Source organism: Hoyosella altamirensis (assembly GCF_014191505.1).
GTDB lineage: Bacteria > Actinomycetota > Actinomycetes > Mycobacteriales > Mycobacteriaceae > Hoyosella > Hoyosella altamirensis.
On the sequence record NZ_JACHWS010000003.1, the window covers coordinates 230,686 to 461,371 of the forward strand.

The 230,686-nt window shown below is 61.8% G+C and carries 207 protein-coding genes, 2 tRNA genes, 3 rRNA genes and 3 pseudogenes (2 of these 215 running past the window's edge); 52 read left to right on the forward strand and 163 right to left on the reverse strand.

From position 1 onward, the window contains the following. From FHU29_RS15160 to FHU29_RS15205, 10 genes are all read right to left on the reverse strand, one after another. Positions 1–454: the 5' portion of a nitroreductase gene (locus tag FHU29_RS15160; protein ID WP_064440542.1), read on the reverse strand. 224 nt of this gene lie to the left of the window's left edge; 454 of the gene's 678 nt are visible here — the first part of the coding sequence; it begins with the start codon at positions 452–454; the stop codon falls past the left edge of the window. Between the two features lie 90 nt (positions 455–544). Then, positions 545–775, reverse strand: coding sequence for a hypothetical protein (locus FHU29_RS15165; protein ID WP_064440543.1), 231 nt, complete (start codon positions 773–775; stop codon positions 545–547). A 172-nt stretch (positions 776–947) separates the two neighbouring features. After that, positions 948–1,463, reverse strand: coding sequence for a Na+/H+ antiporter subunit E (locus FHU29_RS15170; protein WP_064440544.1), 516 nt, complete (start codon positions 1,461–1,463; stop codon positions 948–950). Continuing rightward, the gene (locus FHU29_RS15175) at positions 1,460–3,235 is read right to left on the reverse strand and encodes a proton-conducting transporter transmembrane domain-containing protein (protein ID WP_064440545.1); all 1,776 of its coding nucleotides are present in this window, start codon (positions 3,233–3,235) and stop codon (positions 1,460–1,462) included. Before FHU29_RS15175 ends, FHU29_RS15170 begins: the two co-directional genes overlap by 4 nt. Beyond that, complete coding sequence (locus FHU29_RS15180) at positions 3,235–4,743, reverse strand: proton-conducting transporter transmembrane domain-containing protein (RefSeq protein ID WP_064440546.1); 1,509 nt, start codon at positions 4,741–4,743, stop codon at positions 3,235–3,237. Before FHU29_RS15180 ends, FHU29_RS15175 begins: the two co-directional genes overlap by 1 nt. 1 nt (position 4,744) lies before the next feature. Continuing rightward, positions 4,745–6,247 (reverse strand): complex I subunit 5 family protein, encoded by a 1,503-nt coding sequence (locus FHU29_RS15185; protein WP_064440547.1) that lies wholly within the window; start codon positions 6,245–6,247, stop codon positions 4,745–4,747. Beyond that, positions 6,240–6,548: an NADH-quinone oxidoreductase subunit K gene (locus tag FHU29_RS15190; protein ID WP_074390868.1), complete on the reverse strand. Its 309-nt coding sequence runs from the start codon at positions 6,546–6,548 to the stop codon at positions 6,240–6,242. Before FHU29_RS15190 ends, FHU29_RS15185 begins: the two co-directional genes overlap by 8 nt. Beyond that, positions 6,545–7,471: an MnhB domain-containing protein gene (locus FHU29_RS15195; protein ID WP_064440548.1), complete on the reverse strand. Its 927-nt coding sequence runs from the start codon at positions 7,469–7,471 to the stop codon at positions 6,545–6,547. Before FHU29_RS15195 ends, FHU29_RS15190 begins: the two co-directional genes overlap by 4 nt. After that, positions 7,468–7,767: a cation:proton antiporter gene (locus FHU29_RS15200; protein ID WP_198156533.1), complete on the reverse strand. Its 300-nt coding sequence runs from the start codon at positions 7,765–7,767 to the stop codon at positions 7,468–7,470. The genes FHU29_RS15195 and FHU29_RS15200 overlap by 4 nt, the downstream gene beginning before the upstream one ends. Then, a complete protein-coding gene (locus FHU29_RS15205; protein WP_064440549.1) occupies positions 7,764–8,012 on the reverse strand; it encodes a hypothetical protein in 249 nt (82 codons plus the stop codon). The genes FHU29_RS15200 and FHU29_RS15205 overlap by 4 nt, the downstream gene beginning before the upstream one ends. A gap of 135 nt (positions 8,013–8,147) precedes the next feature. Here FHU29_RS15205 and FHU29_RS15210 point away from each other — a divergent pair, with 135 nt between their 5' ends. Beyond that, complete coding sequence (locus FHU29_RS15210) at positions 8,148–8,852, forward strand: PAS and ANTAR domain-containing protein (protein WP_064440550.1); 705 nt, start codon at positions 8,148–8,150, stop codon at positions 8,850–8,852. Between the two features lie 21 nt (positions 8,853–8,873). Here the strand turns inward: FHU29_RS15210 and FHU29_RS15215 are convergent, their stop codons facing one another. From FHU29_RS15215 to FHU29_RS15225, 3 genes are all read right to left on the reverse strand, one after another. Next, on the reverse strand, positions 8,874–10,112 hold the full coding sequence (locus FHU29_RS15215; RefSeq protein ID WP_064440551.1) for a reverse transcriptase family protein: 1,239 nt from the start codon (positions 10,110–10,112) through the stop codon (positions 8,874–8,876). Between the two features lie 223 nt (positions 10,113–10,335). Then, positions 10,336–10,965 carry a TetR/AcrR family transcriptional regulator gene (locus FHU29_RS15220; RefSeq protein ID WP_064440552.1) on the reverse strand — a complete coding sequence of 210 codons (630 nt, stop codon included), beginning with the start codon at positions 10,963–10,965 and terminating at the stop codon, positions 10,336–10,338. Between the two features lie 34 nt (positions 10,966–10,999). Beyond that, complete coding sequence (locus tag FHU29_RS15225; RefSeq protein WP_064440553.1) at positions 11,000–12,529, reverse strand: MFS transporter; 1,530 nt, start codon at positions 12,527–12,529, stop codon at positions 11,000–11,002. Between the two features lie 166 nt (positions 12,530–12,695). On the opposite strand from FHU29_RS15225, the gene FHU29_RS15230 reads away from it, so the two are divergent. Beyond that, entirely contained in the window at positions 12,696–13,127 is a 432-nt protein-coding gene (locus FHU29_RS15230) for a DUF1801 domain-containing protein (RefSeq protein WP_064440554.1), read from the forward strand. Positions 13,128–13,155: 28 nt separating this feature from the next. Here the strand turns inward: FHU29_RS15230 and FHU29_RS15235 are convergent, their stop codons facing one another. The 4 genes from FHU29_RS15235 to FHU29_RS15250 form a co-directional block, all read right to left on the reverse strand. Further along, a complete protein-coding gene (locus FHU29_RS15235; RefSeq protein WP_064440555.1) occupies positions 13,156–14,376 on the reverse strand; it encodes a globin domain-containing protein in 1,221 nt (406 codons plus the stop codon). A gap of 274 nt (positions 14,377–14,650) precedes the next feature. Further along, positions 14,651–15,232, reverse strand: a complete 582-nt coding sequence (locus FHU29_RS15240) for a DUF1707 SHOCT-like domain-containing protein (RefSeq protein ID WP_064440556.1) — start codon at positions 15,230–15,232, stop codon at positions 14,651–14,653. 186 nt (positions 15,233–15,418) lie between these two features. Further along, entirely contained in the window at positions 15,419–15,595 is a 177-nt protein-coding gene (locus tag FHU29_RS15245; protein ID WP_157095126.1) for a hypothetical protein, read from the reverse strand. A gap of 161 nt (positions 15,596–15,756) precedes the next feature. Beyond that, on the reverse strand, positions 15,757–16,080 hold the full coding sequence (locus tag FHU29_RS15250; RefSeq protein WP_064440605.1) for a nuclear transport factor 2-like protein: 324 nt from the start codon (positions 16,078–16,080) through the stop codon (positions 15,757–15,759). Positions 16,081–16,373: 293 nt separating this feature from the next. Between FHU29_RS15250 and FHU29_RS15255 the strand changes: the two genes are divergently transcribed. Beyond that, positions 16,374–16,709, forward strand: a complete 336-nt coding sequence (locus FHU29_RS15255) for a hypothetical protein (RefSeq protein WP_064440557.1) — start codon at positions 16,374–16,376, stop codon at positions 16,707–16,709. A gap of 113 nt (positions 16,710–16,822) precedes the next feature. Here the strand turns inward: FHU29_RS15255 and FHU29_RS15260 are convergent. From FHU29_RS15260 to FHU29_RS15370, 23 genes are all read right to left on the reverse strand, one after another. After that, positions 16,823–16,896: transfer RNA gene (locus FHU29_RS15260), tRNA-Pro, on the reverse strand. A gap of 83 nt (positions 16,897–16,979) precedes the next feature. Continuing rightward, positions 16,980–18,410, reverse strand: a complete 1,431-nt coding sequence (gene der, locus FHU29_RS15265) for a ribosome biogenesis GTPase Der (protein ID WP_064440558.1) — start codon at positions 18,408–18,410, stop codon at positions 16,980–16,982. Continuing rightward, on the reverse strand, positions 18,407–19,090 hold the full coding sequence (gene cmk / locus FHU29_RS15270) for a (d)CMP kinase (protein WP_064440559.1): 684 nt from the start codon (positions 19,088–19,090) through the stop codon (positions 18,407–18,409). Before cmk ends, der begins: the two co-directional genes overlap by 4 nt. Next, entirely contained in the window at positions 19,087–19,860 is a 774-nt protein-coding gene (locus FHU29_RS15275) for a pseudouridine synthase (protein WP_423785880.1), read from the reverse strand. Before FHU29_RS15275 ends, cmk begins: the two co-directional genes overlap by 4 nt. Before the next feature lie 270 nt (positions 19,861–20,130). Beyond that, positions 20,131–20,799: an SMC-Scp complex subunit ScpB gene (gene scpB, locus FHU29_RS15280; protein WP_064440560.1), complete on the reverse strand. Its 669-nt coding sequence runs from the start codon at positions 20,797–20,799 to the stop codon at positions 20,131–20,133. After that, positions 20,789–21,613: a segregation and condensation protein A gene (locus tag FHU29_RS15285; RefSeq protein WP_064440561.1), complete on the reverse strand. Its 825-nt coding sequence runs from the start codon at positions 21,611–21,613 to the stop codon at positions 20,789–20,791. The genes scpB and FHU29_RS15285 overlap by 11 nt, the downstream gene beginning before the upstream one ends. Beyond that, positions 21,610–22,560 carry a ParA family protein gene (locus FHU29_RS15290; protein WP_183377581.1) on the reverse strand — a complete coding sequence of 317 codons (951 nt, stop codon included), beginning with the start codon at positions 22,558–22,560 and terminating at the stop codon, positions 21,610–21,612. The genes FHU29_RS15285 and FHU29_RS15290 overlap by 4 nt, the downstream gene beginning before the upstream one ends. A 113-nt stretch (positions 22,561–22,673) precedes the next feature. Beyond that, positions 22,674–23,618, reverse strand: coding sequence for a site-specific tyrosine recombinase XerD (gene xerD, locus FHU29_RS15295; protein WP_064440607.1), 945 nt, complete (start codon positions 23,616–23,618; stop codon positions 22,674–22,676). Beyond that, positions 23,608–24,246 carry an NUDIX domain-containing protein gene (locus tag FHU29_RS15300; RefSeq protein ID WP_064440563.1) on the reverse strand — a complete coding sequence of 213 codons (639 nt, stop codon included), beginning with the start codon at positions 24,244–24,246 and terminating at the stop codon, positions 23,608–23,610. Before FHU29_RS15300 ends, xerD begins: the two co-directional genes overlap by 11 nt. Continuing rightward, positions 24,243–26,009: a CTP synthase gene (locus tag FHU29_RS15305; RefSeq protein WP_083962334.1), complete on the reverse strand. Its 1,767-nt coding sequence runs from the start codon at positions 26,007–26,009 to the stop codon at positions 24,243–24,245. The genes FHU29_RS15300 and FHU29_RS15305 overlap by 4 nt, the downstream gene beginning before the upstream one ends. A gap of 106 nt (positions 26,010–26,115) precedes the next feature. Then, the gene (locus FHU29_RS15310) at positions 26,116–27,039 is read right to left on the reverse strand and encodes a copper transporter (RefSeq protein ID WP_064440565.1); all 924 of its coding nucleotides are present in this window, start codon (positions 27,037–27,039) and stop codon (positions 26,116–26,118) included. Between the two features lie 3 nt (positions 27,040–27,042). Further along, positions 27,043–28,239: a putative cytokinetic ring protein SteA gene (gene steA / locus FHU29_RS15315; RefSeq protein WP_064440566.1), complete on the reverse strand. Its 1,197-nt coding sequence runs from the start codon at positions 28,237–28,239 to the stop codon at positions 27,043–27,045. Between the two features lie 97 nt (positions 28,240–28,336). Next, positions 28,337–30,124, reverse strand: a complete 1,788-nt coding sequence (gene recN, locus FHU29_RS15320) for a DNA repair protein RecN (protein WP_157095128.1) — start codon at positions 30,122–30,124, stop codon at positions 28,337–28,339. A 2-nt stretch (positions 30,125–30,126) separates the two neighbouring features. Next, positions 30,127–31,074, reverse strand: a complete 948-nt coding sequence (locus tag FHU29_RS15325; protein ID WP_064440568.1) for an NAD kinase — start codon at positions 31,072–31,074, stop codon at positions 30,127–30,129. Beyond that, positions 31,071–31,892, reverse strand: coding sequence for a TlyA family RNA methyltransferase (locus FHU29_RS15330; protein ID WP_064440569.1), 822 nt, complete (start codon positions 31,890–31,892; stop codon positions 31,071–31,073). The genes FHU29_RS15325 and FHU29_RS15330 overlap by 4 nt, the downstream gene beginning before the upstream one ends. Next, on the reverse strand, positions 31,892–32,098 hold the full coding sequence (locus FHU29_RS15335; RefSeq protein WP_064440570.1) for a hypothetical protein: 207 nt from the start codon (positions 32,096–32,098) through the stop codon (positions 31,892–31,894). Before FHU29_RS15335 ends, FHU29_RS15330 begins: the two co-directional genes overlap by 1 nt. Further along, positions 32,091–33,152 carry an HAD-IIA family hydrolase gene (locus FHU29_RS15340; protein WP_064440571.1) on the reverse strand — a complete coding sequence of 354 codons (1,062 nt, stop codon included), beginning with the start codon at positions 33,150–33,152 and terminating at the stop codon, positions 32,091–32,093. Before FHU29_RS15340 ends, FHU29_RS15335 begins: the two co-directional genes overlap by 8 nt. Positions 33,153–33,165: 13 nt before the next feature. Continuing rightward, a complete protein-coding gene (locus tag FHU29_RS15345) occupies positions 33,166–33,945 on the reverse strand; it encodes a hypothetical protein (RefSeq protein ID WP_341478977.1) in 780 nt (259 codons plus the stop codon). 207 nt (positions 33,946–34,152) lie between these two features. Next, a 5S ribosomal RNA gene (gene rrf, locus FHU29_RS15350) occupies positions 34,153–34,270 on the reverse strand. A gap of 88 nt (positions 34,271–34,358) precedes the next feature. Further along, positions 34,359–37,490 (reverse strand): 23S ribosomal RNA (locus tag FHU29_RS15355). 372 nt (positions 37,491–37,862) lie between these two features. After that, a 16S ribosomal RNA gene (locus FHU29_RS15360) occupies positions 37,863–39,384 on the reverse strand. Together the 16S, 23S and 5S rRNA genes form the textbook arrangement of a ribosomal RNA operon. Before the next feature lie 443 nt (positions 39,385–39,827). Then, complete coding sequence (tyrS, locus tag FHU29_RS15365; protein WP_064441549.1) at positions 39,828–41,102, reverse strand: tyrosine--tRNA ligase; 1,275 nt, start codon at positions 41,100–41,102, stop codon at positions 39,828–39,830. 52 nt (positions 41,103–41,154) lie between these two features. Beyond that, positions 41,155–41,748 carry a DNA-3-methyladenine glycosylase gene (locus FHU29_RS15370; protein ID WP_064441548.1) on the reverse strand — a complete coding sequence of 198 codons (594 nt, stop codon included), beginning with the start codon at positions 41,746–41,748 and terminating at the stop codon, positions 41,155–41,157. Between the two features lie 147 nt (positions 41,749–41,895). On the opposite strand from FHU29_RS15370, the gene FHU29_RS15375 reads away from it, so the two are divergent. Further along, positions 41,896–42,327 (forward strand): hypothetical protein, encoded by a 432-nt coding sequence (locus FHU29_RS15375; RefSeq protein ID WP_064441547.1) that lies wholly within the window; start codon positions 41,896–41,898, stop codon positions 42,325–42,327. Positions 42,328–42,331: 4 nt separating this feature from the next. Here FHU29_RS15375 and FHU29_RS15380 read toward each other — a convergent pair whose 3' ends face one another. From FHU29_RS15380 to infC, 17 genes are all read right to left on the reverse strand, one after another. Continuing rightward, the gene (locus FHU29_RS15380; protein ID WP_064441546.1) at positions 42,332–42,550 is read right to left on the reverse strand and encodes a Trm112 family protein; all 219 of its coding nucleotides are present in this window, start codon (positions 42,548–42,550) and stop codon (positions 42,332–42,334) included. A gap of 29 nt (positions 42,551–42,579) precedes the next feature. Beyond that, entirely contained in the window at positions 42,580–45,561 is a 2,982-nt protein-coding gene (locus FHU29_RS15385) for an AMP-binding protein (protein WP_074390906.1), read from the reverse strand. A gap of 121 nt (positions 45,562–45,682) precedes the next feature. After that, a complete protein-coding gene (gene argH / locus FHU29_RS15390; RefSeq protein ID WP_064441545.1) occupies positions 45,683–47,116 on the reverse strand; it encodes an argininosuccinate lyase in 1,434 nt (477 codons plus the stop codon). 9 nt (positions 47,117–47,125) lie between these two features. Further along, entirely contained in the window at positions 47,126–48,325 is a 1,200-nt protein-coding gene (locus tag FHU29_RS15395) for an argininosuccinate synthase (RefSeq protein WP_064441544.1), read from the reverse strand. Positions 48,326–48,377: 52 nt separating this feature from the next. Then, positions 48,378–48,890 carry an arginine repressor gene (locus tag FHU29_RS15400; RefSeq protein ID WP_049793688.1) on the reverse strand — a complete coding sequence of 171 codons (513 nt, stop codon included), beginning with the start codon at positions 48,888–48,890 and terminating at the stop codon, positions 48,378–48,380. Further along, entirely contained in the window at positions 48,869–49,792 is a 924-nt protein-coding gene (gene argF, locus FHU29_RS15405; protein ID WP_064441543.1) for an ornithine carbamoyltransferase, read from the reverse strand. Before argF ends, FHU29_RS15400 begins: the two co-directional genes overlap by 22 nt. Continuing rightward, a complete protein-coding gene (locus FHU29_RS15410; protein ID WP_064441542.1) occupies positions 49,789–50,985 on the reverse strand; it encodes an acetylornithine transaminase in 1,197 nt (398 codons plus the stop codon). The genes argF and FHU29_RS15410 overlap by 4 nt, the downstream gene beginning before the upstream one ends. Next, positions 50,982–51,875, reverse strand: coding sequence for an acetylglutamate kinase (gene argB / locus FHU29_RS15415; RefSeq protein WP_041451658.1), 894 nt, complete (start codon positions 51,873–51,875; stop codon positions 50,982–50,984). The genes FHU29_RS15410 and argB overlap by 4 nt, the downstream gene beginning before the upstream one ends. Positions 51,876–51,980: 105 nt before the next feature. Beyond that, positions 51,981–53,231, reverse strand: coding sequence for a bifunctional glutamate N-acetyltransferase/amino-acid acetyltransferase ArgJ (gene argJ / locus FHU29_RS15420; RefSeq protein WP_221195070.1), 1,251 nt, complete (start codon positions 53,229–53,231; stop codon positions 51,981–51,983). Then, positions 53,228–54,265 (reverse strand): N-acetyl-gamma-glutamyl-phosphate reductase, encoded by a 1,038-nt coding sequence (gene argC / locus FHU29_RS15425; protein ID WP_157095299.1) that lies wholly within the window; start codon positions 54,263–54,265, stop codon positions 53,228–53,230. The genes argJ and argC overlap by 4 nt, the downstream gene beginning before the upstream one ends. A gap of 44 nt (positions 54,266–54,309) precedes the next feature. Then, positions 54,310–54,855: a hypothetical protein gene (locus FHU29_RS15430; protein ID WP_083962448.1), complete on the reverse strand. Its 546-nt coding sequence runs from the start codon at positions 54,853–54,855 to the stop codon at positions 54,310–54,312. Between the two features lie 80 nt (positions 54,856–54,935). Next, on the reverse strand, positions 54,936–57,422 hold the full coding sequence (gene pheT / locus FHU29_RS15435) for a phenylalanine--tRNA ligase subunit beta (protein ID WP_064441540.1): 2,487 nt from the start codon (positions 57,420–57,422) through the stop codon (positions 54,936–54,938). 33 nt (positions 57,423–57,455) lie between these two features. Next, positions 57,456–58,481: a phenylalanine--tRNA ligase subunit alpha gene (gene pheS / locus FHU29_RS15440; protein ID WP_064441574.1), complete on the reverse strand. Its 1,026-nt coding sequence runs from the start codon at positions 58,479–58,481 to the stop codon at positions 57,456–57,458. A 116-nt stretch (positions 58,482–58,597) separates the two neighbouring features. Beyond that, a complete protein-coding gene (locus FHU29_RS15445; protein ID WP_064441539.1) occupies positions 58,598–59,446 on the reverse strand; it encodes a TrmH family RNA methyltransferase in 849 nt (282 codons plus the stop codon). A 35-nt stretch (positions 59,447–59,481) separates the two neighbouring features. Beyond that, a complete protein-coding gene (gene rplT, locus FHU29_RS15450; RefSeq protein WP_013806302.1) occupies positions 59,482–59,871 on the reverse strand; it encodes a 50S ribosomal protein L20 in 390 nt (129 codons plus the stop codon). 60 nt (positions 59,872–59,931) lie between these two features. Next, positions 59,932–60,126 carry a 50S ribosomal protein L35 gene (gene rpmI / locus FHU29_RS15455; RefSeq protein ID WP_074390905.1) on the reverse strand — a complete coding sequence of 65 codons (195 nt, stop codon included), beginning with the start codon at positions 60,124–60,126 and terminating at the stop codon, positions 59,932–59,934. Between the two features lie 105 nt (positions 60,127–60,231). Further along, positions 60,232–60,837 (reverse strand): translation initiation factor IF-3, encoded by a 606-nt coding sequence (gene infC / locus FHU29_RS15460; protein ID WP_074390904.1) that lies wholly within the window; start codon positions 60,835–60,837, stop codon positions 60,232–60,234. Between the two features lie 328 nt (positions 60,838–61,165). On the opposite strand from infC, the gene FHU29_RS15465 reads away from it, so the two are divergent. Then, entirely contained in the window at positions 61,166–61,516 is a 351-nt protein-coding gene (locus FHU29_RS15465; RefSeq protein WP_064441572.1) for a DUF1844 domain-containing protein, read from the forward strand. Positions 61,517–61,539: 23 nt separating this feature from the next. On the opposite strand, the gene uvrA is transcribed toward FHU29_RS15465, so the two are convergent. Further along, positions 61,540–64,557 carry an excinuclease ABC subunit UvrA gene (uvrA, locus tag FHU29_RS15470; protein WP_064441537.1) on the reverse strand — a complete coding sequence of 1,006 codons (3,018 nt, stop codon included), beginning with the start codon at positions 64,555–64,557 and terminating at the stop codon, positions 61,540–61,542. Between the two features lie 169 nt (positions 64,558–64,726). On the opposite strand from uvrA, the gene FHU29_RS15475 reads away from it, so the two are divergent. The 4 genes from FHU29_RS15475 to FHU29_RS15490 all read left to right on the forward strand — a co-directional run bounded on the left by FHU29_RS15475 (position 64,727) and on the right by FHU29_RS15490 (position 69,339). Beyond that, positions 64,727–65,407 carry an MBL fold metallo-hydrolase gene (locus FHU29_RS15475; protein ID WP_064441536.1) on the forward strand — a complete coding sequence of 227 codons (681 nt, stop codon included), beginning with the start codon at positions 64,727–64,729 and terminating at the stop codon, positions 65,405–65,407. Positions 65,408–65,551: 144 nt separating this feature from the next. Then, complete coding sequence (locus FHU29_RS15480; protein ID WP_064441535.1) at positions 65,552–66,418, forward strand: DoxX family protein; 867 nt, start codon at positions 65,552–65,554, stop codon at positions 66,416–66,418. A gap of 147 nt (positions 66,419–66,565) precedes the next feature. Then, positions 66,566–68,809, forward strand: coding sequence for an AAA family ATPase (locus FHU29_RS15485; protein WP_232323036.1), 2,244 nt, complete (start codon positions 66,566–66,568; stop codon positions 68,807–68,809). 104 nt (positions 68,810–68,913) lie between these two features. Further along, entirely contained in the window at positions 68,914–69,339 is a 426-nt protein-coding gene (locus tag FHU29_RS15490; protein ID WP_064441533.1) for a DUF732 domain-containing protein, read from the forward strand. Positions 69,340–69,390: 51 nt separating this feature from the next. On the opposite strand, the gene FHU29_RS15495 is transcribed toward FHU29_RS15490, so the two are convergent. Together FHU29_RS15495 and uvrB are read right to left on the reverse strand one after the other, a co-directional pair. Further along, positions 69,391–69,843, reverse strand: a complete 453-nt coding sequence (locus FHU29_RS15495; protein WP_041450930.1) for a universal stress protein — start codon at positions 69,841–69,843, stop codon at positions 69,391–69,393. Positions 69,844–70,025: 182 nt separating this feature from the next. Further along, a complete protein-coding gene (uvrB, locus tag FHU29_RS15500) occupies positions 70,026–72,194 on the reverse strand; it encodes an excinuclease ABC subunit UvrB (RefSeq protein ID WP_064441532.1) in 2,169 nt (722 codons plus the stop codon). Positions 72,195–72,293: 99 nt separating this feature from the next. Here uvrB and FHU29_RS15505 point away from each other — a divergent pair, with 99 nt between their 5' ends. Then, positions 72,294–72,848: a ribonuclease FAU-1 family protein gene (locus tag FHU29_RS15505; protein WP_064441531.1), complete on the forward strand. Its 555-nt coding sequence runs from the start codon at positions 72,294–72,296 to the stop codon at positions 72,846–72,848. A 4-nt stretch (positions 72,849–72,852) separates the two neighbouring features. Here the strand turns inward: FHU29_RS15505 and coaE are convergent, their stop codons facing one another. Both coaE and rpsA read right to left on the reverse strand, forming a co-directional pair. Then, on the reverse strand, positions 72,853–73,833 hold the full coding sequence (gene coaE, locus FHU29_RS15510; RefSeq protein WP_064441530.1) for a dephospho-CoA kinase: 981 nt from the start codon (positions 73,831–73,833) through the stop codon (positions 72,853–72,855). 114 nt (positions 73,834–73,947) lie between these two features. Then, positions 73,948–75,417 (reverse strand): 30S ribosomal protein S1, encoded by a 1,470-nt coding sequence (gene rpsA / locus FHU29_RS15515; RefSeq protein ID WP_064441529.1) that lies wholly within the window; start codon positions 75,415–75,417, stop codon positions 73,948–73,950. A gap of 246 nt (positions 75,418–75,663) precedes the next feature. On the opposite strand from rpsA, the gene FHU29_RS15520 reads away from it, so the two are divergent. Next, positions 75,664–76,503 (forward strand): class I SAM-dependent methyltransferase, encoded by an 840-nt coding sequence (locus FHU29_RS15520; protein WP_064441528.1) that lies wholly within the window; start codon positions 75,664–75,666, stop codon positions 76,501–76,503. 6 nt (positions 76,504–76,509) lie between these two features. Here FHU29_RS15520 and FHU29_RS15525 read toward each other — a convergent pair whose 3' ends face one another. Both FHU29_RS15525 and FHU29_RS15530 read right to left on the reverse strand, forming a co-directional pair. After that, positions 76,510–78,345 carry a hypothetical protein gene (locus tag FHU29_RS15525; RefSeq protein ID WP_064441527.1) on the reverse strand — a complete coding sequence of 612 codons (1,836 nt, stop codon included), beginning with the start codon at positions 78,343–78,345 and terminating at the stop codon, positions 76,510–76,512. Continuing rightward, entirely contained in the window at positions 78,342–79,028 is a 687-nt protein-coding gene (locus tag FHU29_RS15530; protein WP_064441526.1) for an alpha/beta hydrolase family protein, read from the reverse strand. Before FHU29_RS15530 ends, FHU29_RS15525 begins: the two co-directional genes overlap by 4 nt. Before the next feature lie 112 nt (positions 79,029–79,140). Between FHU29_RS15530 and trxA the strand changes: the two genes are divergently transcribed. Then, entirely contained in the window at positions 79,141–79,521 is a 381-nt protein-coding gene (gene trxA, locus FHU29_RS15535; protein WP_013806284.1) for a thioredoxin, read from the forward strand. A gap of 19 nt (positions 79,522–79,540) precedes the next feature. On the opposite strand, the gene FHU29_RS15540 is transcribed toward trxA, so the two are convergent. Next, on the reverse strand, positions 79,541–80,644 hold the full coding sequence (locus FHU29_RS15540; RefSeq protein WP_232323032.1) for an isocitrate/isopropylmalate dehydrogenase family protein: 1,104 nt from the start codon (positions 80,642–80,644) through the stop codon (positions 79,541–79,543). A 17-nt stretch (positions 80,645–80,661) separates the two neighbouring features. On the opposite strand from FHU29_RS15540, the gene FHU29_RS15545 reads away from it, so the two are divergent. After that, positions 80,662–81,177, forward strand: coding sequence for a 2'-5' RNA ligase family protein (locus FHU29_RS15545; protein WP_064441525.1), 516 nt, complete (start codon positions 80,662–80,664; stop codon positions 81,175–81,177). Here the strand turns inward: FHU29_RS15545 and FHU29_RS15550 are convergent. Further along, the gene (locus FHU29_RS15550; RefSeq protein WP_183377582.1) at positions 81,174–81,326 is read right to left on the reverse strand and encodes a hypothetical protein; all 153 of its coding nucleotides are present in this window, start codon (positions 81,324–81,326) and stop codon (positions 81,174–81,176) included. The genes FHU29_RS15545 and FHU29_RS15550 overlap by 4 nt on opposite strands. Positions 81,327–81,420: 94 nt before the next feature. Here FHU29_RS15550 and FHU29_RS15555 point away from each other — a divergent pair, with 94 nt between their 5' ends. Then, the gene (locus FHU29_RS15555; protein ID WP_064441570.1) at positions 81,421–82,404 is read left to right on the forward strand and encodes a GlxA family transcriptional regulator; all 984 of its coding nucleotides are present in this window, start codon (positions 81,421–81,423) and stop codon (positions 82,402–82,404) included. A 4-nt stretch (positions 82,405–82,408) separates the two neighbouring features. On the opposite strand, the gene FHU29_RS15560 is transcribed toward FHU29_RS15555, so the two are convergent. Both FHU29_RS15560 and polA read right to left on the reverse strand, forming a co-directional pair. Then, positions 82,409–83,527: an NAD(P)/FAD-dependent oxidoreductase gene (locus FHU29_RS15560; RefSeq protein WP_064441524.1), complete on the reverse strand. Its 1,119-nt coding sequence runs from the start codon at positions 83,525–83,527 to the stop codon at positions 82,409–82,411. A gap of 2 nt (positions 83,528–83,529) precedes the next feature. Next, positions 83,530–86,241: a DNA polymerase I gene (gene polA / locus FHU29_RS15565; RefSeq protein WP_064441523.1), complete on the reverse strand. Its 2,712-nt coding sequence runs from the start codon at positions 86,239–86,241 to the stop codon at positions 83,530–83,532. Between the two features lie 239 nt (positions 86,242–86,480). Between polA and FHU29_RS15570 the strand changes: the two genes are divergently transcribed. Genes FHU29_RS15570 through FHU29_RS15585 form a run of 4 tightly spaced genes read left to right on the forward strand, consistent with a single transcriptional unit; the run spans position 86,481 to position 90,626 of the window. Beyond that, positions 86,481–87,842, forward strand: a complete 1,362-nt coding sequence (locus tag FHU29_RS15570; RefSeq protein ID WP_423785888.1) for a branched-chain amino acid ABC transporter permease — start codon at positions 86,481–86,483, stop codon at positions 87,840–87,842. A gap of 6 nt (positions 87,843–87,848) precedes the next feature. Next, positions 87,849–88,850 carry a branched-chain amino acid ABC transporter permease gene (locus tag FHU29_RS15575; RefSeq protein ID WP_064441522.1) on the forward strand — a complete coding sequence of 334 codons (1,002 nt, stop codon included), beginning with the start codon at positions 87,849–87,851 and terminating at the stop codon, positions 88,848–88,850. Further along, entirely contained in the window at positions 88,843–89,832 is a 990-nt protein-coding gene (locus FHU29_RS15580; RefSeq protein WP_064441521.1) for an ABC transporter ATP-binding protein, read from the forward strand. Before FHU29_RS15575 ends, FHU29_RS15580 begins: the two co-directional genes overlap by 8 nt. Continuing rightward, positions 89,829–90,626 (forward strand): ABC transporter ATP-binding protein, encoded by a 798-nt coding sequence (locus tag FHU29_RS15585; RefSeq protein WP_064441520.1) that lies wholly within the window; start codon positions 89,829–89,831, stop codon positions 90,624–90,626. The genes FHU29_RS15580 and FHU29_RS15585 overlap by 4 nt, the downstream gene beginning before the upstream one ends. A 65-nt stretch (positions 90,627–90,691) precedes the next feature. Here the strand turns inward: FHU29_RS15585 and FHU29_RS15590 are convergent, their stop codons facing one another. Then, entirely contained in the window at positions 90,692–92,026 is a 1,335-nt protein-coding gene (locus FHU29_RS15590; RefSeq protein WP_064441519.1) for an ABC transporter substrate-binding protein, read from the reverse strand. 174 nt (positions 92,027–92,200) lie between these two features. Next, positions 92,201–92,899, reverse strand: a complete 699-nt coding sequence (locus FHU29_RS15595) for an ANTAR domain-containing response regulator (protein WP_221195072.1) — start codon at positions 92,897–92,899, stop codon at positions 92,201–92,203. A gap of 216 nt (positions 92,900–93,115) precedes the next feature. On the opposite strand from FHU29_RS15595, the gene FHU29_RS15600 reads away from it, so the two are divergent. The 3 genes from FHU29_RS15600 to FHU29_RS15610 all read left to right on the forward strand — a co-directional run bounded on the left by FHU29_RS15600 (position 93,116) and on the right by FHU29_RS15610 (position 97,527). Then, positions 93,116–93,192: transfer RNA gene (locus tag FHU29_RS15600), tRNA-Leu, on the forward strand. A gap of 253 nt (positions 93,193–93,445) precedes the next feature. Then, positions 93,446–96,907: an Ig-like domain-containing protein gene (locus FHU29_RS23550; RefSeq protein WP_064441518.1), complete on the forward strand. Its 3,462-nt coding sequence runs from the start codon at positions 93,446–93,448 to the stop codon at positions 96,905–96,907. A gap of 38 nt (positions 96,908–96,945) precedes the next feature. Beyond that, entirely contained in the window at positions 96,946–97,527 is a 582-nt protein-coding gene (locus tag FHU29_RS15610) for a DUF1707 SHOCT-like domain-containing protein (RefSeq protein WP_064441517.1), read from the forward strand. Here the strand turns inward: FHU29_RS15610 and FHU29_RS15615 are convergent, their stop codons facing one another. The 14 genes from FHU29_RS15615 to FHU29_RS15680 form a co-directional block, all read right to left on the reverse strand. Further along, positions 97,528–98,301 (reverse strand): potassium channel family protein, encoded by a 774-nt coding sequence (locus tag FHU29_RS15615; RefSeq protein ID WP_064441516.1) that lies wholly within the window; start codon positions 98,299–98,301, stop codon positions 97,528–97,530. 10 nt (positions 98,302–98,311) lie between these two features. Then, entirely contained in the window at positions 98,312–98,686 is a 375-nt protein-coding gene (locus FHU29_RS15620) for a hypothetical protein (protein ID WP_064441515.1), read from the reverse strand. A 148-nt stretch (positions 98,687–98,834) separates the two neighbouring features. Next, positions 98,835–99,404, reverse strand: coding sequence for a thermonuclease family protein (locus tag FHU29_RS15625; RefSeq protein ID WP_064441514.1), 570 nt, complete (start codon positions 99,402–99,404; stop codon positions 98,835–98,837). Positions 99,405–99,445: 41 nt separating this feature from the next. Further along, entirely contained in the window at positions 99,446–100,864 is a 1,419-nt protein-coding gene (gene pyk, locus FHU29_RS15630) for a pyruvate kinase (protein WP_074390903.1), read from the reverse strand. A gap of 89 nt (positions 100,865–100,953) precedes the next feature. After that, positions 100,954–102,453 carry a glutamate synthase subunit beta gene (locus FHU29_RS15635; RefSeq protein ID WP_064441512.1) on the reverse strand — a complete coding sequence of 500 codons (1,500 nt, stop codon included), beginning with the start codon at positions 102,451–102,453 and terminating at the stop codon, positions 100,954–100,956. After that, positions 102,446–107,002 (reverse strand): glutamate synthase large subunit, encoded by a 4,557-nt coding sequence (gene gltB, locus FHU29_RS15640; RefSeq protein ID WP_064441511.1) that lies wholly within the window; start codon positions 107,000–107,002, stop codon positions 102,446–102,448. The genes FHU29_RS15635 and gltB overlap by 8 nt, the downstream gene beginning before the upstream one ends. Before the next feature lie 292 nt (positions 107,003–107,294). After that, positions 107,295–107,729 carry a DUF2752 domain-containing protein gene (locus FHU29_RS15645; RefSeq protein WP_341478978.1) on the reverse strand — a complete coding sequence of 145 codons (435 nt, stop codon included), beginning with the start codon at positions 107,727–107,729 and terminating at the stop codon, positions 107,295–107,297. Continuing rightward, positions 107,710–108,720, reverse strand: a complete 1,011-nt coding sequence (gene lgt, locus FHU29_RS15650; RefSeq protein WP_183377584.1) for a prolipoprotein diacylglyceryl transferase — start codon at positions 108,718–108,720, stop codon at positions 107,710–107,712. Before lgt ends, FHU29_RS15645 begins: the two co-directional genes overlap by 20 nt. A gap of 60 nt (positions 108,721–108,780) precedes the next feature. Beyond that, a complete protein-coding gene (gene trpA / locus FHU29_RS15655; RefSeq protein WP_064441565.1) occupies positions 108,781–109,596 on the reverse strand; it encodes a tryptophan synthase subunit alpha in 816 nt (271 codons plus the stop codon). Positions 109,597–109,598: 2 nt separating this feature from the next. Continuing rightward, positions 109,599–110,864: a tryptophan synthase subunit beta gene (trpB, locus tag FHU29_RS15660; RefSeq protein ID WP_064441566.1), complete on the reverse strand. Its 1,266-nt coding sequence runs from the start codon at positions 110,862–110,864 to the stop codon at positions 109,599–109,601. Positions 110,865–110,973: 109 nt separating this feature from the next. Further along, on the reverse strand, positions 110,974–111,789 hold the full coding sequence (trpC, locus tag FHU29_RS15665; protein ID WP_064441509.1) for an indole-3-glycerol phosphate synthase TrpC: 816 nt from the start codon (positions 111,787–111,789) through the stop codon (positions 110,974–110,976). 55 nt (positions 111,790–111,844) lie between these two features. Then, positions 111,845–112,555, reverse strand: coding sequence for a TIGR02234 family membrane protein (locus FHU29_RS15670; protein ID WP_064441508.1), 711 nt, complete (start codon positions 112,553–112,555; stop codon positions 111,845–111,847). Next, the gene (locus FHU29_RS15675; RefSeq protein WP_157095293.1) at positions 112,552–114,108 is read right to left on the reverse strand and encodes an anthranilate synthase component I; all 1,557 of its coding nucleotides are present in this window, start codon (positions 114,106–114,108) and stop codon (positions 112,552–112,554) included. Before FHU29_RS15675 ends, FHU29_RS15670 begins: the two co-directional genes overlap by 4 nt. Positions 114,109–114,158: 50 nt before the next feature. Further along, on the reverse strand, positions 114,159–114,974 hold the full coding sequence (locus tag FHU29_RS15680) for an alpha/beta hydrolase (RefSeq protein WP_341478979.1): 816 nt from the start codon (positions 114,972–114,974) through the stop codon (positions 114,159–114,161). Between the two features lie 99 nt (positions 114,975–115,073). On the opposite strand from FHU29_RS15680, the gene FHU29_RS15685 reads away from it, so the two are divergent. After that, on the forward strand, positions 115,074–115,727 hold the full coding sequence (locus FHU29_RS15685; RefSeq protein ID WP_064441505.1) for a DUF998 domain-containing protein: 654 nt from the start codon (positions 115,074–115,076) through the stop codon (positions 115,725–115,727). A gap of 9 nt (positions 115,728–115,736) precedes the next feature. Here FHU29_RS15685 and FHU29_RS15690 read toward each other — a convergent pair whose 3' ends face one another. The 13 genes from FHU29_RS15690 to hisD all read right to left on the reverse strand — a co-directional run bounded on the left by FHU29_RS15690 (position 115,737) and on the right by hisD (position 124,016). Further along, positions 115,737–116,057, reverse strand: a complete 321-nt coding sequence (locus tag FHU29_RS15690) for a GYD domain-containing protein (RefSeq protein WP_064441504.1) — start codon at positions 116,055–116,057, stop codon at positions 115,737–115,739. A 122-nt stretch (positions 116,058–116,179) separates the two neighbouring features. Continuing rightward, a complete protein-coding gene (locus FHU29_RS15695) occupies positions 116,180–116,359 on the reverse strand; it encodes a tautomerase family protein (protein ID WP_064441503.1) in 180 nt (59 codons plus the stop codon). 42 nt (positions 116,360–116,401) lie between these two features. Then, positions 116,402–117,061 (reverse strand): DUF2461 domain-containing protein, encoded by a 660-nt coding sequence (locus FHU29_RS15700; protein WP_232323031.1) that lies wholly within the window; start codon positions 117,059–117,061, stop codon positions 116,402–116,404. 11 nt (positions 117,062–117,072) lie between these two features. Continuing rightward, positions 117,073–117,435: a phosphoribosyl-AMP cyclohydrolase gene (hisI, locus tag FHU29_RS15705; RefSeq protein WP_064441502.1), complete on the reverse strand. Its 363-nt coding sequence runs from the start codon at positions 117,433–117,435 to the stop codon at positions 117,073–117,075. Beyond that, positions 117,432–118,205 (reverse strand): imidazole glycerol phosphate synthase subunit HisF, encoded by a 774-nt coding sequence (gene hisF / locus FHU29_RS15710; protein WP_064441501.1) that lies wholly within the window; start codon positions 118,203–118,205, stop codon positions 117,432–117,434. The genes hisI and hisF overlap by 4 nt, the downstream gene beginning before the upstream one ends. Before the next feature lie 48 nt (positions 118,206–118,253). Then, a complete protein-coding gene (locus FHU29_RS15715; protein WP_064441500.1) occupies positions 118,254–119,108 on the reverse strand; it encodes an inositol monophosphatase family protein in 855 nt (284 codons plus the stop codon). 14 nt (positions 119,109–119,122) lie between these two features. Then, positions 119,123–119,857, reverse strand: coding sequence for a bifunctional 1-(5-phosphoribosyl)-5-((5-phosphoribosylamino)methylideneamino)imidazole-4-carboxamide isomerase/phosphoribosylanthranilate isomerase PriA (gene priA / locus FHU29_RS15720; protein ID WP_064441499.1), 735 nt, complete (start codon positions 119,855–119,857; stop codon positions 119,123–119,125). Positions 119,858–119,868: 11 nt separating this feature from the next. Continuing rightward, positions 119,869–120,126: a hypothetical protein gene (locus FHU29_RS15725; protein WP_064441498.1), complete on the reverse strand. Its 258-nt coding sequence runs from the start codon at positions 120,124–120,126 to the stop codon at positions 119,869–119,871. Then, on the reverse strand, positions 120,123–120,758 hold the full coding sequence (gene hisH / locus FHU29_RS15730) for an imidazole glycerol phosphate synthase subunit HisH (protein ID WP_064441497.1): 636 nt from the start codon (positions 120,756–120,758) through the stop codon (positions 120,123–120,125). Before hisH ends, FHU29_RS15725 begins: the two co-directional genes overlap by 4 nt. Position 120,759: 1 nt before the next feature. Continuing rightward, the gene (locus FHU29_RS15735) at positions 120,760–120,921 is read right to left on the reverse strand and encodes a hypothetical protein (protein WP_183377621.1); all 162 of its coding nucleotides are present in this window, start codon (positions 120,919–120,921) and stop codon (positions 120,760–120,762) included. Beyond that, entirely contained in the window at positions 120,918–121,532 is a 615-nt protein-coding gene (gene hisB, locus FHU29_RS15740; RefSeq protein WP_064441496.1) for an imidazoleglycerol-phosphate dehydratase HisB, read from the reverse strand. The genes FHU29_RS15735 and hisB overlap by 4 nt, the downstream gene beginning before the upstream one ends. Next, positions 121,529–122,662: a histidinol-phosphate transaminase gene (locus tag FHU29_RS15745; RefSeq protein ID WP_064441563.1), complete on the reverse strand. Its 1,134-nt coding sequence runs from the start codon at positions 122,660–122,662 to the stop codon at positions 121,529–121,531. Before FHU29_RS15745 ends, hisB begins: the two co-directional genes overlap by 4 nt. Positions 122,663–122,675: 13 nt before the next feature. Then, on the reverse strand, positions 122,676–124,016 hold the full coding sequence (gene hisD / locus FHU29_RS15750; protein ID WP_064441495.1) for a histidinol dehydrogenase: 1,341 nt from the start codon (positions 124,014–124,016) through the stop codon (positions 122,676–122,678). Between hisD and FHU29_RS15755 the strand changes: the two genes are divergently transcribed. Continuing rightward, positions 124,015–124,779 carry a hypothetical protein gene (locus FHU29_RS15755; protein ID WP_064441494.1) on the forward strand — a complete coding sequence of 255 codons (765 nt, stop codon included), beginning with the start codon at positions 124,015–124,017 and terminating at the stop codon, positions 124,777–124,779. The genes hisD and FHU29_RS15755 overlap by 2 nt on opposite strands. Before the next feature lies 1 nt (position 124,780). On the opposite strand, the gene FHU29_RS15760 is transcribed toward FHU29_RS15755, so the two are convergent. The 6 genes from FHU29_RS15760 to nadA all read right to left on the reverse strand — a co-directional run bounded on the left by FHU29_RS15760 (position 124,781) and on the right by nadA (position 131,779). After that, positions 124,781–126,151 carry a DUF4185 domain-containing protein gene (locus tag FHU29_RS15760; protein WP_064441493.1) on the reverse strand — a complete coding sequence of 457 codons (1,371 nt, stop codon included), beginning with the start codon at positions 126,149–126,151 and terminating at the stop codon, positions 124,781–124,783. A gap of 16 nt (positions 126,152–126,167) precedes the next feature. Further along, positions 126,168–127,538 (reverse strand): S8 family serine peptidase, encoded by a 1,371-nt coding sequence (locus tag FHU29_RS15765; protein ID WP_064441492.1) that lies wholly within the window; start codon positions 127,536–127,538, stop codon positions 126,168–126,170. Between the two features lie 151 nt (positions 127,539–127,689). Next, positions 127,690–128,169: a limonene-1,2-epoxide hydrolase family protein gene (locus tag FHU29_RS15770; RefSeq protein WP_083962442.1), complete on the reverse strand. Its 480-nt coding sequence runs from the start codon at positions 128,167–128,169 to the stop codon at positions 127,690–127,692. A gap of 112 nt (positions 128,170–128,281) precedes the next feature. Further along, a complete protein-coding gene (gene nadC, locus FHU29_RS15775) occupies positions 128,282–129,148 on the reverse strand; it encodes a carboxylating nicotinate-nucleotide diphosphorylase (RefSeq protein WP_064441491.1) in 867 nt (288 codons plus the stop codon). Then, positions 129,141–130,718, reverse strand: a complete 1,578-nt coding sequence (locus FHU29_RS15780) for an L-aspartate oxidase (protein WP_064441490.1) — start codon at positions 130,716–130,718, stop codon at positions 129,141–129,143. The genes nadC and FHU29_RS15780 overlap by 8 nt, the downstream gene beginning before the upstream one ends. Continuing rightward, complete coding sequence (nadA, locus tag FHU29_RS15785; protein ID WP_064441489.1) at positions 130,718–131,779, reverse strand: quinolinate synthase NadA; 1,062 nt, start codon at positions 131,777–131,779, stop codon at positions 130,718–130,720. The genes FHU29_RS15780 and nadA overlap by 1 nt, the downstream gene beginning before the upstream one ends. 112 nt (positions 131,780–131,891) lie before the next feature. Between nadA and FHU29_RS15790 the strand changes: the two genes are divergently transcribed. Continuing rightward, complete coding sequence (locus FHU29_RS15790; RefSeq protein ID WP_064441561.1) at positions 131,892–132,605, forward strand: NUDIX hydrolase; 714 nt, start codon at positions 131,892–131,894, stop codon at positions 132,603–132,605. On the opposite strand, the gene FHU29_RS15795 is transcribed toward FHU29_RS15790, so the two are convergent. The 5 genes from FHU29_RS15795 to FHU29_RS15815 all read right to left on the reverse strand — a co-directional run bounded on the left by FHU29_RS15795 (position 132,507) and on the right by FHU29_RS15815 (position 139,326). Beyond that, positions 132,507–133,079 carry a DUF2567 domain-containing protein gene (locus FHU29_RS15795; protein ID WP_064441488.1) on the reverse strand — a complete coding sequence of 191 codons (573 nt, stop codon included), beginning with the start codon at positions 133,077–133,079 and terminating at the stop codon, positions 132,507–132,509. The genes FHU29_RS15790 and FHU29_RS15795 overlap by 99 nt on opposite strands. Before the next feature lie 34 nt (positions 133,080–133,113). Beyond that, positions 133,114–133,740, reverse strand: coding sequence for a TetR/AcrR family transcriptional regulator (locus FHU29_RS15800; protein ID WP_064441487.1), 627 nt, complete (start codon positions 133,738–133,740; stop codon positions 133,114–133,116). Positions 133,741–133,754: 14 nt separating this feature from the next. Further along, positions 133,755–135,338 (reverse strand): DHA2 family efflux MFS transporter permease subunit, encoded by a 1,584-nt coding sequence (locus FHU29_RS15805; protein ID WP_064441486.1) that lies wholly within the window; start codon positions 135,336–135,338, stop codon positions 133,755–133,757. A 119-nt stretch (positions 135,339–135,457) separates the two neighbouring features. Continuing rightward, positions 135,458–136,813, reverse strand: a complete 1,356-nt coding sequence (locus FHU29_RS15810) for an HNH endonuclease signature motif containing protein (RefSeq protein WP_064441485.1) — start codon at positions 136,811–136,813, stop codon at positions 135,458–135,460. Between the two features lie 14 nt (positions 136,814–136,827). Further along, positions 136,828–139,326, reverse strand: coding sequence for a beta-glucosidase family protein (locus tag FHU29_RS15815; protein ID WP_064441484.1), 2,499 nt, complete (start codon positions 139,324–139,326; stop codon positions 136,828–136,830). A gap of 152 nt (positions 139,327–139,478) precedes the next feature. On the opposite strand from FHU29_RS15815, the gene FHU29_RS15820 reads away from it, so the two are divergent. The 3 genes from FHU29_RS15820 (at position 139,479) to FHU29_RS15830 (ending at position 142,176) form a co-directional block, all read left to right on the forward strand. Further along, positions 139,479–140,441, forward strand: a complete 963-nt coding sequence (locus FHU29_RS15820) for a LacI family DNA-binding transcriptional regulator (protein ID WP_064441483.1) — start codon at positions 139,479–139,481, stop codon at positions 140,439–140,441. A gap of 108 nt (positions 140,442–140,549) precedes the next feature. Next, entirely contained in the window at positions 140,550–141,377 is an 828-nt protein-coding gene (locus tag FHU29_RS15825) for a GAF and ANTAR domain-containing protein (RefSeq protein ID WP_064441482.1), read from the forward strand. Continuing rightward, positions 141,346–142,176 (forward strand): GAF domain-containing protein, encoded by an 831-nt coding sequence (locus tag FHU29_RS15830; RefSeq protein WP_064441481.1) that lies wholly within the window; start codon positions 141,346–141,348, stop codon positions 142,174–142,176. Before FHU29_RS15825 ends, FHU29_RS15830 begins: the two co-directional genes overlap by 32 nt. A gap of 94 nt (positions 142,177–142,270) precedes the next feature. Here FHU29_RS15830 and FHU29_RS15835 read toward each other — a convergent pair whose 3' ends face one another. The 3 genes from FHU29_RS15835 to FHU29_RS15845 form a co-directional block, all read right to left on the reverse strand. After that, positions 142,271–142,513 (reverse strand): hypothetical protein, encoded by a 243-nt coding sequence (locus FHU29_RS15835; RefSeq protein WP_064441480.1) that lies wholly within the window; start codon positions 142,511–142,513, stop codon positions 142,271–142,273. 90 nt (positions 142,514–142,603) lie between these two features. Then, the gene (locus FHU29_RS15840) at positions 142,604–143,056 is read right to left on the reverse strand and encodes a DUF4383 domain-containing protein (RefSeq protein WP_064441479.1); all 453 of its coding nucleotides are present in this window, start codon (positions 143,054–143,056) and stop codon (positions 142,604–142,606) included. Positions 143,057–143,085: 29 nt separating this feature from the next. Next, complete coding sequence (locus tag FHU29_RS15845) at positions 143,086–143,925, reverse strand: SDR family oxidoreductase (RefSeq protein WP_064441478.1); 840 nt, start codon at positions 143,923–143,925, stop codon at positions 143,086–143,088. A gap of 408 nt (positions 143,926–144,333) precedes the next feature. On the opposite strand from FHU29_RS15845, the gene FHU29_RS15850 reads away from it, so the two are divergent. Continuing rightward, on the forward strand, positions 144,334–146,463 hold the full coding sequence (locus FHU29_RS15850; RefSeq protein WP_064441476.1) for a catalase: 2,130 nt from the start codon (positions 144,334–144,336) through the stop codon (positions 146,461–146,463). A gap of 21 nt (positions 146,464–146,484) precedes the next feature. Continuing rightward, a complete protein-coding gene (locus FHU29_RS15855) occupies positions 146,485–146,946 on the forward strand; it encodes an SRPBCC family protein (RefSeq protein WP_064441475.1) in 462 nt (153 codons plus the stop codon). Positions 146,947–146,991: 45 nt separating this feature from the next. Here the strand turns inward: FHU29_RS15855 and FHU29_RS15860 are convergent, their stop codons facing one another. Then, the gene (locus FHU29_RS15860; RefSeq protein WP_064441474.1) at positions 146,992–147,654 is read right to left on the reverse strand and encodes an HAD family hydrolase; all 663 of its coding nucleotides are present in this window, start codon (positions 147,652–147,654) and stop codon (positions 146,992–146,994) included. Between the two features lie 98 nt (positions 147,655–147,752). Between FHU29_RS15860 and FHU29_RS15865 the strand changes: the two genes are divergently transcribed. Continuing rightward, positions 147,753–148,967, forward strand: coding sequence for an alpha/beta fold hydrolase (locus FHU29_RS15865; protein WP_064441473.1), 1,215 nt, complete (start codon positions 147,753–147,755; stop codon positions 148,965–148,967). A 61-nt stretch (positions 148,968–149,028) separates the two neighbouring features. Then, complete coding sequence (locus FHU29_RS15870; protein WP_157095291.1) at positions 149,029–149,688, forward strand: hypothetical protein; 660 nt, start codon at positions 149,029–149,031, stop codon at positions 149,686–149,688. Between the two features lie 40 nt (positions 149,689–149,728). Here FHU29_RS15870 and FHU29_RS15875 read toward each other — a convergent pair whose 3' ends face one another. The 5 genes from FHU29_RS15875 to FHU29_RS15895 all read right to left on the reverse strand — a co-directional run bounded on the left by FHU29_RS15875 (position 149,729) and on the right by FHU29_RS15895 (position 154,166). Further along, a complete protein-coding gene (locus FHU29_RS15875; RefSeq protein ID WP_064441471.1) occupies positions 149,729–151,258 on the reverse strand; it encodes a phytoene desaturase family protein in 1,530 nt (509 codons plus the stop codon). Beyond that, positions 151,255–151,689 (reverse strand): SRPBCC family protein, encoded by a 435-nt coding sequence (locus tag FHU29_RS15880; RefSeq protein ID WP_064441470.1) that lies wholly within the window; start codon positions 151,687–151,689, stop codon positions 151,255–151,257. The genes FHU29_RS15875 and FHU29_RS15880 overlap by 4 nt, the downstream gene beginning before the upstream one ends. Positions 151,690–151,765: 76 nt before the next feature. Beyond that, positions 151,766–152,095 (reverse strand): hypothetical protein, encoded by a 330-nt coding sequence (locus FHU29_RS15885; protein WP_064441469.1) that lies wholly within the window; start codon positions 152,093–152,095, stop codon positions 151,766–151,768. Between the two features lie 9 nt (positions 152,096–152,104). Continuing rightward, positions 152,105–153,532, reverse strand: a complete 1,428-nt coding sequence (locus tag FHU29_RS15890; protein WP_064441468.1) for a carboxylate-amine ligase — start codon at positions 153,530–153,532, stop codon at positions 152,105–152,107. 226 nt (positions 153,533–153,758) lie between these two features. Next, positions 153,759–154,166, reverse strand: a complete 408-nt coding sequence (locus FHU29_RS15895) for an STAS domain-containing protein (RefSeq protein WP_064441467.1) — start codon at positions 154,164–154,166, stop codon at positions 153,759–153,761. 375 nt (positions 154,167–154,541) lie between these two features. On the opposite strand from FHU29_RS15895, the gene FHU29_RS15900 reads away from it, so the two are divergent. Next, a complete protein-coding gene (locus FHU29_RS15900) occupies positions 154,542–156,350 on the forward strand; it encodes a glycoside hydrolase family 15 protein (RefSeq protein WP_064441466.1) in 1,809 nt (602 codons plus the stop codon). Positions 156,351–156,362: 12 nt separating this feature from the next. After that, positions 156,363–157,322, forward strand: coding sequence for a TIGR03885 family FMN-dependent LLM class oxidoreductase (locus tag FHU29_RS15905; RefSeq protein WP_064441465.1), 960 nt, complete (start codon positions 156,363–156,365; stop codon positions 157,320–157,322). Here FHU29_RS15905 and FHU29_RS15910 read toward each other — a convergent pair. The 7 genes from FHU29_RS15910 to FHU29_RS15940 all read right to left on the reverse strand — a co-directional run bounded on the left by FHU29_RS15910 (position 157,312) and on the right by FHU29_RS15940 (position 163,380). Beyond that, positions 157,312–158,418, reverse strand: a complete 1,107-nt coding sequence (locus tag FHU29_RS15910; RefSeq protein WP_064441464.1) for an FUSC family protein — start codon at positions 158,416–158,418, stop codon at positions 157,312–157,314. The two genes, FHU29_RS15905 and FHU29_RS15910, sit on opposite strands and share 11 nt — an antisense overlap. A 25-nt stretch (positions 158,419–158,443) precedes the next feature. Continuing rightward, the gene (locus FHU29_RS15915; RefSeq protein WP_064441463.1) at positions 158,444–158,821 is read right to left on the reverse strand and encodes a sensory rhodopsin transducer; all 378 of its coding nucleotides are present in this window, start codon (positions 158,819–158,821) and stop codon (positions 158,444–158,446) included. Further along, on the reverse strand, positions 158,818–160,023 hold the full coding sequence (locus tag FHU29_RS15920; protein ID WP_064441462.1) for a D-arabinono-1,4-lactone oxidase: 1,206 nt from the start codon (positions 160,021–160,023) through the stop codon (positions 158,818–158,820). The genes FHU29_RS15915 and FHU29_RS15920 overlap by 4 nt, the downstream gene beginning before the upstream one ends. Then, complete coding sequence (locus FHU29_RS15925) at positions 160,023–161,396, reverse strand: cytochrome P450 (protein WP_083962438.1); 1,374 nt, start codon at positions 161,394–161,396, stop codon at positions 160,023–160,025. Before FHU29_RS15925 ends, FHU29_RS15920 begins: the two co-directional genes overlap by 1 nt. Before the next feature lie 2 nt (positions 161,397–161,398). Continuing rightward, positions 161,399–161,785, reverse strand: coding sequence for a hypothetical protein (locus tag FHU29_RS15930; RefSeq protein WP_064441461.1), 387 nt, complete (start codon positions 161,783–161,785; stop codon positions 161,399–161,401). 52 nt (positions 161,786–161,837) lie between these two features. Continuing rightward, positions 161,838–162,041, reverse strand: coding sequence for a CsbD family protein (locus FHU29_RS15935; protein ID WP_064441460.1), 204 nt, complete (start codon positions 162,039–162,041; stop codon positions 161,838–161,840). A gap of 94 nt (positions 162,042–162,135) precedes the next feature. Then, positions 162,136–163,380 (reverse strand): glycosyltransferase, encoded by a 1,245-nt coding sequence (locus tag FHU29_RS15940; protein ID WP_064441459.1) that lies wholly within the window; start codon positions 163,378–163,380, stop codon positions 162,136–162,138. 195 nt (positions 163,381–163,575) lie between these two features. Between FHU29_RS15940 and FHU29_RS15945 the strand changes: the two genes are divergently transcribed. Both FHU29_RS15945 and FHU29_RS15950 read left to right on the forward strand, forming a co-directional pair. Further along, positions 163,576–165,117 (forward strand): FAD-dependent oxidoreductase, encoded by a 1,542-nt coding sequence (locus tag FHU29_RS15945; RefSeq protein ID WP_064441458.1) that lies wholly within the window; start codon positions 163,576–163,578, stop codon positions 165,115–165,117. A gap of 6 nt (positions 165,118–165,123) precedes the next feature. Continuing rightward, a complete protein-coding gene (locus FHU29_RS15950) occupies positions 165,124–166,191 on the forward strand; it encodes a baeRF2 domain-containing protein (protein ID WP_064441457.1) in 1,068 nt (355 codons plus the stop codon). Positions 166,192–166,246: 55 nt separating this feature from the next. Here the strand turns inward: FHU29_RS15950 and FHU29_RS15955 are convergent, their stop codons facing one another. Beyond that, positions 166,247–167,053 carry a glycosyltransferase family A protein gene (locus FHU29_RS15955; RefSeq protein ID WP_064441456.1) on the reverse strand — a complete coding sequence of 269 codons (807 nt, stop codon included), beginning with the start codon at positions 167,051–167,053 and terminating at the stop codon, positions 166,247–166,249. A 107-nt stretch (positions 167,054–167,160) separates the two neighbouring features. Here FHU29_RS15955 and FHU29_RS15960 point away from each other — a divergent pair, with 107 nt between their 5' ends. Continuing rightward, positions 167,161–167,457, forward strand: a complete 297-nt coding sequence (locus FHU29_RS15960; RefSeq protein WP_064441455.1) for a hypothetical protein — start codon at positions 167,161–167,163, stop codon at positions 167,455–167,457. 35 nt (positions 167,458–167,492) lie between these two features. Here FHU29_RS15960 and FHU29_RS15965 read toward each other — a convergent pair whose 3' ends face one another. Further along, complete coding sequence (locus FHU29_RS15965; protein WP_232323030.1) at positions 167,493–168,215, reverse strand: GAF and ANTAR domain-containing protein; 723 nt, start codon at positions 168,213–168,215, stop codon at positions 167,493–167,495. Between the two features lie 35 nt (positions 168,216–168,250). Then, complete coding sequence (locus tag FHU29_RS15970; protein WP_064441454.1) at positions 168,251–168,598, reverse strand: STAS domain-containing protein; 348 nt, start codon at positions 168,596–168,598, stop codon at positions 168,251–168,253. Positions 168,599–168,825: 227 nt separating this feature from the next. Between FHU29_RS15970 and FHU29_RS15975 the strand changes: the two genes are divergently transcribed. Further along, positions 168,826–169,881: an iron-containing redox enzyme family protein gene (locus tag FHU29_RS15975; protein WP_183377586.1), complete on the forward strand. Its 1,056-nt coding sequence runs from the start codon at positions 168,826–168,828 to the stop codon at positions 169,879–169,881. Between the two features lie 2 nt (positions 169,882–169,883). Here the strand turns inward: FHU29_RS15975 and FHU29_RS15980 are convergent, their stop codons facing one another. From FHU29_RS15980 to FHU29_RS16035, 12 genes are all read right to left on the reverse strand, one after another. Further along, positions 169,884–170,114 (reverse strand): CDGSH iron-sulfur domain-containing protein, encoded by a 231-nt coding sequence (locus FHU29_RS15980; protein WP_074390902.1) that lies wholly within the window; start codon positions 170,112–170,114, stop codon positions 169,884–169,886. Beyond that, complete coding sequence (locus FHU29_RS15985) at positions 170,098–170,814, reverse strand: HemK2/MTQ2 family protein methyltransferase (protein WP_232323029.1); 717 nt, start codon at positions 170,812–170,814, stop codon at positions 170,098–170,100. The genes FHU29_RS15980 and FHU29_RS15985 overlap by 17 nt, the downstream gene beginning before the upstream one ends. 93 nt (positions 170,815–170,907) lie before the next feature. After that, on the reverse strand, positions 170,908–172,965 hold the full coding sequence (locus FHU29_RS15990; RefSeq protein WP_064441453.1) for a CocE/NonD family hydrolase: 2,058 nt from the start codon (positions 172,963–172,965) through the stop codon (positions 170,908–170,910). Further along, a complete protein-coding gene (locus tag FHU29_RS15995; RefSeq protein WP_064441452.1) occupies positions 172,916–174,268 on the reverse strand; it encodes an ATP-grasp domain-containing protein in 1,353 nt (450 codons plus the stop codon). Before FHU29_RS15995 ends, FHU29_RS15990 begins: the two co-directional genes overlap by 50 nt. A gap of 115 nt (positions 174,269–174,383) precedes the next feature. Beyond that, complete coding sequence (locus FHU29_RS16000) at positions 174,384–175,142, reverse strand: SigB/SigF/SigG family RNA polymerase sigma factor (RefSeq protein ID WP_064441451.1); 759 nt, start codon at positions 175,140–175,142, stop codon at positions 174,384–174,386. Continuing rightward, complete coding sequence (locus FHU29_RS16005; protein ID WP_064441450.1) at positions 175,129–175,581, reverse strand: ATP-binding protein; 453 nt, start codon at positions 175,579–175,581, stop codon at positions 175,129–175,131. The genes FHU29_RS16000 and FHU29_RS16005 overlap by 14 nt, the downstream gene beginning before the upstream one ends. Positions 175,582–175,734: 153 nt before the next feature. Then, entirely contained in the window at positions 175,735–175,923 is a 189-nt protein-coding gene (gene bsaP / locus FHU29_RS16010; RefSeq protein WP_064441556.1) for a biotin synthase auxiliary protein BsaP, read from the reverse strand. Between the two features lie 95 nt (positions 175,924–176,018). Beyond that, complete coding sequence (gene bioB / locus FHU29_RS16015; protein ID WP_064441449.1) at positions 176,019–177,050, reverse strand: biotin synthase BioB; 1,032 nt, start codon at positions 177,048–177,050, stop codon at positions 176,019–176,021. A 131-nt stretch (positions 177,051–177,181) separates the two neighbouring features. Next, entirely contained in the window at positions 177,182–177,913 is a 732-nt protein-coding gene (gene bioD, locus FHU29_RS16020; protein WP_064441448.1) for a dethiobiotin synthase, read from the reverse strand. After that, complete coding sequence (locus FHU29_RS16025; protein ID WP_064441447.1) at positions 177,910–179,052, reverse strand: 8-amino-7-oxononanoate synthase; 1,143 nt, start codon at positions 179,050–179,052, stop codon at positions 177,910–177,912. The genes bioD and FHU29_RS16025 overlap by 4 nt, the downstream gene beginning before the upstream one ends. Next, the gene (locus FHU29_RS16030; protein ID WP_064441555.1) at positions 179,049–180,365 is read right to left on the reverse strand and encodes an adenosylmethionine--8-amino-7-oxononanoate transaminase; all 1,317 of its coding nucleotides are present in this window, start codon (positions 180,363–180,365) and stop codon (positions 179,049–179,051) included. The genes FHU29_RS16025 and FHU29_RS16030 overlap by 4 nt, the downstream gene beginning before the upstream one ends. A gap of 78 nt (positions 180,366–180,443) precedes the next feature. Beyond that, on the reverse strand, positions 180,444–181,484 hold the full coding sequence (locus tag FHU29_RS16035) for a sigma-70 family RNA polymerase sigma factor (protein ID WP_064441446.1): 1,041 nt from the start codon (positions 181,482–181,484) through the stop codon (positions 180,444–180,446). Positions 181,485–181,645: 161 nt separating this feature from the next. On the opposite strand from FHU29_RS16035, the gene FHU29_RS16040 reads away from it, so the two are divergent. After that, positions 181,646–183,817, forward strand: coding sequence for an acyltransferase family protein (locus FHU29_RS16040; RefSeq protein WP_232323028.1), 2,172 nt, complete (start codon positions 181,646–181,648; stop codon positions 183,815–183,817). 15 nt (positions 183,818–183,832) lie between these two features. Further along, positions 183,833–185,524 (forward strand): alpha-amylase family glycosyl hydrolase, encoded by a 1,692-nt coding sequence (locus tag FHU29_RS16045; protein ID WP_064441445.1) that lies wholly within the window; start codon positions 183,833–183,835, stop codon positions 185,522–185,524. Positions 185,525–185,538: 14 nt separating this feature from the next. Here FHU29_RS16045 and FHU29_RS16050 read toward each other — a convergent pair whose 3' ends face one another. Continuing rightward, a complete protein-coding gene (locus tag FHU29_RS16050; RefSeq protein ID WP_064441444.1) occupies positions 185,539–185,994 on the reverse strand; it encodes a DUF6918 family protein in 456 nt (151 codons plus the stop codon). A 150-nt stretch (positions 185,995–186,144) separates the two neighbouring features. Between FHU29_RS16050 and FHU29_RS16055 the strand changes: the two genes are divergently transcribed. Beyond that, positions 186,145–186,684: a TetR/AcrR family transcriptional regulator gene (locus FHU29_RS16055; protein ID WP_064441443.1), complete on the forward strand. Its 540-nt coding sequence runs from the start codon at positions 186,145–186,147 to the stop codon at positions 186,682–186,684. Here the strand turns inward: FHU29_RS16055 and ilvA are convergent. The 5 genes from ilvA to FHU29_RS16080 form a co-directional block, all read right to left on the reverse strand. Continuing rightward, positions 186,681–188,060 (reverse strand): threonine ammonia-lyase IlvA, encoded by a 1,380-nt coding sequence (gene ilvA / locus FHU29_RS16060; RefSeq protein ID WP_232323027.1) that lies wholly within the window; start codon positions 188,058–188,060, stop codon positions 186,681–186,683. The genes FHU29_RS16055 and ilvA overlap by 4 nt on opposite strands. A gap of 59 nt (positions 188,061–188,119) precedes the next feature. Next, positions 188,120–188,557, reverse strand: a complete 438-nt coding sequence (locus tag FHU29_RS16065) for a nitroreductase family deazaflavin-dependent oxidoreductase (protein ID WP_064441442.1) — start codon at positions 188,555–188,557, stop codon at positions 188,120–188,122. 56 nt (positions 188,558–188,613) lie between these two features. Beyond that, the gene (locus FHU29_RS16070) at positions 188,614–189,885 is read right to left on the reverse strand and encodes a serpin family protein (protein ID WP_183377587.1); all 1,272 of its coding nucleotides are present in this window, start codon (positions 189,883–189,885) and stop codon (positions 188,614–188,616) included. Between the two features lie 38 nt (positions 189,886–189,923). Continuing rightward, positions 189,924–193,463, reverse strand: coding sequence for a DNA polymerase III subunit alpha (gene dnaE, locus FHU29_RS16075; protein WP_183377588.1), 3,540 nt, complete (start codon positions 193,461–193,463; stop codon positions 189,924–189,926). 118 nt (positions 193,464–193,581) lie between these two features. Then, positions 193,582–194,367 carry a carbon-nitrogen hydrolase family protein gene (locus tag FHU29_RS16080; protein WP_232323026.1) on the reverse strand — a complete coding sequence of 262 codons (786 nt, stop codon included), beginning with the start codon at positions 194,365–194,367 and terminating at the stop codon, positions 193,582–193,584. Between the two features lie 104 nt (positions 194,368–194,471). On the opposite strand from FHU29_RS16080, the gene speB reads away from it, so the two are divergent. After that, entirely contained in the window at positions 194,472–195,461 is a 990-nt protein-coding gene (speB, locus tag FHU29_RS16085; protein WP_064441440.1) for an agmatinase, read from the forward strand. 3 nt (positions 195,462–195,464) lie between these two features. On the opposite strand, the gene rarD is transcribed toward speB, so the two are convergent. The 4 genes from rarD to lspA are packed head-to-tail and all read right to left on the reverse strand — an operon-like array spanning position 195,465 to position 198,524. Next, on the reverse strand, positions 195,465–196,382 hold the full coding sequence (gene rarD, locus FHU29_RS16090) for an EamA family transporter RarD (RefSeq protein WP_064441439.1): 918 nt from the start codon (positions 196,380–196,382) through the stop codon (positions 195,465–195,467). Then, entirely contained in the window at positions 196,382–197,008 is a 627-nt protein-coding gene (locus tag FHU29_RS16095; protein WP_064441438.1) for a hypothetical protein, read from the reverse strand. The genes rarD and FHU29_RS16095 overlap by 1 nt, the downstream gene beginning before the upstream one ends. A gap of 14 nt (positions 197,009–197,022) precedes the next feature. Continuing rightward, positions 197,023–197,931: an RluA family pseudouridine synthase gene (locus FHU29_RS16100; protein ID WP_064441550.1), complete on the reverse strand. Its 909-nt coding sequence runs from the start codon at positions 197,929–197,931 to the stop codon at positions 197,023–197,025. A 29-nt stretch (positions 197,932–197,960) separates the two neighbouring features. Then, positions 197,961–198,524 (reverse strand): signal peptidase II, encoded by a 564-nt coding sequence (gene lspA, locus FHU29_RS16105; protein ID WP_064441437.1) that lies wholly within the window; start codon positions 198,522–198,524, stop codon positions 197,961–197,963. A gap of 651 nt (positions 198,525–199,175) precedes the next feature. Here lspA and FHU29_RS23350 point away from each other — a divergent pair. Further along, positions 199,176–199,541 (forward strand): annotated as a pseudogene (locus tag FHU29_RS23350) (IS110 family transposase); the annotation flags it as partial. Positions 199,542–199,808: 267 nt separating this feature from the next. Here the strand turns inward: FHU29_RS23350 and FHU29_RS16110 are convergent. The 4 genes and pseudogenes from FHU29_RS16110 to FHU29_RS16125 form a co-directional block, all read right to left on the reverse strand. Then, positions 199,809–199,970, reverse strand: a pseudogene (locus FHU29_RS16110) (IS256 family transposase); the annotation flags it as partial. A 12-nt stretch (positions 199,971–199,982) separates the two neighbouring features. Further along, positions 199,983–200,678 (reverse strand): hypothetical protein, encoded by a 696-nt coding sequence (locus tag FHU29_RS23355; protein ID WP_064441436.1) that lies wholly within the window; start codon positions 200,676–200,678, stop codon positions 199,983–199,985. Positions 200,679–201,216: 538 nt separating this feature from the next. Next, the gene (locus tag FHU29_RS16120; RefSeq protein WP_157095288.1) at positions 201,217–201,732 is read right to left on the reverse strand and encodes an MTB12 C-terminal domain-containing protein; all 516 of its coding nucleotides are present in this window, start codon (positions 201,730–201,732) and stop codon (positions 201,217–201,219) included. A 1,376-nt stretch (positions 201,733–203,108) separates the two neighbouring features. Continuing rightward, positions 203,109–203,453 (reverse strand): hypothetical protein, encoded by a 345-nt coding sequence (locus FHU29_RS16125; RefSeq protein ID WP_221195076.1) that lies wholly within the window; start codon positions 203,451–203,453, stop codon positions 203,109–203,111. A 161-nt stretch (positions 203,454–203,614) separates the two neighbouring features. Here FHU29_RS16125 and FHU29_RS16130 point away from each other — a divergent pair, with 161 nt between their 5' ends. After that, complete coding sequence (locus tag FHU29_RS16130) at positions 203,615–204,847, forward strand: IS256 family transposase (protein ID WP_064442702.1); 1,233 nt, start codon at positions 203,615–203,617, stop codon at positions 204,845–204,847. 56 nt (positions 204,848–204,903) lie between these two features. On the opposite strand, the pseudogene FHU29_RS16135 reads toward FHU29_RS16130, so the two are convergent. Next, positions 204,904–205,311 (reverse strand): annotated as a pseudogene (locus FHU29_RS16135) (IS110 family transposase); the annotation flags it as partial. 1,836 nt (positions 205,312–207,147) lie between these two features. Between FHU29_RS16135 and FHU29_RS16140 the strand changes: the two are divergent. Then, on the forward strand, positions 207,148–208,113 hold the full coding sequence (locus FHU29_RS16140; protein WP_157094928.1) for a hypothetical protein: 966 nt from the start codon (positions 207,148–207,150) through the stop codon (positions 208,111–208,113). Between the two features lie 73 nt (positions 208,114–208,186). Here FHU29_RS16140 and FHU29_RS16145 read toward each other — a convergent pair whose 3' ends face one another. The 3 genes from FHU29_RS16145 to FHU29_RS16155 all read right to left on the reverse strand — a co-directional run bounded on the left by FHU29_RS16145 (position 208,187) and on the right by FHU29_RS16155 (position 212,420). Beyond that, a complete protein-coding gene (locus FHU29_RS16145) occupies positions 208,187–208,684 on the reverse strand; it encodes a WKL family lipoprotein (RefSeq protein ID WP_083962157.1) in 498 nt (165 codons plus the stop codon). Positions 208,685–208,857: 173 nt separating this feature from the next. Beyond that, positions 208,858–211,989 carry an isoleucine--tRNA ligase gene (gene ileS / locus FHU29_RS16150; protein WP_064439153.1) on the reverse strand — a complete coding sequence of 1,044 codons (3,132 nt, stop codon included), beginning with the start codon at positions 211,987–211,989 and terminating at the stop codon, positions 208,858–208,860. A gap of 239 nt (positions 211,990–212,228) precedes the next feature. Further along, a complete protein-coding gene (locus tag FHU29_RS16155; RefSeq protein WP_064439154.1) occupies positions 212,229–212,420 on the reverse strand; it encodes a hypothetical protein in 192 nt (63 codons plus the stop codon). Between the two features lie 130 nt (positions 212,421–212,550). On the opposite strand from FHU29_RS16155, the gene FHU29_RS16160 reads away from it, so the two are divergent. Continuing rightward, entirely contained in the window at positions 212,551–215,616 is a 3,066-nt protein-coding gene (locus FHU29_RS16160) for an NAD-glutamate dehydrogenase domain-containing protein (protein ID WP_064439155.1), read from the forward strand. On the opposite strand, the gene FHU29_RS16165 is transcribed toward FHU29_RS16160, so the two are convergent. Then, entirely contained in the window at positions 215,617–217,137 is a 1,521-nt protein-coding gene (locus tag FHU29_RS16165) for a PucR family transcriptional regulator (protein WP_064439156.1), read from the reverse strand. A gap of 175 nt (positions 217,138–217,312) precedes the next feature. Here FHU29_RS16165 and gabT point away from each other — a divergent pair, with 175 nt between their 5' ends. The 3 genes from gabT to FHU29_RS16180 all read left to right on the forward strand — a co-directional run bounded on the left by gabT (position 217,313) and on the right by FHU29_RS16180 (position 221,198). Then, positions 217,313–218,647, forward strand: a complete 1,335-nt coding sequence (gabT, locus tag FHU29_RS16170) for a 4-aminobutyrate--2-oxoglutarate transaminase (RefSeq protein ID WP_064439157.1) — start codon at positions 217,313–217,315, stop codon at positions 218,645–218,647. Positions 218,648–218,657: 10 nt separating this feature from the next. Beyond that, the gene (locus tag FHU29_RS16175) at positions 218,658–220,112 is read left to right on the forward strand and encodes an NAD-dependent succinate-semialdehyde dehydrogenase (RefSeq protein WP_064439158.1); all 1,455 of its coding nucleotides are present in this window, start codon (positions 218,658–218,660) and stop codon (positions 220,110–220,112) included. Positions 220,113–220,361: 249 nt separating this feature from the next. Continuing rightward, positions 220,362–221,198 carry an HpcH/HpaI aldolase/citrate lyase family protein gene (locus FHU29_RS16180; RefSeq protein ID WP_064439159.1) on the forward strand — a complete coding sequence of 279 codons (837 nt, stop codon included), beginning with the start codon at positions 220,362–220,364 and terminating at the stop codon, positions 221,196–221,198. Positions 221,199–221,282: 84 nt separating this feature from the next. Here the strand turns inward: FHU29_RS16180 and FHU29_RS16185 are convergent, their stop codons facing one another. The 3 genes from FHU29_RS16185 to FHU29_RS16195 all read right to left on the reverse strand — a co-directional run bounded on the left by FHU29_RS16185 (position 221,283) and on the right by FHU29_RS16195 (position 223,926). After that, a complete protein-coding gene (locus FHU29_RS16185; RefSeq protein WP_083962158.1) occupies positions 221,283–222,416 on the reverse strand; it encodes a glycerate kinase in 1,134 nt (377 codons plus the stop codon). Positions 222,417–222,439: 23 nt separating this feature from the next. Beyond that, positions 222,440–223,672, reverse strand: a complete 1,233-nt coding sequence (locus tag FHU29_RS16190; RefSeq protein ID WP_064439160.1) for a DUF418 domain-containing protein — start codon at positions 223,670–223,672, stop codon at positions 222,440–222,442. A 113-nt stretch (positions 223,673–223,785) separates the two neighbouring features. Then, positions 223,786–223,926: a hypothetical protein gene (locus FHU29_RS16195; protein WP_157094929.1), complete on the reverse strand. Its 141-nt coding sequence runs from the start codon at positions 223,924–223,926 to the stop codon at positions 223,786–223,788. 186 nt (positions 223,927–224,112) lie between these two features. Here FHU29_RS16195 and FHU29_RS16200 point away from each other — a divergent pair, with 186 nt between their 5' ends. The 4 genes from FHU29_RS16200 to FHU29_RS16215 are packed head-to-tail and all read left to right on the forward strand — an operon-like array spanning position 224,113 to position 228,174. Continuing rightward, positions 224,113–225,051 (forward strand): patatin-like phospholipase family protein, encoded by a 939-nt coding sequence (locus tag FHU29_RS16200; protein ID WP_064439162.1) that lies wholly within the window; start codon positions 224,113–224,115, stop codon positions 225,049–225,051. Further along, on the forward strand, positions 225,048–226,523 hold the full coding sequence (locus FHU29_RS16205; RefSeq protein WP_064439163.1) for a flavin-containing monooxygenase: 1,476 nt from the start codon (positions 225,048–225,050) through the stop codon (positions 226,521–226,523). Before FHU29_RS16200 ends, FHU29_RS16205 begins: the two co-directional genes overlap by 4 nt. After that, the gene (locus FHU29_RS16210) at positions 226,520–227,374 is read left to right on the forward strand and encodes an SDR family oxidoreductase (RefSeq protein ID WP_064439164.1); all 855 of its coding nucleotides are present in this window, start codon (positions 226,520–226,522) and stop codon (positions 227,372–227,374) included. The genes FHU29_RS16205 and FHU29_RS16210 overlap by 4 nt, the downstream gene beginning before the upstream one ends. Next, a complete protein-coding gene (locus FHU29_RS16215) occupies positions 227,374–228,174 on the forward strand; it encodes an MBL fold metallo-hydrolase (protein ID WP_064439165.1) in 801 nt (266 codons plus the stop codon). Before FHU29_RS16210 ends, FHU29_RS16215 begins: the two co-directional genes overlap by 1 nt. A gap of 558 nt (positions 228,175–228,732) precedes the next feature. On the opposite strand, the gene FHU29_RS16220 is transcribed toward FHU29_RS16215, so the two are convergent. Continuing rightward, positions 228,733–229,998 (reverse strand): erythromycin esterase family protein, encoded by a 1,266-nt coding sequence (locus FHU29_RS16220; RefSeq protein WP_064439167.1) that lies wholly within the window; start codon positions 229,996–229,998, stop codon positions 228,733–228,735. A gap of 301 nt (positions 229,999–230,299) precedes the next feature. Continuing rightward, positions 230,300–230,686, reverse strand: partial view of a collagen-like domain-containing protein gene (locus tag FHU29_RS16225; protein WP_183377589.1) — the 3' portion only. It continues 1,227 nt past the right edge of the window; 387 of the gene's 1,614 nt are visible here — the last part of the coding sequence; its start codon lies off the right edge, out of view — the gene reads right to left on this strand; it ends in the stop codon at positions 230,300–230,302.

Consider the following 230,686-nt stretch of genomic DNA (forward strand, 5'->3'; position numbering starts at 1 on the left):
TCTGCAGGAACATTCCGAGATCGGACCATTGCGCCGCACCCATCTGACGGTCCACATAGCAGAAGAGCCCGACGGGAGCACCAAACAATTCGTAATTGCGGGCGAACCAGCGCAGCCGGTCTGTTTTGTTCTCGCGCGGGATGTTCAGCGCGCCGTACAACTGCTCGCCCAGCCGGAACCGGCGATCCCGGTACGGTGCGCTGAGTTTCGGTGGATAGACCGCGTAGTCCGGGGCATCACCGCCAGCGCCCTCGTTCAGCCGATTCAGGACGACCGAACGGAGCCGGTCGAGTGGTTCACCTGTGAGGACGTGAATGTGCCAGGGCTGGAGGTTGCCGCCAGACGGTGCGCGCAGCGCCGTTTCGAGCACCCGCTCGAGAGCTTCCCGTTGCACCGGCTTATCGAGAAACGCTCTCGTCGACCGTCTAGTTAGCACTGCTTCACGCACGTCCATCCCGGTGCACCTCTTTCTGCGCTCGATCACGACCGAGGTTATGCGGGCGCGAAGCGGTTATGCGAGCCGCCCCCTTGAGGGGCGGGGACATCAGTGGGCTGCGTCAGGCTGTGTGTCGGGGCTATCAACCGAATCCGCGCCAAACCCGTCGGGACGATGGGGCATCAGCACAGACACCGCGACGATCCCGACCCCGAGGATCGCACCGACGCCGAAGGCCCACTGCATACCGCCGACCTGGGCGGCGGTGTCGTTCGCCCCGGCGTCGGCGAGCGCTTGCGAACGTACCGCCAGGACCGTCATGGCGATGGCGGTGCCCATCGCCGCTGCTACCTGTTGCAACGTCGCCAGCAGTGAACTGCCATGCGAGTACAGGTGCTGCGGGACGGCCGCATCCAGGGACCCGCAACATCTTTTTTTACGCGATGTTCCTTTTGCGAAAGTTGCCGGAGCCCCGGCACTTCCAGGAACGAGTGAAGCCAGGCGGTTCGCGTCATCCGGCGAGGGTCGATAGGCGTCGTTCGAGTTCGGCGAGTTGCTCAGCCGTCCGCATTGAGCGGTCGAGTACATGTACCTGAAGCTCTGTCTCTTCTAGGTTTACGGAAAGCGTGCCCGGCATCAATGAGGTTATAGCGGTGAGCGCAACCCGGCTCATATCGTCGGGCAGCGTCGTGTGGTGGGTCACCATGCCAGGGTCCAGATCGACGGGCCGTCGCACCGCGCGCACCGCGACGTCCGCACCACCACGGAAGGACTGCCAGAGAAACCAGAACAGCAGCATTGTTCCGGACAATAGTCGGCGCGGCAGCGGACCACTCCGCCCTTTCGGGGGAAGCAGAATCAACGAAAGCCCAGCTGAGAGGGGCACGACGACGAACCCGTACTGGATCATGTCTGCGGCGCCCTCCGTCAGCACCCACCACATCAGCGCGAAAACGGCGATACGGGGCACGGCCCCCCGTGCCTTGATCCAGAACGCCACAATGCCGGTGCCGGACAGACGATTCATCGCAGCACCACCATGAGAACCATCGCACCACCGAGCAGAAGGACAACGACGCCGGACGCGACCCAACTGGCGAGCCGCCGCTCGATGTTCTCAAGGGCCGCCATAGGAGGAGGTATCCGGTGTGTGGTGGCGGCGATCCCAGCGGCCCACACCGAACTTCGCCCCGTCACATAGTCCGCACCACGGATGACCACGCCCACGATGCCGCGGGCCAGCCGTTCTTCTGCCACCAGGAGGTCACCAGGCGGGATTGTCCAGCGCCGTAAGAGGGACGCAAGCGCGGCCGTCCGACCCCAGTGTGTAAGCAACCACGCCAATGCTGCTAGCCCGAGCCCCACCAAGATCGGCCAGGTCGCATCCCAGAGTGCTGACCCCTCGCGGCCGGGAACAGAAATGAGAGGCGTCCACTGCACGGCAAGCAGCCACGTCATTACAGTTCCTCCGACAATCAGAACCGACCAGCTCAGCAAAGCCCCATCCACACCCCACGCACGGTCTCGGCTGCCCGTCAGCAGCAGCCAGCCTGCCCGCAGAAGCAGCAGTGTGGACACAGTTGCCACCAAGGGCAGCAGGTCAGCAAGCTCCACGCCGAGAAGCCCGACAGGCTCGATCGCCTCTTTGGCCGCGTACTTGGCGACGGCACCCGAACCGAACGGCGCGCCCGCAACGGCAAGAGCTAGCAGACACAGCCCGCCGATGACCCACCAGCGGACCCAGCCGTCACCGTGTGTCCGCCACACGGTGACGCCCAGGAACAAACCTCCCTTAGCCAGGCCGTGGTGCACCGCATAAACCACCGCGGCGAGCACGCACGCTGACGCGATCTCCGGCTCGGCAAGCGCCGCCCCCACGAGGACCGCGAGAAACCCCATCTGACTGATACTGCTGTACGCGAGCGCAACTTTCGTATCGTTCTGCAACAGACCTGGTACTAGCGCGGCGAACGCACCGACCAGGGCGAGCACAACGAGGGCCTGTCCCCAGCCGGGCATAGCGACTTCGCCCAGTGGGAGGAAACGCAACCAGCCCACCAGACCAGCTTTGATCATCGTTCCGCTGAGCACGGCGCTCGCGGGGGGTGGAGCGGCGGGGTGTGCGAGCGGCAGCCACACATGCAACGGCACCGTCCCGGCCTTCACACCGAACCCGACGAGGAGCAACAGGACTATCAACTCAGTGCGCCCCGATCGCGCCACCGCTGAGGGCGCATCGGCGATCAGCAGTCCGCCCGCGTCGACCACCATCATCAGCGCGGCCAGCGTCGCCATCTCGCCAAGCAACGTCAGCACGATATAAATGCGGCCGGCGCGCACCGCTGTCGCCGTGCCTTCGTGGATCACTAGCCCATATGCGGACAGACTCATCACCGTGAACCCCAGGTAGAAAGTCACGGTGTCTGCTGCGACAAAAACCAGCGCGTTGCCCAGGAAACTGGACAGGAGGAATCCGGCTAGGACAGGAGCCCGTTCCGTACGTGAACTGTATGTCGCGATCAGCGCAGCGGCATACAGCAGCACAGCCACCAGCAAGAGTGGACGGCCGACGTCATCGACCGTTAAGTGCGTACCGAGAAGTAGCCACGGCAATTCAATTGGGCCCGCACGCGGGCCCACGAGGGCAAGCGCTCCGAACGGCAGCAAAGCGAGTGCTGAGTACTTCGCGATGAATTCGCGTCCATTCGCTGCCATGTGCGCGCCACCGAGGCCAGCCAGTCCAAGCGCAGCGACAGTCAGGACTGGAAGCAGAATCGCGGAAACCCACAGCACAGTCATTAGGCGTAGAACCTCTCCGCGATGACGCGTGCGAGTTCCACTGAAGACACTTCAAGCCCAGCGAAAATGCCCAGTGCAACAGCAAGCCCGGCGGTTGCCAGCGTCGGTATCAACAGCGCGGGCGCCGCCTCAAGACGGGTGCGCTGAACCGCGACGCTGCCGTTCCATTCTTGGTCAGGCTGCGGGTCACCCCACCACATCGAGTAAACAGCGGGCAGGAAGTATGCGGCGTTGAGGATGCTGCTCAACAACAGAATGCCGAGAATCCACGCTTGGTCTGCTTCCAGTGCCCCCATCCCCAAATACCATTTCGACACGAATCCCGCGACCGGCGGCAGACCAATCATCCCGAGAGCACCGACAGTGAAGGCAGCACACGTCAAAGGCATTCGGTGCCCCAGGCCACTGAGCTGGCTGAACTTCTTCACGCCCAGTGTTTCTGCGAGAAGCCCTGCACAGAAAAACAGAGTGATCTTCATCAGCCCCTGGTTCACGATATGTGCGACCGCACCCGTCATCGCAATTACGCTGGGTATCGTCAGGCCCAGCGCAATGTACGAAAGCTGGCTAACTGTCGAATACGCGAGCCGCGCTTTGATTCCGTCCTGGCGGAGCGCCTGAATGGAACCGTAAACAATCGTGATTGCCGCGATCGCGGATAGCGGAACCAGAACACCGAGTTCGCGAGCTACTTCGACACCGAAAACACCGTTGACCACCAAGGCGATCCCGAACACGCCAGCCTTCACGACGGCCACGGCGTGCAGAAGCGCACTGACCGGTGTCGGAGCGACCATCGCTTTGGGCAACCACGTGTGCAGCGGAACCAACGCAGCCTTTACGGCAAGACCGGCGATGAGGAGACCGAAGATGAGAGCGGCGGTACCTGGCTGTTCACGTGCCAATTCAGCGACTTGAGGACTGCCACGGTCGGCGAAGTCGACAGGACCTGCGACAGCCGTGAGCCAGACAACCCCGAGCAGAAGCACCACACCCCCGGCCATCGTGTAGCGCAGGTAGGTTCGTGCGCCCGCAAGAGCCTCAGGGGTCTGCCGGTGCGCAACCAGTGGGTAGGTGGCGAGTGTGAGTAGTTCGTAGAAGACGAGGAACGTCACGAGGTTGCCTGACAGTGCAATTCCTGACGTCGCGGTGACGCAGAGGCTGAAGAACGCAAAGAACCTGCTGCGGTGTGGCGAGTTTTCCAGGTATCCGATGGCGTAAATCGTGGTCAGGAACCAGAGAACTGAGGAGAGCGTCAGGAAATAAAGGGCAAACGGATCTATTCGCAACAGAAAGTCGATGCCCGGTACAAACGGCGCCCGCAACTCCATCGTCTCGCCAGCAACCGCGAACGGAATTAGCGCAAATACGAGGACCACCTTCAGAGTGGCGCCCGCCATGTTGACGACGGTGCGCACCCGATGCTGATCGTCTCGCAGGAAGAAGATGATGGTCGCAGGCACCAGTGAAAGTGCCAGAATCACGAGAGGGATCCACTGATAGCTCACCTCACAAACCTCCCATTGCGGCGCCTGCCTGCAGGAGTTCCGTGAGTTCAATTGACCGTAGGCCCAAAACAAGGGTGAGTACAGCGAGTAGCAGCGCGGGATACTGCATGCGCTGAGGAATCGGGCGGTAGTCGGAACGTACCCGCGTGAACTTTCCCTGCTCTACCTTCGCTTCCTGATCGTCGGCCTCCTCAGTGTCAAGAAGGATTCGCAGGACACGTGCCGTGTACGCAAAAGTGAGAAGCCCGCCGATGAGGAGTACCGGGATCCACCACCACTGCCCGGACGCTATGGACGCATGAAGCAGCTGCCATTTACCTACGAAGGCCAAAGTCGGCGGCAGACCCGCTAGGCTCACCCCGGCGATGGCCATCGACATGGAGGCCACCGGCATGCGGGCCGCAGCGCCGCGCAGATGCTCGAGTTCGTCCGTTCCGTGCGCGTGAGCGAAGCTGCCCGCCGCCATGAACATCGCGGCTTTGGCCAGCCCATGCGCGAACAGGAACACCAGCGCACCCTCCCAGGCAAGCGCGCCAGCCGCACCGTCACCAGCTACGACGAGCGGAAACAGCAGGAAGAAGTACCCCACCTGAGCGACGGTGGAGTACGCGACCACACGTTTCAGCTTGCTTTGCCGCAGCGCCAGCGCAGCGCCCCAGAGCGCGGCGACAGATCCCACCGCACCCAGAACATAGGCAAGTTCTGCGGGTGCCGAGCCTTGCGACAGGTTGATCCACATTCGTGCCAGCACAAAGAATGCCGCCTTGATCACCAGCGCTGACATCAGCGGACTCACCGCTGCCGGAGCCCCCGCGTGTGCTGGCGGTAACCAGGAATGCAGGGGGAAGAGCGCCACCTTGATTGCGAGACCGAGCGTCATCACCCCAAGCGCGACCAGCAGAACCAGTCCCCCGGTTGTCTCCTCTGCAGCACCGAACGTAGCTAAGGTCCCCGTCTCCGCGTACACCAGTGCGACACCGAGCAGGAAGAGAAGGGAGCCAAGAACCGCAATGAGAAGGTACCGAAGAGCCGGGAGCAGCGCGGCACGACCACCGAGAGCAACAAGCGCGACCGCGGCGACAGTGAGAAGTTCCAGCGCCACGTAGGTGTTGAAGAGATCGGCGGATACGTACACCGCGTTGAGTCCCGCCAGCAGGAACAGCCACAGCGGCCAGAACCAGTACCCGCCAGTGATTTCCGGCGTCGTGGACGCGAATACGCATACGACGAGACCAACACCGGCCGTCATCAGAAGCATTGCCGCGCTGAATCCGTCACTCATGAGCGCGATGGCGACGGGTGTCTCCCAGCCGCCGAGCACGAGCATCAGAGGACCCGCCGAACCAACCTGGAAGGCCACAGCACCACCAGCGGCCAGCACTAACGCCGTTGTCACCGTGCTGATCAACGGCGTCAGCCGCCGTGCACCCAAGTGGGTCGTCAGTGAAGCAATGATCGCGCCCACAAGGGGCAGCAGCACAAGTACGGGCAGCAGATTAGCCATCTGACTCCCGTGGGCTGTTTCGTACGGCCTCGGTTCGTTCAATCCGGCGGATGAGTGCAAGGGCAAAGCCCGTGATACTCACGGTGATAACGATGCCCGTGAGTACGAGAGCATGGAGCACCGGATCAGGTTCGCTGGCGTCCCGGACAGTCGCAAGTGACATGAGGATCAAAAACACCCCGGCCCCTGCGACGTTCAGCGCAACTACTCGCCTTATCAGGTCTGCGGTTAACAGCATTCGCGCCGCCCCGAAGACGAACAGAGCGACACCTACAATGATGAACAATTCCGCTCGGCTCACGCGCGCTCCGGATTTCCGGCGATGAAGAGCGCCGCTAGGCCCACCCCAATGCTCACCGCCAGGGCCGCTTCGATCAGCAGGACGACAACGCCGCCCCATCCATCTGCCACATCCAGCCACGCCCGGCCAGCGGCGAATGTGCCCACACCTGCGGCCACGAAAACCGCCAAACCGATAAGGGCACCCGGCACGAGCCACTTTCCGGTCACCATGGTCCGCGCCCGCCCTGAGAGGTAAAGCAGCAAAAGTACGCCGGTCAGCATCGCGCCGGCCTGGAACGCACCTCCTGGCTGCGTGGATCCTGCGACAAGCAGCCACCCCGCGAGCATGACAACGACTGGGGCGATGAGCTTTACAAAACCAAGCACGACAGGGCGGGTTTCGGTCACCCAGACGACACGCTTCATACCGCTATCGCACAGCAGCGCGAGTGCAGCGATCACGGCCGCAGCCAGGACGGCGATCTCCAGCAGCGTGTCATAGGCACGGAAATCCAGCAGCACCGCGGTGATGGGGTGACCAACGACCGCGTCGGCTACCGAAGCACTGGCTTGCACCTCAAGCGGGTCGGACGGAGCAATCCGGGCAGCGGAGACAGCAGCGACACCCACGAGTACGACAGCGCTCACACCAACAGCAGCCTCCAGCACCGTCAGAGTTCGCCTTCCGACGTTGCCTTCTTCGTACGACGTTTCAGGATGTCCTGTCGCCGCGGCCAGGAGGAAAGCGCCAGTGACGCCCGAAGCGATCGCCGCTTCCGCGATCGCAATGTCCGGGGCACCTAATCGGGCCCAAAGGACAGTGAGCAGCAAGCCAAGGACGAGAAAGGACATCACTCCCACGATCCGGCGCGACCCGTACAGCGCCGCCGCCGCACCGAGCAGGACAGCGATTCCGAGAAGCACATCGAAGACGTCGATCAACTGCGCGTCCCCCCCTGCTCAGTGCCGTCGAGCGCGAGCAAAGTCGCGCTTGTCGCCGCCGCCACCAGCGCGAGCAGCCAGATCAGCACGAGCTTTAGCGCGATCGCAACTGAGCCCGCTTGCAGGATCAAGCCGAGCACGATCAAGCCCAGCCCCAGGTTGTCGGCTTTGGTCAAAGCGTGTATGCGCGTGCGAAGGTCGGGAAAGCGAAGCAAACCAACCGTCCCTGCGGTGAAGAACACGCAGCCGAGCCCGATGAGAAGAGTGGTCAGCACATCCGCGATCACCGCGATCACGCGCGCGCCTTCTCGCCGACGATACGAACGATGATGATGAGTGCGGCGAGCGCAACCAGAGCGAGTGCAGCATCACGGAGCGCGGGCACGTCCATTGCCTGAGCGAGCAAGACCAAGACCGCCGTGCCAGTTGTCGAAAGCAGCAGCAGCCCTGTGAGACGGTTTCGGGCATCCGGGCCCAACCCTATGCGGGCTGAGGCCACAACGATATTGAGCAGCAGCACGATCGCCGCACCGAACAGCACCTTCTCGATCCCGGCTCACCTCCTAGCCGTCGCCACGAGCACATTTCGTTTCATCAATCGTTCGGACCGTCTCCCGACCAATGATCATATTCAATGCCCTCCGCGACACGGTAAATGCAGCGTAATGTCATTAATATGGTGTCGCCTCAGCACACGGTCGGTAGCTTCCGATATTGGCCTCGATCTGACCGGTGGGAGTGGTCGGACGAGGTCGCGGCAATTCACGGCTATGCGCCAGGAACTGTTCAGCCGACGACAGAGCTCATCCTGAAGCACAAGCACCCCGACGATGTCGCGGAGATCAGTGCTTTGCTCGACTTGACCAAGACCGCCAATGTGCCGTTCAGCGGGAAGTACCGGATTATCGACACCGGTGGCCGCACCCGCTACGTCGTTGTAGCGGGCCGAACGGTGTACGACGAGCAAGGCGAGCCCGACGGTACTGAGGGCTTCTACATCGACATGACCGATGCGTGGACAACCGATATGCAGTCCTCCGCCGATGAAGCTGTCGGGAAGGTCGTGAAATCGCGCGCCTTGATCGATCAGGTCAAGGGAATGCTGATGGTCGTATACGGGATCTCCGCTGAGCGCGCCTTTGACGTTCTGGCGTGGCGCTCCCAGTCCACGAACCGAAAAATCAGCGCCCTCGCGTCACAGATCCTGGTGGATGTCGCAGAGATTGATGGCGGAGAGGAACTGCGCGCCGCATTCGACAGTATCCTGCTCACCGCGCACGAGCGGATCGCCGAATCGCCCAAAATCGCGAAGCTCAATCATATCGGCGAGGCCACCACTCATCTCCCTCGCAAGCAAGAAGCGAGCGTTCGGTCGCAATGAAGGCTGACGGCGGCCGTGTCGCTAGCTCCAGACGATGCGCTGTTCGAGCCTTCGCAATTTCTCACGCCGACGTGAATTCGATTCCCCTACCCAAGCGATATGCCCGCTGACGTGCTCCCGGAAATGCGTGCGGCCGTCCCGGTTCTGCGACGCGGGACCGTACCGGACGCAGTTGTACAGCAATGCCTTCAACGCCTCATAGTCGTCGCGGCTCGCTTGCGGATGCGCGTTGACGACAAGCCCGGCCAAACGCTGACGGTGATGAGCGCGCATCACTTTCGTCTTTGACGGGTGCACGAAGAATCCTTCGTCGCGCACGATCGCGCCCACTGTCCACAGCAACTGCTCTACGTTCACGACATCACCGGAGAAAGCCAGATCGTCGGCGTATCTGGTGTAGTAGAGGCCTTGCGATTGCGCTAAGCCAGCGAGACGGCGATCCAGGTTCCGCGCCACCATGTTCGCGAGGGCAGGCGACGTCGGCGCACCTTGGGGCAGATGCCTGGTGCGCAGCAGCGTTGCCTGCTCGAACGGCATCCCTCGCAATATCGGCACGGGCGTCGCCGTAGTGCACAATCCCGCCAGCAGCGACGCGACCGACGGTGGATAACCGACCGCCAAAAAAACGGCCCGAACCCTCGCCGCAGTAATTGTGCTGAAGAACCACCGCAAGTCAATCCGCACAACGAGGTCCGCGCCTGCATGGCCACTCCCGAATGTGTGCACGCTGCGGCCGCGACGAAAGCCATGCGCCGCCGCATGCACCGGCAAGCGATCAAGGACTTTCCTCAAGATGCGCCGCTGCACTTCCCGCAACCGCACCTTCGGCGCCTCGATGAGCCTTGCGCCATTGTGATAGCGGTAGTGATGGAGTCGGCCGGGCTTACCTCGCAGCCTGCCCTGCACATCGGCGAACCACTCGAGTTCGGGCATCGTGAGATCGAAGGCCTGGCACAGCGCATGCGGTGTCTGCCACCGCGGCACGTCGAACTTCCACAGTGATGACTCGACCGTCACCTCGACCGGCCTAGCAGGCAGTTCAGGGAGTTCGGCAAGGACATTCCGGACCGTTGATTCTCCCTCTATCGGCTCCCCCGGCATCAGATCCAGCACCCGTCGGGCAAGAAGCACAGGATCTGCGGCGCCCGCCTCACCGAGGCGTTCCTCGAGGCCGCTGCGGGTCCACGGACCAGCGACAGCTGCCGCCGCAAGCAGGTCAGCCTCCAGACGCGTGAAGGCGCGGGGAGGACGCGATGGCATGCTCACACTCAGCCCCGTTGTGGTATGCGAGGCGCGGCGCGACCATAACCTGTCGTCAGCGGCGCACGGGCGCACGCGGAGCGTGCCGAAGTGCGTCGGACGATGTGCCCAACTTGCAACGCGCAGCCCGGGGTTACCCCGGACATGGAAAGGGCGACAGCCCTCCCACTCTCGCGCACGCGCACTCGCATGGGTCATAGGGTGCCATAGTTGCTCCGGAAGATCATTTCGGGGCGCGGATGTCGGGAAGGTCGTCGGCCGCGCGCTGGGAAGTCGAGTCGGCTCTGCGGTGGGTTCCGAGGGCTTGGCAGAGGACTCGGTGGACATAGCCGGTTTCAGCAGGAGCGTTGTCGATAAGGATGGCGGTGCATAGGCCGTCAGACGCGGCGACGAGCGCGGCGACAGCCTCGGGACTATCAGTGAGCGCGGCAGCGAGCGCGGCCACGTCCTCACGCCAGCGGCGCGCGATCGGCGCCAGCGCTGGGCGGCGTGCGGCCAGGGTAGACAACTCACGTTCGGCCAACGCTCGTTCTCGCCCCGCCCCGGCGGTTTCAACGATCAATTCGGCTAGGCCCCGCAGCTTGTCGCCGGGATCATCGACGATCTGACGGATGCGCGCGCTATAGGTATCAGCGACGCTCGTCAGTGCCGCGACGAGCAAATCATCCAGGGTAGCGAAGTAATAGATGCTGAGGCTGGTGGTGATCCCGGCTTGCTTCGCGACGGTTCGGTGGGTGACCCCGGCGGCACCCTCACGGGTAACGACGGCGAGAGTGGCATCGATGATCTCAGCACGGCGTCTATTGCCCTTAACCCGGCGCCCATCGATGGGTTCGCTCTCGTCGTCCTGCATGTCCCTCCTTTTTGCTCGAGGGTAGTCGAACCTGTTACCGCTGGTCCGTCTCTCGTTCCTGAATTTCACCGAGCGGACGTAGGTGTCGCAGAGCGACAAGACACAGCAGTACCGCGACGAGGGTGACCGCACCGGCGGCGAGGGATGCAATGTTCACGCCCGTCGTGAAGGCCTCCTGCGCAGCCTGCACAACTCTAGGGGAAACCCGTTCACCCACCGATAGCGCACCGGAGAGGCTTCCCGTAACGCGTTCGGCGACTTCAGTTGAGGCTTGTGCGATTTCGGCCATCCTGTGGGAGTAGAGGGCGGCGGTGAGGCTGCCGAGCAATGCAACCCCGACCCCGATGCCGAGCTCCTGGACCGTTTCGGACATCGCAGCGGCCGACCCGGACTTGGAGGCAGGCGCTGCGCCGACGACGGTGTCTGTGCCGAGCGCAGCGATCGCGCCCAGACCGAGATAGATGAAGGTGAAGCCGACTACCACGCGAATCGAATCCCCAGGGCCGATTACGGCCAGCAACGCATACCCGACCACCGACAATCCGAGCATAAGGCCCATGACAATGCCTGGGCGAGCCCGCCTGGCGATCAAAGGCGCACCGATGGCGGCGGCGAACATCGCCAGCGCTGGCGGGCCCATCCAAAGACCCGCCGCGAACGGCGTAAGCCCCTCGACGAGCTGCAGGTACTGGGTGACCAAGTACATTGTCCCGCCCACTCCGACCAGTCCGATCAGCAGCACTGTAAGCGCCGCCGAGAATGCGCGGTTAGCGAACAAGGCAACGTCCAGCAGTGGGGAGGCAAGGCGGCGTTGCCTTTTCACGAACAACACACCCGCGGCCCCGCCAACCAGAACGCAGAGCAGTCCTAACACACCGAACCCGTAGACGGCCGTATGCTTGATCACGTATATGACCGGCAGAATGGTCGTCAGCGAGAGTGCGACGCTGACCAGGTCAAGTCGTCCCGCTTGCGGATCGCTGTACTCGGGCAGCAGCCACCGTGCACACGCGAGCACAATCACCGCGATCGGCACGGCGAGCAAAAACGCTGCACCCCACCACAAGACCTCGACCAGTGCGCCGCCAACGACCGGGCCAGCGGCCATTCCGAGTGCGAACATAGTCGCCCACACTCCTATCGCCACGGCACGCTGACGCACATCAGCGAACATGTGCGAAATCAACGACAATGTTGAGGGCATCAGCGTAGCGCCCGCGATCCCCAGCAGCGCGCGGGCAACTATCAGCAATTCGGCGCTCGGAGCGAAGGCTGCGAAGACTGACACCGCTGCGAATGCCGCCATGCCGACTAACAGCAGACGGCGCCTTCCTATTCGGTCACCGAGGGTCCCCATTGTGATGAGGAACCCAGCGATGAAGAACCCGTAGACATCCATAATCCACAACGTCTGCGTCGCCGACGGATCCAGGGCGGCGGACAGACTCGGCAGCACCAGGTAGAGCACCGTCACGTCGAGGCCAAGCAGCACTGTCGGCAGCCCGAGTAGCCCCAAGCCTGCCCATTCGCGCGTTCCCGCACGCCTTACTCCTACGTCGAGCATGGAATCCCCTTAACGATCGACTTACTTGAACGATAGTTCAAGTAGAACGATCGTTCAAGTAATTCGTTTCGTCTGCCCCGGTTCAATCAGGAATCAAGAAGCTTGGGAGCGATGGCCGGACTACGGTCACCTCTAAAGGATCGATCAACGGCAGGAGAGAATAGCGATGACCACCGAAGGCTTCTCCGAGCAAGAACGCGCAGCGATGAAGGAACGCGCCACTGAATTAAAGAAGGAGGCAAGCCGCGGTCGCGGGAAAAAGGCTGCTGCCGAGGAAGCCGACATGCTGACAAAGATCGCGCAGATGGCCGAGCCTGACCGATCTCTAGCCGAACGCATTCACAACATCGTCACCAGCAACGCCCCGAACCTCGCACCGAAGCTGTGGTACGGGCAGCCCGCCTACGCAAGGAAAGGAAAAGTTGTGTGCTTCTTCCGCAGCGGCAACGATGACAAGGAACGCTATTCGACATTCGGGTTCACCCCCGAAGCTAACCTCGACGAGCGCGGTCTGTGGCCGACCTCGTACGCTGTGACCGACTTAAGCGACGAGGAGGCGGAGGCGATCGCCGTGCTCGTCAAGAAAGCCGTGAGCTGACGGGCCTGTCAGCTCGCGGCTCGGTGACCTATGACGCGAGCCACGCGTCCGGCCCGAAAACTTCGTAGTGCACCCGGTCAGCGGCAACGTCGAGATCGCGCAGTCCAGCACGGACTGCTTGCATGAATGGCAGCGGGCCGCACAAATAGACGTGCGCATCAGCTGGGATATCCACACCGCTTAGATCGACGAATCCGCTGCGGACCGAGTCGGTTTCCGCTCGGTTTCCGAGATCTTCGTACCACCGATAAAGCACTGCTGTAGGTAATTGGTCTACCGCGGTTTTGAGTTCGTCACGAAATGCGTGCGCAGCTTTGTTCCGGTCGGCGTGTACCACCGTGACACGGCGTTCTGAGCCAGATTCCGCGAGATGTCCCAGCATGCTCATCACAGGGGTGCAGCCGATCCCCGCAGTGATGAAAACCAGCGGTTCCGTTCCCATACCGTGCAGCGTGACGTCCCCGAATGGCAACGAGACTTGCAGCTGGTCGCCTTCGAAGACGTTGTTGTACAGGTAGTTCGAAACCTCGCCCGCTGGCTGATTTACACCACCATCACCCTCGAGTTGCGCGATCCGCTTCACCGTGATGCGCCAGCGATCCGTGCGGGGCGCGGCGGAAAGGCTGTATTGGCGGATCTGGCGACCACCATCAGGAAGAGTCACGCCAACCGAGATGTACTGCCCCGGAAGAAAAGGAGGGAGCGCCGCTTCGTCAGCACCGGCCAGTACGAAGGACACCGCGTCCGCTGATTCGTAACGGCGGGCCACCACATCGACGGTGCGCCAGACGTCACCATCCTCGACACTGGCAGCACGATAGAGCCCGCGCTCCGCCTCGATAAGTGTGTTCGCCATGTCCCAGTAGACCTCGGTCCAGGCCTCCGCGACTTCACTGGTCACTGCACTACCGAGAACCTCAGCGATCGCGGCGAACAGGTGCTCATAGACGATCAGATACTGTTCTGCTGTCACGCCGAGGGAAGCATGCTTGTGCGCGATCCGGCTGATCAGTTCGCGCGGCGGGGGTGCGCCAGGGGTAATTAACAGCGTCGCGTACGTGGCGATTGAACCCGCGAGTGCCTTCTGCTGCTCGCCGCTGGCCTGATTGCCGCGATTGAACAAGTCGCGCTCGAGCTCCGGATGTGCTGCGAACATCTTCTTGTAGAAAAGCGGGGTGATGTCTCCAATCGCGGCGCCGACGGCCGGTAGCGTCGCACGCACTACTTCTGTCGCTTTGTGTGACAGCACGGTTCCTCCAGTTTGGTGCAGCTGTAATCGTTTCGGTTTCACGCGCGACAGCGAGCCGCATGACAGCGCGTAGCCGCAGGCCAGTAGGCAGCCTGACCTGTACGCGGCGAGCGTATTTCACCGCGCATCTCAGATTCGGGTTATGTGTGCTGGCTCACGACAACTAGTGACCAAAGACTTTTTCGGATGACCAAAGTCCTTCAGAACAGAAGATTTTTGCTCCTGTTCTCACGCAATTCGGCGCTCTAGGAGCATGCGGGACGCGGGTACAGCGTCAGCGCATGAAGCGCCATTTCCGAGGAGGCCGCGCAACGACGTTTCCCATCCCTGCTGATCCCGTCACCCGGATCGTCGCGTCCGCTGGAGACGCAGCGTAACCAAGTTTGTTTTTGACGGAGCCCATCGTGGTCTTCACTTCATCGGTGCTGACCGTCACTCCTGGGGGAACGATCAGCACGATATTGCCCATGTTCGCTGACGCTTCGATCAGCACCTGGCCGTAAGGGAACTCTGCTTGAGTGAAATCGAGCTTGAGGGAGCCCATCGCGGTACTCGCGACGATATGGTTGGGTACTTTCCAGTACCCGTCACGTTTCAGGTCGGAAAACCCCGCGTTTAGTCGCAGTGGCTGCGCGGAGGACTGAGCTGGAGAAACTCCAGGCAGTGCTGGAACTGGCAGGTCGGCGACGACAGCATCCAGATCAGTGTAAGTCACCGCGGAGTACACGGCCACCAGGCGCTCATCGAGTTCGCTGAGAGTAATGCGGCCCTCTGAGTGTGCCTGATTGACGATCTTCACCGCGACTTCGCGGTCTTTGTCCGACGCCCGCAGGTTTCGCCGATCCGGTTGGGTCATACCTTCATCGTACGAAAAGATCTTGGAGGACGGGCACACACAGGACGTGAGAGCAGACGCTTCATGTTGGCTCGTTCGACGATGAGAAATCTATCTCAGTGACTTCCGGAATGTTGCCCCCGAGTGACAACGCACGATTCTCGGGCAACCCGTCGCCAGAGCATCCTTGCGCTGAAGCGCGACCGGTCACCGTTTGCGGGCAAACGACGTCGCCATCGCGGCCCAAGAAGACACGACCGCCAGCCCGGCTTTTAGTGACTGCACGCCGCCGACGCCACGCAGCTCCCGCAGTGTCCTATGCCCTTCACCGGCCTCAGTAGTGCGCTGCTCCCATCTCACAACGATTTTCCTCTGCTTCGGCACCTCTCCCCTCCCGCACCGCGCTTCTGGACGCACACGGCTGACCACTTAAGAACAGCATGTAATCAACAGGGGAATTACCCGAAAGGTTACGTTCTACACATGGCGAGGGCAGTCGCAGGTCACCAGTCGAGGAGCGAGCCCGGACACGCTGAGTTGCATGGTCAATGGCTTGGGATGCGGAACTCGCTGACCTTGCCGCCGACGACAGTAACGAACGCGCGGCTCGACCCATTGAATCGGTTGCTGCGCCAGTCGAACTGGATCTCGGTGACGTTGTCTTCTGAGCTGGCGGCCGTGACCGCGATTGTGGCGTTCTGCCCAATGGCATCCGTGTCCGCCCAACTAGCGATTCCGTCGGCGCCATTTAGAACACGGCCCCAGTCGTTGACGACACCATCAGCCGTGAATGCTGCGACAAATGCCTCTCTGTCACCGTTGTTGATTGCGTCGACAAGCGCCTGGATAGGTGCGGGAAGCTCGCTCACTGGTTCACCCACTTACGCGGAGATGGGATAGTTTCGTGCCGACTCGTCGCCGTTACAGCATCGCCCAGCCGGAAACAGCTGCGAACAACGCATCCAGAAAGGCCTGGGAGCACGACGGTAATGGTACCCGTAACAACGGATGGTCGTTCTCTGTCTCTCCCAGGTGGTAGCTACCAGCACCGCCTCAGCCGCGTGTAAGCAGGTGGTGCGACAGCACCCTAAGGGGCCTCCCGCAGCGCAGGCATCCAGCGGAGTATTAGCTCCACGCACCCCCTAGCAACCCGGAGGTTACATTGTTCCGCACTGCCGCAAAGATCCTCGCCTCTACAACTGTCGCCACGGCCATTGTCCTACCCGGCACTGCCATCGCTGGCGCGAAGCCCGCTCCGCAGCCAGTTGGCGCGAGCACACCGCTCACCACCACTACCACGGTGGGTCTGCAGGCGGGAGCGACAGGGCAGGGTGAGACACAGGCTCAGTGCGACCGGCGCGCCGCGGCGATCAACTCCTGGTACGACGAGCTGTACACGCAGACCATCGCAGGCAACGCCGCAGCAGCGGAAACGGCCAACAACAATGTGGCAGCCCTCGAGGATGCCGCTTTGAGCGCGGGCTGCTTCCTCTTCTAGGTCAGTCAAGGAACCGGCCGGACACAGCAATTCCTGGCTTGCAAGCTAGGCGGCACCACTCGAAGGAAGCACAAAAGCCCAGGTGAAACAGTGTCTCACCTGGGCTTCCTATGTCGGGCTGACAGGATTTGAACCTGCGACCACTTGACCCCCAGTCAAGTGCGCTACCAAGCTGCGCCACAGCCCGCCGCTGAACTAAGACGCCGAGGCGCCGTTGTTAGCTCAGCTAGATTACAACAGCCCGCGTGCTGGTTGCCAATCGCCTCGCGGTCAGCGCCGCGGTTTGCCGCGCTTCTCGCGCACTCGCACGCCGATCCTGATTGGGCTGCCTTCGAACCCGAATGATTCGCGTAGCCGACGTTCGAGGAACCGCCGGTAGTTTGCCTCGAGGAAGCCGGTCGTGAAGAGCACGAAAGTGGGTGGCCGTGTGGTCGCCTGGGTGGCGAAGAGGATCCGCGGGAGCCGTCCGCCACGCATCGGCGGTGGTGTCGCGGCTACTGTTTCACGCAGCCAGGTGTTCAGCCGTCCGGTGGGGACGCGGGTGTCCCACGATTCGAGCGAGGTTTCCATCGCCGGAACGAGTTTCTGCACGGCGCGGCCCGTTTGGGCGGACACGTTGACGCGCAGTGCCCATCGCACACGCTGCAGGTCGCGATCGATTTCCTTCTCGAGCTGCAAACGCCGCTCATCGTCCACCAGGTCCCATTTGTTGAAGGCGAGGACGAGTGCCCGGCCGGTCTCCTCAACCATGGTGATGACGCGCTGGTCTTGTTCACTGATCGGCTGGGACGCATCGATGAGCACAACCGCCACCTCAGCGGCTTCGATCGCGGACCGGGTCCGTAGCGACGCGTAATATTCGGCGCCGCTCGCGTGGATGACGCGTTTACGCAGGCCGGCAGTGTCGACGAATCGCCAGACTTTTCCACCGAGTTCGACGAGGGAGTCGACGGGGTCGACGGTGGTGCCTGCGACGTCGTGCACGACGGAGCGTTCATCGCCGGACAGTTTGTTCAGCAGACTCGACTTGCCCACGTTCGGCTTACCGACGAGCGCGACACGCCGCGGTCCGCCAGTAGCGCCGATGATTTCACGCGGCGTCTCGGGCAGCACTTCGAGGATCTTGTCGAGAAGATCACCTGTTCCCCGGCCATGCGTAGCACTTACGGAGAATGGTTCTCCTAGCCCCAGAGACCACAGCGCCGCGGCTTCCGCTTCGAGTTTCTGGTCGTCCACCTTGTTAGCCACCAGAATGACCGGTGTTTTGGACCGACGCAGCACGCGAGCGACCGCTTCGTCTGTGGCGGTGGCACCGACTGTCGCGTCGACAACCACGACGATCGCGTCGGCGGTGTTCATCGCCAGTTCGGCTTGCCGGGCAACGGACTGTTGCAGGCCTTTCGCTGACGGCTCCCAGCCCCCAGTGTCCTGGATCGTGAAGCGCTTCCCTGCCCATTCGGCGTCGTAGGAGACGCGGTCGCGGGTGACGCCTGGAACGTCTTCGACGACGGCTTCGCGGCGGCCGATGATGCGGTTGACGAGCGTCGATTTGCCGACGTTCGGCCGCCCGACTACAGCGAGCACCGGGACCGGGACGAATTCGCCTTCAGCTGCGCCTTCTAGGTCGCCGAGTTCCCACTCAGTCTCGTCGCTCCAGGTTCCGTCGGCGGACCATCCTCCGGCGAGATCATTGTCGGTCACTTGTACGCTCCTATCCGCTCTTCGATGAGCGTGAGAAGGTGGTCGACGACACCATCCAGCGTGAGGTCGCTGGTGTCGACGATCAGCGCGTCCTCTGCTGGCCGGAGTGGTGACACGGCTCGATTCGAGTCGAACTCGTCCCGTCTGATGACGTCTGCCAGCACTTCGTCGTAGTTGTCGCCACGGCCTTCGGCGATGTTCTGGTCGTTGCGGCGCTTAGCGCGCGCCTCGGGGGACGCGGTGAGGAAGATCTTCACGGACGCGTCCGGGAGAACGACGGTCCCGATGTCACGGCCTTCGATCACAATGCTGTCAGCTGCGACGGAAAGCCGCCGCTGCAGTTCAACGAGTTGCTCGCGAACAGCCGGAACCGCGGCGACAGCGGAGACTGCAGCCGTCACAGCTGCACCGCGGATTTCAGTGGCGACATCGTCGCCGTCAAGCATCACTTGTTCGCTTTGCGGGTCCGAACCGATCGAGAACGGAAGGTTCGCGGTCACCGCGGCGAGCGCAACCGGGTCGTCGATGTCCGCACCGGAACGCAGCGCATGCAGCGTCGCGATCCGGTACATCGCACCGGTATCGAGGTAGCGGGCTCGCAGCCGCTCAGCAACACGGCGAGAGACGCTCGACTTGCCTGTCCCGGCCGGCCCGTCGATCGCGATCACAACGTTGCTCACAACCCGACCTCCTTGTACAGTGCCCCGACCTCTTGGCGGTTCAGAGCCCTGATTGTTCCAGGCCGCTGATCACCGAGATGCACGGATCCGATCTGGGTGCGCACGAGCCGGGTCACGGGGTGCCCGACGTGTTCGAGTAGTCGCCGGACAATGTGCTTGCGGCCTTCGTGCAGAACAATCTTCACAAGGGTGCTCTTGTCGAACGCGTCGACCACGGAGAAAGCATCGACTCGTACTGGGCCGTCGTCCAGTGTCACACCGGCCGCCAGGGCACGGTCGACGCTTCTGCGCACGACCCCTTCGACGTCGGCGAGGTAGGTTTTCTGCACTTTGTAGGACGGATGCATGAGTCGATGAGCTAGTTCACCGTCATTGGTGAGCAGCAGCAGACCTTCAGTTTCGGCGTCGAGGCGTCCGACGTGGAAGAGCCGCTGCCCGGAAGCGATCCGTTCGGCGACGAGGTCGCCGACACAGGGACGCCCGAGTTCGTCCAGCATCGTCGACTGCCATCCGCGTGGCTTGTTGAGCGCGAGGTGGACCAGTTCTTCAGTGATCATCACTCGCATGCCGTCGACCTTGACCACAGCGGTGGAAGGGTCGATCCGCATGCCCTGGGTGGTGACGATTTTCCCGTTCACTTCGACGCGACGCTTGTCGATCATCTGCTCGCATACACGGCGGGAGGCGACGCCAGCCTGAGCCAGCACCTTTTGCAGCCGCACGCCTTCCTCACCGTATGCAGCGGTATCAGGGAGCGCGGCCCCTCGCAAAGGGGCACCTTCGGGTGCTGGGCGCGCGTTACTGATACGCGGCAGCCCGGCCGATGGATTTTTCGGCTGCGGTTTCGAATGGGTCTTACGAGCCGAGGGCTTGCGTGTACCCGGCGTCTGACTCGACGACTTGGGGAAGGAAGGCTTCTTGCCTCCCGGGCTATCGGTTCGGGAGTGCTGCGAACGCGACTCCTGGCCGCGGCGCGCCCCCGTGGAGGGCTTTTTGTTTCGGTCCGGTGTGCCATCTCGGCGAGCGGGTCTTTTCATTTCTCATTCCTGTTCAGATGTTGCTCGCTCCCCTGCACGAGACGAACGAGCGTGGCTTTTCGCCATGCGAGCATCAAGATCACTTTCGATCTCGATGCCCAGTTCATCGATAACGTCCACGTCCGGAAGCAGCGGTGCGAGCGGCGGCAGTTCAGCGACCGCGGCGATACCGAGCCGCTCCAGGAACAGCTCCGTCGTCACATACCGCGTCGCTGCCGATTCCGGGTCAGGCTCAGTCTCGGCGATCAGACCGCGCGCGAGGAGAGTCCTCACAACACCGTCCACATTCACACCGCGCACCGCGCTCACACGTGCTCGCGTCACCGGCTGGCGATACGCGATCACCGCCAGTGTCTCCAGCGCTGCACGAGTCAGTTTCGATCGCGCACCGTCCCGGATGAGACGTTCGACGTACACAGAGTATTCGCTCCGTGTGTACATACGCCAACCGTCTCCCGCGAACCGCAGGTCAATGCCGCTTCGCCGTGACTCATAACTCGCTCCCATCCGTACCAGGGCGCGGCGGACGCGGTCCTCAGGCACATCGAGGGCGTCAGCGAGGGACTCCGCGCTGGCGGGCGTGTCTACAACGAGCAGCAGCGCCTCGAGCGCAGCCTCAAGGCGCTGCTCGGTCCACTGTTCCGCGTCATCGTCGGGATGGTCATCCTGCATAATCTTCTCCTGCTCCGGCCAATTGCGGTTCCACACCAGTCCAGCTGACCTGAAGCGCCCCGAGCGGTTCGGGCTGAGCGATATCGAGCGCCTTCTCCCGGTAGAGCTCCAACATGCTGAGGAAGCGGGCAACGATCCGCATCACCGAATCACAATCCGCGACAAGCGCGGGAAATGCGACCCACTCACCCGCACCGCGTTCACGGAGGCGACGCAACAGAATTCTCGATTCCGCGGGCACGGATATGTATTCCGCATGCATGTGCGTCACGTTGACTTCCGGGACTGGGCGCGGGCGGAAGGCGGCGGCAGCGATTTCCGCGAACCGCTCCGGCGTCACACCGAGCACCACGTCGGGAAGCAGGCTCGTAAAGCGGTCCTCAAGTGACACCGAACGCGGATAGCGGCGCAGCGCGCGTTCTTCCATCTCCGAGAAGACCTGCGCTAACTGCATGAATGCCCGGTACTGGAGCAGACGCGCGAAGAGCAGATCGCGTGCGTCGAGCAATGCCAGATCTTCGTTATCTTCTACCTCAGCGGAAGGAAGAAGACGGGCGGCCTTCAGGTCCAGCAGCGTCGCCGCCACAACAAGGAACTCGGTCGTCTGGTCGAGCCCGAGCTGGCTACCGAGCCGCCTGGTGTACGCAATGAAATCGTCAGTCACCTTGTGCAACGCCACTTCAGTCACATCAAGGCGCTGCTGACTGATCAGACTGAGCAGAAGGTCAAACGGCCCTTCGAAGTTACGCAGAGTGACCCGGAATATTTCCCCGGGATCATCCGGCTGCGCATCATCAGGAAGGGGTACTGTCACCGGCCCCGGCCAAAGCCCGCGATCACTTCACGTGCAAGTTGCCGGTAGGCGTCCGCTCCCGCGGATTTCGGCGCCCAACTCGTAATCGGCTCGCCAGCAACGCTCGTCTCAGGGAACCTGACGGTGCGGTTGATCGTCGTGTGGTAGACGAGGTCACCGAACACTTCGACGACGCGGGTCATCACGTCCCGCGCATGCAAAGTCCGGGCATCGAACATCGTCACGAGAATTCCCGCAAGAGAGAGACGCGGATTGAGTCTGTCCCGAACCTTCCCCACCGTGTCATTCAGCAGAGCTAGCCCGCGCAAACTGAAGTACTCACATTCCATCGGGATCATCACCCCGTCGGAGCAGGCGAGAGCGTTCACGGTCAGCAAGCCGAGCGAGGGCTGACAGTCAATCAGAACATAGTCATATCGGTCGAGCACGGGATGCAGCGCCCGGTGCAGCGTCTGCTCGCGCCCCACCTCGTTGACAAGCTGAATCTCGGCGGCGGACAGGTCGATGTTGCTCGGCAACAGATCCATCCCGTCGACGCGGGTGCGCATTAGCACCTGCTCAATCGACACTCGCGGCTCGACGAGCAGGTTGTATACGGTCTGATCAAGCTCATGATGCGCAACACCGAGACCTGCGGACAACGCACCCTGGGGGTCAAGGTCGACGAGAAGTACCCGCCGTCCATACTCGGTCAGCGCGGCACCCAGGTTGATGGTCGAGGTCGTTTTACCGACCCCGCCTTTCTGGTTGCACATCGACAAAACCCGAGCGGGCCCGTGGCTGTTGAGCGCTGTCGGCTCCGGTATAACCGGCAACGGCCGGCCCGTGGGACCGAGTGGCTCGCCGGGTTCATTCCCGAGAGCACCTGCCGCGTCGTCCCCACCAGCGACACCGCTCCCCGCGGCTGCTCGCTCGGACTCCGCTGCGAATTGCTGCGGTGTCTTCACGGTTTCTGGCACTCCTTCTCTGGGTGTTACCGCCCACAGTCCTGGCTGTGACGGTACTAACGCTACCGTTTGCTGCTGTTATACGCGCCATTCGACACGAGGCACACGCGCTTTTACCGCGCGCGTGGATGCGCCTCCGCCCACACTTCGCGCAGTGCCGTCACAGTGACAGCCGTATACACCTGCGTTGTGGTCACCGAAGCGTGGCCTAGAAGTTCTTGCAGCACACGCACATCCGCTCCACCTTCAAGCAGGTGGGTCGCGAACGAGTGCCGTAGCGTGTGCGGTGACACGGCGGATGTCACCCCGGCCCGCTTCGCAGCGTCCTGCAGGACCTGCCACGCGCTTTGCCGGGAGAGTCGGCCACCGCGATTGTTGAGAAACACCGCGGGGTCGAACCTCCGCACCAAAGCGGGCCTCCCCCGCACCACATACGCATCGAGCGCTGCGATGGCCGGGCGGCCAAGGGGAACGATGCGCTGTTTGCCGCCCTTACCCCGAAGCAGCACCGCACGGGACTCCAGGTCGAGATCGTCAAGGTCGAGGCTGATCGCTTCCGTGATCCGGGCGCCGCTCGAATAAAGGAGTTCAAGCAGCGCACGATCACGGAGGCCACGCGGCCCTTCGGACTCCATGCCCACTGCCTCGAGAATTGCGAGAACATCGTCCAGAGGCAAAGCTTTCGGCAACCTCTTACCTGGACTTGGCGGCTTCACGCTACGCGCGACATCCGCTGGCACCATGCCTTCGGCATGCGCGAACCGGTGCAGACCCCGCGCTGCGATCAACGCGCGGGCGACCGAACTCGCCGACAAACTCTGAACATTGTTCGCCGGATCGCCTTTGCGCAGGGCGAGAACGAAGTCTTCCACGTCACGTTCGGTGACGTCAGCCAGATCGCGGATCTGCCGGCCAGCGAGATGTGCGACGTACCGCCGCAAATCACGCTGGTACGACGTCAAGGTGTTCCGTGACGATCCGCGTTCCACCGCAAGATGATCGAGGTAGGCCGTCACTTGCCCGCTCAGCAACGCGGGCGGGTTCACGTCACTCGCCATCGCCGTGACGGCGGCGCGCCAGTGCGGATGGCCGCAGAGGCCACGCTGCGTCCGGCTCGCGAAGGTCTGTGCCAGCAGCGCGCGCGGCATGCAATGCAAGGATCCCTGCGACACTCGTGGCGTTGCTGATCTCACCGCGCAACGCCATCTCGACCGCGCCGGAGAGAGGAACCCGCAGGATCCGCATGTCAGCTTCTTCGTGCTCTGCTTCCGGCCTCTCGGTTTCCCGCAAGCCCTGCGCGAGGAAAACCCTGACGACCTCGTCCGTCATTCCGGGCGACACTGCTACGTCGACGAGCAGCTTCCAGTTGTCCGCCGCGAGGCCCGCCTCCTCCGCGAGTTCACGCTCCGCAGCCCTGCGCGGGGACTCACCCGGCTCATCAAGCAACCCCGCCGGTAATTCGAGCAGACGAGCGCCGACGGGGTGCCGGTACTGCTCGACAAACGCGACCCTGTCCTCATCATCGATCGCGACTATGGCGACAGCCCCGTAATGCTCGATGACCTCGCGCACCGCAGAGCGGCCGCCGGGCATCACCACGTCATCAACGCGCAGCGCAATGACCGCGCCGTCGTATGCGAGCCGCGACGCGCTCGTACTGAATTCGTGGCTGCCCGGCTCAGTCATTTTGACTCGGCTTCACTCGACACAAGTTCAGGTGACTCGTCATTTCCGCCGATATCGACGGGCAGCCGCTGCTCTGCCGAATAGCGCATCGCTGCCTTTACGAACGCGGCGAAGAGCGGGTGCGGCCGCGTCGGCCGGCTCTTCAGCTCGGGGTGTGCCTGCGTCGCAACGAAAAACGGATGCTGCTTGCGCGGGTACTCCACGAACTCCACCAGGCGTCCGTCAGGAGAGGTGCCGCTGAAAACCAGTCCACTCTTCGCGATCTTGTCCCGATATGCGTTGTTGACTTCATAGCGGTGCCGGTGCCGCTCCGACACCGAGGTGGCGCCGTACGCTGAGGCGACGACAGAACCTTTCGTCAGTGCCGCGGGGTACGCGCCAAGGCGCATAGTGCCGCCCATGTCCGCGTTGCCTGCCACGATGTCCCGCTGGTCGGCCATCGTCGAGATCACGGCGTGGGGCGTTTCTTCCTCGAATTCTGACGAGTTCGCCCCCTCCAGCCCAACTGACCGCGCCGCCTCAATGACGACGCACTGCAAGCCGAGGCAGAGCCCGAGTAGCGGGATCTTGTTGGTGCGCGCATACCGGATCGCACCGAGTTTGCCCTCGATCCCCCGGATCCCGAAACCGCCCGGGATCAGGATCGCATCCACTTCACCGAGCGCCGCGTGCGCGCCCTGATCGGTCGCACACGTGTCGGATGGCACCCAGTCGATCTCGACCTTCACACGATGATGGAAGCCTCCGGCCCGAAGCGCCTCGGTCACCGACAGGTAGGCATCTGGGAGGTCCACGTACTTGCCGACCAGCGCGATTCGCACGGTTTCGCGAGAGTTGTGGACACGTTCGAGCAGGTCTCCCCACACCGTCCAGTCGACATCACGGAAGGGAAGACCGAGTTTGCGCACGACGTACGCGTCGAGACCCTCGCGGTGGAGCACCTTCGGAATGTCGTAGATGGAAGGAGCGTCGGCGGTCGAGATCACACCTTCGACCTCGACGTCACACATAAGGGCAATCTTGTTCTTCAGCCCCTCGGGGACATCCCGGTCGGCGCGAAGGATGAGAGCGTCCGGCTGAATACCGATGTTGCGCAACGCCGCAACCGAGTGCTGGGTCGGCTTGGTCTTCAACTCTCCTGACGGGGCAAGGTAAGGAACCAGCGAAACATGCAGGAAGAAGACGTTTTCACGGCCTACATCGTGACGGACCTGCCGCGCGGCCTCGAGGAATGGCTGCGACTCGATGTCGCCGACCGTACCGCCGATTTCGGTGATCACTACGTCGGGGACGTGGCCCTGTAAATCTGGGCCTGACATGGCGAGAATGCGGGCCTTGATCTCATCAGTGATGTGCGGAATGACCTGCACAGTGTCGCCGAGGTACTCCCCACGGCGTTCCTTCGCGATCACCGAGGAATAGACCTGACCGGTTGTCACGTTCGCTGAACCTGGCAGGTCACGGTCGAGGAACCGCTCGTAATGCCCGATATCGAGATCCGTCTCGGCGCCGTCCTCGGTGACGAAGACCTCGCCATGCTGGAACGGGTTCATCGTTCCAGGATCAACATTCAGGTAAGGGTCGAGCTTCTGCATCGTGACACGCAGGCCGCGCGCGGTGAGAAGCTGCCCGAGGCTCGAGGCTGTCAGCCCCTTGCCCAGTGATGAGGCGACGCCGCCGCTGACGAAGATGTGCTTCGTCTCGGTCTTCGCGTGATGACGTGAGAAAGGCAAAGAGACTCCCGTGACAACTCGAGCAGACATACTACGACCGGGTGTGGTGCCTGCTGACCCACGGGACTTCACGGTAACACTTCGACGCGTTCTCTGATGCACCGACGCCATGCTTTGCAATGAAAAACACGGTCATCTAAGCGCCCCGTGTGACTGCGGCTGCGCGCGGGCCCGTCCCGTAGTGCGCCGAATCGCCGCGCAGCCGCTCTGCGAGTGCGAGCGCGACCGTTACCCGTCCTGTCGCTGTCCCCGCGTTGTCCACCGTACTGACAGCCGAGGCCATGCTCGTTTCCGAGCGGATTACGGCCAGCGCGTGGTTGCCGTTCGCTGACTCTGTAGCCCCTGCCGCAACAACCGCACCGTGACCGGCAAGGCCGGCTGCGAAGCGTGCAACGAAGGCTCCGTCATTTCCGTCCCTGTCCTGCAGCGCCGCGGTAACCACCACTGCGGAGGCGGCAGGCGTCACCGCACCCTCATGGGAGATGAAACCGCCACTGCTGAGGACATCGAGGATCACTTGACGTTCCTCGTCAGTTCCCTGCGGCCCCTCACCCTGCGCGTGTAAGAATGCTGTGCCCAGCAAGTCACCAGTCATGCTGCCCTGATCGGTCGCTCCCGTATCGAGCTGGGCGCCCGCAGGGAGCGAGTTCGTCACCAGCCCACGCAGCCGTTCTGCTTCGGCCACATCGGTGAATGCTTCCGTGAGGGTTACCGTTCCGTGTATTGAACCGCCCGCACGCGTCAGCATGTCCTGCACACCCGTGACGTCATCCGGGTCTGCGCCCGGCGCCGCGAACACCACAACTGCCTGATCACGCAGTTCACCGTCGAGAAGGCGGTCCGCGTACGTGACGGTAAATTCAGATGCCGCGTCAAGCTCGTTCAGCGCGGTGTCACGCTCGGCTTCAAGCGCCTCAGCCTGCTCGGTCAGACCACTTCGGTCCGAGCGCAAATTCTGCACCACACGATCAGCAAGTGTGGTCGACCCGAGAACCAGGCCCAGCGCAAGCGCCAGGAACACAGCCACCAGGGAAACTGCGTGATAACGCAGCGGAATCACGCATCAGCCCCTGAGGTCTCGGATAAGCCCCTGAACCCAGAGAGCAAACCTGTTCCATGTATCGATCGCCCACGACAGCGGGTCTTCAATGCCATTGACGATGAGAAGCACTACCAGTGCAGCTGCCATCAAAGCGAGTACGAACAAAGCAATCGCTGTGACCGACACCCGGCTCCGGTAGAGCGTGGCCAGCGCGCGCCCATCAACCAGTTTTTCCCCCACCCGCAGACGAGTGAGGAACATGGAGGGCGCCGATTCTGACTTGTCCCGGTCAAAGAACTCACTCAGTGACGCACTCACCCCCACGGTCGCGATCAGCGACGCCCCGTGATGGTAGGCGAGCAGCAAGGCAAGATCAGCCGGAGTCCCCGCAGCAGGGAACGTCATCGCCCCCACACCGAGGTCCTGAATCCGTTCAAGACCCTTCGCGTGCCCGTCTGGGTCTGCGGGCAGGACAACCTGGGCGCCGCAGCGGAGCGTTTCTGAACTCATCGACTCGGGATCACCGACGATCAAGTCAGGCTTGAACCCAGCCTTGAACAAGGCGTCGGCACCGCCGTTCACACCGATGAGGATCGGCTGGTATTCCTTGATGAACGGCTTGACTTGCTTCAGTGCGTCTTTGTAGTCAGGTCCCGCATCGACGACGAGTACCTGGCGGTCGGCAAGCTCAACATCGATATCTGGGATACCGATCCCATCGATAAGCAGCGGGCTCTCGGTACGAATGAACTCGACGGTGTTCCCGGAGAATGCTTCAAGATGGTCGGCGAGTGACTGCTTCGCCGCAGTGAGGAGGTCTTTGATCTCTTCCTCGAACAGCTGGACACCGAGCGCGACCGGTTTCTCGCCGAGGAAAACCTCACCCTCGTACAAGCGGACCTTCGCGCCGTCCTTGACTTCACGGAAGATCTCAGAACCGACATCATCGACGAGGATGATGCCCGCGTCGACGAGTTGCTGCGGACCAAGATTCGGATAACGGCCAGAAATCGACGGCGAGGCATTCACGACGGCGAGTACCTGCGCCCGGATCAACGCATCAGCGGTCTTGCGGTCTAGATCGATCTCATCGAGGATGACCACATCGCCCCGTCCGGCGCGGCGGAGAACCTTCGCGGTATCCCGATCGATCCGTGCGGTGCCACTGATACCTGGAAGCGACGTGCTATTGCGCGACAGCAGGGACGGCATCTTCATGTCCCGATGATGGACCCAATGTCGCCGAGAGCGCGGGAGGCGCGCCGATACCAAATAGTTACGCAACTTCGAGACGTCGCTGAGAAGTCTTGCGCGCCTAAGCGGCCAGTGCCTGACGTTCTTGCTCAGCGACCGCGAGAAGTTCTTCCGCGTGAGCCCGGCCCGTGTCCGAATCACCCATCCCAGCCAGCATCCGGGCAAGTTCGGCCACGCGATCCTCGGGCCCGAGGTTCCGGACACCGCTGACAATCGTCCCGCCGGGCTGATCCGTCTTGTCGACAACGAGGTGCGTATCCGCGAAGGCCGCGACCTGCGGCAGGTGCGTTACGACTATGACCTGGTGGGTGCGCGCAAGCCGCGCGAGCCGCCGCCCGATCTCGATCGCCGCCCGGCCACCCACGCCGGCATCAACCTCGTCGAACACCATCGACGCCGCACTGTCTCCACCCGCGAGCACGACTTCAAGCGCGAGCATTACGCGGGACAGCTCACCACCCGACGCACTCTTCGCCAACGGCATCGGCTCGGCACCTGGATGCGCGGCCAGTCTGAATTCGACCTCATCGATGCCGTAGGGACCTGGGACATACCACGACTTTTCAACTTCAATTGCGCCGTCAGTTTTCGCTTCGACGGGGGTCGTTTCGACGGAGACCTCAAGCTTCGCTCTTCCCATCGCGAGGCCCGCCAACTCGCCCGACACCGCCTTGCTCAAGGCCACGGCAGCCCGCCGCCGCGCAGCCGAGAGCTTAACCGCGTGCCCTGCAAGTTCGCGTCCCGCAGCAGCTACGGCGGCGGAAAGTTCTGAGAGCGCTTCAGCGGATACATCAATGCTGGCGAGCCGTTCCCGTGCGCTGCTCGCCCATTCGAGCACACCATCGACGTCCGCAGCATATTTCCGGGTCAGCATTTTGAGGTCCGACTGGCGGTTGAGCAGCCCATCGAGCGCACCCGGGTCCGAAGGAAGTCCTTCCAGGTACGAACTCAATTCGGCACCGAGGTCACCGACCAGCGCTATCGCATCACGGAACCTCGGAGCAAGCTCACCGAGAGACGGGTCATCAGCCCCTTCGAGGCTGTGCCGTGCTTTGCCCAGAAGTTCCAGTGCGTTCTCGGCGCCCGTCTCTGCGGTGTCGGCGATGTCGCTGGCTCCCGCGATTGCGGCGAGGGCCTCAGTCGCAGCGCCGCGCAGCGAATCAAGGTCGCTGAGTCGCCGCACCTCCGCCGCGATCGACTCGTCTTCTCCTGGCTGGGGGTCAACGGCATCGATTTCGTTGAGCCCGAATTGGAGGCGGTCTGCCTCTTGCGCGAGTTCACGCGAACGCGTCGTACGTTCGTGAAGTTCCTTTGTGAGTTTCTTCCACTCCGCGCGAGCGCTGCGATAACGATCAAGGAGCGGTGTGATCGCCTCACCAGCGAACCGGTCGAGCGCACCTCGTTGCTGATCAGCTTTCAGCAACCGCAGCTGGTCGTTTTGCCCATGCACCGTCAGCAAGGCGCCAGTAAAGCGGCCTAGCACGCCAGCTGGCACGCTGCGCCCACCGAGGTGGGCGCGCGAGCGCCCGTCGCGGGAAACCGTGCGGACTGCGATCACAGACCCGTCGGAGTCCTCCTCGGCACCACTCGACTCGAGTATTTCTGCGATTTCTTCCTTTACGGATTTCGCCACGCCATCAATGGTGAATCGGCCCTCCACGGTGGCTCTTTCCGCACCCGCACGGACTCTTTTCGCGTCAGCCCGGGCACCGCTGAGCAGATGCAGACTCGTCACAACCATTGTCTTGCCGGCACCTGTTTCGCCGGTGAGCACAGTGAAACCCGGGTCGAGCTCCGCGCTCGCCGCGTCTATGACCCCAAGGCCGTTGATACGTAACTCGGCTAGCATCGCTACTCCTCCCCGATACCCGTGACGGGTCTGCCACGCCATCCTTGCACCGGCAGTTCAAATTTCCGCACAAGCCGGTCCGCAAACGGTGCAGAGTTCAGTCTTGCCCACAGCACGGGTGTGGTCCCTCGCCTGAATTCGATGCGCCCACCCGAGGGAACCTGCACAATCCGGCGCCCGTCACAGAACACGAGCGCATCGTGACCGGCAGGATCGACCTCAATGGCCACCAAAGCAGCTGGGCTGGTCACCATTGGCCGCGCAAAAAGGGCATGGGCGTTACTCGGCACCACGAGCAACGCTTCCAGTTCCGGCCAGACGATCGGACCGCCCGCCGAGAATGCATAGGCAGTTGACCCCGTCGGTGTCGCGACGAGCACACCATCACACCCGAAAGCCGACACCGGACGGCCGTCCACTTCGAGCACCACTTCAAGCACACCGAGCCGGGGTGCCTTCTCAACGCTCGCTTCGTTGAGCGCCCAGCCCTGCGCCAGTGACCGGCCCGCCGACCACACCTCCATGTCAAGCGTCATGCGGTGCTCTACTCGGTATTCGCGCCGCACAACCTGCCCCAGTGCGTCTTCGAGGTGTTCGGCCTCCGTTTCAGCGAGGAACCCTATTCGCCCGAGGTTGATGCCCAGCACCGGTATCCCCGCCGAGCGAGCGAGATCAGCAGCCCGCAGCATTGAGCCGTCACCACCGAGAACAAGAACCAATTCGCACCCGGCAGCAGCATCGGGGCCAGCTTCTATCACTGTTTCGTAACCCGACAAAGCTCCAGCGGAGACGTGTGTGCTCGCTGCCTCATGCGCAAGTATGCGAAGCCCGATGCCGTGATGCTTCATGATCCGCGCCACCTGGGTCACGGTACGTGCGACCTCTGGCCGTCCCGTATGGGCAACGAGCAGTATCTCGCGGTGACTCGTTGGCCCTTCCTGGTGTGTCACTGAGGGCCCTCTTCCACTGCGCGGCGGATCATTTCGCTGAGAGTGGCCGTGGGCGCCGGGCCAGCTTCACCGGAACGCAGCCACAGAAAATACTCAACATTCCCAGATGGCCCCGGCAATGGGCTTGCTACCGCATCGATGGCGCGAAGACCCAAGCCACCCGCATAGTCTGCCACCTCCCGCACCACGCTCGCGCGCAGTTCCGGGTCGCGGACAACACCGCCGGAACCGAGGCGCTCCCTGCCCACCTCAAACTGAGGCTTGACCATCGGCATCAGATCAGCGCCAGGCGTGACGCAACTCGCAAGCGCAGGCAGAACCAGCCGGAGCGAAATAAACGAGAGGTCCGCGACAACGAGGCCGACCGGACCGCCAATCTGTTCGGGCGTCAGGCTGCGAACGTTAGTGCGGTCACGAATCTGCACTCGCGGGTCATTCTGCAGTCTCCAGATCAGCTGACCGTATCCGACGTCCGCAGCGACCACCTCTCTGGCACCTCGTTTTAGAAGCACATCAGTGAACCCGCCCGTCGAGGCTCCCGCGTCAAGACAGCGCCGGTCCCTGACCTCGAGCCCACCTGGCTCGAACCGTTCCAGCGCACCGAGTAGCTTATGCGCGCCCCGGGACGCCCACTCTTCTTCGCTCGGGTTCTCGATCACGTGCAGTGGCGCGGCTCGGTCGATAGCCGTCGCCGGTTTAGCAATTGTGCTGCCGGCTGACTGCACCCGGCCTGCTGCGATCAGTTCAACCGCGTGGTCACGTGAACGAGCCATGCCGCGGCGAACAAGTTCCGCGTCGACGCGGGCCCTGCGTGCCATCAGACCGTATCCACCGACGCAAGGGCCTTGACGAGAACGCCGTGGGCGTCTTCGAACAATTGCACTGCTTCCAGGGTCGCTAATTGCTCTGATGGCAATGAGTCGAGTTGTGCGACGATCTCTGAGACGGCAGTGCGCACCTCATCAGGTTCATGCTGAAGAGGTGCTGCAGGTCGTGGCCCGGGCAGTGGCGCTCCGTTAGTCATCGGCCTCAACGCTAACCGACAGTGCTCCCCCGCCACCATGCGAAACACCGGAATCCACTGACCACGCGCGGAGAAGTTGCGCCGCACGCGCTCCTCGCACCAGAATCCGGGTGGCAGTTTCCGGGGCCGTCACGCTCCATAAGGTACTAGCGACAGCGCGCAATGCTGCCGCGCCGTCAGCGTTAGCACTGTCGGTGGCTGTTATGACGACGTTCGGCCCATCCCAGAACACGTCCCAGCCCTCTTGCGGCCCAGGCCGGAGCTGCTCAGCTGGTTCTCCGAGTCCTCGGAGATCGGCCGCGATGTAGTCCGGACGCATATCTGGTCCAGCACGCAGTACGTCAAGTGGCTGCGAGACACCTGTCATCACATAAAAACTGGGGAGCCCTGCAGCGCGCGCTCCGGCGATATCGGTGTCCAGGCGATCGCCGACCACCAGGGGTGTAGACAATGATGCGCGCTCAATTGCGTCCTTGAAAATCTGGTCACCGGGCTTGCCCGCCACGTAAGGCTCTGCATCGGTGGCGGTCCGAACGGCAGCGACCATCGACCCGTTTCCGGGCAAAAGCCCACGCTCGGTAGGGAGCGTGGCGTCGAGATTAGCGGCGACCCAGACAGCTCCCGACCGAATGGCCAAAGCCGCCTCTGCGAGCAGCGCCCACCCAGTGTCCGGCGAGTGCCCCTGCACCACCGCGTCAGGACCTTCGTCGAAACGCGTCACCGGGACCAAGTTCGCCTTGCGGATCTCATCAGCAAATGCCTCAGTGCCGACTACCAGAACCTTCGATCCTGGCGGTACAAGCGACGAAACCAGCCTCGCCGCCGATTGAGCACTCGTGATCACATCCTCGCAAGCTGCTGCAAACCCCAGTTCCACCAGGTGTTCCGCCACGTCACTCGCACTGCGGCTAGCGTTGTTCGTCACGTACAGCAGTCGTGTGCTCCCCACATGGTGAAGCACATCCACTGCGTGTGGAACGACCTGAGGGCCCCTGTACAGCGTGCCGTCTAGATCCAGCAGTAAGCCGTCGAACTCCTCAAAGAGTCTCGCCATGGCTGCGGCCGCCTCACACGATGTCCGGATCGGCCTCGGACATTTCGACCGCTCGATCCTCTGCGTCCGTCGCTTCGGAGTCTGCTTCTGACGATCGGAAGAACCAGGACAGTGCTTCATCGCGGCGGCCCGCCGCTAGGAGTGCCTCCGCATAGGCATAGCACAACCGCGCGGCCGTAGCGCCTTCGCGAGCATTGTCGAGATCGGATCCCTGCAAGGTAACGACCGCTGCATCGTATTGTTCCAGGTCCATCCGGGCGCCGGCGGCAACGATCCGCAATTCGATGGCGGCCTCAGTCGGCAGCGAGCGAGCCTCTGGCGAGCGGGCAATTTCGATTGCGCGTTCTGGCCTTCCGAGGCCTCGTTCGCAGTCTGCCATCACTGCGAGCAGTCCAGAACCGCCGCCGATTCGCCGTGCGGTACGGAGCTCGTTGAGCGCTTCAGCCCATTCACCTGCATAGTAGGCGGCGATGCCAGCGGTTTCGCGCACCATCGCGATCCGCGAAGCCCTGCGCCGAGCAGCACGGGCATGCGCGAGAGCGCGGGCTGGGTCCTCCTCGAGCAGTTGTGTTGCTACGACGAGGTGCCGGGCAACAAGGTCAGCCGAAGTTTTGTCGAGGGCGAGCAAGTCACGTCGGGCCTCGTCTGGCAATTCGGTCGGTTCAACGTTGTCCGGCAGCCGGGGATCTTGGTTCCGCTGCTGGCTGTCGTCGCCGCGGGACGGACGACGGTCTTGTGACCGGGGATTCGGTTTGCGCGCCGTGAAGCTCGCGCCGTCCCGGGGTCTCCGCACCGGCGTTCCATCACGGTTTGGGCGTCCTGATCCGGAAAAGCGTTTACCTTCACCTGAACCCGCACCGTCTCGACTGCCCGGTGAGCGGTTGTCACGTGCGTTGCCTCGCGATGGGTAATTGCTATCGCCACGATCTGACACGCGTTCAACCTTTCCATAGAAATGGGTCAGAGGGGGACCCTGGTGGGTCCCCCTCTGGTTGTTGATGTCCGGCGGTGTCCTACTCTCCCGCACTCTCGCGTGTGCAGTACCATCGGCGCTGGAGGGCTTAGCTTCCGGGTTCGGGATGGGTCCGGGCGTTTCCCGCTCCGCTATGGCCGCCGTGACAAGCTTTTTTTGTTGTGGCAAGGGGTGGTGTGTTGTTTCAGATGCTGGGTAGTGGTGTGTGCGCGTGTTTTGCGTTGTGTTGGGTTGTGTGTAAGTCCTCGGCCGGTTAGTACCAGTCACCTGCACACGTTGCCGTGCTTCCAGTTCTGGCCTATCAACCCCATGGTCTGTGGGGGGCCTTACCCAATCGTGTTGGTGAGAAACCTCATCTTGGAACGGGCTTCCCGCTTAGATGCTTTCAGCGGTTATCCCTTCCGGACGTGGCTAACCAGCCGTGCCCCTGGTGGGACAACTGGCATACCAGAGGTCCGTCCGTCCCGGTCCTCTCGTACTAGGGACAGGTTTCCTCAAGTTTCTTAACGCGCGCGGCGGATAGAGACCGAACTGTCTCACGACGTTCTAAACCCAGCTCGCGTGCCGCTTTAATGGGCGAACAGCCCAACCCTTGGGACCTACTCCAGCCCCAGGATGCGACGAGCCGACATCGAGGTGCCAAACCATCCCGTCGATATGGACTCTTGGGGAAGATCAGCCTGTTATCCCCGGGGTACCTTTTATCCGTTGAGCGACACCCCTTCCACTCGGGGGTGCCGGATCACTAGTCCCGACTTTCGTCCCTGCTCGACATGTACGTCTCACAGTCAAGCTCCCTTGTGCACTTGCACTCAACACCTGATTGCCAACCAGGCTGAGGGAACCTTTGGGCGCCTCCGTTACTTTTTAGGAGGCAACCGCCCCAGTTAAACTACCCACCAGGCACTGTCCCTGAACCCGTTCAGGGTCCGAGGTTAGATGCCCAATCCGGTCAGAGTGGTATTTCAACAACGACTCCGCCCCCACTGGCGTGAGGGTTTCACAGTCTCCCACCTATCCTACACAAACCGAACCAGACACCAATACCAAGCTGCAGTAAAGGTCCCGGGGTCTTTTCGTCCTGCCGCGCGTAACGAGCATCTTTACTCGTAATGCAATTTCACCGAGCCTGTGGTTGAGACAGCAGAGAAGTCGTTACGCCATTCGTGCAGGTCGGAACTTACCCGACAAGGAATTTCGCTACCTTAGGATGGTTATAGTTACCACCGCCGTTTACTGGGGCTTAAATTCTCAGCTTCGCCCTAACGGGCTAACCGGTCCTCTTAACCTTCCAGCACCGGGCAGGCGTCAGTCCGTATACCTCGCCTTGCGGCTTCGCACGGACCTGTGTTTTTAGTAAACAGTCGCTTCTCTCTGGTCTCTGCGACCACCCCCAGCTCCCCACGCAATGGTGGCTCACCGGGCGTGGTCCCCCTTCTCCCGAAGTTACGGGGGCATTTTGCCGAGTTCCTTAACCACAGTTAACTCGAGCGCCTTAGTATTCTCTACCTGACCACCTGTGTCGGTTTGGGGTACGGGCCATGCGGGAACTCGCTAGAGGCTTTTCTCGGCAGCATAGGATCATGGAATCCCCCTCAACGGGGTCGCATCACCTCTCACCCTTGATGGCAGACGGATTTACCTATCCACCGGGCTACAGGCTTACACCAGTATTACCACTGACTGGCCCCACTACCTTCCTGCGTCACCCCATCGCTTGGCTACTACCGGATCAGGTCCCACGCATCCACCCTCACACCCGCCGAAGCGGGACAGAGGGCTTCTGGGTGGTTAGTCTCACCGATTCACCACGGACGCGCCCACACGGGTACGGGAATATCAACCCGTTATCCATCGACTACGCCTGTCGGCCTCGCCTTAGGTCCCGACTCACCCTGGGCGGATTAACCTGCCCCAGGAACCCTTGGTCATCCGGCGGCAGAGTTTCTCACTCTGCTTTCGCTACTCATGCCTGCATTCTCACTCCCACACCCTCCACAACTCGTTCACACGGCTGCTTCCCTGGATGCAGGACGCTCCCCTACCCACCCCAGCCACTGCACACACCCCCAAAGAGGTGTGCGGATGTCATGCTGGAGTGCCGCGGCTTCGGCGGTGTGCTTGAGCCCCGCTACATTATCGGCGCAGGACCACTAGACCAGTGAGCTATTACGCACTCTTTCAAGGGTGGCTGCTTCTAAGCCAACCTCCTGGCTGTCTGAGCGGTCCCACATCCTTTTCCACTTAGCACACGCTTAGGGGCCTTAGCCGGCGATCTGGGCTGTTTCCCTCTCGACCAGCGAACCTTATCGCCCGCAGTCTCACTGCCACGCTCTCACTTACCGGCATTCGGAGTTTGGCTGACGTCAGTAACCTGGTGAGGCCCATCGGCCATCCAGTAGCTCTACCTCCGGCAAGAAACACGTGACGCTGCACCTAAATGCATTTCGGGGAGAACCAGCTATCACGGAGTTTGATTGGCCTTTCACCCCTACCCACAACTCATCCCCTCAGTTTTCAACCTAAGTGGGTTCGGGCCTCCACGACGTCTTACCGACGCTTCACCCTGGCCATGGGTAGATCACTCCGCTTCGGGCCTAGAACATGCCACTGCAACGCCCTATTCAGACTCGCTTTCGCTACGGCTGCCCCTCACGGGTTAACCTCGCGACATGCCACTAACTCGCAGGCTCATTCTTCAAAAGGCACGCCATCACCCCACCCCAAAAGGGGAAGGCTCTGACGGATTGTAAGCGCATGGTTTCAGGTACTATTTCACTCCCCTCCCGGGGTACTTTTCACCATTCCCTCACGGTACTTATCCACTATCGGTCATCAGGGAGTATTCAGGCTTACCGGGTGGTCCCGGCAGATTCACAGCAGATTTCACGGGCCCGCTGCTACTCGGGTACAACGTCACAGACCAGGCATACATTTTCGCGTACGGGACTCTCACCCTCTCCGGCACACCATCCCAAGCGGCTTCCGCTAACACACACACTGGATCTGACTGTCACGGCGGTAACAGAACAACACTGCCCCACAACCCCTCATACGCAACCCCCGCCGGGTATCACACGCACAAGGTTTAGCCACCATCCGCTTTCGCTCGCCACTACTCACGGAATCACTCAATTGTTTTCTCTTCCTGCAGGTACTGAGATGTTTCACTTCCCCGCGTTCCCTCCACACCGTCTATACATTCAACGGCAGGTAACACGACATCACTCGTGCTGGGTTTCCCCATTCGGACACCCTCGGATCACAGCTCGGCTGACAGCTCCCCGAGGCCTATCGCGGCCTCCCACGTCCTTCATCGGCTCCTGATGCCAAGGCATCCACCATGCGCCCTTAAACACTTACAACACAAAAAATCAATCACAAGCAATAAACACTCGTCACACCACTATCCAGCTCTCAAACAACACACACAACCAACACCACCCAGCCACAGACCCCACACACCGTGTGAACATCCACTCCCGCCAGGCACTATCAGCCATGCCCCTGAAAACACCACACCCACACAATCCCCCCACAACAGGAGAGACCAGGCATGCTGCCTCAGAACCCCAACAGTGTTCCAGCCGTCCCCCGGCCCGCACCCCCTTCAAGGGACACGAACACACACAGGAAACAATTGTTTGATGTCCACCCGGCACGGCCCACAGCCCGTGACACGAACGGTCACGCAAGCCAGGCCGCAAATAATTATCTCTAAGAGCAAAGCTCCTTAGAAAGGAGGTGATCCAGCCGCACCTTCCGGTACGGCTACCTTGTTACGACTTCGTCCCAATCGCCGATCCCACCTTCGACCACTCCCTCCCACAAGGGGTTGGGCCATGGGCTTCGGGTGTTACCGACTTTCATGACGTGACGGGCGGTGTGTACAAGGCCCGGGAACGTATTCACCGCAGCGTTGCTGATCTGCGATTACTAGCGACTCCGACTTCACGGGGCCGAGTTGCAGACCCCGATCCGAACTGAGACCGGCTTTAAGGGATTCGCTCCACCTCACGGCATCGCAACCCTCTGTACCAGCCATTGTAGCATGTGTGAAGCCCTGGACATAAGGGGCATGATGACTTGACGTCATCCCCACCTTCCTCCGAGTTGACCCCGGCAGTCTCTCACGAGTCCCCACCATTACGTGCTGGCAACATGAGACAAGGGTTGCGCTCGTTGCGGGACTTAACCCAACATCTCACGACACGAGCTGACGACAGCCATGCACCACCTGCACACCAGCCACAAGGGAACGCCCATCTCTGGACGCGTCTAGTGCATGTCAAACCCAGGTAAGGTTCTTCGCGTTGCATCGAATTAATCCACATGCTCCGCCGCTTGTGCGGGCCCCCGTCAATTCCTTTGAGTTTTAGCCTTGCGGCCGTACTCCCCAGGCGGGGTACTTAATGCGTTAGCTACGGCACGGATCCCGTGGAAGGAACCCACACCTAGTACCCACCGTTTACGGCGTGGACTACCAGGGTATCTAATCCTGTTCGCTCCCCACGCTTTCGCTCCTCAGCGTCAGTTACTGCCCAGAGACCCGCCTTCGCCACCGGTGTTCCTCCTGATATCTGCGCATTTCACCGCTACACCAGGAATTCCAGTCTCCCCTGCAGTACTCCAGCCTGCCCGTATCGCCTGCACGCCCACTGTTAAGCAGTAGGTTTTCACAGACAACGCGACAAACCACCTACGAGCTCTTTACGCCCAGTAATTCCGGACAACGCTCGCACCCTACGTATTACCGCGGCTGCTGGCACGTAGTTGGCCGGTGCTTCTTCTGCGCCTACCGTCACTCTCGCTTCGTCGGCGCTGAAAGAGGTTTACAACCCGAAGGCCGTCATCCCCCACGCGGCGTCGCTGCATCAGGCTTGCGCCCATTGTGCAATATTCCCCACTGCTGCCTCCCGTAGGAGTCTGGGCCGTGTCTCAGTCCCAGTGTGGCCGGTCGCCCTCTCAGGCCGGCTACCCGTCACCGCCTTGGTAGGCCATTACCCCACCAACAAGCTGATAGGCCGCGGGCCCACCTCACACCGCTACATAGCGCTTTCCACCCACCCCCATGCAGGAGCAGGTCCTATCCGGTATTAGACCCAGTTTCCCGGGCTTATCCCAGAGTGCAAGACAGATCACCCACGTGTTACTCACCCGTTCGCCACTCGTGTACCCCGAAAGGCCTTACCGTTCGACTTGCATGTGTTAAGCACGCCGCCAGCGTTCGTCCTGAGCCAGGATCAAACTCTCCGTTAAAAACCAAACACACCCCAACACCCCACAAAGGAGCACCAGAGCACGATCAGAAAAACAGAGCCAAAAACTGGCAAAAAAAACAAAAACAGACACCCAACCCCGACTAGGGATCTGAATCAGGCATCCAAACAACAGCACCAAAGGACTGCCATCAATCCCGGCACCATCAAACAAAAACCAAAACACTGTTGAGTTCTCAAACAACACACCCCAAGACCCAAACCAAACAGTCCAGACCCCCTCAGGGCACAGCCACCAATCTTAACCAGATCCTGCCCAGGGAGTCAAACCATCGATTCGAGTTGATTCGGGGGTTTGCCTTCCCGCTCAGGTGCCCGGCTCCTTTCGGAACCGGCCTTCCGGCGTCGGCGGCGTAGAGAAAGTTACACAGAGCGCGTCTGAAAAACAAATCCGCAGTTCAGACGCGCTCCCGGGCTCCGGGCCTACTCGCCGCGCCGGACACCAGCAAAGTGACGCTTCCCCTTACGGACGACTAGCCAGCGCCCATGCAACCAGTCGTCAGCAGCGGGCTCCCACGCCTCATCGCTGATCTTCTGATTGTTGATCGCGGCCCCACCTTCCCGGATGGTTCGCCGTGCCGCGCCTTTGGAGTCACAAAGTCCACTCGAAACGAGCAGATCGACCAGAGTCTGTGGTGCGCCTGGCACCAATTCGGCAACCGACGCTTCCGTAAGCGACGCGGCAAGTGTCCGCTCGTCGAGTTCCTTCAACTCGGCTCTCCCGAACAGAGCCTGGCTCGCATGCTCGACGGCACGGGTATTCGCTTCGCCGTGCACGAGGGTCGTCATCTCGCGTGCGAGTCGTTTCTGTCCCGCGCGCAAGTGCGGACTGTCTAGCGTCTGCTTCTCGAGATCTTCCAGTTCTTCCTCGCCGAGGAAGGTGAACCAGCGCAGATACCGGACGACGTCCGCGTCTGTCGTATTGACGAAGTACTGGTACCAGGCATAAGGGCTGGTCATCTCAGGATCCAGCCACAGGCTTCCGCCACCGGTGGACTTGCCGAACTTCTTTCCATCCGACGTGGTTACCAGCGGAACGGTGAAGCCGTGGACATGTTCACCGTCGAGCTTCCGCACCAAGTCGACGCCTGCGACGATATTTCCCCACTGATCAGAACCACCGACTTGCAGAACGCAGCCATGCTCGCGCCGCAGATGCACATAGTCGTTCGCCTGCAGCAACATGTATGAGAACTCCGCGTAAGAGATGCCGTCGGACTCAAGGCGGCGCTTCACCGTCTCGCGCGCAAGCATGACGTTGACGGAGAAATGCTTTCCTATATCACGCAGGAACGCGATCGCCGAGAGGCTGCCCGTCCAGCTCATGTTGTTTTCGATGATGGCCGCGTTCGATGAGGCACCGAAGTCCACGAAACGTTCAAGCTGTCCTTTGATCCGCTCCGACCACTCGGCGACGGTGGACTCGTCGTTCATCGAACGTTCCCCGACATCACGCGGATCACCGATGAGGCCCGTCGCACCACCAGCGAGAACGATAGGCCGGTGGCCAGCTTCCTGGAAGCGGCGCAACACGAGCAGCGGAATTAGATGACCGGCGTGCAAGCTGGCAGCGGTCGGATCGAAGCCCGCATACAGCGTCACCATGCCAGAGTTCAGCTTTGTGCGGAGCGAGTCGATGTCGGTGGATTGTGCGATCAAGCCGCGCCAGGTCAGTTCGTCCAGGATGTCGTGCGTCACGAGTCAGATCATCCCTTAATCACTACCCAGGTTGCCACTCGCGTCCCCATGCTCAAGCTCGCGAATGTCTCCGGTAACGCGAAACTGCGGGGTGGCCCTTTAACCAGAAACGCCATGGACGGTCCGCGTCGCGGAGAATTCCGACCCGCGGCCCGGCGAGAAATTCACCTGCGTCCCGGGAGTCCGATAGCGACACTTCGAGATTGTCGTCGAGGACGTCTACTCCCTGGTCACCGAGCGATATGCCTAACGCTTGTGCGAAATTTGCAGGTCCGGACGCTAGCGTGTCGGCCGTTCCGGTACGGCCGCGGCGAAGGGCTGCCTCGTCGGTTCCGCGCGTCAGCGCACCGGCTCTCAGCAGCACTGCGCCGGCTGAACCTGCTGGCCCGAAGGTGATGTTGATGCACAAGTGAATTCCATAAATCCGGTAGACGTAAAGGCGTCCGGCTTCACCGAACATCACGGAGTTTCGTGCTGTTCGCCCGGGATACGCGTGCGATGCTGGATCCGGCCACGGCCCCGAGGCGTCACTGCCATACGCCTCGACCTCAACTATCTTTGCTTCGCATCCCCGCACCCGAAGACGACGACCGAGAAGTTCCTGCGCCGCGTGTTCAGGAGTAGTGCTGGTCAGCACATCACGCACTTCGTCACCCTCCGCTCGCGGCCATTAGCCCGTTCTGGACATGCGGACACATCGTTTTTTGACGCATCCCGAAGCGATTAAGTTCCAGGCAATTGTTATCCACAGGGAAAACTCCGGACGGTTGAGCCGAAATGCAATGCTCTCGCCATGACCAGCTCTCCGCGACATTCTTCCAATGACCTCACCGAAATCCCCGTACTCACGGACGATGATCTGCACTCGCGCGTCGCCGCCATCGTGGGCCCTGCTGTCGTGCCGCAACTGTGGTTGTTGTTCTTCACGCCACTTGGGTACCAGCTACCGGTGGTGATTCCGGTCCAAGATCCGCCTACTGGCCTTCCCCGCGCGGAGCAGTGCACCGCGATGGTCACCGCAATGAAGGGGGCTATCTGGGAGACCGGCGAGGACGCGGCTGCGGTCTTCGTGATTGAACGCCCAGATCAGACGGTCATCACGCATCTGGATCAAATCTGGGCGCGCCGCCTGCTCGCAGCAGCGGCTACGGCTGACTTGCCGGTGCGCGGAGTGTTTATCAGCCTGAGCACCGGGGTTCGTCCTCTGCCCTTGACTCCCGGCTAGGGTGTCAGCGACCGGTTTCAGCCTGTGCACGATCGGTGAACGCCTGGTGCTCACTGTCCGACACCCCGCGCGCTTCGTCGATCAGCAGAACCGGAATGCCGTTCTCAATCGGATAAGCCCTCCGCAAGCGGGGGTTGTACAGCACCTCATCATCGATGAGCAGTAGCGGCCCGTGGTCTTGTGGACATGCAAGAACACTCAAAAGGATCGGATCCAAAGTCACGACAACTACCCTACCTTCGCACCGGTGAACTAGGTGTCCGCGATGACACGCTTGCGGGCCGCTTCGGTCAGCCGACGGTACTGGTGACTATCCGGATCGTAGTACCAGCAGTTCACGCCGGCTGCTGGTACACCTTCGGCGGCGAGTGCCCGGGTTTTGGGCCGATACCACGTCGTCAGCGGAATCTCGTCGACCACATGAACGATGTCGGGTCGCTGACCTTCCGGGAGGATCGACAAGGCATTGTTCAGGTGGCCCGGCTTGACCTCTGCCTTCGTGGATGCGCCTTCCGGCATCCATAACCGCAGCGAAAGCGCCGCGACCACCAGTGTTCGCTTTCCCGCAGGTACGCCATAAACCACTGCCAGGTCGAGGGCATCGATCTCTGCTAGCGCGTCCTCAATGGGCAGGGCGAAGACAACTCCCCGCTCTGTACGGATCACCGAGTTCCGATTGTCGACCATCCAGTAGTCACCGGAATCGTCCCGGCGGAACAGGTGATCAGTGGCGATCCATGCGTCCCCGGCCCGGAATACTCCGCGCATCTCATTTGAGCTGAGTTCCACACCCGCCCGGGGATGTGCCAGGAGGCGTCCCACGTCGCCGTCTTGGGCCTCGCGGACGAAACCACGGTCATCCTCGATGAAGCGGTCCTGCTCCACGTCATAGGCGGCGAGTCTGATGGTGGCGGACCCTGGGATGGGCCGGCCTTTCGACCCGGGCTTCGCGCCCGAAATGTTCGCCAGCACGGCCTCTCCCTCCGTGGAGGCGTAAAACTCGACGACGTTTGCTGGCGCGAATCGTTCTGTCACTCGGCGCCACAGAGCCGCTGGCATACCAGATCCCATGAAAAGCCGGATCGGATGATGCCTTTGCACTTGCAGATCTTCAGCGTTCACCAATTCTCGGAGGAGGGTCCACGTATACGAAACGACCGTCACTCCGTAGCGGTGAATCTCCTCGGCGAACTGACTCGGATCGAAAGTCCGGGTGAGCGCGATGCGTGCGCCACCGGCGACCGCCCCACCGAGTGTCATCAGCAAACCCGACGGGTGGTGCAGCGGGGTTAAGCAGTAAACCGTGTCACTCATTGTCAGCGATGCAGCGGAGGCCGTCCCGAACGCCGAGAGCGCCCACCTGTGGTTCGTGATGAACTGCGGCTCGGTGTGACCTCGTGAGCGGGTGAAAACGATGAATGCCAGGTCACTCGCGAGACCAGGGTCGGGCCGATACCAGGCCGGCAAGCTGACGGCTTCAGGGTCGATCTTCTCCATGTCAATGACATCGGTTTTGTTCGCCAACTCCAGGTCACGTTCATCGCCGCCGCCAAGGACGAACACTCGGACACCTGCCGTCATAGCGTCGGCGAGGTTCGGTGGGTCCGCCACAATTGCGGATACCTCACCGATCCGGATGGCTTCAGCTAAATCAGTTCCAGGCTGCAATAGCACGCTCACTGCACCCAGTCGAGACAACGCGGCAATAGCGGCGAGCGCGCTGGGACGGGTCTGCATGAGGACACCGACATGGCTGCCCTGTCTGACACCGACGGAGATGAACCCGCGAACCACGTTGTCGATGCGCTCGTTCACCGCGGCGTGCGTATGAACTCTGTCATCGAACAGGAACAATTCACCTAACGGATTACGTCGTCCCTGTTCATTGAGCAACAGTCCGAGCGACATTCGTGTGTGAGCCTGCATCACTCCAAGACGCGCGAGCCGCGGCAACGTCCGCATCGCCTCGCCTGTGATCTCCTTGGTCGTGCGCGCAGCACCCCTCGTTGCGTCAACAAGATCCTGGGCAACTCCAAACCCGATCTCAGCAGCTTGGCTCGCGCTGTTCACCAGCCGCTGAGCCACAGTGTATTCACCGTCGACTGGTTCTTGAGGCTCATCGGTCATCGGATTGATGATGACGGGCTCATCCCCCGCGCCTTCATGCCACTTGACCCATTCCGCCACCGTTGGCCAGGTGTGAATAGCAGCACTCGATCCGACAACCAGACCGAAATGGCCTGCGCGCAGCGTCGCTTCGTACACGTCCGCTCGCGGTGCCGCGCGGCGGATCCCGCGGACAGCTCGGGGCAGCCCAATATCGTCGGTGGTGCCGAGGAACGCGAGCACAGGGCAGGTGATCTCCGCCAGGCTGATCAAGCGGTCATCGACCACGAATCCGCCGGTCATCATCCTGTTGTGCACCACGAACTGCTTGAGAAGTTCAGCAATCGCGGGGCCGGACCACGCGACCCAGCCCTCCGCTTCAAGGAATCTGCGTTGCTTTTCACGCGGCAGCAGCGCTTCCCGATCATGCAACTGCAACAGGAAGTCCAGACGCGATTTCAGCGTCTTTACCGGATCTAGCATCTGGAAACCGGTCCGCGCCATCCAGCTCGGAACTGCGAGACGATTAAACACGTGGTCAGCCAAAAGGTCCGCACCCTTGGACGCAAGCCCCACGGGGATCCCGAGGGGAAGTGCGACTGAATCAGCCGGAGCTCCGAAGGTGATGACGCTTTTGAGGCCAACTGAACGACGGTAGGCCGCGACTTGATAGCAGAACATGCCGCCCTGCGAATACCCACCGAGATGCACGTCTTGCCCCGTGTGCTTACGGACCAGGCTTACCACGTCGCTGACACCGACGACGTGGTCAGCGAGATTGCGGGCCATCCCCCCGATTTCCCGATCTGGCGAGCCGAAGTCGACAACCCACGGGTCGAGTCCCTGCGCATGCAAAATACCTACCGCGCCCTTGTCCTGCGTCACGTCGTAGACATCGGCCGCGACCATCATTGGGGGCACCAGCACGATCGGTGGGCGGTCCTTGATGTCCTTTGTCTGCGGAAAGTACCGCCGCAGCCGGAACATGGGACGACGTTCCACGACAACATACGGCGACGCTTCTTCACCAGTGTCAAGACCGCCGAACCGGATTACTTCCAGTCCGTTCTGTGCGGTAGCAAGTACCCGGTGCAGCGGTGACGTCATCGTGCGCACTGTGAACTGCACTCGGGACCTCCGTCATGTTCGCCGGCATACTTCAACACCGGGCAGCCAACTAACCCGAATCTTCGCACATCACCCAGCGCGAACGCAGCCAGGTGAGTGAGACATTACTGACAGCACGCCCTCAGGGAAAAACCGGCTTCGCCCATTCACGCAGCGCCTCTACCTCCGCGCGCACACCTGTGAGCTGCTCGGACACGCGATCGCCAGCTGTTCCGCCACGTGCGCTGCGCGATGCGATCGATCCCTGGACAGTAAGGACCTCACGCACCTGCGGAGTCAGATTGGGGTCGATGGCCGCGAATTCCTCATCAGTCAGCTCTTCGAGCGCAGCGCCTCGAGACTCTGCAGCTCGAACGCATGCACCTGCGGCCTCATGGGCGATGCGGAATGCCACGCCCTGGCGAACCAGCCATTCGGCGATGTCCGTGGCCAGCGTGTATCCGGCAGGTGCCAGTTCGGCCATTCGCTCTTCATGAAATTCCAGCGTCGAAATCAGACCGATGATCGCGGGAAGAAGCATCTCCAGTTGCGCGACAGAGTCGAACACCGGTTCTTTGTCTTCCTGCAGGTCCCGGTTGTAGGCCAGTGGCTGCGCTTTGAGCGTAGCTAGCAGGCCGGTGAGGTTTCCGATGAGTCGGCCCGACTTACCACGCGTGAGTTCTGACACGTCGGGGTTCTTTTTCTGAGGCATGATCGAGCTGCCCGTGGACCATTCATCCGCGAGGGTCGCGTAACTGAACTCGGGCGTAGTCCAAATGATGATCTCTTCAGCCATCCGTGATAAGTCGACACCGATCATGGCGAGCACGAACGCTGCCTCAGCCGCGAAGTCTCGCGACGATGTGGCATCTATAGAGTTCTCGGCCGCGGAATTGAACCCCAGGTCTGCAGCAATGGCGTCGGGGTCAAGCCCCAGGGACGAACCGGCAAGCGCGCCCGACCCATAAGGAGATACTGCTGCTCGCTTGTCGAAGTCCTGCAGACGCTGAACATCACGCAACAGCGGATGCGCGTGCGCAAGCAGATGGTGAGCGAGGAGCACTGGTTGCGCGGCCTGTAAGTGGGTCTTGCCAGGCATCACCGCCGCCGGGTGCGCCGCCGCCTGACCGGCGAGCGCGTCGACCACGTCCAGCAGACCCGCCGCGATCCGCCGTGCCGCGTCCCGCAGCCACATTCGGAAGAGTGTCGCCACCTGGTCGTTTCGGGACCGGCCTGCGCGTAGTCGCCCGCCGACCTCGGGGCCCGCGCGTTCGATCAAACCGCGCTCCAGAGCGCCGTGAACGTCTTCGTCCGATTCCGCCGGACCGAAGGCACCGCTGGCAACATCCGCGGCGAGGCGTTCGAGCCCGTCAGTCATCGTCGCGAAGTCGTCATCACTGAGCAGTCCAGCCCTGTGCAGTACCTTCGCATGCGCCTTGGACGCCCGCACGTCGTAAGGAGCAAGTGCCCAGTCGAAATGCGTCGACTTACTCAGCGCCGCCATGGCGGCGGCGGGTCCCGATGCGAACCGTCCGCCCCACAGTGCGCCTTCGTTCGTGCCGTGTTGATCAGTCACGGGCGACCCTCACAGGCCCAGATCGCGCTTAGCGGCAACCTTGGAGGACAGCCCGTGAATCTGCACGAAGCCCTTTGCCAGGGACTGGTCGAATGTGTCGCCCTCGTCGTAGGTAGCGAGGTTGAAGTCATACAGTGACTCGTTGCTCCGGCGGCCGTTGACGACCGCACTTCCCGCGTGCAGCACGATACGGATGTCACCGCTCACGCGCTCCTGCGTGTTCTGCAGGAAAGAATCCAGCGCATACTTCAGTGGCGAGAACCACAGGCCGTCATATACAAGCTCGCCCCAGCGCTGCTCAACCTGACGTTTGAAGCGTGCGAGCTCGCGCTCAGTAGTCACGGCTTCGAGTTCCTGGTGCGCGGTGATGAGCACCATGGCACCTGGTGCTTCGTACACTTCACGGCTCTTGATCCCCACCAAACGATCTTCAACCATGTCGAGGCGGCCTACTCCGTGGCGTCCGGCGCGCTGATTCAGCTCGATGATCGCCTCGAGGACCGTGACGGCCCGGCCGTCGATTGCTACCGGCACACCTTTGTCAAAGGTAATGACGAGCTCATCAGGCGCTTGCCAATGCGCCGTAGGGTCTTCCGTGTAGTCGTAGACGTCTTTGGTGGGAGCGTTCCACAGATCCTCAAGGAAGCCGGTCTCCACCGCGCGTCCCCACACGTTCTGGTCGATGGAGAACGGTGACTTCTTGGACACCGTGATCGGGATTTTGTTTTCCTCAGCGAAAGCGATCGCCTTCTCACGAGTCCATGCGTAGTCGCGCACAGGAGCAATAACGTTCAGGTCGGGAGCCAGCGCACCGATGCCCACCTCGAAACGAACCTGGTCGTTTCCCTTGCCGGTGCAGCCGTGCGCCACCGTTGTGCCATTGTGGTCCCGTGCAGCCTGCACCAGGTGCTTGACGATGAGCGGGCGTGAAATCGCGGACACCAGCGGGTACCGGTCCATGTATAGAGCATTCGCCTGGATGGTCGGCAGGCAGTACTCGTTGGCGAATTCGTCGCGCGCGTCAACACAAATCGATTCGACGGCGCCGCAGTCGAGCGCGCGCTGTCGCACGACCTCCATATCCTCACCACCCTGCCCAAGATCGATGGCGAGCGCGACGACTTCGGCGCCGGTCTCCTTCGCGATCCAGCTGATGGCGACGGAGGTGTCCAGACCGCCTGAATAGGCGAGGATCACGCGTTCTGCCATGGTGTCCCAACTCCTTAAGTCGTGGCTTGTTAATGCTCGTTACTACTTGTCGTTACGCCAGATCTTCGAGCATGGCAGCGACGTCAGCTCCCATGTTTGGTTCGCGCGCAATGACGACAATCGTGTCATCTCCGGCTATCGTGCCCGCGATTTCCGGCAACGCCGCCTTGTCTATCGCGCTAGCGACAAATTGTGCCGCACCGGGCGGAGTTCTCAATACTGCCAAGTTGGCGCTGGGCTCCGCCGACACCAGAAGATCACTCAGGACTCGTGACAGTCGATCGGTTCCTCCGGTGATTCCACGCACCGGACTGCCATCTTCTGGTACGACGTAAACGCCGGTTCCGCCATCTGCGGCACGTAGCTTCACTGCGCCCAGTTCCTCGAGGTCCCGGGACAGTGTCGCTTGTTTGACGTCAATGCCCTCGTCTGCGAGCAGCCGGGCAAGTTCGGTCTGACTGCGCACCTGCCGCTGTGCCAGTAGCTCAACGATCCGCGCCTGCCGTCCGGCACGACTCGTGGCTAGTGACCTGCCCGGCTCCGTCACTGGTGCTCCAGCAGCCAAGTCAGCAGCGCTTTTTGTGCATGCAGCCGATTCTCGGCCTCGTCCCAGACCACGCTGTGCTTGCCATCCATGACCTCGTCGGTGATCTCCTCACCTCGGTGTGCGGGCAGGCAGTGCAGCACGATCACTGTTGGACTGGCATGCGCCAGCAAGTCAGAATTCACCTGGTACGGCAGAAACGGCGCGATACGGTCGAGGCCATCAGCTTCTTGCCCCATTGATGTCCAGGTATCGGTGACAACAACATCCGCACCGCGGACCGCGTCCACCGGATCGGTCACGACGCGGACGGACGCATCCGTTTCGGTGGCGCGCTCACGTGCCGCCGAAACGATTTCGGGGTCGGGTGTGAAGCCATCCGGTGCAGCGACATTCACATGGATTCCGGCCGTGACTCCCCCGAGCATCAGCGAATGCGCCATGTTGTTCGCGCCGTCACCAAGGTAAGCCAGCTTCAGGCCCGCCAGCTTCCCCTTGTGCTCCGCGATTGTCTGCAGATCCGCAAGGACCTGGCAGGGATGAAACTCGTCAGAGAGCGCATTCACGATGGCGGCTGTTGAGGTTTCCGCCATGGCTTCTAGCCGTTCCTGACCGAACGTCCGCCACACAATCGCATCGACATAGCGAGAAAGCACACGGCCGGTGTCCTGGAGAGTCTCGTCGCGCCCCAGTTGAGTGGAACGGGATTCGACAACCACTGCGTGGCCACCGAGCTGTGCGACACCCAGTTCAAAGGAAAAACGCGTGCGCGTCGAGTTCTTGTCGAAAATCACGGCCACACCCCGCGGCCCCTCGAGCGGCCGGTGTGAAAACGGGGCCTTCTTCATGTCAGCGGCAAGGGCAAGCACCTCGGCCTGTTCGGCAGGTGTCAGGTCATCATCCCGCAGAAAGTGGCGGGTCATTGCTGTCCTTCCTCGCGAGCTGCGTCAAGAATGGCGGGCATAGCACTGATGAACGTGCGTACCTGCTCTTCGGTGATGACGAGCGGTGGGGCAAGACGCAACACCGTCGGCTGGGCAGCGTTGAGCAGGAACCCCGCGTTGCGCGCTGCGGTCTCTGCTGCGTGCGCCACTGGTTCGGTCAGTACCACTCCGAGCAGCAGACCCGCGCCGCGCACATGATCGATCAGGGGGTCGCCCAAGCCTTCGATCTCCGCGCAAAGCAGTTTACCGAGCCCATCCGCGTGGCTAAGGAGGTCCTCTTCCTCGATTGCGCGAAGCACGGCAAGCGCAGCTGCTGCGCAGACCGGATTCCCGCCGAACGTGGACCCGTGCGAACCTGGGCTCATGAGGCTGGCCGCCGCGCCCGTTGCGATGCACGCTCCGATGGGAAGTCCGCCGCCAAGTCCCTTCGCGAGGGTGATGACGTCAGGGACTATGCCGCTGGCCTGGTGTGCATAGAACCAGCCCGTGCGCCCAATACCGGTCTGAACCTCATCCAGGATGAGGAGAGCCCCGTGTTCCTCGGTAACTCTTCTGGCTGCCACAAGGTAGCCCTCCGGAGGAACGACGACGCCAGCCTCACCCATCATTGGTTCAAGGAAAACCGCTGCGGTCTCATCATCGACCGCAGCTCTGAGCGCTGCCTCATCACCGTACGGGACGTGGACCACCCCGGGAACTAGCGGTTCGAACGGCATTCGCTTCGATGGCTGTCCGGTCAGCGAAAGTGCGCCCATCGTGCGGCCGTGGAACGCGTTCTCCGCGGCGACGATCTTTGTTCGGCCCGTGCGTCGCGCGATTTTGAAGGCCGCTTCATTAGCTTCAGCTCCGGAGTTACCGAAGAAAACGCGGCCTTCAGCACCGAGTCGGGCGACGAGTTGTTCTGCCAACTCGACGACAGGAGTGCTGACATACAAGTTCGATACGTGCCCTAGCGTTGCCAGCTGAGCTGTCACGGCGGCATGTACTCCCTGATGTGCGTGGCCGAGAATGTTGACCGCGATGCCACCGAGCAAGTCGAGGTAGTCCTTGCCCTCGGCGTCGGTCACTACCGCGCCGTTTCCGCGCACCAGCGCTACCCGCGGTACGCCGTAGGTGTCCATGATCGACTCGGACCAGCGCCGTTGCAGAGCGCTGGTGTTGGATTGCGTCATGCTCCCACCAGGTCCTCAGACGCCCGTATTCCGTCACCGAGAGTCACCATCGTGCCAATACCCTTTTCGGTAAAGATTTCGAGGAGGACCGAATGCGGCACGCGGCCATCGATAACGTGTGCGGACGGAACGCCCCCGCGGACAGCACGCAGACACGCTTCCATTTTGGGGATCATCCCGCTAGCAAGGTTCGGGAGCAGTTGGGTTAGCGCGCCGCTGTCGATCTCGCTGACAAGCGAGTCTTCATCAGGCCAGTTGGTGTAGAGGCCCTCGACGTCGGTGAGGACGATGAGCTTCTCAGCGCCAATCTCCTCGGCGAGGGCGGCAGCAGCGGTGTCAGCGTTGATGTTGTGCACGACCCCATTACGGTCCGGGGCGATCGTTGATACCACCGGGATCCGTCCTGTCGACACCAGATCGAGCACCGCCTCCGGGCTGACGGACGACACGTCACCCACGAGACCGATATCGACAGGTTTTCCATCGATCATCGCCGATCGCTTCTGAGCTGTGAAAAGGTGCGCATCTTCCCCGGAAATACCAACCGCGTACGGCCCGTAGCTGTTGATCAAACCGACGAGTTCGCGTCCAACCTGACCGAAGAGCACCATGCGGACGATCTCCATGACGTCTGGGGTGGTGACGCGGAAACCCCCACGGAACTGGCCCTCCATGCCGAGCCGCTCCAGCATCGCGGTGATTTGTGGACCACCCCCATGGACCACGATGGGGTGAATCCCGCAGGTTCTCAAGAACACCATGTCCGCTGCGAAGGCACGTTTGAGGGTGTCATCAACCATGGCGTTGCCGCCGTACTTCACGACGATTGTTTTGCCGTGAAATTTCTGCAGCCACGGCAATGCCTCGGCGAGGACATGTGCTTTATCCAGTGCTGTGAGGTCATCACGGACACCACCGTGCGCGGTCTGGGTGTCGGCTGATTGGTCTGCTTCGTAATTCACGTTCAGGTCACCGCCTCAGATCCGTCACGCCGGTCATGACGAATACGCCGAGTTCTCTTCTACGTACGCGTGAGACAAATCCGTTGTCCGGATGGTTGCCTCAGCGGCACCGATGCCGAGTTCCACGCGCACTGTGATGTCCATTCCGCTGAGATCGACATTCCGGGCACCAGGCACCCCGACACCGTTCTTACACACAGGTTCTCCGTTGAAGAACACACTTATTCGATCGGGGTCAAGGGCTATCGGGGCGATCCCGATCGCGGCGAGTACGCGCCCCCAGTTCGGGTCCGAACCGAAGAGCGCTGTCTTGACGAGGCTATCCCGCGCTACGGCTCGCGCTCCGGTCAGCGCCTCGCTTTCGCTCGACGCACCGGCGACGGTGATGTGCACTCGTTTCGTGACGCCTTCAGCGTCGCCCATAAGCTGGTCAGCGAGATCGTCGCACACAGCGGACACTGCTTCCGTGAGTTCTGCCTCGCTCGGGGCTACCCCGCTGGCACCCGACGCGAGGAGAAGCACCGTGTCGTTCGTGGATGTAGCTCCGTCCACGTCGAGCCGGTCAAAGCTGTATTTTGTGGCGTGGCGGAGTGCCGTGTCGAGTTGCTCGCTCGTAGCTACGGCATCAGTGGTCACGACGCACAGCATCGTGGCCAGGGCTGGCGCGAGCATCCCAGCACCTTTAGCCGTTCCGCCTACGGACCAGCCACCCTGATGATGCACCACCGCTTCCTTGGACACCGTGTCAGTGGTCATGATGGCGCTGGCGGCGTCGGTTCCCGCCTCGGTGGAGGTACTCAGCTGCTGGACAGCCGTGCGGACGCCGGCGAGTACTGCGGGCATCGGCAACAGGTCACCGATGAGTCCCGTCGAGCACACCGCAACGTCGACCGCGCCGGTTTCAGTTCCCGACTCCGTAAGCGCCGCAGCCACTTCCTCGGCAGTGTGGTGTGTGTCAGCAAATCCCTGCGGCCCCGTGCACGCATTCGCGCCACCCGAGTTCAGCACTACCGCACGAAGCTTCCCGGTGGTCAGAACCTGCTGCGACCACAAGACTGGAGCGGCCTTGACCTTGTTGGTGGTGAACACGCCAGCAGCCTCGCGGCCCGGGCCGGTGTTGACGATTACCGCAAGGTCGCGGGCACCAGACTTCTTGATTCCGGCAGCGATACCCGCGGCAGCGAATCCTTTTGGACCAGTGACACCTTCGTCACGCCGCACCGCAGCGGAGAGTGCCGTAAGGGAGGAAATGTGCGGAGGGTTGAGCCCCTCAGGTCCTGTCATGGAGCTACTCCCACCGTTGACAGCCCGGCTGTTTCCGGCAGGCCGAGCGCGATATTCATCGACTGTACGGCCCCGCCTGCGGTGCCTTTTGTGAGGTTGTCAATCGCAGATACGACAACGAGTGTCCCAGCAGCACTGTCCACGTGAACACTGAGGTGTACCGCGTTCGAGCCGAGTACCGCACTAGTCTGCGGCAACCGCCCCGGCGGAAGAAGGTGCACGAACGGCTCGTCCGCGTAGGCCTTTTCGTAGACTGCTCGCGCCTCGGTGTCGTCAACGGTCGTGGGCGCAACGCACGTAGCAAGGATTCCGCGAGCCATCGGCGCGAGCACCGGGGTGAACGACACACTGACGTCTTCCACGGTAAGTGATTGCAGGTTTTGTCTGATCTCCGGCGTGTGCCGGTGGACGCCACCCACGCCGTAGGCACGCACGGAGCCCATCACCTCGGAGCCAAGCAGATCTGTACGCAGGGATCGTCCGGCTCCGGATGCGCCCGTCACCGCCACGATGGTCACCGCGGGCGTTACGATGCCCGAAGCAATTGCGGGCGCCAATGCAAGCGACGTTGCGGTTGGATAGCAGCCGGGCACCGCGATGCGCGTCGCACCTTGCAGCGATTCCCGCGCGCCCGGAAGTTCGGGCAGTCCGTACGGCCACGCGCCAGCATGGGGCGAACCATAAAAACTCTCCCAGTCCTGGGCATTTCTCAGGCGAAAATCCGCACCACAGTCAATGATGACGATCGACTCCGGGAGCTCCGCGGCGAGCGCCGCCGAATGACCGTGCGGCAGACCGAGAAAAATCACATCATGGCCGGCAAGAGTTGCGGCCGAGGTGTCTTCGAGGACCCTCTCAGCGAGTGGCAGCAGATGGGGATGGTGCTCCCCGAGCGTCGATCCGGCATTCCCGCCAGCGGTCAGCGCGCCAATCTCGAGCCTGCCGTCGGCATATGCCGGATGTCCGAGAAGCAACCGGAGGACCTCTCCACCCGCGTATCCACTCGCGCCTGCGACAGCAATCCTTATAGCCATGTGATGATTATGCACTCCCATGAAAATTTATTCAACCTGTCTGGCTACTTCTGCATAAGCCCACGAATCTGATTGAGCCGCTCGCGAGCCATCCTCGCCCGCGCTTCCCACTGTTGTTCCAGCGACCGCTCCTCGGCTTCGGAAACCGTCGTCTCCGACGCACCTATTGCCACCGCGAATCGAGCCGCAATCTTGTCACGCACACTGCTGAATGTGGGGACGCCATCCTTCGTCCATCCAGGTTCAAGCCCAGACTCCCCACGCGCTGCCGGATCCTCCAGCGGAGGCACTTCACCTACCGGACCATCGGTGACATCACGGGGCGACACCACGCCACCAGCCACCGAGATGCTCGCACTCCCAAGCTCTCCTGCGTCTTGCGGCACCGGCGCCGCCATCGCAGACAACTGCGCTACTTGATGCAGCGCTCTCAGATGGGACCGGTCAACGGTTACTTCAGAAACGAGCTCACACAACTCGTGGTCCGGCAATTTCTGTAGCGCAGCAAGCAGTTCGCCAAACGTGGCGGCTGAACGGGCATCGCCTTCTTTCCCAGCCCCAGTACCTACGGCAGGATCGGTAGTCGCCATATCCCCAGCCCTCCTTCGGAAGTGTGGTTCAAGGATACGTCCGAAGGAATTCCGAGCCGCGCACACCCGCGCCGGCGAGATCAGTGCCGGAGTTCTGCCTGGAACCGCTCGTGCGCCACCGCAACGGCGGAATCGCGCGCCGCTGTTGCCTCATCTTCAGTCAGCGTCCGGTCGGGCGCCCGGAAACGCAGGGAAAAGGCGAGCGATTTACGTCCTTCTCCGATCTGCGCGCCCGCGAACACATCAAAAAGCCTGATCTCGTCAAGCAACTCCCCCGCGCCATCCGCGAGCGCCGATTCGACAGCCGCTGCAGGGACAGTTTCGTCGACAACGACGGCCACATCCTGGTGCACGGCGGGGAATACGGATAGCTGTGGGGCGGGCAAGTTCTCCCGCACCGGAAGACTGTCGAGTTCCATCTCGACAGCGCAGGTACGCGGAGGCAGTCCCACCGCTTCTAGCACTGCGGGATGCAACTCACCGGCATGGCCGACCACGGCCCCGTCGACGATGAGCTCAGCGCAACGGCCCGGATGCCACGGCAGGTACTGGGCCGCCCCGCGCTCAAGCGCAACACCCGCAGCGTCAGCGATCAGCTCCGCAACGGCGAACGCGTCCGCGGCGGCCACCGGACGTCCCTTGCCCCAGGGGCCCGCGGGTTCACGCAGACCCGTCAGCACGACGCCGACCCGAACTGGCTGGTCAGGCAGCGACGCGAAAAGCCGTGCGATCTCCTGGCCGGAAGGCCGCCGGTCCACCGCAAGCATCTCCACCGGCACAGTGTCGGTTCCAGGCAGTGACACCTGACCGATCGCGAAGATCGAAAGATCACGCTGGCCTCTCGACACATTCCGTGCGGCAACATCACATAGACCAGGCAGTAGCGTCGTTGCGAGCGCGGCCCGATCACTATCGAGCGGGTTAAGTACCTTCAGCGTCAACCGGCGCGGATCGTCCGCGTCGAGGGACCACTGGTCGAACACCGCATCGGATATGAACGGCGAAGGCTGCACCTCGACATACCCGGAATAGGCAAGCGCGCGGCTCACCGCGCGCCGGCGGCGCTGCAACGGGGTCAGTCCACGACCTGCAGGCGCGGCCGGCAGTACGGAAGGAATGACATCGAGTCCCTCGAGTCGCAGCACTTCCTCGACGAGATCTGCCGGCTGATTCAGATCTGGACGCCAGCTCGGCGGCGTGACGAGCAGCTCAGTTGCTCCGTCCGCACCAGTGTCCTCGAGAACCGTGGCACCAATCTGCTCGAGACGGAACTGTGCCGCACCCGCGCGGTACCCCACTCCCGCGACTCGATCGGGGAGATCAGGCTTCATACGGATCGTGGGCCGTTCCGGGACAAAGCCGATGTCGGTCAGCACCGGTTCAACTGTTCCCCCGGTAATCTCGGCGAGCAGCGACGCGGCACGGTCGAGCGCGGCAACAGCGAGTGCCGGATCGACTGAACGCTCAAAGCGCCGACTCGCCTCGCTGGAAAGCTTGTGCCGGCGTGACGTACGGAATACAGCAAGCGGGTCCCAGCAAGCCGCCTCGAGGAGCACCTCCGTGGTTTCCCCGGATACCTCAGTACTTGCGCCGCCCATCACACCCGCGAGTGAGACTGGCCCGCTGTCGTCGGCGATCACCACGTCTTCACCGTCGAGCTCTCGCACCACATCGTCGAGAGTGAGGAGCTTCTCCCCCGCTTGCGCACGCCGCACGACGAGGTCTCCCCGTAACCTTTCCACGTCGAATGCGTGCATCGGCTGCCCGAGTTCGAGCAGTACATAGTTGGTGACGTCGACCGCCGGTGAAATCGGGCGCACTCCCGACAGCATGAGTCTCCGTTGCAGCCACCACGGGGTTACAGCCTGGGTGTCGACCCCAGTAACGCGGCGCAGCGCGAAGCGGGTGGCGCCCGACTCTGGATCGACGGTAACCCCCCACGCTTCTTCCTCTGTGCCGTGTACTGACACTTGTGCGGGGTCAGCGAATGAAAGGCCAAAGCCGCAGCACAGCTCACGGGTAAGACCGCGTACGGATAGGCAGTATCCACGGTCGGGTGTCACGGCCAGCTCGATGACATGATCGTCGAGGCCCACCACCGCGTGCGCGTCCGCACCCGGGATCGCTGTTCCTGGTGAGAGAACCAGGATGCCCGCGTGGTCCCGGCCAATGCCAAGTTCGCGCGCAGAACAGATCATGCCGTCAGAAACGCGACCATAGGTCTCCCGCGATGCGATCCGGAAGTCCCCTGGAAGCATTGCCCCCGGGAGCGCTACCACGACCAGATCCTCGGGTACGAAGTTCTGCGCGCCGCACACGATCCCGCGCGGTTCTGCTTCGCCCACGTCCACGGTGCAGAACCGAATGGGTTTCTTGAACCCGTCGAGCTGCTCGATGGTGACGACTCGGCCGACAACCACGGGACCCGAGACTGGGCCAAGCGCCGTGACCTCTTCAACCTCGAGTCCCACACCGACGAAGCCGGCATCGAACTCCTCGGTCGTGATCTGCCATCCCGGGTTCGCACGCTGGATGACCTCAGTCAGCCAGGACTGCGCTACTCGCACGTGAACTCGCTTCCCCTGTCCGAAGACAACTCTTTAACCCTGCACACCGAACGGCAACGTGAACCGGATGTCACCTTCAACGATGTCTCGCATATCTGGGATGCCGTTGCGGAACTGCAGTGTCCGCTCGAGCCCCATACCGAACGCGAACCCGGAGTACACGTCGGGATCAATGCCATTGGCGCGCAACACGTTCGGGTGCACCATTCCGCAGCCACCCCATTCAACCCAGCCCGGGCCGCCCTTCTTTCGCTCGAACCAGACATCAACTTCCGCCGAGGGTTCCGTGAACGGGAAGTAGTTCGCGCGCATGCGGGTGATCGCGGCCGGCCCGAACAAAGCACGCGCAAGTGCGTCCAGCGTGCCCTTCAGGTTTGCCATCGTCAGACCCTTGTCCACCGCGAGGCCTTCCACCTGCGAGAAGACCGGTGTGTGGGTAGCGTCGAGTTCGTCAGTGCGGAAAGTACGGCCAGGGCAGACGACGTAGATCGGCACTTCCCGGGTCAGCATGCTTCGAACCTGGACGGGCGACGTGTGTGTGCGTAAGACCTGGCGGGATCCCTCAGGTGCGATGTGAAAAGTGTCCTGCATCGTGCGCGCGGGGTGGTCGGGCAAGAAATTCAGCGCATCGAAGTTCGCATGTTCAGTCTCGACCTCAGGGCCTTCCGCCACCTCCCACCCCATTGCGATGAACACGTCGCAGATCTGCTCAGAGATTATGGTGATCGGGTGCCGTGCACCCCGGGGAGCCCGATCCGCTGGCAGCGTGACGTCAATGGTCTCCGCCACTAATACCGCAGCGTCACGCTCAGCGTGAAGAATCTCGGAACGCGCGTCGAAAGCCCGCTGGACACGAGACCTGTACACATTGACTCGCTTGCCCGCGTCCGCACGCTCCGCCTTGGGCAGTGTCCCCAGTGCGCGCCGCGCCAGTGCAATAGGAGCACGGTCACCAAGGTGCTGCGTCTTCGCGTGGGCGAGGTCATCCAGCGATCCCGTCGCGGCGAACGCCTCCTCCGCAGCCGTCGCGGCAGCTTCGAGCGCTTCCTCGCTGAGCATCTGCGCGTCGCCGGCAGACCTACCCGAATCTGGGGCCTGCTGAGCTGCGTTCTCTGACACGATCCGCTTCACTCCTCACTTGTGTGCTGTGCCGATGTTATGCGAGACACCGCGGTTCACGGCAATCGGTGTCCAGGTTGTCCATCGGCGCGAAGCTCGAATATCCTTGCGCTCTCGTAGAGACACAGCGCTGCGGCCGTTGCGAGATTCAGGCTTTCCGCTTTACCGAAGATGGGAATGCTCACTTTAACGTCGGCCAGGGCAAGTGCCGTGGCACCCAGTCCGTGCGCCTCGTTCCCAAAGATCCACGCCACACGGCCTGCCTGCACCGGGGAGGTTTCGCGCTGAGCGAGTCGCGTCAGCGATTCCTCTCCTTCGGCGGTCGTCGCGAGCAGCGTGCAGCCGTGGTCCCGTAGTTGCCGAAGCACAGCGCTCGTGTCGCGCTCGCGGACCACCGGGAGGTGAAAGAAACTTCCCGCCGACGCCCGGATTGCCTTGCCATTACACGGGTCGACCGCATCGCCCACAAGAATCACCCCATGCGCCCCGGCCGCGTCCGCCACGCGAATGATAGCCCCAGCGTTGCCCGGGTCGTTGACGTCAACCAGAACTGCGACGAACGCTTCAGCGGGCAGTGTGTCGAGGAGGGAGGCCAGCGAGTGCGCGGGCTGATGACAGACGGCAACAATTCCCTGCGGCGTCACAGTCTCCGAAAGCGCTTGGGCCACGCGATCAGAGACCTGCCACACCGGCACTGCGGCCCGTCGCGCATCCGAGATGACTTTCTCGTGCTTGACCAGCCCTTCCGCACTGCTGAACAGTTCGATGGCGAGGCCGTTCTCCAGAGCGCCGACGACGGCGTTCGAACCTTCAGCGAGGAACTTTGCGGTCTTTCTGCGCTCGCCGGCTCGCACCAGCTTCAAAGCCGACACGACCCGTGGATTCCGGTCAGAAATCGTATCCACGGGTCGTGTCTCTGCAGTTTCGCTGTCGCGGACGGTCAGGCCGCGTCCTCAGCAGGTGCGTTCACATCTGCCGGAAGCGCATCTTTCGCAACACTGACGAGAGCTGCGAAGGCGTCTGGATCCGAAACCGCGATCTCGGCAAGGTTCTTGCGGTCGACCTCCACACCGGCTGCCTTCAGACCCTGAATCAGACGGTTGTAAGTGATGTCGTTAGCACGAGCTGCCGCATTGATACGGGTGATCCACAGCTTGCGGAAGTCACCCTTGCGGGCACGACGATCCCGGTAGGAATACGTCATTGAATGGAGCATCTGCTCCTTCGCCTTGCGGTAGAGGCGCGACCGCTGCCCGCGGTAGCCCTTCGCACCCTCAAGGATTGTCCGGCGCTTCTTCTGAGCGTTTACCGCTCTTTTCACGCGTGCCACTAGCTTGTCCTGTCAGTTCTCGGGGGTCTACTTCGACCCGTGTGGTCCGGAGTGCTTGTCTCAGAGTCCGAGCATGCGCTTGACGCGCGGTGCATCGTTATCGCTGACCGTGGTCGTGCCCTCGAGGCGGCGAGTCCGATGGCTCGACTTGTGCTCCAAAAGGTGCCGGCGGTTGGCACGCTGGCGCAGCAGTTTGCCGCCACCAGAAACCTTGAAGCGCTTCGACGCGCCGCTGTGGGTCTTGTTCTTCGGCATGAGATTCAGTGTCCTCGGTTCGTTGTGGTTGTTGCGCAGAAGCGGTCAGCGCAGTTCTATGCTGACCTGCGCTAACGCCCCGCACGGGGGTAGGCATTGAGAGGATCAGCCGGCTTGGGCCGAGTCTTCCGCCTGCTCCTCCTGCTGCTCGGGACGGGCGGCACGCCCGGCTCCTTGCTGCGCTTTTGTACGTGTCTTTTGTCCGCGGTGGGGGGCTAGGACCATAGTCATGTTCCGGCCGTCCTGACGCGCAGATGTCTCGACAAATCCCAGGTCGGCGACATCCGCCGCGAGGCGCTGGAGCAACCTGAAGCCCAGCTCCGGCCGCGACTGCTCACGGCCGCGGAACATGATGGTGACCTTCACCTTGTTGCCCGCATCGAGGAAGCGCACTACGTTTCGCTTCTTCGTCTCGTAATCGTGGTCGTCGATTTTCGGGCGCAGCTTCTGTTCCTTGATGACCGTCTGCTGCTGGTTCCGGCGAGATTCACGAGCCTTCTGCGCCGCCTCATACTTGAACTTGCCGTAGTCCATGATCTTGCAGACCGGCGGACGAGCATCAGGGGCAACCTCGACGAGATCCATGTCTGCATCGAGAGCAAGGCGCAGTGCATCTTCAATCCGCACGATTCCCACCTGCTCGCCGTTCGGGCCGACCAGCCGGACTTCGGGAACTCGGATGCGGTCATTGATGCGGGTCTCAGTGCTGATGGGGCCTCCTCAGTTAGCGGTGCGTCTGTAGTCAGCGAACCCCTGCCCCAACAAAGAAAGCCCCTGAGCCGGTATCAAGTACCGACAGGGGCCCATTGCCGACCGGTCGCTGCCAGGGCACCGTACAGTGCCCTGAAACCCCACACTTTCAGGGGACCCGGAAATCCGGGCGGACCGGACCGTTGACACTTCGCGTGCAACGGTGGGAGCTGGGCTCCACTTGATGCCCCCGAAGTCAACGGAGGCGGTCGCGTATGACAGGGTACCACCTATGGCGGACGAAACCTACGCGACGAACGACGCGCCCAGCAGTGCCCACGACCCGCAGATGGTCCAGGGAGAAATCGAGGGCGAACTTCCCGTCCGTGAGCTCGCGGAAATCCCGGCGATAGAGGTGATCTCCCGGGCATCTGTCATGCTCCTGAGTTCGGGAGCGGAGAAGCTTGGACTGTCCTCATCTGAGCCCCAGAACAGCCCGCATTTCGATCTCGACGAAGCCCGCCGCATTATCACCGCGCTCGCAGGCCTTATCACCGCTTCAGCGGAGTATTTGGGCCCGCATGCGGGACCGCTCCGCGACGGACTGCAGGCCCTGCAGCGCGCCTTCCGGGAAAGCTCCGCTTACCCGGACGTGCCGGGACAAGGCCCGGGCGAAAAATACACCGGCCCCGTGCACTAGGCCGGCTTCGAGGGGCCTTCCCGCTAGGCAACGGGCGCGGTGACCCGTCCCCGGCGCTTTCCGCCCCGCGCTCCATTGCCGCTGCCGCCGCCCTCGGGCCCAGTTCCGCTAGTGCGGCCCGCGGCTGGTACGGACTGAGTTACGGAAGGTCCCCCCTCATGTCCGTTCACCCCAGCCTGCCGCTGGCCGCCGAGCAGTTCGGCAAGGAATCCGCCCGTATAGCTTCCCTCCATCGCCGCGACATCTTCGGGTGTCCCTTGCGCGACGACAATGCCGCCGCCCGAGCCACCCTCGGGGCCCATATCGATGATCCAGTCAGCGGTTTTGATCACGTCGAGATTGTGCTCGATGACGATAACCGTGTTGCCCTTGTCGACAAGGCCATTGATGACCTTGAGAAGCTTGCGGATGTCCTCGAAGTGCAGGCCAGTCGTCGGCTCATCAAGAATGTAGATCGTGCGGCCCGTCGAACGCTTCTGAAGTTCAGCAGCTAACTTGACGCGCTGCGCCTCACCGCCCGAGAGAGTGGGGGCCGACTGGCCCAGCCGTACGTAGCCCAGTCCGACTTCGACGAGCGTTTTCAGGTACCGGTGGATCGACGTCACTGGTTCGAAAAAGTCCGCAGCTTCCTCGATAGACATGTCGAGAACTTCAGCAATGTTTTTCCCCTTGTAGTGCACCTCGAGAGTCTCGCGGTTGTAGCGCGCACCGTGGCACACCTCGCAGGGGACGTACACATCCGGCAGGAAGTTCATCTCAATCTTTATTGTGCCGTCGCCTGTGCACGCCTCGCAGCGCCCGCCCTTGACGTTGAAGCTGAACCTGCCGGGCTGGTAACCACGCACTTTCGCCTCCGTGGTCGCGGCGAATAGCGTTCGAATCTTGTCGAATACACCCGTGTACGTGGCCGGGTTGGATCGCGGAGTGCGCCCGATCGGAGACTGGTCGACCTGGACCAATTTGTCCAGATTGTCAACGCCCTTGATGCGGGTATGACGGCCCGGAACATGCCGTGCGCCGTTGAGCTTGTTCGCCAGCGTTTTCGCGAGAATCTCATTGACCAGCGTCGACTTACCTGAGCCAGAGACCCCTGTGATGGCGAGGAGAGCGCCGAGTGGGAAGTCAACCTCGATGTCGCGCAAATTATGTTCCCGCGCCCCCACGACGGTGAGCTTACGTTTGCGGTCGATCGGCCTTCGCACCATCGGCGTCTCTATCTGCAGGCGGCCCGCAAGGTATGCCCCAGTCAGCGAGTTGGAATTCTCAAGCAACTCGGCGAAGGTGCCACTGTGGACCACCTCGCCACCATGTTCGCCCGCCCGCGGCCCGATGTCGACAATCCAGTCCGATGTTCGGATCGTGTCCTCGTCATGTTCCACGACGATGAGGGTGTTACCAAGATCGCGGAGACGTGTCAGGGTATCGATCAGCCTCCGGTTGTCCCGCTGGTGCAGACCGATGGACGGCTCGTCCAGTACATAGAGCACTCCTACTAGACCCGACCCGATCTGAGTAGCGAGACGGATTCGCTGCGCTTCGCCGCCGGACAAAGTTCCCGCGGCACGGTCTAGCGACAAGTAGTCCAGTCCGACGTCGAGAAGGAAGCCGAGTCGTGCCTGTACTTCCCGCAGCACTCGGCCCGCGATGGCAGCTTCACGCGCTCCAAGCTCAAGGCTGTTCAAGTATTGCGCGCATTCCGAGATCGACAGCTCGCACACTTCCGCGATAGACCTGGCTTGTCCATCACCGCCTGGGATGCGGACCGACAGGATCTCAGGGCGCAGTCGAGCGCCATTACATGCGGGGCACGGGGTATCCCGCATGAACCCCTCGTAGCGGTCTTTCATCTGGTCGGACTCGGTCTGATCGAGGCGCCGCTGGAGAAACGGCATCACACCTTCGAATTCGGCATAGTAGGAACGTGTCCGGCCATAACGGTTCGTATAGCGCACATGGACCTGGTGTTCCGAACCTTCGAGAACCGCCTTCTTCGCCTTTGCGGGCAGACGCCGCCATGGGGTGTCGAGGGTGAATCCCATAGCGTCCCCGAGCCCCTTGAGCAGGCGTGTGAAGTACTCCGCCGACTGCCCCGACGACCAGGGTGCAATGGCGCCATCGGCCAGGGAAAGCTCAGGGTCTGGCACGACCAGGTCTGGGTCCACTTCTTTGCGGATGCCCAGACCGTGACACTCAGGACAGGCACCATAGGGCGAGTTGAAAGAGAAGGACCGGGGCTCGAGATCATCTATCGCAAGGGCGTGGCCATTCGGGCAGGCGAGGCGCTCTGAGAATCGGCGCTGACGATCGGAAGCAGATTCATCGCGATCGACGAAATCGAGGACCACTATGCCGTCCGCGAGGCGCAGGGCCGTCTCCACGGAATCGGTCAAGCGCTGCTTCGCGCTGTCTTTGACGACGAGTCGGTCAACAACAACTTCGATGTCATGCTTTTCTTGCTTCTTCAGTGTCGGCGGATCAGTAAGCGGATACACCGTGCCGTCGACGCGCACGCGGGCGAACCCTTCGGAGCTGAGTTGCGAAAACAGCTCGACGAATTCGCCTTTTCGCGTTCGTACCACTGGTGCGAGCACCTGGAATCGTGTACCCGACTCCATCTCCAGCACCTGATCAACGATCTGTTGCGGAGTTTGCCGGGCGATCTTCTCCCCGCATGCAGGGCAGTACGGTGTGCCCGCACGAGCATAAAGAAGCCGCAGATAGTCGTACACTTCCGTGATCGTTCCCACTGTGGAGCGCGGATTACGGTTCGTCGACTTCTGGTCGATCGAGACAGCTGGAGAGAGACCTTCGATGAAATCGACGTCCGGCTTGTCCATCTGGCCGAGAAACTGGCGGGCGTACGCCGAAAGTGACTCAACGTAGCGACGCTGCCCTTCGGCGAAGATCGTGTCGAAGGCGAGACTCGACTTCCCTGACCCTGACAGGCCCGTGAAGACAATCAGGCTATCCCGCGGCAAATCGAGGTCAATCCCCCGCAGATTGTGCTCGCGCGCACCACGCACGACTAGCCGATCCGCCACTTCAACCCCTCTTGTCCGGCGCGTACGCGCCACGGAAACCACGCTTCTTAGCCAGCGCCGACATGCTACGCCGTGCCTCTGACAATTTCAGGAAGCCGCCGTCAGACGGCAATCAATCTTCAGATGGCAGACTTCAGGTAACCAAAGTCCAACGGTAACCTCGGTGTGCATGGCGCACCCACTAAAGATCGTTGACGAGTACACCGGAACTGTCGAAGGCGGAGGTCCAGTCCACCGTCGACTGCTGCCCGAGGCTCGGATCCTGAAAATGTCAGTCGGTCCAATGGATAACAACGTGTATGTCGTTACCTGCGAACATACCGGAAAGTCCATCTTGATTGACGCGGCGAACGAGGCGCCCCGCATCCTCGAACTACTCTCATCTCAGGCGCCGCAGCTCGAACTCATCCTGACGACACATCAGCATGCGGACCACTGGCAGGCGCTGGAAAGGGTGGCGGCGGAGACGCAAGTACCCACCGTTGCCCACCCTCTCGATGCCGAACCGCTGCCGGTGCCGTCGGACAGGCTTGTCGACCACGGTGACGTAATCCAAGTCGGCGATCTCTCGTTTGAGGTCATTCACCTTCGCGGCCACACCCCGGGCTCCGTGGCACTCGCCACCTCGCTCGGCGGTGTCACGCACCTGTTCACGGGCGACAGCCTATTCCCCGGTGGCGTCGGCAAGACTTCGTCGCCGGAAGCGTTCCGCCGATTGTTCCATGACGTCTCGGAGCGGCTCTTCGATCGGTTCGATGACTCGGCGACCGTCTATCCAGGTCACGGTGCTGACACCACACTCGGCGCGGAACGGCCCCAGCTTCCTCAATGGCGCGACCGCGGATGGTGAACGCGTGTCCCCAACACCCGATATGTCATGTTCCTGGTGCGCCACTTAATCAACTCACATGCAACGTGACGGATAACGAGCCCCTTCCTGGGGTATGTAGTTACTAGGGTGGTAACCGGACTCGTACCGTGGAAAGGCTGAATCATGCTGCTTCGCAGGATCGCACGCCCAATGCTTGCCGGAGTTTTCGTTGCGAACGGGGTCAACACGCTTCGAAATCCTGAAGAAATCGCCGACAAAGCAGCCCCGCTCGTCGAATATGCCCACGCCTCACTTCCGGCGGACACCTCGCGCAAGCTTCCCGCAGACCCCGCAACGGTCGCGCGCATCAACGCGGCGGTTCAGGTTGGAGCAGGCGCCTTACTGGCTCTCGGGCGAACCCCACGGATTGCATCGGGGGTGCTCGCAGTGACACTCGTGCCGACCACGGTGGTGCAGCATCCTTTCTGGGCAGAGACCGACAGTCGGCTGCGCGCCGAACAACGCTCACACTTCCTGAAGAACGTGGCGTTGCTCGGAGGTCTGCTGATCACAGCCAGTGACACCGAAGGCAAGCCTTCCGTCGGGTGGCGCGCGCGACGTCTCGCTGGCCGGGCCACTACGGCGATCTCCACCGCAGCGCCAGCCGCGTCGAGCGCAGGCACTTCAGCCGAGGCACGCGCGAAACTTGCGGAGGGGTGGCACACCGTCGCAGAACGGGCACGTGAGGTCGCTTCAGAAGCAGGTGAGCGTGGCTCTGAACTGTTCGAGGTTGCCGCTGATCGTGGCTCCGAACTCATGGAGGCTGCGTCCAAGCGTGGTTCTGAGTGGTACGAAGCGGCTGCAGACAAGGCTCCGGATTTGTACGAGACAGCAGCTGAACAGGCAAGTAAGTGGTACAGCACGGCCGCGGACCGAAGCGCTGAACTTGCAGCGAAAGCGGCGGATCGCGGCTCAGATCTCGCACACCGCACCGCAGAATTGGCCAAGGACGGCTCCGCGGACGTCCGCGCTCACATCAAGCATCGATAACGCCTCGACGCGGCAAACTTCGCCTGCGCGTGCGCCGATACTTCTGAGCTAGAGTGGTTGGCTCAGTATTGCGACGTTGCTGTCGCGCAGGCGAAGGAGCTTGAGGTGCAGGAGCGAGAAATCGACCGTGAGCAGGAGTATGTCGCAATGCTCTACGGGCGATTGGATGGTCTGCGTGACCATGCGCGCCAGAACCTGGCCTCAGTAATGCGTGAACGCGGTGGTACGCCGCAGGCGCAGTCCGAACGCGAGTCATACAACGCGATGTACACCGCGAAGTTGTCCAAGTACCTCGCGGCGGAAAATGGGCTCTGTTTCGGCCGCATCGATCTCAGTGACGGCGAAGCCCGCTACGTCGGTCGGCTCGGCATCTGGGACGACGACAGCGACTTCGACCCGTTGCTCCTCGACTGGCGTGCACCGATGGCGCGTCCGTTCTACCTTGCTACCCCCGCGTCACCCGAGGGGGTAGCAAGGCGGCGTCATATTCGGACACGCGGTCGCACTGTCACCGCCCTCAACGATGAGTATCTCGACCCCGACGCGCTCGCCGCAAACAATGGGGACGCACACAGTGAATCCGTCGCGTACGCTGAAGGTGAGACCAGCGTTGCCAGCGAAAACGCCCTCCTCGCAGCAATAAGCGCGGCGCGCACCGGCCACATGGTCGACATCGTTGCGACAATCCAGCGCGAACAGGACGAGATTATCCGTTCGGAGCATCGGAGCGTCCTGGTAGTTCAGGGTGGCCCGGGTACGGGCAAGACGGCGGTGGCGCTACACCGTGCCGCTTTTCTCCTCTATACCTACCGCGACCTGCTCGAGAAGAGCGGCGTGCTCATAATCGGGCCGAATGACACGTTCCTGAAGTACATCAGTCAGGTGCTCCCCTCGCTCGGGGAAACTGGCGTGGTGCTCTCCACCATCGGTGATCTCTACCCTGGTGTGGCCGCGACCGGCCACGATTCGCTCGGTGCAGCAGTCGCCAAGGGGTCCCTCGCGATGGTGGATGTTCTGAAGGAAGCCGTCCGGGATCGCCAGGAGGCGCCGTCACGACCGGTCGAGTTCGAGTTCGATACGTACCGTCTCACGATCGATAAGAAACTGATCACCCGGGCTCGGGGACGCGCCCGTTCATCTAGGAAGCCCCATAACCGGGCGCGCGATCTGTACTTCTCGACAGCGATCGAGGGCTTGGCGGATCAGTACGCCGCGATTGTGGGGGCAAACCTGGTCGGCAAGGATTCGTTGCTCAGCCGGGAGGATATCGCCGACGTCCGCGACGAAATGCGGCAAGACTCGACAATCCGCACGATCGTCGGTTCCTTCTGGCCCCACCTCACGCCGCAGGTCGTCTTACGCGACCTGTTCGCGTCCGAAGATCGGCTTCGGCGCGCCGCGCCTCATCTGTCCGAGGCTGAACGGTCCGAACTTGTTCGCCCTAAGTCAGTGCCGTTTTCCCCCGGTGATGCGCCCCTCTTGGACGAGCTTGCTGAGCTGCTCGGAATTGATGATGAGGACGATGACCGGATAGCGCAGGAACGCTGGCGCGCGAAGATCGCCGAGGCGCAGGAGGCTCTTGACATCCTCACCGGCTCAGCTCCGCAAGATCTCGAAGACGACCTCGATCCCGAAATCCTGATGGCGTACGACCTCATCGACGCAGAACAGCTTGCGGAACGTCAGGAGTACCGGCATTCGAAGACGACAGCAGAGCGCGCTGCTGCGGACAGGCAGTGGACTTACGGTCACGCAATCATCGACGAGGCACAGGAATTGTCTCCGATGGCGTGGCGCATGGTGATGCGCAGGGTGCCCAACCGCTGGATGACCATAGTGGGTGACCCCGCACAGACCGGCAATCCGGCCGGCACATCGTCGTGGCAGGGAGCGCTCGAGCCCTACGTAGCGCGTAGATGGAAGCTCGCCGAGCTCTCCGTCAATTACCGCACGCCGTCCGAGATCATGGCTGTTGCGGGGGATGTACTCGCCCGCATCTCGGAAGATGCTGTGGCGCCGAAGTCAATCCGCGATTCTGGTCATTTGCCCTGGGCACGCAAGGTCACAATTCCTGACCTCAACACCGAAGTCGCCACTCAAATCACCGAGTGGAAGCACGAACAGCGGGAGGGGACGATCGCGATCATCGCACCGGCATCCCTCGCTACGTCGCTTTCGCCGCTCGAGTCCGAGGACGTCAGCGTTCTCGTGGTGCGTGAGGCTAAGGGTCTGGAATTCGACTCCGTGCTCGTCGTCGAACCTGGCGACATTCTTTCGGAATCGCCGCGAGGACTCAACGATATCTACGTTGCGCTTACCCGCGCGACCCAGCGGATCGGCGTCTTCTACGCTGAAAATCTGCCCGAGTGTCTGAGTTTGATAACGGATTAGTGCGCTACTCAACTATTTCTGCGAGGAATCACTGATTTGCGGGCCGCGAACCTGCACACTCTGATGCAAGCCCGGACCACTGCTTAGGAAGGATCACAAACCCCATGCCACGCCGTCATGTCGCTTCATCGAGACGCACACTGTTTGGTGCGCTTGTATTTGTCGCGGCGGCGATCGCTACTTCGGCATGCGGTGGTGGTGATGATGAGCAGGCTTCGGCGAATACAGCCAGCGATAGTGTCATTGCGACGGTCGAACCTGAAGCTGCGAGTCCGATGGATGAGGACCGCGCGCAGGACATCTTCGCCGCACTCGACGGTGCAGGCGTGAAAGGGCAATCTCCGGCGACGACACTTCAGTTGGTGCGCGGCATCTGTGTTCAGATTGAGGCCGGGTCTTCGGGCCAGCAGATCCTCGACAATCTGCAATCCGTCACCAGCGTAATGGCGAGGGAAACTGGAGCCGGAATGACCGGCACGGAAATCGCCGAAATCTACGTGGAAGCAGCGAAAACGTACTACTGCGCGTAATGGAAGACACGCCGGGGGCCGACATCGCGCGCCCCCGGCGTGTTCGAGTCGTCAGCGAACGGTATGAACGATCAGAACGTCGCTTGCGGATTTCCGTGCGACATCCGATGGCACCGAGCCAAGCAGCCGGCCAGTCAGCGTGTTGAGTCCGCGGTTTCCGACGACTAGGAGGTCCGCGCTTACCTCTTCGACGAGAGCGAGCAACGAGTCGACAGGAGCGCCCACTACAGCACGCTCCACCACGTTCTTTGCGCCAGCATCCACCGCGCGCTCGCGCGCCTTCCGGAGAATCTCATAGGTCGGTGCGGCGCCAGTGATCTGATAGGCGTCGTCCTTCAGCTGATCAACCGCATCCCCAAGTTCCTTCGGATCGGACGGGTAGTAAGCACAGGCGACCACGAGCTTGGCGTCTCCATCGCCCGCGAGCGCTCCTGCCTTCTCGACAGCCTTGAGCGACGACTCTGAACCATCTGAACCCACAACGATCGTGCGGTAGGCGGTCATTCGTTCCTCCATTGATCTTGCCAGTGCTCGGAGCATAGGGATGCCCCGCTTAGAGCGCGGTAAGTACTTCTAGCGCTGACACTAGTCTGTACACACCCATCTTCACGTTGATTTCGGCTCTGATTCCACTGATCTTCTTGAGTATTTCCGCGATGTCTGTCACAACCACCGTTGCTATGTGCTCAGGACATCCCGGCAGCATCCATTCCGCGGAGTTCTTTCTTTAGGTCAGCAATCTCATCACGCAATCGTGCAGCGAGTTCGAATTGCAAGTCCCGCGCGGCAGCCATCATCTGGTCGGTGAGTTGCGCGATAAGGTCGGCGAGTTCGGCGCGGGGCATAGCCTTGACATCTTGCCCGTCGTACACTCCCGGGCTGACGGCCCGGCCCGCTTCGCCCTGAGCACGGCGGCCGCGCGACGCATTCCGGCCCGATCCACCGACGGATACCGACTCATCAGTATCGTCAGCCTCCTGGTAAACCTGGTCGAGAATATCGGCAATCTTCTTGCGTAATGGCGCTGGCTCAATACCCATCTCGGTGTTGTAAGCGATTTGCTTCTCGCGGCGCCGCTCCGTCTCCTCTATTGCCCGCTGCATAGAGTCAGTCATCCTGTCGGCGTACATGTGAACCTCGCCCGAGACGTTACGCGCCGCGCGACCGATCGTCTGGATAAGGCTTGTTGAACTCCGCAGAAACCCTTCTTTGTCAGCGTCGAGAATTGCAACAAGCGATACCTCGGGAAGATCAAGGCCCTCGCGCAAGAGGTTGATGCCAACAAGCACATCGAATTCTCCGAGGCGCAATTGCCGAAGCAGCTCGACTCTCCGCAAGGTGTCGATATCGGAATGCAGGTACCGGACCTTAATTCCTAGTTCCAGGAGGTAATCCGTGAGGTCCTCCGCCATCTTTTTCGTCAGCGTGGTGACGAGGACTCGTTCGTCACGCTCGGTCCGGCTCCGCACCTCATGTACGAGGTCGTCAATCTGCCCTTTCGTTGGCTTCACAATGACGTGCGGGTCAACGAGACCGGTCGGCCGGATGACCTGCTCGACGAACTCGCCTCCCGTTCTGCCCAACTCGTACGGGCCGGGCGTGGCTGATAGATAAACCGTCTGCCCAATCCGGGATGAGAACTCTTCCCACGTGAGGGGCCTGTTATCGAGAGCAGAGGGTAGTCGGAACCCGTAGTCGACAAGGTTGCGTTTACGCGACATATCGCCCTCGTACATGCCCCCAATTTGCGGCACCGTGACGTGTGACTCGTCAATGACAAGCAGAAAGTCATCCGGAAAGTAATCCAGCAGTGTCGCTGGCGGTGTTCCCGAACCACGAGCATCGATGTGGCGTGAATAGTTCTCGATGCCTGAGCAGAAGCCGACCTGGCGCATCATCTCGATGTCATAGGAAGTCCGCATACGCAGCCGCTGCGCCTCGAGAAGCTTTCCCCGATTTTCGAGGTCAGCGAGCCTCTGTTCGAGTTCCCTTTCAATCCCCTCGATCGCCTTCTCCATGCGTTCCGGTCCCGCAACATAGTGGGTGGCAGGAAAGATGCGCAGTGACTGAACCTGCTCGACGACGTCACCCGTCAGCGGGTGGATGTAATAGAGAGAATCAACCTCGTCGCCGAAGAACTCGACCCGGACAGCAAGTTCTTCGTACGCCGGAATGATGTCAAGAGTGTCGCCCCTGACTCGGAAAGCACCACGGACGAAGGCCATGTCGTTTCGTGTGTACTGAATGTCCACCAGGAGCCTGAGTAGCCGGTCACGCGGAACGTCCTGCCCCACTTCGATCTCAATCGAACGGTCTAGATACGACTGCGGGGTCCCTAGCCCGTAGATGCACGACACTGACGACACCACCACGACGTCACGCCGTGACAAGAGACTCGACGTGGCCCGATGGCGGAGACGCTCGACATCGTCATTGATCGAACTGTCCTTCTCGATGTACGTATCGGTCTGCGCGATATACGCCTCAGGCTGGTAATAGTCGTAGTAAGAAACGAAATACTCAACAGCGTTATGCGGCAGCATCTCCCGCAGCTCATTCGCTAGCTGCGCCGCGAGCGTTTTGTTCGGCGCCATCAGCAGCGTCGGCCGCTGGACCCGCTCGATCAGCCACGCCGTTGTCGCGGACTTCCCGGTCCCAGTCGCACCGAGAAGAACGACGTCTTTCTCTCCCTCATTGAGGCGCCGCTCTAGATCCTCGATCGCGGCGGGCTGGTCACCGGCAGGACTGTAGTCACTGACTACCGTGAAGCGCCCGGGCGTGCGCTCAATTTCCCCGATCGGCCGGTATTCCGAGTGGGCGAGCACGGAGTCGGGACGTTCGGTCGCAAATGCCATACATCTCAGAGTAATGCGGGGCCCTGACAAGCACCGACAAGCACGGACAAGCACCGTCAAGTCCTCCGCCAGCATCTACGCGAAAGGTACGGTAGAGCGATGAGCCTCTATGACACACGTCACAGCGGGGCGCGTCTCCCGGCGCCAACAGTTCATCCCCACCCGCCGAAGGTCGAGCGTTTCGACCTGTCGGACCGGACCAACACGGACCCTAAGGGATTCGTCCGGCCGGTGGACCGCTACCACGTGGAGCCATGGGGACTGTACATGGGGCGGCCCGCAGACCACGAACAGTTCCACTACCTCGAATCGTGGCTTATTCCCCGGTTCGGTATACGCGCGTCGATTTTCCATTTCAATCCAGCGCACGAACGCGACCAGAACTTCTATGTCGACATCGGCGACTTCACACCCTCCCCCTCCGTGTGGAGATCGGTGGATCACTACATCGACATCATTGTCCGTACTGGTCGTGAAACGGAGGTCGAAGACGTCGACGAACTACTCGCCGCGCATTGTGCGGGGCATATCAGCGCGGACACAGCACAGCACGCATTCCAGCGGGCAATTCGCGTAGTTGACGGGATCGCCGCTCACGGCCATTCACTCGAAGGCTGGCTGGCGTCGAAAGGGATGAATATCTGGTGGCGTTAGCCACCTATCCCCCTTCTGTGAGCACATACACATTCGCGGGCCGCCCCGGGTCCGCGCTCGCGTGCAGCCGCTTCGTCGGTCCACTGGCGTCAGTTTCGGCGAGGGGACTGTCCGGAGTGACGTTCGGGACGCGCGGAAAGCCACCGTTTTCCAGCTTCGGAGCCAACTCGTCTGCCACATCCATCGACGCAACGGTAATCTGCATGTCGATCACGTCCTTCGCGAGCGGTCCAGCACCTGACGAGGGACCGATGTAGTCGACGCGCTGCGCCAATTCTCCCGCCAGGAATCGGAGGCGGGCAGCTACCCTCGCGCCTGCCGCTTCCCAGTCAGTTTCAGGCTGGTGGAGTTCCAGCGACGCGCTTGCCGGACGACGTTCACGCAAGTTCCGTTCGAAAGGCACGAGCCGTTCCTCCCACACCTTCCGGACCTGCTCTTCGAGTTCGTGTGGTTCTCCCGTGTTGTCCAGCCAGACATCGGCGGCCGCCCGCCGCTGCTCGTCCGTCGCCTGGGCCGCTATACGTGCGCGTGCGTCGTCCTCCGGCATGCCGCGCATCCCGGTGAGTCGTTCAATGCGTTGCTTGACTTCAGCGTGCACGACGAGCACCAGGTTGCACGTCGGACCAATCGCATTCTCGATTAGCAGCGGAATGTCATGTACGAGGATCGCGTCGTCCGCCGCCGACTCCGTCAGTTCCGCTGTCCGCTGTCCGACCAGCGGATGAACAATGGAGTTCAGCCTCAAACGCGATTCGTCATCTTTGAAGGCCTTCGCAGCCAGTGCGGGGCGGTTGAGGCTCCCATCGTCGAGAAGGATGTCCCGCCCAAATGCCTCAACAAGACGTTCCAGACCCGGCGTCCCTGGCGCCACAACCTCACGAGCGATCTGGTCGGCGTCGATGATGATCGCGCCGAGTTCATCAAGTACTGCCGAGGCGGTGGACTTTCCCGCCCCGATCCCGCCTGTTAATCCAACACGTAGCACTCAATGAGTCTGTCATTCCTGATGGTTCGGACCTATCATCGGGTCCAGAACCGCAACGAGAAAAGCCCCGGACTTCACGAGTCCGGGGCTTTTCATCATGAGCTAATCAGCAGATCAGGCTCCGCCTGACAGCTTCTCGCGCAGCGCTGCAAGTTGCTCGTCGCTGGCGAGGGTGCCACCCGACTGTGCCGGGGCGGCAGACGCGGCGGGTGCCTGGGCGGCACCGTCGCTGGAGTAGTTGCTCGGCGCGGCTTCCGCTGCTTCAGCTTCGACCTTCGCGAACTTCTCCATCTGGGCGGTGTGCATCTTGTGACGACGCTCCGCCTCGGCGTAACGCGCCTCCCACTCTTCGCGCTGCTTCTCGAAGCCCTCGAGCCATTCGTTGGTCTCGGGATCGAAGCCCTCGGGGAAGATGTAGTTGCCCGCTTCGTCGTACGAGTCGGCCATGCCGTACTTGGCGGGGTCGAACTCTTCCGTGTACTCCTCGTTTGCCTGCTTGAGGCTCAGGGAGATCCGGCGACGCTCAAGGTCGATGTCGATGACCTTCACCATGGCGTCGTCGTTCACGGCGACAACCTGGTCCGGCACCTCGACGTGGCGCTCAGCCAGCTCGGAGATGTGGACGAGACCCTCGATGCCCTCTTCGACCCGCACGAACGCACCGAACGGAACCAGCTTCGTGACCTTGCCCGGGACGATCTGGCCGATAGCGTGGGTACGCGCAAACTGGCGCCAAGGATCTTCCTGCGTGGCCTTCAGCGACAGCGAGACGCGCTCGCGGTCCATGTCGACGTCGAGGACCTCGACGGTGACTTCGTCGCCGACCTGAACAACCTCGGACGGGTGATCGATGTGCTTCCAAGACAGCTCAGAAACGTGGACCAGACCGTCGACACCGCCGAGATCGACGAACGCGCCGAAGTTGACGATGGAGGACACGACGCCCTTGCGGACCTGGCTCTTCTGCAGCTGGTGCAGGAACTCGCTGCGAACCTCAGACTGGGTCTGCTCAAGCCATGCACGGCGAGACAGGACCACGTTATTGCGGTTCTTGTCGAGTTCGATGATCTTCGCTTCGATCTCCTTGCCGACGTACGGCTGAAGGTCGCGAACACGGCGCATCTCGACGAGCGAGGCAGGAAGGAAGCCACGGAGGCCGATGTCGAGGATGAGACCACCCTTGACGACCTCGATAACCGTTCCCTTGACTGCTTCGTCCTTCTCCTTGAGCTCCTCGATGGTGCCCCAGGCGCGCTCGTACTGTGCACGCTTCTTGGAGAGAATCAGACGACCGTCTTTGTCTTCCTTGGTGAGGACGAGCGCTTCGACCTCATCGCCGACGTTCACGACCTCGCTGGGGTCGACATCGTGCTTGATCGACAGTTCACGAGAGGGAATGACACCCTCAGTCTTGTATCCGATGTCGAGAAGGACCTCGTCACGGTCGACCTTGACGATGGTTCCCTCAACGATGTCCCCATCGTTGAAGTACTTAATGGTGGCGTCGACAGCGGCGAGAAATTCCTCGGCGGAGCCAATATCGTTGATGGCTACCTGCGGCGAGGTCGTGGTTGTGGTGGGCATTAGGTGAGCTGCTCCGGACAGTTTGACTCGGTTGTGCGTGGACAGGGCATGAATGCCACGCGCCGACCCGCCCCCACTAGCACCACAGCAAACCGCGACCCAGCAGAACAGAGTGAACGCATGCGCATCCGTGCTGTGTACATGACACAGCACGGCTAGCCTACGCGATCACGATCGAGCACAGCAAACCTGCCCGGTTACCTACACTAGCCTGATCATTGGCCCTCTACCACTGGTGCACACCACATGATCACAAATGATTCCGCCGCCGCAGAAACGCCCAGCACTTGGGTTCGGCACCGCAAGGCCGACTCGCGGGAAAGCGACGCTGCCAGCAGAATGTGGTGGGACTCCGACGCTGACAACTATCACGACGAACACGGCGACTTTCTGGGAGCCGACTCCCCCAGCGGTGAGTTCCTGTGGTGCCCGGAAGGGCTGCACGAAGGCGATGCTCACCTGCTGGGCGAGGTCGCCGGCTCCCGGATTCTCGAACTCGGGTGCGGATCAGCCCCATGTGCACGCTGGCTGCGCCACCAGGGCGCAGATGTGATCGGGCTCGATATCTCGGCCGGAATGCTCGGTCATGCGCGCGCAGCGATGTCACGAGGCGGGCCGCAGGTGCCCCTTGTGCAGGCCAGTGCGGAGCGCCTCCCGTTCGCCGCTGACAGCTTCGACAAAGTCTGCTCGAGTTTCGGCGCTGTTCCCTTTGTCGCAGACTCTGCAGGGGTAATGCGCGAGGTGGCGCGCGTTCTCAGACCGGGCGGCATGTGGTTGTTCTCCGTTAACCATCCCATGCGGTGGATGTTTCCCGATGACCCCGGACCCCGGGGCCTTACCGTCACGCTCCCGTACTTCGACCGGTCGCCGTACGTCGAGGTCGATGACGCGGGCGTTCCTAGCTATGTAGAACACCATCGGACGATGGGAGACCGCGTCCGCGAAATCGTCGCGGCTGGATTCGCACTCGAGGATGTCATCGAACCGGAGTGGCCAGAGTGGCTCGATCAGGAGTGGGGTCAGTGGAGTCCGCTGCGCGGACAGTACTTCCCGGGCACCGCCATCTTTTGCTGCCGAAAAGCGTAAATAGGACTAGTTTCCCGCGTGCGCGGCCACACCAACCGGTCCGGAGCCCAGACAGATCTCGATACCGGGCGTCGGCGTAGTGAACAGCAGCGACTCAGCGCCGCCCACGAGACGCACGTAGGCGGTGTTGAGCCCCTCTTCAATCGGAACGCTGACTGCGGAGCGCTCACCGGCTATCGAGTCGAATGCAACAGTAAGTTCGCCGGGTGCGTTCGAAAAGTAGTTCAGTTGGGCTGTCCAGCCATGCTCGAACATTCCTCCGCCGAGCGGCACCGCGACAGGCGCCGCAGGCGAAATGCGGTAGCCACATTCAGGGTCAGGGCCCTGCGGTATCGCGCGGTTCCACCACACTTCGGCCGCCACGAGCCGCCCACGGTCATCGACCATCCGTAATTCGGACACGACCGGACCGAATTGCACCCGATCATCGAGTGGTGCCAGCACACGGCTCGCCATGTTTTGCGGGAATGTCACCGGACTCAGAAGGTTCCAAGGGACCTCTTGGTCGAGAAGCTGGACCGGCGCGTCAGTGGCAGTGGCGCCGCGCAAATTAGCCAAGTACTCCCGGCTCGGGTTCTCCGACCACACCTGTGAGAACGTCACCGTGGACCACACACTGCTGAAGGTGAACGCCGCAACCGCGACGGCAGCAGCTTTGCGGCCCGGATGCCACCGAACGTCCAAGCCCTTGCGCCGCGGCGCAATGAGCACCAGCGCGATCGCGGCGGCAATGATGACGCTCGTCTCGGCGAGATACCGAAGGGACTGGACCAGTTCTGGCGCGGTGTCTGGGCCCGCGCGGAGGATCAAGACCGGGATTGTCGCAAGAAGAATGTAGGCAAAGACAAAAGCGAAAACCGGGATCACGTGCCGCTTGAGGACGATCGATCCACCGACGATCGCTGCGAGAGCGGCCCAGCCGACCACGGTGGCCCACTGCGGCGCGGCAGCCCACGGGGTTGACGGTAACCACCGCTCCCACGTCCAGGGACCTCCGAACAGGGTGGGGATAAGACTGTCGGTGAATGTTCTATTCAAGATCGTGCCCGCGGATTCCAGCCCATCGAAGCCGACGTCCCTGCTTACCGCCATCGAGTAGACCGGGATCCACCACAGCAGAACGACGGCGGACCCGATCCACAACTCCCGGCCACCCCGAGCCACAAACGCGAACAGGTTGGCACGGCTGGCCCCCGCTTCCCGCGGCTTCTGCGCGACCCAGACCCAAAGCAGCGCCACCGCAAAAGCAGCAAATGGCACAACAGCGGCTTTCTCGAAGAACAGCAAAGCGATCAGGAAAACCACCAGCGCCGACACCGCGTATCGGCGCCGGCGCGTTTCAATCAGTCGCACCGTATCGGCTGTCACCCAAGCCAGTGCTGCCTGCAACGGCAACGCGTTGAGTCCGGCGGCCCACCAGGCGAATGCCGGCAGGGTAAGCGGCGACAATAAAAAGAACGTGAGCGGCACATAGAGCACGGGCCGCCAGCCGAGCAGTACAACTAGCAGGCGAAGGACAGCAAGAGAAGCCAGCAGCTGAAGAATGAGGAGCGACGCCGCAGCGGCCCACCATTCAAGAGGAGCGACCGCCGTAAGCAGCCATGCGGCCGCAAACGTCAACGGCATGAAATGGCCGTCATGGTCATGGAAGAGCAGATCCGCCGAAAACAGAGGGAACTCTGCGGCCCTTCCGATCAGGATGAAATCGTCCCAATAGAACGAGCCACGGGATAGCACCCATCCGCGCAACACGAGTCCGGCAACAATGAGGGCCAGGGCTCCGGCGACGAGCACGCGCGAGGACTCAACCTTGCGCTGGGAGCCTCCGGGAGCGGCGGTCATCCGATCCCGAACATGTCGACAATGGCGTCCACCGCATCGTCGGCGATGTGCGTCTTCTTGCCGCCCCCGAGATCGTGGCCGGCCTGCGCAACCTCGAGCAGCCGCACACGCGCAGGGATGAGCTCAGTGGCCGCATGCAACTCCTCCAGCGACCCGAACGGGTCGCGGTCGCCATGCACAAAGAGCGATGGAATCGCGATGGCAGGGAGATGTTCCGTACGCGCACGCTCTGGTTTTCCTGGCGGATGTAACGGATAGCTGAACAGAACAAGCCCGTCTGCCACAGTCGGCTGATCCGCGGCCAGCATCGAAGCCTGCCTGCCACCGTAGGAATGTCCGCCGACCAGAACGGGTCCCGACACGTAGGTGCGGAGCAGTTTCACTGCGGCGGCGATGCCGGCTCGGTCGACGCCGGCAGCAGAACGGCTGGGAGGGCCCGACGCCCGCTTCACGCGAAACGGCAGGTTGTAACGAAGCACAGCAACACCGCGCACGCCGAGGCGCTCGGCGACCAGCCGGAGCATAGGCGAGTTGGCATTCCCGCCCGCCCCATGCGTGAGCGCTAGTCCCGCTTTAGGCTGGTCAGGAAGGTGAAGCACACCCTGGATCGCAGCATCATCGAATGGCACATCGATAGCCACAAGGCGGGTTCGGTCACCGTCGGATTTCCGGTCGCGATCCATGCCGGACACGGTAGCCCACTGGGACTCGCGGGGGTATGCGGGAACATTTCGGCCCCCGTCTCTGGTTACGTAGAGGGAGCCCATAAGGAAACCCACAACGTTAGGAACCAGTGTGGCAACTCAGAACCTCACCCACGCCGACTTCGAATCTACGATCACCAGCAACGATGTCGTCCTGGTGGACTTCTGGGCAGAATGGTGCGGTCCGTGCAAGCAGTTCGCACCCACATTTGAAGCGTCGTCGTCGAAGCACCCGGACGTCGTTCACGCAAAGGTAGATACCGAGGCGGAGCAGTCCCTCGCGGCTGCCGCAGGTATTCAGTCAATCCCCACGGTGATGGCTTTCCGCGAGGGCATTCTTGTGTTCGCGCAGCCTGGTGCGCTGCCGCCGGACGCCCTTGAAAGCCTGATCACCCAGGTCAAGGATCTTGACATGGAAGATGTTCGCGCGCAGATCACTGAGCAGCAGGAGAACGGCGCACAGCAAGCCTAGTCCCCGCCTAGTGGAGTGATCAGCTCCAGCGGGCCACGCGTGCCAATACGTTCTCGGTGAATTCGCTGGTTGACGCGAGGCCGCCTAAATCGGAGGTCGCGATCCCTGCAGTAGTTGTGGCGGTCACCGCCCGGCGAATGCGCTGGGCGGCCCGTCCCATTTGGGCAGCCCCTTCTCGTTGAGCTAGCCAGTCGAGCAGCATCGCTGCCGACATGAACATCGCTATGGGATTCGCACGGTTTCTTCCGGCAATATCAGGCGCCGCACCATGGGCCGCCTGAGCCATCGCTTGCGTCTCAGACGTGTTCAGCGATGCCGCGATTCCCAGCGAGCCGGATAACTCGCCAGCGAGATCCGACAGTATGTCGCCGAACATATTCTCGGTCACGATCACGTCGTAGTCGCCTCCACGTACTAGGTGCGCGGCCATCGCATCGACATGCACGTCGTCGATTCTGACGCCGGGAAACTCGTGGCCGACCTCCCGGCATGTCTCCAGGAACAAGCCGGTTGTTAGAGGCAGTACGTTCGCCTTATGGACGACCGTTACCCGGTTGCGGCGCTGCCGGGCCAGCGTGAACGCAGTACGGGCGATACGCGTGCACGCTTCACGCGTCACCACCGCAACGGCCATCGCGACGTCCTTCGTCGGCATGAACTCGCCGGACCCGGTGAACATGTTCCGATCAGCGTAGAAACCTTCAGTGTTCTCGCGAACAATCACGACGTCGATATCGGGCCGCACGGATCGCACGCCCGGAAGCGCAACGGCAGGCCGGATGTTCGCGTAAAGGCCGTAACGCTTCCTGATCGTGCCGCCGGGAGCTGTCATGGTACGGAATTCAGCTGGATACGAAGCGTTGTCGTGTGGGCCGAGAAGCCAGCCCGGGAGATCTGACAACGCGTCCTGCGTTTCAGGGGGTAACGGGCTGCCGTGTGTCTGGATTGCGGACGCCCCGAATGGCAGTTTCTGCCATGTGATCGCACCCGCGGACGTTGCCCGCATCGCTGCGTCCACGACGCGGACTGTCGCCGGGACTATTTCGCGCCCGATTCCGTCGCCCTCCAGCACTCCAAGGGAAAGGTCCACCATTCCCTCATCATCGCCCACTTTCAGCGCCATGACAGCACAATGTGGTGATGGTGCAATCCGTTGAATTGCTTCTCAACGAGGAGCTTGAAGAGGCGATCCGGGAACAATGGCGCACACTCGACGAGGCCGGACTCCCCTGCCAGCCGCTGAGAGCCCGGCCGCACGTCACGATCGGGGTCGCGCACGAAATCTACCCGCGGATCGAGAAAAGGATTCCCGACGCCCTCGGCGACTTTCCGCTGAGCGCACGCATCGGCGGGCTCCTTGTCTTCGGCGACCGCCGAATGGTCCTCGCCCGTGCCGTGACGACCTCAGCGGCGCTGCTAGCCAAGCACGAGCGCGTCGCCGGACTGTTGCGGGAGTGCCCAGGCAAGCCAGGACATATGGAACCTGGCCAGTGGACGCCGCACATCACCCTCGCTCGCAAAATGACACCAGAACAGGCCGGTTCAGCGCTAGCGCTCGTAGCCACCAGAAAAGACCTGGCCGGACAGTTTGTCGGCGCGCGGCGCTGGGACGGCACCCTTCGCCGCGAGACGGTCATCGTGCCCGGGGACCGCTAAGACACGGCTCTTGTGCCCGAAGTGCTTTCACTCCAATACTGGAGGCTGCCGTGCGGTGAGGTCTCGAGATGACTGTCCCGTGTGCGACCGAGCAGCGCCAGCACGTCAAGCACAACGAGCAGCAAGAGAAACACGATCAGGCTGATCATGTATTCCACTGTGGCCCAGTTTTGGGCGCGTCAACAGTGGCAGGAATGCCAATTAGGGTCGATTTTCTGCCATCCGCGCGGCACACTTGATGACATGCTGCAGAAGGTGGTCGTTCTTCTCCCGCCGCGGGCTGAAACCTTTGAACTCGGCGTCGCCTGCGAGGTATTCGGCGTCGATCGTAGCGATGACGGACTCCCGGCGTATGACCTGTCGATCGTCGCCGCCTGCCCAGGCGCCGTTCACACGCGCTACTACGACCTAGACATTCCACATGATCTCGACTGTCTCGCGTCCGCCGATCTCATCATTGTGGGCGCTGGCGGCGATGCCGTTGACGAGTCTGATGATGCGGTTGCCGTCACCAAAACTACGGGCACCCTGGATCCCGCTCTCGGCGCGCTCTGTCGAGCGGCACAGCGCGGGACGGCCGTTGCTTCTCTATGCACAGGAGCGTTCCTTCTGGGCGCAGCGGGCTTACTCGATGGGCGCAGATGCACAACGCATTGGCGCCATTCCGCCGCGCTCGCGGCTCGATTCCCCGATGCGCTCGTGGACCCCAGCGTTCTGTATGTCGACGATCACCCCATTTACACCAGCGCCGGAACGGCCGCCAGTATCGACCTGTGTCTGCATATTGTCCGCAAGTTCCAGGGCTCCGATGTCGCGAACGGGATTGCCCGCCGGATGGTGGTGCCACCGCACAGGGAAGGCGGTCAGGCGCAATTCGTGAATCGGCCTCTCCCTCGCCACAACGGCTCCTCGATGGCACCGTTGCTCGACTGGATGACGGTGAACCTGCGTGATGATCATTCTGTGTCCGATCTTGCCGCCCGCGCAGGAATGTCATCGCGCACCTTCGCTCGCCGATTCCAAGCGGAAACAGGCTCCACCCCAGCTCGGTGGCTGAATGATCAGCGGGTTCTGGAAGCCCAGCGGCTACTCGAAACAACAGACCTGACCGTCGAATCGATCGCTGACCGCGTCGGCTTCCGCAACGCCGCCGCGCTGCGGATCCACTTTCAGCGTGTTCGGCTCACTTCACCTAACGAGTATCGCCGTGTGTTCGCACGTGCCTAGCCGCTCACAGGAAGCGAGCTGGCGACAGCGCTTCGGCTCGCACGGGGATGTCTTCTGGCACACTCGATCCGGTTAACAGCGCGGCTGCGACGACCGCGAGCGCAGGAGCCATCTGGATGCCGTATCCGCCTTGCCCCGCAAGGAAGCCGAACCCTGGGACCCCTGGAACAAGCCCAGCGACCGGCTCGCCGTCGGGAGCAAATGTCCGCAGACCGCCCCAGGACCGGCGCACTGTTCGCAGGCCGAGCGTGGTCGCCTCGTTGATTTCTTCCATCGCACGCGCGATACCGAGTTCGGACGGCTTCGCATCACCGGGCTCAACGGGATCAGCGTCCGCGGGAGACGCGAGAACACCGTCACCCTCGGGCTTGAAATACCAGCGTTCAGCAGGATCGCCCACTGTGGGCCCGTCACCTGCAAGCTTGCCAGGCGCAGGTGACATGAACAGCGTGCGGCGTTTCGGTACAAAACCTAATTGCGGCACACCTGCCAGCGACGCAACCGCATCGGCCCACGCCCCCGCAGCGTTGACCACAAGACCTGCGGAGAGGGATTCCTTGGCCAGCCCGACACTCCAGCCGTTCCCGTTCGGGCTGAGAGATCGCACACCGGAACCCGTGACAATCGTTCCACCGCGCGCCTTGAAGCCCCGGATGTAAGCCTGGTGCACTCCGAGAACGTCGATGTCGTGCGCTTCGTTGTCCAGCGCTGCCCGGCGCGTCACCTCCGGGTTCATCGCGGGACACCAGCGCAAGGTTTCGTCCGCGGACAGTGTGCCCAGTTCCCCAGGCCCGCCGCTGCGAGACTCGATCATCCCAGTGAGTGCAGTATCGCTGGTCTCGTCTGTCGCCGCCCACAACACCGGCCGAGCATCGAGCGGGTGGACATCGCCCCACTCTGCGGAAATCGAATCGAAGAGCTTCCTGCTAGCGACCGTCAGCGCGCGTACCACCGGGCCGCCATAGCTGGGGAGATACGTGGCGGCGGAGCGGCCCGTCGAATGAGTCGCGAGCATCGATTCAGTTTCAATCAGAACGACGGAGTTGTCGCTCGCCAGCTCATACGCGACTGACGCGCCCGCCATGCCGCCACCGATGACTGCTACATCGTAAGTCGTGGTCATTTTCAGTGCCCCGCGCTTTCCCAGGATTGACCTTGTCCGACGGAAACATCGAGTGGTACGGAAAGTTCGTACGCACTTGCCATTTCACGGCGGACCAGGTTCTCGACCTGATCTCGTTCGGCGTTGACGACTTCCAGCACAAGTTCATCGTGAACTTGCAGGAGCATGCGAGAACGCAGGTTCTCCCGCTGAAGCGCCTCATATACCCGCAGCATTGCCACCTTGATGATGTCAGCAGCGGACCCTTGAATGGGCGCATTCAGTGCAGCCCTTTCAGCGACCTCACGCCGCTGGCGATTGTCGCTGGTCAGGTCTGGAAGGTATCGGCGCCGACCGAAGATGGTGGAGGTATACCCATCTTTGCGAGCCTGTTCGACAACCGCATGCAGATAATCGCGCACCGCGCCGAACCGTGCGAAATACGCTTCCATCTGCGATTTCGCCTCATCATTCGAGATCTTCAGTTGCTGCGCGAGTCCATATGTCGACAACCCGTAGGCGAGCCCATACGACATCGCTTTGACGCGGCGGCGCATGTCGGGAGTGACTTCATCGATAGGCACACCGAACGCCCGTGCACCTACAAAGCTGTGAAGGTCCTCGCCAGTTCTGAATGCCTCGATCAGCCCGGCATCCCCGGACAAATGAGCCATGATGCGCATCTCGATCTGGCTGTAGTCGGCGGTGAGGAGCACGTCGTAAGGGGTGCCGTCAGCTGCCTTGCCCACCACGAACGCCTGCCTGATCTGCCGTCCAGCTTCAGTCCGGATCGGTATGTTCTGCAGGTTCGGTTCAGTCGACGACAGTCGGCCCGTCGCGGCGATCGTCTGATTGAACGTCGTGTGGATGCGACTATCGTCAGCGACCGTCTTCAGTAGCCCCTCAACGGTGGTTTTGAGCTTCATCGAGTCGCGGTGGGTCAGCAAATGCTCGAGGAAAGGATGCTGAGTTTTCTCGAACATCGTGGCGAGCGCTTCAGCGTCCGTGGTGTATCCGGTTTTCGTGCGCTTCGTCTTCGGCATGTCGAGTTCATCGAACAGCACCACCTGGAGCTGTTTGGGTGAACCCAGATTGATCTGCTTCCCGATCACGCCGTATGCAGCCTCAGCGGCGTCGTTGACCTGGCTCGCGAATTGACGCTGCAGATTCCCGAGCATGTCGAGGTCCACCGCAATGCCGGCGGCCTCGAGATCCGCGAGTACGAACGCGAGCGGGAGCTCCATTTCGGACAGCAGGGTACACGACTCGATCGTGTCGAGTTCACTGTCGAGCGCCGCCGCGAGGTCGACCACGGCACGTGCGCGCAGAATTTCGGTTTCGGCGTGCTGGCGTTGCGAGTCGTTCTCGTCGTCGAGGAGCGACAGCTGTCCCTGACCGGTGTCTTCGGCGCGCAGTTCACGGTTCAGGTAGCGCAATGAAAGGTCATCGAGGTTGAAGCTGCGCTGCCCCGGCCGGACCAGGTAGGCAGCCAGAGCAGTGTCGCTCGTGACACCCCGGAGCGCCCAGCCGCGTCCGCGCAGCGCATGGATCGCCCACTTGACGTCATGTACGGCTTTCCGCTGTTCGGGGTCGCCCAGCCAGCTTGCGAGTGCGGCATCGTCGGCTTCGGTCACAGTCTCGGCAGCAATGAAGGCGCCCTCGCCGTCAGCCGCAGCGATGGCGACACCCGTTGCGTCCGACGCATAGACCAGCCGCGTGCCGACCACCGACAGCCCGTGCCGCGCTCCTGGTACCGCGTGAGCATTCAGCCAGTCCGCTACCTCGCCCGGTTCGAGAATCCGGCCACGCACCTCAAAACCGGATTCCGCTTCCGGCTCAGGTGAGGCCAGCGTTTCGAAAAGCCGGTCACGGAGCACCCGGAATTCGAGGTCGTCGAACAACTGGTGGATCCGTTCGCGATCCCACACACTCACTTCGAGCTGATCAGGTGAAAACGGGAGTGGAACATCGCGAACCATCTCCGTGAGCTGGCGGTTCATCAGTACGGACGAAAGATTTTCCCGCAGCGCGTCACCAACCTTGCCGCGTACAGCGTCGACTTTCTCCACGAGGGTCTCAAGCGATCCATACTCGCGAATCCACTTCGCGGCGGTTTTCTCCCCCACACCAGGGATACCCGGAAGGTTGTCGCTCGGGTCACCACGCAGCGCCGCATAGTCGGGGTACTGCTGCGGTGAGAGGCCATATTTCGCCTCCACCGCTTCAGGCGTGAACCGAGTCAGATCCGAGACACCCCGCTTAGGGTAAAGCACCGTCACAGCGTCAGATACCAGCTGCAAAGCGTCACGGTCGCCGGTGCAGATGAGAACTTGATAGCCGAGATCGGTCGCCTGGGTCGTCAATGTCGCGATGATGTCGTCGGCCTCGAAGCCAGGTTCAGCCATCACCGGGATGCCCATCGCGGCGAGCACGTCCTTGGTGAGGTCAACCTGGCCGCGGAACTCATCCGGTGTCTTACTTCGGTTCGCCTTGTACTCGGGGAAAGTCTCAGCGCGGAAAGTCTGCCGTGAGACATCGAAAGCCACCGCGATGTGCGTTGGCTGTTCGTCGCGCAGCAAGTTGATCAGCATTGATGTGAACCCATAGACCGCGTTGGTGGTCTGCCCGCTCGACGTGCGGAAGTTCTCCGCGGGCAGCGCGAAGAACGCGCGATACGCAAGGGAGTGCCCGTCCAGGAGCAGAAGCCGTGGCATTTCTGACTGCACGGCTCCCATCGAGGCGGGGCTTGCGGACGTCGGGGACGGGGTTCCGGGAGGACGGGTCACAGAGGAAGGGCTCACAACAGGCCAGTGTAAGGAGTGACCCCGACAACAAGCCATGCGTAACGCCCCGGCAACACATCGGAGTGTCTTATCGAAACTATCCGCCGATACTGTCTCGGGACTGACACTATGATTCGGACAATTCGCTTCAGCGACAACCAGGGTCGCGAAACGTGGTGAGGACAGGCCTAATACGGACAACCCGGTCCCGTGCTCACGAGCACAGCCGGGAGGAGGAACATGTGACACACTCCGTGACCTCGCGCCTGACTGGCCGCGGGGCAGCCGTTCTGCTGGCGCTGATGTTCAGTCTTGTCGTCCCACTGCTCGCGGCTGGATCGGCACTGGCGCAGAACAACGATGAAGAGGGACCGCTCGGCACCATCCAGGGCACGCTGATAAACGCGGGAGAGCCGCTCAACGGGGTCACTATAGAGGCTACCGACGAGGACGGCGACGTTGCCGGTGAAGCGACTTCGAGCGAGCGCGGGCAGTGGTCGATGCGAGTGTCGCCGGGCACGTACACCGTGCGGCTGGATGAGGCGACACTGCCGGTTGACGTCATTGTGCAGCAGGCTGAACGCAGCGCGACGGTACGGGCTGACCGGGTTGCCTCGGTGATCTACTCATTTGGTGATCCGCGTACCGGACTGGAGACCACGTTCACCGAACGGTTCCTCCGCCTCACCGTCGAAGGCCTTCGCTTCGGACTAGTTATCGCGATCACCGCAGTCGGTCTGAGTCTCATTTTCGGCACAACCGGGCTCACCAACTTTGCCCACGGCGAACTAGTCACGATCGGCGCTGTCGCTGCGTGGGTGGTGAACGTGAAGCTCGGCATGCATTTGATACCAGCGACGGTCATCGCCATCATTGTCGGCATCATCGTCGGTGTTCTCAACAACGCCATAGTCTGGCGGCCGTTGCGAAATCGGGGCGCGAGTCTGGTCGCACAGCTAGTCGTGTCGATTGGCCTCGCCCTCGCGCTTCGTGCCGCGCTCCTGTTGTTTTTCAGCGACCGTTCCCAAGCGTTCACGACTTATCAGAGCCAGCGGCAGCAGGACTTTGGCCCAATCTCGACCACACCGGTGAACCTCGCAACGATGCTGATCAGCCTCGCGGTCCTTATCGCGGTAGCACTGATGTTCAAGTTCACACGGATCGGTAAAGCGATGCGCGCCGTTTCCGACAACCGGGATCTGGCCGCCGCATCGGGCATCAACGTCGAACGGGTAGTCATGTTCGTGTGGGCGCTGGGCGGCGGCCTGGCTGCCCTCGGCGGTGTTTTGTTCGGACTTTCCGAACTGAACGGAACCGTGCAGTTCGAGATGGGCTTCAAGCTGCTTCTCCTGATGTTCGCAGGGATCATCCTCGGCGGTCTCGGGACGGCTTACGGGGCGCTGCTGGGGTGCGTCATCATCGGGCTCCTCGTCCAATGGTCCACGCTCGTCATCAACCCGGATCTGAAATACACGGGAGGTTTGCTCGTGCTCATCCTCGTCCTGGTTCTTCGGCCTCAGGGAATCCTCGGTTCCCGCGCACGGATCGGGTGACGCGCGATGGACTTTCTCGGCATCGACTTCGGAATTGTCTTCAGCAACGCGTTCGCACAGTTCGTGGGCCCGCAAGCGATATTCTTCGCACTGCTCGCGATCGGACTGAATGTGCATTTCGGCTACACCGGGCTGCTTAACTTCGGTCAGATTGGTTTTGCGCTCGTCAGCGCCTATGGGGTCGGGATTACGGTGGTGATCTACAACCAGCCGCTGTGGCTGGGACTGATCGTCGGTATGGCGGCGTCCGTCGTGCTTGCGTTACTCCTCGGCATTCCTACGTTGCGGCTGCGCGCTGACTACCTCGCCATCGTCACTATCGCAGCGTCGGAAATTCTCCGTCTCGCTACGCGCTCTACAGCGTCGGATGACTACACGCGCGGCACGCGCGGCATTCAGGGCCAGAACTTCACGTTCCAGGCGATGAACCCCTTCTCACCTGGACGGGAGTACACCATTTTGGGGGTCAAGTTCCTGGGCTCAACGCTCTGGGCGATGGTAGTTGGCTGGGCGCTGATCGCCATCCTGCTCGTACTGATCTGGATGCTGGTGAACAGCCCGTGGGGCCGCGCACTGAAAGCGGTGCGCGAGGATGAAGATGCTGCCCGCGCACTTGGGAAGAACGTTTTTTTCTACCGAATGCAAGCCCTAGTTCTTGGCGGTTTCATCGGAGGCCTCGCCGGAATCTTCATCGCGCTCACCCAGGCGCTGAACCCCGATTTCTTCTCTACGCAGCAGACATTCTTCGCGTGGACAGCCATGATTCTCGGTGGTGCAGCCACCGTGTTCGGGCCTGTTGTCGGCGCGATGGTGTTCTGGTTCCTGTTCTCATTCATCGACAACGTCCTGCGGCAGCTTTCCTCGGGGCCCGACGCGGTCATTCCTATCTCTGCCCAGCAGGTGGGGGCAGTTCAGATCATGCTGGTCGGCATTCTGCTGGCGGTCCTGATCGTCTACCGCCCGCAGGGGATAATGGGACGGAAACGGGAGGTACAACTCAATGTCTGAGACCTCACGCGCGGGCGCTGCCGACCCGTTCGCCGAAGTAGACCGTGAACCCGGGAGCGCGAAGCCCGACCCCATCATTGTGGCTGACCACGTGACCCGCAGCTTCGGCGGCATCCGGGCAGTTGACGTGAGCCACATCGAATTCCAGCGGGGATGTATCACGGGACTGATCGGCCCGAATGGCGCGGGCAAGACAACCCTCTTCAATCTTCTGACGGGATTCGACCGCGCGGACAGCGGAACGTGGAGCGTTGACGGCGTCACAGTGTCACGCATGCCCGCGTACCGCATGGCGCGCAGCGGAGTAGTGCGCACCTTCCAGTTGACCAAGGCGCTTTCGAAACTCACGGTGCTGGACAATGTCCGGCTCGGAGCGACCGGCCAGAGCGGTGAGCGGATGCTGGGCGCCCTGATGCCGTGGATGTGGCGGAAACAGGAAGCGGAAATCACCGAGCGTGCCCATGCGATGCTCGAGCGCTTCAAGCTCGATACGAAAGCCAATGACTTCGCCGGCTCTCTATCCGGGGGGCAGCGCAAGCTCCTCGAAATGGCGCGCGCCCTGATGGTAGACCCTAAAGTCATCATGCTCGATGAGCCCATGGCGGGCGTCAACCCAGCGCTTACCCAAAGCCTGCTCGGTCACATCAAGTCACTCGGTGACGAAGGGATGACTGTGGTGTTCGTCGAACATGATATGGACGTCATCCGGGATGTCAGCGACTGGGTTGTCGTGATGGCGCAGGGCTCGGTCATCGCGGAGGGCCCAGCGTCGGAGCTCTCGAGCAATTCGGCAGTAGTCGACGCCTATCTGGGCAGCCACCACGACAAGGCGCTCGAGTTCGACGAGCACGGTAATCCCATTGGAGAGACCGCAGAGATGGTCGCGGAAATGGAGAGCGATATCAGCGAAGTCCTCGAAGCTGGTGGCGACCTGTCTGATCCCGCAGCTGTTCCTTCGCACGATCGACAGGAGCCACAGTGACCGAACACCGCTCCCCCGCCGAACTCGCAGCTACCGCAGAAGCGCACAATCGGCTGGCCGAGGGCGCTCTCATGCGGGGCGACGACCTCACGGCGGGATACATTCCCGGGGTCAACATCCTCGAGGACTGCAACTTCTATCTTCGAGACGGGGAAATCGTCGGCATCATTGGACCGAACGGGGCCGGAAAGTCCACGCTTCTGAAAACACTGTTCGGCCTCATTCCCGTACGAAATGGCCAGGTAACTCTCCGGGGTGAGGACATAACTTCTGCGCGTGCACACACGCTGGTGACGAAAGGCGTGGGTTATGTGCCGCAAACCGAGAACGTCTTTCCTTCGCTCACTATCGAAGAAAATCTTCAGATGGGGATCTACCTGCGATCGCGGCAGTTCGGCAAGCGATTCGAATTCGTGTCCGGACTCTTTCCACTGCTGAGCGAACGGCGCCGGGTGAAGGCAGGCGCCCTGTCCGGCGGCGAGCGCCAAATGGTCGCGATGGGCCGGGCGCTGATGATGGATCCTTCTGTCCTCCTGCTCGACGAGCCGTCGGCCGGACTCTCCCCTATGTTTCAGGACGAAGTCTTCGTCCGCTGCAAGAAAATCAACGCTACGGGCGTCTCAATCATCATGGTGGAACAGAACGCGCGTCGCTGCCTGCAGGTGTGCGACCGCGGCTACGTCCTCGACCAGGGGCGCAACGCCTATACGGACACAGGTGCGAATCTCTTACACGATCCGAAGGTCATCGAGTTGTACCTTGGCACCCTCGCCGGTAGCCACGAGACTCGCTAAGGGTGTCTAAAGAAAAAATCTGGGGAGGGCTCGATTCCCTCCCCAGATTTGTTTCGCAGCAAGTGTCAGTCGACGCTCACGACGATGTAGTCCTCCACCTCGACGAGCTGGTTGTCGGGACCAAATTCCAGCACACCGTACGAGCCGATACCGGGCTCACCGGCCGGGCGGAATTCCAGATCACCTGTGACACCGTTGTAGTTGATGTCGCCGCCTTCAGCGAGAATGTCGCGGCATTCCGCGAAGGAGGTGCACTCGTCACCATCGCGGGTCACGTCGTTGATCGCGGCTGCGATATCCACCCCGTTTGTGGAACCTGCCGCCTCAGCAGCGAGTGCCGAGATCACGACAGCATCGTAGGCTTCGGCGGAGTACTGCAGATCAGCAAGGTTGTATCCCGCAGCTTGGCCAGCCTCTCGAACACGCTCCTCGAAATCAGAGCTGAGCGAAGTCTGCGGCGCGGTGCCCTTCATTCCCTCGAGCAGACCTCCGGCCAGCCCCTCCCCGAGTGCGTTGCCCATGTTCCCGTCGGTTCCGTAGACGAGCTTGTCCTGGGGGCCGACACCGACTTCGGCCATCCGGGTGATGATCCGCTTGCTCTCGTCGAAGCCGATGACAGCGATGCCATCAGGGTCGAATTGAGCAATGCTGTCGATCTCGGCGTTGAATGACTGCGCGTTGGGGTCATAAATGATCAGCTGGATCTGATCGGCGGCGATACCTGCTTCTTGAAGGAACTTCTCGGTGTTGCGAGCGAGACCGGCACCGTAGGGATCGTTGCGCGCGAGGATAGAAACACGCTGCAGCCCGTCACCCGCCATCATCTGCACCAGCGCCTGGGACTGAAGTACGTCCGTCGGAGCAGTGCGGAAGTACATGCCTCGGTCCGGGTAGCAGACGAACTGGTCCGACGTGTTCGCTGGCGAGAACATAACCACACCCGCGTCTACGATTTTGTCGATCACATTCAGCGAGACGCCTGAGGATGCGGCACCGATGATGACTTGAGCGCCATCCGCTAGAAGTCGGTCTACCGTCTGGTTCGCGATGTTGGTTGTCGTGTCACCCGAGTCACCCTGGTTGATGCTGACAGGGTTGCCCAGCACGCCGCCAGCGTCGTTGATCTCAGTCACCGCGAGTTCTGTGGCTGCGATCTCGGGGGGCCCCAGGAAAGCCAGGTCTCCAGTTTGCGGCAAGAGTCCGCCGAATCGCAGCGGGTCCGTGGAAGGATTGCCGCTTGGCTCCGCCTGGGGAGGATCGCAATCAGTTTCCGCGAGTTCGACCTCAGCCAGGTCGCCGTTCTCCGCCGCCGTATCGTCGCTGTCAGTACCGCAGCCGGCGAGGACCAGCGAAGCTGCGCCTGCTACCGCGATGAGCCGGAACAATGTGCGTTGTGCCATCCGAAGTCTCCTCGAAATACAGTAGGGCCGCCGCGATCACTTCTCGCAATGCCGAAGTGATTCACGAAGGTCTATTTCGGGAGATTAGCGCCGATTAGTTACCGGACAAGACAGACACACCGGCCGTCACACGACCTTAATTGCGGTCGTACTGTCTTTTTACTTTCAGACGTCCTATTTTCCGGGCTTCGGCTTCATCGCGAGCGTATCGATCACAACCTGTGCGACAACCTTCATCGTCGTCCGGCGATCCATCGCCGCGCGCTGAATCCAGCGAAACGCCTCAGGTTCCGTCATGCCGTGCGCGTTCATCAACGCGCCCTTGGCCCGGTCTATGAGTTTGCGCGTCTCAAGGCGATCAGTCAGCTCCCCGACCTCTTTTTCGAGGGCCTTCAGCTCGGCGAACCGGCTCGTCGCGAGTTCGATCGCCGGAACGAGATCGCCCTGGGTGAAAGGCTTGACGAGGTAGGCCATGGCACCCGCGTCGCGTGCCCGTTCGACTAGTTCACGCTGACTAAAAGCGGTGAGAATGACGACCGGGGCGATACGCTTCGCCGCGATCTCAGATGCTGCGTCAATACCGTCGCGAATCGGCATTTTCACGTCCATGATCACCAGATCAGGAATCAGGTCTTCTGCGAGTTCGACTGCACGCTGACCATCTCCCGCCTCACCAACGACGTCGTAACCTTCGTCGCGCAGCATCTCGGTGAGATCGAGGCGGATAAGGGTCTCATCCTCGGCGACAAGAACGCGGCGCACCGGCCACGCCGAACTGCTGGCCTTTGCTGTGGATTCCGCCGCTTCAGTCACTTCCGAAGCGATGGCACCCTTCACGTCGGCCTCTGCGTTCGAAGCCTCGGAGCCCTTCATCGACACTGTCCCCTTTACGAACATTCTTTAAGCGATTACAGCGGGAAAACTTCTTCGTTTGGTTCCGCAACTGAAGGGTACCGGTGCACCGGGGGTGAACGCGATCCTCCAATGATCTACAGTGATGTGCCACAGGGGCACCACGTCCGGTAACCTGTGTCTCCGCGTGCGGAGCAGAACCGGGAACGGCTAGCTCCGGCACCGTCGCAGCACTGCGCCCTCGTAGCCCAATTGGCAGAGGCAACGGATTCAAAACCCGTCCAGTGTGGGTTCGAGTCCCACCGAGGGCACCAACGCTGCCTTACCGTTCCGCTGGACCTTTCACATCTTGATCTTGCTCTGACCAGGGCCCACACCCTCACCCCACGCAAACTTCTGTGATACTTCTCACATTGCCGCTCGTGATGCGCTCCGCGCCGGAGCGATGTGACACCTCGCGCCAACAGACACCTGACTGTTATCGGACTGAGCCTCAAGGCCGCGCCGTACCACCGGCGCGGCGGCTAGATTCTGCTCAATTCAGCTTCCTGAGCGAGCGGAGTCACCATGACCAGCAGCGTGTTTCGCCTCCGCTTGCCAGCCGCCATCGCGCTGCCGACCGTGTTGGCATGCGCAATGACGCTGAGTGCCGGCCCCTCGGTCGCGTCGGCGCAATCCGGATTGCCCAGCCCACTACCGATCGCCGAGACCACTGAGCGTGCGCCCGTTTTCCTCACCGACGAGGAAACAGGACTGGAAATCGCTGTCTTCTACTGCAATTCGGGTCCCCAGCCATATACCGTGCCGGAGGGGCAGCGCAGCGTGTATATCGAGGCGGTCGGCGGGCAGGGTCAGACACCTAACCCCAATCACACTGGGGAAGGCGGCCTCGGGGGGCTGGTCAGCGGCGCCGTACACGTTCAGCCAGGGCAGATCTTCGAAGTCCAAGTCGGGTGTGCAGGCGACGCGGGCGGGGGCTACTCGCCATACGCTTCCGGCGGCGCACGGGGCGAGGCGGTTGACCACCTCACCAACTTCGGCACAGTGTGGTCCAGTGGCTGGGATGGCGGCGGCGGAGGTGGCGCGTCTGCAGTGCTGATCGACGGCACGGAAGTGATGGTGGCTGCCGGCGGCGGAGGGGCCGGCGGCAACGGACCTGACTGCCACGTCATCGGTGACGACGATGCCTTCTTCGCCTTCTGCGGCGGCGACGAGGCACGCTCGGGAGGCGACGGGGGTCAGGGCAGCGCCGGCGTCGACGACGAGGAAGGCGCCCCCTATGAAGGCAGTGCTGGCGAGAACAACACGCAGGCCTCCGCGACAGCCAGCGGCCTGTCGTGCGGCCACGGGCGCGCCGGTCAGCCCGGCGGCACCTTCGACACCACCGGTGGCGGTGGCGGAGGCGGAGGTGGCGGTGGTGGCTACGCGGGAGTGCCGGGCAACGGAGGAGGCGGCTGTGGCGGCGCCGCGGCCCAGGCGACTGAAATTCACCCCGGGCACGTCATCGCACACGGCGCTGGCGGCAACGGAGGTGGCGGTGGAACGTCTTACGCATCTGCAGCCGTACTCCAGCCGACGATCGACGTGGCGTCTGTCTCCGGTGACGGCTATGTGCTGTTCATTACTGGAGCTCAGGGTGTGCGCACCACGACCTACGGCCACAGCGGCAGCCACGCTATCTACCATTGCGTCGGTGACGGGGTCACCGAACTGTTCGCTGACGTCCGTGGTGCGGCTGGCGCTGGTGGTGGCCACGAGTTCGGCGATGTCGGCAACGGCGGCAGCGGAAGCGGGCTTCAAGCGGTCATTGCGGTCGACGAACGCAAGCAGCTGGAACTCCACGTAGCCCAGTTCGGATACGCCCACGGCAGATGGGGCCACGGTCATGGCGGCTCACGCGGTGAAGCGGACTCGGACGCTTCCTACGACGGCGCGGGCGGAGGCGGGTCCTCAGCGGTGAGCCAGACCAGCGCGGAGTGCGGCACCTCGCCCAGCGGCGCCACAGTGACCCCCCTCGCGGTCGCAGGGGGTGGCGGCGGTGGGGGCGGAAACGGCTTCTCCGGGGACGGAGGTGACGGTGGGCCTGGCGGACTCGACCCTGGAGACGGCACCAGTGGTGGCTTCGGCGGCGGCTTCGGCGGCGGCTTCGGCGGAGAGGGCGGAAGCGAAAGCGGGCATAACGGTGGTCATGGCACAGGGGCTGCTACGGGCGGCGGAGGCGGTGGCGGCGGTGGCGGTCACCGCGGCGGAGGTCTCGGCCACGGCGCCTCCGGCGCCAACGATGGCGGCGGAGGCGGCGGAGGCGGCGGTAGCTCAGCCGTCACCAGCGTCCCCCACCAGCCGGTGCACGAGTACCACGGCGCCCCAGGGGATCAGTACAACGGGAGCAACGCCGAACTGGTCAACGGTCAGATCCAACTGATCGAACCCATCCCCGCTACCCGCAGTCGCGTCTCGATCGCCGCTGGAAACGGTCAGAGTGCGTATTCGGGACAATCTTTCCCCCACGAGCTGCAGGTCAAGTTCACCGACGCCGGGGGTGGCCCGGTGGCTAACCAGCAGATCATCTGGTCGATGCCCACGGAGCAGGGCGCCGTAGCCCGCTTCAGCGGTACCGGGTCAACCACGCGAACCACGATGACCGACGCGTCCGGCCACGCGACGGTGGAAGTGGAGTTGTTGCCGGCGGATCAATGGACAGTCAGTGACCCCCAAGGTGGGTTCTTCGTCGATGCTTCCCTCGCCGACGACCCTGCTCGCCTCGTTGGGCACGCCACATTCCGGCTGCATGCGGTGCACGTACCCACCACAATGGAGTTGGTCTCCAGCGCCGATGGCAACGCGATACAGCCGGGCGAGCCAGTGACATTCACCGCGACGGTGGCCCAGCGGCCGGAAACCACGCCGTCCTTCGGCACACCCACCGGTCACGTGCAGTTCCAGATCGATGGCACCACCGTCGGCAGCCCGGTTGCGCTGGTCGACGGCATCGCTGCCCTGCCACCCATCGACACTCTTGATCCTGGCGAGCACCACGTGATCGCCACTTATTTGCCCGGCCAGGACAAGATATTCGCCGAAGTGTCCGGAGCCGTCACCCAATACATTGCTACAGAGGCCGACACGGTGACCCTGACATCTGAGCACAATCCTTCATATCCGGGGCAGCCGGTGACTTTCACACTGACCGTCACGCCCGGCGACGAAGTGGCCGAACGCCCGACGGGAACGGTGCAGTTCAAGGTTGATGGAACAAACCTAGGTGGCCCGGTCCCTCTGGCGGCCGCAGGCCCGGCGACTGCCACCAGCGCCCCGGTCTCGGACCTGACAACGGGCCAGCGCACAATCACCGCTGAGTACTCGGGTGACAGCAGGTTCGGGTCGAGTACCCAGACCCTGCAGCAAACGGTGGCCCAGATCGAAACAGCGACGACGCTGATCTTGCCTGCCGAGCCGATCATCGCTGGCGCTACTGCCGACGCCTCCGTGGCAAGCGTCAGCAACACCATCGCGCCCGCGCCCACCGGATCGGTGCAGTTCCTGCAAGGCGGAGCTGAACTTGGCGCACCCGTGCCGCTCGACTCTGCCACCACAGTTACCTCGCCGCCACTGCAGGCGGGATCGGGACTGGTGGAGGCTCGGTACCTCGGCGACACCATCCATGCACCGTCCGAGGGTCAAGCGACCGCCCAGGTGTACACGAGCACCACGCAGACCACGGTGAGCGCGAATAACAACCCGCTGACCTACTTGCAGGCTCTCGACTTGACGGCGACTGTCAGCTCCTCAACGGTGGTGTCGGCGGGCACCGTGACGTTCACTCTTGGTGACACTGCGCTCGGCAGCGCAGTCCCCGTCGTCGACGGCACCGCGGTGCTCACCAACGCCGACATCTCAGCGCTGAACTTCGGTTACAACACCATCACCGCAACCTACTCCGGTGATGTGGCTTCCGGTAACGCTCCAAGCTCTGGACAGCTGAGACTGCTCATGCTGCGAGGGCCGGATACAAGCAGCCTCGGCAGCTGACGGCAAACACATGTGTCGCCTGCGGATATCGTGGTGACATGAGTACCGATCCCGAACGAAAGAACCTCAGAGCCTCGGACGCTGATCGGGAATCTGTGGCCGGGCTGCTGCACCAAGCTTCCGGCGAGGGCCGAATCAGTTTCGGCGAACTCGAGGATCGTCTCACCAAGGTGTATGCCGCGCAGACCTACGGCGAACTTGAGCCCCTCATCTCGGACCTGCCGATGGGTCTGCCACAGCTGGGCCGCAAGGAGCCCGACACCATCCGTCTGACCGCAACCGTGAACGATGTGCGCCGTGAGGGGCGCTGGAAAGTCCCACGTCACATCATCGCCAAGACCGAAATGGGCAACATTCACCTCGACTTCACCGAAGCCGTTCTTCCCGTAGGTGAGGTGCTCGTCGAGGTGGAGTCGAAATCGGGCGGTGTCGTTGTGGTCGTCCCCGATGGAGTGCCCGTGAACGCCGAAGGAATCGGCGTGGACTCCGGGTCTGTGAGTAACGCGGTCACGGACGAAACACTGGGGCTTTCCCGGATTCGCGTGATCGGGCACTCGGGGATGGGGGACGTGGTCATCCGGCGCCCGCGCCGAAGGTGGAAGCTTTTCGGTCGCCGCTGATCACGCCTCGGTGTTCCCGGTGCCGCCCGGCGAGGTGCGGCGAGCCGCGAGGAGTCCAGTAAGTTCAGAAATTCGCTGCTCAAGCGCTCCGATCCGCTGATCGACATGCTCCACCTGCGCCCGCGACGCGTTCTCGTCGGTCCCATCTCCCTCGCTCACACGCTTGACGATGGCCGAGGCGAGCAGGCCAGTGATGACTCCGATCAATCCGATTCCGCCAAGCATCAGAAGTACCGCGATGACTCGGCCAGCGCCGGTTACGGGAACCGTGTCTCCGTATCCGACCGTCGTGACCGTGACGATAGACCACCAGATGGCGTCGCCGTAGGTGGTGATTTCCGCTCCCTCTGCCCCACGCTCTGCGTCTAAGACGGCGAGCGAAGCGATATAGATCAGCAGTGCCGCAGACGCGGCCGCGTAGGCCGCCAGCCTGCCGTGGAGCGTCTTTCCCACCGAGATCTGCAAACGGTGGAAGATGACGATGAGGCGTAGCAACCGCAATGGCCGCAGCATCGGCAGCGCAACGATTGCCAGATCGGGCAGATTCCGTGCGAACCAGCGTCTACGTTGTTTCGCGGCGGATAGCCGGATGAGGTAGTCAGCCGCGAAGAGCACCCATATCGCGATCATCGCCACTTCCGCTGCACCACGCAGCGCGCTGTCCGGCATCAGGACGAAAACCGAATAGGCCGCGATGTAGAGAAATGCGGCAGCGATGAGGGGCCATTCGGATGCCCGGATGCGCTTTTGGGCTTCAGCTGGACGCGGGCTCACATCGGAAATGCTAATTCGTCGCTAGGCGCAGCTGGCAGCGGCGGCGCGCTTCCGCGACCGTCCGCCTACGGGTACCCACCGCCTGATGCCTGATCCATGTGTCGTAGAACCATAGCTCCGATTCACAGTCATCAATCTTTCGCGCGATGCACGCACCGGTCGTCACCCACCACAGCGGTATTTCCTGTCCAATCAAGTCAGAGCGCACCGCGAGCCTTCCCACAACTGAGCGGATAATTTCGAGTGCACCCCGGAAATTTGCGCCGCGAATCAGCGCATCCACCTCACAGATGTAGTCCGTGAAGTGCATTCCATCGATGTATTCCGCTGCGAACGCAGCGCTCCATCGCTCATCGAATGTATTCCACGTTTCCCACGATTCCATCGCCGTGAGCGGACCAGGGTTGTTGCCACGCCAGCGAAGCCCGCTATACCTCCTGACCATAGTTTCGCGGAAAGTCAGGAGCAGCGGGCCTAAATGGCGATGCTTGCTTGGTGCTTACCTTAGTTAACGCTCACGGCGCACGCAGGTTCTACTCGACTACGCCGCCACAAGTGCTGGCGTGCCACAGTCCGCGATCTCCTGAATCAGCAGCACGCTGTGCCTGCTTAAAGAGTGTTTGGTAATGATAAGCGTCACCGTATGTGTATTCGAACGCGAATCCATCGCGAATCAATTCGTAATTCAGCAGACGATTACTGCCAAACCACAAGAATGCAAGTTCACGCCCGAAACGATCCTGCCGTCCTTGGCTCGGGTCGTATTCCAGATACACCCGTGCACCGTCGACCAATCTACGGGCATGTTCCGTGGCTTCATATCCGAAACATTGGACCGGCAGTTGCGGGTGGTTCGTCTCGGGCGCGTCTACGCCGATCAGACGAACACGAACCGAATCACCTTCAATCAGTACCCGTACGGTGTCACCGTCGATGACCCGGTCTACGAGGAACGGGCCTTCCACGGAAGCTGGCATGACCAGGCCTGCCTCGTTCTGGCTGGCTTCATGAGTCTGGACGGATCCGGCGCCGACACCCTGCCCATCGGGCGGCACTCCCACTGAACAAGACGACACGACGATGGCAGCCAGGAGGGATGTCACAAGCCCGGCCTGGCTGCCGCTCCACCAGCGAACGCGCAACTCTAGTGGTCGTCCTCACCGATGCGGTGGACCTGGATCAGGTTGGTCGAGCCCACCGTTCCAGGCGGGGCGCCGGCCACGATCACCACTCGGTCACCACGCTCGTACCCGCCGATCTCCAGCAGTGCCTCATCCACCTGCCTGATCATCGCGTCGGTACTTTCCACGTAGTCAACAGTGAACGTTTCGGTTCCCCATGTCAGCGAGAGTTGGTGCCGTACGTCGGACACTGGCGTCAGCGCGACAAGTGGCAGATGGGTGTGCAGGCGAGCAAGCCTGCGCACCGTGTCACCGGATTGCGTAAATGCGACGAGCGCCTTCGCTTCGAGCCGCTCACCGATATCACGCGCCGCGTACGAAATCACGCCGCGCTTTGTCCGCGGCACGTGCGTCAACGGCGGCACGACAGTCGACTCCGCCTCAACAGCGGAGACGATGCGTGACATCGTTCGCACTGCCTCCATGACGTACTGACCGACGGACGTTTCACCCGAGAGCATTACCGCATCTGCACCGTCGAGGATTGCGTTGGCTACGTCCGAGGCCTCGGCGCGCGTCGGTCGCGGATTCGTGATCATCGAGTCCAGCATTTGCGTCGCCACGATCACTGGTTTCGCGTTCTCGCGCGCAACCTGGATGGCGCGTTTCTGGACGAGTGGAACCTGTTCGAGAGGCATTTCAACACCAAGATCGCCACGGGCGACCATGATGGCGTCGAATGCGAGGACAATCGCTTCCAGATTGTCGATCGCCTCGGGCTTTTCGAGCTTTGCAATTACCGGAACACGGCGGCCCACTCTGTCCATCACGTCGTGGACCAGTTCGATATCTGAGGGTGACCGCACAAAAGACAGCGCGATCATGTCGACACCCAGTTTCAGTGCGAACTCGAGATCAGCGATATCTTTGTCGGACAGAGCAGGCACGGATACGTTCATTCCGGGCAGGGAAAGACCCTTGTTGTTGCTGACCGGGCCTCCCTCCACAACCCGGCACACCACATCGGGGCCTTCGACGGCAGTGACGACGAGACCAACTTTGCCATCGTCCACAAGCAGCCGATCACCCGCACGCGCATCCGTGCTGAGGCCCTTGTAGGTCGTGGAGACCCGGGAATGAGTGCCTTCACATTCATCTGTACTGATCCGCACCTCTTCCCCACTTGCCCAGGTGGTGCCGCCTTCAGTGAAGCGGCCGAGACGGATTTTGGGACCCTGCAGGTCCGCGAGAATTCCAATGTTGTGGCCGGTTTTTTCGGCCGCATCACGAACCAGACGGTAGTTGGCTTCGTGAGTAGCGTGGTCACCATGGCTCATGTTCAGCCGGGCGACGTTCATTCCACTTTCAACTAGCTGACGAATTTTATCTTCCGACCCAGTTGCGGGCCCAAGGGTGCATACGATCTTAGCGCGACGTTTCACCCCACAAACCTTAGCCTCGGAGCCTTCCCTGTTCCACGGGAACCCACACTATGGACGGTGATTTCCCCGCAAATTCGCCTCAAATTCCGTCACAGCGCCAGAGGCAGCGCGGTCGGGTGCACCGGCGCCGGCAAGTCAGAATGCCCGGTGAGGTATGCGTCGACCGCGTGCGCGACGGAGCGTCCCTCCGCGATTGCCCACACCACGAGCGACGCACCGCGATGCGCGTCACCACAGACAAACACGCCCGGAGCCGTGGTCTTCCAGTCTGGCCCGCACGAAATAGTGCCACGTTTGTTCAGGCTGAGCCCCAGCCCAGATACGACCGGCAGGTCGCCGACCCCGTCAAACCCGATCGCGAGCAGAGCCAAACCGCACGGGATGGTGAAAGGATCTGAGATCGGTGTGACGATGCGCCTGCCGTCCTTGTTCTTCCGTGCCCGCACATTGACGAGTTCAACCTCGGACACGTGGCCGTTGTCGTCACCAACGAAGCGCTCCACAGCTACTGCGAATGTCCTGGTACCGCCTTCGTCATGGACTGGGTAGTTCCGGAGAATCAGCGGCCACATCGGCCATGGGGTCTTTCCGGGGTCGCGCTCACGCGGCGGTTCTGGGTACACATCGAGCTGAGTTACTGATTTCGCGCCCTGCCGCAGCGCAGTGCCGTAACAGTCGGCAGCTGTGTCGCCGCCTCCGATAATGACGACGTGTTTGTCCGCCGCCGACAACGTTGTGGGCCCGTCCCCTTCGCATTCCCGATTCGCTGGTACCAGGTGCTCCATTGCTAGGTGGACGCCAGTGAGTTCGCGTCCAGGCACCTCATTATCGCGACCCTGCAGTGCACCAACCGCGAGGATGATCGCGTCATATTGGTCCTGCAACTTCCGTACCGGCAACTGCACGCCGACGTCACATTCGGTGATAAACCGCGTGCCTTCTGCGCGCATTTGCATCAGACGCTGGTCGAGAACTCGCTTTTCAAGTTTGTACTCCGGTATCCCGTACCGCAGAAGCCCACCAACCCGGTCGTCTCGTTCATAGACGGTGACGTCGTGGCCCGCACGGGTGAGCTGCTGAGCGGCGGCAAGCCCAGCCGGGCCAGAACCGACCACTGCGATGGATCGGCCGCTCGACACCGTCGGCGGCTGTGGTACGACGCTTCCCGCCGCCCATGCTGCATCCGCGATCGCGAGCTCGACCCGCTTGATCGCGACCGCACCCCCAGTGTCTTTCTCCGAGATTGACAAGACGCACGCAGGTTCGCACGGTGCCGGGCAGATGTGTCCCGTGAACTCAGGGAAATTGTTCGTGGCGTGCAGCCGCTCTGCAGCGGCGTCCCAGCGTCCGCGCCGGACCAGGTCATTCCACTCAGGAATGAGGTTGCCGAGCGGGCACCCGGCGGACCCCGAGTGGCAGAAGGGAATGCCGCAATCCATGCATCTGCGTGCCTGCTCTGACACGTCCCGGCTGCGCGCTTTCCACTCTTCTTCCTCGTAGACGTCGCGCCAGTCGCCTAGGCGGTCCGGGATCGCGCGCCGCGGCGCATCAGCCCGCGCCACGTTCAGGAAACCTTTCGGGTCAGCCACCTGCTGCCTCCATCACGGCCTCGTCAATGTCACGGCCCTCAGCCTGAGCACGCCGAGTAGCTTCGAGCACGCGCTCATAATCACGCGGCATGACTTTGGTGAAGCGGTAGCCAGAATGGGGCCATTCACCAAGTAGCGCCGCTGCCACGGGAGAAGCAGTCCACCGCTGATGGTCACGCAGCGAATCATGAAGTTCCTCGAGGTCCGAACTGTTTGGTTCCTGCAGTGTCACCATGCCGAGGTTCACGTTGGATTCATTCAGATCCAGCACAAAAGCGATTCCGCCGGACATCCCTGCCGCGAAGTTGCGGCCCGTTGCGCCGAGGACGATCACCCGGCCCCCGGTCATATATTCACAACCGTGGTCACCGACAGATTCCACAACTGCGCATGCGCCGGAATTCCGGACAGCGAAACGCTCACCGACACGGCCCCGAAAGTACGCTTCACCAGAAGTTGCCCCGTACAAGAGCGTGTTCCCGGCGATGACCTGCTTCTCCGCGACGAATCGTGCGCGCGGCGAAGGCCGCACGATCAGCCGCCCTCCGCTCAGTCCCTTTCCCGCATAGTCATTCACGTCTCCTACGAGGTCGAGGGTCACACCGGGAACAAGGAAAGCGCCGACTGACTGGCCCGCTGTTCCCGTCAGCGTGATGTGGATGGTGTCGTCGGGGAGCCCTGCCGCTCCGTAGCGCCGTGTCACTTCTGAGGAGAGCAGTGTGCCCACGGTGCGGTTGACGTTGCGGACTGGCACGTCCAGGTGAACTGGGTGCGCATCCTCGAGAGCCCCTTCGGCTAGCTGAATGAGAGTATGGTCGAGCGCCTTGTCGAGCCCGTGGTCTTGCCCGCGGGTACGTCGGCGCTGTTGGGGTGCGGCGCGGTCGTCGACGCCCGTCCGCAATATCGAGGTGAGGTCAAGTCCGGCGGTTTTCCAGTGCTCGACACCCTCGTCGACATCAAGCATCTCGGTGTGGCCGATGGCTTCGTCGACGCTGCGCATCCCCATCTCCGCGAGAAACTCGCGGACCTCCTCAGCGACGAAGAGGAAAAAGTTCTCGATGAACTCTGCCTTGCCGGTATAGCGCCTGCGCAGCTCCGGATTCTGTGTGGCGATTCCTACCGGGCACGTGTCCAGGTGACAAACCCGCATCATGATGCAGCCCGCAACGATAAGCGGCGCGGTGGAGAAACCGAACTCTTCCGCCCCGAGCAGGGCTGCGACCATCACGTCACGGCCCGTGCGCATGCCGCCATCAGTCTGGACAGTTATCCGGTCTCTGAGGCCATTGAGCACCAACGTTTGCTGCGTCTCCGCCAGCCCAATCTCCCACGGCGTACCCGCGTGCTTCAGTGACGTCAACGGGGCGGCGCCCGTTCCGCCGTCGTGGCCTGAAATCAGCACAACGTCCGCGTGCGCCTTCGACACCCCCGCCGCTACGGTACCGACGCCCACCGAACTCACCAGCTTGACGTTGATGCGGGCCTCCGGGTTCGCATTCTTCAGGTCATGAATCAGCTGGGCAAGGTCTTCGATCGAGTAGATGTCGTGGTGCGGCGGTGGTGATATCAGTGCCACGCCGGGTGTCGAATGCCGCGTGCGCGCGATAGTCGGGTACACCTTGAAGCCCGGGAGCTGCCCACCTTCGCCTGGCTTCGCCCCCTGCGCAATCTTGATCTGAATGTCCGTAGCGTTGACCAGGTATTCACTCGTCACACCGAAGCGCCCCGACGCTACCTGTTTGACCGCGCTGCGCCGCTCCGGGTCATACAGCCGATCCGCATCCTCACCGCCTTCGCCTGAGTTCGACCGGCCCCCGAGGCGGTTCATCGCGATCGCGAGGGTTTCATGCGCCTCCGCGGAGATGGAGCCATAGCTCATGGCACCGGTGTTGAAGCGGGTCACGATACTCTCCGCTGACTCCACCTCATCGATCGGAACCGGTGCGCGCAAACCGGTGCGCAGCCGGAACAGACCCCGTAATGTTCCGCCTTCTCGCGCAAGGCGATTCACCTCATCCGTGTACTTACGGAAGTACTCGAACTGGCCGGTTCGCGTTGAATGCTGCAGTAAGAACACCGATTCCGGCGTGAACAAGTGCAATTCACCTTCACGGCGGTACAGGTACTCGCCACCCACGTCGAGCCTGCGATGCACCCGGTCAGTCGGGTTGTCGGGATACGCACGACGGTGCCGTAGCCGCACATCGTGCGCCAGAACATCAAGCCCCACCCCGCTGATCGTCGACGACGTACCCGTGAAGTACTCGTCGACAAGGGCGCGATCGAGGCCCACCGCCTCAAATACCTGCGCCGCGGTGTACGAGCCGACGGTCGAAATTCCCATCTTCGACATCACCTTCAGCACCCCTTTGCTGAGCGCTTGCAGGTAATTCCGGACAGCAGTGGGCCTGTCCACGTCCGTTATCTCGCCTTCACGAACAAGGTCAGCCACCGTTTCCATCGCGATGTAGGGATTCACCGCTGCCGCCCCGAATCCAATCAGCAACGCGACGTGATGGACTTCGCGAGCGTCCCCTGACTCCACGACGAGGGCGACGCGCGTGCGCTCCTTTTCTCTGATCAGGTGGTGGTGCACCGCTGACACCGCGAGCAATGACGGTATGGGCGCTCGCTGATGATCTGAGTCCCGGTCCGAAATAACCAGGATCTTCGCACCCTTTGCGACAGCGCGACTGGCTCGGGCACGTAGTTCAGCCAGTGCGTCGGCCAGACCCTCGCCGCCACTCTCCACGTCGAAGAGCGCCTTAAGCACCCTTGTCTGGAATTCCGGGCGATGGTCGTCGATCCTGACCAGGGTGTCGAAGTCATCATTACCGAGAACTGGAGCGCTTAGACATACCTGCTCGCAGGACGCCGGGCCTGGTTCCAGAAGGTTCTGCTCCGGCCCCATGACGCGGCTCAGCGATGTGACGATCTCCTCGCGTATCGCATCGAGCGGCGGGTTCGTCACCTGCGCGAAGAGTTGCGCGAAGTAGTCATAGAGCATCCGGGGACGCCGCGACAGCACTGCGATGGGCGCGTCGGTCCCCATTGATCCGAGAGGTTCAGCGCCGGTGCGAGCCATCGGGGTGAGGATGACCCGGAGTTCTTCTTCGGTGTACCCGAACGCTACCTGCCGCCCAACGACCGCTGGATGATCATCGAGCTGACGGCGACGTTTGGGAAGTGAATCGAGATCGACGAGTCCCTCGTCAAGCCATTCCTGGTACGGGTGTTGTGCTGCGAGTTCCCGCTTCAGCTCAGCGTCGGGCACGATGCGGCCCTCGACGGTATCGATGACGAGCATCACGCCAGGTTCTAACCTGCCCTTTTCTGCGACATCCGCCTCGTCGATGGTGAGCACACCGGACTCACTCGCGAGAACGAACCGTCCGCTGTGCGTGCGGCACCACCGTCCCGGGCGAAGGCCGTTGCGGTCGAGGGTCGCCGAAACCACCGAACCGTCCGTGGCCACAACACATGCCGGGCCGTCCCAAGGCTCGATCAGGGAGGCGTGAAAGCGGTAAAACGCCCGGATATCCGAGGGGATCGACGCGTCGTTTTCCCACGCCTGGGGGATCATCATCAGCATCGCGTGGGGAATGGGCCGACCGCCGAGGTGCAATAGTTCGAGAACCTCGTCGAACGTCGCGGAGTCAGACGCGTCCGGAGTACAGACCGGGTACGTGCGCGATAAGTCTCCAGGAAACAGGTCACTCGCCAGCAATGATTCCCGCGCGCGCATCCGATTCCGGTTCCCGCGAATGGTGTTGATCTCACCGTTGTGCGCGAGGAATCGGAAAGGCTGCGCGAGTGGCCAGCTCGGGAAAGTATTCGTCGAAAACCTGCTGTGTACTACAGCGATGGCGCTGCGGCACCGCTTGTCACGCAGATCAGGGAAGAAAATCGGAAGCTGATTCGTCAGCAACATCCCTTTGTAGACGATCGTGCGCGATGAAAGAGACGCGAAGTAGACATCGGCATCACGTTCAGCGCGCTTGCGAAGGCAATACGCGGCTCGGTCGAGAACGGCGCCGCGACGGCGCACACCATTCGTCTCCCCTGCTGCGCCATCTGTGATGAACAGGTAAGACATGTGCGGCATGCATTCCCGGGCGGCGCTGCCAATGTCGGCTGCCTCGGTATCGACGTCAACATCACGCCATCCGAGGACGTGCAAGCCTTCGTCGGCGGCGACCTGTTCGACGAACTCCTGCGCCTCCGCTCGGTCATTTTCGTGCACCGGAAGGAAACAGATGCCTGCGGCGTAAGCCTCCCCGGCATCCCAGTGGGGAAATACCATATCGCTGTATTTTTGACGGAACAGTTCATCGGGAAGTTGCAGCAAGATCCCGGCGCCGTCACCGGTGTTGGGTTCAGCTCCGCGCGCACCGCGGTGATCCAGATTGGCAAGTACCTGCAACGCGTCCTCGATCACCGCGTGCGACCGTCGACCCGATATATCGGCAATCAGGCCGACACCGCACGAGTCCGATTCATTCGCAGGGTCATAGAGCTGATGTCGCGCCGGTGTGTGCGAGAAAAGCAACGCATCACCTCCACAGTCGTCTGCGGGGTGTGTCCGTCCGGCAACACTAGGTAAGCGTGCAGGGTGGCGCTGAAATATCGCCGCGGCGGGCACATTCTCCGGCCGGCTCGCAGGCCAGCCAGTCTTTCAGTCTTTCCACGCGGACTTCGCTGGCCCGTGAACGCCGTACCAGCCCATCGCGACTGTCGTGAGCGCGATGCGGCTCCTCCGGATTTTTGTCCGGATCGGTCAATTCTAACAAGGGCGCACGAATACCCCCACTTGGTGGAACTGAGACAATTCGAAGAATTACTCATCCACCAGGGATCAAAGGGAATCCGGGAAGGTTCCTCACCACGCCCCAGACAACCGCAATTACCACAAGGGTGATGAGCGACCGGACCGGCAGTGCCGGCCGCCTGCCCCTCCTGCGCTGCAACCCGAACCAGGTTCCCCACGCCACGCCAATGGGCAATAGGACGAGCAAGAACAAGTTGTCGTGAGCTGCGGCGGCCAGGTCTCCGCGAAGCAGATCGTGACCCATCCGAAGAGCCCCACAGCCGGGGCAATCGAAACCTGTAAAGAGTTTGGTGGGGCACGGCGGGTAGATGGAGCCGGGTTCATGCGGGCTGAACGCCCATAGGTACACGCATCCGGCTCCCAGCCCGCCAGCCAGGACCAGACCTGCGATTGTGCGCCTGTGGCCCTGGGCTGCCTTGCGGACCACCTCAGCTCTTTCCGGTACCACCGTTCACCGATTCGCTGTCGTCAGCCGCAGACGAGGATGCGGACCCCGCAGCCGTCGCTGTGGCATCTGCTGGTTCCGGTGCGGTCTCCGCCTCGGCCGCGCGCGCTTCCTTGGACTTGAGGGCTTCGGGGGCTTCGCGGCCCTTTCGCGCGAGGACGATGTAGACGACTGCACCGAGGAAGACGAGCGCAGAAGTGAACGAGTTGATGCGAACCCCAAAGAACTCATTCGCGGGATCTGCCCTCAACAATTCGATCCAGAACCGGCCGAAACAGTACCCGGCGACATAGAGAGCGAACAATCGTCCGTGGCCAATCCGGGTCCGCCGGTCGATCAGGACAAGGACCACAACGAAGAAGACGTTCCACAACAGCTCGTACAGGAATGTCGGATGGACCACGTCGACGAGCTGCCCCGTAGACACACCGTTCAGGTTGTCTATCCGGCCATCCGCATCGAGCCGCGTATAGATCTCCAAGCCCCAGGGAAGGTCCGTGGTGCGACCGTAGAGCTCCTGGTTGAAGTAATTTCCGAGACGGCCGATGCCCTGGGCCAGCAAGATACCTGGTGCCACCGCGTCACCGAACGCAGGAAGCGGAATCCCCCGCAAACGACACCCGATCCATGCACCTAGTGCACCGAACGCGACAGCGCCCCAGATCCCGAGCCCGCCTTGCCACACCTTCAGCGCGTCAACGGGGCTGGCACCTTCACCGAAGTACTTCTGCCAGTCAGTTGCTACGTGATAAAGCCGGCCACCGATGAAACCGAAGGGAATCGCCCAGATCGCGATGTCCAGAACGGTTCCCTTCTCGCCACCACGCGCCTGCCAGCGCCGATCACCCCAGATGATCGCAACGATAATGCCGACGATAATGAACAGCGCGTACGCGCGGATCGCGAGCGGTCCTACCTGCCACACGCCTTGCGGCGGGCTAGGCAAATATGCGAGCAGATCAGCCGACTCTGCGGCCAGATAGCTCTGGGTCACAACACTCCCCCTGATCTTTCACCGTGGTTCTGGTGCACAACACGCCTGCCACAGGCGCGTTCACACGGTAGCTGACTGGGCTGCGCCCCGTACCCCGGCCGCGAGTTCCCGAGTGAGCTCAGCAACCGCGTCTGGGCCTTCCTGAGCCGCCGAAACCAGCGCGGAGCCGACGATCACACCATCGGCGTACCGAGCGATCTCGGCAGCCTGCGCACCATTTCTGACACCGAGACCGATACCGATCGGAATCTGGCTGTGCGCGCGGATGCGCGCCACAAGCTCCGGAGCCGATGTCGATACTGCATCCCGCGCGCCCGTGACACCCATCGTTGAGGCTGCGTACAGAAACCCTCGGCTCACATCCGCGGTCAACGCGATTCGCTCCTCGGTCGACGACGGGGCGACAAGGAAGATCCGGTCGAGGTCGTGGTCGCGTGAAGCGGCGATCCAGTGCTCTGCTTCTTCCGGAATAAGATCCGGAGTGATCAAGCCGAGGCCGCCTGCCGCCGCTAGATCGCGTGCGAACGCGTCCACACCGTAACGAAGGACAGGGTTCCAGTAGGTCATCACCACAGCGTTGCCACCGGCGCTGGCGATGTTCTCTACCGTCGCGAACACATCGCGCACGCGGAATCCAGATTTCAGGGCCGTATTTGCCGCCGCCTGAATTGTCGGGCCGTCCATGACGGGATCCGAGTACGGTATGCCCACTTCAATGATGTCGCAGCCGCCTTCGACCATCGCTCCGAACAGCGCGCGCGAGCCGTCTTTGTCCGGGTACCCGGAGGGAAGATATCCCACCAGAGCGGACCGCGACTCTGCGTGGCATCGCCCGAATACCGGTGCGAGGCGAGATTGTTCCTGATGCGGAGTCACCGTCACGTCCCGTCTCCTCCTGACTCATGCTGGCCAGTCGCTTCGCCGGTAATACCGAACCACTTGGCAGCCGTTTCCACGTCCTTGTCGCCGCGCCCCGAGAGGTTAACGAGAATGATCGCGCCTTTGCCTAGTTCCTCGCCGAGTCGCAGCGCACCCGCGATGGCATGCGCGGACTCGATAGCAGGGATGATTCCCTCAGTCCGGCACAGCAGCGCAAACGCGTCCATCGCCTCCGAATCAGTAACGGACTGGTATTCGGCCCGGCCTATATCGCTCAGGTACGAATGCTCAGGCCCGACACCGGGGTAATCAAGTCCCGCGGAGATCGAATGCGATTCGGTCGTTTGACCATCCTCGTCCTGCAGCAGATAGGAATATGCGCCGTGCAGCGCACCGGGTGAACCGCCGCTGATAGTCGCGGCGTGCCGGCCTGTTTCCACACCATCACCGCCCGCTTCGAAACCGACGAGGCGGACGTTCGTATCACCGATGAAGGGGTGGAAGATGCCGATCGCGTTGGATCCGCCACCGACGCACGCGGCGACGACATCGGGAAGACGCCCAGTCACTGCGCTGATCTGAGTTTTCGCCTCTAGGCCGATGATGCGCTGTAAATCCCGCACCATCAGCGGGAAAGGGTGCGGGCCTGCAACCGTGCCAAAGCAGTAGTACGTCTCGCTGGCGTTCGTCACCCAGTCACGAAGGGCCTCATTGATCGCGTCTTTGAGCGTCTTCGATCCAGTCTCCACCGCCACCACTTCGGCGCCCAGCAACCGCATCCGCGCTACATTCAGGGCCTGACGGTCAGTATCGACCTTGCCCATGTACACAACGCAGTCCAGCCCGAGCAATGCACACGCGGTGGCGGTGGCCACGCCGTGCTGGCCGGCCCCAGTCTCCGCAATCACTCTCGTTTTGCCCATTCGCTTCGCGAGCAGCGCCTGGCCGAGAACATTGTTGATCTTGTGCGAGCCGGTGTGGTTCAGGTCCTCACGCTTGAGAAACACTCGTGCGCCACCCGCATGCTCACTGAGGCGCGTCGCCTCGTACAACGGTGACGGACGACCGGAATAGTCACGGTGGAGGCGGTCCAGCTCGTTGAGAAAGGAATCGTCCGCGCGAGCCTTCTCGTACTCGGCCGTCACCTCTTCGATCACAGCCATCAGCGCTTCGGGAACGAACCGGCCTCCGTAGTCACCAAAGTGGCCGCGGGTATCCGGGTCGGTCGTACTGCGTTCGGTCAGTCCGGCACTCGCGCGCGGCATATTCTTGCCGCCAGGCTGCGCTGCCGCCTTGTAATCCAGCGATGTCACCCTGCCAGTCTGCCCTACATCGCCGGGACGTGTTGCCCGCACCCCGGCGCGCTCGATTCGATCACGAGTTCCGAGCGGGCTTCGGGCACGACGGGTGGGTCCCCGCAGTGACCAGATCCGCGACCGCTGCGCGCGGATCACCACTAGTCACCAGGCCTTCGCCGACGAGCACCGCGTCCGCACCGGCACCCGCATACGCGAGCAGGTCAGCCGGTCCACGGATGCCCGACTCTGCGACCTTGATTACGTCGCTGGGCAGCCCCGGGGCGATACGTGCGAAGCAGTTGCGATCAACTTCGAGGGTTTTCAGGTCCCGCGCGTTCACTCCGATCACTCGGGCTCCCGCCTCGAGTGCGCGATCCGCTTCCTGCTCTGTATGGACCTCCACGAGCGCTGTCATACCGAGTGACTCCGTCCGGTCCAGCAGCGAGACGAGAACGTCTTGCTCTAGGGCGGCCACGATCAGCAGGATGACGTCCGCACCGTGGGCGCGCGCCTCATGTATCTGATACGGCCCCACGACAAAGTCCTTGCGCAAAATCGGAATCTTCACAGTCGCGCGGACTGCATCCAGATCCGCGAGCGAACCGTGGAAACGACGCTCCTCGGTCAGCACGCTGATAATTCGGGCGCCACCGAGTTCATACTCTCGCGCGAGGTCAGCGGGATCGCGGATGTCAGCCAATTCACCGCGTGAAGGGCTGGCCCGCTTTACCTCAGCGATGACCGCAATGCCCGGTTCACGCAGCGCTGCCGTCGCATCCACTGGATTGGGCGCCTTCTGAGCGAGCTTTTGCACTTCGCCGATGTCAAGACGCGCTTGTCTGGCAGCGACATCCGCCCGCACACCGTCGAGTATGGAGTCGAGAACCGTCATGCTGCCCCCACGTGTCCTTTCCCGCCAGAATTGCTGCCACCCTTGGCGATAGCTACTAGCCTAAACCCGGCCGGTTTCCTGAGTTATCCGGCCCCTCATCCGCGCCCGCGGTGGGATCTTCGCCCGCATCAAGCGCATCCCACAGCAGACGTTCGTTCAATGGTATGCCCGCGGCCGCTCCACCCGAAATCGCCCCGTCCCTTTCCTCATCCCGCATGACAGCACGTACATCGTCGCGACGGGCCGCCGGTGTCTGGTAGCGGCTTTGAGCAGCGCCTTCAGTGCCCGGTGCGGCTATCGCCAGCGCAGCACCCGCGAGTCCCGCGACAGCCCCTAGCAGCGCAAGACTGGGCGCCCACATGGTGAGGGAAAGGTCCGCGATTTCGGCGCGAACAGGCAAACTCTCTAGTTGACGCACACGATTCTCGTCGACTCCCGTAACCAGCACCCGTATCGGTGACACCGCGGCCGCTCCAGCGAGAACGGCAATGACAACGCCCACAAGCCGGTGAAAGCGGCCGCGTACAACGAGCATCGCGATCACCGCGGCACCCATGGCGAGCGCGATCGGGCCCAGTTCCGCTGCCCACGTCGCGCCGATGACTGATTCCAGCCGCGCAGGCTGCAACCCATCGGCCACCGTCATCACAATCCAGCCCGCCCTAGATGACGCCCAGGCCAGGCCGGCACCCGCCAGCACGAGCATCATCGCAAGTGCCCGGCGCCGTTTGGTTTGCCCGTGCTGCTCAACGGCTCCCGCCGTCATGCGTCACCCGAATCCGCATCACTGGCGGCTGGTGTCAATGGCTCGATCGTGCCTGCGGCGGCCACTGCCTTGAGCACAGCCATCGCCTTGTTGCGGGCCTCGTCATCCTCGTACTCGGGCGACGAGTCAGCGACCACACCAGCCCCTGCCTGGACGTATGCGATGCCATCCTTCAGCAGCGCCGTCCTGATCGCGATGGCCGTGTCAGCATTCCCGGTGAAATCGAGATACCCCACGATCCCCCCGTACAGCCCGCGCCGGGTCAATTCGAGTTCGTCGATAATCTCCATGGCGCGGACCTTCGGCGCGCCCGAAAGCGTCCCTGCTGGAAAACACGCGGTCACCGCATCGAGTGCAGTCTTTCCATCGCGGAGACGTCCGGAGACCGTCGAAACCAGATGCATGACATGGCTGTACCGCTCCACATGGCGGTAATCGGTGACCTTCACCGTGCCAGGCTGGCAGACTCGCCCAAGGTCGTTTCTGCCCAAGTCGACCAGCATCAGGTGTTCAGCGTTTTCTTTCTCATCCTCGAGAAGTCCCTTCTCGAGGAGAAGATCGTCTTCCTCGGTCTCCCCTCGCCAGCGCGTCCCAGCGATCGGGTGCGTAATCGCCACGTCATCCTTCACGGTGACGAGCGCTTCCGGACTTGAACCCACGATGGTGAATCCCGTCTCCCCTGCTTCGTTCGGCACACGGAGGTGGTACATGTAGGGACTTGGGTTCGAGGCACGGAGCATCCGGTACACGTCCAGCCCGTCCGCACTGGTTTCCATCTCAAAACGCTGAGAGAGCACCACCTGGAACGCTTCACCGGCCTCAATCTCGTGCACCACCTGCGTCACCGCGCTGGCGAAATCGTCGCTGGTGCGCTGCCGCCGATAGTCGGGCTCAGGACGGCTGAACACCGAGACCGTGGAGGTAGCGGGCGCACCGAGAGCTTGTGCCATTTCGTCGAGGCGTGCCACCGCCGTGTCGTATGCCTCATCCGCACGCTCGGCCGTGCCGTCCCAGTTCACTGCATTCGCGATGAGCGTGATGCTGCCTTCATGATGGTCGAAGGCAGCGAAATCGGTGGCAAGCAGCATCACCATCTCAGGGATCTGCAAGTCGTCGACAGTGTGTTCCGGCAGGCGCTCGATCCGACGGACAACGTCGTAGCCCATATAGCCGACAAGTCCGCCAGTCAGCGGCGGCATCCCGTCAATGTGCTCGCTTTGCAGCAACGCTAGCGTGTCGCGCAGCGCCTTGATGGGGTCACCGCCCGCTGGCGCACCAACAGGGGCTGAGCCCAGCCACGCCGCTTCACCATCACGCACCGTGAGCGCGCAGGGACTGCCAGCCCCGATGAACGACCAGCGTGACCACGACCTCCCATTCTCGGCCGACTCCAGGAGAAACGTTCCCGGCCGGTCTCCGGCGAGTTTCCGGTAGGCCGACAGCGGCGTCTCAGAGTCAGCGAGCACTTTCCGGGTCACAGGCACCACGCGATGCAGCTCCGCGAGGTGGTGGAATTGTTCCCGGGTCGTAGTCGAATCGAGCATGCCGACCATCCTTGCAGCTCTAAAGGCGCGCGTCACACTCGACTGCCCCGGCCTACGCTTCATCGGACATTTGCGGCAGCTTCACTGACTGCGGAAATTACCGCCGGACCGTAGTTCAAGATCGCGTCGTTGTGGTCAGCCCCCGGGATCTCGACGACAGACGTGCCGGCAGCCTCAGCGACAGTGCGGCTCTGGTCGAGAGGAACGATGGAATCGCGGGTCCCTGCGATCACAGTGACAGGGAGCCCCTGCAGGTCAGCGATATTCTCGAGCACCGGGTACTGATCTTTGAGAAGTGAGCGTACAGGGAGGAATGGGTAGTGCCGTGCGCCCACGTCCGCAAGACTGGTGAAGGGTGACCGCAGCACCAGCGCAGCCGGCTGGTGTCTGACCGCCAGCGCAGTGACGACGCCCGCTCCCAGGCTCTCACCGAAATAGAGGAGCTGCTCCGGCGGCAGGTTCTCGTCCTCTGTCATGAACGCGTACGCGGCATCCGCGTCCGCCGCTAGCCCGGTCTCACTCGGTGAGCCTGGGTTGCCGCCGTAGCCCCGGTACTCGAGCAGGAGGACACCCAGTCCGTCTTCCGAGAATCCACGGGCGAGCGGCGTGCGATGGTAGCGATTTCCTGCATTGCCTGGCGCCACGAGCACGACGGGCGCGCTAGGTTCGGCGGCTGGGAGGTACCAGGCAGACAGTTCGAGCCCATCAGATGTTCGCAAGGTGACGTCACGGGCACCGTCGACGGCCTCCGCGGCAGGCGGCACGGCCCCGCTCGTAGGCAAGTAGATCAGTTGCCGCTGAAAAAGCCATGCGGCGCCGACAATCAGCCCTGCAACGATGCCCACGACCGTGAGGACTGGGAGCACTGACCTCACAGTGCTCCCACGGCTGGACGGATTAGGCTGAGTCATCGCCCTTCTCAGCCTAGCGGCCGTAGCCTCAGGTGTAGGCACGACCGATTTCCTGGAGTCCGCGTGACGTCTCAAAATGCACGATACTTCGCTGCCGGGGCGGCGTGGAGCCTCGCGTTCGCTTACCTCGTTGCCGAGATTGTCACTGCCTACGCTTGGAAGACCACCTACAGTTTTCGGCACAGGACGATCAGCGATCTTGGCGTCACCGACTGCAAACCGGAATTGTGCTCACCACTGCACCCGCTGATGAACGCCACCTTCGTGACACTTGGAGTGCTTACGATCTTCGGCGCAGTCCTCTTCAGCGTCGCCATCCCGCACGGCTACCGCCGACGGTTGATCGTCTCGCTTGCGGTCCTCACGGGTCTCAGCACCGCTGCGACCGGGCTAGTTCCGTCGAATTACGGCATCGTCCCTCATATGCTGGCAGTCTTGCCAGGCTTCATCGCAAGACACATTCTGCTGATTCTGGTCGCGATATGGATGTGGCAACAACATCGACTCGTTGCGATCTTGGCAGCACTGTGTGCGCTCAGCGGGCTCTCCGGCATCATCCTGCTCGTCGCGACGCCAGTGCATATCGGGATCAGCGAACGAATCGTGTTGTACCCGCTTCCCGTGTTTATGGCGTTTACCGGAACTGCCATCATGACCGCAACGCTCGTAAAAGTCAGGTCCCAACGCCGCGCTCTGCGACATCGGGACTCTGACTGATCTTGCCGATCAGGATCCAGGCGGCTGGTAGGTCACTTCCTTCGCTGCAGCTGCATCGACCTGTTCCGGTGTCAGCAGAGACACCGTGAGTGAACTCGCCGCACCTGACGCCGCCGTTCGCAGACTTAATGCCGCGGCTGCGACCTCGTCTGGCACATCCCCGATGACGTAGAGGTCTTCGGCGCCGAGTGCAAAGTAGAAGGCTTCTACGCTGCCACCGACACTTTCGACCATCTCCGTAATTGCGGCCCTGCGAGCACTGCCGCCTTGTTCGAGCAAACCCTGCGCACCTTCAGGCGAATAGCTAACCTGCCATAGATATTTCGGCATATTCGTCTAGCCTCCTACATGGGTCGATGACGTCTCCGCCGTATCTGACCCTACGCGTTTGGGCTGGGCTCAGCGGGCCGTTTCGGGATGGCCGTAGGTATTACCGCTTGGACGCTTGGAGGTCAGCCGAGCGGGGTGCCGCCTACGCCCCACTGTTCCCGGGGCACCTCGGTGATCACGACCCACACGGCCTTCTCGCTCTTACCTGTGGCCTCGCAGTACGCCTTGGTGACGGCCGCGATTGTGTCGCGCTTCTGTTCAGGGGTGAGTCCGGGGGTCTGCGAAATCTGAATCAAAGGCATGGCGTAAGTTTGCCGCGCGGGCGCTGGTCGGCGCGAATCGGATCAGGTGGCGGTAGCCGCGACGAGTCCATCAATCAGCGGCTGAAACGCGCGCCAGTCTTCACGCACCATGTCGAGGGTGCGCGTCGTTGTCAGCCAATCAGGTGAGACGTAGGCGCGGCTTACGGTCAGTGATTTGTGACGCATCAAGTCCAGCCGAGGATGGTCTTCAGGCACGCCACGTGGGCGTGTTTTCAGCTTGTCCCCGCCGATTTCGTAGTCTTGCCCCAGCACCGCGGTCACCGCGTTCTCCAGATCGCGTCCGCGCTTGTCGTCGTCCAGAGTTTTGCGCAGCGCCGAAACCTGTTCGGACGTTCCCCCGTAGAAGCCACCGGCGACGAATAGTCCCGAGGCGTCGATTTGCACGTACCAGCCGACGCTTGGAGCTGCGGCCACATAGGCCCCCTGATGCGTCTTATAAGGTGCCTTGTTTTTCGAGAACCGGACGTCGCGATACGGGCGGAAAATCTTGCCCGCCCCGAACTCCGGTTCCAGCTCAGCAAGGAGCGCCACCATCGGGGCACGGACGTCAGCGTCATAGATAGCCTTGTGCGACGCCCAGAAGGCTTTCGAGTTGTCGTCCTCTAAGTCCTCGTAAAAGTCCAGCGCGGACACTGGAAAGCCACCGAACTTCGGCGCCGAGTTCATCGCCTTTTCCGTCATTGCCGACTCCGCTAGAGTTCGGACTTCAATAGGACGCGCTCTTCCGTATCGAAGCACGTATGAGTCCCCGTATGGCAGGCCGCACCTTTCTGATCCACCAGTAGCAGCACCGTGTCACCGTCACAGTCGATGCGTACCTCGTGGACATGCTGGGTGTGGCCCGACGTCTCGCCTTTCACCCAGTACTCCTGGCGGCTGCGGGAGTAATACGTGGCTTTCCGCGTCGCGAGGGTCTGGGCGAGTGCACGGTCATCCATCCATGCCACCATCAAGACGTTTCCGGTCGCGCGCTCCTGGACGACTGCAGCGACGAGCCCGTCACTGTTGCGTTTCAGGCGCTTCGAAATTCCATCTGGCAATGCGGCTTCAGTCATCGCACTTCAATTCCTTCTGCCCTCATCGCGGCCTTGACTTCCGGAATCGTGAGGTCCTTGAAGTGGAACACGCTGGCAGCCAAAACTGCGTCGGCTCCCGCCTTGATTGCTGGCGCGAAGTGGTCAATTTTTCCGGCGCCGCCGCTCGCAATGACAGGGATGCCAACCGCGGCTCGGACTGCCCGGATCATCGGAAGATCAAACCCGGCCTTGGTGCCGTCCGCGTCCATCGAATTGAGCAGAATCTCACCGACCCCAAGTTCCGCACCCCGGATTGCCCATTCGACTGCGTCGATTCCAGTGCCCCGCTTCCCGCCATGAGTGGTCACTTCCCACCCGGACGGCGTATCAGGCTGCCCGTCGGGCACGGTGCGCGCATCGACGGAGAGAACGATGCACTGAGAACCGAACCGGGTCGAGAGTTCCCGCAGGAGGTCTGGCCGTGCAATCGCGGCCGTGTTGACGCTCACTTTGTCGGCCCCGGCACGCAGGAGCCGGTCCACGTCGTCAACAGATCGCACCCCACCGCCCACTGTGAGGGGTATGAAGACTTGCTCCGCTGTTCGGCGGACCACGTCGATCATCGTGGCACGATCGCCTGTCGAGGCGGTGACGTCAAGGAAAGTGAGCTCGTCCGCCCCCTGCTCGTCGTAAAGGGCAGCCAGTGCGACGGGGTCACCCGCATCGCGCAGGTTCTCAAAGTTGACGCCTTTGACGACTCGTCCAGCATCCACGTCGAGACACGGAATGACGCGCACAGCGAGTGTCATCGGCTGACCCCTTTCTCCCACTTCTGGCGATTGCTGAACTTGGCACCATCATTCATCGAGCGCCTCCTGCGTGAACCCCGTGCGCGCGTTGACTGACCGGATGATCGCAATGAGTTGCTCGTGCACTCCTGGAGCGGCCGCGAGCAGGGACGGTGATCCCGCTTCCCACGGGTTGCCGTGTAAGTCGGTCACAATTCCGCCCGCTGCTCGTACGAGCGCGGCACCAGCTGCGTGATCCCATACATGGTGCCCGAAGCTGATCGCCGCTCCGAGTGAACCAGCCGCGGTATAGGCGAGATCAGCGCCTGTACAGCCCTGGAGGCGCAACCTAGAGCACACGCGGCTGATCTCGCCGATCACTTCCTGGCGATACTCGCCGGGATATACGCCTGCGCTGTCGAGGTTGAAAGAACCGAGCGCGATGATCGACTCGCGAACATCCACTCGTTCCAGCCGCGGCTGGTCTTTGCCATTGCGGAGCAGGCAACCCGTGCTCAGAGCGACGAACTTCTCGTTGAGCATTGGCAGCCAGGTGAGGCCCGCCACCGGTTCGCGGTTGTCCAGAAGAGCAAGCAAGATACCTGCCATAGGCAAGCCAGCCGAGTAGTTCAGCGTGCCATCGATCGGGTCGAGTACCCACAGGAGGCCCGGAGGGAATCCCTCCGCAGAGTTTTCTCCGTGGCCGAACTCCTCACCGAGGACTGGGATCCCAGTGCGCTTCCGCAGTTCGCCACCGATCTGCTCTTCAAGTTCGAGGTCCAGGGCTGTCGCGAAGTCACGCCCGCCCTTGTTGACCGCACTTGGCGCCCCAATTCCTTCGCGGAACCGGACTGACGCTGCGTCGAGAATCTCCGCGGCGAGCCGTACCAGCCCTTCTAGCTGCGATTGCGACAGTGATCCCACGGGCGGCACGGTACCTACTTCGATACCGCGCGGAGCGCTTCCGGCAACGTAAAACGGCCCGCGTAAAGCGCTTTTCCGACAATCGACCCTTCCACGCCGGCTTCCGTGAGGGTCGCGATCGCGCGGAGATCGTCAATGGTGGAAACGCCTCCAGAAGCGATGACCGGCGCTTCCGTCGCTTCGCACACCTGGCGGAGCAGCTCGATGTTCGGCCCGGTCAAAGTGCCGTCTTTAGTAACGTCAGTCACGACATAGCGGGTGCAGCCGTCACGGTTTAGCCGTTCGAGGACCTCCCAGAGGTCACCCCCGTCACTCACCCAGCCACGCCCGCGCAGGCGATGCGCACCGTCGATGATCCGCACGTCCAGCCCCACCGCGATCTTCTCGCCGTGCTCGGAGACAACCTTCCGGCACCATTCGGGGTCTTCCAGGGCAGCGGTACCCAGGTTCACGCGTGCACAACCAGTCGCGAGCGCAGCGGCAAGTGAATCGTCGTCACGGATGCCGCCAGATAGCTCGACTTTGACATCGAGTTCACCAACTACCCCCGCGAGAAGCTCACGATTGGATCCGCGACCGAATGCGGCGTCTAGATCAACGAGGTGTATCCATTCCGCACCGTCGTTTTGCCACTGCAAAGCGGCCTCGCGCGGCGAACCATAACTTGTTTCGCTGCCCGCTTCTCCTTGTACAAGGCGAACAGCCTGACCATCCGCGACATCTACAGCGGGCAATAGAACGAGACTCACGTGCGATAACCCTAGTCGTTGAGTTCGCGTTCACGCGAACTGTCGTTGTCCATTTCTTCCACCGCACGCCGTGTCATGCGGGTCGATACCACACCCATCGCTGCCACAGCTGCAGCTAGCCCGGCAAGCGCGATGACTAGTCCGAGCACGGGTTGTGGCTGTAACACAAGAATGAGGAGGGTGGCGAGGAGAATCATGCCAGCGCCAGCGCCTAACGAGAAAAGCGCCAGACGTCCGTACGAAATCCGTGAACCTTTGTGTTTGTTCACACCGACCTCACCCAATTCTCCAGCAAGTGCGCTCCCGCGTCCCCCGATTTCTCTGGATGAAACTGAGTCGCGGACAACGGCCCGTTTTCTACTGCGGCCAGAAACCTCCCGCCATAGTCGCCCCACGTCAGCTTGGGCGGAGCGAGGATGTCGGACGGCTCCATTTCCCACTGCTGCGCCGCGTAGGTATGCACGAAGTAGAACCGCGTACTGGGATCGATACCCCGGAAAAGCAGACTGTCCTCAGGGGCTTGGACGGTATTCCACCCCATGTGCGGTAACACCGCGGCGTTCAGCCGCTCAACTGTGCCAGGCCATTCGCCACATCCGGTCGCCTCGACGCCGAACTCAACGCCACGCTCGAACAAGATCTGCATGCCAACGCAGATGCCCAGCACTGGCCGGCCTCCTGCCAGACGGCGACCGATGATCGTGTCCCCCTTCACCGCGCGCAGACCTTCCATACACGCAGCGAAAGCACCCACACCCGGCACAACGAGGCCATCTGCCTCGAGAGCGGCCTGCGGGTCGGCAGTGACGATCGTGTCAGCGCCAACGCGTTCGACCGCACGCTGCGCCGACCGGAGGTTGCCCGACCCGTAATCCAGGATGGCTACCTTGGGCGCGTTCACTTCAGACCACCTCCATCAACCGCAGTACGGCACCTGCGCCACAGAAGACCGCGAGCGCCGCCAGTACACCAGAAATAAACCGGTTGATCTTCCACAAGGCGATCGCGCCGCCGATCAAGAAACCTGCCGCCATAAAAAGCAGGTACATCAGCGCAGAGCTCACAGCGCACCTTTCGTGGAAGGGATGCCGCCCACGCGTGGATCCGGCTCGACGGCAGCACGCAGCGCCCGCGCAACTGCCTTGAACTCTGCTTCAGTGATGTGGTGTGGATCGCGGCCGTAGAGCACGCGAACATGGAGTGCGATACGTGCGTTGAGGGCGAACGACTCAAACACGTGCCGGTTGATGACGGTCGCGTAAGGCGTACCTGGATAACCACCGATGATCGTGGTGAGCATGTGTTCCGGTTCACCAGTGTGGACGCAGTACGGCCGGCCCGACACATCCACGATCGCCTGGGCCAAGGTTTCATCCATCGGGATATACGAATCGGCGAATCGGCGAATGCCCTTCTTGTCGCCAAGCGCCTGCCCGAACGCCTGTCCCAGCACGATCGCGGTGTCTTCAACCGTGTGGTGTGCCTCGATCTCGATGTCGCCCTGAGCCTGCACCGTCAGGTCAAAACTCCCGTGGACACCGAGAGCAGTCAGCATGTGATCGAAGAACGGAACACCTGTCGCCACATCAACCTGCCCGGTGCCGTCCAAGTTGATTTCGACAGTGATGCTGGATTCACGCGTCGTGCGTTCGACACGCGCTGTCCGCGGGGTCATGCCTCTCCCTCCAGTTCGGTCGCTGCAAGACGCTCGCTGACCTCAAGGAACACGTCGTTCTCCGCTGCAAGTCCGATCGTTGCACGCAGGTAACCCGCGATGCCAACATCCCGGATCAGCACTCCCTGATCAAGGTAGTGCTGCCACGTCACCGATTGATCAGCGAACGTACCGAACAGGAGAAAGTTCGCGTCGCTGGGGATAACGGTAAACCCCAGCTCTGACATTTTCTGCGCAACCCGGTCACGCTGTCGCGCCAATTCAGCCACGCTTCCCAGGGTTTCGTCCGCGTGCCGGAGCGCTGCCCGAGCGGCTGCTTGCGTCACCACAGATAGGTGGTACGGCAGACGGACGAGCAGCATCGCGTCAATCACCGCAGGTGCGGCAACCAGATAACCGAGTCTGCCTCCAGCGAAGGCGAAAGCTTTGCTCATCGTCCGGCTGACAACGAGTTTGCTCGGGAATTCGCTGATGAGGCCCACAGCACTCGGTGCATCAGAAAATTCGCCGTACGCTTCATCGACGACGACGATCCCCGGTGCTGCAGCAAGTAGCACCTTCAAGTCTTCTATCGGGATGCTGTGACCGGTTGGGTTGTTCGGGCTCGTCACAAACGTCACGTCCGGCTCGTGGGCGCGGATCTCCGCGACCGCCGCGTCGATGTCAAGGGAGAAATCCGCGCGGCGCGGCGAATCAACCCACGTCGTCTGCGTTCCCGTCGAGATGATCGGATGCATCGAATACGACGGGGTGAACCCCATGGCGTTACGACCCGGACCACCGAAAGCCTGCAGCAGTTGCTGCAAAATCTCATTCGATCCGTTCGCAGCCCACAGGTTGTCGGTCGTAACTGGCACACCGGTCTGACGCGTCACATACGCGGCTAGTTCCGCCCGCAGCGCCACCGCGTCACGGTCAGGGTAGCGATGCAGCGACGCCGCGGCATCCCGTACGGCTTCAGCCACATCAGCGACAAGCGCTGCCGAGGGCGGATGCGGATTCTCGTTCGTGTTCAATTGCACTGGGACGGACAACTGCGGGGCACCGTAGGGCTTCTTTCCGCGCAGGTTCTCGCGAAGCGGCAGATCAGCAAGCCCGATCTGTCCGCCGGGTGATTCGGTTGTTGCCACCGTGAAACCTTCGTTAGCTGGGACTGTCAGGGAAGCGTGCGCGCACTGCGTCACCGTGCGCGGGAAGATCCTCCGCGTTTGCGAGGGCAATCACGTGGCGAGCAACGTCACGCAGCGCGTCCTCGCTGTATTCGATGACATGGACGCCCTTGAGGAAAGTCTGAACCGAGAGTCCGGACGAGTGGCGCGCACAGCCGGCAGTTGGCAGCACATGGTTCGATCCCGCGCAATAGTCTCCCAGGCTCACCGGGGAGTGCGGCCCGACGAAGATCGCTCCTGCTGCGCGGATCCTGCCTGCGATCGCAGCCGCGTCACGTGTCTGAATCTCGAGATGCTCGGCTGCGTATGCGTTCACGACCCTGACACCGTCGTCGATCGTTGACACGAGCACAATTCCGGACTGCTTTCCACTAAGCGCGGTGGCTACTCGCTCCTGATGCTTCGTCGTGTGCAGCTGCTCGGCAACTGCCCTGTCGACGGCATCCGCGAGTTCTTCGCTCGTCGTCACAAGGACACTCGCGGCGAGAACGTCGTGTTCCGCCTGACTGATCAGATCCGCTGCGACGTGCTTAGGGTCGGCCGTGTCGTCAGCGAGGATCGCAATCTCAGTTGGCCCAGCCTCGGCATCAATCCCAACGAGACTGCGGCACAACCGTTTTGCGGCCGTCACGTAGATATTGCCGGGCCCGGTGATCATGTCGACCGGCTCCAATTCAGCACCATCACAATCGGTGCCACCATAGGTCAGCAGCGCCACCGCCTGCGCACCGCCGACGGCCCACACCTCATCCACGCCCAGCAGAGCCGCCGCCGCAAGAATTGTCGGATGCGGCAGGCCACCGAACTCGGCTTGCGGCGGTGACGTCACGACGAGCGACCCGACCCCGGCTTCCTGTGCAGGCACAACGTTCATCACGACGCTGGACGGGTACACGGCATTCCCGCCAGGCACGTACAAACCGACCCGGTCAACCGCGATCCATCGCTCCGTCACTGTGCCACCGGGAACTACCTCTGTGGCGGTATCAGTGCGTCGCTGATCGCGGTGAACTGTCCGTGCTCGATCGATTGCGACCTCCAGCGCCTCACGCACACGAGGGTCGAGACCCGTCAGTGATTTATCCAACTCCTCGGCGGGTACGCGAATCCGGTCTGGACGGACGCGATCAAACTTCTCACCGAATTCCAGTGCTGCTTCTGCACCGCGGTCGCGCACGGCCTCCACCACTGGCCGGACATGATGCAGCACCGAGTCCACATCGACTCCGCCACGCGGCAGTGACGCGCGCAGCTCAGCAGTAGTCGGTGTTCGGTCACGCAAATCGAGGCGACCGAGATCGGCACGGGGAGACATGCAGGTCCTTCCTGATGGTATTCGTTCATCACCAGGATACGGCGCCACGGTCTTCGCACACGAAGCTGATCTCGCGGAGACCTGTAACGTCGTCCTCAACATGAGAAACCGCAGCGAACTGGTCACGCGAATTGCTGGAGTATCAAGTCTTCTTGCCGGCACGATCATCACCGCGGGCATGGTGCTTTATGCCCTCGCGGACGCAGATCTTGAAACTGCGGTGAACTCGGGAGATATGGCCGCGTACTTCGACGCGGCGGTAGATAATCACCTGCTCGTCGTGACGTTGTTCTTGTGGATGATCGCGTCGCTACTGATCGTGGCCGCAGCGGCTTCACTCGCTGTCTACACGCGCTCGCTCGCGGGGTGGCTGGGCACCGCCTCCGGGATAATAGGAGCTTCGGTCGCGCTGCCCACTTACCTCACTATGCTCGCACTTATCAACGTTGCCGCACCCAACGGTTCCCGCGAGGTCGCGGAGGTAATCGGATGGGCTGCCTCGCGTGGCGACTGGACGGCCACCGTACTACTGCTTTCACTCACCCCCATGCTCCTCAGCCTGTCCGGAGCATGGAATTCGCAGGTGCAGCGCTGGCTGGTGGCGCTGGGCGCGACAGCGGCCTTATCAGGTCTCACGGCGGTTGCAGCGTTGTTCGGGATCGTGCCCGCACCAGCGGGATACGCCATTCTTCTCGCTGGGCCACTCTGGCTGTTCGCGGCCGGAGCCGCCACGTTACGTGCGGCGGCTCCGACGGCGCCCTGAGTCAGAACGGGAAGGACTGGAGGCTTCCAGAGTCCAAGTTCTGCGCCGACGGACCGCTCAGAGAACCACCACCACCGGATGGTGGATCCTGACTCAGGGTCGTGCGCATGAACAGAACGTTGTAATCGGACCAGCGTGACACCGTGAAGTACAGCTGGTTGCCCGATGACCACGGGTGGATGTAGGGGGCGTAAAGCCCGCCCGGCCATGCTATCGCCGTCATGATCGTCTGTGCACTACTCCACGGTCCTTGCGGCTGACTGGCGGTGCGCATAACGACACTGCCTACGCCGTTTGTATACATCGCGATGTATTTGCCGAGGTAGTCGTTCCATTGAACCGACATTTCACTGACGGGCGCACTGATCACGTTGCGCGCTGCCCCTGGATCAGCCCTCACCCACGATGAACCGTTCCAGTAGTCGTACTTCTGCAGTTCGAGGATGTCCTCCTCGAGGACGCGGGCGACGCGTGCCGCACCGCTGCGACCCGAAGGTGTCCCAAAGGTGTAGACGTATCCGTCGCGTTTGACGTATGCCGTCATCTGAAAGTTCTGGTTACCCGGAATAACGGTGGCGCCCGAGATCCCGCTGTTCTGATTGAACCGGATCGTTCCTGGATCGACTTCCCAAGTCTCGCCATTGTCTTCGGACACAGCGATCGCCGAGAAGTTCGTTGTCCACTGGCCTGGGGTGCCCCACTGCCGGACCGACATGAAGTTGATGTACTGCGTCGTACCCACGGAGATTCCGGCGGTGGGGATCACAGTGATCTCGGTCGGTGCCAACTCCAGGCTATCGATGATCTGTTTGGAGAAGTTCGGCCTATCGACAGTGACCGGTGAGCCACCCTGGAGGTAGTCGGCATCTTCTTCTGTCAAGGGGTCCGGGACGGACATCCCATCCGACAGCGTGGTGTCGCCCGAGCGCATCAGAGTGTTGTACCGCCACTCATTGCCGGGGAGGGAACAGTCGCCGAAGGTGTCACCGTAGGCAATGAGGACCTGGCGTTCGGCACCGCTCTCCCCGTTGTCCCACATGATCCCAAGATCAGTACCCGAGATGCCGAACCGTTCGACTGTCGCGTTATCGCTGCGCGGACCGGTCAGCATCCCGACAAGCGAAGCTGGCGAAGCAGATTGGGCGCTGAACAATTCATCTTGCGGTTCACTTCCAACCGGGCCATCTGCCGTAATCGGCTTACGCCCCAGCGGAGTTCCCTCCACTTCAGCTTCGTCGGATTCGGTGGACGAGGCCGTGACGCCTGAGCATGGCGCTGCGCTAGCCGTCGCCGGCATGGCAGCCGGGACGACAACCCCGCCGGCTACCACAGCCGCGGCCAGCCAGAGCGATTGGGTGGAAAGGGATCTCATGCGGACTCCTCGTTATCTAGCAGCCACCGAGGCTGCCCATGGGACGGCAGGGCTCAGGTTCCGGCGTGGGTTCAGGGTCAGTCGTGGGAGAAGGCGCGACGTCCGTATGGACGAGGTAGCCGTAATAGTTGCTTCCAGGAGAGTTCCGTGGGTCTCCAGTGAATCCGTAGCTCGCCGGACGCGTCGCGGCGTGACTGCGGACCGTCTGGCCAATCTGCGCGGGTAGGAGACCACTACATGGACCGGGCACACCCCCGCTGCCGAGGCAAAGCGCCACGACCCCTGTGACGTGCGGGGCGGCCATTGAACTGCCAGATAGTGTGGTGACGCCGCCGCCGACCCGTGTCGATGAGATACACACGCCAGGCGCAGCGATCGTGTGGGCGATCGCGCCCGAAGTCCTCGCGAAATTCGTGAATGTCGCTGCGGTGTCGTCTGACTCAGCGGAATCGCAGGAGGGTCGGCCTCCGGTCCCGCCTGGACGGCCATCGCTGTCTGACATCGCTGTCACTGTCAGCACTTCCGGGTAGGCAGCAGGGATCGCTCCTGAAATCGAGGTCCGGTCGTTCCCTGCCGATACGACGTAGGTGGTGCCGCGCTCGGTGGACCTGCAGATCGCGAGGTGCAGTGGATCGTTATTGGTTCTGCCGCAGTTGTTGTCGTTACTTCCGGTCGTCCCGAGGCTCACATTCGCGACCTTGATTCCGAGATTTTCGGCGTTCGCGGTCACCCAGTCGATGCCGCAGATCAGCTGCGAAATTGTGCCGACACCGGCGCTGTCGAGGACTTTGACTGAATACAGGCGGGTGTTTGGTGCAACCCCGACAGTGTCGGAGCCGGAATTGCGCGCACCGATAATGCCGGCAACGTGCGTTCCATGCCCGTTCGCGTCTTGCGAGGTGCCGCCGCTAGCCGTGCAGTCGGTGCCTGCCACTGCATTGAGGTCCGGGTTCTGCAGGTCTATTCCCGTATCGATGACCGCGACTGCGGCATCGCTGGCTGGGCTGACTGTTGTTGCAGTGGCGGCTTCAATTCGCCTGACGCCGGTGGGCACTGATTCACCATTTGAGATGGGGACACTCGCGATGTGTGCGGCAACAGCGCGGTCTTGAGCGATGAAAGCGACGTCCGGGTCCTGTGCTAGTCGATCTCGGACCGCGGAGGGCATGCGGGCGGAGAATCCGCGGATCGCGTGACTGTAGTTGCGGTTACTGCTGATTCCGTAGGCACGTTCGACTGCGACCGTCTTAGCGTGGGTGTTGACCTGCTCGTTGAACACCACGATGTATGCGTCGTTCTGGTCTGCTGCCGCCATCGGAGCGCCGATCAGCGCTAATCCACCAAGTAAAACTGATGCTGAAAGCGCTCCGAGCAGGGTTCGGCGCATTGAGTAGCCTCCACAATTGAGCACAACGACAAGCGCGCACCGATCGCCCCGTTGAGGGCAGCGCGCGAAGTCTCAGCGTATGAGTGGACACTCAGGAGGACGGCTCGGTTACGCCCGCGTCTGGGAGTTGTGACCGTATTGGCGGCTTCAGTTAACCGCGGCGTGACTCAATTTGCAGTGCCGTGGCAGCCTGCGCGATTCCGCGGGCCGCCGCGAAGGATAGTTCCGCGATGTCGAACCGCTCCCGCCACAACGCGATCTTCCCGTCGACGAGCTCGAAAGTCCCCCAGGTCCAGAAGTCGACGGGAATCGGCCCAAGCTCAATTGTGTGGGTGCGCTCCGTGAGCACGACTCCCCCATTGGCCGCGATGTTGTGCGTCTGTATGGAAATGCGCCTCGCGAGCAGCCGCAGCAGTTGAAGCTGACGCGCGACCGCGGCCTTGCCATGTACGGGCGGGAGCGGCGCCGGGTGGAATACGACGTCCTCATGGAGGTGCGACAGACAGATCTCGATGTCGCCTTCCTGCAGCGCCGCCACGAATTCGCGAACAACATCAAAGGGGTCACCGGGCACCGCGAGCGCCGATGATGTCACCTGTGCCAGGTGGGTTGTTTGCGAAGTTTCCGTCATACCTCCGGAAAGTACGCCGCCGACATAGCGCGGTTCAAGCGCGCAGCAGGGAATACGACGAAAATGTGACGACCGATACCAACGCTGTGGAGCCACTTCTCGCAGTGAGCAGTCACGGTATGTCGAGCCCCAGGTCCATCACGGTCACCGAGTGTGTGAGCGCGCCGACAGCAAGGTAGTCGACGCCCGTCGCGGCGTACTCACGTGCCACCTCGATACTCAGCCCGCCAGATGACTCCAAGCGCGTTGAGGGCGCTATTCGATCACGTCGCTGCACAGCAATCTGGGTTTGCCAGACTGGGAAGTTGTCGAGGAGGACCAGTTCCGCTCCAGCCGCGAGCACCTCGTTCAGCTGCTCAAGCGAGTCCACTTCGACCTCACACGGGACCCCGGGGAACTGTGTGCGTACGGCTGTTAGAGCAGCGACGACAGATCCGGCGGCGGCCACATGGTTGTCTTTTATCAGTGCGGCATCGCCGAGTGCCATGCGGTGGTTCACGCCGCCGCCGACGCGCACCGCATACTTCTGCAGCACACGCAGCCCGGGCAGCGTCTTGCGGGTATCCCGGATTTGCGCGCCAGTCCCGGAAACTTCATCTACCCACCGAGCGGTTTCGCTGGCGATGCCGGAAAGATGACACAGGAGATTCAGCAATGTGCGTTCTGCGGTAAGGAGCCCGCGTGTAGGAGCTTTCACTGAAAGCACCACGTCCCCCGGGGTAACACGCGCTCCGTCCTCGACCGCGCTGAGGAGAGCGTAACCGTCCGCTCCTAACACTTCGTCTAGCACGAGGCTGGCAACGCCAATCCCAGCGATAGTGCCGTCAACTCGGGAGACCACCTGCGCTTCGGTGATCGCGTCTTCGCTCACCGTCGCGAGAGTTGTGACGTCTGGACCGTAGCGAAGGTCTTCGTCGAGAGCGATGCGCACGACACGGAGAGCCTCGGTGAGTTCCGCTTCAGTGAGGGCTTCACACACGAGCTGCGACCTCCAGGGAGTCGAGCGAGATCGTTCCGTCTCGCAGTGAGATGGGGATGCTGCGTGCGCATTCTGGGTCCGTGTAAGGGAAGTCGAGACGCGTATGGCTGCCGCGTGTTTCACGCCGCCACCGGGCGGCCGCGACAATGGCCGAAGCAGTGAGATGCAGGTTCTGATCTTCGTATATCCCCTGCGCCGCCGCGGCATTGGCGAGCGTACTCGCTGCAGAGGAAAGGCCCGTTTCATCGCGGACAACGCCGGCATGCTGACTCATCATGCGCTGCAAGACAACTCGCGGCAGGACCGGACCGGCGGGTTCAGACCATTCGGCTTCCGTCCGTGACCTAGGACCTCGGCTGACTCGACTTACTACGGCCTCGCCGACGCGTTCCCCCACTACGACCGCTTCGAGGAGACTATTGGAAGCGAGGCGATTGGCGCCGTGGAGCCCCGTGCGTGCCGCCTCTCCTACCGCGTATAGACCTGGAATGCTCGATGCCCCATTGACATCCGTCATTACTCCGCCGCAGTGGTAATGAGCTCCCGGAGCGACCGGGATCAAGTCAGATTGCGGGTCAATCCCTTCCCGCGCACACAACATGGCAATCGTCGGGAATCGCTGCGCAAAACGATCTATTCTGCGTGCATCAAGATAGACATGCGCGGCACCGATTTCCCGCATACGTGAGGCGATGGCCCGGGCCACAACATCACGTGGCGCTAAGTCACCGCGCGGGTCGCCGTCAGTGATTGCCCGACCGTCGATGTCGACGAGCCGTCCCCCTTCGCCACGAACCGCTTCGCTGATCAGCGGGCGGGTGCCGGAGCCGGTCGGTGAGTACAGCATCGTCGGATGGAACTGAATGAACTCGACGTCCGTGACCGTCGCTCCTGCGCGAAGCGCCAGCGCGATTCCGTCAGCGGTTGCCGCGCCGGGGTTCGTGGTGACCGAATACAGCTGACCGATGCCGCCCGTCGCGAGGACCACCGCCGGCGCGTGGATGAGCCCCCGCGCGCCAGTCGTATCGACGACGGACACGCCAGTGACCTCACCGGCCGCTACACCGATAGCAACGACGTTGTGGTGGTCGAGAACCGTCAAACGGCGGGATGCATGCTCCAGCGCACGCTGGATCTCTGCTCCTGTCGCATCACCCCCGGCATGAATGATGCGACGCTCGGAGTGGCCACCTTCGCGGGTCCGCAACAACCCATCGGGCCCCTCGTCGAAGTGGGCGCCGCGAGCACGAAGTCGCCAGATCGCCTCCGCTCCTTCGGTCAGGATGACGGTCGCCGCATGGCCATCGACGAGTCCCCCACCTGCCGCGACGGTGTCGCCGAAGTGCTGCGGCACGCTATCGCTGGGCACTGAGCCGTCGACGACAGCCACGCCCCCCTGCGCGAGCGCCGTGGCCGTATCCCCGTGTGACGCTTTACGGACCACGATGACTTTCAGACCACGCGCGTGTGCCCGCAGAGCTGCCGTCAGACCAGCGATGCCAGCTCCCACGATGACGACATCAGCGTGACGTTCCCACTCGCGGCGAGTTCCCCCTGATCGGGGGCTCATCACTCACCGCCGCCGGAACTACCGATCGAAATCATGCGCTGCACCGACTGCCGTGCCTTCGCTGCGGTTTCGGCATCGACATGGACCTCGTCCGCATTCTGGACAAGGCTGCGCAGCAGCGCGGCCGGGGTGATCATCTTCATGTACTTGCATGAAGCTCGATCGTTGACCGCCTGAAAGTCGATGTCCGGTGCCGCTCGGCGCAGCTGGTGCAGCATTCCGACCTCGGTGGCAACGAGAACCTGGCGAGCCCCCGTCGACCGGGCGGCGTCGAGCATGCCACCCGTGGACAGGATCTTCACGCGATCTTCGGGCACCGCTCCTTCGCCAGCTAGGTACAGCGCCGATGTCGCACAGCCACACTCGGGGTGCACGAAGAGGTCAGCGTCGGGGTGCGAGCGTGCCTGGTCGGCGAGCTCATCGCCGTTGATGCCTGCGTGGACGTGGCATTCTCCGGCCCATATGTGCAGGTTCTTCCGTCCGGTGACACGCTTGACGTGAGCCCCGAGGAACTGGTCTGGCAGGAAAAGAATGTCGCGATCAGGCTCGATCGATGCGACGACGTCTACCGCATTCGATGAGGTGCAGCAGATGTCTGTCAGCGCCTTCACCTCCGCAGTGGTGTTGACGTACGACACCACAACGGCTCCGGGGTGCTCGTCTTTCCATTCGCGGAGCTCGTCCGCACTGATGGAATCAGCAAGCGAGCAACCAGCGCGCTGATCCGGTATCAGCACCGTCTTCTCTGGCGAAAGGATCTTCGCGGTTTCGGCCATGAAATGCACGCCGCAGAACACAATGGTGCTCTCCGGAGCGTCAGCAGCAATTCGGGACAGCGCCAGCGAGTCGCCGACGTGGTCGGCAACATCCTGGATTTCGGGCAGCTGGTAATTGTGCGCAAGGATCGTCGCGTTGCGTTCACGCGCGAGCCTCCGCACTTCTTGGGCCCACTCCGGCCCCCCAGTGACCCCGCCGAAGCCGCCGGGGCCGTCCTCGACCTGGCCGAGCAGTTCAAGGGTCGTCTCCGTCAGAAACGGCGCTGCTGTTGTCGCGGTCGTCATGACCGTATCTCCTCACAATCAGACACCACCGGAGGTTTCCCGGTGTTTGCCATGGCCTGGCCGGGGTTTCGATTCGACCATCCCAGGTTTTCGACTTAGAATCGAAAACGTGATTGTCAATGGTAGCACCGTTCACGAAGTCCTGGTAGCCGTGTTCCAAGTACGGCACCTGGGCGGCCATGACGATCCGAAACATCACAATGGTGCTGAACTGTGCGTTTTACTGTGGGAACGCGCCATGGCACCCATGGTCGGCATGTGGTCGCTGCCCGGTGGAAAACTTCGTTCTGACGAGGACCTGCCGACCTCCGCGCGCCGCCAGCTCGCGGAAAAGGTCGATGTCCGCGAACTTGCGCACCTCGAACAACTGTCCGTGTTCAGCGACCCCCACCGCGTCCCTGGGCGCCGCACCATCGCGTCGACATTCCTCGGACTCGTACCCTCCCCTGCCGAACCAGAGCTGCCGTCTGACACCACCTGGCATCCCGTCACAGCACTGCCGGAAATGGCCTTCGACCACCGAACTGTGGTCGACTATGCGCATAGCCGTCTCGCCGCGAAGCTGTCCTACACAAACATCGGCTTTGCGCTCGCGCCGGAACAGTTCACCATCTCAACGTTAAAGTCCATCTACAGCGCTGCGCTGGGCTATCACGTTGATGCGACGAACCTGCAACGCGTACTTGGCCGCCGGGGCGTCATTACGCCGACCGGCTCTACAGCACCGTCAGGGCGTTCCGGTGGGCGTCCCGCCGCGGTATACCGATTCGCCGACTCCCGGTACCGGGTCACCGATGAGTTCGCCGCCCTGCGTCCCCCCGGGTGACCTCCCTCCCGAGACTCCCAGATCGGGGTCCGAACTAACCCCAGCAGCGATGAAGTAGACAAACACCGCAACAAGCGGCTGAAAGATCAGCGCCTGCCATGCTGTCACTTCTGGTGGCAGCGAGACGATCGCCACGCCAGAGTCATCAAACGGATCAGGTACTCGCAGCTCAGCTAAAGCGCCGCCGAGTAGAGCTGCGATACCCGACCCCAACCCGGAGCCGCCAACGAGCATCAAAACCGCTGCCGGGCCGCGCCGCCGCCGCATCACCCACACCGCTGCGCCGCAGATCGCTCCCGCAACCGCGGTCACGCCCACAAATATCGCCAGTGAATCGAACAGGTGCAGATTGTCACCGGGAAGCAGCGCCTGCCCTTGATCAGTGATGACGTATCTCGCTGGAGGTGCGAGCAGCGCCCACACCCCGGCCGCAACCACGCCCGCCACTACACACACCGCAAGGATCACCAGCACACGTTCACGGTACGCGAATGGTTAACTTAACCGATCAGCGTCCGAGCCCTCGCAACAAGTTGTCGACGACCCGTTCAACAATCCCTTCAGTGTGCAGGTCGGGATAGTTCTGGTACACGATGATCGTGAGCAGTGGGCTCATGAACATGGCGACAGCAAGATCGAGGTCGATGTCGTCGCGCAGTTCTCCGCGTTCAACGCCAAGGCGGAACACTTCCTTGATGAAGGACCGGCGGCGCTCAATGAAGCGGTCGTGGTGACGCTTGAAGTCAGGATTCGCTGTCGACTCGAACATCATGCACTTCAGGACTTTCCGCTCTTTGTCGGTGAAACTGGTGCGGACGTTGCGACCGAGGGCAAGGAGATCGTCCCGTACCGAGGTGTGAGGAAGCGGGAAGTCCGGCGTGGACTTGATGCTGTCGACAGCTGTGGCGACGAGTTCTTCTTTGGTTGACCACCTCCGGTATATCGTCGCTTTGGACACGCCCGAGCGCTCGGCTACTGCATCGACGCTGACATCGCTGATCGAGCCGTGCGCCGCAATTAGCTCAAGCACAGCGCTGAGGATCGCCTGGCTCGCAGCTTCACTGCGGGGCCGGCCTCGCGCTGCGGGGCTTGCGCAGTCCCGCGCAAGGTCTACGTCGCCAGGTTCTTGCGTCACGCTTACATCTTCCCTCAAGCCCTGGACATTGCGGGACCTGGCGCCCGTGTGGGTGTCGGCGCCTCATTGGTTTGCCGTTTCGTCGGGAAGAACAAAATGACAACGATAAGGCCGACGACCGCCGCCCCGATCGCACTGTAGGCGGTGGTGTGCATTGCGCCAATGAACGCTTCGCTGGCGGCGTCCATGACACCTGCTGGGGCTCCACCCTGTTCGACTAGTCCGAACGTGGCCGCGATTGACTCGCGTGCAGCGTCGGGGAGCTCCGGCGCCCCTTCCTCGATGCGCGAGCGATATCCCTGAGCCATGACGGTGCCGAGCACCGCGACACCGAACGACCCGCCGACTTGGCGCAACGTGTTCCCGAGTGCGGATCCGACACCAGCTTTCTCACGCGGGACCGACGACATGAGGGTGTTCATCGCGGGCGGCATAAGGTGCGCCATTCCGGTGCCCTGCACGAAGAACAGCGCGATGAGGACTCCTACCGGAGTGTCCGCGTCGAGCATCGTCACGACGAAGAACGAACCAATGATCAGGAGCAGCGCGCCGACGCCGACTACACGGGGCCCGAACCGGTTCACCATTGCGTTGGAGAGTGGCGAGAAGATCAGCAGGGCAACACCGGTCGGCAGGAACAGCAGACCCGCTTGCAGCGGCGTGAACCCTTTGACGATCTGCAGGTAGAACGTCATGAAGAAGAACAGCCCCATCATGCCGAAGAACGTGAGGGCGATAATTGCTGCCGACGCCGAGAATCGCGGGTTCGTGAACAGCGACATGTCGAGTGATGCGTGCGGAATTCGCCGCTCCCACACGACGAACGCCGCAAGAATGATCAGGCCAGCCACGATGGGGACGATCACGCCGACACCTGACCAGGATCCCGCGTTGCCTGCGTTGATGATGCCGTACGTGAGCGAGACGAGCCCGGCGACGGACAGGCCCATTCCGACAAGGTCGGGTTTGCCCTGCACACCTTTCGACTCGGGAGCGAAGAACACGATCATGATCATGCTGAAAATGACGATGGGCACGTTGATCAGAAAGACAGATCCCCACCAGAACCGCTCCAACAGCGCTCCTCCGACGATCGGTCCGAGAGCACTGCCGATACCCACCGCGCCGGTCCACACACCAAGCGCTTTCGGGAACTCCTTATGCGAGAAGGCCGCGCGCACCAGCGCGAGCGTGGCCGGCATCATCGCCGCTGCGCCAACACCTTTGATCGCACGGTAGAGCAGCAGATTCTCGGGGGATACGGCATAGGCGGACAGCAGCGAGGCCACACCAAAGATAACCAAACCGATCAGCAGCATGCGTTTGCGGCCGATGCGGTCACCGATGACTCCGAACGCGAAGAGCAGGCCTGCGAAGACCAGCGTGTAGGAGTTGATGAGCCACGCGAGTTGACTCTGAGTGGCTCCAATGCCGTCGTTGGGATCGGCAAGCGTCTTCATCGCCACGTTCAGCACGGTGTTGTCGAGCACGACGACGATCAGGCTGAGCACGAGGACACCGAGGATCAGCCACCGCCGTGGGTGCCCGGCGTCTTCGAAGTCAGTGTCTGGCGCCGGTGTCGGGAGGGTTGTAGCCACGCGGCCCGCCTTTACTTGCAGCGATGGGAAGGTACGTGACTATCGTACTACGTTACGAAACGAAACGGTATCGTATTCTTTTCCTCTCCTGCTGCTCTGCTCAACCTCCGCCTGACCCCTTACGGCGCGCTGGGCTGAGCGCCGTGTCTGGCACCGTGCTTGGGACGCTTTCGCGTGTCTCGCGTTCTCAGGCGAGCCGGGGCGCGGCACGCCTGGTGGTAGGTGTTGCGCCTGGCGCGCTGCTCGGGGTCGAGCCACGCGGGCGGAATAATGTCTGGCTGCCCGTCAGCACCCATGCGGATAGTCCAGTCACTGTGGTGAATGAGCCGATGGTGGTAGCTGCACAACAGGCACAGGTTCGCTAGGTCAGTGGGGCCGGACTGCTCACACCATTCTTTGATGTGGTGCGCCTGTGTCCACTGCGGCGGGCGGTCACATCCTGGGAAAACACAGCCTTTGTCTCGCAAGTACAATGCACACCGTTGGGCGAGGCTCGCGGTACGCACTGCGCGCCCAAGGTCGAGCACCTCACTCGCACCTCCGAGCATGGCAGGGACGATCTTGGCGTCACACGCGAGCCGCCGGGCCTCAGCTGCGGAAATCGCACGGTGGTCGTTCAATTTCACCGGGCTATCGTCGTGCCCCAGCAATTGATCGATCGTCATAGTGATGGTGCAGCGCGGCGGCTCCCCGCCCTGACCGGGCAGTTGCCCTGCCCGTTCCGTGTATTCCAGCAGCTCGGCGAGTCCGTCGCCACAGCGCTCACTGACGCTGCGCAGGTCGGGCGTAGCGTCATCGGCGGGCCGGGGCTTCGCCAATGGCGAGAGGAGAGTTTCGAGCCGCACGCCTGACTCTTTGTCCAGATAACCGGACAACCGCAGCCGGTCACCTTTGGCACTCCAGGCAAGGTGCAGTTCTCGGCGCGGTTGCGTCAGTTTTTCTGTGTCGGGTTCTTTACCATCCGGATCGAGGCGGTCAAGGATTTCCCGTCCTGCTCTGCGCACCACTGCCGGGCTGTTGGTACGCGCCAGCTCCGTAAGGATTCGTTCACCCTCCTCACGCAGCACTCGCTCCGCTGCAGGTGGAAACAGGCTGAGTACGTGATCGATCACGTCGACATGCGCGGCCGAGATTTCGCCTTCGCGCAGCGCGGATCCAGCCGCCGGAAGCGTCGCAGGCACGACTGACCCATCGATTCCGGCGGTCGCACAAATCATTTCGGCTCGCCGGGCACGCTGCCGCGCATCTTTGGCGTCGACGTTCAAGACGTCTCGCAGCAACCCAGCGGCGTCTGCATAGCCGTAGGTTCCCATCACGCCACGCGCAACGATCTCAGCCGTGATCAGAGCCTGCGCTGCCTGCAAACGCCGCTGCGCCACCTCCGCGGCACGCAGTCGCGCCACCAGTTCCGCGTCCGCGACGCGGAACAAGTCCTCCCCTATGTCTCCCCCGAGCACCACACAATTATCGAACATGAGTTCGATAATTGTCAAGGCAGAAGAACGCTCAAATCCGCCTTCAAGCGCAAATCAGCGACGGAACGTCCCGCGTGAAGAACAAAGGTGCCCGGCTCAACTGACCAACGGCCGGCATCGGTGTCCCAATGCTCAAATGCGCGCGGAGCGAGTTGCACCGCAACCTCTTTCGTCTCACCCGCCGCAGCGTCGACGACCGCGAAACCGACCAGCCAGCGCGGCGGACGCTCAACCTGTCCGTCCGGGCGCGAAGCGTAGACCTGGACAACCTCACGTCCCGCACGCGCGCCCGCGTTGCGAACACGGACATACGCGCAACGTTCGTCAACGGACATCTCGTCGTACGCCCACTCGGTGTATCCGAGGCCGAATCCGAAGGGGTACCTCGGAATGCGGCCCTCCCTTTCGTAGCCGCGGTAGCCGATGTGCAGCCCTTCGCTGTAGCGCAGTACACCGTTCTCCGGAGTACACGCGGGGTGGCCCTCTTCATTTGCAGGCCAGCTCACAGGGAGGCGGCCACACGGTTCAACAGCACCGAAAAGTACATCGGCGATCGCGTTGCCCGCCTCCTGGCCCGGGAACCATGCCAGCAGCACTGCCGCGACGTCATCGGCCCACGGGAGCAGCACGGGGGCACCGGCATTCACGACGACCACGGTTTGCGAGTTCACTCCCGCTACACGGCGCACGAGTTCATCCTGTCGGCCTGGTAGCGATAGCGATGTGCGATCGAAGCCTTCGCTTTCGACCTCATCCGTCGTGCCGACCACGACTATTGCGACATCGGCGTTCCGTGCGGCTTCCACGGCCGCCTCGATCTCGGCATCAACATCGGTGATCCGCCCTGCGTTGATCTGGATGACCGGCATCACAGGCAGGTCATCGTCGCCGAAGGAGAAATCTCCCGCAGTGAGTTCAACGCGAAGCTTGAGCGACACTCGCTGCCCTTCGCTGAGGTCGACCGTGGCGAGAGCCTGTGGCGGGCGGGCGAGGACCTCAACCATATCGGCGCCTGACGGAAGGCTGACCATCTCACTGAAAGCCTCCACGCCATCGAGTTCCAGGATGAAACGGCCGATGCCGGAGCCACCGATCTGATAGGTACCAGATTCCGCCGCTTCGTAGACAGCGGTGAACTCGATCGAATCGACGTCGGTGAGGGGGGCACCTGCCGCGGTGTCCTGCCACATGAGGTGGGTGGCGTGCCGGACCTCGGACGCAAGCAGATGGTTATCCCGGTCCATGAACCGGACCTCCACCGCGTTCCTCGTGCCGTCCGGAGCAGTGAGTTGCTCGATCCTGGCGTTGGGCACGCGAGAGGTCACTGCCCCGCCCGGCCGGTGCTCGATTCGCACAACAGCATCTAGAGCATTGCGGATGCCGTCGAGCGGCGAAACAACGTAGGGCGGTGCCACGGTCGCGCTGCCTCCGCCAAGGGTGCGCGCGGTGGCCGCGTTCGGGCCGACCACCGCAACTGCTCTCAAATCTGATTTCACGAGCGGCAGTGTTCCCTTGGAATTATGGAGTAGCACCATGCCTTCCGATGCGGTTGCCCGAAGAGTGCTCGCGATCTCGGCGTCGTCGACAATCCTGGCCTGGGCGACGGGCGCGATTCGCTCGAGCGCACCAACTCTGGCCGCCACCCGCAGAATGCGTAGCGCCTTCTCATCAACTGCTAATTCGGGGACGGATCCGTTTCGGACAGCCTCAACGAGAGCCTCACCCCACGGCCCATGCGGACCAGGCATGACGAGGTCGAGCAGGCCTTCTTCGGCAGCATCGAGCGAACGGCCCGCGAACCAGTCAGACATCACGAGACCGTCAAAGCCCCATTCGCCCTTGAGGATCTCGCGCAGCATCGGCGATTCGGTCATCGTCTTCCCGGCGACGCTGTTGTAGGCAGCCATGACCGCCCATGCCTTGGCCTCGCGAACAATCGTCTCAAAGGGGGCGAGATAGAGTTCACGAAGAGCCCGCTCCCCGATCTCCGCGTCGTAGGTGAAACGTTCGGTCTCAGAGTCGTTGGCAACGAAATGTTTCACCGTCGCACCGACACCCTCGGACTGAACACCGCGCACATACGCGGCCCCGATCTGCGCCGTCAGATAGGGGTCTTCGCTGTAGCACTCGAAGTGCCGTCCACCGTACGGGGTTCGGTGGAGGTTGACGGTCGGAGCAAGCAGCACATCCACGCCCTTCCGACGGCACTCCGAGGCGATCAGCTTGCCGATCACTTCGAGCCGCGCGACGTCCCAGGTTGCTGCAAGTGCTGTTGGAGACGGCACGTTGGCGGACGGGTTGCGCTCATCGAGGGATTCGCCACGTACCCCGGCTGGACCGTCGGAAACGACCAGTCGCCGCAGACCGATCTTCGGCTCTGGATGCAAGGACCAGAAGTCGGCGCCGGTGAGGAGCCGCACTTTGCTTTCGAGCGTGAGCTTCTGCAACCTCAGCCGCAATTCTTGCTCAATTTGGGCGCTCTCCATTACCTCAGTGCCAGCTGTGAAAGACATTCTTACCTGTTTCCTTAATTCCACCGGGTATCCGCCGCTATCTCAACTCTCGACAGTGTCAGCATCGCTTACACGTGTCAGCGACAGTCTACGTCGAGATCCAACCGTGACGCAATGGCCAAATCGTGGACAAACACGTGTAAGCTCACGGCGTGCGTCCACGGGCAACGAGCGTCGATGTAGCGCGGGAGGCTGGCGTCTCACGAGCGACCGTCAGTTACGTCTTAAACGACACACCTGGGCAGTCCATCCCAGACGAAACGCGTCAGCGAGTTTTGATAGCGGCTAGAAAGCTCGGCTACTCGCCGTCCGCGGCGGCTCGCACGCTGCGCAGGGGCCGCAGTGATGTCGTCTTGTTCATGCTCCCGGAGTGGCCCATCGGGCCGGTGATCGGGACTCTCATCAGCACGTTGACCGCGGAACTCGCCGCGCACCGACTGACGCTGCTGACCTATCAGAAGCTCCCGGGCAGCACGCCATTCCGGGAACTGTGGACCGCGATAACCCCCGCGGCGATCATTGTCTGCGACGCGCTCAGCGACGGCGAAGTGAACACGATCAGGACGGCTGGTATCGAGGTTCTCACCGTACTCGCCCCTGCTCAAGAGTTGTTCGGGTGGCGGCAAGTTCAGCACCTCACGGAGCGCGGCCATGTCCGGCTCGGATACGCCTACCCCGCCGACGAGCGCCTCGAAAGTTTCGCTGCGCCGCGACTGCGTGGCGCGCGCCGCGCCTGTGTCGAGCTTGGCCTGACATCGCCTGTCGTCGCGACCATCGGGGACGACAACGCGGCGCACGTCATCTCTCAGTGGCGAGCACTAGATGAGCCGGTCACAGGACTATGCGGTTACAACGATGAAATCGCGTTTGCGCTTCTCGACGGCGCGCGACGAAACGGGCTGAGAGTGCCTGGCGATCTGGCAGTCATTGGGGTGGACGATATCCCGGTCGCGCGTTACGCGAACCCGCCCCTGACGACAGTAACGACTGGCGTCGAGGTGCAAAGTCGTGCGATCGCGGAGTCCGTGCTCGCCATCCTCGCCGGTCGGCCGACCGGCAGTCCTTCGCCTCATCAAAACGACATTGTCCGAGTGATCGAACGGGATTCGACCTAGGCGGCTACGGCAACGATGGGCTAGCGATGGGGGCCCGGCGAGCCTTACAGAGGTAGACTTCGGTGACGATAGTTTTCTTCGGCTGGTTCCCAATGCAGAGGAAGTCAGATGGGCGAGAGCACAGCTGGCGACAGACACGGCGAGCGACGCCTGCCCGATTCGAGCGACCACATCGTCCAACAGCGCGGAACCGAGCATGATGCCGCCCACAAAACCTCTCTCTTCACCGGAGTCGGCCATATCTGTGTGACCGCCATGCGTCTCACGGGGGTCGATGGCGCAGCTGTTGCGGTGCTCACCAACACAACCAAACTCCGCGAACTCGTTTATGCCACCGATGCCCTCGCTCAGGAGCTCGACGAACTACAGTTCACCGTCGGAGAAGGCCCCTGCCTGGACGCGTACCGGATTCAGCGTGCAGAACTCTGGCACGACATGGACTCCGCGGAGGCGGCAGCCCGATGGCCCGCCTTCACAAACGATGCCGTTTCACTCGGGGCACGGGCGCTCTTCGCGTTCCCAGTCTCACAACCAGAGCCGCTCGGGGTGCTCGAGCTTTACCGGCGTACCATCGGCGAACTGACGACAGCGGAGCGTGATGCTGCCGCGGCATGCGCTGTGGCAATTGGGCGGACGGTTCTAGCTAATTGGGAACTACAGGTCGCTGAAGCTGGGAGTGAAGAGTCCGCCGCTGATGCACTCGGAGTGCACCCCGACGACCCGGCGGACACATTCTCACGAACAAAAATTCACCTCGCTGCCGGAATGGCAGCGGTGCAGCTCGCTGTACCTGTCGATGAGGCACTGGACAGGATACGAGCCTATTCTTACTCCCACAACAGATCGATCGCTGATGTCGCCGATGACATCGTGGCCCGACGTCTATCGATGCAGGAGGAACGCGATGACGCTGGAGGCCATGATGACTGGAACTGACCGGAGCAGCGAAGTTGCGACCGACGGCGGACGTGTGCAGCTTGCCATTGCGGACCTGACGTCGACGCTCACGAACGACTTTGACCTTCCCGCCATGCTGCATTCTGTTGCAGAACACGCTCGGGTTTGCTTCGGTGCGAGCACCGTTGTCGTGCTGCTACTGGACAGGCGAGCGCCCGGGCGTGGGGTTGTCCACATAGTCGCAGAGGCAGCGAGCGAGGGCCACTCTGTCGACCCCCGCTTTCACACCTCAGGACCTGGCCTGATGAGCGCGAGCGAAAGCGCCGTCGCGATGGTCGACGACCTTGCCCACGCGGATGACACACGCTGGCCCGAGTATCGGGAACGAGCAACGGCGGCCGGATTGCGCGGTATGCGCGCGTTTCCGGTATCAGCACTTGGGGTGCCTCTGGGCTCAATTGTGGTGCATACCGAAGATCCTTGGGGCGATGCACGGCCCCGCAGTTTCGGGCAGATCCTAGCCGATCTGACCGCGATTGGTCTCGCCAGCGGCACCGTCGACGGCCGCCGCCTGTCGACTTCCGATGCGGTCGATTCGGTACTGCGCGGCAGCGCGACGATTGCTGCTGCGGTCGGGATTCTGACCGAATACTTGCGGCTGGAGCCCGACATCGCGCGCCTCCGGCTGAACAGACTGGCTCGCGCTCGCGGTCTCACCGTCACCGCTCAGGCGCGGATGATTGTTGACGCGCACAACTCGTCCCCAGGTGATCTCGAGAGAACTGGAGTGCTGTCTCCGGCGAATGTGTCGTCCGCTCGACTTATCGGCCGCGACTAACAGCGTCGTGGCTGTGCCGCCCAGGTAGTTTCAGCGGACTCGCGAAAGCCGCCCGGCGCGGTGCCGTCCGGGCGGCGCGGTCAGCACAGCCAAATTAGCGGTTTAGTCGCGAAGCCAGCAGTGCCTTGCCTTGCTCCCCGCCCTTCTGGCTTTCAGCTTGCGCACGGCGGAAAAAGTCGGCGAGTTCTTGGTCGCCTTCTCGCTCTGCGTCCTTGATGTACTCCTCCATCCGCAGCGCATTGCTGAGGCAGGCTTCGGTAAACCAGATGATGTTGTAGTGCTTGTCACGGGTTCCGGTTACCGAGCCCGTTTCGGTGTCACGAACGACATCAGACATTTGACGCGGTCCTCTCGTTGGTTTTGCACGTACGAACATTGCCTTCCACCCGCGCGTCCGGGTTAAACACGTAGCCCCGCAATGATCCGGCTACTTTTTCTTCGGTGTCCGCAACGGAACGGTCCCGAGCAGCACCATGCCCAGGCCGAGACCAAGGTGCAGCCAGTTGATGGCGTCGTTGATCGGTAGAAAGTTCGCGTCGCTGCTGTGATCGATCACAAGCCCGTACAACGTCAGAGCGATGTAACCGAGCCCGCCACCGATGAGATAGATGCGCGCACCTAGCGCCCTCATCGCCATCACGATGCCAAGGACACCGAAACCGACGTGGATCACGTTATGCAGGATCGACACCGCGAAAATGCCGAACAAGTACGTATCAGTGTGGGGTCCGGCCCATGTCAGCTCGTCGGTGCCGGTGGTGACGCCTGGAATGAACCCGAGAATGCCTACCACGATGAAGGCGACACCCACTGAAAACGCGAAGAGCTTGCGGACACGCTGCGACGAAAGATCACTCTGGAAACGTGGACTAGCAGTCATGGTGCTCGGGCACCCCTTCTCCTGTAAATCTAGCCAGGCAGTGTCTCGCCACCGATGGGCGCGAGTACCTCACCCGAGTAATAGGACGACAACTGATTCGCCGCGAAGAAGACGTACGACGGCGCAATCTCATCGGGTTGTGCAGCCCGCTTGTATGGCGCCTGCTCCCCAAACTCTTTGACCGCATCTTCCGGGAACGTCGCCGGGATGAGTGGCGTCCAGACAGGCCCCGGGGCGACACAGTTGACTCTGATCCCTCGCTCCATCAGCGACTGAGCCAATGAGTAGGTCAGCGCGAGAATAGCGCCCTTCGTTGCGGAGTAGTCGATCAGCTGTTTGTTTCCGCGCAAGCCGTTTATGGACGAGGTATTGATGATGGCGCCGCCGCTGGGCAGGTGCTGCAGCGCGGCCTTCGTGACGTAAAAGAACGAATCGATGTTTACGGCGAAGGTGTGGCGCCACTGCTCATCGCTGATGTCTTCGAACTCCTCAACGGGCATCTGGTATGCCGCGTTGTTCACGAGGATCGACAGACCGCCGAGGTCGTTCGCTGCGTCGGCGACGAGGCGCCGGCAGGCGCTTGCGTCCGCAAGGTCGACGGCGTAACTGAATGCCCGGCGGCCCTCTTTCTCGACCAGTTCGACGGTGCGCTGTGCATCGTCGTGTTCCGAGAGGTACCCGATCGCAACGTCTGCCCCTTCCTTTGCGAACGCCACTGCGACGGCGCGACCGATTCCCGAGTCACCCCCTGTCACAAGTGCTTTCTGGCCTGCGAGGACATCGCGGCCGACGTACTCACGCATCTCGTCCTTGGGACGCGAGGGCATCTCACGGGTATGGCCGGGGTATTCGATCATCGGTTCATCCATGGTGCTCCTTCGATTTGTGTGCCGATTCTGAATTCACACGCGGTCCTCTACCCCACTCACACCGGATTGATCAGCGCAGTGCGCACAGCAGTACATGCGTCCATCGCTCTCCACGCCATGCCCGATGATTCGGCAATCACAATGCGTGCACTGCGGCGCCATCCCCTGGATCGCGCACTCGAAGCTATCGAACGCGGCGGACTTGTCCCCCTGTGTGACAATTAGTGGCTTGTCGTAGACATTGCCGCATGTTGCGCAAGTCTCCATCATGGCCTCCTTCAAACAGCCCTAGCTGAGCGCATGGCTGAGTACTTCCCCCGTGTGGCGGATACAAACGTTGGCTGGCAACTCGTTTATCCACCGACGCGAGGGGTAGGCGCACACCGGACCTCACGAAGGGAGAACGGTATGGAGCGCCGAGACGACAAAGACCGCAGGCTCGACGCGTCGAGAACGGACGACGACCACTCGTGGCTCACGACGCAGCAAGGGGTCCGCGTCGAGCACACGGATGACTCCCTTAAAGCAGGTGTTCGCGGACCGACGTTGCTAGAAGACTTCCATGCGCGCGAGAAAATTACGCACTTCGATCACGAACGAATCCCTGAGCGAGTTGTCCATGCGCGGGGCGCAGGTGCCTATGGCTATTTCAAGGCTTACGACACTCGGTTGCGCGACTATACGGCCGCCGAGTTCCTGACCGAGCCGAAGCTCACCACCCCGGTTTTTGTGCGGTTCTCCACCGTTGCAGGTTCTCGCGGCTCCGCGGACACGGTGCGCGACGTCCGCGGTTTCGCAACGAAGTTCTACACACGGCAAGGCAACTACGACCTCGTCGCTAACAACATGCCGGTGTTCTTTATCCAGGATGGCGTCAAGTTCCCCGATTTCGTCCACGCCGTCAAACCAGAACCCGCAAGCGAAATCCCCCAGGCACAGTCCGCGCACGACACTTTCTGGGATTTCGTTTGGCTCCACCCGGAATCTCTGCACATGGTGATGTGGCTGATGTCAGACCGTGCGCTCCCCCGCAGCTACCGCATGATGCAGGGTTTCGGCGTGCACACATTTCGCTTGGTTGATTTAGAGGGCAACGGCACGTTCGTCAAGTTTCACTGGCGGCCCATCCTGGGATCCCACTCGCTCGAGTGGGAGGAATGCCAGCGCATCGCGGGCGCTGATCCTGATTTCAACCGCCGCGACCTGTGGGACGCGATCGAATCGGGACAGTTTCCAGAGTTTGAACTCGGCGTCCAGCTCATCAGTGAGTTGCGCGAACACGATTTCGATTTCGATCTCCTCGACCCCACTAAAATCGTTCCAGAGGAACAAGTTCCGGTACAGCCTGTGGGGCGCATGGTTCTGAACCGCAATCCACAGAACTTTTTCGCCGAAACCGAACAGGTCGCCTTCCATACCGCCAACGTGGTGCCGGGCATCGACTTCACCAACGATCCGCTCCTGCAAGCACGGAATTTCAGTTACCTGGATACGCAACTGATCCGTCTAGGCGGACCGAACTTCTCCCAGCTGCCGATAAACCGGCCGGTTGTCGAGGTGCACACAAACCAGCGAGATGGGTACGGACAGCACACAATCCACACGCATCCGACGAGTTACACCAAAAACAGCCTGGGGAACGGATGCCCGATGTCCATGTCTCAGCAGGAGCCACCCCTCGATGTCTACCGCCACTACACGCAGCGAGTGGAGGGTGCAGTAATCCGCCGTCGGTCGGAAAGCTTCAACGACCATTACGGCCAGGCGCGACTGTTCTGGAACAGCATGAAGGATGTCGAGCAGCAGCACATTCACGACGCTTTCTGCTTCGAACTTTCGAAAGTGTCTTCTAAGTACGTGAAGCAGAGAGTCACCGAGCAGATCGCACACGTCGACCCTGGCCTCGCCGCGGGAGTCGCGCGCAAGGTCGGAGTGCCAGAGCCCGAAGACCTCGGGGCGGACCTCCACAACGACGCATCGTCGGCTCTCAGCCAGGTCTACCCGATAGCAGGATTCGACGACGCACCTCCATCGATCGAGTCACGAAAAATCGCTGCTCTGGTCTGTGATGGCGTCGATGACACGGGTATTCGCAAACTTGCGAGTGCACTCTCGGCCGAAGGTGCTCTCCTAGATCTCATCGGACCAGCCGAGGGAACTATCCGCGGGGAGAGCGGGCACGCGGTCGACGTATCGGTGGCACTGTCGTCTACGGCATCGGTGCTGTACGACGCAGTGATCGTTCCGGGCGGTGACATCGCCGCCCTGATTGAAACGAATGGGTCAGCAAAGCACTTTGTCCTTGAAGCTTTCAAGCACCACAAACCGGTCGCCGCGTTTGGTGCCGGCGCCGAGGTGCTGCGTCAGAACGGTCTCACTAATGCCGAAACTAACCCCGTCCGGGTGACCGATGAGGAAGGAGTTATTGTAACGAGCCATTCTGGGCAAGAATTGCCCGATGAATTCGTCCGCAGTTTCATCGATGCAGTTGCGCTGCATCGCATTTGGAACCGCGAAACAAATCATATTTCTGCGTAACAACGCTGAAAGGAGCGTTTGATGGGCACAGTAAATAAGTCAATCGACGTGAACGTACCCCTCAACGTCGCGTACAACCAATGGACGCAGTTCGAGCAGTATCCGCAGTTCATGGAGCACGTTGAACGCATCGAACAGCTCGATGACACGCACCTGCGGTGGCACGTTCGCTTCGGGCCGATCTCTCGTGAATTCGCCGCTGTGGTTGACGAACAACATCCTGACCAGCGGGTCGCATGGCATTCGACCGAGGGACCGACCCATGCTGGGGTGATTACCTTTCACCGGATCGACGATGATCAAACTCGGGTGACGGCTCAGATCGATATCGACCCGGAAGGCGTCGCAGAAAATATCGGCGATGCGCTAAATATCGTGGATACGCAGGTCAAAGGCGATATGAAGCGCTTCAAGGAGTTCATCGAAGAGCGCGGCGTCGCGACGGGTGAGTGGCGTGGCGACATCGATCCACCGCAGCCGTAAACCTGCCGCGAGTCAGCTCCGGCCCCGCGGGGCTGGAGCTGACTGCTATTTGAGCTGAGCCAGCGGACTTGAAGAGAAGTGTGCACAGAGTTCGCTGACACTCGTGTAAACCGCGATCGCACCGGCGTCTTCGAGTTCTGCCCGCGAAACCCCACCGGTCAGAACACCGACGCAGTTAACCCCAGCACGATTGCATGCCTCCACGTCCCAAACTGTGTCGCCCACGAACACCGCACGCTTGGGCGAGACCCCTGCGCGTTCGAGGGCGATCTGAACAATGTGTGGTTCAGGCTTCGCCGTCGAGACGTCTTCCGAAGACGTGACAGCAGAAATGACGTCCTCCCGGTTGAGGACGCTGCGAAGTTGCGCGAGTTCATCTTCCGGTGCTGACGTTGCAAGCACCGTCTGCATGCCAACTGACTCCACCTTCTCGAGAATCTGGCGTGCCCCATCGAAAGCGCGCAACTGTGGTGTGAGTTCACGATAAAAACGTGCGTGGAGGTCCTTGACAGTGCTCGCGACATCGTCGCTCGCGCCGTCGCTGAGAGAAGTCACGAGCGTCGATCCGTCCATTCCAATCGAGCGATGAATCCGCCAGCTATCTACCGGAATACCCGCCTCTAGGAATGCGCGCTGCCACGCATGCACGTGCAGATAGTTGGAGTCGACCAAGGTGCCATCAATATCGAAGAGAACCGCTGGCTGCATCGCGTAGGTATACCCAATTGAGCAGAAAACAAACGGGTTATTTCCGCCACCCCAGGGGTAATCAAACTTACAACCAGGTTTCGCAAGAGGAGAGAACGATGACGGCCGCATTGGAGTTACGAGATTCCAGTCCCGATCACCTGCTCAGCGAGCTTTTCCCCCAGAACGTGACAGACACGGCTTTCACTCACTCAGATGCTGTAGTTTGCCTCGATGTGCCAGACCACGGCAGGTGGACCCTCGAGGTACACGACGGCGTTGCCGAGGTGTCGTCGGGCACGCATCCTGACCCAACGAGTGTGGTGACGACCAGCGCCGAGACGCTCACAGATCTTCTCACTGGCCGGCGTAGTGGTGTAGACGCGTTCCTCGACGGGGACCTTACGACCCGAGGCAGCCTCGCCACCGTGCTGCAGATTGGCAGTTCCTTTGCTCCAGAAGCGGAGCTCCCCACTCGTCCGCTTGCCCGGGAGGCGCTAGTGGACGGCGCGCGTACCGCCTACCTTGAAGCAGGCGTCCCTGAAGGTCATCCGGTGGTGCTGTTGCACGGCCTCGGCAGTTCCAACGCGTCCATGCTCCCCTTGCTCGCTGGACTGGCGAGTGATTGTCGTGTTCTTGCACCGGACATCCCAGGGTTTGGCGCATCAGAAGCGCCGCTGTGGACCTATACCGCAGAACGAATGTCTCGGTGGCTCGACGCCTTCCTCACCGCGACCGACGCTCGGGGCGCCACCGTGATCGGCAATTCCATGGGTGGGCGCCTAGCGCTGGAACTTGCCATGCACGACAGCGAGGCTGCGAGCGAACTGGTCCTCCTGTGTCCGTCGCCCGCATTCCGGCGGTTTCGCCAGTTTGTTCCGCTGGTCAAGTATCTCCCGGTGACGCTTGGCGCCGCCCCGCGGTTCACAGTCCCCCGATCCCTGATTCTTGAGTCGGCGAAGCGGCTCGTGGCCAAACCGCGCCGGATCCCGGAAAACTGGTTTGAGGCGGCAGCTGACGAATTCACGATCGCTATGTCCCATTGGCGACACCGCCGTGCAGCGCTTTCCGCTCTGATCAATATCTACGTGGAGGAACCCTTTGGGGAGTCTGGATTCTGGGACCGGCTTCCGGGCATGAGGACTCCCGCCCTGTTCATCTGGGGCAGCGAGGACCGGCTCGTTCCAGCAAAGTTCGCCCGTCATGTGCGAAAGGCGGTTCCTGCGGCGAGGTCCGTAATTCTGCCTGACTGTGGCCATGCCCCCCAGATCGAATTGCCAGCGTGGACCTTGCGCCTGTCCAGGGCGTTCATTCGCGGCCCGGGACGCCCTTAGTTTGCGCAGCGCGCCCGCAGGGTACGCAAGGCTCATGCAGCTTGCACGACCGTCAGCACGAATGGCCAGTCTCACGCGCGCGAGCGCTCGAGCCGTCGCACGACTCCGGAGCAGCGGCCGACTCTTCCATCCGTGGGGTGAGTGTTTCTCCGGCACAGTGAATTTCGCACTCCCCGACACCGCTGGCGTGCCAGAAGAGCACTCGTGCATGGTTCGGCTATCCAAGGGTGCTGGGCTGGGGGCTGCGTTTCCTGACGCGCTCGGACTCGCTATCCGCATCGAGAATTCCAGCCCGTGGGACATCCTCATGGTGAGTAGCGTCGGCACTGGTCGGCTGACCCGCATGATCATCAAACCGTCGGCCTTCTGGACGGAGCCCCGCTACAGCACTCTGATGCCGTATCAGCGTGCCGATGGCGCTTTGACGTGGCTGCACGCGCAAGCTTCCACGGAACGAAAAATTCCGGCCCGGAAGGAGTCACTCACTGCAGCAATCGGGCAGAGTCCGCTTCGATTCACCTTGTACTCCAGTACGTCACACGGTGATGTGCACCGGTTCGGCGAACTGATACTGGAGCAACAAGTGAGCACGGAACTGTCATTCGACCCCGTTGTCAACCATGCGGACAATTTTCGGTTGTACCCTCACTGGCTCGCCGCCTTCCGTTCAGATGCATACAGGGGAAGCCGGCAGTCACGGGGCGCGACGCTCAGGGCTTAAGAAGTATCTTGACCGTGTCACAGCTTGCATGTTCTGCTCCTTACCGCATTAGTCTGCGGGCGATTGCCGCACGTAGCCGCTGCCTTGGCCCTCGGGCTTCGAGCGCCGAGTGTGCGGCGTTCCAGCCGCACATTCCGTGAACGCCTCCACCTGGGTGAGCCGACGCGCTGCCGAGATATAGACCCTTCACGGGTGTGTGATTGTCCGCGAGCCCTGGGATCGGGCGAAATACATACTGCTGGAACAGTTCGAATGTTCCGCTGTTGACCGCTCCGCCCCGCAAGTTCTCGTTGTCGCATTCGAGCTGACTGCCAGTCTGCACTTCAACGTCGACGAGCCGGTCCGTGAAGCCAGGAGCATACGTGTCGATTTTCTCGGTCATCGCGGCTGCGATTTCCCGGTGTTCCGGTTCAGTGCTTCCTCGTGGGGCTTTGGTGTATGCCCAGGCGGTCGTCAATCCTGCCGGAGATCGCGTCGAGTCGGCGGCGGTCATCTGGCCAAAAAGAATCAGCCGGTCCTGGTCGTCATCACCGCCGATATGAACAGTTCCAGCGCCTGCCGCGAGTGGACTCGCCCAGGGGATCTCGCCCTGGACCACGTAGTTGGACTTGACTACCGGAGGGTCCCATTGGAACTTCTTGATGCCCTCGCGTACCCGCTCGGGAATCGCTGAGCTCGGTAGCAAACTCTCGTAGAGGTCTGGTGCGCTGACGTCTGCGATCAGCGCCCGGCGTGCGCGAAGGGTGTCACCTCCTTCGGTCACTACGCCATCTGCACGACCGCTCCGCACCAGGATGTGCCGCACACGCGCGCCGCAACTTACGCGCCCGCCACCCGCCTCGAGTCGCCGCACCAGTGCTGAAGTGAGTTGTTGCGCGCCGCCACGAGGAGTGGGGAACCCGCCATCCTGCGCAAGCATCGTGAGGACGTAACCGACCATGCCACTTATGGGGGCCGAGACGGGAACGTCGGCGTGTAAAGCGTTGCCACGGAGCAGGAGCCGTGCCGCGCGGCTCTCGAACAATTCGTGTTCCATACGTCGTACCGGAAGCGCGAGAAAACGGGCGAGTCGCATCGCGTCTGCCACACCGAACTTGTGGAGCAGGGACATGGCGCCGCGGGTGGGTGGAAACGGCGCGAACATCATGCTGAGCAGTGGCGCCTTGACTGATTGCCATTCCTCACACAGTGACAGCCACGTGTTCGCGTCTTTCGCGCTGAAACGTGCTAGCGATTCCGCTGTCTGCCGAGGTGTGCGCTCGATCCGAACCACATCACCCGAGCCGGGGCCAACAACATGCGCGACGGGAGACTCGGCGTGGCTCCACTGCAGCCCGAAACGCTCGAGCCCGAGCCTCGGTATCGCAGGGGCGGCCATAGCAAAGGGATAGAACGAGCTAAAAAGGTCCCACGTCACGCCGTGCTCCCGGTTGACGGAACGGACCGCGCCGCCCGGATCCGGCTGTGCCTCTAGGACGTGCACATCCCAGCCGTGATCCGCTAACACATTCGCTGCGACCAGCCCATTGGGGCCTGACCCAATGACGATCGCGTCTACCGCACGCGTCATTCGCGGCGGCCTTCGGCGATGAGTGCAAGCCGCCTGAGGCACTCCTTGTTCCGCGGCCCCGCCAGTTTTTCCTGCACCCGCTTGGGGACTTGTCTCCACGGCCACGACTCAACCCACTCTTCGAGCACCATCGCGCAGCCTTCCGGATCCTTCGTCAAAGATACCCGGACCCGCGCTTTCCCGGCCGGCCACGAATGCGCCGCGAGCTCGATCATTCGCCCAGGGTCGCAGCTAACCACTTCGGTGTAATTGTCGTTGAGAAGCGGCCAGAAGCCGACGGAATGATAGAACCGGCTGCCCTCATTCGGCCAGCCCTCGTCGGTCCCACGGATGCGGGATGAACCGACCACCCAACCGGCGTAAAGCCAGGGGTCGCAAAGTATGTGCCACACGGTGTCTGGGGTCGCGCGGGTACGGTAACGCGATGCCATAGGTAGCCACCTCGCTGACGGGGTCCGGTATGCCTCTTAGCTACCCGCGAACGGACCGAACAAACCGGCGCTCAGGTCATCTGCTTGTCAGCGCCATGCTCGACAGCGCCGCGTAGGCGAAGAAGAGCACCAGCAGGAACCAGCCAGCACCCTGCCACAGGGGCCATGTACCGCCGCGGCGCCACACGCGGTAAGTCTGGACGAAAGCACCGATGCCTCCAAGCAACAGGATCGCTGCTGGGCCGAACGTAAGTAGATTCCCTGCTACACCACCACTTTCGGGTGCGGCCCACAGGAGCAGCACGCCCATCGATCCGAGTGCGAGCACTATCACGACCGTGGCGTACGTGGCGGCCTTACGGAATGTGGGTGGGTCATAGAACCGCTTCTCGACGTCTCTTGTCATCGCGCCTCCCTACCAGGCATTGAACGCTTGGCCCCCCAAGTAGACCGCGACGACCAAGAAAGCAATGGCGATAGCTGCTGTCAGGACGATGATGACACCACCAGCAACCTTAGGCTGCGAACCGGCGTCTGGGTCAGGCTCCTCGTGGACCAGGTTGGTCTGGTCTTCGGCGGGAGGGGTCGGTTCGGGCTGTGACTTCGAATGCTCATTTTCCATGTGCACATCTCTCCAATCTCGTTGTGCTGCGTTGAGAATGAGGCCAGCGTTACGTCCGAGCCCTGCTGTCTGGCAGGTTGCGCCGTGCAGCATCGAGGTCACCGCAGCGTGGCCACCGCGGGCGGCGCTGCGCTGCAACTGCGCGCCACTTCCCCTTTTCCGCAGCGCGGCCAGGAATGTTCGCACCGCGTAATAGTCGCCAGCCTCACACAACGCGTCAGTGGTTTTGTCCAGCAACATCGATGTGTACTCACTGACGGTCACCTTCTTCCCTGTGACCGGGTCAATGGCGGGGCCCTCCAGACCGTGGCGCGCGGCGGTCCACAATGCGGCATCACCCCATAATGGGTCGATAGCTGGAGGCGGGTCTCCCTTCTGGAGGTCGGAGAGCGCCGTCATTACCAGGGCCCGTCCTAACGCCGCTTGCAAGACGGAATCGTCGGCCGTGAGTCCGACGTCAGAAGCGCGGATCTCGATCGTCGGGTACCGGTCTGAGAGTCGGGCGAGCCAGAAACACGTGTGACCGTCCTCGAGTAGGCCAGCATCAACAAGCGCAGCCACTGACTCGTCGTAGTGTGCAGCCGACCGGAACTGCGGTGGCAAGCCGGATACCGGAAACCTGCGCTGGGTCGCGATCCGCCAGCTCGAGAAGCGAGTGTCGGCCCCACCTGAATAGGCCGAGTTACCCCCCAGCGCAACGAGAAGTGGCAGCCAGGGTGTCAGATGCCCAAGCACAGCGACGGCCGTCTCACGGTCTGGTACCTCTACATGGACGTGTGTACCGCAACCCTGATAGCGCTCCGCAGCCGCCCCGTAGCGTGCGAACATCTTCCTGTACCGGTTATCACTGACGGACGGTCGCGCGGGTGGCGACTGCGGTGACATCTGTGGTGGCATTCCGGCGGGGAGCAGCTGCAGCCCCATCTCGTGCGCTGCTGCTGATGCTTGTTCGCGGTTACGCAGGAGTCCCGCTGCCAAGGCGCCGAGTGCGGTTTCCGGCTGCGTCACGAGCTCTATCTGAGTGTTTTGCATCTCTGAGCAAGCACCGTTCACATCGTCCGCCAGCCCTGCCAAAAGCTCCGGCGCACACGGTGCGAGCACACCACGTTCAGCGTCATGGAGCAGAAACTCTTCCTCCACGCCGACACTGGGGCAACCACGGGGTGCGAGTGCGGGCGCAGATTCGTCTGGGTTTTCCAGCGGGTCGACCTTCAGCACCATATCCTCCGATGGGTGGGGTCCTGCCGGACGCTCACGGGCGCGAACACCGACCGGACGTTCATCGGCGGTACCCGGAACGTCGCAGACTGAAACCTTGCAGAGTGCCCAGCTACGGGGAATTTTGGGGGGAATTTTGGGGGGAATTTTGGGCCCTATAGGAAAACTGGGCCGAGGCGTCCATGAGCGTCCCGACCCAGTTTTCGGAGACTTATGACACGGCTCCGTTTCAGCTTGCTTGGAGGGCGTACACCCGTTCCAGCCAATCAGCCGTCCCGTTTGGAGACATCCCATCAACCGTGATCACATGGGGGGTGGGCTCATAGAGTGCCAGGCACCGTGCGACAACACGTGGGGCGAAGATCGAAAAATCGACTCTGATGTCACTGGCGCGCGTCGCGCATCGCGCAATCGCCTCGATGCACGCCACGCTGCAGAAGCGCACCTGGGACAGATCGAGCATCACTGGGGTACCTGCCTCGAGCAAATCGTGAATGCCCTCGGTGATTTCCGCACGCTTACTAGCGTCGAGTTCGCCCTGCAGAACCGCGACACGGACGCCTCCGCGAGGCGTGCTTGCCTGCGTTACGGTCATGGCCCATTTTGGATCGTCTTTTGGGAGTGCTGTTGGAATCATTCCAGCTCCTACTACTACTCGATCCGGAAGCTGGAGAAATGCACACGAGCGCGGCGCCTAATACCGCGCGGCGCTGGGTACCATCCCAGCTTCCCCGGTTGTATCGGCTGCTGGCTCAACCTGTACCTAGCATCCCCCAACGCAGGGGTGCCACGCAAGGACACAGGCAAGGATTTTGGGCAATTTTACTAACTGATTACCATAGTGGTTACCAGGGCTAACGATGAATAATCGTGGTCATTTTGGGTAGCTGACCAATATGGAACTACTTGTGATACTGGCACTTCTGATACTCGTTCTGGTCTGGGCAGGGCGCCGCCGACTGCGGCAATCGGCCCGCGGCGAGTCCCCACAGAACCCGGATGCCTGAGCTTTATGCGGGACCACGATGACCCAGCCATAAGAATCTCCGATCTCCCCCCGCGCGACGGCGGCTACGTCGATCTGCGATCGTATGCGGCAATCGGAGATGGACGAACTGTGGCTCTTATCGCACACGACGGATCCGTCGACTGGTATCCGATGCCAAACCTGGACTCACCGCCCGTGTTCGCGCGACTGCTGGACAGCGAGAACGGTGGTTGTTTCGAGTTGTACCCGGCGCAGACGCATACGGTAACGCGACAGTACATTCCCGGCACGAACGTTCTGCAGACCACTTACCAGACCCGCACCGGCAAGGTCTGTGTCACCGACTCGCTGAACACGGGCAAGAGCGGGCGCCTGCCGTGGGGAGAATTCGCGCGCCGCATTGATGGACTCGAAGGCACCATGGAACTGCGCTGGCGCGTGGCACCAGGCACCCGGCTTAACCGGGTATCGCCGTGGGCGGACAATACCCGGCAATGCCCGCTCCTGCGCGTCGGCGATGTGACGCTCGGGGTGATCGGGTGCTCAGGCGAAGAGCTGAATTTCAGCGACCGCACGGTCAGCGGAACCATCAGCGTCGATGCGGGACAGCGCAGGCTCATCGCGCTAATATCCACAAGGCATGAACCTCTCCCCTGCCCTGACCCGGAACACATCCTCGACGGTATCGAGAGAACAGTCAGCTACTGGGAAAGCTGGTCGTCCGAGCTCCACTATGACGGGCCCTGGTCGGGGGAAGTCCTCCGCAGCGCGCTCGCCCTTAAGGTGCTGACGCACAGCCTCTCCGGCGCGATCGCCGCTGCCGCGACCACTTCCCTGCCCGAAGATCCACGGGGCGGGAAGAACTGGGACTACAGGTTCGCGTGGATACGCGACGCCGCATATACGCTCCACGCGCTGATTCGCTTCGGCGAACGCGAAGAAGTCCATAGCGCGGTGAGCTGGCTGCTCACAATGATTCGCAAGCAAGGTCCTGACCCAGAAGTCTTTTCGACCCTCGGTGGCGAGCTCCCGCAGTCCGAGCACGAGGTCGACGCTCCGGGATGGCGGGGCATCGGCCCGGTTATCGAAGGCAACCGCGTGGGCGGTCAACTGCAACTCGGTGTCTACGGCGACTTGTTCGACATGATCGACCTCTACCTAGAGGGCGGAAACGTCATCGACCAACCGACTGCCCGCCTGCTCGCCGACATCGCTGACCGGACCTGCGACGTCTGGCACCAGCGGGACGCGGGCATCTGGGAGCTGACCGAGGCCCGCCACTACACAAGCTCCAAAATGGGCTGCTGGCACGCGCTCGAATGTGCTGTGCGGCTTGCAGAATCGGGTCAGATCGAAGGGGAGGCGGCACGCTGGCAAACTGAACGCGACCGCATCAAACAGTGGATTCTCGAGAATTGCTGGTCAGACGAGCGTCAGAGCTATGTGTGGTACGCAGGAAGTAACGATCTCGATGCCTCTGTTCTCATCCACGCGATGAGTGGGTTTGACCGTAGTGAGCGCATGTCGACAACGATCGACGCCGTGCGGAAGGAACTCGGCGACGGCCCACTTATCTACCGCTACACAGGGATGCAACGAGAAGAGGGCGCGTTCGTCGCCTGCAGCTTCTGGATGGTTGCTGCCCTCGCGGAAGTCGGCCGCAAGGCGGAAGCGGAGCGCCTGATGGCGCAGATGGTCCCCCTCGCTAATGACGTGGGGCTTTACGCGGAGATGATTCATCCAGAAGACAATCGCTTTCTCGGAAACCTTCCGCAGGGCCTCAGTCATCTCGCACTCATGACAGCCGCATTGACGCTCATCGAAAAGTACTGAAGGGAGTCACCATTGAGCCGCATCGGCTTCCACGCCTCACACGAACAGATCAGTCCGCAGCAGCTGCTCGAGGATGTTCAGCGCGCCGAAGCGGCAGGATTCGCTGGCGCGATGTGCTCGGATCACATCGAGCCGTGGTCACACGCCCAGGGGCATTCCGGGTTCGCGTGGTCGTGGCTGGGAGCAGCTCTCGGCGCTACCCGCTTTCCGATTGGGGTGGTCACAGTGCCCGGTTACCGCTACCACCCCGTGGTACTTGCGCACGCGGCGGCAACGCTGGGCACGATGTTTCCTGGACGCTTCTGGTTCGCGCCAGGCAGCGGGGAACACCTCAATGAACGAGTCACCGGCCAGGCCTGGCCACCCAAGGAAGTACGGCAGGTCGTTCTAGAAGAAGCGATAGACATCATCGGTCGTCTTTTGCGTGGTGAAACCGTGACCCATCACCGTCATATCCGAACGTCGGAAGCTCGGCTTTGGGACCTTCCCGATAAGCCCGTGCCAGTGCTGATTCCCGCGCTCACGACCGAAACGGCCCACCGCTTCGCGCCCGCGGTCGACGGCCTCATTACCGTCAACCAGCCCCTTGACGGCCTCAAAGGCATGTTAGAGGCGTTTCGGGAGCACAATCCGTCAGGCAGAGCAGTCTTGCAGGTCCATTTGAGCTGGGCAGAAAACTCTGATGAAGCCTGGCGAATCGCAAACGATCAGTGGCGCACCAACGTTCTTGACCCGCCGGAGATGGCCGAGCTTTCTGCACCAGAGCAGTTCGAGGAACGCGCCAAATACGTCTCAGACCACACTCTCGAGCAGAGCGTCAACATCTCGCCGGATCTCGGACGTCACGCAGAGTGGATCCAGCAATATGCAGAACTTGGTTTCGACGAAATCTATCTTCACCACGTGGGTCAGGAGCAGGCACGATTCATTGACGCCTTCGGCGAGAATGTCCTGCCCCAGCTTAGAGGCTGAGGTCGTCTGTTTCGCCTGCGGCGGCCTCGAGTTGAGCTACTGCTTCCGGACGTGGTGCGCCGGTCAGCTGCAGGATATCCACGACTGCGGAGCGGATTTGCATGATGAGGACAGTGCGGGTGTGTCGGGTGCCCGGAAGATCGTGCTGGGCGTACGACGCTTCCCTAGCCGCCTTCAGCGCGGCCTCACGTAGTTCATGTTCTGGCAGCGCCCCTGTTATCCAATCCGGAATCAGACAGATAACACGGGCGAGCCGGAATAGCGCCGGCGACAAACTAACGTCGTAGGGGTCACGGGCGTGCCGGACCGCATTGGAGACCGCCCTGCACACTCCGCGGCAGGTGGCGGCGGTCGCTTCAACGGATATAACCAGACTTTCCGCTCGCGCCAGCGCGCGGCGCGCACTCTCACGCTGGCCCCGGCTCCGCAGAAAGGTCGCGCTGGCTAGCCGCTCCCGGGCCGCCGTCACTGAATCGTCGAGTGCGGCCGCCGCATACTTCAGTTCTGGCAGCCGCTCAATCGTGAGATCCGCTCGCTGCAAGGACTGGGTGTCGATTGCTTCTGCCGCTTCGTTCACGATTGCAGCGTGGCGGCCTACGTACTCTTCCGCATAGTCGACGACGGCGTTAACCGGGTTCCCCGGATAGATAGCGGTGAGCACCAGCGCGACGAACCCCCCAATGACCGCATCGGCGAGCCGGATCCAGGGCGAAACATCCAAGAACGGGCCGACTGCGATCACAACCACCGCGGCGACCGCAGCCTGGTTAACGAGCAAGGGACTCGGTCTGATAGCGACGGCAATGGTCACGGCCACCAGAACCGCCACTGCCAGCTGCCACGCGCCCACGCCCGCGACCCGCACGAGCACATCCGCTGCGGCACCCCCAAGCAGAACTCCGAGGGCAATCTCAACAGCGCGCCGTCGCCGCTGCCCTACCGTCAGGCCTGTCACGATGACGGCGGCAATCGGCGCGAAAAAAGCCCCCTCTTCCCCGAATGACAGAACGGCGATGAGGTAGGCGAGACCGGCTGAGGTCGCCGCTAACACAAGCAGCGGCGCATGCTTACGCACATTGGCTGCTGCAACTCTCATCGCGGACCTCAGCTCGCCGAGCGTCTCACACAGGCGTGCCGGAGTCTACGGCCAGCGCCAGCGCAGACTGCCTGGTATCGAGCCGACGCACCTGAACAACGATTGGTGCTCCGCAGGTAACGACCATCGCGTAGGGCACAGTGAGCGGTACCGCTTCCGGCTCGATCAGGTCGTTGATCCGCACATGACGAACGCGGGCCGCGGGCACCATGATCCGGTACGCGCCAACCGGGTCACGGTCAGCGAAATAGACCGTCACTGCAGCGCATGCGTCCGCGGAGCCCGCATTGAGAATGCATAGCTCATCGCGGCTCGTGAACTCTGGTTCAGGACCCGTCCCGTGCGCTGGGATGTTCCCGGCGGTGAACGCCCACCGACGGTGGCCGATTGGACTATTTGTCACGACGCCCCCTGCAGCCCGAAGAGTTCGGCGAGGTAGTCATTCATGAAGACTCCTTCAGGGTCGCACTCCTGCCGCAGTTCGAGGAAGTCATCCCAGTCCGGATACATCCTCCGAAGATCAGGCGCGTTTCGGTAATGCTTCTTGCCCCAATGGGGACGTCCGCCCCAATCGAGGAAAAGCGCCTCCATATCCCGGAAGTAGGTCTCGTGGTCAAGACTCGCGTTCTGGAGTAGCGCAATCGTCATCGTCGGCTGCGGCGTATTCGACAGCATTGCGTCATCCGGCGCGACGGTCCGAACGAGAACGCGCCACCCTACTTTGTCCCGATGCCGCTCCTTCACGCGCTCGCGCACACGGCGAAAAGCCTCGAGCCCGTTCTCGAGCGGAAGCATGTATTCCATTTCGTCGAACTTCAGATCACGGAAGTTCGGTATGACCTCGTATGAAGGGCCCTGCACATCCTTCTTTAGATAGCCGGGCGGAGAGATCACTGGTTCGTCGCCCGGCACTGTGAGAACACGAACTTGTGCGCGATCGCTGCGCGGATACCAGTAGAAATCCACATGACGGCACGTCTGTGACAGTTCTTCGAAGTGGCTAAGAACCCAGTCGATATGTGTCATCCAGTTCAGGCGATGTAGGTCATAAGCTGGCTGCACCCGCAAGGTCAGCGACGTCAATATCCCCAGAGCCCCCAGCGCTACCTGCGCCCCGCGGAGCAGAGTCCTGCCACGCGCGTCATCGGAGCCTTCCCCGAATCGCACCAGTTCGCCAGTCCCTGTTACCAGCGTTCCACCCGCGAGGGTGGAGGATAAGTTCCCCAGATTCCGGCCTGTGCCGTGCGTGCCTGTGCCAATAGCACCCGCAAGGGACTGATAGTCGACGTCGCCAAGATTCTCCATGGCAAGTCCATGCTCTGCCAGTGCAGAACCGGCATCAGCGAGACCGGTTCCGGGCAGCAATGTGGCTCGGCCGTTACTTTTGTCGGCACCCACGAGCCCCGACATTCTGCCGAGTGAAATCAGCGTGTCCCCAGTCTCGGCCAGCGGTGTCGAAGAATGCCCCGACCCCACTGGGCGGATGGAACCACCCCGATCAAGTGCCTCACGAACGATGTCGATGACCTCTTGCTCAGAACTGGGCTGACAAAGGTGTTCGGCATCGAACGCGAGGCTTCCTGACCAGTTGACGAAACGTTCCATCAGCTGACCGCGAACTCGATCCCGAAATTGTTGTAGGTCTCGGGAAGGTCTTCAGCTGGCGATAGTTTCGGCTCGGAAACAAGCTCGAATGCTGCCGTGCTGACCATTTGGGCCAGCATCGTGCTTGTCGTGAGCAGCACTACGTTCCTGCCTGGACACTCAGCTGGGCCCCCGCTGAAAGGAACCAGGGACGGTTCCTTGTGTGCGCGGCCGTCGAGCCAAATTTCCGGCTCGAACCGGTCCGCAAACGGGAACTTGGCCTCGTCGCGGTGAAAAGCCGCTGCGACGATGAGGATCGCCGCACCCGACGGGATCGTCACCCCCTTGCCGTCGCGCTGCCAATGGGTGTCTTCCGTAGTGTCGCGAAGAATCACTGGCGTAGTCGGCCACAACCGAACCGACTCGAGGACAACGGAACGCAGGTACGGCAGTAGCTGTGGAGTTCCGCTTCGGAGGGTTTCGGCGTCTCTGCGTGCCGCCTTCATCTTTTCTGGATGTGCCGCGAGGAGAGCCAGAGCACGGATTGATGCCATACCAGCTGCGTCAAAAGCGAACAGCCAGTGCGGGATCTGCCCTACCTCTTCCTCGCGGTCACCAACTCCAGGCAGAGATGCGGCAAGCGAGTCTGCTGGCGCGTTGTCCACGTAACGGTGGAGCCGTTCAGTGAACTCTTCGCGCAAGCGTCGGCGACTCGGGCGGAAATACGCCCAATTCGCGTTCCCACGCAGCTTCCACAACATGTCAGTGAGTTCTTCATCGTCACGAGCAGCCGGGCCGAGGACGACGCTCCGAACTACTCGCCACCACGCTCGATTGAACTCGTCTGCATCGAGCTTGCCGACGATCCGCGCACGATCGCATAGTTGTTGCGCTTCCTCCACGACGCATTTGACCAGACCCTCTGCATTCTCGTGGATCTCGTCGGTCATTCCCAGCGCACGTTCATTTGTCTCACGCCGCCGAGTCCGCTCCGTGCCCTCCGAAATCAGGGATCCGTGCGGCTGAAATACCGAAAGTGCTGCCTGTTTTTCCCTGTTTGCTGGGTGGAACGGTTCTGGGGCGCCGTCTAGCACCGCGCCAACATCTTGGTGATCGAGAATCACCGCGAATCGGCGCCCGAACACGGAGACCTCGACCGGCTCAGGTCCGTGCTCCTTCCGGAGCTCCCGGACCTTCTGTACCCCGGGCGCATCCGCCTGGATTTTCTCCAGCAGCGCCATTACCGGCCGACGCCGTGCAATGACCCCTGACGCCAGCGAAGGCGTGCCGAGTTGCGCCATCAGCGCAAGCCCTTTCACACCACTCACCTGATGCTCGCCGCCAGAACGGTTGACCTCCCACTGCTTACCTTTTTCCGGTTTCAGGGAGGTCATAGTCACATGCCCCCGGTGTCCGCATCACGGATCGCGGTGTCTGCCTCAGCCGGATCCTCGCACACCTCAAGGAGACGCGTCGTCGTGTCGTTCACCTCGGGATCATTGGGTTCGACCGTCCGGTCAAGTTCGTCCTCGAGATAGGCCGTGACCGTTTCTAACTGCTCATCCTCATCTTGTTCGATGAAGTCCGAGCAGCTCGTATCACCGCCGGTGGTCCAGATCCCCTCGACTTCTTCTTGCGCGTCATCCCACGTCTCGCCGAGCTGGTCACCGTTGAGTCCGTCGTCAGTCGTCACCTCGTCATCGCCACATGCGGCCACGCCGAGTGCTAACGGGAGCGCACAAGCTGCCGCGAGCAGGCCCTTCTTTGTACCCTTCTTTCTCATCTCAACCCCCTACGCTACGGATTTGCTGATCTGGCCGGATCCGTCTGGGCACCTAGTTGTCGGGAGTTATGGCGTCCTTTGCCTTCTTCGCGGCGTCTGCAGCCTTGTCTTTTGCCTGTTTCGCCTTCCCCGCGACCTTGTCGCCCGTACCTTCATCCTTCAACTGCTGGTCATCAGTAGCTTCGCCGGCAGTTTCCTTCGTGCGGCCTTTCAGTTCCTCGGCCTTGTGCTTGATCTCATCAGAGAAGTCAGACATGAACATTCCTTTCTGTTGGGTGACACCGGCAGTCCCCGTGTCACCTCCTGCCTACCCGGCATCAGGTCAGGCAAACCCCACAAACAGGAAAAAATCAGTGTGCCGATGAGCGGCTGAGCGCTCCCTTCGGAACTGGAATGGAGCGGGCGTACGCGCGCTCCGTCTCTTGCGCGACCTGTTCCCAGGAATACCGGGCTACGGCGCGATCCCGCCCAGCAATGCCCCATCCTTCCGCCACTGAAGGGTGGCCGAGGATCTCCCGAAGACCGTTGATCAGCAACCGTGGACGGTCGGGAGGTACGAGCATTCCCGTTACCCCGTCCACAATCGTGTCGAGGATTCCGCCAACCGCATGTGCGACTACCGGCACTCCGCACGCCATCGCTTCTAGGGTCACCATTCCGAACGGCTCGTACCATGGTGTGCAGAGGACCACGTCGGCAGAACGCAGCAGACTCGGCATGTACTCCCGTGGAACGTGTCCTACCAGATGTACTCGATCAGCCACGCCCAGATCGTCTGCGAGTGCCTTCAGCCGCTGCGCCTCGTGGTCCTCGCTGAGAAGTCCGTGGGCCGGGCCTCCCGCAATGACAAGTTCGACATCAGGCAATGCGGCGACTGCCCGGATGGCAATGTCAAAACCTTTGCGCGGCACAAGCCTTCCAGCCGAGACAATTCGCTTCACTGCTGAACTCGGTTGGTTTGACCGGTCTCTGGCGCCATCAGACGGTTCCGTGTCAGGCGTGAAGAGACTCAAGTCAACTCCGGACGGCACGACCGAGATACGGGCGCGTGGTGTTCCCATTCTGCCGAGTTCGAAGGCTTCGTCAGAACTCGTGGCGATGATCCGCGAAGCGGCCTTCGCGACGACACGCTCGGTCCGGATCCGGTCTTCGGGGCTCGTATCCGCCGCGCCCTGGAATCGCCGCTTCACGGTCCCCAGAGCGTGGAAAGTCTGCACTGTGGGCGTCCCCAGCGCCCTCGCAGCCAATTGCGTTGCGATGCCGGACATCCAGAAGTGCGCGTGCGCGATGTCGGGTGCGCGAACCTCCCAGTCCTGCCTCAAGTAACGTGCGAAATCTGTCATATGAGGGAGGATTTCGTCTTTCGGAACCGTTCGCGGGGGGCCAGCCGGAACGTGGACGACCTCATAACCGGCGTCGACCCGGATGCGCTCCGGGACGTCCGGGTCCTCACGTCTGGTGTACACCGCAACCTCATTACCCCGGCGTGCGAGTGCTGCGGACAACTCCGCCACATGGACACCCTGGCCCCCAGAGTCGACAGTTCCCGGCCTCGCTAGCGGGCTGGCGTGCTCAGAAACCATCGCGATCCGCATGTCCCACCTTCCTCGTATCAGGTGCGAGTGCCGACCGCACATGCAGTACGAGAATCGAGAGTCCGCTGCACCCCTCTGCCATACGAATGCGTCTACCCACCGGTGCTGCCTGTCAAACATCAACATCTCGCCGCAAATGATAAAAACTCCCGGCATCAATGATTATCTGGGCGGTGTGCGCGGTACCCCGTATCCATGACATCGCTTTGGCTCGAAACGAGGAAGGCACCCGCCGCCGCTGAACTCCACACCGTCGACACATCCACGAAACCCGATGTGGTGATCGTCGGCGCCGGGGTCACGGGCCTGGTGTGCGGCCTAGAATGCGCCCGAGCCGGTCTGCGCGTTGCAGTGCTTGATGCTCGCGGTGTAGCCGAGGTCACGACAGGACTTACCACCGCGAAAGCCTCTTGCCTGCAAGGCGCGAAGACCAGCGAGATTGTGCGAGAACACGGAAGCGAGGCCGCTCGTGAATATGTGGCGGTCAACCAGTCGGCACTGTCATGGCTGCGCGAGTTCTGCGCCGGTGCGGGTGTAGAGATACAGACTCGAGCCGCATACACGATTGCGCAACACGACTCGTCTCTCGAAACGCTCGAACGCGAAGCTGACGCTGCGAGCGCAGCTGGGCTGAAGGTCGACTCCTCCCGTGGTGCCCCCCTGGATTTCGCGCCCTTCCCGATCGCCGGGTTCGTGGGACTCAATGATCAGGCGCAGTTCAATCCAGTCGAGTTGGCCGACGCGCTCGCATCGCAGATTCGTGAGCTGGGAGGAGGTATTTACCAGGGAATCCGCGCCGAAGGGGTCAGTACTTCCGGCACTCTCACGGTGCACACAACTCACGGTGACATCGTCACCGATCGGGTCGTGCTCGCGACGGGAACTCCGATTCTTGATCGTGGCGGATTCTTCGCCAAACTTGAGCCACAGCGCTCGTACCTCGCTGCGTTTGCGGTACCCAGTGGAACACTGCAGCCGGAAGGGATGTACGTGTCCATTGATTCTCCTGAGGTGGCTCCTACGCGTTCGCTGCGCTCCGCTCCCGGACATCTGCTTGTCGGGGGCAATGGGCACGTCGTTGGGCGCGCAGCGAACACGCGTGTATGTGCCCGCGACCTTCTGACGTGGACAAGTCATTACTTCCCCGAGGTCGCCCCCACTCAGCAATGGTCAGCACAGGACTACTCGAGTGTCGATGGGCTGCCCGTGGTCGGTGCGCTCACGCCCGCGAGCGACAAGGTGCTTATCGCCAGCGGGTACGCGAAATGGGGAATGACCAACGGCGTTGCGGCAGGCCGCATTCTTGCGGAGCGCATTTCTGGCAGCGCGGCAAAGTCCGGCGGCACTTTGCCGGGTACGGAACTGTTCGATAGTCAGCGTTCACTCGCGGTCCGGCGTTTGCCAAATTTCACAGCGACAAACGCGAAGGTCGGCATGAACGCCATTAAGAGCTGGGCACAGTTAGCACGGACTTTGCCGCAGGCTCCCGCTGAGGGCGAGGGCGTCGTCCATCGGCATCAACTCAAGCCCGTCGCGACCAGCACTGTTGATGGCGAAACGCGGACGGTGTCAGCGATTTGCCCTCACTTGAAAGCGCTCTTGTGCTGGAACTCTGCCGAACGGTCGTGGGACTGCCCCCTGCACGGTTCCAGGTTCAATGCTGACGGAACTTTACTCGAAGGGCCCGCCACTCGTGACCTGGCGGCGGCCCCCTCACCAGAATGGAAAGGAAGCTGAAACTGAATGAACACAGCCACTTTGAAGAAGCGACTCGACTCTGCTCGCGGTCCGTTCGCCTCGATCTATGTCGACGATTCGAAGAACACCGAGGACTCGGGGAAGGCCCGCGAGCTTCAATGGCGAACCGTGCTCGACGAACTGCGGAAGCAGGAGGCTCCCGACGAATTGGTGGCTCGCGTACTGGATCTCGCCGACCGCAAACCGCCAATTGGCAGTCGCGGCAGGGCGCTCGTTGTGGGCGAGTCCGGAGTAATTGTTGACGAGGAACTTCCCGTCGTGCCCGCGCTGCCCGATGTGCGGTTCTCGGTCATGCCGCATCTGCTGCCCCTGTTCGAGTTCGGGGCACCTGAGCACACCATTCTGCTCGCGGAGGTCGATCGTACTGGTGTCGATGTGAGCTTTATCGACGAGTACGGCCGTGCGCTCGACTTCGACTCAGAAGACATGGACCGGCACCCGATACACAAAGCCAACGTCGGCGATCGCTTCAGCTGGGCTCATGTCGAAGAGCGAACAGAAGAGATGATCGACCGGAACTACCGGGACACTGCAACTTATCTGGCGCGAGTCGTTCGGCAGGTCAGCCCCTCGATGCTCGTGATCAGCGGCGAAGTGCAAGCGCGGACAGGTATCGAACGATTGCTGCCAGATGATGTCAAGAAGCTGACCCACGCGGTGCCCGAAGGTGGCCGCGCTGACGGCGCCGACCATGCTCGGCTTGCCGACGCGATCAACGAAATTGTGCAGCAGCGGCGCACTGAGAAGGTCGCCGAAGCCCTCGAACGCTTCCGCATCGAATCTGGCCGGGCATCAGGGTTCGCGGTCGATGGCATGCGAATCATCGCGGCCAATGTGCAGCAGGCAAATGTTGACACCCTTCTGGTTGCACGTCCCTCCGACGAAACGCAGCCAGCCCCGGTCGACGGCGACAGCCGCGAGGAGGATGCCGTGATCGCGGCAGCGATTCATCAGGGCAGCGATGTGATTGTGTGCAAGAAGGACGACGTCAAGTTCCGCGACGGGTTCGGCGCCATCCTGCGCGCCCCCGCGCTCGATGTGAGCGACCAATAGGCGGAAGAGTCCAGCCAGGTGCGGCGGGTGCGCAAGCGCCCGCCGCTGGCTTTATTCAAGCATCCGTGTCCTGGCGTGTTCGCTTGCATATCAGATTCGCGAGTGGGAGCCGTTTCGCTGCACCCAGCAGTGCAGCTGCGAGGCGGGTTAGTGCCCTGCGCTCCACTAGTGCGTGGCGATTCCGCAGCTGAGGAGGGCGTTCCGCTGGATAGTGATGGGCAACAACAGCGTCCACATAGCACTGTGTCCAGCCATCAGCAGCAAGTGTGTAGGCGAGCATACGCTCCTCTCCGACGTAATCGAGGACCGCGTTGAACCCGCCGCACTTTCGGAGCGCGACTGCGCGCGCTACGCATGCACATGCGAGAAAGCCGATGATTTCGGGGCCCGGAGAGTCCGCAGAGCGCGGCCTCGGGCTGTTCGCCATCAACCTGTTGGCAGGGTCTTCTTCCTCATTTCCGCCCACTAGAACTCGCCCGGCGATGAGTCCAACCCGCGGATGATCAGCGAAGATGGTTTCCGCTCGCCGCAAAGCGTCAGGCTCCCACCATGAATCGTCGTCACAAAAAGCCACGAGCGACGTGCGAGCACGCCAGATTCCATAGTTACGTGCAACCGCTCCCCTGTTTTTGCGGAGCCTGATGTAAGTGAGGAGATTTTCGGGGAAGTCTCGCTGACACTCTTCGACCACCGCAGCCGTGTCATCAGTGGAAGCGTTGTCGACGACTATCACCGGACACGCGGGCTGCAACTGCGCGAGATGGCTCAGAGTTCGGGCTAGCTCAGAAGCTCGATCGCGAGTCGCGACGACCACGGTCGTATCACCGTAGGTTTCGCGCCCTATCCGGTCTTCTGCGCTCATAGTAGGCACCTACCCACTGGCACCGTGGCCAAACTGTTCATGGTGCACGCACGTTTGGACCTCGGCAAAACGGGAACCCCGATTCAGTCCGACGTTTGGAGGAAACCATGAAGGAACCCGAGTACGCCGGCCGCGATGAAGCTTTCCCTTCGTCAGCCGGACGTGCGCTAGCACGCCTTGGCTATTTACTGATAGCCCTCGCCGTTGTCGCCATTCCGCTTGGCCTCATCGCGGCGGCTTCTGGTGAAGCAGCGCTCGCCTGGATTGCTGCGGCGTGCGCTCTCGTCTTACTGATTGTCGGCGGCGGGTTGTGGCGGTGGCAGGCAAGCCGAAAGCAAGACAGCCACCCGGAAAGCAGTGACCGGCAGGTATCAGCTGAAGGCAAAGGGCCGCTGGACATCTGACATGCGCGCACGGTTCAGTGCCTGCCTTGGCGGCATCAGTCCCGTTCCAGGACACCCTGGGGGGCGGCCTCATCGAGGTTGGTGGTGACAAACTCACCGGCGACTTCGGCGAGCCGCCTGTTCGTCTCCTGTGAGAGTCGCACGAGCAACTGAAACGCCTCCGTCGCGTCGATCTTGTATCGCTCCATCAGGATGCCCTTAGCCTGCCCAATGAGGTCACGGGTAGCGAGTGCGCTCCGAAATTCTCCGTCTCGGCGGGCCGTCCCCAAAGCAATAGCCGCATGGGTGGCAAGGACCATCCCGACTTCCTCGGCCGCCTCGGTGAACGCGTGAGGCTGATCAGCGTGAATGTTGAGAGCGCCGAGGAGCTGGTTCTGGGTGAACAACTGGAAACACACGGAGGAGCGGACCGGAGTCTCACGCAGCGCCGCAGCGGTGAATTTTGGCCACCGCTGATCCTTCGTGTAATCGTCCGTGCGCACCATCTGATGGTCCCAGGCTGATGCGAGGCAGGGCCCTTCATCGTGGCGCCGCTGGATGGCGTCAAGCAGTGCCGCGTATCCGTCAGTCGGTGCGACCGACTTGATCTCGTGACGGCCCGTGATGAGGGTTATACCCGCATGACGAGCGCCGGGCACGTGAGTGAGGGCGGCGCGCGTGGTCTGTTCAAGTACTGAGTCGAGACTCGCGCTCGACCGCCCGTGCATGTCACGGGCAAGTTCAGCTAAACGAAGATGTACGTCGCAACCGTCGCTCACACTGCTCACCTCAATCCCTTATCCAGGGTAGTCACTCATCGGTCACGCATATCCTCGCTGAGCGCAAAGTATGGTGCCAGCGTGTCAGGCGCAATAATCGACAGACTGACATCCGAATGTCGAGCCAGGTCAGCGACCTGCAATATTTCCTCGATCGCAGCGACACCGCAGAACTTCAGATGCGTCAGATCGAGCGTTACCGGCGCGCCGAACTCCAGCATCCTTCTGAGCTGCACGCCTAGTTCCTGGCGCGACGCAGCATCGAGTTCTCCGTGTATCTCGACCGCATACCCGGAGGTTCGAGCCTCGCTTCCGGTTTCTCCATGACGGGGAAAGATCGCCACACACCACGCAGCACCCCAACGCCGGACGGCTGAGGTCATCTTCAGCTCCTACCAAAGAATCGCGGAAATCCGCCTACTGCCCCAGCACGCGCCCTACTTCGATGTAACGGCCACACCGCTGCCCTCGGCACATTCCGCACCAATTCGGGCTGCTGGCTCAACCCCATGTCCGAATCTATGACACTACGGCACGCACCCGCAAGCTAGGCACGTGGAACGTGCTCAACAGGGTTTAGTGCCACCCTGGAGTGGGCACACCCACTGACATGAAAGATCGAGCTCTGGCCCTGCCTGGCTTCCCTGAGGACGTGGCGAGCGAAACATTTCTGTCCTCGCCTCCGCGTCTCCCCAGAGAACGCGGTCCACTCTCCTTTGGGCTCCTCGAATTGTTCGCGAAAGGCAACATCCATCGCAGCGATCCTGAGCTGCGTGCTCTGGCCCAGCTGGCGTCTAGCTGCGATCCGTTCAGTGAGGATGCGCAGCTCGCCCTGACAATTTGTTACGAACTGCACTATCAGGGCTTCCGTGGTATCGACGAGAGGTGGGAGTGGTACCCAGAGCTGTTGTGGCTGCGCGCAGCTCTCGAAGATCGGTTTCTGACCTCCCTGCGCACAAGAATCAGACTGACCGATCCGATTGAGGCGCTGGAGGAGCTCTGCACGGCCCCGGCAGAGGACGGCAGCGTCGGGCACTTCCTCCGTGATGACGGCACCTGGGAGCAGATGCGTGAGTTCTTCATCCAGCGGTCGATCTATCACTTGAAAGAGGCTGATCCCCATGCGTGGGTGATTCCGCGGCTGACGGGCAGGCCTAAAGCAGCAATAGTGGCCGTGGAGTTCGACGAGTACGGCGGTGGCAGCGCCGCGCGCATGCACTCGCGACTTTTCGGGAATCTGCTAGAGGCGGCCGGGCTGAACCCGCGCTACCTCGCTTATCTGGACAACGTTCCGTCAGAAACGCTGGCAACCGTCAACTTGATGTCCCTGTGCGGGCTGCACAGGGCGCATCGCGGCGCACTGGTAGGTCTGTTCGCCGCCGCCGAGATCACGACGGGACCGAGCGCAAAAGTCATGGTGGACGCACTAAGCCGCCTCGGCGCGCCGGAAACCTGTATGCACTTCTATCGCGAGCACATCGAAGCCGACGCCGTGCATGAGCAGTTGATGCGCAAGGACGTCGTAGAAGAACTAATTCGGGCCGAGCCTGACTTGGCCGAAGACGTGAGCTTCGGCATCCAGGCAAGCGCAATGCTGGAAGAGCGCTTCGCGGACCGACTTCTCACCAGCTGGTCCGCGGGAGAGTCGAGCTTGCGGAGCGTGTGACTTCACGTTCCCGGCTGGATCCCCTTTGCACCCTGCGACCTACCCTTTCGTCGGTGGCTCGTATCGCAGAAAGGAAATATCCGGCTGCGCTTGCAGAGGCAAAGCGCCACCACAACCCGATCCGAAGTGGCGACGCGACCGTCGGGCAGTTCGACGGTTACCGGACCTGGAACGAGCAACGGCCCATCAACGGTGTAGCGCACACGACACACGTCCTCATTGTTTGTCTGCACGGACAACCACAATCTCCTCAAGTGTCTGTTCTGGCAGCAGGTAGCCAGCTGCGCGCAACTTTGCTGCCCGGCTGCGCATCACTGGACCGAAAGGGATGTGTTCATGCGCGGTCACCGTAGCGGTAAGTCCCGCCTCGCTGAGCATCGCCACGGTCTTACCTGGATCGCTGACCGCCGAATGCACCATAAGCAAGGTAGCTTTCGGTGCGAGCAGTCGACCGGCCGATGCACACAGTGAGTCGATGACCGCCCGGCCGTCAGCACCCGCATCCCACTTAGCGCATGGCCCGGCACCGCCACCCCCAAACCAGGGCACATAGGGCGGATTAGCAAGTACAACATCGTAACTCCGCGTCGGGTGTAGCGCCGCGAGATCGCTGTGCACCACATTCACAGGAGCTTTGAATAGACGTGCGTTAGCGCGCGCTGACCAGACAGCGCGCGCAGATGTGTCCACCGCAGTCACAGTTCGCGCGCCACTCCACGCGGCGACCAGCGACAAATAGCCGGTTCCGCAACATACGTCGAGGACCGATCCCCGGCCGGCCAGGCCACTGCGCAGATACTCACGCGCGAGCAGCATCGTATCCTCCTGGGGTCGGTAGACCCCAGGCAGCCGGAGCACCTTCGGTCCCAGCGGTGCGGCGTGCTGGGATGGGGCAACTGTGGCGTCTTTGCCACGTTCTAGTTCCAGGGTCACCAGCACCTCCGGGTGTGCGAGCGGAATTAGTTCACTGCGCGGATTACCCCGAAAGCTGGCAAGGAAACCTCAACTCCGCAGCCAGAAGAAGCACTAAACGAGACTGCGTGGTATTTCGCGCTCCCAGTTCTCGGAGTAGACGCGACGGTCGCCCTGTTTGTCGTCGAACTCCCACGCATCGAGTTCGGCGGTAATTCGGAAGTCCGTCTTGGTCGAGGTCATCACCGTGCGCGTCCTCACCTCAATCTGCCAGACTCCTCGTGACAATCGCCGCACGGTGCGCGTCTCGCCCCGCACTGACTGGACGTCGTTGTTGGCAAAGCTGAACCACTCCGTGGTCGCTCGGCGTACTACCGTGCCGATCTCATCGATGCGGAACTCGCCCTGATCGTTGACTATTTCGAGGGTCGAGTCTCCGGACGCCAGATCACGCGTGACCTTCCAGTGATGCTCGGGCGCAATCAGACGCGTCGTGGCCAGCTCCGGTGCCGCCGCAGGCGGTCCGAAGGCCCGCAAAGACTCATCGACGGGTGCCGGGGGACGTACCGGCAGCACCAATTCGCTGTGGTCAGGCTCAATCGACAGCGTCGCAGCTTCAGGGGATGGCCACGCCAACGGCCAGTAAGAACTCGACAGCGCCAAGCGAATCTTGTGTCCAGCGGGGAAGGACTGTGCCACACCGTTCAGTTGTAATTCCACGCGGTAGGTCTTTCCCGGCTCCAAAGGCTCGGGATTCGCGCTCCCGTTCCGGTGCGTCAAATTGAGTAGCCCATAGGTAACACGCGTTGCTTCACCGTTGGGGGCCACATCGGACAGGCGAGCCGCGACCATCGCGTTAGGTTTATCTGCAGATACGGCCAGCAGCAGCCTGGGCAACCCGAGAATCTCGACGGTTTCGGTAAGTCGGCTCGTTTCGTAGACCAGCGCACCCCCATCTTCCTCCCGCTGGTCCGACGGCAAATCGGGCGGCGCGGCATACGACGCCCACTTGCCTGCGAACATGCCGACACTGAGGGGTGATTGCACCACGTTCGTTGGACTATCCGCCCTGCGCTCAGCGATTTCGGTGACTTCGTTCATCCCAATCAGTGACCGCTCACCGAGTTGCAGCCGCTTCTCAGAGATCCGGCTCGATGGCCAGCCCTCCTCGGCGACCCACCGGCCGGGCCGGTCCCCGTAGGACGTTCGTGGTGGCACTGAATCCTGCATCCACACGCGTAACGCGGGCTCGGCAGACAAACCGGTATCACGGCCTTTCAGCCAGTGATCCCACCAGCGGACAACCTCATCGAGAAACCCGATCGCAGGACCTGGGACGCCAGTGTGGGGGTACTTGTGCCCCCACGGCCCGATCAGCGCTCGGCACGGCACCTCCAGGTGTTCGAGTAGCCGGAAGATGGCATTGGTGTAGCCGTCAGCCCAGCCGCCCACCGCGAAGACCGGACATTGAATCGAACCGTAGTCCTCGTTGATCGATACTCGTCTCCAATAGTCGTCGCGATGCTGATGGCGCAGCCACTTCTCGATCCACAGGCCGCTGCCCCGGAGCCGTTCGTGCCACATCTCGCGCCACCGATCACCGACGATTTCCGGATCAGGCGGCAAGCTATTGAAGGCGAACATCACAGTGGCTTCCGAGAGGTTGTCAGAAAGCAGACATCCGCCCATGTAGTGCATGTTGTCGACGTACAGGTCTTCGGTCGCTGACGCGCTGATGATCGCTTTCAGTTCAGGGGGCCGTTTCGCGGCAACCTGGAGACTGTTGAAGCCGCCCCACGAAATGCCCATCATGCCGACGTTGCCGTCACACCATGGCTGCCGAGCGATCCAGGCAATCGCATCAACCGCGTCCGTGTGTTCTGCATCGAGGTACTCGTCCTCGAGGACGCCATCCGAATCTCCACTGCCGCGCATGTCGATCCGGACGCAGGCGTAGCCGTGGCCAGCGATGTACGGGTGATTCAGGGCATCCCTGCCACGCGTGACATCGCGCTTGCGGTAGGGAATGTACTCAAGAATCGCTGGAACCGGATTGTCCTCAGCGCCCTCTGGCATCCAGATGCGTGACGCTAACTGAGCGCCGTCACGCACAGGGATGAACTCATTCTCCCTCGACTTGATCGCGTGCGGAAAATTCGTGATGTGTTCCATCCGTTTTCTCCTCATCGCTGGGGTTCTTTATCTCGAAAAGCAACTGAGATACACACGCTTCGTACACGCCCTGCAATTGCCTCGCAGTTTCCGCTCCGATCGTGAGGGTGCCGAGCCGATACCGATACGGGTCCTGGTGAGCGATATGCTCAAGAACATCCCCGGGATGCACTCCCAGCTCCACGATGGTCTCCGGAAAGGTCTCCGAAATCGCATAGATCTCCCCGGACGTGGGAACCTTCGTCACGATCCCTCGTTCAGTGGTCGTCAGATAGCACATGGCCGCAACACCGCACGTTCCTTTATGGTGCGGGAACTCTGGTTTCCGGCCCAGCGCTACGTCGAGTGCCACCAGGTGATTGGGCGCTCCATCTACCTTCATGAACAGCGCGGTGTGCGATTGCGAGATGCGGGTGTTCACTTCGACGCAGCACACCTTGTCGGCTTCTTTGTTCCAGATAAACTCTGCGTTGAAGCAGCCATCGTTAAATCCCACGTGTGTCAAAAAGTCGCGCGCAGCGGAGATAGCTCTTTCCTGCACTTCATCGGGAGTGTGCTCAGCGGGATACACGAACGAATCGAGTGAATGAGTCTCCTTCTCGATGCCCATGTCGAAGGTGCCGTGGACCAGCACTTCTCCCCCTGACACGCAACCTTCGATCGCGAACTCATGTCCGGTGAGAAGAACTTCCGCGATGCACTTAGAGCCAGCAGCGTCACGGACTTCGGGCGGAAGGGGGCTGACCTTGTCGAGGACCACATTGAACGCATCGCCGATGTCGCCGATATCTTCGCGAATCTTCGCGAGAGCGTTCCGTAATTCTTCGTCACTCCCGATGCGGAATCCGAGGCTCGATGAATGGGACTTGACTGGCTTTAGCCAGAATGGATAGTCAAGCGAGAGATTGTGCACGGCTTCGTCGTCGAACGGATCTACGAGCTCGAAATCGGGCACGACGTCCGGAATGCTCGCACGCTGGTCGATACGGCTCCAATATTTGTGTTCGCAGCGCAACACACTTTCCAGTGTGGGCGCCCGCAAGCCCAGTTCAGCTGCGAGGATAGGGACGATCACGCTGGTGGGGAAATCCCAGTGCGGAATAATTCCGTCGATGCCGTGATCGAAAGTCCTGATTTCCTCACGGGCGTCAGCCAGGAGTTTTTCGATATCTATGTCCTCAGCGGCGACGAGCCGTTCATAGTCGAGGAGCGGATGAAAGGTCACGTCTCGTGACGCTTCGAGATCTGCGAGCAGCCGATGTTGTGCCTCAGTCATGCCTGGCACGAGCACATTCAAAGACATGTTCGACCCCTCTCCCTTGCAGGCACAGGCGACGAAGATCCCGCCCCGCCGCCGACGGTAGTGAGCATTGGCGTACCCGAGAATGTCAATGTCAAACTCCGAAAGCCCGGGTTACTTACTCCCCCATGCGCACACGCAACTGTTTCAGCGTTTTTGCCAGCAGCCGGGATACGTGCATCTGAGAGATGCTGAGGTGCTCCGCGATCTGGGCCTGGGTTTTGTTACCGAAGAACCGCATCACAATGATGCTTCGTTCTCGCGCGGGCAGTCCATCGAGCGCTGCTCGAAGGGCCTCATGATTCTCGAACTGTTCGAAGTGGATGTCCGGTTCACCGACAGTGTCCAGAAGCGGCTGCGATTCGTCGCCCTGGCCTCGCGTTGCGTCGACTGACTGCGCACTGAACGCACTGCCCGCGAGCCTCCCCTGTTCAAGCTGTTCGACAGTGATGTCCAAAGCGGAAGCGAGTTCCTGAGAGGTCGGTTCTCGCCCTAGTCGCTGGGCAAGGTCAGCGGTCGCGTCGCCGATAGCGAGGTGCACTTCTTGCAGGCGCCGCGGAACACGTACAGCCCAGCGCGTGTCACGGAAATGCCTGCGCACTTCACCCATGATTGTCGGTACGGCGAACGCTAGAAAATCGTCGCCCACTTCAGGCTTGAACCTGTCAACGGCGTGAATAAGCCCAATAAGCGCCACCTGCCGCAGATCATCTATTTGCTCTCCACGGCCAGCGAACCTGCGCGATATGTGCTCGGAAAGAGGCATGCACTGGGCGATTATCTGGTGCCGCAACTCATCTGCTTCATCGCCGTTGTGCTCGGCGTTGCGCAGTTTGGCTATGAGCTGTGGGACCTCCTTGTAGTTAGGATCTTCCACGGGGGCTGGGAGCCTTCCGTTTCACAATCCGGACCACAGTCTTCGGTCGCACCCCATCTGCCCCGTCGCGCTGCGCCGGGTCTAAGTCCTCATCCCAGCTCAGTTCATCCGTCAGCGTCTTGACGATATGCCAGCGGAAGTTGTTGGGGTTAGGCAGTGGCGCAACAGCGTAGTCCGCCGTCATCGTGACGTGGAGACCCGAGCCGTTCTCCCGGAATTCGCAAAGAACATCAGAATCTGAGGCAGAGATTTCGATCAGCGTTGCGGCGATCTCGTCGACAGCGAGTCGGAGATCGTCCGTCGCGTCGTAATCGAATCCCGCTGAGGCTGACATCAATTCAGCGACGCCGCGGAAAACGTGGAGGTACTCCAGGTCGGCGCGCACGGCGACCCTCACCGTAGCGTCACGGTGAATTTCGCTTCTGTTTGCTGCAGTCACGTATCTCCCCCAACCAGGGTCTTGCGAGCAGGGCGCCAATTCAAGCGTACATTGGACCGCTCGCCACGTGTCAGCGACCCGTCTACGTGCGCAGTTTACCTAGTCGGCCGTAAAGTGCGGGGCTGCACCGTTGCGCGGTGTCGTTGAAGAACGTTAACCGATCTCGCTGCTGTACACCCTGCCGTGACGTGAGCATTGTCCCCACCAGCCAACCGGGTCAACTTGCACCACCATTCGGCGGCCGCACTGCCCGCAGAATCTGGGCGGCTCGAGCCCAAGTTGCGCGGCACTTGGCAGCGCCGCGCCTTCAGTCAGGAGCTTCCCGGTGTACACGTTGTAGATCTGCTCACCGCCGAGCGGCCCGCCGCCCTTAGCAGGAACCTCACGAGCAGCCCGCGACTTGTCCGGCAGCCCAGCAGTGATCACGTCCTATGCTCCTAGATCGTGGCGTTCAGAGCCTTGATGGGCATCTCGAGTTCGCCGAGCAAATCGATGTCTGATTCGGCTGGACGGCCGAGCGTCGTGAGGTAGTTGCCGACAATTACGGCGTTGATGCCGCCCAGCATCCCCTGCTTTGCACCAAGATCACCCAAGGTGATCTCACGGCCACCCGCGAAACGCAAAATCGTGCGTGGCAGCGCAAGCCGGAAAGCGGCGATCGACTTCAGTGCTTCCGTTGCGGGAAGAACCTCGAGATCCCCGAACGGGGTACCGGGACGCGGATTGAGGAAATTCAGCGGAACCTCATCAGGTTCGAGGTCGGCAAGCTGTGCGGCGAACTCCGCCCGCTGCTCGAGGGTTTCTCCCATACCGAGGATGCCACCACAGCACACCTCCATGCCTGCTTCCCGCACCATCCGCAGAGTGTCCCAGCGTTCATCCCACGTGTGGGTGGTCACGACGTTCGGGAAGTGCGACTGAGCGGTTTCGAGGTTGTGGTTATAGCGGTGCACACCCATCGCGGCGAGTTCGTCAACCTGCTCTTGCGTCAGCATTCCGAGAGAGCACGCAATATGAATTTCGACCTCGTTGCGGATCGCCTCAATGCCAGCTTTGACCTGTGACATCAAACGGGCATCAGGACCGCGCACCGCGGCGACGATACAGAACTCGGTGGCACCGGTTTTCGCAGTCTGCTTCGCCGCTTCAACGAGACTTGGGATGTCAATCCAGGCGGAACGCACCGGCGACTGAAAAAGGCCCGACTGCGAACAGAAGTGGCAGTCTTCCGGACAGCCGCCCGTCTTGAGGCTGATGATTCCTTCAACTTCGACCTCAGGGCCGCACCACCGCATGCGCACATCGTGAGCGAGCTCAAGCAGTTCTTCCAGCCGCTCCTCAGGCAGTCGCAGTACCTCGAGAATCTGCTCCTGCCGGAGCGGTTCCCCTCGCTCAAGCACCTGCTCGCGCGCTTCGGAAAGAATGTCATTTTTGCTGATCTGAGCGGACTGAACTGGTGCCTGAGTCACTAAGATCTCTCCTCGTTATCCTGCGCGCCACACCAGTTTGGTGCTGTCGCACATGTCTCGCACATCGATAAGTGGTACGCACCGTCCTGGGTGACGCACCACACGTAGCCAGTGTGCCTTACCGTCCGTCCTCATAGTGAATCAGATACCCCACCGGACGCGGACACATCCGCCCGCGCCGCGATTGCCTGCGCGAACTCGCTGGTAAACCAGCCCGCGACTCCGCGCGCGAATTCCGCAGACGTCCATTCCCCGCATCCGTCAGGAAGCACTCCCACAATCGGGATTCCGGAAATACGAGGCAAGTCATCGAGATTGCAGCGCATCGCGAGGTCAGGCTCTGCCGGTAAGGCACCGACCACTATTCCGGTGCAGCGGACATCGCTGCGTTCGAGTGCCTCGACAGTGAGGGCAGTGTGGTTCAGTGTACCGAGCCCAGCGGCAGCCACCAGAACGACCTCCGCGCTCGCCGCGCTTGCGACATCACGCAACGTGAAACCCCCTTGCCCTAATTCGACCAGGACCCCTCCTGCGCCCTCGACGAGCACCAGGTCATGCGCGGCCTCGAGACGGGCGATTTCCGTGACGATCGCACTCAAGGTGAGCATTGGCCGTCCGCTTCGTCTCGCCGCGGTGAACGGTGCGAGCGGTTCAGGGTAGCGGGCGAGCTCACTGACGGGAATGTCACCGGCCAGCCGAATCACCTCTGTGAGATCCCCTGGCGCGCCGTCATCAACACCCGTCTGGGCCGGCTTGCACACAGCGACCGAGAGTCCCCGCGACTTCGCCAGTACAGCCAGGCCCGCCGTCACCACAGTTTTGCCGACACCGGTAGAAGTTCCCGTAATGACGAGGACGCTCACTCTGCATCGCCCGCGATACGCCGCAACACCTGGGTGACGGCTGCCAGCTCGTTCTCGGTGAGATCCGCGCGGGCGGTCAATCGCAAGCGCGACGTTCCCGGAGGCACTGATGGCGGGCGGAAACAACCCGTCCGAACACCTTCCTCAAGGCATCGCTGGGCCGCAGCAACAGCTGTCGCGGCATCACCGAGAACCACCGACACCACCGCGGATTCCGGCTTGCCCGCGACGTCCGCAGCCTCGGCGAGAACCGCCGCGTGGTCGAGTACAGCCTGTGCACGTTCGGGTTCTCGTTTCAGCACCCGAAGCGCAGCACGCGCAGCGCCGACCGCAGCGGGGCTGAGGCCGGTGTCGAAAATGAATGTCCGCGCCGTGTTGATGAGGTGCTCCCGAATGCGGTCGTCTGCAACGACAGCGCCGCCCTGACTCCCCAGCGCTTTCGACAGGGTCATGGTGATGACAATGTCGGGCTCTCCGGCCAGTCCGGACTCGTGCACCAGCCCCTGGCCGCCTTCGCCGCGCACACCGATGCCGTGCGCTTCGTCAACGATCAGCACGGCGTCCATTTCCCGGCACACGGCATGTAAGCCGCGCAGCGGCGCGAGGTCGCCGTCGGCACTGAACACTGAGTCCGTCACGACGAGCGCATGCTCTTCGTCACGCCCTTCCAGCGCCGCGCGCACCGCAGACAAATTGCAATGCTCGACCACCGCGATGCGTCCGCGAGAAAGGCGGCAGGCATCGACCAGGGACGCGTGGCTCGCGGAGTCGGACACGATGAGTGTGTCCTTGTTACTCAGCGCGGTGACAGCGGCAATGTTGGCCATATACCCCGACGAGAACACTAGCGCGCTCGGAGCGCCCGTAAAGTCGGCGAGTTCCTCCTCGAGCTGCAGATGCTCCGCTGTCGTGCCGGTGACCAGGCGCGACCCCGTCGAACCTGGCCCCCACAGGTCGAGTGAACGCTTCGCGCCCGCGATCACCTCAGGATGGCGCGACAGACCAAGGTAGTCGTTGGACGCAAGATCGATGATCCCGTCATTGGGCTGCCGAGGGCTGAGGACGCGGTGCAGACCAGCGGCCCGGCGATGCTCGGAAGCACTGTCCAGCCACGCCAGCGGGTCAGGCAATTCGCTCATAGCCTGGCCTCCCTCTCTGGATGTGTCGCACCGGCGGCGTGGCACACGGCAACCATCGCGTCAGCGATCTGCGCGACCTCGTCGGGAGTGGAGATGAACGGCGGCATTGTGTACACGAGATTGCGGAACGGCCGTAGCCAAACTCCCCGCTTCACCGCGGCGTCGGTGGCGAGTTGCATAGGGACCGGTCCGGCAAGTTCTATGACGCCGATCGCGCCCTTGATGCGGACGTCGCGAACACCTGGAAGCCCCCGTGCCGGTGCCAGTCCCGCACGCAAACCCTGTTCAATCTCATCTACTTCACGTCTCCAGTCCCGTGCGGTAAGGAGATCGATCGACGCCTGAGAAATCGCGCAGGCGAGCGGATTAGCCATGAACGTGGGGCCGTGCATCAGCCCCCCAGCTTCGCCGGCGCTGATGGTGTGAGCGATCAGGTCGGTGCACAGCACAGCTGCCATTGTCAGGTAACCGCCGGTCAGAGCCTTTCCGACACACATAACGTCGGGGCTGACATTGGCATGGTCAGCAGCGAACATTTCTCCGGTGCGGCCGAAACCAGTTGCGATTTCGTCGAAGATCAACAGCACATCGTTCTCGTCGCACAGCCGCCGCAGCTCCGTGAGGTAGCGCGCATCGTGAAAACGCATACCGCCCGCGCCCTGGACCACCGGCTCGACGATCACCGCGGCGAGTTCGTGGGCGTGCGAACGAATAAGCGCGGCGAGCGTGTCGCGGTACTCGAGATCGAAATCGGCTGGCGGCACCGGGGCGAAGATCTGCTCAGCGAGGATGTCGGTCCATAGCGCATGCATGCCCCCGTCTGGATCGCACACGCTCATTGGCGTAAATGTGTCGCCGTGGTAACCGCCCCGCCATGTCAGAAGCCGACGCTTCTCGCCGCGCCCAAGGCTGCGCCAGTACTGCAGGCACATCTTGACTGCCACCTCGATCGATACCGAGCCTGAGTCGGCGAAGAACACCTTCTGCAGCGGCTGCGGCGTAATTCCAACGAGTGTCTGCGCGAGGCGTACGGCGGGTTCGTGCGTCAGGCCGCCGAACATCACGTGCGACATCCGCGCCAGCTGGTTTGTCGCGGCTTCGTCGATGACCGGATGCTGGTAGCCGTGGATCGCGGCCCACCAGGAGCTCATCCCGTCGATCAGTTCCCGGCCATCCCGAAGACGCAGGCGCACACCAGACGCACTTTCGACGACCAGCGGAACTGTCGAGGGCGGAAATGCCCCGTAGGGATGCCAGACGTGCTGCGCGTCGAGCGCCACGACGTCTTGCTCGTTCACTTCTTGCGCCACCACGACATCCGACACTATCGGGTCGGCACTCAGTACCTCGAACCCGGCCTTACCTGGATTGGACCGACAGCCAGGACAGATTCACGGTGATGAGCGCAGCTTGGCAAGCTCCTCACTGCTGAGTGTCTGAGGCAGACCGAAGGCACGGAAGAGCTTGAGGTCGAAGAACGTGGCAGCATGCCGTATACCACCACCGGTGACATCGAGGACCTGCAGCTGGAATGCTTCCCAGGTGCCTTCCGGCGTCAGAATGTACACACCGAACGCGGGCTGGCCGTTCCCTCGAAGCGGTACCGTCGCCAGTTCACCCGGTCCCGCCGGGCATTGTGTATCGATGAGAGCGCCGATGTCCGCGGGGCCCTGGTACCAGCCGGTGAAGGGTGGCATCTCCCACACTGCGTCCGCAGTGAACAGCTGGACAATCGTGGCGATGTCCTTTTGCTCCAATGCGAGCGCGTAGCGGTCAAGGAGTTCACGCTTATCGGACTCCGCGGGCTCGTTGAAGTCTTCTTCCCGTGGCGAAAGCTTGTCGAGCTGGGCCCGCGCCCGCTGCAGACTGCTATTCACTGAAGCGGTCGTAGAGCCTAGGGCATCCGCGATCTCGCTTGACTGCCACTGCAGGACTTCCTTCATCAGCAGTGCCGCCCGCTGTTTGGGCGGCAGGTGCTGCAGGGCCGCGATCAGCGCCAGCCGCACGCTGGACTTTCCGGTCGCGACCGTGGCGGGGTCGTCCTCACGTGGCAGCCAGGCGTCGGGCACTGGTTCGAGCCACGGTATTTCGTGCCGCTCCTCCAGCACCGCATGCGGGTCACCTCGCTCCTGCCCCAGCCCCGAAGGCATCGCGCGCCGCCCTCGGCCTTCAAGAGCGGTCAGACAGACGTTCGTGGCGATGCGGTAGAGCCACGTTCGGATCGACGATCTGCCTTCGAAACCGCTGAACGCGCGCCAGGCACGCAGATAGGTTTCCTGTACGGCGTCGTCCGCGTCGTGCGCGGAGCCCAGCATTCGGTAGCAATGGGCCATGATCTCGGATCGCATGGGCGCGAAAAGTGTCTCGAAGTCAGCTTCCGCAACAGAGCCCCCATCCCCGCTCTGCGCAGCATCAGCTATGACATTGGTCATGTTCCGACACTACTCGGGAATCGCCCAGAACACACTGCGAGCGTCACAAAAATCCAGGTAATGCGCGCTATTGACTTTCCATCGGCTCACGCTTTATTTGATCGTGATAGTGGTGCACTCGCCCTTTGATTCAGGTTGAGGCGCTATTATCACAAACTCGTATGGCGAATACGAGCTCGAGCGCCGATTCCCGAATGGAACCGGCTGGAACTTCCGGGCGCGCGCAAGCCGAGCGCGCTGCCCGTCGTCCGCCGCGCGCACCTTACCGATACGACCTTGATGGCCTGCGTGGTTTTGCGATTGCGCTGGTAGTCATCTATCACGTGTGGGCGCTCGGCATCTCTGGCGGCGTCGACGTGTTCCTCACGCTCTCTGGCTTCTTCTTCGTCGGAATGCTTGTACGCAACGCCCGCTACGGCTCCGACCTCTCGCCCTTCCCCATGATGAAGCGGCTGGCGCGGCGATTATTGCCGGCATTGGTCACAATTCTCAGTGCGGTCGGAATTGCCGCTTTTTTCCTAATGCCGAGCACGCAGTGGGCCACTATCAGCGGCCAGTCCGTCGCGAGTCTCTTTTACTTTCAGAACTGGCAACTCGCCCGGACCGCCGGTGACTATCTCGCCGCAGACCCGACTACCAGTCCGTTGCAGCACCTGTGGTCTATGTCCGTGCAGGGACAGTTCTTTGTCGCCACGCTCGCGATCGTCTATTTAACCGCCTGGCTGACACGCACAGCATTGCGCAACCGTGACGACGCTGGCACCTGGGCCGCACGCGCCGCCATCGTCGTCCTCACGCTCTGCGCTGCTGCGTCGTTCGCTTACGCGGCGATCTCCATCCAGCAGGACCCTGCCACTGCCTATTACGACTCATTTGCCCGCGGGTGGGAGCTCCTCGCCGGCGGCTTGGTGGCCGCGTATCTGCCGCTGTTGCGAATCCCCACGCTATTGCGTCCGCTGCTCGCTCTTGCCGGTCTTGCGGCCATCATGTTGTGCGGCATCGTTGTCGACGGCCGCTTGTTCCCAGGCCCGTGGGCCCTCGTACCGGTGCTCGCGACGCTGGCGATCATCGCCGCGGGCACCCCCGCTGCGAACACTTCGACACCCCGGGACCATCGACCCACAGCGATACTCCGTTTCTTGGCCTTGCCGCCGCTGGTCTGGCTGGGTTCGGTCGCATACTCGTTCTATTTGTGGCACTGGCCTGTGCTCATCTTTTACCTCGCTGCGTCTGGACAGCGGTCGGTGTCAATCGGTGAAGGCATTGGCGTGATCTTTGTTTCGCTGTTCCTCGCCTGGCTCACGCTGCGGTTTGTCGAGATTCCGCTCCGCTACCCCCACCGCAACCCTGCCCCCTCTGCGTCTCGCATACGGTGGCGGCACCGCTCCACGTATCCCGCGATCGCCCTTGCTGTCGCCGCACTCATGCTCGTTGGGGCAGCGGGCGGCTGGCGGGTCTACCTCAACGACCGGGAAGAGCGTCTTGCTGAATATCTCGACCCCTTGCTGTATCCGGGCGCTACTGAACTCACCGATGGTTTGAGAGCGTCGCCCATGCCCTGGCGGCCGGTGCCGCTCGATGCGTGGCACGATCACCCGATTACCGCATTCGATGGCTGCATCGCTGACACTGATTCCGAAGAACTGGTGACGTGCGAGTATGGCGACCTCACCGCTGACCGCACCATTGTGCTCGCTGGCGGCTCCCACGCAGAGCAGTGGGTCACCGCGCTCAATCAGGTGGGCCTCGATGAGGGATTCCGGGTTGTGACGTACCTGAAGATGGCGTGCCCGCTGTCAGCCAACCCCGAACCCACACATTTCGATGGATTCCCCTACCCACAATGCTGGGATTGGAATCAGCGCGTGCTCGCGGACGTCGCGGCGAGCCAGCCCGATTACCTTATGACCAACAGCACCCGGCCGATCCATTTCGAACCCGGCGATTACCTCCCCGACCACTACCGGGAGATGTTCCAGTTCCTGTCGGACAACGGCATCGCGACCCTCGGTTTGCGCGACTCGCCCTGGCTGCCACATTTCCCGGAACCTTCGGACTGCCTCGCCTCAGGTGGCGATCCGGAAGAATGCGGCATTTCACGCGCTGAGGTACTGAGCGCGGCCAACCCAGCTGACGAACTCGAAGGGGAAATACCGGGTTTCGTGTCCCTCGACTTGAGTGATGCGATCTGTGATGTCGACGTCTGCCGCGCGGTCGAGGGGAACATCCTCGTGTACCGCGACTTCAACCATCTGAGTGCGTCTTACGTCAGAACAACGGTCCCCGAGATGCGGCGGCAGATTGGTGAAGCGACAGGCTGGTGGGAGAACTAGTGGAAGGATAGGTCCGTGATAGTCCGCAGCCGGCACCCTGGCAGCCCGGATCATGGCAGGCCCATCCGCCCCGCTGTGCGCCCACCAACATCGGTGTACCGTGTGCAGCTCCCCCATGCTGGACAAGAGTGGCTGCCCTCCGGTGACATTCCGGAACTTCTGGACTATCTCGCGGACATCGGTATCTCGCACCTCTGGCTAGCAGCTCCGTATGGGAGCAGCGCTAACGCTGATTCGGGTGTCGTTCCCGCCGAATACGGCACAGTGAATTTGCGCGAGCTCGCTTCGGTCGCGCATGCGCGCGAGATCGGTTTGATCATCGACATAGTTCCAGCGCATACCGACGTAGCGTTGCCGCAGCACAACGCGTGGTGGTGGGACGTCCTGGTGAGTGGTCGCCATTCGCGCTTCGCGGATTACTTCACCGTCGATTTCGACGCGGACCCCCAGCATCGCCTCCGGCTCCCGGTTCTCGATTCGGATCATCGGACTACAACTCTGGCGGTCTCTGGCAACCGCCTCCGCTTCGACCGTCCCGGACCTGAATTCCCCCTCGCACCGGGCACTGAGTTGTTCGCTCCAGAAGAGTGTTCACGCCAGCAGATGTACCGCCTCATCGGCTCGGATGAGCATGCGAACTATCGATACGTTGGGGGCGCACCCCGCTTCGCCGCATTGCGGCAGGACAGCCAGGATGTGTTCGGCGAAACCCACCGCTTTTTGAAGGAGATCGTCCACGACGGAACCGTCGACGGGGTCCGCGTTGTGGGCGTCGATGATCTGCCGGACACGATGCTGTATCTGTCCTGGTTGCGTGCGGCGATCGGCGAGAACCACCTGCTCTGCACCGACACGGCGCCGCACCGCAATCACGTTCTGGACCAGGCTCTGCCTATCGATGGGACAAGCGGCGCCGAGATACGCCGCGTCGTCACAGGTGTCCTCGCGAAGCCCGGTGACTCGGATACCGGAGCGGCGGAGTATGTACCGCGGTCGGAGTTCCATCTTCATATGGCCGACATTGCCCGGCATTGGCCTTGCTCACTGTCCGCGGCTCCTGAGTCGGGTCCGGGGCCCGTGCCACACGCACATCGCCCAGCGAAGCTCGCCCAGACGTTGCAATACATCCTGGGCCCGGGACTGCCCGCGGTCGATGCCGGAAGTGAACTCTGGCAGCCACGCGGCCCCCTCAGCCGACACGTCAAACGTTGCCGCGAACTCTGCACGACGCTCGAGACAGCAGAGACGATTGACACCGGCAACGATGGTGTCATTCCGAGCATCGCAAAGCTACATGTGGTGCGCAGCGCTCTGCGGCTGCGTGATGAGCGACCCGACGTGTTCGTTGGGGGCGAGTACGAGCCGATCACGCCTTCAGGTTCTGCGCAAAGTTACGTCGTGGCGTTCGAAAGGGCGCGGGAGCATTCGCTGCCCGAAGCTGTGGTGGTGGTCGCCCGGCTGACTCACCTGATGCCGAATGACGACGGGCAGCCAGCGTGGGGTGACACCTCCGTCCCGCTGCCGGAGGGAACGTGGCGTGACCTGCTGACAGGCAAGAACCATAGCGGCGAAGCCCTTGCCGCCGACATGTTTTCCGAGCTGCCCGTCGCCTTGCTCGTGCGCGGCGGCGGGGCTCTCCGCGAGCCACGCCGCCTAGAGCCGCGAGCGGAGGATACACCCCAGCCGGAGCACGACCCACGCGGCTAGCACCGCACCCGCTGTCAGTCCGCGGCCGCCATCCCACGCTGGATTAGCGTTCCCACCCGCGGCAGCGCCTGGACGACATGCTTGTGCGCTTGACCGCGCAGCTGGCCGTAGAGCTTCGCAATGCTACGGTACGCGGACGCTTCCGCACGCCTGTCGACGATCGCAAGTAACTCGTCCGCAGCCTCATCCCCGCGACCGGCGAGAAACGTGCCGAAATCGCGCTCCCCAGCGGAAGTGAACGCATCCCAGTGCGGCTGGAGCTGTTCGAGAAAATCCGGCAGGAGAACGCGAATTACGCTGTTGACAAACGTTGCGTGTACCGCGTTTACGGTTTTATACGCGCCTTTGAGCATGACCCCAGTGGGCCCTCGTTTCGCACGAACCTCCTCGTCGAGGACCGTCCTCGCGTCAGCTACGAAGGCATCGCGATTCTCGTCGGAGAGCAACACATCACGCAGAGACCCCGCCATGGACTTCCTCCGTCTTCCGCAACAGTCCGCGCCGCGCGGATGCAACGAATTTACCGCACGCCGTGACAATTCGTGCACGTAAAGTCCGTTCCCTGCCCTACCTAAATCGACCCCTCACGAGCGAACCGTCCAGCCGGTATATTGCCGCGTGTGCCCAACGCATCAACCTATGACCGTATCCTCGACGCGCTGGAACGTATTCTGCTGCGCACCGGGTCCGCGCAAGTCACCCTCGAGGCAGTTGCCAACGAGGCAAGCGTCTCAAAAGGCGGTCTTCTCTACCACTTCCCCAGCAAAGACGCATTGTTGATCGGCCTTGTCTCGAGGCTAGGTGACCTGGCAGATGCCCAGCTGCGTGACGCCTTGTCAGCTGGGCGCTCCATCGCAGAGTTCTACCTGCAAAGCCCCGATACGACCGCAGAAACAGAGTTACTGGTATACCGAACGCTGATCGCTGCCCTCCACACTGTCGACGGTCAAAATCATGCACTGCGTGATGCCGTCACGAAGGTAGTCAGAGGCTGGGATGAGCATCTGCGCGCTGAGATCACCGATCCTGTCCAGGCCGAGATAGTCCGGCTCGCTGGGGATGGCATCTACTTCAGTGCACTTCTAGGCCTTCCCCTGCCTGACCCGGACCTGCATCGGCAGGTTATCGAGCGCCTCACGCAACCCGGCTCCGGGAACTAAATCAAGTAGCGGAAGGCCGGCGTTCCAGGCTCGAGGTGCTCCACTTCCATGCCCGACTCCCGGATACGCTCCATCAGGGGGCTGAGGCCAGAAGCAGCGCCGAGCTCGATGCCGACGAGCGCACCTCCGGTCTCACGGTTGTTGCGTTTGACGTATTCGAACAGCGTGATGTCATCATCCGGTCCGAGGACGTTATCCAGGAAACGCCGCAACGCGCCCGGCTCCTGTGGGAAGTTCACCAGGAAGTAGTGCTTCAAACCCATGTGGACGAGCGACCGTTCGATGATTTCGCCGTAGCGCGACACATCGTTGTTGCCGCCGGAAACGAGGCACACCACATTCTGATGCGCTTCAAACTTCATTTGTTTCAGCGCAGCGACCGCCAGTGCACCTGCAGGCTCCGCGATGACGCCTTCGTTCTGATACAAGTCGAGCATCTCGGTGCACACAGCACCTTCATCGACCTTCAGGATCGAGATGTCGCCTGGGTGACTGGGCGCCGGAACGGACGCCACGAGCGGCAGTGACGCATGAGTGACCGCTGACGCACCAGCCGCCGAAAGTACCGCGTAGGGGAAGTCGCCGGCGCGGCGCACTGCCGCGCCATCAACGAAAGCGTCGATCTCTCGAAGAGTGACCGGCCCGCGGGCCGCGAGCGCACCAATCATCGACGCGGCTCCTGTTGGCTCTGCTCCCACGATCGTGGTCGACGGCGACCGCTCGTGCAGGTAGGCGGTCATGCCAGCGATGAGACCGCCCCCGCCAACTGGCACGACCACAACGTCGACGAGCCCTTCAAGCTGTTCCAGGATTTCCCTTGCCACGGTGCCCTGGCCGGCCACAGTCCGCGGATCGTCGAAGGGTGGAACCAATGTCGCGCCTGATTCAGCGCAGTCACGCAACGCTGCCGCAGCAGCCTCGTCGTAGGTCGGTCCCGTGACCTTGAGGTCGACGTAGGGGCCGCCGTGCGCCCGGATACGATCACGCTTCTGGCGCGGCGTGTTCGATGGCAAGTAGATTCGGCCTCTGATTCCCAGCGCACGGCATGCGAAGGCCACACCTTGGGCGTGATTTCCGGCGCTTGCGCAAACGACACCAGCTGTCCGCTCAGGTTCGGTCAACTGCACCATGAGGTTGTAGGCACCCCGCAGCTTGTATGAGCGCACTCGCTGCTGGTCCTCGCGCTTCAGGAAAATGTTCGCACCGGTCACCTGCGAAAGGCGGTCGCACCGTTCGAGCGGCGTGACAGCCACAATGCCGCTGATTCGCTCCGCTGCCTCATCGATGTCGGATGCGGTCAGCAGCTCAGCGGTTGTCAGGGCTTGAGCACGGGGAACAGTAGACACTCGACCTATGCTGCCATCAATCTGGCCCATTTACATACTTACCGAGTGTTGCGATTCGGCACGAATGCTGGCTGACTCCTAGCTCGCAGTCACTCGGCGGGACTGAGCACCAGTACAGGAATCTGCCTTGAGGTTTTCGTTTGGTAGTCGTTGTAGTCGGGCCAGACATCGGTGGCCCGTTCCCACCACGTCTCGCGCTCTTCACCCGACACTTCGTGGGCGACGAAGTCTTTCTTGTCAGCGCCATCCTGAACTTCGACCAGTGGATTCGCACGCATGTTGTGGTACCAGACTGGATGCGTGGGCGCGCCGCCCATAGAGGCCACCACCGCATACTTGCCGTCATGTTCGACCCGCATCAGCGGGGTTTTCCGCAGTTTGCCTGATTTTGCTCCGAGCGTTGTCACCACGATGATGGGCTTGCCCCCCATCGTGTTTCCTTCGCGGCCATTGGTGCGTTCAAATGTTTCCACTTGCTCGCGCACGAAGTCGCTGGGACTGGGCTCGTATTCACCAGTGAGAGGCATAGGTTAAGTCAACACCACGATCGCGGCGCTGTCTCGATGATTCGTCGAAACTGGCGTTACTGGCTCGGGTCTTCAACACCGCCCAGGAACAGCGGTGCCCCTGTGGGCGTGTGCATGATGGCGAAGGTGTAGGGCCTGTCTGCACGGAACTCCACCTGCGCTTCGGGCGGCAGACTGGTGACGCCCGCGACACCAGTGACAGCCGCAGCTTCGGTTCCCTGCTCGTCTACCGTGATCGTCGCCCTGTGGATTGCGTCGCTCACCATGAAATCTGGGGTAATCCCGTCGAGTTCCGACAGATTTGTCAGTCCTATGCCTCGCAACTGTTCCAGCAGTTGCACGGTGCCGCCGAAGTCCCAGCGCGGCAGCGCGATATCTGCGGATACGGAAGTGCCGCCGTCAGCGAGTGTTTCTAACGTCGAAGCCGTCAATTGGGGCGCAGTCAGATCGTCAGTGTCCGATATCAGGATCCACATCGACAGTTCGCCGCCCGCATAGGGGAGTTCGATCGCCTCCCAGCCTTCTCCCGTTGCGTGCCGGACGGTAGTGGACTGCTTGTTCATCATGGGGACCGTCACCACTGAACCGTCCGCTTTTGTGAAGTCGTCGTCTTCGGTGGAGCTTTCGCTGAACTGGTTCTCCCATTCCGCTTTCATGTAGATCGCGTTCGCTAGCACGGCGATTGTTTCCGGGTCCAGTTCATCGAAAAGCCGGTCGATCCTTCCGGCGGTGTTCTCCTCGACCCACGAGTCAATGGTTGCTACGGCTTCTGGGCTCGTGAAATCGACGTTTTCGGGTTCCGCATCAAAATATTCGCTCAGTGTTGTGGTGAAGTCCGATTCGAGAGTCATTCCCTCCTGCACGAACAGACCGTTTGCGAGGGCGACGATCGGTTCCGCGGGCTCATCGTCGGGGCCGCGTGTTTCTCCGGATTCGGTTCGAGGCGGAACGTCATCGACGGTCACAGCTTCATCGGCGAGGGCGCGAACAGCTTCATTCAGCCCTTCGGCAGGGAACCCGAACACCGCATCCAACTGCGCCGCGGTCTCACCCTCCGCCCCGGCCCGCAGCATCGCGAAGGCGTACGCGATGCTCACCGGTGAGTACACGGTGTTCTCGCGGTCCTCGTCGTCCTGTGCGATCGAGCGGGCGAAACTTTCGGAGAACTCGTAGAGCCCGGCAATGAACTCGTCAACGGGTTCTTCCATCGCAGGCGCCGCAGCTGTGGTGGTTTCAGGCTCGGGGTCACTGGGCTCTGTGGTGCCGCATGCGGTTGCCAGCATCAACACTGCGCCAACTCCGAGCGCTGCGGCTTTCCGGATCCTCACAATCATCACTCCCCTGAGCCGTTGTGTGTCGCGTCGTTTCAGCCTAAGCAACCGGGGCCGAGTAACGCCTTGAGATCACCCATGAGTGCGGACGACGGAGTTACCCGATATCCGTCATCAAGTTTGAGTGTCGTTGTCCTGTCGCCAGTTATCAGTCTGACGTGGACGTCCGCCTGTCCGGGGTGACGCGTCAGCACTTGCTTGAGTGCACCCACCTTGTCGGGTGTGCACATGCGGGTGTGCATGCTCAGCGCGACGGGCTGCGCGACACCGATGTCCGAGAGGTCCGGCACCACAAGATCGTTGGCGATGATGGAGATGCGATCATCCTGGACTTTGAGGCGGCCCCTGATCAGCACGATCGTGTCTTCGGTTACTTCCATCCCGTACACGGAATATGCCTGGGGGAAGAACATCACCTCGATGCCCGCCTCTAGGTCTTCAAGCTGTGCCGCCGCCCAGGGCTGACCGTTCTTGTTCACGCGCCGCGTCACGGAGGCGAAAATCCCGCCAACGGTTACTTGTGCCCCGTCTTTGACGATGCCTTCGAGGATCGCCGTGATCTGTGTGTCGGTCTGCGCAGCAATGAGGTGTTCGATGCCGTTGAGCGGGTGGCCTGAAACGTAGAGACCGAGCATTTCCCGCTCGAGCGCCAAGCGGTGCTTCGTATCCCATTCTTCTTCGGGAACCTTTACTTCGAAAACGCTCGCGATTTCATCGTCGGCCCCACCTCCGCCGAAGAGGTCGAACTGCCCGATCGCCTCAGCCTTCTTGGTATTCATCACCGCGTCGACGGCATCTGAATGGATGAGGACTAGGCCTTTGCGCGGGTGATCGAGCGAGTCGAACGCCCCAGCTTTGATGAGGGACTCGATGGCTTTCTTGCCACATGCAGCGGCATCGACCTTTCCGAGGTAGTCGGAGAACGAGGTGAAGCTTCCCTTTTCATTGCGGCCCTTAATAATCGAGGAGACAACGTTCGAGCCGACATTGCGGACGGCGCCAAGCCCGAAGCGTATGTCGTCACCCACCGAGGTGAAATTCTGCTCCGACTCGTTTACGTCCGGAGGCAGCACCGTGACCCCGATTTTGCGGCAGTCCGCAAGATAGATGGCTGCCTTGTCCTTGTCGTCGCCAACCGACGTCAGGAGTCCCGCCATGTACTCCGCTGGATAGTTCGCCTTTAGGTAGGCAGTCCAGTACGAGACCAGCCCGTATCCAGCTGCGTGTGATTTGTTGAACGCGTAGCCAGCGAACGGGAGGATGGTGTCCCACAGCGCGGTGATCGCTTTGTCACCGAAGCCGTTGGCGCGCATACCTTCTTGGAAGCCATCGAACTCAGCAGCGAGGACTTCAGCCTTCTTCTTGCCCATTGCGCGGCGCAGAATGTCTGCGCGTCCGAGCGAGTAACCAGCCACCTTCTGAGCGATCTGCATGATCTGCTCTTGATAGACGATCAGGCCGTACGTCTCCGAGAGGATCTCCTTCAGCGGCTCCTCGAGTTCGGGGTGGATTGGGCGTACTTCTTGGCGCCCGTTCTTTCTGTCCGCGTAGTCATTGTGGGCGTTCATGCCCATCGGGCCGGGCCGGTACAGCGCAAGCACGGCGACGATGTCCTCGAATCCGGTCGGCTGCATCCGGCGCAGCAGGTCGCGCATCGCAGAGCCGTCGAGCTGGAACACGCCTAGCGTGTCACCACGCGCTAGCAGTTCATACGCTTTCGGGTCATCGAGCGTGAGGGTGTCGAGGTCTATGTCGATCCCGCGGTTCGACTTGAGGTTTTCGATCGCGTCACCGATGACCGTGAGGTTCCGAAGACCGAGGAAGTCCATCTTGAGGAGGCCGATGTCCTCACAAGACGGGTAGTCCCATCCGGTGATGATGGCGCCATCCTGCTGGCGCTTCCACAGGGGAATAGCTTCCATGAGGGGTTCGGACGACATGATTACCGCGCAGGCGTGCACACCCGCGTTGCGGATCAGCCCCTCTAAGCCAATCGCGGTTTCATAGATCTTGCGGACGTCGGGATCAGTTTCGATCAGCGACCGTACTTCGGTGGCTTCTTTGTACCTCTCGTGCTCAGGATTCATGATCCCGTGAAGCGGAATGTCTTTGGCCATGATCGGCGGCGGAAGCGCCTTACTGATCCGGTCGGCGATCGCAAATCCCGGCTGGCCGAAGAGCACACGCGCCGAGTCTTTGATCGCCGCTTTGGTCTTAATCGTTCCGAACGTAATCACCTGGGCTACACGGTCACTCCCCCAGCGGTCTGTGGCGTACCGCACCATCTCACCGCGACGGCGGTCGTCGAAGTCAATATCGATATCAGGCATCGACACGCGCTCGGGGTTGAGGAACCGTTCGAAGAGCAGCCCATGCGGGATCGGATCGATGTTGGTGATGCCGAGCGCGAAAGCCACCAGTGAACCCGCTGCGGAGCCTCGGCCCGGGCCGACCCGGATTCCCACCTCTCCCGCATGCCGCACGAGGTCACCGACCACGAGGAAGTAGGCCGGGAAGCCCATTTGGTTGATGACATCGAGCTCGTAGTCAGCGCGCTTCGTGTACTCGGGCGGAACCGCGCCTGGGAAACGCCGCTCCAAACCCTCGTGGACCTGCTTGTACAGGAACGTTGCCTGCGTCTCACCGTCTGGCACGGGGAACACCGGCATCCTGTCGCGGTGCGTCCACACCTCCTTGTATGACTCGACACGCTCCGCGATCAGCAGGGTGTTGTCGCACGCGCCGGGCACCTCTTCGTCCCACGCCGCTCGCATCTCAGCAGCCGACTTCAGGTAGTACCCGTCGCCGTCGAACTTAAAGCGGGTCGGGTCACTTAGTGTTTTCCCAGTCTGGACGCAGAGCAGCGCCTCATGGCTGCGCGCCTGATCGACAGTCACGTAGTGGCAGTCGTTAGTCACGATGGGCGGAATGCCGAGCTTCCGGCCCACCTCCAGAAGTCCCTCACGCACGCGGCGTTCGATCGAGATTCCATGGTCCATCAACTCGAGAAAGAAGTTCTCAGGTCCGAAGATTTCCTGCCACTTCGCCGCCGCCTCGAGAGCCTCGCGTTCATGTCCGAGACGCAGCCTGGTCTGCAGCTCACCGGAGGGACAACCGGTCGTGGCGATAATCCCCTCGGAATGCTCCGCGATCAGTTCCGCATCCATTCGCGGCCATTTGCCCAACTGACCTTCGATCGAGGCGAGGGAGGAGAGTTTGAAGAGGTTCCGTAAGCCAGTTGCGTTGGCGGCAACCATCGTCATATGCGTGTAGGCACCGCTACCCGAAACATCGTCGGACTTCTGCGACGGGTCGCCCCACCGGACACGCTTCAGGTTGAACCGCGACTCAGGAGCTACGTACGCCTCGATCCCGATGATCGGCTTGATGTCCGCTTTCACCGCAGCGTTGTAAAAGTCGCTCGCACCGAACATGTTGCCGTGGTCCGTCATGCCAACCGCAGTCATGCCGAGGCGCTGGGCTTCGGCAAAGAGCGGTTTTACCTTCGCCGCACCATCGAGCATGGAGTACTCAGTGTGGTTGTGCAGATGGACGAACGACCCCGTATCAGTCACAAGTACCTCTCCCCGCAGTCCAGCGATCCCGCGCACCCAGCGTAGCTACCGACGTGGCCCACTCATGCTAGGCGCTCCCACTGACAATTTTTGTATCGGCCGTACGCTGTCGTAGACATCAATAAAGATCGCGACGGCGGTCTTGCAGGTACGTGTTGACGACACGCGACGCCTCCAGCACCGCGAGATCGATTTCGGTCACGATCAACTGTTCCGCAGCTCCGGCACGGGCCAATTCGGTACCGTCTGGCGCCACCGCACAGCTCAGGCCGCAGTATTCGACTTCTGCTTCGGTTCCGCACCGGTTGACGTAGGTGATGAACATCTGGCTCTCGTACGCACGCGCGGGCACAAGGGTTTGCGCCACCCGCTCAAACGGCCGCATCAAACCAGTGGGCACGATCAGCCATTGCGTGCCCGCGTCGGCGTGCGCGCGGACAGTTTCCGGGAACTCCACGTCGTAGCACGTCAGCAGCCCGCAGCGTATACCGGAAAGATCAAATTGGACGACGAGTTCCATTCCGGGCAGGAAGTGATCTCGGTCAAGAGCGCCGAACAGGTGGGTCTTGCGGTAGTGGGCAAGCGGAGTTCCCGACGCACTTACGACCTGCACGCTGTTGTAGATGGCGCCCGCGGCTAGTTCCGGGTAACCGTAGGCGATCGCAATGGAGTACCGCTGGGCCGTCTCGCCTATTTCGCCAGCGATCGGGCCATGGGACGGTTCCGCACGCTGAGCGACAAGGGGGCCAAGGTTGTACCCCGTCGCGGACATCTCCGGGCAGATGAGAATCGCGGCACCCTCACGCGCCGCTTCCCTCGCGGACAGGTCAATAGCACGAAGATTCTCCGCAACCGACGTGGCTCGCTCGGGCCCTTGGTAAAGGGCAGCGACTACAGCACTCACTGTGTCATCCTCCCACTGTGTCACCCTCCCATTGAGCACCCCGATGTTCCGCCGTGGTGTATCCAGAAGCTAGGTTGACTCCCACCGGACCACGGAGATGAATTATGAACCCCGCAGACGAAGTTCCGCGCACTCGCGAGGACGGAAACGTCGGTCAGGTGGACGCGACCCGTAAACCCCGCTTCGCGGAACCGACCACCTTTGCCCGCCTCCCGCGACTCGATGAAGTCTCGCGCGCGGACGTGACAATTCTCGGTGTCCCCTTCGATTCCGGTGTGAGTTACCGGCCCGGTGCGCGGTTCGGGCCGAACCACATCCGGGCAGCGTCGAAGCTGCTACGGCCCTACCACCCTGGCTTGGACGTGCAGCCTTTCGCGGCGCAGCAAGTAGCTGATTTCGGTGATATCGGGGTGAACCCGTTCGACATCAGCGACGCCCTCGCGGCCATTCAGTCAGCAGTCACTGATTTGCGCCGCGACGGCTCAAAAGTGCTGACCCTCGGCGGTGATCACACAATCGCATTGCCACTCCTTCGCGCTCTGCACCGTGACCACGGGAAGATCGCGGTCCTCCACTTCGACGCGCACCTCGACACCTGGGATACGTACTTCGGCGCCCACTACACCCACGGCACACCCTTCCGGCGGGCTAGCGAGGAAGGGCTGATCGATATGGAGCGTTCGCAGCACATCGGTATCCGAGGTCCCCTGTACAGCAAGAAGGACCTCGAGGACGACGACGTCCTCGGGTTCCAGATCGTGCGATCGGACGACTACCAGACTGACGGCGTGTCAAGCATCATCGACCGCATGCGCCGCAGACTCGGAACCAGCTCAGATGGTCCGGTCTATGTCTCGATCGACATCGATGTGCTCGATCCTGCCTACGCGCCCGGGACGGGCACGCCCGAGGCCGGCGGACTGACGTCCCGCGAGTTGCTGCACACCCTTCGCGGGCTGACGGATATGAACATCATCGGCGCCGACATCGTCGAAGTCGCGCCGGCGTACGACCATGCGGAGATTACCGGTATCGCCGCCGCTCATGTGGCCTACGAATTGCTGTCGGTCCTCGCGCTGAATCGACCGCGATAGACGTCAGCGAGGTGGATCCACCACCACGGGCGATCGCATCCTGCGCCGGGTGCGACGCACAGAATCCGTGGTGAACACCGCGAGGGCACACCAGATGAGCGTGAAGCCCAGCCACCGCGAGGCCGGCATGTCCTCGTGCAGAACGAGCACCCCCCATGCCATCTGCAAGGCCGGTGTCAAATACTGCAAGATCCCCATTGTCACGAGCGGGACCCGTTGCGCCGCGGCGGCGAAGAGAAGCAGCGGCAATGCCGTCACCGGGCCAGCTGCGATCAGCAGCGCGGTATGCCCCGGCCCCTCACTCACGAATGTCGCGGCGCCGCTGACGCCCAGAACGACCAGAAATGTAATCGCGAATGGTGCCGCAAAGAGCGCCTCCCCGGCGACGCTGAGTCTGGGGTCTAGTGGCATCACCTTCTTCACCACGCCGTACATCGCGAACGAGAATGCAAGGCAGAGGGCAATGATGGGTGGGCGTCCATAATCGAGAGTCAAGACAACTACTGCTGTAATCGCGATGAGGACCGCCGCAATTTGCGTGCGATTCAGGCGCTCACGGAAGAAGACGACACCCAGCATGACGCTTACCAGTGGGTTGATGAAATATCCGAGTGCTGTCTCGACTACCCGGCCGCTGACAACGCCGAAGATGTATACACCCCAGTTTGTCGTGATGAACACCGATGCTGCGGCAACAAGCAACCACGCCCGCCCACCCATAGACAAAAATGGTCTGATCCGGCCGATCACGAGAACAACGCCCACCATCAGTACCGCCGTCCAGACAACGCGGTGAGCGAGAATCTCCAGCGGCGCTGACACCGCCAGCAGGCCGAAGAACGCTGGAAACAAGCCCCAGCAGGCATACGCTCCCGCCCCGAAGGCAACTCCCTCTGCAGGGACAACGCGGGAGAGTTTCATCAACGTGCCCGCACAGCGAATCGGCCCCAGACGGCATCATCTGGAAGCGGTTCCGCCGTGTACACACCTTTGTGCTCGCTGATGCGTCGCAGCGTCTCACCATCGGCGCGCACCACCACGCCCACCACACACGAGCAGTCGGGCGGTGTGCCATCCTCGAACGCGCCACGGAATGTCCGGAGCCGGGACAGCGCGCTCGAAACCGCGGTTTCGAGCGCGTCGTAGGAGTTATTGACCCCAGGCACTGGGGCCGGCAGGTCGATCGGCATGTCAGGCAATATTCGGTACTTGTCGTCGTCAGGCCGTGCCCCAGCGCTACCGTCGACCACCACGCGAGAGATTCGCGTATCACCGGTCACGTCGATCACCTCCGCCAAACGTGCGGGCGGATCGAACGTCAGGAGCGCCCAGGTTGGCTCTTCGGGTGCTTCGGAGAGCGCAGCAGCTGCTCGCGCCGCATAGTCCTCAGCCGACTCCCCGCTGACGGGACCAAGCCGGTCTGTTCGGATCGAGTCGCTGGTCCTGGGAGGTGTGAGGTATCCAACGATGACCACGACGACCAGAAATCCCACGAAGACGACAACGGAGGCGATGCGCCACCGGCGCGCGTTGTTCCACTCAGCCATCCGCGGCTATTCCGTTAGTGCGCATTGAGGACGTCGAGTGCGTGTTGCAGATCTGCTGGATATTCACTGGTGATCTCGACCCAGCGGCCATCCGCAGGATGCGCAAACCCTAGCGAGCAGGCGTGCAGCCACTGACGTTGCAGTCCCAGACGCTCAGCGAGGCGGGGGTCGGCACCGTACGTCAGATCGCCGCAACACGGGTGCTTGAGAGCAGAGAAATGAACGCGGATCTGATGGGTCCGGCCGGTCTCGAGGTCAACGCTGAGAAGACTTGCCGCCTGGAAAGCTTCGATCGTGTCGTAATGGGTGACGCTGTGTTTGCCGTCGGCCCGGACCGCGAACTTCCAGTCATTGCTGCCGTGCCGCGCGATCGGAGCCTCGATCGTGCCGCTACTGGGATCAGGATGGCCTTGCACCAGCGTGTGGTACTGCTTTTTGACGTTGCGGTACTTGAATGCGCGCTTCATGATGCTGTACGCACGTTCGGATACTGCGACGAGCATGACTCCCGAGGTCCCGACATCGAGCCGGTGAACAATGCCCTGGCGCTCTGGCGGGCCGGACGTGGAAATCCGGTAGCCTGCTGCGGCGAGACCGCCGAGCACTGTCGGTCCTGTCCAGCCGACACTGGCGTGCGCGGCGACCCCAGCGGGCTTATCGACCGCAACAATGTCGCTGTCGGCGAAAAGGATCGTCATCCCCTCGACGGGCTCAGGCCGGTTCTCAGGTGCCCGCTTCGGCTCGGGGAGTTCCACCTCGAGCCACGCTCCCGCATGCAGACGATCTGACTTCCCTGCGACCGCGCCGTCGACGAGGACGGAACCGTTGTCCGTGAGTGTCGCAACTACGGTCCGCGACAATCCGAGCAGCCGCGAGAGTCCCGCATCGACCCGCATCCCTTCGAGCCCATCCGGGACCGGCATCGATCGGGCCGTAAAAGACTGCGGTGTCATCATCGCTTGCCCTCTTCGTCGACTTGCTCCTTCTTCGAATGACGCTGCCCATCTGGGTCGAATCCGAGAAATGTCAGTGCGACGAGAAAGATGGCGCCACCGACGATCGCGGGATCGGCGACGTTGAATACCGGCCACACGCTCCCGTCTGGCGCCAGCAGGGACACGAAATCGACCACGTGGCCTTGCATCGGGCCTGGTGCCCGGAACATCCGGTCGACGAGGTTGCCTAACGCACCGCCGAGAACAAAGCCAAGTCCAAGCGCCCACGGCAACGAGCGGAGATTACGGCTCAGCCTGATGATGACGACGACGACGGTGATGGCAACAATCGTCAACAGCCACGTCATCCCTGTTGCCATCGAAAACGCCGCACCTGGGTTGCGGTATAGCACGAGGTAGACCGCGCCTCCGAGGAGCCGCACCGGTTCCCTTCCCTCCAGGAGGGCAACCGCCACAGACTTAGTGACAAGGTCAAGGGCGAGCACCACCACTGCCACGGAAAACAGGAGGCGCAAACGTTTCGGATGTGCGATTTCAGGTTGGGTCTCGTCGTGACTCACACAGACATCATCCCTTATCCCACGAGTCCTTCTCACGGGTGGACGCTGTGACGCGCACCAGCAGGCACGTAAGCGGGGCTGCTCTCAGCGTGTGCATTACGCTCGCTGCTGTGAAGTTTCGTGGCAATTTCTCATCATCTGCCCTGTCCCGTCGATCGCGCTCGATGCAATGGGACAATTCCGCAGCTTCTGGGTTGTCGCCGAAGCCTCTGACCGACTGGCGACGGCTACCGTTTCCGAAAGAAGTGGGGCCCTGTCCGCCGCCGAGCTAGGAAGGGACCAGATTGCCTCCCTGCCGCCATCCACGTCTGAGCATTCCGTTGCCCATCTGAAACGCGGAACCTCACTAACACCCGTGCACCGGCAAGACCGCGGGTACTAACCATGCAGTTCCGTCACTCGCTGTGGAGGGAAGCCATTACGCGGTCAGCCGCCGTTACCTTTCGGGACCCCAACTCAAGGGGTCCTGGTCGCCAGAACCGGTATGGCTCCCTTGCCGCAGTCGTACGCATGATCCGTGGTGTTGCCGGTGCTGGTGGCGGGATAGACCGCTGATAAGGACAGGGCGTCTTTGCGTTGGTCGCTTCGTAACGTGCCTGTCGGCATCCTTCGTCAGACTCGTCGACGAGCCGTACGAACAAGGGCGCATCGATAAGCAGTACCGAGTACCTGGAGTTTCTCGGTCTTGACGTCGGTAAGGTCGAGCACCCCGCCACGGACTGGACCCAGCAGGTGAGCAGGTCTACGACAAGGCGCTGCCTCAGGACGAGGCCGCGCTGAGGCACCTGTACGACGAACTTGCCAAGCGCGGTCCAGTGCTGGTCGTGGTCGACCACACCGCCCTCGAATGGGCGCGACTGTCGCGGTCGCTCATGACGCCGACGTGGATGTCGCCTATCTACCGGGCCTGGCGATGCGACAAATCACGGACTTGCACCCGGCAACGCCAAGACCGACGCCCGCGACGCCTACATCATTACCGAGGTCGACAGGTCGATGCCGCACGCGCTGCGCCGCCATATTCGCCGCACTGTCCGACTCCAACCAGCCAAGCCTACCAGGAGCGTAAGCGTGCCGCCGGGGAGAAGCACGATGCTGCCCTCATCTGCCTGGACGCCGCGTCGAAGCTTGCACTCTATGCTCAAACACTGCACCTTCTACGAACGCCGATCAACCAAAGCTGCCGCTTGACAACCCCATAGTAATGTCGACGGCAGGCGAATGCTGACCCCCAGCCGGCACGACAGGAGTGTCCGATAAAGGGTGGATCTGGTCTTGGCGTTGTTAGTTTCCGCTCGGGTTGATGCGGCCTTCGAATGCGATCGCGAACGCGTTCAGCGCTGGCTTCCACCTCACTGCCCAGCGTGCCTTCCAACTTCCGGTTGGGTCCAGGGAACGGGTCACAAGATAGAGACACTTCAACGCGGCCTGCTCGGTCGTTCTGTGGACTCAGAATTGTCAAGTTTGTGCTGGTCGGCCATGGTTGACAGTGACGATCGGCAACGGGGTGGCGGTCAGTTGGCGTGTTGTTCTGGCCGGGGTCGGAACGTCGGCGAGGCGTTGCAGTAGCTGCTCGAGGGCGGCTTGACCGTCTTCGACAGCTGCCTGTTCATCGTGGGTGAGCGGGATGCTGACGAGCATCCGCTGAAGGTTCGATTTCGCCTGCAGGAGTCGGCTTTTGCTGGACTCTATGGGAATGTAGAAGTCGCAGCGGGCGCAGGCCATGCGGTGCGGGCATCGCTTGAAGAAGGTGTAGCTGCAGAAAAGGTGGATTATGCAGACTCCCGCTGTCAACCTCGCCGCAAAATCGGCGGTCGGGATGAGGGCGTGGCGGTGCACTGCAGGCCGGTGGTCTGGTGGCCTGCAGGTCAGAAGAGATGATATTCCTAGGCTGCGGTGGGTGTGGTGAATGGTCCGGTTGTAGGTGCTGTGGTCGTACCAGCAGCGCCACAGGATGCGGGTCCAGCGTGCGCCGAGGCCGCGGAGCGCGCGGTGGTGGCCTTGGCCGACGGCGCGGGCTTGTGTGTAGATTCCGCCGGACCAGTCGTCCTCGCGGGTGGCGACGAACATCCACCAATCGATGGCGTGCCGCATTCGCCGGTTTGCGGCGTAACGGAAGCGGACTTGCCGGGTGCGCCCGGATGCGCGGGTCACCGGAGCCAGGCCATTGCTCCGCCCGTACTTCCCTAAGGGCAGCGATCTGCGGACCTTCACCGCAGAGCTAGTCTCGACATGATCAAGTGTCGCGACGCCAACTCGAATTCGCCCTAGAACCCGCGTGCCGAAAAAGGATCAGAATTCAGCCGCCGTTGGCAAGTGGGACATCCCCTATCTATGGGCCCCGCTCGCTCCTACCTTCCGCACAACTTTGCTATGCCCTGGGCGAACGGGGTCAAACACTACGATCACGAAGAAATACACCCGGTCGCCAGTTAGTCGGTTCCTCTCTTACGGTGCGCGGCCAACAAAATTTGGGCGGCTCTGCATGGGGAAGCAGCGAGGAGAGACACAGGTGCGGGCGGGCGTTCACCCATACTGACAGTATAAATGCCCGCCCTTCCAGGTCGAAGGACGCGTTGACTGAGAGCACCACTGCCGTCAGGTGACAACCTGCTGGTTGCCCCACTCCCAGCGGGTACCTTTGCCTTTGCATTGACTAGGACTGCTCATCCCGGCCACTATGACTGCCCACCTATGGGCACAGCGCTGCTTCGATACCGAATGATGTCGCTATGCCACATGCGTCCTCGCGCGAAAGCTTCCAAACACCATCCTCGGCGACGAACGTGAGCAACCCGCTCCCCGGAGCTTGATCTGAGGAAAGATACAGACTGAATTCCGCCGTGAGGGTGCATTCATCCAGCTGTTTGACAGCGTTGTCCGCAGCCGAAACCTCGTATCGTATATCCGGGTTGGCGGCTGAAGCCTCCGCGAGGCGAGTCCAAAGCTCTGGGTCGTCGCCTCCCTCACCTTCGACCAGAGTGTCCTTTTCCTCAGCCATCAAGCCCACGTCCACGATGTCTCCGATCATCGCGGTGAGGTCCTCAGCTGTAGGAGCGGCCCCCTGGGGCGTATCACAGCCTGACTCCTGGCCGACCGCACCAGTCGATTCGATGCTCCTCGGTTCACGGCTGTCATCAGTCCCGCACCCACCAACCGCAAGCGTCAATACCGCTACCGCTGTCAGTGGCCCCCTATGATTCACCACCCGAACATCCTTCGTATATTCCGCCGGTGCAAAAAGTAGCTGGCCGAGCAGCCGCTTCCGCTCACCCATAGTACCCGCTCCCAGAAAATCCACCCGGACACCCAAAATTTTTCACGGTCAGACCATAGTTCGAAGCAGCGCTTGATCGCGTTCAACGCGCCGAGTGACAAGAGCACGGATAGCGCGAGAATACGCTGGTCGTCGAGTCGCGAGGCCGATCGGCCCATGCGTACGGTATCGCCGACCAGATCCGCCTATGCCCGGTCGGGACTGCAAGCATGTAAACCTGGCCCACTCGGCGTCGATGACCGTCAGGTCCCGGCGCACCTGGGCGCTTTTCGATGTTGACGGTGACGCCAGTCGCGTCGTGTTTTGCGCCATCGAGATGCGCTGCGCGCTTCGCTGCGACGATCGGCACAACCACCCAGGTGCGCCTTTTGATCGCCCGTGCCCGTAGTGTGAGCTGCAATGCCGACGGGACGTCGATGTCGACCGCCCGGATCAGCCGACCCGCGGCTGAGCCCGCGCGCGAAGCGCAACGGCTCCTCAGCTGGGCAGCGTCACTCCTGTTCCGGGTTTTCAGACGTCGGAACTCGCGCCGCCAGCACCGCAATGGCGGCTGGGGGTGGCGCGGCTCGGACTCTCGTCCTCGGCTGCTGGCTGCACGGGCTGCGGAGGCGCGCAGCCGTTTGAGCGGGGAGTCCCTGCATTGGTGACGGCCCCCAAAAAGGTTGGCGCGATTAGCGCGAGGGTGAAGCCTCCGACCGCCCGCTTGCCTGATGATTTCACCTCATCCATCATTCGAATTGGCTCGCCACCGCGAACGATCGGGCGCTGGGGACCCGCTCAGACCCGATGCTAAGGAGGCTCGAGTCCCGAGATACTGGACCGCACACCAGACTCCAGACTGGTGCTGGAGCCGAATCTCGGGAGGGTATCAAATCGGTCAGGTTCGGCATCCTTCCTAAGATGTAGGACGTAGGGCGCAGGATGCTGTCGAATACGATCGAAAGTTGCTCGACAGGCGGAACGAGACAGGCATTCGAAGGCGGTGGCGCATTGCACTTCGAAAGCTGGTACGTTACGCGGTGATATCGGGGTCACTAAAAATCGCCAACAACCCGTGTCCCGCCCCAATTCAGTCGATACAAGCAAGCGGCGTGCGCCGGTCTGTCGATTGCGCTCCTTGGTCAGCATGCCCTTCCGGCTGCCTTAGCCTCGATCTTTCGTCTGGTTGACGGGTCGGCCTGATCTTGTTGGATTGGTGTGGGGTGCCCGGTTATCGGATATGCGTGACGGCCGGGGCAGTCGCTCTGCCGGTTTCCGCAGGCCCGGGTTCGGTCCTTTCGTGTCTCGTTGAGGTGGGGTTGGGCTTGTTATCCTGGCTGGAGCCGGGTCAGTGCGGTCGTTAGCTGGGTGGCCCAGGGCGCGTGCCTGCTGAGTTTCAGCCGTGTGCTGGGGCGTGACGGGCGATGCGTGCGGCGATCGAGAGGATCGATGTTCCTGCGGCGCGCACATTTCAAGGCCGCGCTGATCTGAGCGATCGTCAGCCGCGCGGCCTGGGCCGGGGTGGGTGCTTTGGCCAGCAGCTCCAGAGTGTCACTCGCCTCGAGGTCGTCGAACGCGACGAGCGCGGCGGGGAAATAGTCGACCAGCGCGCGCAGCAGTCGCTGGGTGTGGCGAGTCCGTTCCCAGATCATCATCTTGTGAGTGCGGGCCACGACCTTGAGGGCGTGTCATGACAAGTGTGTAAGTCCTGGGTGGGTCAAGATCGGCTGGTGTGAGGACCGGTCAGGAAGGACACCTTGTGGCAGAGAAGATATCGGCTGGTGAGAAGGTGGTGCCCCCGGTGCTGGCGGGCGATGGGGGTGCCGCGCGGCTGCTGGCGCAGGTTTTGCCGGAGGAGAAGATTGATTCTCTTATTCAGGAGGCGAAATCTTCCGGGACGCCGCTTGATGGTGTGGATGGCCTGCTGAATCACATGACCAGGGCGGTGCTGGAGCGGGTTCTGGATGTGGAAATGACTGAGCATCTTGGTTACGAGACTGGTGACCCGGCCGGGCGCGGCACGGGTAATTCCCGGAATGGGAAAAACACGAAAACTGTTTCCACACATAATGGGCCCGTTGAGATTTCGGTGCCGCGTGACCGTCAGGGCAGTTTCGAGCCGAGGATCGTGCCGAAACGCAAGCGGCGGACGGGCAGCATCGAGGAGATGATCCTGTCGCTGTACTCGCGCGGTATGACCACCCGTGATATCGAGGCGCACCTGAAGGAGGTGTACGGTGTCTCCGCATCCCGGGAGCTGATCTCGAAGGTCACCGACGTGGTCGAGGACGAGATCCGGCAGTGGCAGTCCCGCCCGCTCGATGAGGTGTACCCGATCCTGTACGTCGACGGGATCCGCATCAAAGTCCGCGACAACGGCATCGTGTCCACCAAGGTGGCGTACCTGGCCATCGGTGTGGACACCGATGGGTTCAAGCATGCCCTGGGCTGCTGGATCGCGGATAGCGAGGCGGCGCGCTTCTGGCAGAAAGTCGTCACCGATCTGCGCAACCGCGGCGTGCGTGACATCCTCATCGCCTGCTGCGACGGCCTGACCGGGCTGCCCGACGCGATCCGCTCGGTGTTCCCCGATACCACGGTTCAGACATGTGTCGTGCATGTCCTGCGCAATGCGATACGGTTCGTCTCTCACGATGACCGCAAGAGGGTCGCCGCAGCGATGCGGCGGATCTACACCGCCCCGAACCTCGAGGGCGCCGAGCTCGCGCTGAAAGAATTCCGGAAACAATTCGGTGATAAATACCCAGGCGCCGTGGATGTGTGGGAACTGGCGTGGGAGGAATTCATTCCATTCCTCGACTATCCAGCCGAGCTGAGAAAAGTCGTGTACACGACAAATATGATCGAATCGATCAATTTCCAGCTCCGGAAAATAACGAAGAACCGGGGGCATTTCCCGGACAATGATGCCGCGATGAAGCTGTTCTACCTGGGATTACGAAACATCTCTAGCTGGCGTGGCGGCACGTCCGGCACTGCGACACCCGGCTGGAAAATCGCCCTCAACACACTGGCGAGAACCTTCCCGGGAAGACTGAAATTCTGATAGCGTAAAAACGGACGTAAGTCATCTAGAACTTACACAGAAATCGTGACAGGCCCGACCTTGATGGCCTCAGCGCGCGCGGAGCCCCCGGCAACGGGCCGCAGCTCATGCGCTTGGGTGCGGACCATGTCCGCCAGCACGTGCGCGTCGCCGGGGTCGCTCTTGGCTCCCGACACGCCCAGTCGGTCACGGAACCGGGCCGCCTGCAACGGGTTTACGGCCAGCACGGTGTATCCCGCGGCGACCAAAGCACGGACCCACGGGCCCCGATCGGTTTCGATCCCGACCAACACCTCGACCTCGTCGGAAGCATCGCCGACCAGATCCCCGATGATCGTGTGCAGCTTCGCTATCCCCGCTACACCCTCGGCCAAACGGGCCCGCGACAGACGGCGGCCGGTGCTGTCCATCACCTCCACATCGTGGTGGCCCTCGGCCCAGTCATCACCTACGAACAGTCTCAACGGTTCCCCCGTCCTCGATACCGATCACCACCTTCGCAGCCTGCAGGAGAACTATCAGCGACCTAATCAAGCAGTGCTCATCGTCTATCGCGAGGCACGACATCCCAGCAGCAATTAACTCTCCCGGCCTACCGGCGGGGGCACGGTCTTTCAGCAGGACTCGAAGTCCAGGAACACGAGTGCTCACCCGCCGGTCGGCTACCACCAGGAGTTTGCCGTATGGCTCACTCCCCAACTGATTAGGTGTCCTCGAACTGGATGACTATTGACCTCAGCAACCAATACCTTCCAGTTCAGAAGCCCTTTCTCCGTTAACGGCACCCCATCAGCCCGAATTTCGATGAAAGCGGCAGGCTAGACCGGCGCCAAGGCCGCCCATTGCCCAGTGGAGGTCGACGGACTCATAGTCAGCCCTGCGCAAGCTGCAATTGTACCGAACTTAGCCCTCCACAAGGCGAGCGTCCCCACAGCCACGCAGCCATCGCGGCTGCGTAGAGTTAGACAGTCTGAACATATCGGACACGCATTCGGTATCGAAAAGCCGCACGTGCGGAAACTGCAGACTACCAATCGCCTCAGCCCTCATCTATCAAAACCCAAGGTCAGCACTACAGCTGTCCAGAACCCCAAACCCCCATGAATTCGTCTCCCTATGCAATCTCCACAGTTCTCAACCATCTATTTACACGTAAAGCTTGACGCAGTTTAATAGTGCTTGCTAGCGTTCTAATGCCGTAGTGGCAAACTGGATCACGACAGCAAAAGGGGATTCAACAATGACAAGAACCTTCACGCGAGTCGCAGTGACCGCACTCGTTGCCGCAGGGGGGCTCGCCTTTACCGCCCCGGCAGCATCCGCCCACCCGGGGCCGACGCACACTTACTATTTCAATGGATCCGGATCCCTCCCGTTCTGTGAAGCAGGACGACATATTCACCTACAGGGAGGGCACCCTATTTCCGTGTGCCGGTGGAGCAGCACAACCCAGCGGTGGTACTTTCACCACTACGGATAGGCGGAACGGCGTTGCAAGCCCGGTGCAACGCGAATTAAGCCCCGACCACAGAGCCTAGGCTCAAACGCTGGTCAAATACTGGCGCAGGAGCACATGCCACATTGCAAGCAAAACGCGCCTGCACCAGTATTCGGCAATCGCAATGGTCCCGCGAGTGAAGCACTCGTATCTCGGGCCATTCGGTTCGGTCGTTCCCACTATCGCTATCGTAAATATCATGGCAGTGATAGTCCACGCGACCAGCACAATGACACTTGCGAGGAAGTAGCAAGTGCAGAATTGAGTGACGGGAGACCTCAAGGGCGCTGGACTGAGCGGTTAGCCCATAGCTCAGTGGTTACCCGTGGCAGGAATGGCGTGGACCACCTATCAGGCCGGACATGCGATCCTCGCAGAGTCAAAATAGTTGGACATTTGAGTGGCGTTCAGCAGGGCCGGGCGCACTCCGGGAAAGTTCGATCGCGGACTTTTGCTTCGAGTGAGCAAGTGAAGAACGACTTCAGCGCGATATGTAGATGTCTTTTCGGCGGCACCCCGCTCAATTACAGAGCTCAATTACAGAATTTCTCGGAGCTACCTATAGCTGGCAACAGCCGCTACCGCATTGGTAACCAGAGTGTAGTTTACAACTGCGTCGCTATTCCGACAAACCTGCATTGCAGTTCGTCAGCAGTCGTGCCACATTGTCTTTTTTAGTGACCAAGTCCGCAGGGGACATGGCGACGCGGCTGATCGAGTGCAGAATCGAAATCGAATCTGTTCACCGCCATCGTCGGGATTGCTGCTCTGCACTGCAGAGCAGTGCAGTACTCTCACTGGCGTGAAGATTCGAGGTCCATTCTCCGCCGACCGACCTAAACGGCGTGACGTAGCGTTCAGGCAGGGTTTGCTGCATGTAGCAGCCATTCTCACGCTATTGCTGACTGTCGCATGTTCCGATCCACTACAGCCTGAGACAGACGAGACGGTCGATGCCCCTGCTGAGTTCACCGTGCCTGTACCCGGGCTCGAAATCAGTCTTGTTGAGCCCGGCGCCGAACCACGCCAGACACTTGCCCCGGACCTTTCCGAGGGGGATTCCCATTCGACCGTGGTGACCGTTCGCTCCGAACTGTTTCAGCAACTCGGTGACGACCCTGAGAGCGACTTCGGTCTCCCACCGGTCACCCTCCCGCTCGACACCGAGGTCGAAGCGGCAGATGGGAGTGAATTGTCAGTCGCGCTGACCCTGGGCCGCCCGGAGAGCCCTGACAGGGTCGTCAACGCCGCGCTTGCTGCCGCTGAAGGCAGTCGTGCCGGCATGACAATCCGCGCTGACGGCTCCGTGTCCGAACTGCGAATCTCCCCCAGCCCGGAGTCCGATGACATCGCGCGCAGCGCCGTCGAACAGGCCCTCTTCCAGGCCGTGTACGGAATGATCGCATTCCCTCAAGAACCTGTAGGCGAGGGGGCAAAGTGGACGATCGACCAGCCGATCGAGAGCCAGATGGAAATCGTCCAACGGACAACGGTGACGGTGCGAGAAATGTCCGGCACCACCCTTCTGCTCGATCTCGCTGTCGAGCAGCGCCCGCGCCTTCCGTACCTCGACGTACCTGGTGAGGGACGCGTCGCGGTGGACGAATTCACAGGCGAAGGGACCGGGTCACTCACGGTGGACCTGGAACGCCCGCTCCCTATCGAAGGCGGCTTTGAGATGTACGGCACGCAGCAGTACTCCGATCCGGACACCGGCTACGTGGTGCGTCAGCGCACGTCGATGGCGACCGAATGGGACAGTCCGTAGCTAAGACACCATCGCTCAAACGACAGCACGCCGGGAGGTGAGAACCTTCCGGCGTGCTGTGATCGAGGATGATCTACGGGCAGAGTTCCGTCTCGAGACCAAACGAGATTGCGAAGCTGCACGCATCCTCGCGGGACAGCTTCCACTGGCCGTCTTCAGCCACAAACATCAGCGGACCAGTATTTGGGGTCTGATCAGGGGATATCTGCAGTGTGAGCCCCACACTCACCTCACACTCGCTCAACGGGAAGACCGCGCCTGGCGTGTCCGGGATCTCATATTGGATGTCCGGATTCTGTGCGGCCTGCTCGGCGAGCTGTGCCCATAGTTCTGGATCGTCGCCGCCACCTTCGATGAGGCTGGCTTTCTCCTCAGTGGGAAGCGACGGATCGAGTGCATCGTCAAGAATGGCTGTTAGCTCCTCGACGGTGGGCGTATCACCAGCCGGGACCTCACACTCAGCGGTCGGCGCCGCGGTGGTGCCGGCACCATCGTCCATTGCCTCACCGTTTTCGTCCGAACCACAGGCAGACAGAGCCAGTGCGGGCGCGGCAACGCCCGCGATGATCATGTTCCGAAGTTTCAACGATACGTCCTTTGCTTGTCATCACACCGATGTGAACGACTGATGCCACACCGGCACAGGCAGCCTCTGCCCACAGATAGTACGACCCCGCCGGCCTTCAGTGGCGCATACTCCCCGCATCCACAATTACTTCTTAAATTCGTGTGCGGCGACACACCCTATGCGACCTGTACGTCCGCGTAAACGCCGCCGCCCAGATCATGTACAGGAGTGGAGTCACCTGATGAGTCGACCGAGAAGTCGACCGCCAGAATCTCGCGTGCCATGAGGCCTGCATGCCGTTGCGCCCACTCGAGCTTGTCAGCAGACACACGCAGCTGCACGCGGATGCGGTCCGAAACGTCGAGACCGAGCGTGCGGCGCAATTCCTGCAGCTCCCGGATTCGGTCTTTCGCCCAGCCTTCCGCCTCGAGTTCATCGGTGATCGTCAGGTCAAGCACGACCACGCCAGCGCCGCCGGGCAGCGCAGAGGTAGATTCAGGCTCGGCGGCTACCAGTCGCTGCGTGAACTCTTCCGGCTGCAATACGATTCCTGCGGCGGTCACCGTCCCGTCATCATTGGCGGTCCAGTCCCCTGATTTGACCGCCCGGATCGCGGTCTGCACGTCCTTGCCGAGCCGGGGCCCGGCGGCGCGCGCGTTGACAGCGAGCTCAAACCGGCCATGTACGTCGACGTCAGTTGTGAGATCTATATGCTTCACGTTCACCTCATCAGCGATGATGTCAGTGAATGGCTTCAGCCGATCCGCGTCGGACGCCGCTATGGTCAACGATGCGAGCGGCAGGCGGACACGCAGTTTCTGCGCCTTCCGCAGGCTGAGGACCGTTGAGCACACTGATCGTGCTTCATCCATAGCCGCCACCAGTTCGGGATCAGCGGGGATGGCGTCCGCCGTAGGCCAATCGGTGAAATGTACCGACTGGCCGCCGGTGAGCCCACGCCAGATGACCTCTGTCATGAGCGGGAGCAGCGGCGCAGCAAGGCGGCACGTCACTTCGAGCACAGTGTGCAGCGTGTCGAATGCATCTGCCTGTGTGTCCTGCCCTTCCCAGAAGCGACTGCGGGACCGTCGCACATACCAGTTCGTCAGCGCATCGCTGAACTGGCGCAACGTGTCACAGGCTGTTGCGATGTCGTTGTTCTCCAGTGATTCAGTAATGACATCACGCGATTCACGCAGTTTCGCCAGGATGTATCGGTCCAGAACGTGCCGGGAATCAGTACGCCAGGTGCCTTGCCGGTCTGCGTAGAGCCGCAAGAAGCTCCACGCGTTCCACATCGGGAGCAGCGCTTGGCGCACGCCTTCCCTGATGCCTTGCTCAGTAACGATGAGGTTGCCGCCGCGCAGCACCGGTGACGCCATGAGGAACCAGCGCATGGCATCTGAGCCGTCCCGCTCGAACACCTCGTTGACGTCTGGATAGTTGCCCTTCGATTTGCTCATCTTCAGGCCGTCGTCACCGAGAACAATTCCGTGCGCGATGACGGTGCGGAACGACGGGCAATCAAACAGCGCCGTCGCGAGGACATGCAGGGTGTAGAACCAGCCGCGCGTCTGACCGTTGTATTCGACGATGAAGTCACCGGGGTAATGGCTGTCGAACCACTCCCGATTCTCGAATGGGTAGTGCACCTGCGCGAACGGCATCGACCCGGACTCGAACCAGCAGTCCAGGACCTCAGGGACACGGCGCATCACCGATTTACCCGTGGGGTCGTCGGGGTTCGGCCGTGTGAGGTCGTCGATGTAGGGCCTGTGCAAGTCTTCCGGGCGCACTCCGAAGTCACGCTCAAGTTCATCTAGTGAGCCGTAGACGTCGATTCGCGGATAGGCGGGGTCGTCCGACTTCCACACCGGGATGGGGCTGCCCCAGTAGCGGTTACGGCTGATCGACCAGTCCCGTGCGCCCTCCAGCCATTTTCCGAACTGACCATCGCGTATGTGTTCCGGCACCCAGTTGATCTGCTTGTTCAACTCGACCATGCGGTCGCGGAACGCCGTCACCTCAACGAACCATGACGACACAGCGCGCTGGATCAGCGGGTTGTTGCAGCGCCAGCAGTGCGGGTACGGGTGGTCGTAGGTTTCGTGTCGCAGGAGCACACCGGCCTGCTTGAGGTCAGCGATGATCGCCTTGTTGGCGTCGAAAACCTGCTGACCGGCGTACGGCGGAACTTCCGAAGTGAACTCGCCACGGGAGTCCACAGGTACCACTGCCTCGATACCGGCCGCATCGGTGACAACCTTGTCATCCTCACCGAATGCGGGGGCGATGTGAACGATGCCTGTTCCGTCGCCGGTGGTCACGTAATCCGCGGCCAGGATCTGGTGCGCGTTTTCGCGCCCCTCGAAGAAATCGAAGACCGGGGTGTACTGCATGCCGACGAGGTCCGCACCGCTGTAACGTGCGAGGACTTCCGGCTCTTTGCCGAGTTCGCGGGCATAGTGGCCCAGGCGAGCTTCAGCAAGCAGGAACTTCTGGCCGTTCTCCGCCAGCACCTGGACGTACTCAACCTCAGGATGAATCGCCATCGCAAGGTTCGACGGCAGGGTCCACGGGGTTGTCGTCCAGACCAGTGCTTGAGTTCCTTCGAGTTGACCTTTGAGACGCATGCCTACGGTGACGGCGGGATCCTGCCGCATCCGATAGACATCGTCCATTTTGGTTTCCGTCGCTGAGAGCGGCGTTTCACAGCGCCAGCAGTACCAGAGAACCCGGAAGCCCTCGTAGACAAGCCCCTTGTCCCAGAGCGTCTTAAACGCCCACAGCACCGACTCCATATAGTCGGTGTCGAGTGTCTTGTAGTCATTGTCGAAGTCGACCCACCGGGCCTGGCGGGTTACGTACTCCTGCCACTCGTGTGTGTAGCGGAGAACCGAGCTACGGCACGCGTCATTGAACTCGGCGACACCCATCGTTTCGATTTCCGACTTGTGGTTGATGCCGAGTTGCTTCTCGGCCTCCACTTCGGCCGGCAAACCGTGGCAATCCCAGCCGAAGCGGCGCTCGACCTTCTTGCCCCGCATGGTCTGAAACCTAGGTACGAGATCCTTCACGTACCCCGTGAGCAAGTGACCGTAGTGCGGCAGCCCGTTGGCAAACGGTGGGCCATCGTAGAAAACAAACTCAGGTGCGTCAGCACGCCGTGTGATGCTCTCACGGAAGGTGCCCTCAGCGTCCCACTGCTTCAGTACAGCTTTTTCCAAGTCGGGAAAACGTGGCGAAGGCTCATCTGCCCCGGGAAAGCTGACGAGCGGATACTTGCCTGTGGTAGCGGTGCCTGACACCTGGTACTCCTCGTGCTGCGGATTGTCGCCTGCTGCACGGGGACGATGAAGTAATTCTCACCGCGGTACCACCCCGCTTGCGATCCACGAGGAACCGCCGCTCATCTCTAGGCTGTGACGGGCCTGCCCGTTCGGTTCTACTGGGCACTCCGTAGCGTGCTGTTCTTCCGAAGGCTCCCCGGTGATGGCCGGATCAACGCTGCTTGTTTGCGATGATACGGCACGCGCACCGCTGCGGGCTAACGAGTTCCGGACGCATCCTCGTCTTCCACTGACCCCCTGGCTGGCCGCACCGCGTCGAAGATGAGGCCTGCAATACCGGCCACGCAAATTCCGATGCATATCCACGCCCAAAGGAGGTTTCCGGTGAGGAGCGCTGCGACCAAGAAAGCAAAACCCACGATTGTCGCGACCAGGGCGGCAGCAAGCATGCTGCCAGGGTAACGCCGCAACGTTCAAACTGGCGTACCTATCGGGTCGCCGCGCTCCATTTCGGCAGCTGTGGCGCTGGTCTCACACAGACACACTGATGGCACCGGCGCACGAGAAAGCAGATCCGTCATGACTCAGACACTGAACCAGGCAGCACCCACTTTCAGTTTCACCAGCCCCACCCGCGACGAGGCACCAGTCGCGTTCCTCTCGTGGCCTGATAGCGCCCCGCTCCTGGCAGATCTCGTTGCCACGTTCGCGGACCTTGGACTGCGGGTCGCCTCGCACGAATCTGTAGGCGGAGGGCATCGATTTACTTTTTGTCCCCCTGATTTCGCGTGGAAGGAGGGCACCGCGGCCATGCTGTCGGCCGCCCTCATTGCCGCAGCCAATGACGAGTTCGAGATCGACCTTTACGCACGGCTGATCTGCACAGCTCATATCGACTGGCAATCTGTTGCGCTGGTCCGTGCAGCCTGCCGGTATCTGCGCCAGGCGGGACTCAAACTAGCCGAGAAGAATACGGTCGAGATCCTTGTGCGGCATCCGGATTTCGTGCGCTCCTGGATCGGCTTGTTCCATGCCCGCTTCGAGCCTGAGTCCGGACGCGACGCACGAGTGCTCAGCGAGATTGTCACCGCGAGCATCGCGACGACCTCAACCCTGGACGAGGATCGACTGCTTCGCGCATTGCATTCATTCCTGGATGCGACGTTGCGGACAAACTGGTTCCAAGTACCCCAGCCGCAAACACTCGCTTTTAAGGTCGACCCGTCCCTGCTGACGGTAAAGACAGCGGTGACACCGTTCCGGGAGGTCTTCGTTCACGGGCCACGAGTCGAAGGCAGCCATGTGCGCGGTGGCCTGATCGCACGCGGTGGGTTGCGCTGGTCGGATCGCAAAGATGACTTCCGCACCGAGGTTCTTGGCCTGCTCAAAACCCAGGTTGTGAAGAACTCACTCATCGTTCCGAACGGCGCGAAAGGTGCATTCGTCGTGCGGGGCGAGACGACACCGCCCGGGGTGCGTGCGGCCTACAGCGATTTCATTGGCGCGCTGCTCGACGTTACCGACAACATCATCGACCAGAAAGTCGTTCCGCCAGCGAACACGAGAACCTACGACGGGCCCGACCCGTATCTCGTGGTGGCGGCGGACAAGGGCACTGCCACGTTCTCCGACTTGGCGAATAGCATCGCGACCTCACGTGGCTTCTGGCTGGGTGACGCGTTCGCTTCGGGCGGCTCTGTGGGGTACGACCACAAGGCCATGGGCATCACGGCCCGCGGAGCGTGGTGCTCGGTCCGGCGCCATCTCGCTGAACTCGGACTCGACGTCGACACCGATCCCTTCACTGTGGCCGGCATCGGTGACATGTCCGGTGATGTTTTCGGAAACGGAATGCTGCTCTCGCGGCAAATCAGGTTGATCGGAGCCTTCGATCACCGGCACATCTTCCTTGATCCGAATCCTGACCCCGAGGCATCGTTCGAGGAGCGTCAGCGGCTTGCGACTCTCCCCCGCAGTAGCTGGGACGATTACCGCCGCTCCGCTATCTCCGACGGCGGAGGCGTGTGGTCGCGTTCAGCGAAAACGATCCGGCTCACCCCAGAAGTACGGTCGCGGCTGGGCGTGACGGCCCAGCAGCTCTCCCCCGACGAGTTGATCAAGGCACTCCTCACAGCGCATGTCGACGTGCTGTGGAATGGCGGTATCGGCACCTACGTCAAGGCAAGCGCAGAGGGGCACAGCGTCGCAGCTGACCCCGTCAACGACAGCGTCCGCGTCGACGCGGATGAACTTGCTTGCCGCGCCGTCGGTGAAGGCGGAAACCTCGGCTTCACGCAGCGCGGACGAGTCGAATACGCGCTGCGCGGCGGAAGGATCAACGCCGACTTCATTGACAACGCGGCGGGCGTCGCGACATCGGACCGCGAAGTCAACATCAAGATTGCGCTCGACGCGGTCGTAGCGGCGGGGTCGATGACTACCGTTGAAAGGAACAGTTTGCTAGCGGCCGCTGCCGACGACGTCGCGGCCGCCGTTCTGGCGGACTCCGATAGGCAGACACTCGCCCTCAGCCTGGCGGAAGCACATTCACGGTTCCTGGTCAGCAGACACGAACGACTGATCGAGAACCTCGAAGTATCAGCGGGGATCACCCGGGATGGCGAGGGTCTGCCGTCCGACGCGGAACTCCGGGCACGGCACGTGGCGGGTACAGGACTAGTACGGCCAGAGATCGCGGTTCTCCTCGCGCAATCAAAAAACCTCGTGCGCCAGGAGCTCGCGGACTCGTCCGCCCTCGACAATCCCATATTCACGCACACGGTCACTGACTACTTCCCGCCGCTGATACGTAAGGCAGCGGCCGGATACCTGCACACTCATCAGCTGGCTCGCGAGATCAAGTCAGTTGTGGTCGCGGGTGAGATCATCAACCGGGTCGGTCCTGGCCTCGTGCGCCGCCTCGAGGAACAGTTCGGTGCGACAACTCCCCAGATCGCAGTGGCCTATTGGGTGGTCCGGGACGTCTACAGCATCGATTCTGTGTGGCAAAGTCTGGATACGCTCGACATGGCGCCGCACACGCGCATGACGCTTCTCACCAGCGTTCAGGAACTGATCGAAACCGCTACGGCGTGGTTGTTGCAGCACGCACCGAATATGCCGGCGCGTGATCTGATCACTCAGTACAAGCCTCACATAGAAGCGCTGAAAGCAGAGTTGCCTCAGCTTCGTGGACTCTTGGACCCAGACCTGGCGACGCTGCGTTTGCTCGCACATGGCTTCGCATTGTCGGACACAGCACGTGCTACGGGCCGCCCGATTGGTGCTGTCGCGCAAACTTACACCGAAGTGGGACGGGCTGTCGGGCTCGACTGGCTGGCGCAGGACGTCGCACAGAACACGCCCGCTGAGGCCGACCATTGGGATGCGCTCGCGAATACCATTCTAGTTGCCGAACTGAATCACCAATGGCACCAGCTTGTTCGGCGGTTACTACTGACGTCCTCAGACCTCGAGGCACCTGCGCACGACCTTGTGACCCGGTGGATCGCACAGACACCACAGACCGGACGCGTGAGCACGCTCATCGGCGAACTGAAAGCGAGCGGCCACGTGACCCCAGCACGATTGTGCGTGGTCACCGCGGCGTTCAAGGCGTTCGGGGCATGTGCGGCATTCCACTAATCATGACTGCTGGACGATCAGCCCGAGCAGGAGTTCCGCGCGAACCCTTGCCACACTCAGATCGCAGTTCAGTATCGCCTCGGCACGCGCGATACGGTTGCGCAATGTGTGCCGATGGACGCCCAGCACCGCGGCCGCGGATTCCCAATGACCGTTCGCTTCGAGGAATGCCCGCAGCGATGGCAGCAGTTCGGTGCTGTTCTGTTTGTCGTACTCGGCAAGCGGAGTGATGAGAGTGTCCGCGAGCGCGGAGAGGACCTGACGGGCCTCAGGGAACGCGAGAAGCGCGTAACCTGTAAGGCGCGCGAACTCCAGCGGCGCGCCGCCGTATTCGGCGGCTGAAGCCGCGAGCGCTGCATTCCCGGCTGCGCCTCGGATCTGGTCGACGGGGAGCGCGGAACTCAGCCCTGCACGAACTGATTTGAGTTCATCCGACCGCAGTCCTTTGAGGAGGGAATGCGCGAACGCAGCGTCGTCTGAACCGTTCAGCAGCACTGTCAGCTCATCGTTGTGCCGGTAGGTGAAGGACGGCCGGCCTGCGTCGTGTAGTTGTTCCTCGGCGGCCCGCGTTGCCCGTTCGAGGACATCTGGATCTCCCGAAACGAGGGTGAGGACCCGGATAAGGCCACGGTCGTCGGCTGCGGTGCGGACCTGAGCCCAAGCAGCGGACTTGTCGGTCGCGTCGGCTAGCACCTGTCCGAGCGCTGCGCTGTTCAGTTTGTTTTGTGTGGCGCGCAGGCGGACTGGCTTCTCGAAATCCAGCGCCAAGAGCGAGTTGGCGTGGCCGAGAAGCAGCTGTTCAGCGCTGCCCAGCGGCGCTGGACTGACCACTGCCAGGTAGCCGTGAATCACCTGGCCTACCGCGATGGTCTGTACTGCTACAGACGAACCGTTAGGGAGCACCGACACGCGGCTGGTAGCTGTACCGGCGTCGATCAGCGCTCTCACCTGTTCCACCGCGCCACGATCGACCGGTGCCGGCTGCGTGTCAGTCACCCGGCCGGCCTTATCCACGAGAAGTACCGTCGCCCGGATCGCCGAACCTAGTTCCCGGAGTGTCGCCGTCGTCCCGCCCTGGATGACAGCGCGCGTCATTCGTGGCTGCGCGCGGGATGCACGGAGGACCGCTTCGTATTGCTGCTCGGCGAGCCGTGTCATCACCTTTTTGTGGATCGCGGCGAAGGGCGTCGGAAGGGGCACTTCGAGCAGCGGAAGTCCCGCTTCATTCGCGGCGTCGATCAGATCTGCGGGGACAGTGGGGTGCGATAGCCCTGTGCCGAAACCCAATGCCGCAACGTCACATTCAACGAGCCTACGAATGTAGTGAGCCCGGTCGGCAGTGCTCAGTGGCATGGTTATCCCCGTTGTGAGGATGAGTTCCCCGCCCGACAGCCAGCGGAATGGATCTTCGAGTTCGGTTGTCAGCACGAGGGTGATCGTCCTTGTCAGGCCGGCTCCCCCGCCTTTGAGCTCAAGCGAAAGATCTGGCTGCGCTAGCACCCATTTCACTGGGACGCCCATCGCTCCTCCTCACTCAGCTAGCGACACCACACATCCCAGCCGCGACGGATGTACAACCTGTCAATCACGGCCAGCACGATTGCACCATTTTGTCAGGGTACGCGCACCTGTGAAGGGGACCACACTGGGGTTCAGCGCATGAGTTCTCACTACTAGACAGCAAGGACCACCACAGATGACAACTCCTTCGTTCCGGTTGCCGCAGAAGCGCGCCCTGGTCACCGAGCTCCCCGGCCCGAAGTCCACGGCACTGACAGCGCGCCGACAGGCTTCGGTAGCCGCGGGTGTGGGCTCAGCGGTGCCTGTTTACACCGCTGATGCCGACGGTGGCATCATCGTCGACGTCGACGGCAACTCTCTGATCGACCTCGGCTCAGGCATCGCAGTGACCAGCGTCGGCGCGTCCGACCCTCATGTTGTTGAAGCAGTGCGCGAGCAAGCAGGGCACTTCACGCACACCTGCTTTATGGTGACTCCGTACGAAGGGTATGTGCAGGTAGCCGAGGAGCTTGCCGCCATGACACCCGGAGAACACGAAAAGCGCACAGTGCTGTTCAATTCGGGGGCTGAGGCTGTCGAGAATGCCGTTAAGGTCGCTCGGCTTGCTACCGGCAAGAACGCCGTCGTCGCGTTCGACCACGCCTATCACGGACGCACCAACCTCACGATGGCGCTCACCGCCAAGTCGCTCCCTTACAAGAAGCACATGGGTCCGTTCGCGCCGGACATTTACCGCATGCCCGGCTCGTATCCCTATCGCGACGGTCTTGACGGGGCGGCTGCCGCACGGCGCGCAATCAGCCAGATCGAAGTTCAGATCGGCGCGGACGAACTCGCCGCGATCATCATCGAGCCAATTCAGGGTGAAGGCGGCTTCATCGTTCCCGCAAAAGGCTTCCTTCCGACCCTCGTCGACTGGGCCAAGTCGAACAATGTGGTCTTCATAGCTGACGAAGTGCAAACCGGTTTTGCGCGGACTGGACAGTGGTTCGCGAGCAACGATGAAGAGACTGTCCCTGACATCATCACCATGGCGAAAGGGATCGCGGGCGGATTACCGCTGTCCGCGATCACCGGCCGCGCCGACCTGCTCGACGCAGTCCATCCAGGTGGCCTGGGCGGCACATACGGCGGCAACCCCATCGCTTGCGCGGGTGCGCTCGGAGCGATACACGCGATGCGCGCGTACGATCTTCCAGCCAGAGCGCGAGCCATCGGTGACATCGCTTTTACCCGCCTGCGTGCCCTGCAGGAAGAGATCCCCGCCGTTGGTGACGTCCGTGGACGTGGCGCGATGATCGCAGTCGAGTTCGTGAAGCCGGGAACGAACGATCCGGATCCCGCTCTCGCGAAAGCCGTCGCTGCGAAGGCGCTCAGCGAGGGCGTCATTCTCCTCACCTGCGGCTCCTACGGCAACGTCGTCCGGCTACTCCCCCCTCTCGTCATCAGCGACGACCTGCTGAGCGAGGGTCTTGATGTCCTCGAATCAGCTGTCCGCTCCCTCACCTGAAGGACAATTCATGCTCAACACAACTCGACTGCTCGCATCCGTGCCTAGCGGACTGTGGATCGATGGGGCCTCGACCGAACCTGTCGATGGAGGCAGCTTTCCAGTCCACAACCCGGCCACCGGTGAGGTACTCACCGAGGTCTCCGACGCCTCACCGAAAGATGCTCTCCGCGCGCTCGATTCCGCCTGCGCGGTGCAAGCAGAATGGGCGGCCACCGCACCGCGCACCCGGTCCGCCATTTTGCGGCGAGCCTGGGAACTTCTCATCGAACGCACCGAAGACTTCGCCATGCTCATGACTCTCGAGATGGGCAAAGCCCTATCCGAAAGTCGTGGCGAACTTAACTACGGCGCAGAGTTTCTGCGGTGGTTCAGTGAAGAAGCAGTACGAATTCAGGGCCGCTACACCGAGGCGCCGAATGGCAACGGCCGGATCCTGGTTACGAAAGAGCCGGTCGGCCCCTGTCTTGCGATCACGCCGTGGAACTTCCCGCTGGCTATGGGTACCCGAAAGATCGGCCCTGCGCTCGCCGCAGGCTGCACGATGATCGTGAAACCGTCCGCGGACACTCCCTTGACGATGCTTTTGCTCGCGCAGGTGTTCGCCGACGCGGGGCTGCCCGCCGGTGTGCTATCGGTACTGCCGTCGTCACATTCATCGGCGCTGAGCGACCAGCTGATCAGTGACGCCCGCCTGCGTAAAGTCACTTTTACCGGCTCAACACGCGTCGGCAGTGTCCTGATCAGCGAGTCCGCACCGAACGTCCAGCGAACATCGATGGAACTCGGTGGCAACGCTCCATTCATCGTGTTTGATGACGCTGATCTTGACGCAGCAGTCGAGGGTGCGATGGCTGCGAAAATGCGCAACGGCGGAGAGGCATGTACGGCAGCGAATCGGTTGTTCGTACACAACAGCATTCGCGCTGAATTCACCGCCCGCCTCACTGCCCGAATTGCTGCGCTGAAGGTCGGCCCCGGCTACGAGCCGGATATAAACGTCGGCCCGCTGATCAATGGGCGGCAGCGCGATTCGGTTGCGGAACTCGTGGCTGACGCAGTCGCAGCCGGGGCGACAGTACTCACCGGTGGCAGGCCGCTCGATGGGCCTGGCTTCTTTTACGCGCCAACAGTTCTCACGGATGTTCCCAGTTCGGCACGCATCGCTCACGAGGAAATCTTCGGCCCCGTTGCGCCGATCTTTGGCTTCGACACTGAAGAGGAAGCAATCGCACTCGCCAATAACACTGAGTTCGGGCTAGCGGCCTACTTCTACACGAAGGACATCGACCGGGTGTTCCGAGTCTCCCGTGCGCTCGAAGCCGGGATGGTGGGCGTCAACCGCGGCGTGATCTCTGACCCAGCCGCACCATTCGGTGGAGTCAAAGCGTCTGGTCTCGGCAGCGAAGGCGGTACTGAAGGGATCGAGGAGTACCTGAACACCAAGTACGTGGCGTTTACGTAGATCCGGTGTGTGACCCGAAACGCGTGTGATCTGCGCCCCTGTGCCCGGAATCCGGGGACGCAGATCACTAGCCTGAAATGAGGGAAAAGCCGACGAAGTTGTCGGCGTGAGGTCCTGTTCACTATCCTTTGCTGCCACTGTCGGCCGCCCGCCCGCACCGTGCCCGATCGCGCATCGGACAGCTGACGAATCGCTCCGCGCATCGCGCATCGTGCTTGCACCATCCCCGCGTTGTGAGGAGCTTCCAGCATGTCATCACCAACTTTGCAGTCACAGGCCGTAGACACGTCAGTCGCCCGATCCTGGCTGCTCCGAGGGCCCGCCAACTACAGCGATATCGTTGCCGCCGAATCCAGCGGCGCTGATGTCGTCGTCCTCGACCTGGAAGACAGCGTCGCCGAAAATGAGAAACATCAAGCGCGAGAGAACGTTTGGCGCTGGCTGGATCAGGGGAAACCGACGTGGGTGCGGATCAACGACGTGTGCACTCCGCATTGGAGTCATGACTTGGACATGCTCTCGTCCGTGAAAGGCGTCGCCGGTGTGATGCTCGCGAAGGCAGAGCATCACGATCAGATAGCTGCGACGGCCGCGCGACTGCCCGCAGGGACACCGATAGTCGCACTCGTCGAAAGCGCGCTTGGCCTCGAAGAAGCCCGCGGCATAGCGAGCGCGAGCGGCGTTCTACGGCTCGCGTTCGGCACTGGCGACTTTCGCAAAGATATCGGTGCCGCAGCTGACCCTGTTTCACTCGCATATGCGCGTTCCCGCCTCGTTGTAGCGAGCCGAGCGGAGCGGATCCACGCGCCAATCGACGGACCGACGCTGACCGACAGTATTGACGAATACCGCGCTGGCATTACGGTCGGTATTGCTGCAGGCATGACTGGAAAACTGTGCCTCTCTTCGCAGCACGCGCGACTCATCAACAATGAGCTCACCCCCTCCGCTGCCGATGTGAGGTGGGCTGAGGCGACCATCGCACGCCTCGGCGTGGACGGCGCACAGGTGAAATACGGCAGCGAAAGGCCGCAACTCGAACGGGCCCGCAAGATCCGGGAACTTGTCGCTGCGTTCTCGCGGTAACCACCGGCTCGTGTGCACAAACTCGCGGATCCGCCCGCCGCAGGATTCTGCGATTCTGTGCACACGACGCGGTTGTGAGACCGCTCAACTGGTCTCCGACCACCACTGCCTGACGGCGGACTCAGTGACTTCACGTAGCACTCTGCTCGCCTGCGCTTGCGCTACTTCTGGCGAGCCGGCCGACTCAGTCAGGCTGTACGCTGCCTTGATGCCCGACTCTTCCAACGCTGCCTGATCGGTGTCGACGAGCCCGGCAATCGCTAAGCACGGCACACCGAGCTCTCGTGCCAGCAGGGCGACTGCACTCGGCGCTTTGCCGCGCAGCGTCTGGCTGTCGAGGCGCCCCTCTCCGACAAGCACCAGCGCCGCACCGTCGATGGCGTTTCGCGCGCCAGCCACCTCCAGCAGGAATTGTGCCCCGGAAATTCCTGTAGCTCTGAGAAAGGCGAACGCTCCCGCACCTATGCCGCCCGCAGCGCCCGCGCCAGCACGCGCCGTGATGCCCGGCGACGTTTGTTCCAGGAGCCCGGCGTACCGCTCGAGACCGCGCGTTAACGACGCCACTGCGTCCGCGTCTGCCCCTTTTTGCGGGCCGAAGACCGGGGCCGCGCCGTCAGCGCCGACGAGTGGGTTATCGACATCGTATGCCACGGTGACTGTGCAATCTGACAGGCGCGGATCCAGTCCCGAGGCATCGATCCGCGCCAGCCGGGCGAGGGCCGCCCCGCCAGGCGGAAGCTCAGCGCCATCAGCGTCGAGCAGCCGGACTCCCAGCGCCTGAGCCATTCCCGCACCACCATCGGTGCACGCTGACCCGCCCAGGCCGAGGTGGATTCGCCGGTATCCGGCATCGAGGACGGCGAGCAGTAGTTCACCCACTCCGTAGGAGGTCGCGTCAATCGCGGTACGTGGACCAGGATTGGGGACTTGAGCTAGTCCGCACGCTTCCGCTGTCTCGAGGAAGACCTCGTCGCCAAGCACCGCGTATCGGGCGTTCGCAGGCTTCTGCAGCGGGCCGGTGACCTGAGCGGACCTGATTTCGGCGTTGCGTGCGGCGGCAACGTCGAGCATGCCCTCGCCACCATCGGAAACCGGAACCACCGTTGTGATGCACGCTGGCAGCGCCGCCCGGCAGCCGTCATGCATTGCGGCCGCCGCTTCGGCCGCGGTGAGGGAGCCCTTGAACTTATCTGGGGCGAGAACAATGTGGGGGCTCATTGTTGCCACGCTAGTGGATCCGGCTACGCGGAAGGCCGCGCTTCTTTGCCGTAGGTGAGCCTGCGCAGCACAACCTCCGCTGGCCCGCGCTGATTTCGCTTCTCCAAGATGTAGGCGCCGACCACGGTGATGAGCCACACTGCTATCGCGTAGAGCGCCATGTTCGCGCTGTACATGTGCTGGCCAAGCCCCAGCCCCCACGCTGCGAGGATTGGTGCGCACAGCACGGACTGCGCCAGATAGCAACTCAGCGAACGCTTGCCGACCGCAACGATGCCGGTGCCGAAAATACCAAGGGTTCGACCGCGCAGCCAGTATCCAACGAGACCGAACAGAGCAACGTAACCGACGCCGCCGGCCAGGCCCGTCGCGAGCTGAACTTGTTCGAAAGCGAACATCATCGGGTCGGAAACTTCCCAGATGCCGACCTTCGCTAGGGCCCTGGCTCCACCACCGAGCCACCCGATCGTGATACCCGCGATCGCCACATTACGCAGTAACACAAGGTACTCAGCGGGTTCTTCGAGAATCCGCCGGCGTCCCGCCCAAATACCAAGAAGGATCGCGATCGGCACCGCGAGCGAAAAGATACCTTGGAAGAAGATCAGGAAGAGCCAGAACCCCACCCGAGTCAGAGCCGAGGCGAAGTAGTTACTTTCTCCGTTGGCTGCCTCGATGATGAAGTAGATATCAAATGGCTGCTCTGCACCCTCGGACCCCTCAGGAATGGCAGACACAGACGCGACCGTGAGCAGAGTAAGCGCGAGCAGCAGTCCAGCCCCAATGGCGCTCCAGACAATTAGCGTCCCGTCCCGGCGCCGTAGGAACAGCCACACGAGGAGCAGGCCGGCAAGGCCATACGCGCCGAGGATGTCACCGAACCACAGCAACAGCGCATGGACGAAGCCAAATACGAGCAGCCATAGATTTCGCTTCTGGAGCAGCACCCTGGCATCTTTTTCGGTGGTACCCGCAGCTATCTGACGCTGGTACAGCATCGCGATCCCGTAGCCGAAAAGGAAAGCGAACATCGGATACACGCGCAGGTCAACCGTCGTGACGATTATCCCCTGCGTCACCTGGTCGATGAACGATTCCGCTTCCGGATGCGCGGACAGACGGTCGCTGTCTCTGCCCCATAGGTACCACGGCGTATTCGCGACCACGATGAGCAAGAGCATGAAGCCCCGCGCGAGATCGGGTGCCAGCGCGCGCTCAACGCCGCGAACTGGGCCCCTGGCCAGATGTCTGGACATCAGAGTTCCTCCAGCACAGTCGCATCATCGTCGAAATAGTCACTCGGTGTTTCGTTCTCGCGAAGTATAGCGTTGCGCGGTACGACACGGAGTTCTACCGAACGCGGTGCGCCTCAGCGTTCGGAAAAGAGGCCGGTGTAGTCGTGGGAGCGGTCCTCGGCTGTCTGCTCTGAGGTTTCCTGCTGCTCGCTGGCTTGTTCGTCACCCTTGGTGGACTCGGACTTAGCCGCGAGGAATTCTGGATAATGATTCACGGGTATTACTCCTCGGTTTGCCGCAGAACCAGACGAGTCGCTAGATGTCATCAACTCAGAATCAGTGAACTGCGAGAACGGCTGGAAATCAGCCATTGCCACTCACTCTACGGCACTGGCTGCGCGACGGGCATGGGGCACAAGTCGTGCTTCCCTTACGCCCCAGATACCGGTAGTCTTTGAATTATGACAGTATCCGAGAGGCCGCAGCGTCGCGGCCTGATCATTGGCTGCGGCGGCACCCTAGGAGCTGCCTGGATCGTGGCCGCCCTCACCGCAGTGCGCGACGTCCTCAACTGGGATCCACGTGACGCGGAACTCCTCATGGGCACCTCTGCCGGGGCGGAACTGGTGACGATGCTGGGCAGTGGCGTCAGCGTTGACGAGCTTGTGGCGATGCAGCTCGGCACCACGCGGCACCCCGCTCTCGTCAAGCATCTTTCGGCGGCGCCAGGCCGGTTTCCGCCGGTCCCAGCTCTCGCGCTCGGTGCACCTTCCCTTCTCAGGAAAGCTAACGGAGTGACGAGATCGGCTGGCCTGCTCCCCCGTGGCCGAGGGAACGCGGCCTGGCTGACGAAACTCGCAAACCGACTCACTGACGGCCACAACTGGGTCCCGCACTCAGCGACATGGCTTGTAGCCGCCGACGCAGAAACGGGAACACGGGTTGCGTTCGGCTCACCACAGGCTCCGCACGCATCGATCAGCGACGCTCTGCGGGCGTCATGGGCCATCCCCGGGTGGTTCCCTCCTGTGCGGATAGGCGGTCGTAGCTACATTGACGGCGGGGCAGTGTCAACGGCATCGGTGGACCTCGCTCTCAACCGGGGCCTTGAGGAACTCGTTGTTCTCGCGCCGATGGCGTCCGCCGGTCGAATCCCCGCTCGGGGAGCACACATCATAGAACGCGCCGTACTGCGAAATGCGATGAGCGCGCGGCTTGATCAGGAAATTGCACTCGCGGAATCACAGGGAATCAGGGTGCTCAGAGTTGACGCCAGCGCAGCAGATCTCGACGTGATGGGACCGAACTTCATGGATGGCAGGCGGCGGTTAGCCACCTTTGAACACGCGCTGCGCAGCACACGTAACGCCCTCGAAGCCAAGGCAGGTGTTCTCGCATGACCCATTACGACGTCCTCATCATCGGGGCGGGGATCTCCGGCATCGGCGCGGCAATCACGCTCGCCCGCAAGGGCATAGCGAACTTCGCCGTACTCGAGAAAGGCGACACGCTCGGGGGCACGTGGCGAGACAACACGTACCCCGGGTGCGCGTGCGATGTTCCCTCACGCCTCTACTCGTACTCATTCGCGCCGAACCCAAACTGGTCCCGCGTCTTCGCCGGACAGCCTGAGATCCGCGAGTACATCGAGCGGACAGCCACCGAGTACGGGGTTCCGGAGAAAGTCCAATTCCGGACGGAAGTTACTAGGGCACAGTGGAATCCACGCACCCATCTTTGGGACATTGATACCACTCAGGGTTCCTTCACTGCACAGGCAGTGATCGCGGCGGCCGGGCCGTGGAATGAGCCACTCATTCCGGATATCCCTGGTCTCGCAGGCTTCGGTGGCGAAGTGTTCCATTCATCCAGATGGAACCACTCGTACGACTTGACCGGCAAACGTGTCGCTGTCGTGGGGACGGGAGCCTCCGCGGTTCAGTTCGTCCCCGAAATCCAGCCGCTAGTCAGCGAACTCCACGTTTACCAGCGCACCGCTCAGTGGGTGCTGCCGAAGCCTGACCACGCGATGCCCGCGGCTGAGTCGTGGGCGATGCGCACAGTGCCTGGTGTTTACAGCGGGTTGCGGCGCCTTGAGTACGTTCTCCTTGAGAGCCTCGGTGTGGGTTTCCGCAACCCATGGATCCTTCGACTGGTTCAGCAGGCCGGTCGCGCTCACCTGTTCCGGCAAGTGCGGAATAAGAAACTGCGCGCGATGCTCACACCCGATTACACGCTCGGGTGCAAACGCCTGCTGATGTCGAACACGTATTACCCAGCGCTCACCCAGCCGAACGTCGAGGTGCATCCGAATGCGGTGACCGAAATTCGCGGCAACACTGTCGTCGGCGCCGACGGCCAGGAAAGGGAAGTGGACGCCATCATCTTCGGGACTGGTTTCCACATCCTCGATATGCCCGTCGGTTCGCGAGTATTCGACGGCGACGGACGCAGCTTAGACGACCACTGGAAGGGCAGCCCTCAGGCGTATCTCGGCACAGCAATCGCCGGATTCCCCAATGCTTTCGTACTGCTCGGACCAGCTTTGGGTACTGGGCACACTTCCGCGTTCATGATTCTCGAGGCGCAGCTGAACTATTTGAGCCAGGCCATAATCCACCTACAAGACAACAACTGGGCTCCTATCGCGCCGCGGCGTGAGGTTCAAGACGCATTCAACGCGGAAGTGCAGGAGGCACTCGACAGCACCGTCTACAACGCCGGTGGGTGCCACAGTTATTACTTGGACGTCAACGGCCGGAACAGCTTCAGCTGGCCGTGGTCCACCAAACGGATGCTCGACCGCCTCGACGGGTTCGACCCAGCCGCGTACAGCCACACCGAGACCGAAACTGCAGAGGCCCCCGCATGAGCATGTTCCGCTCCCCGTACCCCTCACTGACACTCGCACTTTCGACCGTGCTCGTCACGGGATCCGGCCGAGGTATCGGCCGCGCCACCGCTGAACTGTTCGCGCGGCACGGCGCGCGCGTTCTCGTCACAGATGTCGATCTCGACGCCGCTGAAGAAGCCGCAGCAGCGATCGGACCGGACGCGTCAGCGCACCGGCTCGATGTGCGATCACGGCGGGCTTGGGACGAGCTCGCCCACGAGGTCGGCACCGTCGACATCCTCGTCAACAACGCTGGCATCATGCCGCTGGCCGCGCTTCTCGACGAAACCGACCAGACCATCGACGCGACCATGGACATCAACGTCCGTGGCCCCATGCATGGCATGCGCGTCTTCGGTCCTCAAATGGTGGAACGCGGGTACGGACATATCGTGAACGTCGCATCACTGGCAGGGAAAATCCCGATCCACGGAATGGTCGCGTACAACGCGAGCAAGTTCGCCGCGGTCGGCCTTTCCGCCGCTGCACGGCTTGAATTCGCTGACCACGGGGTGAGCGTGAGCACCGTGCTTCCTTCGGCGGTACGAACCGAACTTTCGTCGGGTGTGCAGCTTGGGCATGGTCTGCCAACGGTAGACGCTGAGGACGTTGCCCGCGCCATCCTGCGGACTTGCACCACCCGGCAGGCGGAGATCGCGGTGCCCCGCTACCTCAGTCCTGCGGACGTCGCACTCGCAGTCACGCCGGAACGTCTGACCTCAATTTTCCGGACAGTCATCGGCGCAAGACGTGCACTCACGGGAGTCGATCACGGGGTGCGCGGGGCATACGACCAACGCGTGGCGCGCATCGCGAACACGGAGTCGTGATGCGCATCCATCACCTGAATTGCGGAACGTTCGCACCACTCGGGATGCGTAAAAAGTTCGTGACGCACTGCCTCCTCATCGAAACGGAGACATCCGGCCTGGTGCTTGTCGACAGCGGGCTCGGCCGAGCGGATGTGACGGAACCCAGAACCACAATGAGGTTCCCGATCAGCTACACGCTCCGCCCTCAACTCGCCATGGGCGAAACCGCAGTGTCGCAGGTCGAGAAGCTCGGCTACAGCGCTAGAGATGTGCGACACATTCTGCTGACCCACCTCGACTTCGACCACGCCGGTGGGCTGCGTGACTTCCCTGAGGCGAACGTGCATATCAGCGCCGCAGAGCTGCGCGCGGCGAGGAACCCCTCCAGCGTAATCGAGCGGCGCCGATACTCCCGCGCCACCTTCGATCACAAGCCACGGTGGGTCGAACACAGCGAATTCGGTTCACGATGGTTCGGTTTCGACGCCGTACGCGATATTCCCGGCCTGCCTGAGCAGATTCTTTATGTCCCCCTCGAGGGACACACGCGTGGCCATTGTGGTGTCGCAATAAACACTGCTGAGCAGGGCACGCCGCAATGGCTCCTCCACGCGGGAGACAGCTATTACTCTCACACCGAGATTGGGACCCCGCCGTCGCACCCGCGTGTTTTCGCAGCGATGGAGTCAGTGCTACAAACCAGCCGGAGCGCGAGGCTGAGCAACCTCGCGCGGCTACGGGAAGTGGCGCGCAACGACGCCGTGGACGTCATCTGTGCGCATGACCCAGCGGATCTCGCAAGATACTCGGCGCGGTAGTGCTGGCGAGTGTCTCGCTGTCGTCGACGGCGAGACACTCACGAATCCCGAGCATCATTAGCAAGGAATTGCAGTCATTCGCGCTCTCACTATGAGAGGCGACGACCCGCTGTGCCTGCGCATACGTGTCCCGGTCAAGCTTTCCGATTATCGATGACTCACACTCGTTCTTCAGCCAGCTGATTGTCATTGATCAGCGCTTCTTCAGAGCGGCAGTGGGCTCAGCCGGACCCTCAGACCCCGACTTGGCACGCTTCACCGCTCGTTTTTCCTTAAGCGATTTGCCAGATTTCTTCGTCATCGTCTGACGAGGGGATTTGTCGGACATGAACCGTCCTTCGATTGGGAACCTGAATGGTCCCGGCTAGCCCAGCTTACTCGGGTTTTCGCCCATCTGGCGCATCTGCCAGTTCTTCGATGAAGTTGACAGCGACGCGGTGACGGCGGCGCAGCGGCCTCGCTTGCCTCGGTCGTGTGGACAAAATCGCAGAAATCCGTGCTCATATCTGCGATTTTGTCCACACAAGCGGATCGGTCCCCGCCGACCTGCGTGCGCATCTACGCCCGAGCCTCATCGAACAACTCTTTGATATAAACGATGCCATCAGTCAGATGCAAGAATTTCGGGTCAAGTGCAAAGTAACTGAGATTTGCTGACGTTTCCGTACGGATCTCTGGGTATATACCCGCGCTCTCTAGCGCCTTCCGCAAGCCCGTGGAGTTCATCACGGTGCGGTTCTCTGCTAGCGCCGCGGCTAACACGCCTTCAAGCGTGTGCTCGGAGGGAGCCCCCAGGTCGTGGTGAGGTGCCGTACCTAAAGCCGTAGCCAGGAACGCATAGTCACGGCCAAGTTGAACATCAACGATGGCGCCTGCGCTCCACCATTCAATGTCTTGCCCTTCGAAGACCCAGTGGCTCTTATACTTTTGGAGATGGCGGTTGTGTGCAAAGGCCAGCGTCGGCCCCCGTGTCATCTCACGCGCCACGATCGCTTGGAGGTTACTAGCCATCAACTCGTCCCTCAGGCCGAGTAGGCGCGGAACACGGGCCACAGACGAATCCGCTACCGCCGCATGGTAACGCAGCAACCCGAGAGCCGTGCGACCGTAGAGCCGCGCTCGCCACCACTCGTCAGCCGACAGGCTTGCGGCCAGTTGGGGTGATTCCGAATAAAGCAGCGCCACCAGGTCGTCGGTGATCAGCCTGAGGTGTCGCGCATCCGGGGAGGAGCCTATCGACAGTGAAGGATCGAGCGCTGCTTCAGGATTCGTCCATTGATCGTCCTTACCAATAACCTGGTCCAATTCCTCATGTGAACATGGAAGCAATGCGGGGTCCACGTGGTCAGCCAGTAGTTGGTATAGCCCACTTAGCACTAGCCGCGGACTGTCACCCCCCGTCATCTCAACAGGTGCATCAAATCCGAAGAACCGCAGACGATCTCGCAACGGACGATCACGGTTATACGCGCGCATCCACTGGATGAGCGCCCGATTGGCTGGGGAGTCACCGAAACCGTGGCTGAAGCCGTGCTCCATCGCCTCATCCAGCGACCCGGTTCCATTCACAACGAAACTGTCAGCCAGAAGTCCTGCGAGACAATCGCTCTCAACGGCGACCGAACGATACCCCTCATGCTCCACGAGGTACTGGAACAGCAAATTCCGGAGACGAGGCAGGCCTTCCTCCTCATGCATACACTCCCCGAAACCGAGCAGCCTTGGTCTCGTGGGGAGCGAATCGAGGAACTTGCTGAATGGCGCCGTGGTTCCGTCGCCGGTGAGTTCCCAGCAGCCGTCTTGCAAGAGGGTACGAGGCGTCATGTCGAAAGTATCCTCCTGAAGTCGCCCCGCTCTTTCAACCCAGGAACGTGCATTGCCTCATTCTAAGCCTTTGGCCTGTAAGAGGATTCAACGATGGTCGGAGTGGGAGCCATCGCCGAGTCATCACAGGCCGTGCAACTCATGACTCCCACATCATTTTCACACCGGCTTACATACTGGACGAGCGATCTGACTGATTCCACAGGAGGCCGCGTTCGTGAACCTCGCTGGTCCACAGCGCTAACCCGCCGGTGAAGCTTCGAGTTCGCGAGCTTAGCTGGCCGCGATTGCCTGCTAGCCGCTACGCGTCGGGGTTGAAACAGACAGTCTGAACAGTGACAGTGCCTGCCACTCCGCCGAATGTGAATCGCCATCGCCGCGGATCAGTGGGGTGCGGTCTCGAGTCTCGTGTACTGACAGCCAGACCTCCAACATCGAGACCCCCATTGATGGCGATGTCGCCGACGTTGCACGCTGGGGTGTCCACCGTCGTGGTTCCGATCAGGTTCAGGCTCGCATTCGCTGTGTTGGTGAAATACACTTCCGAGCCTGGGCCCGCGGGTCCAGTGGGACCCGCGGGGCCAGTCGCACCCGTCGGGCCGGTCTCACCCTGAATACCCTGCTCACCCTGCGGACCCGTCGGCCCCGTCTCACCGGTAGCACCCGTGGCACCCGTGGCACCCGTCGG

Excerpts from the sequence above, each read along its gene's own strand:
- FHU29_RS15175 (WP_064440545.1), bottom strand. The coding sequence starts at position 3,235 with ATGACTGTGCTGTGGGTTTCCGCGATTCTGCTTCCAGTCCTGACTGTC.
- FHU29_RS15240 (WP_064440556.1), bottom strand. The coding sequence starts at position 15,232 with ATGACCCAACCGGATCGGCGAAACCTGCGGGCGTCGGACAAAGACCGC.
- FHU29_RS15230 (WP_064440554.1), top strand. The coding sequence starts at position 12,696 with ATGACCACCGAAGGCTTCTCCGAGCAAGAACGCGCAGCGATGAAGGAA.
- FHU29_RS16200 (WP_064439162.1), top strand. The coding sequence starts at position 224,113 with ATGACAGTATCCGAGAGGCCGCAGCGTCGCGGCCTGATCATTGGCTGC.
- gabT (WP_064439157.1), top strand. The coding sequence starts at position 217,313 with ATGACAACTCCTTCGTTCCGGTTGCCGCAGAAGCGCGCCCTGGTCACC.
- hisF (WP_064441501.1), bottom strand. The coding sequence starts at position 118,205 with ATGACACTCGCTGTGCGCGTCATTCCGTGTCTCGACGTGGATGCTGGA.
- FHU29_RS15580 (WP_064441521.1), top strand. The coding sequence starts at position 88,843 with ATGTCTGAGACCTCACGCGCGGGCGCTGCCGACCCGTTCGCCGAAGTA.
- FHU29_RS15505 (WP_064441531.1), top strand. The coding sequence starts at position 72,294 with ATGAGCCTCTATGACACACGTCACAGCGGGGCGCGTCTCCCGGCGCCA.
- pheS (WP_064441574.1), bottom strand. The coding sequence starts at position 58,481 with ATGCTCAGCGAGGAAGCGCTCGAAGCTGCCGCGACGGCTGCGGAGGAG.
- FHU29_RS15865 (WP_064441473.1), top strand. The coding sequence starts at position 147,753 with ATGACGGCCGCATTGGAGTTACGAGATTCCAGTCCCGATCACCTGCTC.
- hisB (WP_064441496.1), bottom strand. The coding sequence starts at position 121,532 with ATGACCCCGCGGACAGCGCGTGTCGAACGCACGACGCGTGAATCCAGC.
- FHU29_RS15975 (WP_183377586.1), top strand. The coding sequence starts at position 168,826 with ATGAAAGATCGAGCTCTGGCCCTGCCTGGCTTCCCTGAGGACGTGGCG.
- FHU29_RS15560 (WP_064441524.1), bottom strand. The coding sequence starts at position 83,527 with ATGACCACGACTTACGATGTAGCAGTCATCGGTGGCGGCATGGCGGGC.
- FHU29_RS15940 (WP_064441459.1), bottom strand. The coding sequence starts at position 163,380 with ATGCGGATCGCGATGGTTTCTGAGCACGCCAGCCCGCTAGCGAGGCCG.
- FHU29_RS16145 (WP_083962157.1), bottom strand. The coding sequence starts at position 208,684 with ATGATCATCGCGGGCGTTGCCGCGCCCGCACTGGCTCTGTCTGCCTGT.
- FHU29_RS16025 (WP_064441447.1), bottom strand. The coding sequence starts at position 179,052 with ATGAGCGAATTGCCTGACCCGCTGGCGTGGCTGGACAGTGCTTCCGAG.
- FHU29_RS16100 (WP_064441550.1), bottom strand. The coding sequence starts at position 197,931 with ATGCCGGTCCCGGATGGGCTCGAAGGGATGCGGGTCGATGCGGGACTC.
- rpsA (WP_064441529.1), bottom strand. The coding sequence starts at position 75,417 with ATGCCCACCACAACCACGACCTCGCCGCAGGTAGCCATCAACGATATT.
- FHU29_RS15690 (WP_064441504.1), bottom strand. The coding sequence starts at position 116,057 with ATGCCGAAATATCTATGGCAGGTTAGCTATTCGCCTGAAGGTGCGCAG.
- FHU29_RS15885 (WP_064441469.1), bottom strand. The coding sequence starts at position 152,095 with ATGACAAGAGACGTCGAGAAGCGGTTCTATGACCCACCCACATTCCGT.
- FHU29_RS15910 (WP_064441464.1), bottom strand. The coding sequence starts at position 158,418 with ATGAGAGTTGCAGCAGCCAATGTGCGTAAGCATGCGCCGCTGCTTGTG.
- trpB (WP_064441566.1), bottom strand. The coding sequence starts at position 110,864 with ATGCCGCGCGCGAGTGCCGGACTGACCGAACGCAGTACGACCGACCCG.
- FHU29_RS15810 (WP_064441485.1), bottom strand. The coding sequence starts at position 136,813 with ATGTTCGATAATTGTGTGGTGCTCGGGGGAGACATAGGGGAGGACTTG.
- FHU29_RS15550 (WP_183377582.1), bottom strand. The coding sequence starts at position 81,326 with ATGATCAGCCTGATCGTGTTTCTCTTGCTGCTCGTTGTGCTTGACGTG.
- FHU29_RS15395 (WP_064441544.1), bottom strand. The coding sequence starts at position 48,325 with ATGGCAGAACGCGTGATCCTCGCCTATTCAGGCGGTCTGGACACCTCC.
- FHU29_RS23550 (WP_064441518.1), top strand. The coding sequence starts at position 93,446 with ATGACCAGCAGCGTGTTTCGCCTCCGCTTGCCAGCCGCCATCGCGCTG.
- FHU29_RS15375 (WP_064441547.1), top strand. The coding sequence starts at position 41,896 with ATGACCAGCTCTCCGCGACATTCTTCCAATGACCTCACCGAAATCCCC.
- scpB (WP_064440560.1), bottom strand. The coding sequence starts at position 20,799 with ATGCAGGATGACCATCCCGACGATGACGCGGAACAGTGGACCGAGCAG.
- FHU29_RS15995 (WP_064441452.1), bottom strand. The coding sequence starts at position 174,268 with ATGTCTTTGAATGTGCTCGTGCCAGGCATGACTGAGGCACAACATCGG.
- FHU29_RS15990 (WP_064441453.1), bottom strand. The coding sequence starts at position 172,965 with ATGGAACACATCACGAATTTTCCGCACGCGATCAAGTCGAGGGAGAAT.
- speB (WP_064441440.1), top strand. The coding sequence starts at position 194,472 with ATGAACCCCGCAGACGAAGTTCCGCGCACTCGCGAGGACGGAAACGTC.
- polA (WP_064441523.1), bottom strand. The coding sequence starts at position 86,241 with ATGGGAGCCGTGCAGTCAGAAATGCCACGGCTTCTGCTCCTGGACGGG.
- FHU29_RS16050 (WP_064441444.1), bottom strand. The coding sequence starts at position 185,994 with ATGGCGGGGTCTCTGCGTGATGTGTTGCTCTCCGACGAGAATCGCGAT.
- FHU29_RS15530 (WP_064441526.1), bottom strand. The coding sequence starts at position 79,028 with ATGGATCGCGACCGGAAATCCGACGGTGACCGAACCCGCCTTGTGGCT.
- FHU29_RS15970 (WP_064441454.1), bottom strand. The coding sequence starts at position 168,598 with ATGACCTCAGCCGTCCGGCGTTGGGGTGCTGCGTGGTGTGTGGCGATC.
- argC (WP_157095299.1), bottom strand. The coding sequence starts at position 54,265 with ATGGCTATAAGGATTGCTGTCGCAGGCGCGAGTGGATACGCGGGTGGA.
- FHU29_RS15945 (WP_064441458.1), top strand. The coding sequence starts at position 163,576 with ATGACATCGCTTTGGCTCGAAACGAGGAAGGCACCCGCCGCCGCTGAA.
- FHU29_RS15555 (WP_064441570.1), top strand. The coding sequence starts at position 81,421 with ATGCTGCAGAAGGTGGTCGTTCTTCTCCCGCCGCGGGCTGAAACCTTT.
- FHU29_RS15855 (WP_064441475.1), top strand. The coding sequence starts at position 146,485 with ATGGGCACAGTAAATAAGTCAATCGACGTGAACGTACCCCTCAACGTC.
- FHU29_RS15495 (WP_041450930.1), bottom strand. The coding sequence starts at position 69,843 with ATGACCGCCTACCGCACGATCGTTGTGGGTTCAGATGGTTCAGAGTCG.
- hisI (WP_064441502.1), bottom strand. The coding sequence starts at position 117,435 with ATGACTGAAGCCGCATTGCCAGATGGAATTTCGAAGCGCCTGAAACGC.
- FHU29_RS15525 (WP_064441527.1), bottom strand. The coding sequence starts at position 78,345 with ATGACCGCCGCTCCCGGAGGCTCCCAGCGCAAGGTTGAGTCCTCGCGC.
- FHU29_RS16165 (WP_064439156.1), bottom strand. The coding sequence starts at position 217,137 with ATGGGCGTCCCAGTGAAATGGGTGCTAGCGCAGCCAGATCTTTCGCTT.
- FHU29_RS15475 (WP_064441536.1), top strand. The coding sequence starts at position 64,727 with ATGGCGCACCCACTAAAGATCGTTGACGAGTACACCGGAACTGTCGAA.
- FHU29_RS15845 (WP_064441478.1), bottom strand. The coding sequence starts at position 143,925 with ATGGATGAACCGATGATCGAATACCCCGGCCATACCCGTGAGATGCCC.
- FHU29_RS16160 (WP_064439155.1), top strand. The coding sequence starts at position 212,551 with ATGACTCAGACACTGAACCAGGCAGCACCCACTTTCAGTTTCACCAGC.
- FHU29_RS15165 (WP_064440543.1), bottom strand. The coding sequence starts at position 775 with ATGGGCACCGCCATCGCCATGACGGTCCTGGCGGTACGTTCGCAAGCG.
- FHU29_RS15300 (WP_064440563.1), bottom strand. The coding sequence starts at position 24,246 with ATGACTGAGCCGGGCAGCCACGAATTCAGTACGAGCGCGTCGCGGCTC.
- FHU29_RS15850 (WP_064441476.1), top strand. The coding sequence starts at position 144,334 with ATGGAGCGCCGAGACGACAAAGACCGCAGGCTCGACGCGTCGAGAACG.
- FHU29_RS15595 (WP_221195072.1), bottom strand. The coding sequence starts at position 92,899 with ATGAAGGGCTCCGAGGCTTCGAACGCAGAGGCCGACGTGAAGGGTGCC.
- trpC (WP_064441509.1), bottom strand. The coding sequence starts at position 111,789 with ATGACGGTTCTCGACTCCATACTCGACGGTGTGCGGGCGGATGTCGCT.
- argJ (WP_221195070.1), bottom strand. The coding sequence starts at position 53,231 with ATGACAGGACCTGAGGGGCTCAACCCTCCGCACATTTCCTCCCTTACG.
- FHU29_RS15485 (WP_232323036.1), top strand. The coding sequence starts at position 66,566 with ATGCTCTACGGGCGATTGGATGGTCTGCGTGACCATGCGCGCCAGAAC.
- FHU29_RS16040 (WP_232323028.1), top strand. The coding sequence starts at position 181,646 with ATGGCGAATACGAGCTCGAGCGCCGATTCCCGAATGGAACCGGCTGGA.
- FHU29_RS16190 (WP_064439160.1), bottom strand. The coding sequence starts at position 223,672 with ATGTCCAGACATCTGGCCAGGGGCCCAGTTCGCGGCGTTGAGCGCGCG.
- FHU29_RS15755 (WP_064441494.1), top strand. The coding sequence starts at position 124,015 with ATGCAGGTCCTTCCTGATGGTATTCGTTCATCACCAGGATACGGCGCC.
- FHU29_RS15835 (WP_064441480.1), bottom strand. The coding sequence starts at position 142,513 with ATGTCTGATGTCGTTCGTGACACCGAAACGGGCTCGGTAACCGGAACC.
- FHU29_RS15920 (WP_064441462.1), bottom strand. The coding sequence starts at position 160,023 with ATGGAACGTTTCGTCAACTGGTCAGGAAGCCTCGCGTTCGATGCCGAA.
- FHU29_RS15780 (WP_064441490.1), bottom strand. The coding sequence starts at position 130,718 with ATGAGCCCCCGATCAGGGGGAACTCGCCGCGAGTGGGAACGTCACGCT.
- FHU29_RS15900 (WP_064441466.1), top strand. The coding sequence starts at position 154,542 with ATGCGGGACCACGATGACCCAGCCATAAGAATCTCCGATCTCCCCCCG.
- FHU29_RS15880 (WP_064441470.1), bottom strand. The coding sequence starts at position 151,689 with ATGGCATCGCGTTACCGTACCCGCGCGACCCCAGACACCGTGTGGCAC.
- FHU29_RS15870 (WP_157095291.1), top strand. The coding sequence starts at position 149,029 with ATGGCCAGTCTCACGCGCGCGAGCGCTCGAGCCGTCGCACGACTCCGG.
- FHU29_RS15465 (WP_064441572.1), top strand. The coding sequence starts at position 61,166 with ATGGTCCAGGGAGAAATCGAGGGCGAACTTCCCGTCCGTGAGCTCGCG.
- FHU29_RS15875 (WP_064441471.1), bottom strand. The coding sequence starts at position 151,258 with ATGACGCGTGCGGTAGACGCGATCGTCATTGGGTCAGGCCCCAATGGG.
- FHU29_RS15815 (WP_064441484.1), bottom strand. The coding sequence starts at position 139,326 with ATGTCTTTCACAGCTGGCACTGAGGTAATGGAGAGCGCCCAAATTGAG.
- FHU29_RS15675 (WP_157095293.1), bottom strand. The coding sequence starts at position 114,108 with ATGGTCGGCATGCTCGATTCGACTACGACCCGGGAACAATTCCACCAC.
- FHU29_RS15930 (WP_064441461.1), bottom strand. The coding sequence starts at position 161,785 with ATGAGAAAGAAGGGTACAAAGAAGGGCCTGCTCGCGGCAGCTTGTGCG.
- FHU29_RS16095 (WP_064441438.1), bottom strand. The coding sequence starts at position 197,008 with ATGGCTGAGTGGAACAACGCGCGCCGGTGGCGCATCGCCTCCGTTGTC.
- FHU29_RS15170 (WP_064440544.1), bottom strand. The coding sequence starts at position 1,463 with ATGAATCGTCTGTCCGGCACCGGCATTGTGGCGTTCTGGATCAAGGCA.
- FHU29_RS16180 (WP_064439159.1), top strand. The coding sequence starts at position 220,362 with ATGTCATCACCAACTTTGCAGTCACAGGCCGTAGACACGTCAGTCGCC.
- FHU29_RS15590 (WP_064441519.1), bottom strand. The coding sequence starts at position 92,026 with ATGGCACAACGCACATTGTTCCGGCTCATCGCGGTAGCAGGCGCAGCT.
- FHU29_RS15490 (WP_064441533.1), top strand. The coding sequence starts at position 68,914 with ATGCCACGCCGTCATGTCGCTTCATCGAGACGCACACTGTTTGGTGCG.
- FHU29_RS15220 (WP_064440552.1), bottom strand. The coding sequence starts at position 10,965 with ATGCAGGACGACGAGAGCGAACCCATCGATGGGCGCCGGGTTAAGGGC.
- FHU29_RS15480 (WP_064441535.1), top strand. The coding sequence starts at position 65,552 with ATGCTGCTTCGCAGGATCGCACGCCCAATGCTTGCCGGAGTTTTCGTT.
- FHU29_RS15520 (WP_064441528.1), top strand. The coding sequence starts at position 75,664 with ATGATCACAAATGATTCCGCCGCCGCAGAAACGCCCAGCACTTGGGTT.
- steA (WP_064440566.1), bottom strand. The coding sequence starts at position 28,239 with ATGAAGATGCCGTCCCTGCTGTCGCGCAATAGCACGTCGCTTCCAGGT.
- FHU29_RS15935 (WP_064441460.1), bottom strand. The coding sequence starts at position 162,041 with ATGTCTGACTTCTCTGATGAGATCAAGCACAAGGCCGAGGAACTGAAA.
- FHU29_RS15840 (WP_064441479.1), bottom strand. The coding sequence starts at position 143,056 with ATGACTGCTAGTCCACGTTTCCAGAGTGATCTTTCGTCGCAGCGTGTC.
- argF (WP_064441543.1), bottom strand. The coding sequence starts at position 49,792 with ATGACCCGCCACTTTCTGCGGGATGATGACCTGACACCTGCCGAACAG.
- FHU29_RS15610 (WP_064441517.1), top strand. The coding sequence starts at position 96,946 with ATGAGTACCGATCCCGAACGAAAGAACCTCAGAGCCTCGGACGCTGAT.
- hisD (WP_064441495.1), bottom strand. The coding sequence starts at position 124,016 with ATGTCTCCCCGTGCCGATCTCGGTCGCCTCGATTTGCGTGACCGAACA.
- uvrB (WP_064441532.1), bottom strand. The coding sequence starts at position 72,194 with ATGGCATTTGCGACCGAACGTCCCGACTCCGTGCTCGCCCACTCGGAA.
- FHU29_RS15700 (WP_232323031.1), bottom strand. The coding sequence starts at position 117,061 with ATGACGGAAAAGGCGATGAACTCGGCGCCGAAGTTCGGTGGCTTTCCA.
- FHU29_RS15430 (WP_083962448.1), bottom strand. The coding sequence starts at position 54,855 with ATGGCGACTACCGATCCTGCCGTAGGTACTGGGGCTGGGAAAGAAGGC.
- FHU29_RS15890 (WP_064441468.1), bottom strand. The coding sequence starts at position 153,532 with ATGGTGCTGAAGGTCGACCCGCTGGAAAACCCAGACGAATCTGCGCCC.
- FHU29_RS15340 (WP_064440571.1), bottom strand. The coding sequence starts at position 33,152 with ATGGCGAGACTCTTTGAGGAGTTCGACGGCTTACTGCTGGATCTAGAC.
- FHU29_RS15210 (WP_064440550.1), top strand. The coding sequence starts at position 8,148 with ATGGTGTCGCCTCAGCACACGGTCGGTAGCTTCCGATATTGGCCTCGA.
- FHU29_RS15695 (WP_064441503.1), bottom strand. The coding sequence starts at position 116,359 with ATGCCTTTGATTCAGATTTCGCAGACCCCCGGACTCACCCCTGAACAG.
- FHU29_RS16175 (WP_064439158.1), top strand. The coding sequence starts at position 218,658 with ATGCTCAACACAACTCGACTGCTCGCATCCGTGCCTAGCGGACTGTGG.
- FHU29_RS15955 (WP_064441456.1), bottom strand. The coding sequence starts at position 167,053 with ATGAGCGCAGAAGACCGGATAGGGCGCGAAACCTACGGTGATACGACC.
- FHU29_RS15620 (WP_064441515.1), bottom strand. The coding sequence starts at position 98,686 with ATGGAATCGTGGGAAACGTGGAATACATTCGATGAGCGATGGAGCGCT.
- FHU29_RS15575 (WP_064441522.1), top strand. The coding sequence starts at position 87,849 with ATGGACTTTCTCGGCATCGACTTCGGAATTGTCTTCAGCAACGCGTTC.
- FHU29_RS15670 (WP_064441508.1), bottom strand. The coding sequence starts at position 112,555 with ATGACGGCGGGAGCCGTTGAGCAGCACGGGCAAACCAAACGGCGCCGG.
- FHU29_RS15335 (WP_064440570.1), bottom strand. The coding sequence starts at position 32,098 with ATGACTAACGGAGCGCCACTGCCCGGGCCACGACCTGCAGCACCTCTT.
- FHU29_RS15895 (WP_064441467.1), bottom strand. The coding sequence starts at position 154,166 with ATGATTCCAACAGCACTCCCAAAAGACGATCCAAAATGGGCCATGACC.
- FHU29_RS16155 (WP_064439154.1), bottom strand. The coding sequence starts at position 212,420 with ATGCTTGCTGCCGCCCTGGTCGCGACAATCGTGGGTTTTGCTTTCTTG.
- nadA (WP_064441489.1), bottom strand. The coding sequence starts at position 131,779 with ATGACGACCGCGACAACAGCAGCGCCGTTTCTGACGGAGACGACCCTT.
- FHU29_RS15330 (WP_064440569.1), bottom strand. The coding sequence starts at position 31,892 with ATGGCACGCAGGGCCCGCGTCGACGCGGAACTTGTTCGCCGCGGCATG.
- FHU29_RS15960 (WP_064441455.1), top strand. The coding sequence starts at position 167,161 with ATGAAGGAACCCGAGTACGCCGGCCGCGATGAAGCTTTCCCTTCGTCA.
- FHU29_RS16065 (WP_064441442.1), bottom strand. The coding sequence starts at position 188,557 with ATGCCTCTCACTGGTGAATACGAGCCCAGTCCCAGCGACTTCGTGCGC.
- FHU29_RS16205 (WP_064439163.1), top strand. The coding sequence starts at position 225,048 with ATGACCCATTACGACGTCCTCATCATCGGGGCGGGGATCTCCGGCATC.
- FHU29_RS15545 (WP_064441525.1), top strand. The coding sequence starts at position 80,662 with ATGGTGCAATCCGTTGAATTGCTTCTCAACGAGGAGCTTGAAGAGGCG.
- ilvA (WP_232323027.1), bottom strand. The coding sequence starts at position 188,060 with ATGGGCCAGATTGATGGCAGCATAGGTCGAGTGTCTACTGTTCCCCGT.
- FHU29_RS16210 (WP_064439164.1), top strand. The coding sequence starts at position 226,520 with ATGAGCATGTTCCGCTCCCCGTACCCCTCACTGACACTCGCACTTTCG.
- rpmI (WP_074390905.1), bottom strand. The coding sequence starts at position 60,126 with ATGCCGAAGAACAAGACCCACAGCGGCGCGTCGAAGCGCTTCAAGGTT.
- FHU29_RS15950 (WP_064441457.1), top strand. The coding sequence starts at position 165,124 with ATGAACACAGCCACTTTGAAGAAGCGACTCGACTCTGCTCGCGGTCCG.
- FHU29_RS15830 (WP_064441481.1), top strand. The coding sequence starts at position 141,346 with ATGACGCTGGAGGCCATGATGACTGGAACTGACCGGAGCAGCGAAGTT.
- FHU29_RS15305 (WP_083962334.1), bottom strand. The coding sequence starts at position 26,009 with ATGTCTGCTCGAGTTGTCACGGGAGTCTCTTTGCCTTTCTCACGTCAT.
- FHU29_RS16185 (WP_083962158.1), bottom strand. The coding sequence starts at position 222,416 with ATGAGCCCCCACATTGTTCTCGCCCCAGATAAGTTCAAGGGCTCCCTC.
- FHU29_RS15760 (WP_064441493.1), bottom strand. The coding sequence starts at position 126,151 with ATGAGATCCCTTTCCACCCAATCGCTCTGGCTGGCCGCGGCTGTGGTA.
- recN (WP_157095128.1), bottom strand. The coding sequence starts at position 30,124 with ATGCTAGCCGAGTTACGTATCAACGGCCTTGGGGTCATAGACGCGGCG.
- FHU29_RS15215 (WP_064440551.1), bottom strand. The coding sequence starts at position 10,112 with ATGCCATCGCGTCCTCCCCGCGCCTTCACGCGTCTGGAGGCTGACCTG.
- FHU29_RS15925 (WP_083962438.1), bottom strand. The coding sequence starts at position 161,396 with ATGACCTCCCTGAAACCGGAAAAAGGTAAGCAGTGGGAGGTCAACCGT.
- FHU29_RS15770 (WP_083962442.1), bottom strand. The coding sequence starts at position 128,169 with ATGACGGAAACTTCGCAAACAACCCACCTGGCACAGGTGACATCATCG.
- FHU29_RS15185 (WP_064440547.1), bottom strand. The coding sequence starts at position 6,247 with ATGGCTAATCTGCTGCCCGTACTTGTGCTGCTGCCCCTTGTGGGCGCG.
- FHU29_RS15540 (WP_232323032.1), bottom strand. The coding sequence starts at position 80,644 with ATGGCGCTGAAAGTGGGCGATGATGAGGGAATGGTGGACCTTTCCCTT.
- FHU29_RS16220 (WP_064439167.1), bottom strand. The coding sequence starts at position 229,998 with ATGACGCCTCGTACCCTCTTGCAAGACGGCTGCTGGGAACTCACCGGC.
- FHU29_RS15225 (WP_064440553.1), bottom strand. The coding sequence starts at position 12,529 with ATGCTCGACGTAGGAGTAAGGCGTGCGGGAACGCGCGAATGGGCAGGC.
- FHU29_RS15860 (WP_064441474.1), bottom strand. The coding sequence starts at position 147,654 with ATGCAGCCAGCGGTTCTCTTCGATATTGATGGCACCTTGGTCGACTCC.
- FHU29_RS16035 (WP_064441446.1), bottom strand. The coding sequence starts at position 181,484 with ATGACCAATGTCATAGCTGATGCTGCGCAGAGCGGGGATGGGGGCTCT.
- rarD (WP_064441439.1), bottom strand. The coding sequence starts at position 196,382 with ATGAAACTCTCCCGCGTTGTCCCTGCAGAGGGAGTTGCCTTCGGGGCG.
- FHU29_RS15825 (WP_064441482.1), top strand. The coding sequence starts at position 140,550 with ATGGGCGAGAGCACAGCTGGCGACAGACACGGCGAGCGACGCCTGCCC.
- FHU29_RS15410 (WP_064441542.1), bottom strand. The coding sequence starts at position 50,985 with ATGACGCAATCCAACACCAGCGCTCTGCAACGGCGCTGGTCCGAGTCG.
- FHU29_RS16215 (WP_064439165.1), top strand. The coding sequence starts at position 227,374 with ATGCGCATCCATCACCTGAATTGCGGAACGTTCGCACCACTCGGGATG.
- FHU29_RS15765 (WP_064441492.1), bottom strand. The coding sequence starts at position 127,538 with ATGCGCCGAACCCTGCTCGGAGCGCTTTCAGCATCAGTTTTACTTGGT.
- xerD (WP_064440607.1), bottom strand. The coding sequence starts at position 23,618 with ATGGCGAGTGACGTGAACCCGCCCGCGTTGCTGAGCGGGCAAGTGACG.